A 227468-nucleotide genomic window follows, 5' to 3' on the forward strand; every position below is an offset into this window, starting at 1 on the left:
CGGGCCGGACTCGGTCCAGGCCCGGCTGCGGGAGGCCTCGCGCACCGGGTCGCAGGTGCCGCTCGGCGGGCCGATGGAGGGCTTCGCCGTGCCGCTGGTCGCCCGCAGCCAGCGCCTCGGCACCCTGGCCGTGGGGCGGCACCAGCGGCACCGGCACGACCCGGACGAGGTCGCGGTGCTGGAGGACGTGGCCCGGCGGGCCGGTCTCGCCATCGAGAACGCCCGGATCCACGCCGAACGGCGGCGGGTGGCGCAGACCCTCCAGCAGTCGCTGCTGCCGCCCGTGCTCCCGGTCGTCGAGGGTGTCGGCTTCGCCGCCGAGTACGTCCCGACCGGCGACGAGGCCGAGGTCGGCGGTGACTTCTACGACGTGGTGCCGTTGCCGGACGGACGCTGGCTGGTGGTCATCGGCGACGTGTCCGGCAAGGGCGTGCAGGCGGCCGCGGTGACCGGGCTGGTCCGGGACGTGATCCGGGTGCTGGTCGGGGACGGCAAGCCGCTGCCCGAGGCGTTGTCCCGGCTCAACGACACGCTGGTCGAACGGGGTGGCGGGCGGTACTGCACGCTCGCGCTGGCGGCGGTCGGGCCGGGCGACGGCGACCGGCTCGACGTCTCGCTGCACCTGGCCGGGCACGACCGGCCGGTCCTGCTGCACGGTGCCGGTGGGGCGACCTTCGTCGGCACCGGGGGCACCGCCCTCGGTCTGCTCGACTCGATCACCTCGCCCTCGGTGGAGGTCCCCCTCGCCCCGGGCGACGCGTTGATCTTCTATACCGACGGGGTGACCGAGCGGCGACGCGGCCGGGAACTCTTCGGCACCGAACGGCTCCGGGAGGCCGCCGCGCCCCTGGCCGGCTACTCCGCCGACGTGATCGCGGCCCGGTTGCGGTCCACCGCGATCAACTTCTCGGTCGAGTCGCCCCGCGACGACATCGCCATCCTGGTGCTCCGCAACGACACCTTCTGAGTACGCCGCCACCCCCGAACGCGGTGGCGGGCGGTCAGAGGCCGCCGGGGAGCCGGCCGGGGGCGAGCCGGCGGTGCGGGTCGAGGTGGTCCTTCGCCTCCCGCAGCCGGGGGATCACCGCCGCCTCACCCCACACGTCGACCGCCCGGCGTACCGCCGGGGGCGCGGCGACCACCACGCACCGGCCCCGGCGGGCCAGCAGCACCCCACGGACGGCGGCGAGGATGCCGGCCACCCGGTCGGCCGGCAGCGCCCCGGGCAGCGCGGCGTGCACCACGCCCAGACCGGCGGAGCCGCGCACCGGCAGGGGCGCACCGGCGGCGTCGCGCAGCGCGTAGACCGCGGCGTGCAGGTCGGTGGCGGGTGCCTCGACCCGCAGCGCGGTGTCGCCCGGCGCGAACGGGTAACGCCGCCACCACGACGGCGGCTGGTCGGCGCTGCTGGCCGCGGCGCCGAGCAGCGCCAGCAGGCGGTCGGCCCGCTCGGCCACCTCGGACCGGCCACCCTCCAGCAGGATCGTCAGCTCACCGGCGCTGCCCCGGGCCGGTGGCGGATCCGCCCGCCGGCCGGCCATCGCGGGATGGTTGGCGCGGGCCGCCGCCTCGGCGGCGGACATCGGCCGGCCCGCCGGCCCCGAGGTGGCCCCCGCCGCCGGGGTGCCGGCCGGGGCCGGCGGGGAACCGGCAGCCGTCAGGTCCAGCTCGACGGCGGCCGGGTCGAGGTCGGCGGCGAGCACCGCCCGGATCAGGTCGTGCACCTCCAGCGGGGTCCACACCGGCCGGGACACCCAGACCCGGGCCGCCGGCACCGCCGGGGCCCGCAGCGTGGCCGAGACGAGCACCCCCAGCCCGCCCTGCGAGCCGCAGAACAACCGGCCCAGGTCGAGGCTGACCGGGGCCGCCGCACCGGCCAGCTCGGCAGCGCTGCGACCGGCGCTGACCAGCTCGCCGTCGGCGTCCAGCCAGCGCAGGCCGACCACCTGCGCGCACGCGGTGCCGTGGCGGTGCCGCAGTGGGCCGGACTCGGCGGCGGCGAGCACCCCGCCGAGGGTGGCCCCGGGGGACGGCGGGTCGAGGGCGAGCCGACGCCCGGTGCGTTCGAGGGTGGCCTGCACGGCCCGCAACGGGGTGCCCGCGCCCACCTCGACCACCGGGGAGGCCGCCGGCTGGTGACCGACCCCGGCGAGCCGGCCGGTGTCGAGCATGATGTCGACCCGGGCGGGGGCGGCACCCCAGTCGATCTTCGTGCCCGCGCCCCGGGGCACCACCGACAGGTCGTGCCGGGCGGCGAGCCGCAGCACCTCGGCCGCCGCAGCCGGCCCGCCGGGGACGGCCACCCACCGGGCGAGCCGCCCGGCCACCTCGTCGGCCGCCCCCGCGAACCGGGCGAAGGAGGGACCGCAGATCCCGGCCAACCGCCGGGTGATCTCCGCTGCACCGGCCGAACCCGCTCCCGTCGACATGACAGTCATCGTACACATGTTCTAAAGCGGTGGGTGGTGGTTCGACCGCGCCGCGCAGCGCGACGGGCCGGTAACGTGGCGGGGTGACCACCGAGACCACCCCGCCCGTCGCCCGACAGGTCCCCGCGGAGCGCACCCACCACGGCGACACCGTCGTCGACGAGTACGCCTGGCTGACCGCCAAGGACGACCCGGCGACCATCGCCCACCTCACCGCCGAGAACGCCTACACCGAGCAGCGCACCGCGCACCTGGAGGCGTTACGCGGCACGCTGTTCGCCGAGATCCGGCAGCGCACCCAGGAGACCGACCTGTCGGTGCCCAGCCGCAAGGGGGGTCACTGGTACTACACCCGCACGGTCGAGGGCCAGCAGTACGGCGTGCAGTGCCGCCGCCCGGTCCGCGACGGCGAGACCGCGCCCCCGGTCAGCGCGGACGGTGCCCCGCTCGACGGCGAGGAGGTGCTGCTCGACGGCAACCAGCTCGCCGAGGGGCACGACTTCTTCTCCCTCGGCGCGTTCGACGTCAGCCCCGACGGCCGCTGGCTGGCCTACTCGACGGACTTCTCCGGCGACGAACGCTTCACCCTGCGGATCAAGGACCTGAGCACCGGCGAGCTGCTCGACGACGAGGTGCCCGACACCTTCTACGGCACCGCCTGGTCGGCCGACGCCAGCGTGCTGTTCTACATCACCGTCGACGAGGCCTGGCGGCCCGACCGGGTGTGGCGGCACACCGTCGGCACCCCGTCGGGCGAGGACGTGGTGGTGTACGTCGAGGAGGACGAGCGGTTCTGGGTGGGCGTCGAGCTGACCCGCTCCGAACGCTTCGTGCTGATCGACAGCAACAGCAAGGTCACCAGCGAGGTCCGGGTGATCCCGGCCGACAACCCGACCGGCGAGCCGGCGGTGATCGCCCCCCGTCGGCAGGGCGTGGAATACAGCGTCGAGCACCACGGCCACCGCTTCCTGATCCTGCACAACGACGACGCCGAGGACTTCGCGCTGGCGTACACCTCGGCCGACGCCCCCGGCGACTGGGTGCCGCTGATCCCGCACCGCCCCGGCACCCGGCTGGAGTCGGTCGACGCGTTCGCCGACCACCTGGTCGTCTCGCTGCGCAGCAACGGGCTGACCGGGCTGCGGGTGCTCCCGGTCGGCGGCGGCGACGGCCACGACATCGAGTTCCCCGAGCCGATCCACAGCGTCGGGCTGGACGGCAACCCGGAGTACCGCACCCGGCAGCTCCGGTTCCGCTACACCTCGCTGGTCACCCCCGACTCGGTGTACGACTACGACCTGGTCACCAGGGAGTTGACGTTGCGCCGCCGCAAGCCGGTGCTCCCCGGGCCGGACGGTCGCGCGTACGACCCGGCCGACTACGAGCAGCACCGCGAGTGGGCGCTCGCCGACGACGGCACCCGGGTGCCGATCTCGCTGGTCTGCCGGCGGGACACCCCGCGCGACGGCTCCGCCCCCGCCGTGATCTACGGCTACGGCTCGTACGAGGCCAGCACGGACCCGTGGTTCTCCATCGCCCGGCTCAGCCTGCTCGACCGGGGTGTCGTCTTCGCCGTGGCGCACATCCGGGGCGGCGGTGAACTGGGCCGCCGCTGGTACGACGAGGGCAAGCTGCTGGCCAAGAAGAACACCTTCACCGACTTCGTGGCCTGCGCCCGGCACCTGGTCAAGGCCGGCTGGACGGCGAGCGACCGGCTGGTCGCCCGGGGCGCGTCGGCCGGTGGCCTGCTGATGGGTGCGGTGGCCAACCTGGCCCCCGACGCGTTCGCCGGGATCGTCGCGCAGGTGCCCTTCGTGGACGCGCTCACCTCGATGCTCGACCCGTCACTGCCGTTGACGGTCACCGAGTGGGAGGAGTGGGGCAACCCGCTCGCCGACCCCGAGGTGTACGCGTACATGAAGTCGTACACGCCGTATGAGAACGTCGCCGCGCTCGACTACCCGGCGATCCTGGCGGTGACCAGCCTCAACGACACCCGGGTGCTCTACCACGAGCCGGCCAAGTGGATCGCCCGGCTGCGCGCGGTGGCCCCGCAGGGCGACTACCTGCTCAAGACCGAAATGGGCGCCGGCCACGGCGGCCCGAGCGGTCGGTACGACGCCTGGCGCGAGGAGGCGTTCGTCAACGCCTGGATCCTCGACCGGCTGGGCCGGGCCTGACCCGGGCCGGTGACCGACGAGGGCCGGGCGGACGACGACCCGCCCGGCCCCGACCCGCCACCGGAGCAGGCCGCGCCGGTCAGCGGGTCCAGGCCGGGTCGCGGCCGGTGCTGCCGAGCAGCCGGTCCAGCTCGCTACGGTCGGTGTCGACCGGCACCTCCGGGCCGAACGCGCCCATCTGCCGCCCCATCGATCCCATCTCGTCCATGAAGCCGTGCACCGCGGCGAGGCACTCGCGCGCCGGCTGGTACGGCTGGCCGGTCGCCCGCGCCAGGTCCCAGCCGTGCACCACCAGGTCCACCACGCCCATCAGGCCGAGCGTCGACCGGGAGAGTCCCATCCCCGGCACGACCCCCTCCTCGCTGGCCGGGTCGTCCCAGGCGACGACGAGCTGCGCCACCTCGGCGGCGAACCGGTCCCGCCAGCCGGGCTCGGCCACGTGGTCGGTCTTGGCCGACCAGTCCGCCTCCTGCCGGGCAGCCAGCCGCTGGAAGTTGACCGCCACGTCGTACACATGGTTGAGCAGTCCCCGGACGGTGTAGTCCGCGCACGGCGTGGGCAGGTCGAGCTGGTCGTCGTCGATCGTCCGGACCATCGCCACGGTCGGCGGGACGGCGGTGGCCAGCAGCTCACTAGTCTTCGTCGGCATACGGCCAGCGTATGAAGGTGGTCTTGAACGAATGCGACAGCCACGCGGGGATCACCGGGGCATCCTCGATCCGGTCCGGCTGCGCCGGGAGGTGCGGTTCCGGCGGCACCTGCCGGCACCCGAACTGCGCCCCTGGGTGGAGCACTACTGGCTGGCCGACTGGGCGCTGACCGCGCCGTTCGTGCAGCAGGTGGTGCCGCATCCGGCGGTCAACGTGGTCTTCCGGCAGGATGCCGGCGGGCCGGAGACCGGCGAGGTGGCCGGGGTGGGCCGACGGCTGTTCACGGTCACCCTGACCGGCACCGGAGCGGTCAGCGGCATCCAGTTCCGCCCCGGCGGCTTCCGCCCGTTCTGGCGTCACCCCGTCGCCGAACTCACCGACCGGCGCGTCCCGCTCACCACCGACCCGCTCACCACCGACCCGGCCGCCACCCGCGCCACCGGTGCGGCCGCCGCACACACCACCGCACCGACCACCCCGCGCGCCACCGCACCGACCGCCCCGCGGGCCGCCGGATCGACCGCCCCGCGGGCCGCCGGATCGACCGCCCCACGCGCCACCGGACCGACCGCCGCGCGGGCCGCCGGATCGACCGCCCCATGCGCCACCGGACCGACCGCCGCGCACGGCGCCGGGTCCGTCGTCGCGTCACCCCGCTGCGGGGGTACGGACGACGAGCGCCGCCGGGCGTTGGACGCCTTCCTGCTCGGCTGGGCACCGCAACCCGACCCGGCGGCGACCGAGGCGATCACCCTGGCCGAGATGATCCGCACCGACCGGAGCGTGCTGCGGGTGGACGACCTCGCCCGCCGGCACGACCTCTCCGTCCGGCGACTGCAGCGACTCTTCCTGGACCATGTCGGCGTCGGCCCCAAGTGGGTGATCCGCCGATACCGCCTCCTGGAGGCGATCGAACACGTCGTGACCGGGTGGCCCGACTGGGCCACCCTCGCCGCCGACCTCGGCTACAGCGACCAGGCCCACCTGGCCCGCGACTTCGCCGCCGTCACCGGTCGCACCCCCACCGGCTATGCCCGCTCCCTGCGCTGATCCCCACCACGTACAAGGCCAGCGAACCGCGCACCCGGTCAGCGTCGGCCCGACGGGCACGGAAAGCCAGACGACCAGCCCCGCCACCGACCCCCGCCGACCCCGCCACCGGGTCGCTCAGCTCGCCCGGCGGTCGACCGACGACCCCACCGCCCGGTCCAACCCGCAACCACGCCGGTCGCCGGCGACTGCACTGTGTGGAGAGTTCTTGTCGCCATAGCCGCAAAAACTCTCCACAATCCTGGTGCGCGGATCACCGCCACCGCATGCCACCGTGCCGCTGCACCAGCCGATCCTGACAGCCGGATATCGGCAGACCCCCGCCACCTCAACACCGGCGGGATGCTCCCGAACGCTCCTGACGCGCCGGACACCCAGGACACCCCCGCCCCTCAGACCCCTCAGACACCCCGGCCCCTCCGACGCCCGGTACCCGGCGCCCGGACACCCCACCTCCCTCGGACGCCCGGCACCCGAAAGCACCGCTGCATCCCCGCTTCCCGGTGATCCCCACAGCGACCAACTCCAACCGATGGCGACAACGATGAGTAACGAAAGTCGCCACCAACCCACCTCCCACCCCGCATCCTTTGCTCTGCTGCCATCGAGGCAACGGCTACTCACCGTGTCAGGCAAGGACCACGACCCGTCTCCGGTGAATTTCAAAACCGCAGCTCAGCGCGTTGTCGCGAATAGGGCAGCAGAGCAAAGGATGCAGGGGGATTAAGTGGGGGGTGGCCTGGGGTTACGGTGAGCAATATCGAAAGTGGGGACACACCTGAGCACTCTCGGTAATTAGGACAGTGGTGGGTGTTGCGTGCTCGGTGAGCCGGTGGCGCGGCCACCGGGGCCGGCCGCATCGGGGGTGGGGTGGGGCGAGCACACGAGGACATCCTCCCCGTGGTGGGGCGGCTCCGGAGAGCAGTCGGAACCGGTCAGCGGCGGCGGACCGCGACCACCGCGACGTCGTCGTGGATCTCCGGCGGGGCCAGCTCGACCAGCAGCCGCTGGCAGAAGCCGTCCAGGTCGTCGTCGACCACCGTCGCGCAGGCCGCCAGGGCGGCCAGGCCGTCGTCGATGGTGGCGTCCCGGCGCTCGATCAGCCCGTCGGTGTAGAGCACCAGCGTCGCCCCCGGCGGCAGGGTGAACTCCAGGTCCTCCGGCCGGTCCGCCCGCACCCCGAGCAGCGGGGCCGACTGCTGCACGTACTCCACCCGGCCGTCCACCGACACCAGCGCCGGCAGGTGCCCGGCGCTGGCCAGCCGGATCCGGCCGGTCGACGGGTGCAGCAGCAGGATGCACAGGGTCGCCAGCTCGTTGCGCAGCAACGTACGCATCAGCACGTTGAGCCGTTCCAGGATCACCCCGGGCTGGTGCCCCTCCACCGCGTACGCCCGCATCGCGTGCCGCAGCTCGGCCATCACCGTCGCCGCGTGCAGCGAGTGGCCGGCGACGTCGCCGATCGCCACCAGCAGCCGGCCGTCGAGCATCACCAGCTCGTAGAAGTCCCCGCCCACCTCGGTCTGCGCGCTGGCCGGCTCGTAGCGCACCGCCAGGTCGAGACCGGCCACGTCCGGCAGCCGGCGGGGCAGCAGGCTGCGCTGGAGGGTGACCGCGATCCGGTGCTCCTCGTCGTAGGAGCGCTGCGCCTCCACCGCCGAGGCGACCGCCTGGGCGAGCTGCACCAGCACCGGCGTCCGGGCGGTCTGGGTGGCGGTGGGCACCACCACGTAGAGCGGGGCGCGGTCCTCCCGCAGCTTGGCGGCGGCCACGGTCACCGTGTCGTCGACCGGCCAGCGCACCAGCCCCCACCCCTCGGGGGCGTCCACCCGGACGGTCGCGCCGGTCGGCACGCCGGTGTCGTCGACCACCCACGGTACGATCTGCGCCGCCGCACCCGGACCGGCGGCGATGCCGGCCAGGCACTCCCCGTCGAAGGTCTCCGCGACCACCGCCGCCGGGCTGCGGAAGATCTGCGCCGCACCGGTCGCCGCCTCCTGCAACAGGCGGGCGAAGGTGGACGCGGCGTGCACCGCCACGGTGGTGTCGGCCAGCCCGGTGAGCCGCTCGGCGAGCAGCTCGGCCCGGGTCCTCGCCTGGTAGTAGCGCAGCACCGCGTGCGCGGTGGCGACCAGCTCCTCCGGCTCGATCGGCTCGGCCAGGTAGGCGTCCGCGCCCCGGGTCAGGCCCTGGGCACGGTCCACCACGTCGACCGCGTGCGCGGACACGTGGATCACCGGGATCGCCGGATGGTCCGCCTTGATCCGTTCGCAGACCTCGAAACCGCTCAGGTCCGGGAGCCGGACGTCGAGGACCACCAGGTCGACCGGGTCCACCCCGATCCGGGCCAGCGCCTCGGTGCCGTTCTCGGCCTCCCGGACGGTGAAACCCGCCCGGGTCAGCCAGCTCACCAGCAGGTAGCGCTTGGTCGGGCTGTCGTCGACCACCAGGATCGTCGCCGCAGCGCCGGCCACGTCACACCCCCGCCACGGGCAGGTCCACCGTGAAACTGCTGCCCCGGCCCGGCTCGCTGGTCAGCGACAGGGTGCCGCCGAGCAGGGCCACCAACCGCCGGGCGTACGGCAGGCCGAGCCCGGTGCCGCTGCGCCGGCTGGTCCCCGGCACCTGGTAGAACTCCTCGAAGATCCGTTCGTGCAGCTCGGCGGGGATCCCCGGGCCGGTGTCCGAGACGCGGATCCGGATCCGGTCGGCGGCCCGCTCGGCACGCATCCGCACCTCGCCCCGGTCGGTGAACTTCACCGCGTTGTGCAGCAGGTTGCGCAGCACCTGGGCCAGCAGCACCTCGTCCGAGCGGAGCACCGTGCCCGGGGCCGGCTCCTCGACCAGCAACTCCACCTCGGAGCGCAGGACGAGCGCCCGCAGCGTCCCGCGTAGCTGACCGAAGACCGCCCGCAGGTCGACCTCCGCCCACTCCGGCTCGATCCGGCCCGCCTCCGCCTTGGCCAGGTCGAGCAGGTCGTTGACCAGGGAGAGCAGGTCGGTCGCCGAGGACCGGATCAGCTCGACCTGTTGGGCCTGCTCGGCGGTGAGCGGGTCCGACGCCGGGTCGGTCAGCAACCGCCCCAGCCCCATGATCGCGGTCACCGGGGCGCGCAGCTCGTGGCTGACGTTGGCCAGGAACCGGCTCTTCGACTCGCTCGCCGCACGCAACTGGGCCGACTTCTCGTCCAGCTCCGCGTAGAGGGCCACCACCCCCCGGTTGGTCTCCTCCAGCTCCTCGGAGAGCTGGGTGTAGAGCGCCATCACGCCCCGGTTGGTCTCCTCCAGCTCGGCGTTCAGCACGGCCAGCTCGTCCCGCTGGCTGCGTACCTCGTCGAGCGCGGCGATGAGCTGCCCGTTCTGGGTGGCCAGCTCGTCGAGGGCGCTGGCCGGGGCAGTGGTGCCCAGCTCAGCCAGGCGTGCCGGGGTCAGCGCCGCGGCGGCGGCCGGGACGCGTCGGGACATCCTCACGACGGTATCTCCCGCCACCTCCGCCAGTCCCAGGGTGTCCACCAGTCGCGCCACCGCGCCGGACTGCGGCTCGTAGCGGTTGCCCGGCAGGGGGCGCAGCGGGGCGAGGTCGACGCTGAGGAACCGCCGGCCGTCCAGCTCCGTCACGGCGGCGAAGCTGACGTCCGCGCCGTCCGCCATGCGCAGCAGGTCCCGGGCCACCTCGCTGAGCGCGGTGGCGAACCGGACCTGGTCCTGGTGCTCCAGCCCGACCGCCGCGGCGACCTCCCGGCCCCGCTGACGGATCCCGAAGATGTCCTGTTCCACCCGCAACGCCATCCGCAGGAGTGGCTCGCGGGCGGTCACGACGGGGCTCTCGCGACCAGCACGCAGGCGTCGTCCCGGCGGATCCCGGCGTCCCGCAGCAGGGTCGCCGCGACGACGACCGGCGCCCGCCCGGTCAGCCCCGGGTAGTCGTCGGAGCGCCACCGGTCCACCACGCCGTCGCTCTGCATCACCAGCAGCGCGCCGGGCGGGAACGGGTAGTCGTACTCCCGGACCGTCGGGCGTTGGTGGCCGGCGATGCCGGGCAGCGACACCATTCCCCGCCGGGTGCCGTCGGGGGCCAGCACGGTCCCGGCGATGTTGCCCAGGCCGGCGTAGCGCAGCAGGCCCGCCGCCGGGTCCAGCTCCGCCACCGCCACCGCGGCCCCGCGGGTGTGCGACATGGCGCGGTGCAGGTACGTCACCACGGTGGCGGGCGGCCCGTCCGGGGCGGACCGGAAGGCGGCGACCGCCGCCTCGGCGGCGGCGTTGGCCAACGGCCCGTGTCCCAGCCCGTCGCAGACCAGCACCTGGTGCCGGCCCGGCCCGCTGCGCACGGCGTGGCCGTCCCCGCTGACCTGCTCGCCGGTGATCGGCCGGGTCAGCCCCGCCGCCCAGGCCGGGGCGACCCGCACATCCTTCGCCCACACCTGCACGGCGAAGACGGTGCCGCGACCCGGCCGGGACCAGGCGTCGTACCAGCTCGCCTGCCGGGTGATGGCGCCGAGGCCGATGCCGAGGGTGCCGGTGGTGGAGTGGCCGTCCCGGGAGGAGACGGTCAGGTCGGCCATCCCGGGGCCGGAGTCGACCGCGATCAGCTCCACCCCGGCCGCGTCGCCGGACCGCACCGGACGCAGCAGCAGGACGCCCTCCTGGGCGTGCTTCACCAGGTTGCTGGTCAGCTCGGCGGCGACGATGGCCAGCTCCGCCACCCGGTTCTCGCCCAGGCCGAGCTGAACGCCGAGGCGTTCCGCCGCGCGCCGGACGGCACTGGCGGTGCTGCCGCTCTCCGGCCGGTACCAGTGGCCCGCGTCCGGCACGACGTCGTGGATCATCGGGACCACTTGGTGACGGTGATCCGGGTGCCCTCGCCGGGGGCGGTCTGGATGTCGAAGTCGTCGACCAGTCGACGGGAACCGCTGAGGCCGAGGCCGAGGCCGCCGCCGGTGGTGTACCCGTCGGTGAGGGCGAGGCCCAGGTCGGCGATGCCCGGACCGGAGTCGGCGAAGACGATCCGCACGCCCCGCCGCCGGCCGTCCTCGACGACGGTCACCTCGGCGGTGCCGCCACCGCCGTAGATGAGGGTGTTCCGGGCCAGCTCACTCGCGGCGGTGACCAGCTTCGTCTGGTCGACGAGGGAGAGCTTGACCGCCACCGCCACGGTACGCACCAGCTGACGGACCCGGACGACGTCCTCGTCACTGGCGATCGCCTGGGTCTGCGTGCCCAGGTCGACTCCCGGGGTCATGACGATGTCGCCGCCGTCCCGGACTCCGCGTCCTCGGGGTCCTCGTCGTACCCGAGGTCGTCGTCGCCACGGGACGCCGCGATCAGCTCCATGCCCCGCTCCACGTTCAGCGCGGTGCGGATGCCGTTGAGCGACAGGCCCAGCTCGACCAGGGTGATGGCGACCGCGGGACGCATCCCGACGACCACCGTCTCGGCGTCGAGCACCTTGGAGATCGAGGCGATGGTGGAGAGCATCCGGCCGACGAAGGAGTCGACGATGTCCAGCGCGGTGATGTCGATGATGACGCCGTGGCAGCCGGTCGCCACGATCCGCTCGGCCAGGTCCTCCTGGAGGGTGACCGCCGTCTGGTCGGACATGTCGATCTGGATGGAGACCAGCAGGATGTCGCCGATCTTCAGGATCGGCACCCGTTCCATCACGCCTCCCGGCCGCGGTGGCGGCGGGACGTCTCCACCCCGGTGAGCCGCAGCACGTGCCGCAGGGCGTCGGCCAGGCTCGCCTTGGTGGCGATGTCGCCGAACTCGATGCCGAGCGCGACGATGGTCTGGGCGATCTGCGGGCGGATGCCGGAGATGATGCAGTCGGCGCCCATCAGCCGGGCGGCCACCACCGTCTTGAGGATGTGCTGGGCGACCTGGGTGTCGACCGCCGGCACGCCGGTGATGTCGATGATGGCGTACGGCGAACCGGTGTCGACCAGGGTCTGCAGCAGCCGTTCCATCACCACCTGGGCGCGGGCCGAGTCGAGGGTGCCCACCAGTGGCACGGCGACCACGCCGTCCCAGATCTTCACCACCGGGGTGGAGAGTTCGAGGAGCTGCTCGGCCTGGTCGGCGATCAGGCCCTCGCGGGTCTGCACGTAGGTCTCGAAGGTGAGCAGCCCCATCCGGTCGACCAGGCCGGTGAAGTCGATGACGTCCCGCAGCGAGAGTTCCACGCCGTCGGTCTCGGCCAGCTCGACCAGGACGTCCTTGAGGGCGTAGATGCTGACCGCGGTCTCGGTGGCGGTGAAGCTCTGCCGGGCCCGGCTGCGGGACAGGTCGGCGAGCACCGCCCGCAGCTCACCCGCCCCGGGTGACTGGAGGTCCGCCAGGCCGACGCCGCCGGCATTGATCATGCTAGCGTGCAGCTCCTGCACCTGGAGGCGGAGCTCGGCCTGGCTGAGCCGGCCGCGCAGGGAGGCGGTGACGATCTCCGTCCACCGCTGAACCACCCGCTCACCGTGCCCGGTCAGCAGCTCGACGAGTCGGTCGCCTCCGTCTGCGGTCAACGCCATGGTTACCTCCTGTGAGCTGGGCCGGCCGGACTCTATCACCGGAGGCGGACCCGGTAGTTGCCCCGCGGCAAAGGAATGACCGGTCCCACCGGAAGCGCTCCCGTCCGGCGTGTCCCGCCGTTCGTGGGATACCGTTTCACCAATAACAGGAGGTCTGAATGTCCCTGACGGTGCACACGGAACAGCGCGGCGACGTCGTCGTCGTGTCGGTCGCGGGCGAACTCGACATGGCGACCGCACCGCAGCTCCAGGACCAGATCACCGACCTGCTCGACAAGGGTCGCAGCCGGCTGGTGTTCGACCTGGCCGAGGTGTCGTTCTGCGACTCGACCGGGTTGTCGGTCTTCGTCCGGGCCAAGAACAGCTGCGACGAGGCCGGCGGCGTGGTCCGGTTGGCCGCCCCGCAGCGCGGTGTGCTGCGCATCCTCGAGGTCAGCGGCCTGGTCGAGGTGCTGCACACCTATCCGACGGTCGACGAGGCCGTCGCGGGCGACCCCACCCCCGCCTCGTCCTGACCGGCTTCGCTCACCGCTCGTCCTCGATGAACCGGGGACGGGCGATCACCATGCCCGCAGTCGTCTGCACCGCGAGCGCGGCGAGCAGGAAGCCCATCGGCGCCGTCCACCCACCGGTCGCCTCGTAGAGCACGCCGACGAGCAGCGGACCGAGCGCGGCGATCACGTAACCGGTGCTCTGCGCGAACGCGGACAGCGCCACCGTCCCGTCGGCGGTCCGGGCACGCAGGCCGATGGTGGTCAGGATCAGCGGGAACGCGCCCTGACCGAAGGCGAGTAGCAGGATCCACAGCACCGCCCCGTCGCGGGGGGCGAACGCCAGCCCCAGGTAGGCCGCGGCGGAGAACGCGGTCAGCCCGAACACCAGCGGGCGCAGGGTGCGCAGCCGACCGGCCAGCGTGGGCATCAGCAGGGCGACCGGCACGCCGAGCGCGGTGACCCCGGCGAGCAGCAGTCCGGCGGTCTCCGCCCGGAAGCCGGCGTCCCGGAAGAGCTGGGCCAGCCAGCCCATGATGGCGTACCCGCTGAGCGACTGCGCGCCGAAGTAGACCGCCATCGCCCAGCCGAGCCGGGTGCGGGCTGGTCGGACCCGGGAGCGCGCCGCCGGGACCGCCGCGGTGGTGGCCCGTCGGGCGGCCCGCGTCCGCAGTGCCAGCGGCACCCACGGGAGTACGGCCAGCGCCGCCAGCGCCGCCCACACCCCGAGCCCGGCCCGCCAGGACCCGAAGGCGTGCGCCACCGGCACGGCGGCGGCCGCGGCCACCGTCGTGCCCGCCGTCAGGGCCATCGTGTACGCCCCGGTGACCAGCCCGGTCCGGTGCGGGAAGTGCTGCTTGACCAGCATCGGCAGCAGGATGTTCGCCACCGCGATGCCGGCCAGGGCCAGCGCGCTGGTGAGCACGAAGACCGCCGCCGAGTCGGTGACCACCCGGAGCACCTGACCGACGGTGAGGGCAAGCATCGCCACCACCAGCACCCGGGCCGCCGGCCAGCGGCGGATCAGCCACGGGGTGAGCGCGCCGAGACCGGCGAAGGCGATGGTGGGCAGCGTGGTGACGAGTCCGGCCATCGTGCCGGAGAGACCGAGGCCGGTGCGTACCTCGTCGAGCAGGGCGCCCAGGCTGGTCACCGCCGCCCGCAGGTTGAGCGCGACCAGCAGCATCCCGACCAGCACCAGCGCGCCACCGGTGACCGGCGACGGGGCACGGTGGGTCGGCCGGTGGACGCCCGGTGCGGGTGGCTCGGCGGTGCCGCCCGCGCCGACGGTGGTGTCGTTCCGGCCGGTGGCGGTGGCCTCGACGCTGGCGGTTGGCGGGGTCATGACCTCGAACCTACAATCATGGGATGAATTTCGGCAGCTGGTGTAACCGGTGACACCGTCAGTGGATTCCCCAGCGGTGGATTCCCCGGCCGTGCCCCCGCGCGGTCAACGGGTGCAGCAGACCATCGAGCAGCTCCGGAGCCGGATCCTCGGCGGCGAGTGGCCGGTCGGCGGGCGGATCCCCACCGAGCCGCAGCTGGTGACGGCGCTCGGGGTGGGGCGGAACACCGTCCGCGAGGCCGTCCGGGCGCTGGTGCACGCCGGGGTCCTGGAGTGCCGGCAGGGCTCCGGGACGTACGTGGTGTCGACCGACGAGTTGGCCCCGGTGGTGGCCCGCCGGCTCACCGACGACCGGATGGCCGAGGTGGTCGAGGTCCGCCGGGCATTCGAGGTCGAGGCGGCCCGGTTGGCCGCGCTGCGGCGTACCCCGGAGGACCTGGTGGCGCTCGACAGCGCGCTCGCCGCCCGGGAGGCCGCCTGGCGGTCGGGCCGGGTCGGCGAGTTCGTGGAGGCGGACGTCGCGCTGCACACGGCGGTGGTCGCCGCCGCCCACAACGGCATGCTGGCCGAGCTGTACGCCTCGGTCGGCGCGGCCCTGCGCAGCACCGTCGCGCACGCCATCGGCGACACCCTGCGACCCCAGCGGTACGTCGACCACGGCCGGCTGGTGGCGGCGATCCGGGACGGCGATCCGGGACGGGCGGCGATCGAGGCCGGTGCTTTTCTGGAGCCCCCGTCCGGGGCATAGGTTGTCCCCGACGGAGAACCGAACGGCACGGGAGTAGCGGGATGCTCAAGGGCTTCAAAGACTTCATCATGCGCGGCAACGTCGTCGACCTGGCGGTCGGTGTCGTCATCGGCGCCGCGTTCACGGGCGTGGTCACCCAGCTGACCAAGTCGTTCCTCGAACCACTGGTCCGGGTCATGATCGTGCTGATCACCGGCAACAAGAACGGCCTCAGCGGCTCGACGCCGACGTTCCGGGGCGTCCCGTTCGACTGGGTGGCCTTCGTCAACGCGGCGATCACCTTCGCGCTGACGGCGGCGGCGCTGTACTTCCTGGTCGTCTACCCGATGAACCGGCTCGCCGAGCGGCGCAAGCGGGGCGAGGAGCCGCCGCCGGCCGCGCCGAGCGAGGAGGTCAAGCTGCTCACCGAGATCCGGGACGCGCTGCTGGCCGGCGGCCACGCCACCCCGGGGCAGCGCGGCGCGCTCGACGACGTGCTGGGCCGCCACCCGGAGCCGCCCGCCACGCGCTGACCGACCGGCGCACATCGGCCCCTGCGGAATTCCCGCGGGGGCCGACTTTTGTCGTACACATGTTCGATAGAGTCCCGCCATGGAGCAGCGTAGGCACTGGTGGAACGGCAAATGGGGACGACTGGCCCGACGGGACGTGTTCCTCCGGGTCGACGCCGACCGGTGGCACGTCGAGCAGCGGGCCGGCGGCGCGGAGGGCGTCTCCCGGTTCTACGAGTACGGCAGCGCGGACGAGGCCGAGGAGACCGTCCGCGCCCTGCTGGAGGGGGTGGACACCTGGCGGGAGCTGTCCCCGCGTCCGCCCAGCGCCTGGGGGCCGGCGGTTTAGCGGCCGGCGGGGCCGGGAACCGCCCCTGGATGGAGCAACAGGGCATGGCGGAACAGGCGGTCATCTCCCGGGTCACCACCGGCATGCGGGTGGTCGACACGGTCGGCGTCGAGATCGGCACGGTCGACCTCGTCCAACGGGGTGACCCGAACGCGGTGACCGTGCAGGCGGCGACCCCCGATCCCGGCGGCAGCCTGGACGAGCTGATCGCGTCGGTGGCCGTCGAGGAGCCGGACGTCCCGGCCGACCTCGCCGCCCGGCTGCTGCGCACCGGCTATCTCAAGGTCTCCACCGAGCTGGCCCGCACCGGGGCGGTGTACGTGCTGGCCGACCAGATCGCCACGGTCACCGACGACCGGGTACGCCTCAGCGTCCCCGTCGGCGATCTACCGCCGGAGGAGTGACCCGCCCCTGCGGTCAGGGGGCGGGCCGGCGGGGGCGGAAGAGCAGCAGCATCAGCCAGCCGGCGAGCAGTCCCCAGAACGCTCCGCCCACGCCGAGCAGGCTCACCCCCGAGGCGGTGACCACGAAGGTGACCACCGCGGCCTCCCGGCTCCGCGGATCGGGACCACCCGACGAGGCCGCGGGGGCCGGGGCAGGAGCGGCCGGCGGGACGGGATCGGGCGGCGGGGCGGTGGAGAGGGCCGAGGAGAGGGCGCCGGCCAACGCGCCGAGCAGCGCGAGCCCGGCGACCGCCTCGATGAGCACCGGCGGGGAGAGCAGCACCAGGGTGGTCGCCGCGCCGGCCCCGAGCCCGAGCAGCGCCAGACCGACGCCGGCCGTCACCGAGGCGATCCAGCGCCGGTCCGGATCGGGGTGGGCGTCCGGGCCGGCGGCGAGGGCGGCGGTGATCGCGGCGAGGTTGACCGCGTGCCCGCCGGTGGCGGCGCCGAGCGTACTGGCCAGCCCGGTGGCGCGCAGTGCGGGGGCGAGCGGCGGCCGGTAACCGTAGCCGCGCAGCACCGCCGTGCCGGGCACGTTCTGCGCGGCCATGGTGACCAGGAACAGCGGCACCGCCAGGCCGACCAGCGCGGGCAGGGTGAACGTCGGCACGGTCGGCGACACCACCGGGCGCAGGTCGGCGACGCCCAGCCCCACCCCCGAGGTGGTCAGCGCGATCGCCACCGTGGCCGCCACCAGCGCGGCCGGCACCGCCCAGCGGCGGGCGAACCGGTGCAGCACCAGCCAGGTGACGATCACCGGCGCGGCCAGCACCGGCACCTCGACCAGCGCGCGTACCGGTGCGGTGCACAGCGGCAGCAGCACCCCGGCCAGCATCGCCGCCGCCACCGGGGCGGGGATGGCGGCCACCGCCCGACCCAGGGCGGGGAAGAGGCCGGCGGCGACGATGAGCAGCCCGCACAGCAGGAAGGCCCCCACCGCTGCCGGCCAACCGCCGGCGACCGGCCCGGTGGCGACCAGCAGCGCAGCCCCCGGCGTGGACCAGGCGATGGAGATCGGCATCCGGTGCCGTAACCCGAGCCAGGTCGCGCAGATGCCGGCGGCGACGCTCACCGTGAGCAGCCCGGAGGCGGCCTGCGCCTCGCTGGCGCCGACCGCCCGCAGCCCGGCCAGCACCACGGTGAATGAGCTGGCGAAGCCGACCACGGCGGTCACCACCCCGGCCAGCACCGGTTGCAGCCGATCCCCCACCCGATCCTCCCCTCGCGCGCCCCGCGCCGCCGACGACCCGAAGGTCGACCGGGGTGGCCGCACCCGGACACACCCCGGCCACGCCGACCCGCGTTCCGTTTACGGAACGGTGGCCGTGTAGCACCATAGCGGCATGACCCGGCCCCGCCCAGCCCGCCGTCCCGCGCTCGACGCCGACGCCGACACCGGGGCGGTCGGCCGGCGGCTCCGCGCACTGCGTACCGAGCGTGGGGTCTCGCTCTCCGCGCTGGCCCGTACCGCCGGGGTCGGGAAGGCCACCCTCTCGGCGCTGGAGAACGGCACCCGCAACCCGACCCTGGAGACGCTCTACGCGATCACCGCCCAGCTCGGCGTGCCGTTGGCGGCCGTGCTCGCCGGGCCGGCCGACGCCCCGACCGTCCAGGGCGCCACCGTCGTCGCCACCCTGCTCGAGTCGTTCACCGACACCGATGCCAGCTACGAGCTGTACCGGCTGCGGGTCCGCCCCGGCGGTGAGCAGGTCTCCCCCGCCCACCGGCCCGGCGTCACCGAACACGTCACCGTCTTCGCCGGGGTGCTGCGCGCCGGCCCGGTCGACGCCCCGCTGACCGCCGCCGCCGGTGGCCACCTGCGCTGGACATCCGACGTCCCGCACGGCTACGCCGCCCTCGGCGACGAGGAGGTGGCCGCCAGCCTGCTGGTGCGCTACCCCCGGAGCTGACCCGCGTCGGGCACCCGGTGCTGCACCGCCCAGAGCGCCGCCTCGGTCCGCGACGCCGAGCCGGTCTTGCGCAGCAGGTTCGACACGTGCACGGTCACCGTCCGGACCGAGATGCCCAACGCCCGCGCGACCTGCTTGTTGGACATCCCGGCGACCAGGCAGTCCAGCACGTCCACCTCCCGGCCGGTCAGCTCGACGTCGGGCAGCCCGCCCCGGGGGGCCGGCAGCCGCGGGTGCTCCGGCGACGGCTCCCGGACCAGCGCCGCCAGGCCCTGCCCCGCGTGCTCGGCCAGCAACTCGGTGAGCGCGTACGGGTTGCCGCCGGTGCGTTGCCGGACGGCGGCGCACACCCCGGCCGGGGGCGGGCCGCCGCCGTACACCTGGGTGAGGATCTCGGCCACCTCGGCGACGTCGAGCGGGCCGAGGTGCTGGCGCACCGCGCCGCGTACCCCGCACAGCCGGGCCAGGACGCGGCGGGTGAGCTCCGGGGCCACCGCGTCGGCCGGCGGCCGGCTCGCCACCACCAGCAGCGCCGGCAGCCGCGGCGCGGTGGCCAGCTCGACGACCAGGTTGAGGCTGGCCGGGTCGAGGTCGTGCAGGTCCTCCACCACCAGCACGGCCGGACCGGCCCCCACCAGCAGCCGGACGGTACGCACCGCGAGCCGGAGCAGCGTGCCGGGGGCGTACCGCTCGCGCGGCGCGGTCGGCTGCTGGGCCAGCCAGGCCAGCGCGTCGGACGGCAGGTCGAGCGCGCCGACGTCACGGCCGCTGAGCACCGCCGCCAGCCAGTCGTAGGGGGCCGGATCGTGCACCCGCGCCGTGCCGGCGAGGACCACCGCGGGTCGGGGGTGTAGTCCTTCGACAGCCGCCGCGACCAGCAGACTCTTGCCCACCCCGGCGGCTCCGGTGATCACCGTGACGGCGGGTGACGGCCGACCCTTTCCGGCCACGGTGGACCACGCCCGGTCGAGCTCCGCCAGCTCTCCGACGCGACCCACCATCGACACCGGGATCATTTCTCCCACCCTACGTACTAGTGCGTAGAGACGGAGGGAGGGTGTATCCGGCAAGCTGGTCGTATGACGCTGATCCTCCGCTCGGCCATCATCAACGACGTCGGCCTGGTCCGCACCAACAACGAGGACTCCGCCCTCGCCGGTGAACGCCTGGTCGCGGTGGCGGACGGCATGGGCGGGCTCCCCGCCGGCGAGGTGGCCAGCGAGATCGTCATCCGCATCCTGGACGAGCTGGTCCCGCCCACCGGCACCGACGAGGCCGCCGAGGCGTTGCGGGCCGTGGTCTCCACCGCCAACCGCCGCATCCGCGCCGCCATCTCCGCCGACCCGGCCCGCGAGGGCATGGGTACGACGCTGACCGCCGCCCTGCTCGCCGGGGACACCCTGGTCCTCGCCCAGGTCGGCGACTCCCGCTGCTATCTGCTGCGCGACGGCGAGCTGACCCAGCTCACCCGGGACGACACCTTCGTCCAGGCGCTGGTCGACCAGGGTGCGCTCTCCCCCGACCAGGCCCGCCACCACCCGCAGCGCTCCCTGGTGACCCGGGCCGTGCAGGGCGCGGACGCGCCCCCCGCGATCGGCGTGCTGACCGTGTTCTCCGGGGACCGGGTGCTGCTGTGCAGCGACGGGCTCTCCGACTACGTGGCCGACGCGGCGATCCACGGTGCGCTGGTCAGCTACCCGGACCGGCAGCACTGCGGCGAGCAGCTGGTGAAGCTGGCCCACCAGGCCGGCGCACCGGACAACGTCACCGTGGTGGTCTCCGACGTGACCGGGAGCTGAACCGGCCGACCAGGTTGCGGCGGACCGCCGGCCGGGTTGGGATGGACGGATGCTCATCCGTCGCCTGGCCGCCGAGGAACGACTGACCACCAGCTTCCCGCTCCAGGCGTACGCCTTCGAGGCGAGCCCGCTGAGCCGGGAGCGGGGCGACGCCTTCCACCGCTACCTGCCGTACAACAAGGGCAACCGGACGCTGGTGGTCGAGGAGGGCGGCGAGGCGCGGGCCACCGCCAGCGCGGTGCCGATGCGGCAGAACCTGCGCGGCGCGGTGCTGCCGATGGCCGGGGTGGCCGGGATCGCCACCCACCCGCTGGCCCGCCGGCAGGGGTACGTCCGCGCCCTGCTGTGCCAGCTGCTCGACGAGATGCGCGACGGCGGGCACCCGGTGAGCGCGCTGTACCCGTTCCGGGCCAGCTTCTACGAGCGCTTCGGCTACGTGGGGCTGCCCCGGGCGCGTACCGTCCGGTTCTCCCCGGCCGACCTGGCCTCGCTGCTGCGCACCGAGCTGCCCGGCACGGTGGACTGGGAGTCGATCGGCGTCGGCTACGCCCGCTACCGGTCGTTCACCGAACGGTGTCTGCGGGAGCGGCACGGCTTCTCGATCTTCCCCGACTTCCGCGACGTCGGCCTGCGGGACCGCGACGACCGCTGGCTGGTCACCGCGACGGTCGACGGCAGCGTGGTCGGGGCGTTGACGTACCGGATCGACGACCACGGTGGCGAGCTGGTCGGGGACGACCTGCTCGCCGCCGACCCGTACGCCCGCGCCCTGCTGTTGCAGTTCCTCGCCCGGCACGTCGACCAGGTGGAGCGGATCAGCCTCCGGATCCCGGCCGACGAGCTGCCCGAGCTGTGGCTGACCGATCTGGCCGTGCACGTGGAGGCCCGGGTGGCCCGGCCCGGCTCGTCGGCGCCGATGGCCCGGCTGCTGAACATGGACGCCCTGGTCGGGTTGCCGGCCGGAGCCGGCCGGGTCCGGGTGGACCTGGTCGACGACCGTTGGCTGGGCGGCACCCACCTGCTCGACGGCACCGACGGCCGGCTGGAGGCGACCGCCGGCGGCCGGTCGGAGGTGGCCGGGGGGAGCCGCACGCCGACGGCCACGCTCACCGCCGCCGGGCTCTCCGCGCTGGTGTACGGGGTGCTCGACCCGGCCGAGGTGCACCTGCGCGGGCTGGGCGAGGTCGGCCCGGAGGCGGCGGCCGAGCTGCGCCGCCTCTTCCCCCGGGCGCTGCCCTACCTGTTCGCCGACTTCTGACCGGGCCGGCACCGGCCACCCGACGCGGTCGGAGGCCGGCGCGGTCGGGAGTAGGCGCGGCCACCCGGCGCGGTCGGAGGCCGGCGCGGCCGGCCCGGCCGGACGTCGGCGGTGGGCCGGGGCCGGTTGGCGCGGGACGGGGCTGGGTACCCTCCCCGGAATGCCGGAGTGGTTGCAAGCCGGGGCGTGGGGCCTGTTGGCCGGTTCCGCCCTGCTGGTCGGGGCGGCCGTCGGGTTCTTCGCCAGGGTGCCCCGCAGGATCGTCGCGTCGATCATGGCGTTCGGTGCCGGGGTGCTGCTCTCCGCGGTGTCGTTCGAGCTGATCGCCGAGGCGCACGAGCAGGGCGGTCTGCTGCCGACCGCGCTCGGGGCGACGGGCGGGGCGCTGGCGTACACCGGGGCGAACCTGCTCCTCGCCCGACGGGGTGCCCGGCACCGGAAGCGGTCCGGCGGGGAGCAACCCTCCGAACAGGAACGTCCCGGCTCCGGGTCGGCCATCGCGGTGGGCGCGCTGCTGGACGGCGTACCCGAGTCGGTGGTGATCGGCGCGAGCCTGCTGACCGGCGGCCCGGTGAGCCTGGTCACCGTAGTCGCGGTCTTCCTCAGCAACGTGCCCGAGGGGCTGTCGAGCGCCGCCGGGATGCGCCGGGCGGGCCGCTCCCGCCGGTACGTCTTCACCCTGTGGACGGCGATCACCCTGGTCAGTGGGCTGGCCGCGCTGCTGGGTCACACCCTGCTGGGCGGTGCGCCGCCGGAGGTGCTGGCCACCATCACCGCGCTGGCCGCCGGGGCGATCCTCGCGATGATCACCGACACCATGGTGCCGGAGGCGTTCGAGGACGCCCACCTGCTGGTCGGCCTGATCACCGTCCTCGGGTTCCTTACCGCGTTCGCGCTCTCCCACACCTGACCACCCACACCCCACCTCACACCCAGTCCACACAAGCACCCCCACCCGCACCCCCGCCCCGCCCGGCCCCCGGCCCAAGCCCGGCCCCCGCCCGGCCCCCGCCCCGCCCGGCCCCCTGCCCCGTCCCTCCCCTGCCCCGCGTCCCCGCAAGGAAAGATCGTGCTCGATCCTGGTTGTAGTGGTGTCCTTCCCCGCGGATGCCACTACAACCAGGATCGAGCGTGACCTTGCCGGGCACGCACGACCCGGGCGGTTCAGGGCGGGGCGGGGGCCGGCGGGGCGGGGGCCGGGCAGGGCCGGGCGGGGGGTGGGGGCCGGGTGGGGGCCGGGCGGGGGCCGGGGTGGGGGTGGGGGCCGGGTGGGGGCCGGGCGGGGGCCGGGGTGGGGGTGGGGGTGGGGTGTCGCCGGTCAGTAGGGGTCGCCCTGGCCTGGCACCCGGCCCCGGAGCAGGCCGGCGGGGCGGCCGGGCAGGTCGGCGTCGCCGGACATCGGCGGGCCGCCGGTGTGCGCGCCGTGGGCCATCCCGGCGAACAGCTCCCGCAGCGCGGTCACCGCGTCGACCTGCGGCTGCCAGCCGAGTTCGGTCTCGGCCCGCGCGCTGGACATCAGCGGCGCGGCGAGCCCCAGCTCGACCCAGCCCGCGTCCACCGGTTGCAGCCGCAGCCGCCAGGTCAGCGCGGCGGCGGCCCGCAGCGCCGGGGCGGCCACCGGCACCGTCCAGCCGTGGAAGTGCCGGGCCACCAGCTCCGGGGTCAGCACCGGGTCCGCGGCGACGTTGAACGCGCCGCGCGCGTCACCGAGGACCGCCCGCGCGTACGCGTCGGCCACGTCGTCGGCGTGCACCGCCTGCATCCGCAGCCGGCGGTTGGCCGGTACGAGCGGAATCCGCCCGTGCCGCAGCAGGCGCACCGGGGCCAGCGGCCCGAGGAAGTACCGGGTGATCTCGGTGCCCGCGTCCCGCTGGAAGATCAGCCCGGGGCGCAGCCGGACCACCCGGAGCTGCGGGTGGTCGGCCTCGACGGTGTCGAGCATCGCCTCGACCTCGGCCTTGTCCCGGCTGTACGAGGAGCCGGGCACCCCGGTCGCCGGCCACCGCTCGCTGACCGGGTGGTCCTTCGGACCGGGTGCGTAGGTGCCGACCGACGAGGCGTACACCAGGGCGGGCACCCCGGCCCGGACGGTGGCCTCGGTCACCGCGCGGCTGCCGCCGACGTTGGTCCGGTGCAGGGTGCGCTGGTCGTGGCTGGGCTGGATCTGCCAGCCCAGGTGCACCACCGCGTCGGCCCCCGCGAAGATCGCGGTGAGGGTGTCGACCGCGCCGGGCGCCCCGATGTCGCAGGAGTGCCACCGCACCCCGTCGTACGGCGGGCCGGCGTCCGGGCCGGGCAGCCGGCGGGCGACGCCGACCAGGTCGAGCCCCGGCTCCCTGCCCAGCCGCCGCAGCACCGCCGTGCCCACGTTGCCGCTGGCCCCCACGATCACGATCCGCATGCCGCCTGCGGTACCCGCTGCGCCCGGCTCCAACCCCCTACCGACGACCGGCCCCCACCCGGTGCCGGGCGGGGGCCGGCGTCGGGCGGGGGCCGGCGTCGGGCGGGGGCCAGCGTCGGGCGGGGGCCAGCGTCGGGCGGGGGCCAGCGTCGGCTGCCGGTGGTGGGTGGCGGGCCGGCGTCGGCCGTCGGTCGGGGGTCAGCCACCCGCCGGGGTACGGGCCGGGCCGTTGTCGACGAGGCGGAACGTGCTCCGCAGCGGCGCGTCGCCCAGCTCCTCCAGGATCAGGCCCCGGCTGGGCGAGAACTGGAGGAACGCGGACGAGTTGCTGATCGCGTACGCCCCCTTGCCCTTGCTGGCGATGGTGAACTGCTGGGTCCGCTTGCGGGCGTCGCAGACCGCCCCCTCGACGGTGAGCGGCCCGCCGTCACCCGGGTTGAGCACCTGCCAGCAGGCCGGGTCGTCGCTGGCGGGGTGGTTGTCCCGCTTGCCGTACGACTTGATCAGGTACGTGCCGGCCCCGGTCGGCGTCGGCACGAACAGTTGACGTCCACTGTCGTCGTCGACCTCGACCAGGGTGCCGCCGTCCATCGACACGCCGGACTCGGTCGACTGCACCCGGACGATGGTGACCTCCCGCTTGCCGGACAGCACCGGGGCGGCCGCCCCGGTGGTGGCCGACGGCTTCCCGGTGGGTCCGGACGGCGGAGCCGTTGTCGCCGGGGACGTCGCCGGGGCGGCGGGCGTCGTGCCGGAGGGGGTCGCGGTGGCCGACGGCGTGCCGGTCCCGGACGCGGCGTCGGTGGGTTCCCCGGCACCGTCCCCGCAGGCAACCAGTGTGCCGAGGCACGCCAGGACCGCCACCGGGGTAACCCACTTCACCTTCACCATGCTGTGCTCCATCCACCTTCCCGCGCGGGTGCGCGGCGTCGTCCACTGTGTCCTCGTGCCGGCGGTGATCGTGCCCCGGCACCGTCTGGACGCCGGCGGCCCCCTGCCGGTTTCCCCGTACCCGGGACGGGTGGGAATCAGCCACGGCGGCGCCCCCCACGGGCACCCCGGAGAGGTGACATGCATATGACCGAGAGTAATCATCATCAGCAGAGAGTTGCCGCAAGGACCCGGGCCCGGGACGCCCGCCGGAGCGGCACCCCGGTCGTGGTCCTCGACCAACCGGTCGACGCCGCCGACCGGACCGCCCGGTGCCGTTCCCGGGTACGCCGCGCGGTGTCGACCGACAGCTTCACCCTCTATGCCCAGCCCATCGTCGACCTGCGTCTCAACCAGGTCACCCGGCACGAGATCCTGCTCCGGGTGCGCAACGACATCGGGGAGCCGACCGCGCCCTGGGCGTTCCCCGACATGGCCGAACGCGTCGGTGAGATCCTCGCCGTGGACAAGTGGGTCATCGACCACGCGCTGGCGCTGATCGGCCGTGGTGCCCAGACCTCCCATTACCAGATCAATGTTTCCGGAAAGTCACTCGCCGATCCGGGGCTGCTCGATTTTGTGAACGAGGCGATCCGTCGGCACCGGGTCAAGCCGGAGTGCCTGACCTTTGAGATCACCGAAACCGCCCTCATCGAGAACCGCAACGAGGCCCTGGCCTTCGCCACCGGGATCCGACAGACCGGCTGCCACCTGGCGCTCGACGACTTCGGCACCGGATACGGTGCACTCACCCATGTGAAATACCTCCCGGTGGACCTGGTGAAAATCGATGGAATGTTCGTCGTCAACCTCTGTCATTCGCCGGCCGACCAGGCGGTCGTGTCGAAACTGACCGAGCTGTGCCACACCCTCGGCATCCACGTCGCCGCCGAGTACGTGCAGGACGAGGGGACGCTCGAACTGCTGCGCAGCTGGGACGTCGACTTCGCCCAGGGCTACCGGACCGGGCGGCCCGAACCGATCGCGGTGACCCCGAAACACCAGGTCCAGACGATCGAATTCGAACTGCGGCTGCCACCGCAGTACACCGCCATGGGTTGAGTGGGGGCCGGCGGGAGGGCGTCCGGCCGCCCCGCGCCCGGCGTCGACCGCCGACTCCCCGGCGGGTCGGGGCACCGGCCGGCCGGCGGGCGGGACGGTTCCGCCACCGGGCGTGTCGGTCAACTCCCGAATCGATCGCTGACCTGCACGGCGGGGCGCGACCGTCCACTGTCGGCGAATCGCGGCCGAGCGCGGGACCGGACAGACGGTAAGGTTGGCACACATCGGCGTCGGCCAGTGGCGCCGACGTCTGGTGTCTTAGGCTTGACCAGGATTGGATACGACGACTTGGCGCACAAACAGGCCGACCGCGAAGACCCGCGCCGCGCCTCAGACGATCAGGCCCCACCGACGACTCCGGGTGGGCGTTCCGGTCGACCGCAGTCAATCAAACGCCGCGTGATCAGGCTGGTGCTCATTCCCAGTGTCGTCGCCCTGGTCGTCTGGCTCGTCGCCTCCGGCTATCTCATCTTCCAGGGTTTCTACAACCGTCAGGTCGCCAACAGCGTCCGGCAGGTGTCGATCCCGGCCGTCTCGGCGCTCTCCTCGATCCAGCAGGAGCGGCGGTTGAGCGTCAGCTACCTGACCCAGCCCTCCCGGGACCTGGGCCGGTTGATCCAGCAACGGCAGCAGACCGACCAGCGGGTGGCCGCCCTCCGGCCGGTCGCCGACTCCGCGCTGGCCAACGCCCCGGACTCGATCGTGTCGCGGTGGAAGACCCTGGCCGGCCTGCTGGACGAGCTGCCGAGCGTGCGGAGCACCATCGACTCCCGGTCGGCCGACGGCTCGGGTGTCTACGACTTCTACAACCGGCTGCTCGACGCCGCCACCGGCCTGTTCGACACCCAGGCGAGAATCGTCCCCGACGTCACCGCCGCACAGGGGGGCATCGCGGCGACCGAGGCGTTCCGCGCCAGTGACCTGATGTCCCGCGCCGGCTCCACCATCGACGGCGCGTTCGGTGCCCGTACGCTCAGCCCGGAGGACCATCTCGATTTCGTGAGCCTGGTGGGGGCGTACCACGCCGGCCTGAGCAACGTCGCGCCGCACCTGGAGCCGGAGGCCCGCGAGCGCTTCGCCGCGATCACCGCGAGCAGCGCCTGGCGGGAGCTGGTCGCGGCGGAGAAGGCCCTGGTCAGCAACGGGCCGTGGCGCTCCGGCGCACCCCGTGCGCTGTCGTTCAACCGGACCCAGTGGGAAACCCTCACCCGGCAGGTCTCCGACGACCTGATCAATCTGACGATCGTCCAGGCCGACGAGGTCTCGGCCCGCACGCTGCGCACCGGCAACACCCAGCTGCTGACCGCCTCCCTGGGCAGTCTGGTCGCGCTGCTCGTCGTCATCGCCGCGATCATCTGGGCGATCCGCCAGTCGCAGATCCTGGTCGACCGGGCGCTGTCGGTCCGCCTCGCCCAGCTGGGCCGCGACGCCGAGGCGGTGGTCGACCAGAAACTACCGGCCATGATGGACCGGCTCCGCCGCCGGGAAAAGGTCGACCTGGCCGCCGAACTACCCCTGCCCGAGTACGGCAGCGACGAGATCGGCCGGGTCGCCGAGGTCATCAACCGCTCGTTGCAGGCCGCGGCGGGCGCGGCCGTCGACGAGGCGAAGACCCGGGCGGCGGGCATCGCGATGCTGATGGGCGTCGCGCGCCGCCCGCAGCGCCCCCTGCAACGCGGCCTGAAGGTCATCGAGGACCTGCAGAACCGGATCGGGGACGAGAAGCTGCTGGCGGAGCTCTTCGACATCAACCACCAGCTCACCCAGACCCGCCGCTTCCTGGAGAACCTCGTCATCCTGGCCGGCGGCCAGATCGGCCGGCGCTTCCAGAACCCGGTGCCGGTACGCCGGGTGCTGCTGGCGGCCTTCGCGGAGGCCCAGCAGTACCAGCGCATCACGTTGCGCAGCGCGCCCGACGTGGCGGTCGTCGGTCCGGCGGTGGCCGGCACCGTCCACCTGGTGGCCGAGCTGCTGGACAACGCGCTGACGTTCTCCCCGCCGGAGACCACGGTCTGGGTCACCTGCATCGAGGTCAAGCGCGGCATCGCGGTGGAGATCGAGGACGCCGGTGTCGGTATGCGGGCCGACGCGCTGGAGCAGGCGAACGAGCTGCTCGCCACCGCACCCACCCCGGACGTGACGGCGCTCAAGGACGGTGCCCAGGTCGGCCTGCACGTGGTGGCCGAGCTGGCCAAGCGGGACGGCATCCAGGTCAGCCTGCGCGCCTCGGCGTACGGCGGCCTGTTGGCGATCGTGCTGCTGCCCGACCGCGTGATCGCCAGTGACCCGTTCACCGCCGACCTGGACCGCACCGACCCGGGCGGCGTGCCGCTCGGTGCCGTCGCCACGGCGATGTCGCGCCCCGGTCTCGGCGCGGTGCTGCCGGCCGGCAACGGCCGGCGGGAGCTGCACCCCGCCGCCGGTGCGCGGCCCGCCGCGATGGCGGCGGCGGGCGGATCGGTCCGGGCGGCGGCCGACCCGGCCGGCGATCGGCGGGCTGAGCGCACCGGGGGCACCATGACCGACGTTCCGGCACAGCGCGGCGCGGTCCGGGGCGGCTCGTCCGCCCCCCAGGTCGCCGACCGGCCGCCACTGCCGCACCGCCGGCCGCAGCAACACCTCGCCCCCGAGCTGCGGGAGGACGGTCTGACCGGCCAGAAGCCGGACGTGGCGACGACCGCCCGCTCCCCCGAGGAGGCCCGGGACCGGTTCACCAAGTACCAACGGGCCTGGGCCGCTGGCCGGGCGGCGAAAAACGGGGACTCAGCCAGCAGAGACGACCAAGGCAGGAAAGTATGACCCACTCGGCATCGCAGAACGATCTGACCTGGATCCTCGACGATCTGGTGGAGGTCCCTGACGTTGTCTACGCGGTTGTCCTGTCCACCGACGGGTTGATCGTGCAGAAATCCACGTCGCTCCCGCAGGACGCCGGGGAGCTGCTGGCCGCCGGCGCGTCGTCCCTGCACAGCATCGCCGCGGGGATGGGCCGGCGTTTCGACAGCGGCCCGGTGCAACAGGTGATCATCGAGTACGAGGGGCGGACGCTGTTCGTCGCCGCCGCCGGCCAGAACGCACGACTGGCGGTGCTCTGCGAGCAGTCCGTCGACATGGGCACCGTCGCCTACGAGATGAGCCGCCTGGTGACCCGGATCGGCGACTACCTCGGCTCGGAGGCCAGACTGGACAGCGGCACCCTCGTCGATCGACCAGGATCGAAGCTATGACGTACGACGTGTGGGATGGTGACGACGAGGCGGAGGCCGGCCGGCTCGTGCCGCTCTACATTCTGGTCAACGGCCGGACCAGCCCCCGGAACACCAGCCTGGACCTGGCCACCCAGGTGATCGCCCTGCCGGCCGACCCGAGCCGGTTGGAGCTGGAGTACCGGGACATCCTCCACCAGTGCAACGGCTGGATCTCCATCGCCGAGATCGGCGCCTACCTGCACCGCCCGCTGACCATCACCAAGGTGATGGTCGACGTGCTACACGAGCAGGGGTTTCTGGACATCGGCTCGCCGGCGCAGGAGAAGATCGCCGACCGGTGGCTGCTGGAGACGGTGCTCGCCGGTCTGCAGCGGATCTAGACAAGAGGGACTGATACACGTGGATCGGAAATCGGTGAAGGTCGTCGTGGCGGGCGGCTTCGGCACCGGCAAGACCACCCTGGTCGGCTCGGTCAGCGAGATCCCGCCACTGGTCACCGAGGAGGTCCTCACCCAGGCCAGCGTCGGCGTGGACGACATCACCGGGGTCGAGGGAAAGACGAGCACGACGGTCGCGCTGGACTTCGGGCGGATCACCATCAGCAACGACGTCGTGCTCTATCTCTTCGGCACGCCGGGGCAGGACCGGTTCTGGTTCATCTGGGACGAGCTGGCCCAGGGCGCGGTGGGCGCGATCGTGCTGGTGGACACTCGCCGGCTCGGCACCAGCTTCCCGGCCGTCGACTACTTCGAGCGCCGGGGCATCCCCTTCGTCGCCGCGGTGAACCGGTTCTACGGCGAGTGTCCCTACACCGAGGAGGAGATCCGCGCCGCGCTGGAGCTGGACCCGACCGTGCCGCTGCTGTGGTGTGACGCGCGCGACCGGGCCTCCAGCAAGCAGGCGCTGATCGAGCTGGTCCGGCACGCGCTGTCCCGCCTGCCCGCCACCGCCTGAGCCCCGCCGCCGGGCCGACAGGCCGCCGGGCCGCCACCGCCCGGTCGCTCACCGCTTCCGCGGGAGCGGCGCCAACCGCACCTTGAAGTGCCGCAGCAGCGGTGGCGACGAGACCACCCGGTAGCCGGGTACCCGCTCGGGCTCCTTGGCGATGTCGGCGAGGACGGCGGCCACGTAGTCGAGGTGGGTGTCGGTGTAGACCCGGCGCGGGACGGCCAGCCGCACCAGCTCGAACGGGGCCGGGGTGACCAGCCGGTGCCGGTCGTCCATCCCGCCGAGGTAGAGCGAGCCCAGCTCGGCGCAGCGGATGCCGCCGTCGAGGTAGAGCTGGCAGCCGAGGGCGTGACCGGGGAACTCCTGTGGCGACAGGTGGGGCAGCAGCCGGCCGGCGTTGAGGTAGAGCGCGTGGATGCCGGGCGGCGCGACGGTGTCCACCCCGGCCTCGTTGATCAGCCGGGCCAGCCGGGCGGTGGAGGCGGCCCGTGCCGCCAGGTACCGGGGATCGACCACCTCCCGCAGCCCCTGGGCGAGCCGTTCGAGGTCGTGGCCGGCGAGGCCGCCGTAGGTGGAGAACCCCTCGGTGGCGATCAGGTTCGCCTCGCACCGGGCGTGCAGGTCGTCGTCGCGCAGCCCGATGAGCCCACCGATGGCCGACAGGCCGTCCTTCTTGAGACTCACCACGCAGCCGTCGGCGAGCCCGAAGACGTGGCTGGCGATCCGCCGTGGCGTCCAGTCCCGGTAGCCCGGCTCCCGTTGCCCGACCAGCCAGGCGTTCTCGGCGAACCGCGCCGCGTCCAGGAAGAACGGCACCCGGTGCCGGCGGCACAGGTCGCGGACGGCGGTGAGGTTGGCGATCGACACCGGTTGCGCGCCGAGGCCGTTGTTGGTGACGGTCATCAGGACCAGGCCGACCCGGTCCCCCTCCGGGCCGGCGAGGGTGGCCGCCAGCGCGTCGAGGTCGATGTCGCCCTTGAACGGTTCCCGGCTGTCGAGGTCGGAAGCGGCCGGGCAGGGCAGGTCCCGGGGCTCGGCACCGGCCAGCGTGACGTTGGCGTGGGTGGTGTCGAAGTGGGTGTTGCTGAGGCAGAGCTGGCCGGGTTTCAGCAGGCTGGTGAAGAGCACGCGTTCGCCGGCCCGCCCCTGGTGGACCGGTAGGACGTGCGGATATCCGGTGAGGTCCCGGACCTCGTCGCGGAACCGGAACCAGGAGCGTGCCCCGGCGTACGACTCGTCGCCGAGCGCGGCGGCGGCCTCCTGAGCGGCCGAGGTGGCACCGGTGCCGGAGTCCGACAGCAGGTCGACGGTGATCTGGTCGGCGCGCAGGTTGAACGGGTTGAACCCCGCCTCCGTCAGGGCCACCCGCCGCTCCTGCGGGCTCAGGAAGGGGATCGGCTCGACCACCTTGATCCGGTACGGGGGCAGCATCTCGTGCGCGTCCACGACCACAGCTCGCTCCTCGGGGGAAATTCAGGGGTGTCCCGTTCCGGCCCTGCCGGTCGGGGTCGTCAGCGTCGGCCGTCGACCGAGAGCCGGTGGCGTGCCGGCGGACGCACCTGGTGGGCCTCGGCGGAGAGGTAGACGGTCACCCCGGGCCGGGGTGCGCCCAGCCGCAGCGACAGGTGCGGGATCAGGCCCACCCCGTCGCGCAGCGGCCGACGGGTCACCGCGGCGAGCGCCCGGTCCAGCACGGCGGGGTCGAACCCGTAGCGGTCCAGCACCGCGACCACCCGGTCGTACGCCTCCTCGTCGTCGTCGACGTAGCCCCGGATCGGCACGTAGAGGCTGTAGCCGACGGGCCGGTCGACGCCCTCGACCAGGGTGTAGCTGCCGACCAGCGGAAGACCGACGAACCGGGTCCGGTCGCCACCGGCGATCGCGCAGAACTCGGCGAGCCGGCTGACGTCGGCGTCCTCGACCACGCCGGCCGCCCGGACGACGTCCCGCACCTGGACGTCGTGATGGGTCAGGTAGAGCTTGACCCGCGCCTGCGTGCTGTCGTGCAGATCGAGGGCGAAGAAGGTCAACCGGTCCCGGTGGCCCAGCTCGCCCGGCCGGATGCCGTGGTCGAGCATCGCCTGGTAGGACCGGCCGAGCCCGAGCCGGTGCAGCGCCTCGGAGACCAGGCTCGGCGCCCGGTCGACCCCCCTGACCTCAGGGTTGAGGTAGACCTTGAACTCCGGCCGCCGGCCGCTGCGGAACACCAGCGAGCACCAGAGGGCGAACACGCCCTGCGGGTCGCGGGTGGCGAAGAGGTCCCGCACCGAGTCCAGCCGGGAGGTCGACAGGCCGGCGCGGTGTGCCTGGGTGTCCAGGAACCGCTGGGTGGCGAGCATGTTGGCCAACCGGTCGGGCGGCGCTCCCAGCGTCTCGCCCAGGATCCGCACGGTCGGCGGCTCGGTGGGGCTGAAGGCGACGGAGAACTCCACCGGGGTGTGGTCGTCGGCGATGTTGGACGGCCAGGGTGGCGGGGCCGACAACGGCTGTCGACCGGCCGGGCCGAGCAGGCTCTCCAGCAGGGCCAGCGGCTCCGCCGGCCCGATCCCGACAGCCGCGCACAACCGCTGCAACTGGTCGCACAGGTGATCGGAAAGGGACGCCTCGTCCATCAGTTATCTCTCCCGATCAAGCCGACCAACCAAAAGAGACCTTAGGAATCATTTAGCAATAAGGTCAAGATCAGTCACAACTTGCAATGACATAACAGGATCGAGAGCGACAAATCACCCCGCATGATCACCCACAGTGGCGTGAACGACACGTTACCCCACGTCGCCGGCCGCGGCTCCACCGAGTCACCGCTCAGCAACCGACCGTCCTCGACGGAAACCCCCGGGGCCGCGACGGCGCGGAGCCCGCCAGCCCGTTCCCGCCTCAGTAGCGGCGTCCCCGGGAACGGCGTCGCCACCCACCACGAGCGGAAGAGCCCGCGCCTGGTCCGGTGGGCTCGCCGGATGCGGCCGGGTCAGGCGGGTCGGAGTCCGGTGTCAGCGGCGGGGCGTGACGGCCGACAGCAGCTCCGGCAGCCGGCGGTCCAGCACGTCCCCGGCCAGGTACGCCCCGAGCAGCGCCGCCCCCGCCCCGTACGCCGCGCCGACCGGCAGGGCCAGCCAGAGCCAGCCGTCGCCGAGCAGCCCGGCGGCCACCACCATCGGTACGGCCGCAGCCGCCGAGGCGACCATCGACAGCAGGGTGAGCATGCTCTTGGCGATCCCGGAACCGCTGTTCATCGCGAACGGGTTGCTCGTCTCCGGCAGCGAGTACGCCCCGAGCACCGAGATGAACCCGTTGATCGCCAGCCCGGCCCCGTACGCGGCGAGCAGCGCACCCGCCGCCACCCCGAACCATTCCGGCCGGCCGAGCACCGCGCTGATGATCAGGGCGACGACGCCGAGCATCGGCAGCACGTACACGGAGAAGGCGGCCATCCGGGCGCGCAGCTCCAGCCGACCCGACACCCCGGCCACCACGTTCGCCGCGTAGGCACTGCCGTCGAAGCCGAACTGGTTGGCCAGGGTCACCGAGGCGAGCACGCCGACGAAGAGCATCGAGATGCTGAGCAGCACCGGTGACGGATCCCCGGCGGACTCGAACCCCTCCGCACCGGCGGTGAAGCCCGCGCCGCCGAGGTTGACCATCACCGGCACGAAGATCCCGACCACCGCGATGGTGATCAGGTTGGCCCGCCGTCGGGCGTCCCGCCACCAGTAGCGGCACTCCCTGGCCACCAGCGCGCCGAACCGGTCCCGGCGGGTCCAGCCGACCGCCCGGGGAAAGAGCTGGGCGACCGCGCCGCCGGTCGGGGTGCGCCGGGCCTTCGACGGGGCCGAGCCGGCCGCGCCGACCATCGCCGACTCCAGCGACCGGGACCACCAGAACAGCAGCACCACGATGGCCGCCGCGGTGATCAGCAGCTTGACCGGCACCGCCCAGGCCCGGCCCTCGGCCACGTCCAGGCCGATCGTCCAGGGTGCCCCGAACGGGGTCCAGCCGACGATCCGGGCCACCCCGACCAGCCGGTCCCAGTCGGCGGTGCGGACCGCGGCCAGCACCACGAGCTGCAACGGGCCGAGCGAGGCGGCGACCACGGCCAGCAGCACGGCGGCCAGGTCGCGTACCCGGCGGGACCGCAGCATGGTGGCGAACGCGCTGGTCACCGCGCGGCTGGCGGCGACGCAGAGCAGCACCCCGGCGAGCACGCCGAGGGCGGCGACGACACCGGCCGCCGCGCCACCGAGCAGCGCGGCGCTGACCACCAGCCCGGCCACGGCGATCAGCACCGCGAACACCGGGACGCTCACCAGCGCCGCCGCGAACAGGCCGGTGACCAGGGTGCGGCGGGTGAGCGGCAGCAGCGCGAAGCGGGCCGGGTCGAGGGTCTCGTCGACGCCGAAGAAGACCAGTGGCAGCAGCAGCCAGCCGAGGACCAGCACCCCGCCGCCGAACGCCGCCGCCATCACCGCGTACCGGGGTTCGTCGGCGAAGCCGGGGGCGGCGAACATCAGGAACCCGCCGGCCGCGAACCAGAGCCCGACCAGCACCCCGACCACGAAGAGCGCGACCCGCCAGTTCTGGCCCCGGAAGTTGTTGCCCATCACCCGCAGTTTGAGCCGGACGAAGTGGCGCGGGGAGACCGCGCGGACCGGCTCGGCGGGGGTCACCGGGACAGCCACGCCAGCTCCTCACCGGTCGCCGTCCGGCCGCCGACCACCTCGACGAAGACGTCCTCCAGGGAGCGGTCGCCGCGCACCTCGGCGAGGGTGCCGACCCGCTTGATGGTGCCCTCGGCGAGGATCGCCACGTGCGAGCAGAGCCGCTCGACGACCTCCATCACGTGGCTGGAGAAGACCACCGTCCCGCCGCCGACCACGTACCGGTGCAGGATGTCGCGGATCAGCGCCGCCGACACCGGGTCGACCGCCTCGAACGGCTCGTCGAGCACCAGCAGCCGGGGGCCGTGCAGCAGCGCGCAGGCCAGGCCGATCTTCTTCTTCATGCCGGCCGAGTAGTCGACCACCAGGGTCCGCCCGGCGTCGGTGAGGGCCAGCACGTCGAGCAGCTCCGCCGCCCGCTGGTCGACCACCGCCGGGTCCATGCCGCGCAGCAGACCGTGGTACGCCAGCAGCTCCGCCCCGTTGAGCCGGTCGAACAGCCGGACCCCGTCGGGCATCACGCCGAGCAGCCGCTTGGCCTCGACCGGGTCGCCCCAGACGTCGTGCCCCAGCACCCAGGCCTGACCGTGGTCGGGGCGGAGCAGCCCGACGGCCATCGACAGGGTGGTGGTCTTGCCGGCGCCGTTCGGGCCGAGCAGGCCGTAGAACGAGCCGGCGGGGACGGCCAGGTCCACCCCGGCGACCGCCACCTTGCCGTCGAACTGCTTGGCCAGGCCACGTAGCGCCAGCGCAGGGTGTTCACCAGTCATACGACGACCGTATCCGGGCCGGACGGGTGGCCGCACCCGCTGGAGGACGATCCCGGCTCATCCCCGGGACGGACGGCGGCCGGCGACGGACCGTCCGGCACCGGCCGGGCCGGGCGACGGGCGCGACCCGGCACCAGGGACGAACCATCATGAACGGAGCGACTCGGGCGCATGGAGCCGGAGCATGGTGGCTCCGACGTCGACCGGGGTACGGCGTCGGGTCGCCACCGACACGGCGATCATCACGGTGAAGGCGAGCGGCACCGTCCACGCCGCCGGTTGCGTGGTGAGCGTGGCCGGCCAGCCGGACAGCGGCGGCCCGAGCACGGTGACCAGCACCGCGCCGATCGCCGCCCCGCCGCCGACCAGCACCCCGGCCGCCGCGCCGATGTCGGTCAGCCCCCGCCACCAGATGCCGAGCACCAGCAGCGGGCAGAAGCTGGACGCGGCGACCGCGAACGCCAGCCCGACCACCTGGGAGACGTCCAGCCCGGAGACGTTCAGGGCGAGTGCCGCCGGCACCCCGCCGGCGATCACCGTGGCCAGCCGGAAGCCACGCACCGAGCCGCGCCCGAGCACGTCGGTGGAGATCACCCCGGCGACGCTGGTGAGCAGCCCGGACGAGGTGGACAGGAAGGCGGCGAACGCCCCGGCGGCGACCAGCGCGGCGAGCAGCCGGCCGGTGGCTCCGGCACCCAGCGCCGCTTCGGGCAGCAGCACCACCACCGCGTCGGTCTGCCCACTGACCAGCAGTTGCGGGGTGTAGATCCGACCGAGCACGCCGTAGAGGGTGGGCAGCAGGTAGAAGACGCCGACCAGGGCCAGCACCACCAGGGTGGTCCGGCGGGCCGCCGCCCCGTCGGGGTTGGTGTAGAAGCGCACCAGCACGTGCGGCAGCCCCATGGTGCCGAGGAAGGTGGCCAGGATCAGCGAGTAGGTGGCGAACAGGCCCCGGTCGTCGTCCCCCGCCGCGCTGGGCAGCAGCCAGTCGGCGGCCCCGGTGGCGACCCCGGACACCTCGGGCACCGGGTCACCGGCGGCGAAGCTCAGCGTGTCGCCGGGGCGTACCTCCCGGATGGTGCCGTCGGCGAAGGTGAGGGCCGCGCGGTGCTCGACCACGACGGTGGTCGCGGTGCGGAACGCCGGCCCGTCGGGCGGGGTCACCGCCGGGCGGGCGTCGGCCTGCCACTGGAGGGCCAGGAAGATCGCCGGTACGGCGAGCGCGGTCAGCTTCAGCCAGTATTGAAAAGCCTGCACGAAGGTGATCGCCCGCATCCCGCCCAGCGCCACGTTGGCGGTGACCACCGCGGCGACCAGCAGCGCCCCCACCGGGTACGGCGAGCCGGCCACCGTGGCCAGGGTCAGCCCGGCGCCCTGCAACTGCGGCACCAGATAGAGCCAGCCGATGAAGATGACGAAGACGGTGGCCAATGTGCGCAGCCGGCGGGAGCCGAGCCGCAGCTCGCAGAAGTCGGGCAGGGTGAACGCGCCGGAGCGGCGCAGCGGCGCGGCGACGAAGAGCAGCAGCGCCAGGTAGCCGGCGGCGAAACCGACCGGGTACCAGAGCACGTCGACGCCGTACTTGAGGACCAGTCCGGCGATGCCGAGGAAGCTCGCCGCCGACAGGTACTCCCCGCCGATGGCGGCGGCGTTCCAGGTCGGGCTGACCGTCCGGGAGGCGACCAGGAAGTCCGAGGTGGTCCGGGCCAGCCGCAGGCCGTAGAAGCCGATGCCGACGGTGACCAGGGTGACCGCGACGATCGCCGGTACGACGTACCCGTTGCCCATCAGCGTTCCGGCCGCTGGACGAGGTCGACGAAGTCCTGCTCGTTGCGTTCGGCGAGCCACACGTACGCCCAGCCGACGGCGATGAGGAAGGGGAAGGAGACCACCCCGAGCAGCAGCCAGGGCAGGTTGACGCCGAGCACGGTGACCCGGCCGACCGGGGGCGCGATGGCGAACAGCCAGGGCAGCCCGCCCAACCCGATCAGCACCAGCAGGCTCATCCGCAGGGCGAGGGTGAGCTGCGCCCGGACCAGGCCCCGGACCAGCGCCTCGCCGATCCGGGTCTGCTGGGCCAGCTCGGTGCGGGTGTGGTCGGCCCGGGTGTCCCGTCGGGTGACGCCGGCCAACACGATCCGCACCCGGCCGCCCGGCCGGGGGGCCGGTGGCCCGGTGGGCCGCGGCGTCGGTCCGGGATCGTCGTGGGCGGTCACCCGGGCAGTCTCGTTGGCCCGGCCCGATTGTCAAGTGTCGTCCACCGGGGGTTGTGGACAACCTGTGGACAACGCGCCCGCCCTGTGGATGACGGCGCGATCCCGAGTGCGAAGCCGGCGTGCCGTCCGCTTTGTCCTAACCGAAACGTCACCCGGAGATCATCTGTATCGGCCTTGCCGGCATTGACCCAGGCCCCTACGCTGGGGCGGCCAATCCTTTCCTCTTCGAACACGGGGTCTCTATGCGCAAAATTCGCACTATCCTCGGCGTCACTCTCGCCGGAGCATGTGCACTGGCCGTGGTGCCGGGTACGGCTTCCGCGGCTCCGGTCTCCGCGCCGCTGCAGAAGACGGCGGCCCTCGACGACGTGACCGGTGCCTACTACCCGGTCGCCCCGGCCCGACTGCTGGACACCCGCAGTGGTGTGGGCGCCCCGGCCGGCAAGATCGGCGCCGGCAAGAAGGTCGACCTCCAGGTCGCCGGCCGTGGTGGCGTACCGGCCAGCGGCGTCGGCGCGGTCGTGCTGAACGTGACCGTCACCGGTCCCACCGCCGCCAGCTTCCTCACCGCCTACCCGACGGGCGAGTCCCGGCCCACCGCCTCCTCGGTGAACTTCGCCAAGGACTGGCTGGGCTCCAACAACGTCACCGTGAAGCTCGGTGCCGGCGGCCAGGTCTCGGTCTTCAACAACAGCGGCTCGACCGACGTGATCGTGGACGTGGTCGGCTTCTACGCCGGCGACGACACCCTCACCAACCGCAACGGCGGCCAGTACGAGTGGTACCTGCCGGAGCGGCTCTGGGACACCCGGCAGGACCCGGAGGGCAAGCCCCCGGCCGGTCAGGTGCTGGAGTACTCGCTCGACTTCGGCGACGACTACAACACCCACGTCAAGTCGCTGGTCTTCAACCTCACCGCCGTCTCGCCGGCCAAGTCCGGCTTCCTCACCGCGTGGTCCGGTGCGGGCGCCCGGCCGACCGCCTCGACGGTGAACTACCTCGCCGGCAAGAACGTGCCGAACCTGTCCTTCGTGCAGACCACCCCCTGCACCGGCACCGAGCAGTACAACTGGTGCACCCCCGGTGCGCCGAAGTTCAAGATCTACACCTCGCAGGCGTCGCACGTCCTGACCGACCTGGTCGGCGTGGTCGACGACGGCGAGTCGCCGTACGGCATGCGGTTCGCGCCGCTGAGCCCGACCCGGATCGTGGACAGCCGCTCCAACCTGGGCATCTCCGGTGCCATCCCGGCGGGCGGGGTCCGCAAGGTCACCGCGCCGGACGCGCTGGTCACCCCGGACACCGAGGTGCTGGCGATGAACGTCACCGCCGTCACCCCGACCAGCAACACGGTCGTCACCACCTGGCCGGCGGACTTCGACGGCATCGGCAAGCCCGACACGAGCAACCTGAACCCGTACGCGGGCCAGGTCGTCTCCAACGGCGTGCTCGGCGTCATCGGCCCGAACAACGCGTTCAACGTGCACAACCTCTCCGGCAGCACCCACCTGGTCGCTGACGTGGTCGGCACGTTCTACTACCCGGCCCCGGCCGCGGCCAAGACGGCGCAGGCCAAGACGGCCAAGTCGGACGCGGTTCCCTCCGCCAACCGGCGCTGACCGTCATCCGGTAACACCGCAGAGCGCCCCGACCGTCAGGTCGGGGCGCTCTCGCCTCTCACCGAACCGCCGGCCGAGGGCCGCTGACCGGCGACGGTGCCGTGCGGTCCACCGGCTTTCCTTCTTCCTTCTTCCACGGGGTAATCACATGCGAATCTTTCGCGCGCTACTCGGCATGAGCGTTGCCGGGGCCTGTGCGCTCGCCGTCCTGCCGGGGGTGGCGCTCGCCGCGCCCGCCGCGCCGTACACCGTCCTCACCGTCAATCTGGGACTGCACGAGCCCACCCCGGTCTCCGGGTCCGCCGTCTACGACAGCTCCAACGCCACCATGGACGCGGCGGCCAGCGCCGGGGACTGGCTCCGGCTCACCGCGATCCTGCCCGACCGGTACGTCCGGATCGACACCGCGGCGCCCGCCGGCCAGGCCTGGACCGCCGGCCAGACGTATCCGACCGTCCGCGCCGGCCGGGCCGCCGGTGAGGCGCTGTTCGACATGAGTACGGCCGGCAACGGCTGCGCCTACGGCAGCGGTTCGATCACCGTCCGGCAGGTCGCCCGCGACGCGGACACCGGGCTGATGACGGCCTTCGCCGCCTCGTACGAGTTCCGCTGCGACCGGGACGTCGAGATGATGACCGGGGAGCTCCGCTGGAACTCCTCGGTGGACTACGTGGCCCCGGTGGCGGACCCGGGCCGGCTGAACTTCGGCTCGGTGGACGTCGCCGAGCAGCGCAGCCGCACCGTGCGGGTGCGGTCCCTGGGTAGCACGCCCAGCACCTTCGGGGCGGCCGGGATCGCCGGGGAGCACGCGTCGGCGTTCGCGGTGACCGCCGACACCTGCGCGGGCCGGACGCTCACGGCGGGAGCCGAGTGCACGGTGACCGTGGTGTCGAAGGCGACGACGCCGGGCAGCTTCGTCGCGGCGCTGCGCCTGCCGGACAACAGCTCGACCGGTCACTGGAGCATCCCGGTCGAGGTGTCGGCGATCCGCAGCGTGGTCGGCACCTACTACCCGATGACCACGCCCACCCGGATCATGGACACCCGTACCGGCAACGGCACGGTGAAGGGCAAGATCGGTGCCGGGCGGACGGCCTTCCTCCAGGTCGCCGGCCGGGACACGCTGCCGAGGAACGGCATCGGCGCGGTGGTGCTGAACGTGACCGTCATCGGCCCCACGGCGAACGGCTTCGTCACCGTCCACCCGGCCGGGGAGGCCCTGCCGACCGCCTCCACGATCAACTTCGCCAAGGGGTGGCTGGGTTCCAACAACACCACCGTCAAGCTCGGCACCACCGGCGCGGTGTCGGTCTACAACCGCAACGGTGAGACCGACGTGGTGATCGACGTGATCGGCTTCTACGCCGGGGACGAGAGCATGAGTTTCGAGCGCGGCATGGGCGGCCAGGTGCAGTGGTACGAGCCGTACCGGGTGATGGACACCCGCACCCGCGGGCTGATCCCGGCCGGGGGCGAGTTCAACGCCTGGATCGACTTCCACGCCTACAACCCCAAGGTCAGGGGGCTGATCCTCAACATCACGGCGGTGAACCCGCAGCAGGCCGGCTTCCTCACCAGCTGGTCGGGCGAGGTGCCCCGGCCCAACGCGTCCACCGTCAACTACGGGGCGGGCACGGTGGTGCCGAACCTGGCGTACGTCAAGACGATGCCCTGCCCGGAGGGGAGCTGCAACGGTGCTACCGGCGCGGCCCGCTACCGCTTCTACACCTCGGCGACCACGCACATCGTGGTGGACCTGGTCGGGGTGGTCGACGACGGGACCGAGGTCGACGGCATGCGGTTCACCCCGATGAGCCCGACCCGGATCGTGGACAGCCGGATCGGGCAGGGCCTGCCGACGGCGCTCGGGGCGCACGAGGCGGGGAAGGTCACCGCGCCGGCCGCGATGCTGACCGACGCGACCCAGGTGCTGGCGATGAACGTCACCGCGGTCGCGCCGACGACCAACACGGTCGTCACCGTCTGGCCCGCCGACACCGGCAGGGCGAAGCCGAACGCCAGCAACCTGAACCCCGCGCCGGGTCAGGTCGTCTCCAACGGGGTGCTCGGGGTGCTCGGCCCGCAGGATGCGTTCTACATCGACAACCTGTCGGGCCGCACCCACCTGGTGGCCGACGTGACCGGCACGTTCCAGGTGTACGCGGGCACGGCGGCCGGCAGCCGTCGGACCGGCAGGCCGGCGGTGGCCGGCAGCGGCTGGACGCCGAGCACCTCCTAGCCACACCACCCGCGCCGAGGGCGCCCCGGCCTCGGCCGGGGCGCCCTTGGCCGTTCCCGCACCAGGGGGCCGATGTTGCGGTATCCGGGTGCCCGGTCACCGCAACGTCGCCGATGTCGCGACGATCACGGCCACCGGCAGGGTCAGCGGTTCCAGTCCTGTTTGGCGGCCCGGACCAGCTTGTCCTTCAGCTCCCGGGTGTGCCGGCGGCTCACCGGCAGCTCGGCGGCGTCGATCAGCACCACGTACCCCGAGTTGACCAGGCGCAGCTCGGCGATCAGCCGCAACTGCACCAGGTACGACCGGTGGATGCGGACGAAACCGGCGTCCGCCCAGCGTTCGGCGAGGGTGGCCAGCGAGACCCGGACCAGGTGCGACCCGTCGGCGGTGTGTAGCCGGGCGTAGTCGCCCTGCGCCTCCACCCAGCGCACCGCCGAGCGGGGCAGCATCCGGGTCGTCCCGGCCAGCTCCACCGGGATCGTCGGGTCCTCCTCGGTGCGGGCCAGCGCCGCCGGGTGCGACGGCACCACCCGGGAGCCCATCACCCGGCGCAGCGACTCGGCCAGCCGCTCGGCGCGTACCGGTTTGCGGACGTAGTCGGTGGCGCCCAGGTCGAAGGCGTCCACCGCGCCGTCGTCGTACGCGGTGACGAAGACGATCGCGGGGGGCCGGGCGAACCGGCGCAGCACCCGGGCCAGCTCCATGCCGTCCAGGCCGGGCATCCGGATGTCCAGGAAGACCACGTCCACGTCGGTGTCCCGCAGCACCCGCAGCGCCTCGGTGGCGTCACCGGCGGTGTGCAGCCGGGCCACCCGGGGATCGGCCCGCAGGTGGTACGCCAGCTCGTCGAGCGCCGGTGGCTCGTCGTCGACCGCCAGCACCCGCAGGAACCCGGCCGCGTTCACCGCGCCGTCCCGCTCGCTCACGCGCCGGCCCGTACGCCCGGGTGGAACTTCGGGATGCGCAGGCTCACCTTCGTACCCGAGCCGGGGCCGGTCTCGACGACCAGGCCGAACCCGTCGCCGAAGACCGAGCGGAGCCGCTCGTCGACGTTGGAGAGGCCGACGTGCTGGCCCGGGTCGTCGGTCGGGTCGCTGCCGGCCCGGGTCAGCTCGGCGATCCCCGCGGTCAGCGTGGCCGGGTCCATCCCCACTCCGTCGTCCTCCACCGTGATGTGACACTCGGCGCCCGCGTCCCGGGCCTCGATGCTCACCATGCCGGTACCGGGCTTGCGCGACAACCCGTGCCGCACCGCGTTCTCCACGAGCGGTTGGAGGCAGAGGAACGGCAGGGTCACCGGCAGCACCTCCGGGGCGATCTGCAACCGCACCTGCAACCGGTCCCCGAACCGGGCGCGTTCGATGGTCAGGTACCTGTCGATGGAGCGCAACTCCTCAGCGAGGGTGGTGAACTCCCCGTGCGCGCGGAACGAGTAGCGGGTGAACTCGGCGAACTCCAGGATCAGCTCCCGGGCCCGCTCCGGGTCGGTGCGGACGAACGACCCGATCGCGGTCAGCGCGTTGTAGATGAAGTGCGGGCTGATCTGCGCCCGCAGCGCGCGGATCTCGGCGCGGGCCAGCCGTTCCCGGGAGGAGTCCAGTTCGGCCAGCGAGAGCTGGTTGCCGGCCCAGTGGGCGGTCTCCAGGGTGGCCTGCACCAGGCCGGGCGCGGGCGGCCCGTCGGCCACCGCGACCAGCGCCCCGACCACCCGGCCGTCCGCCGACAGCGGGGCCACCACCGCCCCCCGGACCAGGCAGTCCACCCGGTCGCAGTGCAGCTCCGACTCGCCCAGCACGGTCGACCGGCCGGTCTCGGCGACCCGTCGGGCCGCGGTGAGCAGTTGGTCGCCGTGGTGCCCGCCGCGCCCGTCCAGGGCGAGCAGCGTGTCGGCGTCGGTCAGCGCCAGCCCGGCCGCCCCCACCAGCGCCCGCAGATGGCGTACGGCCTTCGCCGCGCCCGCCGGGTGCAGCCCGGTACGCAGTGGTTCGGCGGCCAGGCCGGCGGTGTGCAGGACCTCGTAGGTGGCCCGTTGGGTGGCGGTGGCGATGCCCCGTCGACCGCGCAGCCGCAGCGCCGCCCAGAGCGCGGCGGCGAGCGCGGTCACCAGCGAGACGACGCCGACCACGGCGGAGAGGTTGCCACCCACCCCGCGATCCTGGCCTGTCCGGGCCGCCACGCCAAGGGGTTCAGTACGCGCCCTTGCGGGCCAGTACCACGCCGACCGTCCGCCACAGGATGCTCAGGTCGTACGCCAGCGACCAGTTGTCGACGTAGTAGAGGTCGAGCCGGACCGCCTCGTCCCAGGACAGGTCGGAGCGGCCGGAGACCTGCCACAGCCCGGTCATCCCGGGCCGGACCAGCAGCCGCCGCCGGACGTCGCCCAGGAAGTCGCCGTCGTCGGCGGGCAGCGGACGCGGCCCCACCAGCGACATCTCCCCCCAGAGCACGTTGATCAGCTGGGGCAGCTCGTCCAGCGAGGAGGCCCGCAGGAAGCGGCCCACCGGGAACACCCTGGGATCCTGCCGCATCTTGAACAGCATGCCGTCGGTCTCGTTCTGGTCGACCAGACCGGCCAGCCGCTCCTCGGCGTTGACGTACATGGTGCGGAACTTCCAGACCCGGAAGGTACGCCCCTCGTGGCCCACCCGGGGTTGGCGGAAGAAGACCGGCCCGGGGTCGGAGATCCGGATGGCCAGCCCGATGGCCAGGAAGACCGGCACCAGCAGCAGCAGGCCCAGCCCGGCGGCGACCCGGTCCATCAGGTTCTTGGCCAGCAGCGCCGGCCCGGACAGGGTCGGCTCCTCCACGTGCAGCAGCGGCAGCCCCTCGATCGGGCGGATGTGCACCCGGGGGCCGGCGATGTCGGTGAGCTGCGGGGCGACCACCAGGTCGACGCCGGAGCCCTCCAGCTGCCAGGCCAGCCGGCGCAGCTCGCCCGGTTCGGCGCTGGCCGAGCCGCAGACCGCGATGGTGTCCCCGCCGACCTCGCGCACCAGGGCCAGCACGTCACGGCCGGCGTACACCGGGACGGGGGTCTCGATGCCCCGGGCGGCGGCGTACCCGTCGGTGATGTGGATGGCCACCGGCACCAGCCCGGCGGCCGGGTTACGGGTGACCGCGACGTAGACCTCCAGGCACTCCGGCAGGGTGCCCACCAGCACCATCCGGTGCCCGGCGTGCCCGGCGCGGCCCCGGACCCGGTGCAGCACGAACCGCGCGGAGATCCGGAAGAACAGGACCAGCACCAGTGCCCCGGCCAGGGCGAAACCCACCGTGTAACGGGACAGGTCGGTCTTGGTGGCGAAGGCGACGAACGAGACGGTCGCGGTGACCGCGACCCCACCCCGGATGACCCGCTTGTACTCCTCCGGGCCGAGACCGAGGTAACGCCGGTCGTAGGCCCGGTTGCCCCACAGGGCCGCCAGCCAGCCGAGCGGGACCAGCAGGAAGACCACCGTGTAGAACCAGGTCGGGTCGGCCTGCGCGTTGTAGAAGCCGGCCCGCGCCTGACCGAACGCCTCCTGGGCGATCCAGTCGGCCAGCACCACGGCGGCGAAGTCGAGCAGCAGCAGCGCCGCTGTGTACGGGCGGTGCCAGCGGGACACCCGACGACGGGCACGGGCCCATGCCGACCGGGGCACCCCGTTGTGCGACGGCGGTGTCGGCGGCTGGATCTCGAAGCTGTCGACGTGCCGCACGAGTTTGCTCCGGCCTGTGTTGGTTACCGGGCGCTGGAGGCTTGTCGTCACCTCAACCCATGTCCTCCCGCATGACCCGCGCCGCTCACTCGCCGTGAGGAACCCGGGTCGCTCACCGTTCCCGTCTCCCCACGCTGGCAGCGGGTCAAACGCGGCCCCGAGGGACCGTGCGTCTGGCGTCGCCGACGGGGGAACCGGCCGACTTCACGTCAGTTTTCGAAGCCGGGGACCGAGCCACTATACCGATGGACGGCCACCGGGGTAGCACGCGGACGGGGAGGTTTCGCGCGCCACGGTCGATACCTCTCCGTAACCGGGACAGGTCGTGACTCACCGTACGAGACGGGACAACCTTCGGTCAGCGAGCGGTTTGCCGCCGGTCTGGCAGGTGGGGCAGTACTGGAGACTGGAGTCGGCGAACGACACCTCCCGTACCGTGTCCCCACAGACCGGGCAGGGCAGCCCGGTCCGGGCGTGCACCTTCAGCCCGGAGCGTTTCTCGCCCTTCAGCTCGGCCGCCCGGTGCCCGACCGAGCGGCGTACCGCGTCGCCGAGCACCGTCCGGGTCGCCGCGTGCAGGGTGGCGAGCTGGTCGTCGGTGAGCCGGTCGGTGATCGCGAACGGGGACAGCTTCGCCGCGTGCAGGATCTCGTCGGAGTACGCGTTGCCGACCCCGGCCAGCACCGCCTGGTCGGTCAGCACCCCCTTGACCTGCCCGCGCCGGCTGCGCAGCCGTTCGGTGAAGGTGGCCAGGTCGGCGTCGAGGGCGTCCGGCCCGAGCTTGGCCACCCCGGGGACCTGCGCCGGGTCGGTGACCAGGTAGGCGGCGAGCTTCTTCTGGGTGCCCGCCTCGGTGAGGTCGAACCCGGAGCCGTCGTCGAGGCGTACCCGTAGGGCGATCGGACCCTTGCCGGGGCGCAGCGGGACGGTTGACGGAAACGCCTCCCGGTAGTGCAGCCAGCCGGCGCGGGCCAGGTGCACCACCAGGTGCAGGTCACCGTCGAAGATCACGTCGAGGAACTTGCCGTGCCGCCGGGCGTCGGCCACCGCCCGGCCCGACACCGCCGTGGGCGCCGGGTCGTACGTCTTCAGGGCGCTGATCGCGGCGACCTCGACCCGGTCGACACGTCGCCCCACGGCACGCTCACGCAGGTAACCGGCGAGCGCTTCCACCTCCGGTAGTTCGGGCACCCCCTCACGGTAGCCTTCGTTCCCGTGAGAATCGTGGTGGCGCACAACCGGTACCGGGAAGCCCAGCCGTCGGGTGAGAACACGATGGTCGACTCGGAGATCGGGCAGCTCACCGCCGCCGGGGTCGAGGTGTTGCCGTTCATCCGCAGCTCGGACGAGATCCCGTCGATGCCGAAGTCGGCCAAGGCGCTGCTGCCGATCTCGCCGATCTACGCCCCCCGCGCCCAGCAGGACCTGTCCCGGCTGCTCACCGAGCACCGGCCGGACGTGCTGCACCTGCACAACCCGTACCCGCTGCTCTCGCCCTGGGTGGTGCGGACCGCGCACAGGCACGGGGTGCCGGTGGTGCAGACGGTGCACAACTACCGGCAGGTCTGCTCGTCGGGGATCTACTTCCGCGACGGGGTGATCTGCCAGGACTGCAAGGGCCGGGCGCTGGCGGTGCCGTCGATCGTGCACCGCTGCTACCGGGACTCGCGGGCGCAGAGCGCGCTGATGGCGGCCACCCTGGCCGTGCACCGGGGCACCTGGCGCTCGGTGGACCGGTTCATCGCGCTCACCTCGGCCATCGCCGACCATCTGACCGACTACGGCATCCCGGCCGAACGGATCGTGGTCAAGCCCAACGCGGTGCCCGACCCGGGCGCCCCCACGCCGCTCGGTGACGGGTTCCTCTATCTGGCCCGGCTGACCCCGGAGAAGGGCGTGGACCTGCTGCTGGACGCCTGGCGGCGGCACCCGGTGGGCAGCCTGGGCGTGCTGCGGGTGGCCGGCGACGGCGAGCTGCGTCCGCTGGTCGAGGCCGCCGCCGCCGAGCGCGCCGATGTCGTCTACCTGGGCCAGCTCGACCGGGACGGGGTACGCGCCGCGGTCGAGGCGAGCGCCGTGGTGATCGCCGCCTCGATGTGGCACGACGTGCTGCCCACCGTGATCATCGAGGCGCTGGCCAGCGGGCGGCCGGTGCTCGGCACCGCGCTCGGCGGCATCCCGTACCTGGTCGGCGCGGACGTCCCGCACGAGCCCGCCGGCACCGGCCCGGCCGCCGAGGCCTCGGCCGTCGCCGGCCACCCCCCACCGCCGGCCGGTCCGGTCGCGGTGCCGGCCGGGCTGCTCGGCGGCACCGCCGGCTGGGTGGTTCCGCCGGATCCGGCCGCGCTGGCCGCCGCGCTCCCGGTCGCGCGGGCCGGTGCCGCTCTGCTGTCCGCTCCGGCCCGGCTGCGGTACGAGCAGACCTTCCACCCCGACGTGGTCCTCAGGCGTCACCTCGCCATCTACGCCTCCCTAACCCGCCCCCACTGACCCGCCCCCCGCCCCCGCCGACGGCAGACCTCGCGCAATCTTGGTGGAAAGTGGCCCCTATGGGGGCCGTTTCCTTCCAAGATCTCTGTGCCTGAGGGGTGGGTGGGGTGGGTGGGTGGGTGGGTGGGTGGGGCGGGGTGGGTGGGGTGGGGTGGGCCGGCAGAGTGGTCGGGCGTGTCGCGGCTGGCGAGTCTTGCCACCCGAAGTGATATGACTGGCTGGCATATTTATGCCGACCAGTCATACCCCCTGCGGCAGAGTCACCTTCTGCGGCAGTCTGGGCACGGTCTTCGTGGATGGAGTTGAGGATCGTGTCCGCGAGGCGGTGCCATGGTGCGTCTCCGCTGAGTCGAGCCCGCCTACAGGCCAAGAATCTGCCGGACGCACTCTTCGACGCGGCGAATCTCTGCCGGTGCCAGCCGGCCGAGTCGTCGGCGTAGCCGAGGCTTGTCGACGGTGTGCAGGCAAGCGACCAGCCGTGTAGGTACAATGATGGCGTTGTCGGCACAAGGGAGGCGTGTTGTGAGCACCGTTTCCGTGCGTGAGTTCTCCTACAACCCGAGCGCGATGTTCGCCCGGGTCGAGCGGGGCGAGTCGATCGAGGTGACGCGGCACGGCAGCGTGATCGCCGTCCTGCTGCCGGGTTCAGGGACACTCGGCAGATACGCGTCCCTGGTGGCCAAAGGCGTGATCCGCCTCAAGGCGACCACCACGAGCGACCTCGACCGGCTGCCTCGTTACGACGTGCCGCCCGATGTCTCGCCCCTCGATCTGCTCCTGGCCGACCGTGAGGCCGATGATCGGTGATCTACCTCGACTCGTCCGCTCTGATCACGCTGCTCTCCGGCCGCACCTACGCGGTAGAGCTGAGGGAGTTTCTGGGAGACCGGGCTGGCATGCCGATGGCGACCAGCTCCGTCGGATTCGTCGAGACGGTACGCACCCTCGACCGGATCGGAGACTATCCGGATGCCATGCAGATGCTGGCCCGCAACTTCACCGAGATCCTGTTGACCGAGGAGGTCCGGGATTTCGCGGCAGCCCTCCCCACCGGGATTCGGACGCTGGACGCGCTGCATGTGGCGAGTGCCCAGATACTTGGCGATGCGCTCGACATGCTGGTCACGTATGACAAGCGGATGTCGGACATCGCCGTCTCGGTGGGTTTGCCGGTCGCGGCTCCCGGCACCGGCTAGGCGACCTCGGTTGCCGGGGTGGCGGTGTCCCGGACGGAGTTGAGGATCGTGACCAGGCGGTCCAGGTCGTCGGACGGGAAGATCGATTCCGGGTCGGGGGCGAGGTCACTGAACGGGGACTCGTAGAGCCGCTCCGGGGCCATCACGCCGTTCTGGGTCAGGTGGGCGATGATCAGGCCGATGAAGTCGATCTGGCTGCCGGTGAGGGTGCGGCCGGTCAGGAACTCGCCGAACGCCTCGTGGGCCGCCTCCCGGTCGAGCCCGACCAGGGAACGGACGAAGAGCCCGAGCCCCTCGGACGAGCGGCGGACCCGGTCGATGTCCTCGGCACCGCCGCCGCTGGCCACCAGCATCCGTTCCAGCTCGTCGAGGTCGGTGGGGGAGAGCTGCCGGTTGCGGCGCAGCTTCTGCAACGTCAGGTGGTCCTCGTGGGCGCGCAGGTAGACCCGAGCCTTGGCGCGGAACCGCTCGAAGTTCGTGCCGATCCTGATGTCGTCGAGGGTGACGTCCGACAGCTCGCCCAGTTCGTCGGCGAAGTCGGTGTAGACGATGGCCCGCCTGGTCCGGGAGATCAGCCGGACCAGCCCGCGCAGGCGGCGGCGGATCAGCTCCAGCAGGGGCAGGGTGACGTCCTGCCACCATTCCTCGCCGGCCACCTCGTCGAGGAGGTGTTGCTGGTCGCGTACCGCCGGGATGTTGGTCTGTTCGAGCAGCGCGGAGGCGATCTCCTGGACCTGCCCGCGCAGCCGCGCGTAGTCGGGCAGCACCTGGAACTGGCCGAGCTGGAGGCGCAGCACCATCAGGTCGAACCGCTTGGCCGCCTCGTCGGTGTCCTGGACGGCGGTGGGCAGCGCGGCGAGGTTGTCGCCGATCTCGTCCACCGTCTCGGGGGTGAGCCGGTGCCAGTGGGCGAAGTCGACGTAGTAGTCGACCAGCGAGCGCTGGGGGCGTACCACGAAGTTGTCCAGGGGGATGCCCGACACCCGGGAGTGCAGGTCGCGGGCCAGCTCCCAGCGTAGGCCGGCTTCGCTCCGCGTCCCGTCGGCGTCCGGCGGCGGGCCGGCGTCGGCGGGTAGCCGCTCGTCGAGGCGGTACACCAGGTCGAGCCGCGCCTTGAACAGCCGGGTGCTCAGCGCTTCACCGAGCTTCCCCTGCGCCGGCTCGGGGTTCTGGTTGAAGTACTCGAAGTTCTGGCAGAAGTCGAAGACGAAGAAGTCCTGTTTGTGCTGGCCGGGGCCGTAGAGGTCCGGGCAGAGCCGGGTGCCCCGGCCGAGCATCTGGAGGAACTTCGACTTCGACCTGACGATCTTGAAGAAGACCAGGTTGACGACCTCGGGCACGTCGATGCCGGTGTCGAGCATGTCCACCGAGACCGCGACGTGCGGGTCCTTCTCGCGGTCCGAGAAGGTGTCGATGAGGTTCTGCGCGTAGACGGTCTTGTGGGTGATCCGCAGGGCATGGTGACCGGCGAGTGCCGGGTAGGCGAGATCGAACCGCTCCACGATGAACTTCGCGTGCTCCTCGTTCTTGGCGAAGATGATCGTCTTGCCGATCCGGTCGCCACCGGCCACGCGGTGCCCATGGGTCATCAACGTCGCCAGGACCTTGTCCACGGTGTCGGCGTTGAACAGCCACTTGTTCACCGCGTCCGGGTCGACGCTGTCCGGCGGGCCGTCGTCACCCCAGTCGAGCGAGTCCCAGGTGTCCTTCTCCTCCTCGGTGAGGTCGTCGTACCGGATGCCGTCACGCTGGAACTTCAGCGGCACCGACACCGCACGCGGCGGCACGAGGTAACCCTCCCGCACCGCGTCGTTCAGGTCGTAGTGGTCGGTGGGCACGCCGTCTTCGAGGTGGAACAGGCTGTAGGTGTTGCGGTCGATCTCGTTGCGCGGGGTCGCGGTCAGCCCGACCAGGAGGCTGTCGAACCAGGAGAAGATCGCCCGGTACCGCTGGTAGACCGAGCGGTGCGCCTCGTCGATGATCACCAGGTCGAAGTGGCCCGGCCCGAAGCGCCGTCCGCCGCCCGTGGTCTGGTTGATCAGGCCCATCATGGTCGGGTACGTCGAGACGTACACCCGACCCTCGGTGTCCTTCTCGGTGACCAGGTTGACGGTGGCCGCCTCGGGCAGGTGCGTCTTGAACGCGTTCACCGCCTGGTTGACCAGGGCGGTGCGGTCGGCGAGGAACAGCACCCGCTTGACCCAGTTGGCCCGCATCAGCACGTCGACCAGGGCGATCACCGTGCGGGTCTTGCCGGCGCCGGTGGCCATCACCACGAGCGCCTGGCGCTGCCGGTCCCGCTCGAACGCCTCGCCGATCTTCCGGATCGCCCGGTGCTGGTAGTGCCGCTCGACGATCTCCGGCCTGATGGGTACGTCCGCGAGCGCCTTCCGGCTGGTGCGACGCTGGATCAGCAGCGCCAACTCGTCACGGGTGTAGAAGCCCTGCACCGGACGGGGCGGGTACGTCGTGTCGTCCCAGAGCCAGGTGTCGTAACCGTTGGTGTAGAAGATGACCGGGCGCTGGCCGTACCGCTGCTCCAGGCAGTCGGCGTAGAGCTTGGCCTGGTGCTTGCCGTCGGTGGGATCCCGCCGGGCGCGCTTGGCCTCGACCACCGCGAGCGGCTTGCCGTCCTCGCCCCACAGCACGTAGTCGACGAAGCCGGTGCCGGTGGCGTTGGGCATGCCGGTCACCTCGAACTCGCGGTCGTCCGGCCCGTCGAGCCGCCAGCCGGCCTCGGCCAGCAGCAGGTCGATGTAGAGACTGCGGGTCTGCGCCTCGTCGTAGTCGTGATCGTCGGGGCGAGCCTCGTTGGCGGCCTTCGCGGCGGCGATCTGGGCGCGCAGCGTCGCCAGCTCGGCGTCGAGGGTGGCGCTCTTCTGCCGCTCGGCGGCCAGCGCCGCGTCCCGGGCGGCGAGCTTCTCGGCCAGCGCCTCCAGCTCGGCCCGGGTCTGCTGCCGCACCTCGGCGGGGACCGGCCGGGGGATCAGGTTCGGGTCGAAGACCAGCGCGCTCGCCGGCACCTGCGTCTGGTCGCGGGTGTAGTGCCGGGCGATCCAGTACATGACGTGGAACAGCTCGCGCAGGACCGGCACCGACTCCTTCGTCGTCACCGGCGTCTTCTCGTGTACGGCCTGGTTGCCCTGCCTACGGATCAGGTTCATCTTGACCTGGAGGGCGGTGCCGACCAGGTTGCGCAACGTCGGCTCGTGGATCTTTCCGGAAAGATCGTTCTTGTACGGCCGCCTCAGCGTCGCGTCGGCGTCGAAGAGCCAGCCCAGCGCGAGTTCCAGGGTGCGCCGGGCATAGAAACACGAGCCCCGCGGGTCGGCGACGGCCAGTCGCTCGGCCCGCTGGGCCTCGTCAAGCAGGTCAGGCCACTCGGCCCGCAGAAACGCGAAGTTGCTCATCGGATTGCCTACCCCCCACGGTGGACAGCCCTAGAGAGTCTCACATCAGAGCAACCCCCGAAAAGCCCGATCCTGGAGGGACGCGAACAGCGCATCCAGCTCGGCCAGACTCGCTCGCTGCCTCGTCCGAAGTTGCTGGGCGACTCTCACCCGGCGGGCGAACTCCTGCTGAACCTCGATCGGAGGCAACAGAAGCGGGAATCGCCGAAGCTGGGCCATGTTGATCGAGGCGATACCCGTAGTCTGCTTGGCCGACCGGAGAAAGTACTGCTTTCCCCTGTCGGATGACACGAAATAGCTCAGATAGACGGGATCGACTTTTTCGCCAGCGGTTATCCGAACCCTGAAAATGTGGTTCTGATGGATAGCTTCCGGAAGCTCGTTATTCCAAAGGGATCCACGGCCAAGCTTATCGGGGTCACCGCCTTCCGTCAGCAGAAGATCATCCTCATGCAGCCGATAGCGTTCGATTTCCTGCTCGGTAGCCTCGATCTGCTTCACGTTCGAGAGTTCAAGGCGTTTTTCTTGAACGTTTACCACGGCAAGATATGGGACGGCCCGCAATGAGGCCTGAGGGGGCTTCCTTCCCTTAGTGATTCCCGACGAAACTTCGGCCACTTGACCCAGATGCAGAGAGTCGTTCCAGCTAGCTCCATTCGCGTAGTACCGGCCAAGCAGTTCAAGGAATATAGACTCGGCGAGCCTGTCGATCTGGACGAGGGCTTCACAACGCTTGGCAAGCAGCCCGTCCGCCTGATCCAGCACCGCCGCAATCCTCCGCTGTTCAGGGAGAGATGGCAGAGGAAGTGACGATTCATGAATTATGCGGTCAGAGATAGCGGGGTAACTAGCACCCGTCGCCTTCCGCACCATATCGGCCACGAATCCTGGAGACTTTACCCAATGAAATAGGAAGCGGGTGTTCAGCGCGGCGTTGGGGCGGAGTACGCAGAAGCCAGTGGAGGCCGTAGCACCGTCAAGCTCCCCCGGCACGACAGCTACGCCGTTGAGATTGGGCCGAACCGTAGAAACAAGCACATCTCCAGCCGAGACAATTTGTCTTGCACGGCTGGGCGCTTCCTTCGTTCGCGTTAATCGCGCTGCCGTGATTAACTTGCGCGCCTGATCCACAGCTCCCAGATCGATGTAATTGAAATTTTCGTCTTCGGACTGCCGAGGATTCCAGGTCGACACAGGCACGATCAGGTCGCGGAGCACGCGATGCATGAGTTGACTCATCCGAGCATCGCCTTCAGGTCGGTCATGCCCTGCTGGATCTCGGCCTCTAGGCGTTCCAGATCGGCCAGGATGTCCAGCGGTGAGCGGTGTTCGACCTCTTCGTGGACGATCTCCTTGTAGCGGTTGAGGCTGAGGTCGTAGCCCTGCTCAACGATGTCGGCCTTGGGCACGCAGAAGCTCTGCTCGGTCCGCGCCCGCTGCAACTCGTCGCCATCCCGGCGAGCCCACCGCGCCAACGCGTCCGGCAGGTTGTTCTTCGCGTGCTCGTCGTCGGTCAGCGCCGCACCCGGCCCCAACTTCTCGGCGGGCAGCAGTGGAGTCCGCTTGTCGTCCAGGCTCCAGCCGTCGGCGGTCACCTCGTAGAACCAGACGTGATCGGTGCCGCCGCTGTTGGTCTTGGTGAAGAAGAGGATCGCGGTGGAGACACCGGAGTAGGGCTTGAAGGTGCCGCTGGGCAGCTTGACCACGCCGTCGAGCTTGTGGTCCTCGACCAGCATCCGGCGTAGTTCCTTGTGCGCCTTGCTCGATCCGAAGAGCACGCCGTCGGGCACGATCACGGCCGCCCGTCCGCCGGTCCTGAGCAGCCGGAGGAAAAGGGCGAGGAAGAGCAGTTCGGTCTTCTTGGTCTTGACGACCCGCTGGAGGTCCTTCGACGTGCTCTCGTAGTCGAGGCTGCCGGCGAAGGGCGGGTTGGCCAGGATCAGCGAGTACTCCCCGGCGTCGCCGCTGACGCTCTCCGCGAGCGAGTCACGGTAACGGATATCTGGGCTCTCCACCCCGTGCAGCAGCATGTTCATGCTGCCGATCCGCAGCATCGTGCCGTCGAAGTCGAAGCCGTGGAACATCTTCTGGTGGAAGTGCTCCCGTTGGCCCGCGTCGTGGAGCACCTCCGGGTGGACGCGCCGGACGTACTCGTTGGCCTCGACCAGGAAGCCGGCGGTGCCGCAGGCCGGGTCGCAGATCCTGTCCCCCGGCCTCGGGGCGGTCATCTCGACCATGAGCTGGATGATGTGCCGGGACGTACGGAACTGTCCATTGTGTCCGGCCGTGGCGATCTTGGAGAGCATGTACTCGTAGAGATCGCCCTTGGTGTCGCGGTCCTCCATCGGGAGCGTGTCGAGCATGGTGACCACGCGGTCGAGAAGCGCCGGGCTCGGGATGGTGAACCGGGCGTCCCGCATGTGGTGCGAGTAGGTCGAGCCGTCCCCACCGAGCTGCTGAAGGTAGGGGAACACCTTGTGCGCGACCGTCTTGAACATCGTTTCCGGGTCGAGGCCCTTGAACCGGGACCAGCGAAGTTCCTGCTCGTCCGCCCCGAACCGCAGGGTGACCTGGGCGTTCGGGAAGCGTCCCGCCTTCTTCAGCTCCCGCGTCTCGATCTCGTCCAGCCGCTTGATGAAGAGCAGGTAGGTGATCTGCTCGATCACCTCCAGCGGGTTGGAGATGCCGCCCGACCAGAAGGCGTCCCAGACGCGATCGATCCTGCTCTTCAGTTCACCGGTTATCACGTGCCTCGTCCCCATGGCGTTGCTTCAGGCTTTGACCCCACAGGCTAGTTCCTCTCCACAGCGAGCCGGACCAGCCGTGCCGGTCATGGTCAGGTCACACCGAGAGTGGTGGCCAACCGGATGATGTCGGCCGGGGCGTGCCGGGTGCGGGCCACCTGGGCGAGCACCTCCCGGGTGGCCGGTCGGTGGCGTACCTCGGCGGGGGCCATCCGGTCGGCGTCGGCCAGCACCCGGCCGGCGTTGGCCGGGTCGTCGGCCTGGAGGTAGGCGCGGGCCGCGTCGACCAGGTGCGCCGCCCGGTGTTCCAGCGGTAGCCACCGCCAGGCGTCCCGCCGGGTCGTCCGCTCGTGCCAGGCCACCGCCTCGCCGGCATGACCCAGGTCGAGGGCGGCGGCGGTCCGGGCGAGGTCGACGGCCGTCGGCCCGAACGCGGTCCGGTGGTGGTCGTGGCCCTCACCGACCTGCGCGGCCATCTCGGCGGCCTCGTCGAGGAGGTCGGCGACGGCCTGGTCGTCGCCCCGGCGGGACGCCGCCAGGGCGGCCTGCACCAGCAGCGTCCCGCACAACGACAACTCACCGGGGCCACCGTCGTCGGGTTCCGGCGGGGCGGTCCGGTACGCGGCGGCGAGCGCCGCCGACACCGCCGCCCGCGCCCGCCCCGAGGCGCGGAACACCTGGCCGAGCTGCACCGTGGCGGCGGCCACCAGCAGGGGGTCGCCGGCCCCGGTGGCCATGGCCCGATCGGCGGCCAACCAGGCCAGGTCGACCTCACCGAGCTTCACCAGCAGCGACGCGGTGAGCCGGTACGCCTCCACCAGCAGCGGGCGGCTCCGCTCGTGGTCGTCGGCGGCGACCCGTTGCACGTCGGCCAGCAGACCCGGCAGGACGGCGACCACCTGCGGGTACCGGGCATGGTGGAACTGCACCCAGGCATGCCCGACGTCCCGGACCACCCGGTCAGCCGGCGGCACGGCACGGGCCGCCGGTCGACCCAGAGCGATCTCGTACGCCGACAGGGCGTCCCGTATCCGCTCCACCCCCGCGACCCGCTCGGCCGCCGTGGCGGGTCGCGCGTCCCGGCCGAGCAGCACGGCGGTGTCGATCCGCAGCACGGCGGCGATGTCCCGCAGCGTCGACACCTTGTCCAGCGACCGGACGCCCCGCTCCACCTTGTCGACCCAGGATTTCGACCGGCCGAGCCGATCGGCGAACACCTGCTGCGACAGCCTGCGCCGCCCCCGCCAGTAGGCCACCCGCCGGCCGACGGGCAGCAGCTCACTGCTGTCCACGACGCCACCGCCGATCCGGTACCGCCCGGGTGGTCTCCTCTGCGGGTATCCGTTCCGCCACGGCCTGGGCGAGGATCCGTTGCCGGGCCGCCTCGCGTTCCGCCGCCTGGATCTGCTCGCCCCGGTCCTCCCCGTCGGGCCTGCGCCGTGCCGTCACGACCAGCACCCCGCCCGGTACTCCCCCGCCAGCGTCAACAGCGGCCGTTCCGGCAGCAACGGCCGTTGCGGCAGGTGGGGCACCGATGCCACACCCCTCACGCGGTACGCCGCCAGGCGCTCCGCGTGGTTCGGCATCGGCCGGAGGCGGTCGAGCGGGTCGACCCGCCGCCGCCGGAACGGCCGCCAGAGCCGCGCCAGCAGACCGGGGTACGTCGGTTCCTTCGCATGCCGAGCCATGAGCCCTCCCGAAGAACTCTCTGGTTCCTCAAAATAGGAACCTATAAACGGGATGTTAGATGCCTCCCCCTGATTTGGGAACTCACGGCGTGTCGCCGGGTCGATGGCCCGCACGGCGGGGAGACTCGCTGGATGGTCACCCCGACGATCCAGCGACGGCGCCTCGGCAACGCCCTCAGGCGAGCCCGAGAGGCGGCCGGCAAGAACCAGGACGAGGCCGCGGAGGTCATCGACTCCGCAGGCAGCAAGATCAGCAGGTTGGAGCTGGGCCAGTCCGGCATCCGGCTGACGGACCTGAAGCTGCTGCTCGACTTCTACGGCGTGCCGCCGGAGGAGGCGGAACCACTACGGGAACTCGCCCGCGCCGGCAGGCAGCGCGGACGGTGGACCGGCTACCGCAACGTGGTGCCGGACTGGTTCCGGCAGTACCTCGACCTGGAGGCGGACGCGGCAGAGATCCGCTGGTACCAGTCCGAGGTCATCCCCGGCATCCTCCAGACCGAGCCCTACATCCGGGCGATCATCGAAGGAGATGACGTAGACCGACAGACCGCAGTGCGCCTCGATCGGCAGAAGGTCATCGACCGCCCGGACGGGCCGGAGCTGAACTTCATCCTCAGCGAGTCCGCGCTCCGGCGGGACCTCGGTGACCGAGCGACCATGCGGGAGCAGTTGTCCCACATCGCCACGCTCGCCAACCGCCCGAACATCACCATCCAGGTATTTCCGCTGGACGCCCAGACCTACGTGACCTCCTCGTACAACTTCATCACCCTCCGGTTCGGGCAGGAGGTCGCCTCGGATGTGGTCTACCTGGAGACGTTCACGGACGCGGATTACCTCGACAGCCCCGAGGCAATCCGGGCCTACAATCGGCTGTGGGGTCGCCTTCAGGCTGCGGCCCTGGGGCCGGCGGAGTCCCGCAGGCTGATCCTGCGGATCGCCGACGAGATGAAGTAGGGGCTGACATGACGAACCCGGACCTCACCGACGCGGTGTGGCGGAAGTCCACCCGCAGCGACTCCAACGGCGGCGCGTGCGTCGAGGTGGCCGACCTCCGCGACGGGGTGGCCGTCCGGGACAGCAAGGACCAGACCGGCCCCACCCTGGCCTTCGACGCTCAGGGCTGGCGTACCTTCGTCGACTCCCTCAAGAACAACTGACGCCTCTACTCGTACCCACGGCGGCAAGGACGTGCCCCGGCTCCGGTATCGGAGGCCGGGGCATCCTGCTCTCTGCCTGGCGGAGGCTCGGTAGCGGCTAGGCAACGGAGCCTCTACCGACCGTGGCCGGGTCAGACAGCACAGTGAGGCTCCCGGTTGCGGCATCGGATCTTGGTCGTCCGCTGTCTTACCGGGAGCCTCGTCCTATATCGACAACAGCTCTCTTTCAGACTCATCGCCGCCAGGCCCGTCACGACGAAAAGAACCCCATGGATATCCACGACAAAATGACCTGATGAGTTACACAAGATTTCAGGGCACCATGCATTGAATTGTGATTCCTGACCTTCCTCCACGATGTCTTAGTGCGTGTTTGAGAAGGTCTGATGTGGACGGCGTGGCGGCATGACATCGGCTGCCGCGGCGGGCAGGGTGGCGCGGTGTCTGCGCGTCGTGGTTACCCCTCGGACCTGACCGACGCTCAGTGGACGCTGATCGCGCCGCTGTTGCCGGAGCCGAACACCGACGGCCGGCGGGAGAAGCACCCGCGGCGGGAGATCGTCAACGCGATCCTGTACGTGGTGCGGTCGGGGTGCCCGTGGCGCTATCTGCCGGCTGACCTGCCGCCGTGGCAGACGGTGTACTGGTACTTCACCCGGTGGGGAGAAGCCGGCGTGACGGAGAAACTCCTGACCACGCTCCGGATCAAGGCCCGGGTGCAACAGGGCCGCCAGCCGGAGCCGTCGGCGGGGATCATCGATTCGCAGAGCGTGAAGGGCGCCGACACCGTCGGCCGGGACAGCCGAGGCTACGACGCGGGCAAGAAGATCAACGGCCGGAAACGGTTCATCATCACCGATACCCTGGGCCTGCTGATCACCGTGACCGTGCTCGCCGCGAGCTGGCAGGACCGCGACGGAGCCAAAACGGCCCTGCTCAGCGCTTACATGGTCACCCCGATCCGGCACGTCTTCGCCGATCAGGGATTCGCTGGGCGACTCGTCGACTGGACCCGCGACACCCTGCGCACCACGCTGGAGATCGTCCGCAAACCCGCCGACCAACGCGGCTTCGCCGTCCACCCACGCCGTTGGGTCGTGGAACGCACCCTGGCCTGGCTCACCGCCTGCCGCCGGCTCGCCCGCGACTACGAGCGCCAACCGGCCGTCTCGGCGGCCTTCATCCGCTGGGCCGCGATCGCCGGCATGACCCGCCGCATCACCCGCGACCAACCAGCACGCCGTCAAGCCCGCCGCACCTCCACCTGCGCCTGATCAACCCCATCTCAAACACGCACTTAGCAAAGGCTGACTCAGCACGGCGGAAGGTCCGGGTGGTCCAGATCCTTGAAAATACCTAGTCCCAACCGAGCTTAGTTCCTGATCGACACCAACAGCCTGACCAACTATGCACCGCCATGATGATTCTGAAACGGCTGCGAAAGCATCGCTCAGCAGCACTACGCACCCGAGTAGCATACGGGGTCAGCCGCCATCTCCGTAGTCCTCTGAGGCGTGGACTAGATCCACATACCCAAGATGCTGAGCGCGGCTTGCCCTACGCCCACCAACCATTTTAACCCCCTCCGACACCAGCAGACGCAACTGCGCTTCGGGATCAACCGAGTGGGGTGGAACTGATCCGTCGCTCCGAAGAACCCGATGAGCATTGGGCAAATCTTCCTCGACAAGCAGTTTCCCAATCAGACGGCGGTGCGTCCCAGCAGCCTGAGCAAGGCTGAGGATATTGGTCCAGCTACCTCGGGGAATCTGACTCAAAACCGCTTTCACAGCCGCAAGGCGCTTCACCTCACTTGCTCCACTAGAACCGACCGGGCCAGGCCAAATACTGATCGCCCTTTCGGCGAGCTCCGCGCTTCGCTTCCTGATCTCAGCAACGCCCCAAGACTCCGAGCCGGCAATGGCAAGATTCATCGACAGCCCGCTTTGAGCAAGTATTTTTTTCTTGTCCGCAAAAGGCTTATTTGAAAGCGATCCGTTGTAGGCCGATAGGGTCAAGTTGCCAACTGTGTGGACGATGAATTCGTGAGCTTCATCAGCAGAGTCGAACTCATCGAGATTGGCGTCTAGTGACGAACGCCATTCGGCGGTCATCTGCTGAGGCAGAACATGCTCTATCGTCAGCTTCGATTTTTCGTAGTCGACCACCTCGACGCGTCCGAAACTCTCGTCAAGACTTCGAAGGATGAAGTTTTTCTGCCACTCCTTGCCCCGCCAGTAGAAAGGTTGATTTATCATGGCTTCGCGGACTTGGTCGTCAGCCGGGAACCGCCGCCGCTGACCTGCGAGAATTTCGATTATCCGCTCGCTATAAGGTGTCTCATTACCAAGAGTCTTGATCAGGTCAGCAAGGAGGACGTTACTTCCAGTACGGCCTGTGCCAACAATCAGCTGCCGAACCAGATAACTTTCCACGGCTCGGAGAGCATCAGCCGTTTCCTGCGAAGACATTCTGCCATCGTCATAAGCAAGCAGAACGCGCAGCGCTACCGGATGAAGAACCTTCGCTTTCCATCTATGCAGCCTATCGAGCGCTGCCCGAACAACCGGATCATTTTCCTCGCTCGGCACCAGTACTCGACGGAAAATCATTGCTTTGCACAACAGCGCCTCAACCCACTTTTCGATTGCCTCCTCCGTGTGCAACGACTCAAGAAACCTGCGTTGCGCCTCGTAGATCGAATGCTTATTTGCACTCCTGTTACCCTTGAGAACTAGATCAAGCCAAATTAGCTCAACCAGACTCTCCTCATCAAGAAGCTTTTGCAGGGGAAGCCAGTGATCTCGATACACTCGCTCGGAACGCTCCGGTAAACGCATAAATAGATAATTACGCAGCAAGTCAGCCTGAGTCAGCTTCAGTCCAGTGTTGTTCAGCGATTCGAATATGCGGTAAACGTTGTCACCACTTTGAGCGGTAATCTCGACAAACGTCAGTCGCGTCGTGACAACCCGCTCCACGTCCTTGAGGGAGTCAACGAACGAATTACCGCCAAAAGCGGCTTCCTCCGGCAAACTTTCGAGCTGGCCACAGAAATAGCGGTAAGCATCCTCAAGTCTATTTCCGACTTCAACATCAACCCGCGAGTCAACCAGCGCCATCCATACTGATCGGTCGGCCTGGGTTGGGAGAAGCTTGTAAGTATCGAGGCTCCCCGTGAATTCGTTAGTCAGATACTGAACATTTACTTTCCGTGAGAAGACCGAGTCGACGCGATGAATACGATCCCGAATCGCGCAGAGTAGGACACTGAGGCTCGTAAGCCTTTGCTGGCCGTCAACTACGAGCCAACTTTGTATTCCTGATGCCGCCATGGGTTCATTCTGCGCCAGCACCAGCGACCCCATGAAGTGGTTATCAGTATCGGGTGATTCGATCAACTCCCGAACATCCAACCAGAGCCGTTCGAGCTGGGGTCTCTTCCAGCTATAGGGACGCTGATACAGAGGGATGACGAACTGTCTCTCGCCTTGAAGAACGTTCCGCAAGACAGTCTCGTTAGCGCGCATTCTCACCTCTCCACAGAAGGGACTCGGCCGCCCAGTGGCGGCAGCACTCTCGGCTGGGACAAGCTGGGCAACCCGGCCTGAGTACAAACACGTCGCATAGCTGAACCAAAGCTACCAATCAGCTACAAACGGACAATCCGTCGACAGTGGTCGGATATTGATTAGCATTTGGCACCTATAGCCGTCGCATTATGTCATGCTGATTGATTTGCGACGAGGGTCAATCGACCGAGTGAGTCTGGACGCACGGCCCACAAAGGGTGGCCGAGTGAGGCCGACCATAAGACCCGCCGCTGGCAGGGCAAGTCCGATCCGGCCGACGCCGAAGCCGCCACCCGCGCCGGTCGCCGCTCGCCGAGTCGGCACGCCCAGGCCGCGAACGGAAAGGTAGAAGCGCGACGGAACCTGCCGGTAACCCGCTCGCGACTGATCAGGTGGTGGCTACGGCGGCGTGTAGCCAGAGACGGCCAGCGGCGAGTTCGGTGAGAGCGTTCCTGACGTTGGCGTCGTGTGCGGGGGCGAGGTATGAGCGGATCAGCGTGAATTGCTAGGCTCCGTCGAGGGCTCGAAGCTCCTGGATACTCTCTGACGGATCTTGACCATGCGGATCTGCTGCTCGGCGGGATTGTTGCACCTTCATCGACTCTGCCGAGAACAACTGACGCCGCCGCTCGTACCGACTGCAGCAAGGGTGTGCCTCGGCTCCCGCATCGGAGGCCTGGGCATCCTGCTTTCTCCCTAGCCGAGGCTTGGTAGCGGCCAGACGATGGAACCTCTACCGAAGCCCCAAGCTTCACCAGCGCCTGGGTGCCAGGCATCCGCATCGTCCAGCCCACCAGCCGATCCGACTTCCCCGAACTCTTTCCGGCTGGCCGGCAACTCGGTCTGGCTAGCGGTTCCCCTGCACGGGCGACGGCTCCGACGCCCCGCTGATCAAGAGGTTTGCGCCACCGGGAAGATCAACCTTGACGCAAGCCTCTTGATCACCGGGGAGGTCGAAGTGGGTGGGTGACTGCCTTTCTGATGCTTGAACAGGGTGTTTTTCGTCGGAATCCGCCGAAAAATCGGCCTTGATTGCACCCTGACCTGCGGTAGCGTGCACCTGTGCTCATCAGGTTCGAGGTCAGCAACTACCGGTCGATCGCCGAAGGTGTCGAGCTGTCGATGGTGGCGGTGGACCGCGACCGCGAGGCGGCCCGGGACGCACCCCGCCTCGGCGAGAGCCTGCTGACCCGGGCCGCCATCTACGGGCCGAACGCATCCGGCAAGTCGAACGTCGTCGCCGCCCTCGCCTGGCTGCGCCACGCGGTCGAGAACTCCCTGCGCCTGTGGGAAGACAGGATTCCGCTGGAGCCCTTCGCCTTCGGCCCGACACAGGGCGGGTGCAGCGAATTCGTCATTGAAACCACAGTGGATGGTGTGCGCTTCGAGTACGTCGTCGAACTCGACGCCCACCACATCAGCTACGAGGGGCTGTTTCACTATCCCGAGAGGAAGCGTCGCCGGATCTTCGAGCGGGAGGGCTCCGAGCTCAAGCTCCAGCGCGGCCTGGGCGCACTGTCCGGAACCCGAGAGTTACTGACCGAACGGACGCTCGCCCTGTCCGCCGCGCGACGCTTCGACGAACCGCTCGTCACGAATTTCGCCAGAGAGGTCCTCAACATTCAGGTACTGGGCCAACTGCCGCACCTGAGTCGCGCGGGAGGAATCTTTCCCTGGTGGGGATCATACCACCACAAAACTGACACGTTCCTCTGGTTCGATGGACTAGAAAACGACCAGCAATTGCTGGTTCCCTTCGTCGGTAAAGGAGAGGCTGCAGCCGGCGACGAGGGGAGAGACTGGTCGACCCTGAGCGGTCGGCAACAGGCGCTGGCCCTGCTGCGCCTCGCGGATCTGGGCATCGAAGATGTGGTCATCGACAGGCAGGAATTCGTCTCGACCGACGGCGGGACGGTGACCCAACGCCGTCTACGTCTCCTGCACAGGTCAGGAAACGAGTCCGCGCCGCTCGACTTCGCTGCCGAGTCGGAAGGAACGAAAACGTGGTTCGGCCTGATCGGGACGGTGCTCACCGCGCTACGGGCAGGGTCGATCGTCATCTTCGACGAGTTGGACGCCAGCCTGCACCCGACGCTCTCCGCCGAGCTGCTGCGGGTCTTCCAGAGCCCGGTCACCAACCCCCACGGCGCTCAACTCATCTTCACCTCGCACGACACCAGCCTGCTCAACCACCTGAACCGGGATGAGGTCTGGCTCACCGAGAAGCAGCCTGACGGTTCCACCCGGCTCGGCGCGCTCGCCGAGTTCGCCGGTGAGCGGGTGCGGAAGTCGCAGAACCTCGAGAGCGCCTACCTGCACGGCCGGTTCGGCGCGCTCCCCCAGGTCGACCAGACGGAGTTCCTCCGGGCGCTCGGTCTGATCGGCTGACGACACGATGAGCCCACGCCGCCGCGAATCAAAGCCCCTGAAGCGGGCCGTCGCCCGACGCCCGGAGTTGCGCACGGTAGTCGTGTTCTGCGAGGGGAAGAACTCCGAGCCCGACTACGTCAACGGGCTGAAGAGGCTGCCCGAGATCACGGGAAACACCGCCCTGAACCTCGAAATCCACCCCGACCAGGGCGTCCCGCTCACGCTCGTGCAGATGGCCGCCGACCGCCTGGCCGACCCGGAGGTGGACGAGTGCTGGTGCATCTTCGATGTGGAGTGGCCGAAGAACCACCCGAACCTGCTCCGCGCCAAGCAGCTCGCCCAGGCCAGGGGCATCGGCCTGGCCATCTCGAACCCGTGCTTCGAGCTGTGGCTGATGCTGCACCACCGCGGGCACACCAGGTTCGTCGACACGGCCGAAGCGGAGAAGACGAGCCGCAGCCTTGACGGCCGCCCCGGCAAGAGCATCGACGCCAGCATCTACATGTCTCGCCGAAAGCAGGCAGCCCGCCGGGCGGAGGCGCTGGAGAAGCGACACGCGAACAACGGCACCGCGTTTCCCGACGACAACCCCTCCTCCGGGATGCACCACCTGCTACGGGCACTCGGCGCGTACTAGCGACCTCCCGGCCCGCCCGGCCCGGGCTGCCGGTCGGAATGGCGACACTGTTCCGCTGAAGATCCACTATGGACGTACGGTAGGCTCTCCGCCGGGCTGGCGGCACGTACGTACGTGCGTTCAGCTCGGCCAGCCACCGCCGGTGGCCGACACCGCACGCCACCCGGGGTGAGCTGCGCGGAATCCTGCCGGCAGTCTCTCCCCGGCGGGCGCTCCCGCCGCCACCGCCGACGAAGGACCGATACAGATGTACGACGCGATCGTGATCGGTGCCCGCTGTGCGGGCGCGTCCACCGCGCTGCTGCTCGCCCGGCAGGGCCACCGGGTGCTGGTGGTGGACCGGGCGTCCTTCCCCAGCGACGTCATCTCGACGCACTTCCTCTGGCCGCACGGGATGTCCTACCTCAACCGGTGGGGCCTGCTCGACGAGGTGCTGGCGGTGACTCCCGCGCACACCACCGTCGAGGTGGTCAACGACGGCATCCGGCTCACCGGGTCGGTGCCGCCGGAGCTGCTCCGGGAGTACTTCCGGGACCTGCACGGCGACGACTCGGGGGTGGTGCAGACGTACGCCTCGGTGCGGCGTCGGGTGCTCGACCAGATCCTGATCGACGCGGCGGCCCGGGCCGGGGCCGAGGTACGCACCGGCTTCACCGTCCGTGAGCTGATTGTCGAGGACGGGCAGGTCGTCGGCGTCCGGGGGCGGGCCGCCGGTGGCGAGCCGGTCGAGGAGCGCGCCCGGATCGTGGTCGGCGCGGACGGCCGGAACTCGTTCGTCGCCCGCGCGCTCGACCTGCCCAAGTTCGACGAGCGGCCCCGCTGCACGTTCGCCTACTGGAGCTACTGGTCCGGCTTCGACCTCGGCCCGGCCCAGTTGCACCGGCGCGGCCGGCTGGCCTGTGCGGTGGTGCCCACCAACTTCGGCCAGAACATGGTCCTGGTCTGGGGGCCGAGCGAGTGGTCCCGGGAGTTCCGCGCCGACGTGCCGGGCAACTACCAGAAGGCGCTGGACTTCGTCAGCCCCGAGCTGGGCGACGTCATCCGGCTCAAGGGGATCCGGCAGGAGCGCATCTACGGCACGCTGGACCAGTCGGCGTTCCTGCGGCCGTTGCACGGCCCCGGCTGGGTGCTCGTCGGGGACGCCGAGTCGGCCAAGGACCAGTGCACCGCGATCGGCATGACCCACGCCTTCCGCGACGCCGAGCTGGCCAGCACCGCACTCGACGGATGGCTGCGCGGGGCCGCGTCCATCGACGAGGCGATGACCGGGTACGAGAGCCGCCGCCGCAGCCAGAACGCCGCCGCCTACCACGACTACGTGTGCACGCTGGCCGAGATGCGCCCGTACCGGCACGACGAGTTGCAGCTCTTCGTGGCGCTGCGCGGTAACCAGCAGGAGACCGACCGGTTCATCGCCACCCACGCCGACGTCGCCCCGGTGTCGGAGTTCTTCCAGGCGTCCAACCTCTTCCTGCTCAACGACGCCGCGAAGGAGTCGTCTGCCGACCACGCGGTCTTCGCCGACTTCGCCGGGACGTCCCGCACGTACCAGCAGAACCTGTTCGCCTGACGCACCCGGGAGACCACACCGTGACCATCGAGCTGGACCAGCGTGAAGACGGCGAACTGATCGGCATCATCCTCGAAGCGGCCCGGCGGGGGGACGTCGAGACCATGGCGCGTACCGCGTCGGAGGTCTCCGAGATGACCCGCAACTGGGCCACCCACATCCCGTGGGACGACCTCGCCGCCCTCGACGGGGCCGACGACGAGCTGGCCCGGCTCGTCGAGGACCTGACCGAGATGTGGGAGCCGGCCCACCTGCGCAACCCCGTCGACCCCGACGAGGAGTACGCGCTGGACAAGAACGCCTACGACTTCTACCGGCCCGCCGGGCGCAACCTGCTGACCCGTACCGAGGACTTCTACGACTGGGTGCAGGCCCGCCGGCGTACCGAGACCTGGCAGTACTCCCGGGTGCTGGAGGCCGCGCCGGACAGCGTCGCCCAGATCACCAACGACCTGGGCCGACGGGCCCGGGGCATCAACTTCAACTCGCAGGACTACCTGTCGTTCAACACCCACCCGGGAATCCGGGAGGCGGCGGCGAAGGCGATGCACGACTACGGGCCGCACAGCGCCGGCTCGCCGATGGTGCTGGGCAACACCCGCATCTCCGACGACCTGGAGGCCGCCCTCGGCGAGCTGACCGGGCTGGAGCACGTGACGCTCTTCCCGACCGGCTGGGCGGCCGGCTTCGGCGCGGTCGTCGGCCTGGTCCGGCAGTCCGACCACATCCTGATCGACCGGCTGGCGCACTCCTGCCTCCAGCAGGGCGCGCGGGCGGCCACCCGCAACGTGGTCCGCTACGAACACCTCAACGTCGAGGCGGTACGCCGGCACCTGACCGAGATCCGGGCCACCGACACCCGCAACGGCATCCTGGTGGTCACCGACGGGCTCTTCTCGGTGGACGCCGACTGGCCGGACCTGGTCACCCTGCAACGCGTCTGCCGGGAACACGACGCCACGCTGCTGGTCGACGTGGCGCACGACCTCGGCTCGATGGGGCCGGGCGGCACCGGCGTGCTGGGGATGCAGGGCCTGCTCGGCGAGGTCGACATCGTGATGGGGGCGTTCTCCAAGACGTTCTGCTCCAACGGCGGCTTCGTCGCGTCCCGCTCCCCGGCCCTCAAGCAGTACGTCAAGATGTTCGGCGGCTCGCACTTCTTCTCCAACGCGCTGTCCCCGGTGCAGACCGCCGTGGTGCGGGAAGCCGCTCGGATCATCCGCTCGCCCGAGGGCGACGCGCTGCGGGCCAGGCTCTTCACCGCCATCCACGCCCTCCGCGACGAGCTGACCGGCCGGGGCCTGACCTGCATGGGTGAGCCGTCGCCGATCGTGCCGCTGCTGATCGGCAACGAGAAGCTGGCCCGGACGGCCAACCGGCTGCTCTTCGACCGGGGGGTGCTCGCGTTCATGGTGGAGTTCCCGGTGACCCCGACCGGCTCGTCCCGGTTCCGGCTCCAGGTGCAGGCCGGACACCGGCCCGAGGAGGCCCGCGAGGCGGCCCGGATCATCGAGGGCGCACTCGCCGACTCCCGCGCCTACCTGTCCAGCGCGTTCGGCAGCGCACCCCGCTGACGGCTGCCCTGCCGGGGATGCCGGTAGCGAACTGCCCCCCGGTGTGGACCGGGGGGCAGTGTGGCATGACGGACGCGGGTCAGGAGAACTTGACCGAGCCGGCCCGGTTGTTCCAGCCGTCGCCGATGTTGGCGAGGTTCGACGACTGGTCGATCCACGTCGAGGCGGCGCCCCCGAAGTTCACCTTGTTGAAGAATTTGACGTCGCACTGGTTGTAGGTGTGCACCGAACTGACCCGGTTGCCCCAGCCGATGCTGTTCAGGTCGTCCCACTGCCATTCACTGTCGTAACCGGGGGTGCAGTCACGGGACTGGGTCCAGGTGAACGTGCCGGCCCCGGTGTCGTATCCGGTGCTGTCGTAGAAAATGGCAATCGTCTGCGCTGCCGCCGAGATTCCACTGAGACGTCGGGCCTGCTGCTGGTCACTGGCACAGGTGATCCGGCCGGTGTCCAGATTGGCGATGCAGTGCCGGTGGGAATCCTGGTCGGCGGCAGCGGCCACGGCGGGGGTCGCGGTGCCGACCACGGCCGTACTCACCAGCAGGGCGAGAGCGCTGATCGACTTTTTCATCAATGCCTCCGGGGGAACAGTGACAGGACTGTCAGCGGACGAATCACTTTCGTCGATGAGCCTGCCACGGGAATCATGACCGGGCATCCTGGGTGGGCAATTAGTCGGATCAGGTCGATGAAACCATCAAGGTGGGGGATCACGGTTCGGCACTGTGCGTAGCGCCCGTTATCGGAGGCCGGTGTGCGGCACCGCCGGAGCGCCGGCAGGTGGGCAGTTGGAAGCCGGCGTACGGGCGGCCCGGGGCTGACCGGCGGATCGCCGGCGATCAGCGGGTGGGCAGCCAGCGGCCGGCTCGCGGGCGGCCGGAGTGTCGGTGTTGACGCGGGTGGGGTGGCGTGATGTGCTCAGCCAGCCACCGCTAATGAAAATCGTAGTCGTTATCATCTAAGGAGGATCATGTCTCTCACCGTGCCACCCACCCTGCTGGAAGCCGCCGAAGCAGGTCCGGTCGACGACCGGGACTTCATCGCCTGCGTACGGGACTCCCTGCCGTACGCCTGGCAGACCGTCAGCCGGGTCGTCGCCGACCTGGAGTCGTCCGGATCGGACCAGGCGGACAACTCGGTGCCCCCGCCCGGCGAGGCGGAACGGGGACAGTTGCTGCGCGCCCTGGCCAGCGACGCCATCCGGTCCAGCCTGGAGCGTCACTTCGGGGTGAAGCTGGCGTTCCAGAACTGCCACCGGGTGGCCGCGTTCCGCCCCTCGGCTGTCGACGGCACGCCCTACCGCCGGTTCGTCTCCACCCGTGGGCAACTGCTGAACCAGTCCCCCGAGCTGCGGAACTGCTGACACATCACGGATCCGGCGAGCGGCCCGGGGTGCGGACGCGCACCCCACCGCTCGCCGGACCACGGGCCGCCTCGCACCGCCGGCCGTACAGGCACCGCACCGCTCGCCGGACCACCGGCCACACCGCACCGCACCGCCGTGGGCGCGTCCGGCGGCCGGTCAGCGGGCGCAGGCCGCGCAGGTACCGAAGATCTCGAAGGTGTGGCCGACCTCGGTGAAGCCGTGTTCGGCGGCGACCTGGTCGGCCCACCGCTCGACCGCCGGCCCGGCCACCTCGACGGTGCTACCGCACTGCCGGCAGACCAGGTGGTGGTGGTGCCGGCTCTCGCTGCACCGGCGGAACAACTGCTCGCCGCCGGGCAGCCGGGTGGAGTCGATCTCCTGGGTGTCGACGAGCAGTTGCAGGGTGCGGTAGACGGTGGTCAGCCCGACCCGGGCCTTGCGGGCCACCAGCATCTGGTGCAGTTGCTGCGCGGTGTGGAAGCCGTCGACCTCCCGCAGCAACGCCAGCACCTCGCCACGCTGGCGGGTGTTCCGGGTCACGTTCGGCATCGCCTGGGTCACCGTACCGCCGTCTCCGCTCGTCGCCCCGACACCCGGCCGGCGGCCGTCGCTGCTCAGCGCCCCCACCCGTCCGCACGGAGGCCGTCACCATTATGCGGTGTGCAGGCAGGGAGCCTGTGCCCCCCGAATCGGCACGGTGTCGCGGGCACCCGACAGGAACCAGGACATGTAATATCCTGGTTGTGCGGATGAGTGAACAGGTCGAGTGGGGGCTGCACTGCTGCCTCACCCTCGCCTGGATCGGCGACGACCACCCCATGCCCGCCGCCCGGCTCGCCGAATGGTTCGCGCTACCCCCGGCGTACCTCACCAAGTGCCTTCAGGCCCTCACCCGGGCCGGCATCCTCCAGTCGGTGCCCGGCGCACGCGGCGGGTTCCGGCTCGCCCGGCCCCCGGCCGAGGTGACAGTGCTGGCGGTGACGGTGGCGATCGACGGGGCCGACAACCCGTTCCGCTGCACCGAGATCCGCCAGCGCGGCGCGGGGGTGGACCCCGCCGCGCCGGAGTTCCGCGTCCCGTGCGCCATCAGCACCGTGATGCACCGCGCCGACCTCGCCTGGCGACGCGAGCTGGCCGGTCACACCCTGGCCGACCTGCTCGCCGCGGCCCCCGCCGAGGCGGCCGAACGCACCCGCCGCCGCCACGCGGCGCTACCGCCCCGCTGACCCCATGTCCCACCTGCGCGCCCACGCCGGCCCGGGGCCGGCCACCACCCCGCCCCGCCGGGGCCTGGGAGCCACGCTGATCCTCGCCACCGGCACCTTCGCCGTCGGCACCGACGCGTTCGTGGTCGCCGGGCTGCTGCCCGACCTGGCCGTCGAGCTGCGGGTGTCCACCGCCGCCGCCGGCCAGTCGGTGACCGTCTTCGCGATCGCGTACGCGATCCTCGCCCCGGTGCTGTCCACCGTCACCGCCCGGCTGCCCCGCCGCACGCTGCTCGTCGCCGCGCTGCTGGTGCTCGCCGCCGGAAACCTGCTCTCGGCGGTGGCCGACACGTTGCCGGTGCTGGTCGCCGGCCGGATCGTCGCCGCCGCCGGTGCCGCCGCGTACACCCCGAACGCGGGTGCCGTCGCCGCCTCCCTCGTGCCGCCGACGCTGCGGGGCCGGGCGCTGGCCGTGGTGATCGGCGGACTCACCGTCGCCACCGCCCTCGGCGTCCCGCTCGGCGGGTTGACCGCCCGGTGGCTCGGCTGGCGGGCCGCGCTCGTCGCGGTGGCCCTGCTGGCGTCCGCCGTCGCGGTGGCCGTCCGGCTGGCCATGCCCGCGCTGCCCGGCGGCCCGGCGGTGCCGTTACGCGCCCGGTCCGCCGCGCTGCGCCAGCCCGCCGTGCTCACCGTGCTGCCGCTCACCGTGATCGGCATGGCCGCCAGCTACACCGTGTACGCCTTCGCGGCGCCGACCCTCGGCGCGCTCGGCGTCGACGCGTACCAGGTCAACCTGATGCTGCTGCTCTACGGCCTGGGCGCGGTCGCCGGCAACGTGACCTCCGGCTACGCCACCGACCGGTGGGGAGCGGTGCCGGTGCTGGTCGTCGGGTACGCCACCATGGCCGTCGCGCTGGGCGGACTCGGTGCGTTCAGCGTCACCGGCTCCGCGCCGATGCCCCTGGTGGGGCTGCTGGTCGCCGGCTGGGGCGCGGCGAGCTGGTGCCAGACCCCGGCCCAGCAGCACCGGCTGATCAGCGCCGCACCGCAGCAGGCCCCGCTGGTGGTGTCGCTGAACTCGTCCGCCATCTACCTGGGCATCGGCCTGGGCACCACGGCCGGCGGGGCGGCGCTGGCCAGCGGCGTACCGGCCATGTACGCCCTCGGTGTGGCCGGGGCGCTGGTGGCGCTGCTGGTGCTGCGCCTCGGCCGACGCCTCGCCCCGCAGACCCCGACACCGTGATCCGCGCCCCCGCCCGGGGCGGGGAGCACCCGCGCCAGCCCCGCCCCGGGCAGGGGAGCCGTCAGCGGCGCAGGCCCATCCCGGCGTAGCCGTGGGAGACCCGTTCCTGCGGCTCCCCGTCGGGCCGCCAGTCGGCCACCCGGACCAGACCCGGCTCGACCAGGTCGTACCCGTCGAGGAAGCGCAGCACCTCGGCGTGCGGGCGGGGCAGCAGCGGGGCGCTGCTGCGCCGGTAGACCGCCTGCCCCTGCTGGACGGGCAGCGGCGGGGCACCGTCCAGGGTCAGGTGGGACACGACCAGCGGGCTGCCCGGGACGGTCGCCTCCCGCAGCCGGGCCACCGCGTCCCACGGCTGCTCGGCGTCGGTGACGAAGTGCAGCACCGCCACCAGCAGCACGGCGACCGGGCGGTCGAAGTCGAGCACCGCCCGGACCTCGGGGCGGGCCAGCAGCTCGTCCGGCCGGCGCAGGTCGCCCCGGACCACGGTGATCCGCCGGTCGACCGGCAACAACCGCCGGGCGTGCGCGACGGCGACCTCGTCGTAGTCGACGTAGACCACCGCCGAGTCGGGGGCGACCTGACGGACGATCTCGTGCACGCCGCCCTGGGTGGGCAGCCCGGCGCCGATGTCGAGGAACTGGCGTACCCCCAGCTCGGCGGCGTGCCGGACGGCCCGGCGCAGGAAGTGCCGGTTGGCCTGGGCGGCGATCCCGGTGTCCGGGAAGATCCGCAGGATCTGTTCGGCGGCGGCCCGGTCGGCGGCGAAGTTGTGGCACCCGCCGAGGTAGTAGTCGTACATCCGGGCCACGTTCGGCCTCTGCTCGGCGTCGGTCGGCGCGGTCACCGGCCCTCCCCTTCCGCTCACGGTCCACCGCCGCACGGCGGCACACCCCGATGTCTAGCACCCGGGGCGACGACATGTTGACCCGCCGTGTCGGCGAGCCGGCTGCGCGCAGTGGCCACCTGCCGGTATGACGGTGACATCGCCTGTCGCCGAGGAGGCCCCGATGGACCCTGCCCGGGAGACCGTGGAGGTGGACCCGGCCCTGTTCCGGGCCGTGTACGACTCACCCGCCTCGCTGCCGGGGCGGCACCGCTGGACCACCCCGGAACACGACGTGCGCCGGCTGGAGAAGCTCCTCGGCATGCCGGCGCAGAGCATCGGCGCACCCCTGTGGGTCAGCGGCGACGAACCGGACTGCCCCAAGTGCGGGCGCCGGGCCACCTGGCTGGACATCGTCGCCTCGGCCCTCAAGGGCGTGCACGACCCGACGATGATCGCCACGGTGATCCTCGGCGACCGCCGGTACGTCAACACCGAGGTCCCGGACGCGATCGCCGGGGTGCACTGCCTCGACTGCCACACCCCGGTCACCGGGCTGCGCAGCTTCAAGTGCCACAACTGGGCGTACGCCTTCGAGGAGCTGGCCGCCGTGCGGGAGCGGATGCGCGGCGGGTCAGGCCCGACGGGCGGGCACGGCGGCTCAGGCCCGACGGGCGGGCACGGCGGATCAGGCCCGACGGGTGGGCCGCCGGCCGTGCGGTGACGGCGGCTCCGGCCCCGGGTCGGGCACCGGCGGCATCGGCCGGGTCACCGCGGCCCCACCGGTGACGGTCACCGGCTCCCCGGCGTGCCGCAGCTCGACGGTCGTCGTCGGGTCGGCGTCGGGCAGCTCGTAGCGGGCCTCGTCCCGGGTCAGGGTGACCCGTAGCCGCTGCCCGTGCCACCGCAGGTGGAAGGTGAGCCGGTCGATCGGGGCCGGCAGCCGGGGGTCGAACGACAGCACGCCGGTGTCGTCGCGCAGCCCGCCGAAGCCCTCCACCACCGCGGTCCACGCCCCGGCCAGCGCGGCCAGGTGCAGCCCGTCGCCGGTCTTGTCGCCGAGGTCCGCGAGGTCGTGCAGCGCCGCCTCGGCGAACAGGTCGTACGCCAGGTCCAGGTGGCCCAGCTCGGCGGCGAGCACGGCCTGCGAGCCGGCCGACAGCGACGAGTCGCGGACCGTGCGGGCCTGGTAGTAGGCGAAGTTGCGGGCCTTGACCTCGGCGGTGAACTCCCCCGGGCAGCGCTGCATGGCCAGCACCAGGTCGGCCTGCTTGACCACCTGCCGCCGGTACAGCTCCAGGTAGGGGTAGTGCAGCAGCAGCGGGTAGTCGTCGTCGGTCATCGCCGCGAAGTCCCACTCGGGCTGGTCGGTGAAGCCCGCCGCCTGCTGGTGCACCCCGCGCTTACGGTCGTAGGGCAGGTGCACGGCGTCGGCGGCGGCCCGCCAGCCGGCGATCTCGGCCGGGTCGACGCCGAGCGCGGCGGCCCGCTCCGGGTGCCCTTCGGCGGCGTCGGCGGCCCCCCGCAGGTTGCGCCGGACCATCAGGTTGGTGAAGACGTTGTCGTCGACCAGGGCGGCGTACTCGTCGGGGCCGGTGATCCCGGTGACGTGGAACGCGCCGTCGTCGGACCAGTGGCCGTAGCCGGCCCAGAGCCGGGCCGTCTCCACCAGCAGTTCCAGCCCGGTGTCGGCGAGGAACACCTGGTCGCCGGTGACCGTGACGTAGCGCAGCACCGCGTCGGCGACGTCGGCGTTGACGTGCAGCGCGGCGGTGCCGGCGGGCCAGTAGCCGGAGCACTCCCGGCCGCCGATGGTCCGCCAGGGGAAGGTCGCGCCGGTCAGCCGCAGCTCGGCGGCGCGTTCCCGGGCCTCGGGCAGGTGGGCGTGCCGCCAGCGCAGTGCCCCCCGGGCCACCTCGGGCAGCAGGTACGTCAGCACCGGCAGCACGTAGCTCTCGGTGTCCCACAGCACGTGCCCGTCGTAGCCGTTGCCGGTGAGCCCCTTCGCCGCGATGGTCCGGTCCCCGTCGGGCCGACCGGCCTGGAGCAGGTGGAACACCGAGAACCGGACGGCCTGCTGGAGTTCCGGGTCGCCGTCGATCTCCACGTCGGCGGTGCGCCACCGTTCGTCGAGGACGGCCCGCTGGTCGGCCAGCAGCGCGTCGAACCCGTGCCGCCGGGCGGCGTCGGCCTCGGCGGTGACCAGATCGGCCAGCTCGTCGGGGGTGCCGTCGTCGACCGGCGCGCACCCGTACGCGGCGAACTTGGTCAGCCGCACCCGCTCCCCCGGGGCGAGCCGACCCTCGACGGTCATCCGTAGCCGGTCCGGGGTGTGGTCGTCACCGTCGGTGAAGCCCGCCGGAATCTCCGTCTCGTGGGTGACCGCGACGGCGACCCGTTGGGCGCTGCGGTCGGTGCGGTGCACCAGCACGCCACGGTGACCGTCCGGGCGGTGCAGTTCGGCGGTGAGCGGGTCGTGGACGATCGAGGCGGCCCGGGGGTCGTCGCCGCGTTCGGGCACCCGCTCGTTGGCCAGCACGTCCGAGCAGACCCGGATCTCGACCGGCCGGTCGTCGAGCGGTTCGACCTGGTAGTGGACGGCGGCGACCGCCTGCCGGGGCAGCGAGACCAGCCGGGTGCTGCGGATCCGCACCCCGTGCCCGGCCGGCGAGATCCACTCGGTGTGCCGGCGTACCACCCCGGCGCGCAGGTCGAGGGTCCGTTCGTGGGTACGCACGGTGCCGGTGCGCAGGTCCAGCGGTTCACCGGCCACCCAGAGCCGGATCAGGGCGGCGTTGGGCGCACTGATCACGGTGTCGCTCTCCTGCGGGAAGGCGTACCCGTCCTCGGGGTAGCTCTGCTCCCGCCGCTCGTGCAGACCGTTGAGGTAGCTGCCGGGCATGCCGTACGGCTGGCCCTCGTCGAGGGTGCCCCGCCAGCCGACCCAGCCGTTGGCGAGCGCGAAGACGGACTCGGTCTCGCCGAGTCGGTCCAGGTCGGTGGTGGAGCGCCGGAGCTGCCAGGTGTCGTCCATCTGCACGGCGAGGAGGTACCCGGCGTCGGTGGGCCGCCAATCGCCGGAGCCGCTGTGAAAAGGCTGTGACGAAGGTCCGGCGCGACCCCGCACCGTTGCACGATGTGAGCTGTTCGGGTGTTTCCTCCACGATGACGGATCTGGACCCGGTATGAATCTTTGGTGAGGTGAGTCATGTCCTGGAACGGCACAACCGACATTCCCGATATCAGTGCGGAGTGGTACCGCGACGTCGTCGAGCTGGCCGATTCCGCCCCGACCCCGGTGCAGTGGTTCGCGGTGCACTTCACCGAGGGGGTGATCCTGCTGCTCGGGCTGCTGCTGGTGGCCGTCGCCGCACCCCGGCTGCTCCGCGCCGACCCGTGGGGTCGGGCCGTCGCCCTGGTCGCGCCGGCCACCGTCGTGCTGGCGTACGGGTGCAGCGAGGTGCTCAAGTCGCTGATCGACGAGGACCGGCCCTGCCGGGCGGCGGTCACCGTCCTGGCCGGTCCCTGCCCGGCGATCGGCGACTGGTCGTTCCCCAGCAACCACGCCACCATCGCCGGGGCGCTGGCCACCGCGATCGGGCTGCTCTCCCCCCGGTGGGGGCTGCTCGCCGCCCCGCTGGCCCTGTTCGCCGCGTTCTCCCGGGTCTTCGTGGGCGTGCACTACCCGCACGACGTGCTCGCCGGCCTGCTCCTCGGCCTGGCGGTCACCCTGCTGACCACCCTGTTGACCGCCCGCCCCCTCGCCGAGGTGCTGCGCCGGCACTCCGGCACCGCCCGCCGGGAACCGATCGCCAGCAGCCCCCGCCCGTGAGCACGACCCCGCCGATCACGGCCCGGGATCCCGGGGATCGCGGCCCGGGGATCGCGGCCCGGGGATCGCGGCCCGGGGATCGCGGCCCGGCCTCAGGCGGGGAGGAGCAGGGCGGCGCAGGTGCCGGCGACCAGGAACGGACCGAACGGCAGGTGGCTGGACCAGCCGACCCGACGGGTCGCCAGCAGGGCCACGCTGACCAGCGCCGACAGCAGGAAGGTCAGCACCAGGCCGGTCACCAGCACGCCCCAGCCCTGCCAGCCGAGCAACGCCCCCACACCCAACGCCAGCTTGGCGTCGCCGAGGCCGAACCCCCGCCGGCCGAGCAGCAGCGTGGTGGCGGCGAAGGCCAGCCCGAGCGCCGCGCCGGCCGTCACCGCGCGCAGCCACGGCCCGGCCCCCGCGCCGGCCAGCGCGGCCACCCCGAGCAGCGCCCAGGTGCCGGCGGCGGCGGGCCAGGTGAGCCGGTCCGGTAGCCGGTGCACCGCGATGTCCACCAGGACCAACGGGACCGCGCAGCCCAGCCACCAGGCCAGCGCGACCCGCTCGGCCACCGCCCCGTCGACCAGCACCAGCACCGCCACGGCCAGCAGCGACAGCGCCTCGACCGCGAACGGGGCCGCGCCGATCCGTCCCCGGCAGCGCGGGCAGCGCGCCGTCGGCCCGAGCGCCGGCAGTGGCCGGTCCAGCCCGACCGGAGCGCCGCAGCCGGGGCACCCGGCCCGGTCCGCCACCCCCGGCGGTACGGCGTACCGGGCGACCGCCGCCCGGAGCACCGGGACGACCGCCAGGATCGCCGCCACCCGCCGAACGAAGAACACGGAGAGTGACTTCCCGCCCGGGTCCGGATAACGGTCCGATATCGGGGAGGTGTCCGGAGTGGATACCGGGGCGGCCCTTACCCCCTCGGGCATCCCCGGGACGGGATTAGCGGCGACCGGGGAACGGATCGGGCGAGCCCGATCGACCCGCCCCATATCCCCCGGTGACGCGGACGGTTCGTCGGCCGGACCGATCTGATCGGAGGCCGCCCGCCCATGATCGGCCGACACCGCCGACGCTGGCCGACCACCATGGACATCGCCCACCTTCGGTCACTCCTGCCCATCACTGAGAGTGTGCGGTTGAATTGCCTCTGTTGTATCGGCGCACGTCAGCCTATGCTCGCCCCTTGGGTGGGACGCAACCCCGAGAGTCGCGTCACCAACCGCACCGGACGACACGCTCCACATGTGACACAAGATCCGCAGAGGTAAATGCGGCAGCACCCGGAGATGTCCGATCGGCATCGTCCCGGCGTACCACCGCACGCCCGGAGACCGACCACGATCGTCGCCGCCGGGTGTACCGAGGAGGGGCACGGCAATGCGTACAGGGCATTCCCGCCGCTGGACCACCTGCCTGGTCATCGCCGCGGTGGCCGGCTCCGTCGCCGGTTGCGGCGACTCACCCGGGACGACCGCCGCACCCGCCCCCCGTCCGGCGAGCGACACCCGCCAGCCCACCGAGGCGGAACGGGCCGCCGAACGAGCCGCACTGGCGGCGTACGCCGGCTATCTGGAGGCCTCCCGCGAGGCGAGCCGGACCAGCGACCCCCGCCACCCGAAGCTGACCCGGTTCCTGGCCGACCCGCTGCTCACCCGGGTCCGGGTGACCCTCCGCGAAACCCGCCGGCACGGCGCGGTCCGCACCGGGACACTCAGGTCCGACCCCTCCGTCACCGCCGTCAGCCTGGACGGCAGCCCGCCGACCGTGGAGATCCAGGACTGCCTGGACGCCACCGCCTACCGGCTGGTCTACGCCAAGGACAAGCGGGTGGTGCCCGGCTCCGGCGGCACCCGCCACCTGGCGACCGCCACCGCGACCCGCTACCCGGACGGCCGTTGGCTGATCAGCTCCGGTGCCGCCCACGAGGACCAGCCATGTTGACCCGGGAAGGAACGCCCGTGCCGACCCACCCCGCCCCCGCCGCCCCGCCCCCCGCTGCCCTGACCCACCCCGTCCCCGCCGGCCCGGGCCCCGCCGGGCGCCGTCTGTCGCGGCTCGTCGGCTGGCCGTCCGGGAAGGTCGGCGGCCTGTCCCGCCGGGCGCTCGCCGGCCTGCTGCTCGCCGTGCTGGTCGCCGTGGTCGCGCCGCCGGCCCCGGGGCAGGCCGCCGGCCCGGGGGTGGAGTGCCCGCCCGGCCAGAACGACTGCAGCGTCTGGGACGACGACCCGGGCACCCCCGGTGACCCGGGCGGTGGCAACGGTCCGGGCAGCCCGAACAGCCCCGGCGCCACCCCGAAGTGCCAGTGGGAAGGCAAGCCGCTGCCCTGCTACGACCCGGACCTCGGCTGGTTCGACAACGACAGCGGCTGCTACTACAAGGTCGCCGAACCCCAGCCGGAGGCCCCGGAGGGCCAGGTGTGGTACGCCCAGACCTGCAACGGTGGTGCCCTCGGCTCCACGACCAACGTGCTGCTCGCCGGGCCGCCGCCCGGGTTCGGCACCCCGCCCGACCCGGAGGAGCTGGCCCGCCGGGCGCTCGCCTCGATCAGCCTGCTGCCGCCCCGGACGTCGGTGGCCCCCCGGCGCAGCGTGGGGCCCGGCCTGGTCGGCCTGCCGGTCTGGATGTGGGCCAGCACCGGCCGGAGCTACTTCGGCCCGCTGCGCGCCTCGGCCAGCGACCGGGGGCTGACCGTCACCATCACCGCCGAGGTCAAGCAGATCGTGTGGAACATGGGCAACGGTAAGAAGGTCGGCTGCTCCGGCCCCGGCACGCCGTACAAGGCGAACGGCCCGAAAGCCGGCAAGCCGTCGCCGACCTGCGGCTACGACGGATACCCCAGGGCCGGCACCTACCGGGTCAGCGCCACCACCTTCTGGGACGTCCGCTGGGCGGGCGGCGGCCGCAGCGGCACCATCCCGCAGACCCGCACCAGCGGCGTCATCGACATCCAGATCAACGAACTTCAGGTGGTGACCCGGTGAGCGTCCGCCGCGCGTCGCCCTGGCGAGCCCCGCAGTCCCGAACGGAGATCGTCCAGTGAGTCTGGCCACCCGCAACGGCATCCCGGTGGATGCACCGGTCACCCCGCCCAAGGTGGTCCGGCAGCGCCGTACCCGGCCCGGTCTGCTCGGGCTCGCCGTGCTGCTGATCGCGCTGGGTGGCCTCGGCGCGGCCTTCGCGGTCACCTCGGTCCGGGCCACCGGCAGCTACCTGGCGATCGCCCGCCCTGTCGAGGTGGGCCGGGTCCTGACCGCCGACGACCTGGTCAGCGTGCAGGTCTCCGGGGGCGCGGGGCTGTCTCCGGTGCCGGCGAAGAAGCGCGACGAGGTGGTCGGCAAGCGGGCCGCCGTGTCGCTGGTCCCCGGTTCGCTGCTCACCATGGCCCAGCTCACCGACGCCCCGCTGCTCGGCCAGGGGCAGCAGCAGATCGCGCTGGGCCTGGAACCGAGCAAGGTGCCGGCCCGCAAGCTGCACCCCGGTGACAAGGTGCTGCTGGTCAGCACCCCGGACGAGGACGCCGACAACCAGTCCTCCACCACCCGGTTCACGGCCACCGTGATCGACGCGGTCACCCCGGAGAACGACGACGTGGTGGTCTACCTGGCGCTCGCCGTCCGGGACGTTCCGGCGGTGGTGGTGCTGGCCGCGCAGGACCGGATCGCCCTCGTGCTGACCGAGGCGGCCTGACCATGGCCATCATCGCGCTGGTCTCGGCGAAGGGGTCGCCCGGCGTCACCACCACGGCGCTGGCCTGCACCCTGAGCTGGCACCGGCGGCTGGTGCTCGCCGAGTGCGACCCGGCCGGCGGCTCGGTGCTCGCCGGCTACCTGGGCGGCGCGCTCGACGGACCACGCGGCATCGGTGAGCTGGCCGTGGGTGAGCTGCGCGACGGCAGCCTGGAGGCGACGTTCTGGTCCCAGCTGGTCGACCTGGACGCGCCGAGGCGGGAGCGGCTGCTGCTGCCCGGCGTGGTGGACCCGGCGCAGGCCGGCAGCGTCGCCCCCCTGTGGCAGCGGTTCGCCGACTTCTTCCGCACCCTGGAGAAGGGCCGCCCCGGCTATGATGTGATCGTCGACTGTGGACGACTTCAGGTCTTCGGGCCGCCGTGGCCGTTGCTGCGCGCGGCCGACGTGGTGCTGCTGGTGACCCGCGCCCAGCTACCCGGCCTCTCCGGCACCCGGTCGATGATCCGGGCCATCGAACGGGACTTCACCGACCACCGGGTGCCCCCGGGCACACTGCGGCTGGTGGTGGTCGGCGACGGCCACGGCAACGGCGAGATCGGCAAGGCCCTGGGGATGCCGGTGATCGCCCGGATGCCGGAGGACCGGCGTACCGCGCAGGCGCTCAGCTTCGGCGGCACGGTCCGCGCCGGACGCCCGCTGCTGCGCGCGGCGGCGGCGCTGGAGGCCCCGGTCCGGGAGCTGCTGGAGCAGCGGCGGGCCCGACTGGCCTGGCCCACCCCGGCACAGGGGGTGCCGGATGCGGTTTGAGCCGGTCTCCCACGACCCGCGCACCCCACCGCCGGGGGTCACCTCCACCATGCCGCCGCTGCCACCGGTGAACGGCCGGCACCACGCCCCCGCACCGCCGCCGACCACCGGCACCGCCGCCGCCCCGCCCACGTCCGCGCCCGCGCCCGCCCCGCCCCGGCCGAAGGTCGACTTCGCGCTCGTCCGGGAGCTGCGTCGGGAGCTGAGCGAACGGCTCACCCAGTGGCAACGCGGCCGGGAGTTCGACGCCGACGCCGAAGAGGTCGAGCGGGCCCGGCTCGCCGTCGCCGTGGTCTCCGGCTACGCCGACGCGGTACGCCGGGCCGGCACCCCGCTCAGCGCCGACGAGGAACGGACCCTGCTCGACCAGGTGACCGCCGAGCTGGTCGGGCTGGGCCGGCTACAGACCCTGCTCGTCGACGACTCCATCGAGGAGGTGCACATCCTCGGCTGCGACCAGGTACGCATCACCCGGCACGGCGGCGGCGTCGACTGGGGCGAGCCGATCGCCGACAGCGACGACGAGCTGGTGGAGATCCTCCAGGCGGCGGCCCGCCGGGCCGGGGCCACCGAGCGGTCGCTGTCCACCTCCAAGCCGACGCTGGACCTGCAACTGCCCGACGGCAGCCGGTTGGCTGCGGTGTTCCTGGTCAGCCACCGCCCGTACGCGGTGATCCGCAAGCACAACACGCTGGACGTCAGCCTCGACGACCTGGCCGGCAGCCGCCCCGACCTGGACGAGATGATCGACCCGCTGCTGCGCGACTTCCTCCGCGCGTCCATGCGGGCCGGGCTCAACATCATGGTCGCCGGGCTGGCCGGGGCCGGCAAGACCACTGTCATCCGGGCGCTGATGGACGAGATCCCGCCCGACGAGCCGTACGTGCTGCTGGAGGAGAGCCGGGAGCTGCTGCCGGCCCGCCGCGGCGACAAGCACCGGGCGGTGATGAGCTTCGAGTCCCGGGAGGGGCACGGCGAACGCGGTCTGGACGGTCGCCCGGCCGGCGAGGTGAGCATCGCCGACCTGATCCCGGTGTCGCTGCGGATGGGCGTGCTGCGGATCATCGTGGGCGAGGTCCGGTCCCGGGAGATCGTGCCGATGCTCCAGGCGATGACCACCAGCCGTGGGTCGATGTGCACCATCCACGCCCGTACCCCGGCCGGGGTCAGCGAGCGGATCATCGAGCTGGCGCTGGCCCACGGCCGGGAGATGACCGTCGACCAGGCCCGCCGGATGGCCGGCAACGCCCTCGACCTGATCGTCTACGTCACCGTCGAGGACGAGACCGCGATCGGCGGGCGTAAACACCGGTTCGTCTCCCACGTGGAGGAGGTGATCGGCGTCGGCGACGCCAACCGGATCACCACCACCACCGTCTTCGGTCCCGGCCCGGACGGTCGGGCCATCCCCCGCCACCTGCCGGAACGGGTCCGGGGGCAACTGCTGCGGGTCGGCTACGACGCCCGGCTGCTGTCCCGCTTCATCGAGGCCGGCGCGGGCGCGTGGCGTCGCCCCCGGCACAGCCGCCTCGCCCCGGTGGTGCGCCGATGAGCACCATCGAACTGCTCGCGGTGGTCTCCGGGGCGGCCTGCGTCGGCGGGCTGGTGCTGGCCGTGGTGGCGCTGTTCGGCACCACCGAGCCGACCCGGCCGGCCAGGAGCTCGACCACCGGGCTGCGCCGGCTCTGGCTCGGTTCGGGGACGAACCGCCGGGACCAGCGCGCCCACCAGATGACGTTGGGCGCGGCGGCGGTGGCGGGCGCGCTGGCGTTCCTGCTGACCGGGCTGCCGGTGGTGGGGCTGATCGTGGCGGTGGCCGTACCGGGGGTGCCGTGGCTGTTCGCGGTGGGCCGGGCCGAGGAGCGGGCGATCGCCCGGATCGAGGCGGTCGGCGAGTGGACCCGTCGGCTCAAGGACGTCTCCAACACCGGGCAGGGCCTCCAACAGGCGATCATCACCACCATCGCCACCGTCCCGCACGAGGTCGAGGAGGAGGTACGGCTGCTCGCCGCCCGCCTCCAGGCCGGCTGGACGGCCCGGTCCGCCCTGCTGGCGTTCGCCGACGAGATCGGCGACCCGGTCTGCGACCAGGTGGTCGCCGCGCTGATCCTGCACCTGACCGACCGGGGCGAGCGCCTCGGCGACGTGCTCGGTTCGATCGCCGCCGCCGCGTCCGCCGAGGTGGCCACCCGGCGCGAGGTGGAAGCCAAGCGCACCCAGCCCCGGTTCGCGGTCCGCTTCCTCACCGGGATGACCCTGGCGGTGCTGGCGTACGGGCTGGTCAACACCGAGTACATCCGGCCGTACGGGACGTTCTTCGGCCAGGTGCTGATGGCGATGCTCGGGACGGCGTTCGTCGCCCTGCTGGTCTGGGTGCGCTCGATGAGCCAGCCCCCGCCGCCGCCCCGGTTCCTGCCGAGGCCCGACCCGGCGGAGCTGGTCGCATGACGCTCAACTGGCAGCTCACCATCGCGGTGCTCGGCGGGGCCGCCATCGGGCTCGGCCTGTTCCTGCTGGTCCGGGAGGCGCTGCCGGCCTCCCCGGCGCTCGGCCCCGCGCTGCGCCGACTGCACCAGCCCGCGGGTGTCACCGTCACCGCCGGGCGGGGGCCGGACTGGCTGGGTGGTTTCTCCCGTTGGCTGCGCCCGCCGCACCGCCAGCTCGCCCTGCTCGACCAGACCCCCGAGCAGTACGCCATGTCGATCCTGCTCTCCGCCCTGGTCGGGCTGGCCACCCCCACGGTGGCGGGGGCGCTGCTCTTCCTGGCCGGGGTGAGCATGCCGGTGGTCGTACCGGTGCTGGGCGGTCTGGGGTTGGCGCTGGTCTGCGCGCTGCTCGCGCACCGCGCGGTGCTGACCAAGGCGGACGCCGCCCGGGAGGAGTTCCGCGCGGCGGTCTGCACCTACCTGGACCTGGTGGCGTTGCAGTTGTCGGCGGCGCACGGCCCGGTGCAGTCCCTGGAACGGGCCGCGGCGGTCTGCGACGGCTGGGTGTTCGCCCGCATCCGGGAGTCGCTGCGGATCGCCCAGATGCAGATGCACTCGCCCTGGGACGAGTTGCAGGAGCTGGCCGAGAAGATCGGCATCGCGGAGCTGGGTGACGTCGGAGCGATCATGCGGTCCTCGGGCAGCGAGGGCGCGCAGGTGCACGAGACGCTGCGCAGCCGCGCCGAGTCGCTCCGCGACCAGATCCGCACCGACAACCTGGCCCGTGCCGAGGGCATCACCAGCCGGCTGGACATTCCCGGCTCGCTGCTGGTCTTCGTGCTGCTGGCGTTCGTCCTCTATCCGTTCGTCGCCCGCCTCTGAGCGATCCACCCCGAGAAGGAGCCCTCCCCATGCAGCTCGTCACCTTCCTCTACGTCGCCACCGTCGCCCGCCTGGCCGAGCTACGCCGCGAGGCGGAACGCGGCGACAGCCCGGTCCCGACCGCCGTCATCATCGCGGGTCTGGTCGCCGCCGGGATCGCCGTCACCGCCCTGGTCAAGACCAAGGCCGAGGGATGGATCAACGACATCCCGACCAAGTGACCGGCGTTCCCACGGTCGGCTCGCGCCGGGACCTGACAGACCGGTCCCGGTGCGTGCCCCCGTGCGCGTCCACAGCGGGGCGGGTCGCCCCGACCGGGCTACGGGCCACCGGGCACGCCGTCCCGACCGGGCTACGCGCCGCCGGCCGGGCCGCCCGCCGCCGGCTCACCGCCGGGGGTACGGACCGGGGGGCCAACCCCGTGGAACTGGCCGTGGTGATGCCGGCGGTGCTGGTGCTGCTCTTCGGCTCCGTCCAGATCGCCACCTGGTTCGTGGCCCGGTCCACGGCGATGCACGCCGCCCAGAGCGGGGTGAACGCGCAACGGGTCCTCCAGGCGCCGGCCGGGGCCGGTGAGTCCCGCGCCAAGCACTTCCTGGGTGCCGCCGGGGACTGGCTGGTCGGCGCGAGGACCACCTGTGCCACCACCGCCACCGAGGTGACCTGCACGGTCACCGGGAAGTCCCTGAGCGTCATCCCGGCCGTCCGGTTCGACGTGCGGCAGACCGCCCACGGCACCGTCGAACGGTGGACCGACCCGTGACCGCCGACCCGCCCCGGCGCCCCTGGCGCGACGTGCTGACCGGCCGGGCCGCACGCAGCGACCGGGCCGCCGTCCCCACCGGACGGTCCACCGCCGGCCCGTCGGCCCGGCGGGCCGCGGAGCGTACCCGGGGATCGGTGTCGGTGGAGGTGGCGGTGCTGGCCCCGGCGTTCCTCGCGCTGCTGATGGTGGCCGGGGTGGCCGGCCGGGTCGCGGTCGCCGACGAGGCGGTGGAGGCCGCGGCGCACGACGCCGCGCGGGCCGCCTCGATCGCCCGCGACGCCGGCACCGCGGAGAGCGCCGCCCGGGCCGCCGCCCGCCGGCAGCTCGACTGGCGTGGCCTCAACTGCGCCAGCGCACCCAAGGTCACGGTCTGGGGGTCCACCCTGCACTCCGACCACACGTCGGTCAACGCGGCGTTCCGCAGCCCCCTCGGCGAACCGGTGAGCATCTGGGTCCGGGTGAGCTGCACCGTCTCCTTCGCCGGCATGCGCTTCCCCGGGCTGCCGATGGGCGACAAGCGGGTCGAGGCGACCTTCGCCTCCCCCCTGGACCGTTACCGGACCCGGCGATGACCGCGCGCCCGACCGGCGACGAGGGCCGGATCAGCCTCTTCCTCGCCGTCACCATGCTCGGCATACTCGCGGTCATCGGTGCCGCGTACGACGGCGCGGGCCAACTGCGTAGCCTGCAACGCGCCGACGACCTGGCCGCCGAGGCGGCCCGCAGCGGCGGACAGGTGATCGACCGGGCCGCCGCCATCGAGGGCCGGCCCAAGGTGATCGACGAGCCGGGTGCCCGCGCGGCCGTCGCGCAGTACCTGCGCGGCAACCCCGACGTGACCGGCCAGCAGGTCAGCTTCCCGGTGGTCGCCGGCGAGAAGCAGATCCGGGTACGCGTCACCGTCGTCTACCGCCGGCACCTGCTCGGCCTGATCGGCATGGACCGCACCGTCACCGTCTCCGCCGAGGCGACCGCCCGCACCCTCACCGACCGACCATGACCCACCTGCCGCACCCTCCCCGACCGTGACCTGACTCCCCCACTCCCAGAACGTAGGCCCGCTCACCTGGTGACCCGCACCGGCGGACCGTAGGCCCGCTCATCCGGTGCCCCCGCACCGGCAGACCGTAGGAAGGAGGGCAGCATGACCACACCGCGTGGTTCCGCCGCCCGACGTACCGGGCAGTTGCTCACCGGCTTCGGGTCACTGGTGGTCCTGGTGGCGCTGCTGGCCGGCGCACCGGTCGCACTGCTCGCCTTCGCCGGCAACCCGCTGCCGGACCACCTGCCCACCCTCACCGAGATCGGCACCCTGCTGACCAGCCGGGACGACGGCCAGCTCTTCATCCGGGCGCTGGCGCTGGTCGGCTGGTTCGGCTGGGCGACGTTCGCCTTCTCGGTGCTGGTGGAGCTGGGTGCCCAGGTGACCCGTCGACAGACGCCCCGGCTGCCCGGGATGGGTCGGCAACAACGGGCGGCGGCGGCCCTGCTGGGCTCGATCGCACTGATCATCGCGGCCAGCCCGGCAGCGAGCGCGGCCGCCACCCTGACCCAACCACTACCGGCCGCCGCCGGTACCGGGGTGGCGACGACGCTCGACACCTCCCGTGCCGGTCTGGGCGCCGCCCCCAGCGCCGGCCTCGGTGGTGCCGCCCTCGGTGCCGTACCGGGTTCCGGTCTCGGTCCCATCCCGGGGGCCGGTCCCGCCCATGGTGCCGAGAAGCCGGTGTACCGGGTGGCCCGGGGCGACTACCTGGGTGAGGTGGCGGAACGCTACCTGGACGACTTCGAGCGCTACCCCGAGGTGGCCCGGCTCAACCACCTGCACGACGCCGACCGGATCCGCCCGGGTCAGCTCATCAAGCTGCCCGCCGAGGCCGACGACACCGGTGCCCGTCGGCACGCCAGCGGCCACCTGGTCCCGGGTAAGCCCCGCAAGCCGTCCCCGCGTCCACCGGCCACCACGCCCGGCAGCCCTGGCACCCCCGGCAGCCCTGGCACCCCCGGCAGCCCCGGCAGCCCTGGCAGCCCTGGCAGTCAGGCCGGCCCCCAGCAGCCGGATGCCCCCGGCACGCCCACCACCCCGGGCAAGCCGACCGGTCCGGTCACGCCCGCCACCCCGAAACCGACCAGGAAGCTCGGACCGGCCACCCCGCAGACCGCCACCCCGCAGACCGCCCAACCCCCGGCCGAACGGCCCGTCGGGGTGCCCCCGGCGATGGCCGCCGGAGCCTCCCGGGCCACCCCGGAGGACACGATCAACCGGCCGCTGGCCGTGTCGGCGGTACTGGCGGTGGCGAGCATCGTCGGCGCACAGATCGGCGCGGTACTCGGTCTGCGCCGCCGTCCCGTCCGGGTGGCCGCCGGCCGCACCTCGGCCGCACGGATCGTCGCCGCCCGGACGGCCACCGACCGCACCCCGGGCCGCTCGATCGGCAGCCGTGCCTCCGCCGCCCGGGACCTGGTGACCGGCCGCCACCGCCGCGACTGACCCAGCCCACCCCTTCCTGCCCCACCCACCCGCCCCGCCCCGCCCCACTCGCCCTCGGCCCCGCCCCGCTCGCCCTCGCCCCACTCGCCCTCGCCCCACTCGCCCTCGCCCCACTCGCCCTCGCCCCACTCGCCCTCGCCACGTTGATCAAGAGGTTTGCGTCAACTTGGAGATCAACTTTGACCTAAACCTCTTGATCAACGTGGTGATTTGACGCAAACCTCTTGATCAGCGGGATGGTCTGGCGTGAATCTCTTGGTCAACTACTGGCCGAAGAGGTACAGGGGAGGCATAAGGGGCATAGTCGGCGGGGCGAGGCGGGGTTGGCGGGGCAGGAAAGGGCGGGGCGGGTGAATGGGTGGAGCGGATGGGTGGATGGAACAGGTGGGTGTAGCGGACTGGGATGGGTGGATCGGGTGGGTGGAGCGCGGGTGGATCGGTGGGTGGGGTGGGGTTAGGGGAGGCGGGTTTGGAGGGTGCCGTCGACTATCCGGGTCGGGAGGATCTGCTGGTCGGTGGCGGAGGGGCCGTGGACGACCTCGCCTCCGTTGAGCCGGAACGCCGAACCGTGCCAGGGGCAGACCACACAGGCGTGCCCGTCGATCTCCTGGACCTCACCCTCACCGAGGGGACCACTCTGGTGCGGGCAGCGTTCCAGCATCACGGTGACCTCGTCGCCGTGCCGGTAGAGGATCACCGAGACGTCGTCCACCTCTCGGGTCACCAGTTTGCGCTGGGGCAGCCCGGCCAGTTCGGCCACCGGCTGCCAGCCGTCGCTCATCCGGTGCAGCTCCGAAACGCTCTGGCTGACCTGCGCGCCCTGCTTGTACGCCAGGTGCCCACCGAGGTACGCCCCGGCGCTGGCCGCGCCCAGTCCCAGGTAGGCCAGCGCCCGGCCGACACCGTGCCGACCGGTCAACCGGGCCGCGAGGGAACCGGCGTACAGGGTCAGGCCGACGGTGTTGGCGGCGGCATGGACCAGCCCCACCCGACGCTGGTCCCGGGAGAGTTCCGCCCAGTCGTTGAGCCCGGCCACGGCGGCGGGCACCGCGCTCACCGTGCCCAGGGCGACCAGGGTGGTGGCCGCCCGACGCTGACCGGGGAGCAGGTCGACCACTGCCGCGCTGATCCAGGCACCCACCGGCACCTGCACCATCGCCGGGTGCAGCGGATGGCCGAGGAACACGCCGTGCAGCAGGTCACGGACCCGCTGCGGGCGCAGGGTCGCCTGGACGGCACGCTGCAACCGGTCACCGGCCCGGTCCAGTGCGGTGGCCTGTTCGAGTTTCGTCATCAACGCTCGCACCTTCTCCGACTTCCCGGCTGAACCAGCGGCAAACCGGGCGGCCCGGACGAATCTGCCCGCCCGGCCCGAACCACTCGATCCCGGGAAGCCGGTGAACCGCCAGGAGCAACGACAGCCCGGCCAGCAACACCGACGCATGGCGCCGGTCATCGACGGGACGGCCCCGGACTGGACGTCGACCGCCGGGCTCTCGCACCTCCACCGGTCGCGCCGCCTTCCGCCAAATCCTGCCTCCCTGTGGTCAGACAGATACACCGCGTAGGCGTATGGTGGACGGATATTCGAGACGTCCAATGGAGAAGTCGTGAACGATGCGCTGCGCGCCGCCCTCAACGAGACCGGCTATACCACCGAATCCCTCGCCGAGCGCGTCGGTGTCGATCCCAAGACGGTGGGTCGCTGGCTGAGTGAGGGGCGGATCCCGCATGCCCGGCACCGGGTCGCCGCAGCGGAAGCGCTCCGGCGGGACATCGTGGACATTTGGCCGGACACTTCAAGACGTCGTGAGCCGGTGTGGTTCCGCCCCTGGCAGGAGATCGAACGCGACGCCCTGTCGTTGCGCTCATTCGAGTCCGCGGTAGTACCCGGTCTTCTCCAGACAGAGTCGTATGCCCGAGCCGTCCTGCTCGGTGCCGGCACCCTCCCCCGGGGGGAGGTCGACCGGCACCTGGCGGCCCGGCTCGCCCGCCAGTCCGTCCTGAAGCGCGACGATCCGCCCCAGCTCACCGTCGTCCTCGACGAGACGGTCCTGCACCGACCGGTCGGCGGCCGGCAGACCATGCACGAGCAGCTCCTCACCCTCGCCGAGGCCTGCGACCAGCCGCACGTCCGGGTGCACGTCGTGCCGGCCACGGTGGGCGAGTACGCCGGCCTGAACGGCCCCTTCGTGATCGCCACCAACCCCGACCACCGGATGGCCGGCTACCTCGACAACCAACTCCAGGGACAGGTGGTTAGCGATCTCGATGACCTCGCGGCCATGATGGCAGCGTGGGAGAACGTGCGCGGCGAAGCGCTCTCCCACTGGCAGTCCGTCGATCTGATCACGAAGGTGGCCCAGGCATGGAACTGAACGACGCACGCTGGCGCAAGAGCACCCGCAGCAGCGGCAACGGCGGAAACTGCGTCGAGGTGGCCGGCAACCTGCCGGGGGTGGTCGCCGTCCGCGACTCCAAGGACCCCGACGGCCCCACCCTGACCTTCACCCCCACCGCCTGGCACATCTTCCTCGCCCGGATCACCGACCGCGCCTGATCCCGCCCCGCACGCCCACCCGGCCGGGGTCCGGACGCCCATGATCGGTTCAACGTCGCGCAGGTAGCGACATCAAGGCCCCCGGCCGCAACAGCACCACCCACGCCGGCGGGCCGGAGCCGGGACGACGGGGGACGGCTGTCGACAGCGCCACCCACCCGGGTGGGCCGGGGTGGGGGATGCTGGGGGGATGGCTGTGCATGTTGCCCGCAACGGGGCGGTGACCACGGTGATCCTCGACCGGGCGGCGTCGCGCAATGCCGTCGACGGTCCGACCGCACGGGCGCTCGCCGACGCGTTCCGTGCGTTCGAGGCCGACCCGGACGCCCGGGTCGCGGTGCTCTGGGGCGCGGGCGGCACGTTCTGCGCGGGTGCCGACCTCAAGGCCATCGGCACCCCCAGCGGCAACCGGGTCGAGCCCGACGGCGACGGCCCGATGGGTCCGACCCGGATGTCACTGTCCAAGCCGGTCATCGCGGCGATCTCCGGGTACGCGGTGGCCGGCGGCCTGGAGCTGGCGCTCTGGTGCGACCTGCGGGTCGCCGAGTCGGACGCGGTGCTGGGGGTGTTCTGCCGACGGTGGGGGGTACCGCTGATCGACGGGGGCACCGTCCGGCTGCCCCGGCTCATCGGGGAGAGCCGGGCGATGGACCTGATCCTCACCGGCCGTCCGGTGCCCGCCCAGGAGGCGTACGCGATGGGGCTGGTCAACCGGGTGGTCGCGCCGGGTGAGGCGCGGACGGCGGCCGAACGGCTGGCCGCGGAGATCGCCCGCCATCCGCAGACCTGCCTGCGTAACGACCGGGCGGCGGTGCTGGCCGGTGCCGGCCTGACCGAGCCGGAGGCGCTCGCCACCGAGCTCGCCTACGGGATCGACTCGTTGGCGGCGGACGCCGCAGCCGGCGCGGCCCGATTCGCCGCCGGCGCCGGCCGACACGGCGAATAACCCGCCCCCGCCGACACGATGAACGAGTCACCCGGGCCAACACGGCGAGTGACACACTCTGGCCAGCACGGTGGATGACCCACCCCGGCCGGTACGGCGGGCCAGCCACCCCGGCCGGCGCGGCTGAGGGACCACGCGGCCCGGCGCGGGGGAGGAAACGCGCCGGACCGTCGTGGGTGGGGGTTCAGCTCAGGTCGTTCAGGGCGCTCTGGATAGCCCGGTGGAACGTGGGGTACGCATAGATCATGTGCCGGAGCTGGCTGACCGGGACGGCCGCGTGCACCGCCACGACCAGGGCCGACAGCACCTCGCCCCCGGCCGGGCCGACCGAGGTCGCCCCGATCAGCACCCCCTGGTCGGCGTCGGCGATCACCTTGATGAAGCCGCCGGGCTCACCCTTGTGGATCCAGCCCCGGGTGGACGACGACAGCTCGGTGAAGCCGACCTGCACGTTGATGCCCCGCTCGCGGGCCTGCCGTTCGGTGAGGCCGACCGCGCCCACCTCCGGGTCGGTGAAGGTGACCCGGGGCAGCGCCCGGTAGTCGGCGCGGGGGACGGTGCCGGCCGCGCCGCTCGGGCCGGCCGCGCCCATCGAGCCTCCGACGGCGCTGGCCGCGCCCATCGCGCCGCCCACCACGCTGGCCGTACCGCTCGCGTCGGGGCCGCCTTCGGCCCGCCGGGCGTGGTCGAGCAGGTCGGCGACCACGATCGACGCCTGGTACATGGCGATGTGGGTGAACGCGCCCTCGCCGGTCACGTCGCCGACCGCCCAGATCCCGTCGGTGACGTGCATCCGGTCGTCCACCGGCAGGTAGCGCCGGGTGGCGTCCACCCCGACGGTGTCCAGCCCCAACTCGTCCAGGTGGGCCCGGCGGCCGGTCACCACCAGCAGCTTCTCGGCGCTGAACGACCGGTCACCGGCGTACACGGTGAAGGTGTCGTCGTCGTGGCCGACCCGTTCGATCTTCACCTCGGTGGCGATCTCCACCCCGTCGGCGCGCAACGCGGCGGCGGCCACCTCGGACGACTCCGGCTCTTCGAGGGCGAGCACCCGCCCGGACGCCTCCAGCACCGTCACCGCGACCCCGAAGCGGGCGAAGACCTGCGCCAGCTCCAGGCCGATCGCCCCGCCGCCGATGATCAGCAGGGTCGCCGGCAGCTCCGCCACCTCGATCGCCTGGTGGTTCGTCCAGTACGGGGTGCCGGCCAGCCCGTCGATGGGCGGGATCGACGGGCGGGTACCGGTGCCGAGGACGATCCCCCGCCGGGCCTGGAACACCTGGTCACCGACCCGGACCCGACCGGGGCCGTCGAGTCGGCCGCTGCCGCGCAGGAACCGCCCGCCCTTGCCGGTGAACCGGTCCACCGCGGCCCGGTCGTTCCAGGTGTCGGTGGCCTCCTCCCGGATGCGTTTCGCCACCGGCGCCCAGTCGGCCCGGACCTGCGCCGACCCGGCCAGCCCGTCGACCCGCCGCGCCTCGGCCAGCGCGTTCGCCGCCCGGATCATCATCTTGCTGGGGATGCATCCCCAGTAGGGGCACTCCCCACCGACCAGGTCCCGTTCGACGCCGACGACGCTGAGGCCGGCCTCGGCGAGTCGCCCGGCCACCTCCTCGCCGCCCACGCCGAGCCCGACCACGACCACGTCCACCAGTTCCGGCTCTGCCATCCCGCCAGCATTCCGCACGACCCCACCCCCGACCACCTGTCCGCCCCGCAATTCCCGCGCCGGTGATCAGCCGACCACCCCGGCACCCCGCACCGCACCACCCCTTTGCTCCGGCTTCACCGTCCCAACCGCCGCACCGCCCTACGGCACCACGCCGCACCGCACCGCGCCCTGCAGCACCGCCGCCCCGTGCCCTGCCGAACCGTCGCACCGCCAGACCGCACCGCCGCACCGCGCTCTGCCGCACCGCCGCCCCGCCAGACCGCACCGCCGCACCCGCCTGAGCCGCTGCGCCGCGCTCCGGTCCGCCGCCTGAGGTGGTGACGGAAAGACGACCGACGATCGACGGCGTCAGCGCTGTCATCGGTCGCGCACCATGCGTACTCTTCCTTCCTCGTGGAACACGACGTGTCTGCCGCCGATCACTCCCGGGGAACCTCCGCACCCGCCCGGTCCCCCGACCACTCCAGCCTGGTCGCCAACCTGGTCACCGCCGCTGCCGGGTTCGTCAGTCTGGTGCAGGTGTTGCGGGCCGATCCGTGGTGGCCGCTGTGGGTCCTGACCGCCGCACTCGCCCTGGTCGGGCTACTGGCGTACCGGCTGCGGCAGCGCCGTTGGCTGGCGGCGTCCGTGAGTCTCGGGTTGCTGCTGCTCCTCGGCGGTGCCGGTGTCCTGCTGGCCGTCACCCGCCCCGACCACCGGACGGCGACCGCCGGCCCGACATCGACTGCTCCGACCGCCGGCCCGACGACGGCTGCTCCGGCGGCCGGCCCGACCGCCCCCGCCTCGACCACCAGCGCACCGACCTCCAGCGCACCGACCCCCACCGGCCCGGCCACGGTCCTCTTCAGCGACGTGGTGCAACTCGGCAAGAAGACCGGGGTGGAGCTGGACCGGGGTCGGGCCGAACGCCGGAACACCCAGGACGCCGACGTCGACGTCTACCTGGACTGGGGCTACATCCTCTACTCCAGTGCCCGGCACAGCGCGATGTACGACGACAGCAACAAGGGTCCGGAGCGGGACGCCGACGCGCGTTGCCGCGACTACCGGGAGTCCGGGCAGCAGAGCTTCGCGCACCACTACATCGGCGGCGGCAACCAGCAGTACTGCTTCACCACCTCGGAGGGTCACCCGGGCTGGTTGCAGGCGGTGAACACGCTGGACGACGGCGGACTGATCATCAAGGTCACCGTGTGGCGCGGGTGACGGTGAGCGCGAGGAGTGCAGCGCAGCGGGAGCCCCGCAGTCGCGAACGGGGGTGGGATCCGGGCCGGGCCGCGCGGCGGAGTCAGCGCAGCCAGACCGGGTCGGCCCCGGGCACCTCCAGCGGCGGCGGGTAGTCGAGCGTGCGACGGACCTCGGCGGGCAGTCGCCACGGCTGGTGCACGGCCTTGCCGGCCACTGTCGCCAGCTCGGGCACCCAGCGCCGGACGTACCCGCCGTCGGGGTCGTAGCGTTCGGCCTGGCGTACCGGGTTGAGCCCCCGGTAGGGGCGGCTGTCGTTGCCGGTGCCGGCCACCCACTGCCAGTTGCCGGAGTTGTCGGGCACGTCGCCGTCGAGCAGCCAGCGGGAGAAGACCGCGAGGCCGGGCCGCCAGTCGAGGCCGAGCACCTTGGTCAGGTAGCCGGCGGTGATCAGCCGGGCCCGGTTGTGCATCCAGCCCTCGGCGTGCAGTTGCCGCATGCCGGCGTCCACGATCGGCATCCCGGTCCGGCCCTCGGTCCAGGCGTCCAGCGCCGCCGCGTCGGACCGCCAGTCCTCGGTGGCCCCCCGTCGGTACGCCTTCGCCGCGATCTCCGGGAAGGCGGCCGTGACCTGGTAGTAGAAGTCCCGCCAGCAGAGCTGCCGGACGAACGGGTGCCCCCGGTCGCCGGCCCGGTTCGCCACCGCCAGCGGGGACAGGCAGCCGAACCGCAGGTACGGGCTGAGCCGGGAGGTCTGGTCGCCGGCCAGGTCGTCGTGGATGTCGTCGTACCGCTGGAGGGTCGGCAACCACTGCGTGAGCCGGCGCTGCCCGACGGACTCGCCGCCCACCACGGCGGCCGGCGACTCGCCCTTCGGCAGCGCCGGCAGCCGGCCCACCGCGACCCCGTCGGGCAGGGTGACCCGTCGGGGCGCGGCCAGCTCCTCCCGCCACCGCGCCGCCGACCAGACCCGGTGGTAGGGCGTGAACACCTTGTAGTGGTCGCCGCCGCCGGGCCGCAGCTCCCCCGGCTCGACGACGGTGACCCCGGGGAAGAGGCGCAGGAACAGCCGGTGCCGGTCACACTCGGCGCGCAGCCGGCGTTCCCGCCGGTGGGCGTGGCGACTGACGTCGGCGGAGAGGCCGATCCCCTCGGCGTCGACCTCGCGGGCCACCCGGATCGTCTCGGCCACCGGGTCGCCCCGGCGGATGACCAGGTCGCCGCCGAGCCCGCGCAGGGTGTCCCGCAGCTCGGCGAGGCTCTGGTGCAGGAACCGGGTGCGGTTGGCCGAGCGGTCGGCCAGCGCCGGGTCGAGGACGTACAGCGGCACCACCCGGTCGAAGGCGGCGCAGGCCGTCGCCAGCGCCGGGTGGTCGTGCACCCGCAGGTCGCGGGTGAACAACACCACCGCCGCACGGCCGCTCACGACACCGCCGGGCCGGGTACCACGACCGGGGTGCCGGTACGGGTCAGCAGCGCCCTCGCCGCCACCGACAGCCGTCGCCGCTGGGGCACCACGGCCCGCCGGGCGAACACGTCGTAGTCCTGGGCAGCCACCTCGTCGAGGATGCCGCCGTAGAGGGCGTAGGCGGTCCGCATGCACGCCTGGGAGGCGGGGGCGAGCAGGGTGATGCCCGGCGCGGCGGCGGCGTAGTGGGCCTGGGCGCGGGTCACCTCGTACTCGATCAGGTCGCGGATCCGGTCGGTGCTGCGGCCGGCGTCCCGGGCGGCGCGCAGGTCCTCGACGGTGACGTTGAACTTGGCCAGGTCCTCGTCGGGCAGGTAGGTGCGGCCCCGGTCGAGGTCCTCGGCGACGTCCCGGATGAAGTTGGTGAGCTGGAAGGCGAACCCGAGCTGGCGGGCCGGTTCCCGGGCGGCGACCGGGTCGGAGCTGCCGAGGATGGGCAGCATCATGGTGCCGATGACCGCCGCCGAGCCCTCCATGTAGTCGAGCAGGTCGTCGTAGGTGGGGTAGGACATGACCGTCAGGTCCATCGCCATGCTGCGCAGGAACGACGCGAAGTCGGCCCGGTCCAGGTCGAACACGGCGATGGTGTGCAGCACCGCCGGCAGCAGCGGGTCGTCGACCGGCTCGCCGTGCAGGCCGGCGACGAAGCGGGAACCCCAGGAGTCCAGGCGGGCGGCGCGTTCGGCGGGCGGCAGCTCCTCGGTGCGGTCCACGATCTCGTCGGCGTAGCGGGTGAACCCGTAGAGGGCGTGCACGTGCCGCCGTTTCCATGCGGGGAGCAGCCGGGTGGCGAGATAGTAGGTGCGCCCGTGGTGTCGGTGCAGCTCCTGGCAGCGGGCATAGGCAGCGGTGAGATCGGTGTCCACCGGACCTCCTCCGGATTCGACGCAGCAATCGACGCAACTCGTAACCCTAGGGTACGCTCCCCCACATGGCCAACGACGCAGTTGCGGGTAATGCGCTCCGCGTCGCGCCGGCACAGCCGGAAGCGACGGACGATCCGGTCCGCGGCGTACTGGCCGCTTTCGCCAGGGATCTGGTCCACAGCGTCGACGACACGCTGGCGGCGTTCCTCGCCCGCGAGGTCGAAGCGCTGACCGAGATCGACGCAGCGATGGGCGGTTTCGCCGCCACGGCCCGCGACGCCGTGCTGGCCGGCGGCAAGCGGGTCCGCCCCACCTTCGCGTACTGGGGCTGGCGCGGCGTGGTGGGCGGCGAGGAACCGCTGCCCCCGGTGCTCCCCGCGCTGGCCGCCCTGGAGCTGCTGCACACCTTCGCGCTGGTGCACGACGACGTGATGGACGCCTCCGACACCCGCCGCGGCCTGCCCACCGCGCACCGGGCCGCCGCCGCCCGGCACGTCACCGCCGGCCACCGCGGCGACCCGGGCCGGTTCGGCGAGTCGGTCGCGGTGCTCATCGGCGACCTCTGCCTGGTCTGGGCCGACCGGCTGCTCGCCCACGCCGGCGTGCCGCCGGCCCGGCTGCTCGAGGTGCGGCGCTGCTACGACCAGATGCGCGTCGAGACGATCGCCGGGCAGTACCTCGACGTGCTCGGCGAGAACGACGCGACGAACTGGTCGGTGGACCGGGCGCTGCGGGTGGCCCGCTACAAGACGGCCAGCTACACCGTCCAGCGTCCGCTGCTCTTCGGTGCCAGCCTGGCCGGCACCGACGCCGACGCGCCGCTGATCGCCGCCTACACCCGCTACGGGCTGGCCGTCGGTGAGGCGTTCCAGCTCCGCGACGACCTGCTCGGCGTCTACGGCGACCCGGCGACCACCGGCAAGCCGGCCGGCGACGACCTGCGTACCGGCAAGCCGACCGCGCTGCTGATGCTCGCCCGCCAGCTCGCCACCGGCGGCCAGCGGCGGGCGCTGGAGCGGGCCGGCAGCGCGACCGGCGTGCGGGAGCTGGCCCGGCTGGCCGACCTCGTCGCCGACACCGGGGCGGTCGCCCGGGTGGAGAGCATGATCTCCGACCGGGTCACCGACGCGCTGGCCGCGCTGGAGACCGCGTCGATCGACGAGACCGCGCGCACCGCGCTGACCGGTCTCGCCACCGCCGCCACCACGCGGCGGGCATGATGGGCAACTCTGCGAAGGAGGTGGTCGCGTGCGGACCGTGACGGGACGTACGGACCGGGTCGTGGTCGTGGGCGCGGGCCTGGGTGGGCTGGCGTGCGCGCTGCACCTGGCCGGCAGCGGGCGGCAGGTCACCGTGCTGGAACGCGAACCGGTGCCGGGCGGCCGGGCCGGACGGCTCAGCGTCGACGGATACGAGTTCGACACCGGCCCCACCGTGCTCACCATGCCCGACCTGATCGCCGAGGCGCTCGGCGCGGTCGGCGAGGAGCTGCACGACTGGCTCGACCTGACCCCGCTGGACCCCGCCTACCGGGCCTACTACCCGGACGGCTCCAGCCTGGACGTGATCACCGACACCACCCGGATGGCGGCCGAGATCTCCCGGGTCTGCGGCCCCCGCGAGGCCGACGGCTACCTGCGGTTCGTCGACTACGCCCGCAACCTGTGGAACTGGGAGCGGGCCGACTTCATCGACCGCAACCTGGACGCCCCGACCGACCTGCTCACCGGCAACCTGCTGAAGTTGCTGGCCAACGGGGCGTTCCGCCGCCTCCAGACCAAGATCAACCAGTTCTTCTCCGACCCCCGTACCCAGCGGATCTTCTCCTTCCAGGCGATGTACGCCGGGCTCGCGCCGCACGACGCGCTGGCCATCTACAGCGTCATCGCGTACCTCGACTCGGTGGCCGGGGTGTACTTCCCGCGCGGCGGCATCCACGCGGTCTCCAAGGGGATGGCCGGCGCGGCCGAGAAGCACGGCGTGCAGATCCGCTACGGCACCACTGTCGCCCGGGTCCAGACCGCCAACGGCCGGGCCACCGGCGTGGTCACCACCGACGGCGAACTGGTCCCGGCCGACGTCGTGGTGCTCAACCCGGACCTGCCGGTCGCCTACCGCGACCTGCTGCCCGAGGGCCGGCGGCGGAAGCTGACCTACTCCCCGTCCTGCGTGGTCCTGCACGTCGGATCGACGCAGGGGTATGGGAAGATCGCTCACCACAACATCCATTTCGGACGGTCGTGGAAGGGCACCTTCGACGAGGTGATCGGGCGCGGCGAGCTGATGACCGACCCGTCGCTGCTGGTCACCAACCCGAGCCGGACCGACCCGTCGGTCGCCCCGGCCGGACGGCACACCTACTACGTGCTGGCCCCGGTGCCCAACCTCGACCGCGCCCCGTTCGACTGGCGGGGCGACCTGAGCCGACGCTACGCCGACCAGCTCGTCGCCACCCTGGAGGAGCGCGGGTACGTCGGCTTCGGTGCCGGTATCGAGGTGTTGCGTACGATCACCCCCGCCGAATGGGAGGAACAGGGCATGGCCGCCGGTACGCCCTTCGCCGCCGCACACAGCCTCTTCCAGACCGGGCCGTTCCGCCCGTCCAACCTGCACCGCAGCCTGCCCAACGTGGTCTTCACCGGCTCGGGCACCCAGCCCGGTGTGGGCGTGCCGATGGTGCTGATCTCCGGCAAGCTCGCCGCCAACCGCATCACCGGCGCGGGTCGGTGACCGCGTGAAGTCCCGGGAGAGTCACCTCGTCGAACTCGTCGACGACAACGGTCGGGCACTCGGCGAGGCCACCGTCTCCGCCGCCCACCAGGCACCCGGACGGCTGCACCGGGCCTTCTCGGTGCTGCTGGTCGACCCGGACGGCCGGGTGCTCCTGCAACGACGGGCCGAGGTCAAGACCCGGTTCCCGCTGCGCTGGGCCAACTCCTGCTGCGGGCACCCGCTGCCGGCCGAGCCGCTGCCCGAGGCGGCCAACCGGCGGCTCGCCGAGGAGCTGGGCGCCGGGCCGGTGTCGCTGACCGAGGTCGGGGTCTACCTATACTACGCCGAGGACCCGGCCACCGGTCGGGTCGAGTTCGAGTACGACCACGTGCTGCGCGCCGACGTGCCGGCCGACCTCACCCTGGCGCCGGACCAGGACGAGGTGGCCGAGCTGCGCTGGGTCGACCCGACCCGGTTGATGGCCGAGATCGACGCCGACCCGCGCACGTACGCGCCCTGGCTCGGCGGGGTGGTGAGCCGGCTGCTCCGCCCGACCCCGCCCGCCGGCCCCGCCGTGGCCGTCGGCTCCGACGTCGCTGCCGGTGACACCGCCGGGTCCACCACCCCGTCCGGCCGCCGGGTGGGCGACGCGTCGGAGCGGTCGGGTGGCCGATGAGCCGCTGAGCGCGGGGGCCGTGGCACGCCGGCTGGGTGTGGCGGTCACCACGCTGCGCACCTGGCACCAGCGCTACGGCCTCGGCCCCAGCCAGCACGTCCCCGGCCACCACCGGCGGTACACCCCGGCCGACCTGGCCCGGCTGGAGATCATGCGGAAGCTCACCGCCGAGGGGATCACGCCGGCGGAGGCGGCCCGCTGGGCGAAACAGAGCCCCGCCCCCGGTGCCGCGTTGCAGCTGCGCGCCGGGAGCGCCCGGGACGGCGGCGGGCAGACCATCCCGGTCGGCCGGGCCGGGCCGGTGGCCCGGGGGCTGGCCCGGGCCGCGATGCGGCTGGACGCGGCGGCGATCGGGGACACCATCTCGCACGCGCTGGCCACCGACGGGGTCGTCGCGACCTGGGACGGGCTGCTCCGGCCGGTGCTGGCCGGCATCGGTGAGCGGCACGTCGCCACCGCCGGCCTGATCGACGTGGAACACCTGGTGTCCCGGTGCGTCTCCGAAGCGTTCGCCGCCGTCGCCCGGTCGGGCCGGGCCACCGGCCCGGCCCGCATCCTGCTCTCCTGCGCCGACGAGGAGCAGCACACCCTGCCCCTGGAGGCGCTGGCCGCGGCGCTGGCCGAGGCCGGCGTGGCCTACCGGATGCTCGGCGCCCGGGTACCGGTGGCGGCGCTGGTCGAGGCGGTCAACCGGACCGGGCCGGCGGCCGTGGTGGTCTGGTCGCACACCCGCCCCACCGCCGACCCCGGGCAGCTCTCCGCCCTGCTCGCGGTGCCCCGCCGCCCGCTGCTGGTGCTCGCCGCCGGGCCGGGGTGGCGGGCCGACACGCTGCCCGCCGGAGTGGTCCGCCCGGTCGACCTGGCCGAGGCCGTCTCGCTCGCGCTGGCCGTCCGGGATTCGTTGGACCAGTCGACCGGGAGCGACCGGGCCTGACATATTTCGCTTTCGTGAACTACCGTCGGGGCCGTCCGCGTACCCCCATCTCCCGGAGTGACGATGCGTTCACGCCCCGTCCTGGCGGTTGCCCTGGGCCTGCTCCTGCTGATCGCCGGCTGCGGAGACCAGCCCCGGCATGTCCGGCCGGCTGCCGCGCCCGCGCCGAGCACCCCCGCGCCGGAGCCGACCCAGACCCCCGCCCCGACGCCGCCACCCACCAGCAAGCCGAAGCCCCGGCTGCGACCGAAGCCGAAGGTGCTCCCGGCCGGCCTGCGCAAGGCGACCGGGGTACGCGCGGTGGCGCTCACCTTCGACGACGGACCCGACCCGACCTGGACCCCGAAGGTGCTCAACCAGCTCCGGGCGGCCAAGGTGAAGGCGACGTTCTGCGTGGTCGGCACCCAGGTCCGCAAGCACCCCGAGCTGGTGGCCCGGATCGTCCGGGAGGGGCACCAGCTCTGCAACCACAGCTGGCGGCACGACGTCGACCTGGGCCGCCGGCCGGTCGCCGACATCCGGGCCGACCTGGTCCGCACCAACCAGGCCATCACCAAGGCCGTCCCGGGGGCGAAGGTGCCGTTCTACCGTCAGCCCGGCGGCCGGTGGACGCCGGAGGTGGTGCAGGTGGCCAAGGAACTCGGCATGCGGTCGCTGCACTGGACCGTCGACCCCCAGGACTGGGCCAAGCCCGCGGCGGGGGTCATCACCGGCCGGGTCGAGCACGCCGCCCGCCCCGGCGCGGTGGTGCTGATGCACGACGGAGGCGGTGACCGGAGCCGTACGCTCGGTGCCGTACCGCACGTCATCGGCGACCTGAAGCGCCGGTTCGGCATCGCGCCACCTCGCTGAGCTGCCACTTTGCCCGACAGCTCCCGGACGGGCACACCGGTTTGGCCGACTGGCAGGAGATGACATATGCTTCTCATGCCTCCGGCGGGGCCGGATGGGAGCAAGTCCGCTTGAAGTTGCGAGTGTGCAATGATGGCGGGGCCGCCCTCATCGTCTAGCGGCCCAGGACGCCGCCCTTTCAAGGCGGTAGCACGGGTTCGAATCCCGTTGGGGGCACGATCCGGCCCGGCCGGAGGCAAGATCAGCAAGGTCCTGTGGAGCAGTTGGAGTGCTCGCCGCCCTGTCAAGGCGGAGGTCGCGGGTTCAAGTCCCGTCAGGACCGCCAGCGCCGACGCCGCGTGCACATTGCGCGGCGTTCTGCGTATCGGGACGAACGACCCCACCGGCGGAGACCCCGCCCTCCGGGTAACATGTCCCGAAGTACCAGGCCAGGTAGCTCAGTTGGTACGAGCGTCCGACTGAAAATCGGAAGGTCGGCGGTTCGACCCCGCCCCTGGCCACATAGCCTTTCGCCGGGCTACAGAGGTCCCCACCAGCGGAAACGCAGGTGGGGATCTTGCTGTGTACCGGCCCCCGGGCACCGTCGACCCGTCGCGCGGGCGTCGCCTCACCCCCGACAGCACCCCCACACCTCGATGACCAGCGATATCCCGCCCGGCCCTCGGCGCAGCTACGGGGTACTGCCCACCGTCCGGGAGGAGCAGGTACACGAGGCTGCACAGCGCTTCGTCAGCCGGTATGGTCCGGGCCTATGGGACAGGAGAACGTGAATCCGGAGGACGTCCACCAGGACGTCGACCGGTACTCGCTGCGCTCCGTCCTCCTCGTCCCCGCCACCGCGGAGCAGGCCTTCGCGGTGTTCACCGGCTCGCTGGCCGACTGGTGGGTACGCGAGTACACCTGGTCCGGGCCGGCGGCCCTGGCCGAGCTGGGGATGGAGCCCCGGGCCGGCGGCATGCTCTACGAGATCGGCCCGTACGGCTTCCGGGGCGACTGGGGCCGGGTGCTCACCTGGGATCCCCCGCGCCGGCTCGTCTTCACCTGGCAGCTCGGCCCCGACCGCCTCCCGGTGCCCGACCCGGCCCGCGCCAGCGAGGTGGAGGTGCTGTTCCTGCCGGACGATTCGGGGCAGACCCGCATCGAGCTGGAGCACCGGCACTTCGACCGGCACGGGGAGGCCGCCGAGGGCTACCGCGCCGCGTTGACCGCCGGCTGGCACGAGCTGCTCGGCCGCTATCTCGCCACGCTCACCCGCACCGCCCCCGACCCCCGCTGACCCGCCCGGGGGCGGACGTCCGGCCGGCCGCCGCTCACCGGGCCGGGCCGAGCCGCCGCTCACCGGGCCGGGCCGGCGTCGGGGCCGCCGAGGTGCGGCCGGCGGGTAGGGCCGCCCACCGCTTCCGGGTCGCCGAGGTTCGCCCGGTGTCCGGCCATCGCGCCCGCACCGAAGCCGGAGCCGGCGAGTCGGCGGACCGGCGCGCTGCGGAGCCGGGGATAGACCTCGGTGACCCGGCGGGCCACCCGGTCCGAGCGGTCGGCCAGCACCAGCGCGACCGACGGGGTGCCCCGGTCCGCCGCCGCGCCCGCCTCGGCGATCCGGAGCCGCTCGGAGACCACCCGGGCGAAGCCGGCCAGCCAGGAACGGCGGAACGCCGCCGGGTGCTCGCCGGGCGGGACCACGGTGCCGGCCAGGCCGTGCGCCGCCTGCACCAGCAGCGAGGTGAAGAGCAGATCCACCCGTTCCAGGTCGCTGGCGAAGCCGAACAGGTGCAGCGTGAAGCCCTGACCGGCCGGTCGGCGCACACAGCGGCAGCGCAGCGGGTCGGCCACCGCCGCGAGCAGCCCGGCCTTGTCCCGGGCGTACGGGGCGACGACGTCGACCACCCGGTCGCCCACCGGGTCGGTGGTGGGGTCGCGGGCGGCCAGCAGGGCACGGTCGACGCCGTAGCGGGCGATCAGCTCGGTGGCCTTGGCGGTGAAGGCCGCCGACTCGGCGGGGGTGCAGGCCGCGTCCTCCGCCTGGGCCAACAGCTTGCGCACTTTGCTGAGCATCGCCTCGGACATCACCCACAGGTACCACAGACCGCTCGCGGACCTGTCACAGCAGGATCAGAGATCGACAGCTATCATCACCACTCACCGCACCCTGTCCGCGACTCAGGGTCCACCCCTCTTCCCTGGAGGCACGCATGGCATTCCGGCCCACCCGCCTGACCGCAATCGCCGCCACCCTGCCGCTGCTCTTCGTCGGCACCCCGGCACAGGCCGCCCCGGAGACGAACCTCTCCGCCTCGGCCGCCACCTGTTACGGCGGGGCGGTCCGGTCCTACTTCCAGGTCGGCGGCTGGGGCGGCGACGCCGGCCCGTACCGGGCGAGCACCCGGTGCAAGGACGTCAACGTCAAGAACACCAGCGAGTTCGGCACCGAGGCGTGCGTGGTCTTCATCGACAAGACCAACAAGTGCAACTACCTCACCTACCTGCCGGCCAAGTCGGACTACATCACCGTCGCCACCAACGTGAAGGACGGGGCGAACTTCAAGGTCCGCTTCTCCAACCTGCGCTACGAGTACGAGCCACTGGTGGCGTACCACGCGTTCTGAGCGACCGCCGAGCCGTCCGCCACGCGTTCTGAGCGACCGCCGAGCCGTCCGCCACGGGTGTGCCGGCGTGCCGGTGGGGCGCGGTGTCAGCCGGCCCGGCTGCGCAGGGTGGCCACGGTCGAGCCGGCGAGGGTGAGCAGGCAGTCCGGTAGCTGCCCGTCGGCGACCGCCGCCCCGAACAGCGCCTCGCCGGTGTCGGCGTCGTCGTTGGCGTACGCGCTGACGAAGCGGGCCACCCACCTGGTGTCGTACCCCGCCTCGTCGATGCCCGGGAAGTCCAGCGCGCACGCGCCGGGCGGCGGCGGGTCGCCGACCATGGTGGCGGCCAGGGTCCAGGCGACCGTGTACGCCCCGGCGAGGCCGGACCGGTCCACCACCGCGTCGAAGGTGCCGACCACCGCGGCTCCGTCTCCGGCCAGCGCCGAGTCGAGCACGGCGGTAGCGTCGGCCAGCGTCTGATCCGGTACGTCGGTCACCTGGGGCACAGTAGGAGGGCAGGTCAAGCGAGAGATCCCGGAAAATGGTGACCACCTGCTGAGACGGCGTGACGGAGCGTACGGGCGACTGTCGGGCCGACGACGAGGGCTGCCTCCCTGGTCCCACGGTCGTCGCTGGCACGCTATGGTGCCCACCGGACCTGCGCCGGAGGAAGGACGACCATGCTCGTTACACGCGGCCCGCGCGCGGCCATCCTGGCGACGTGCGCGTCGTTCCTGCTCGCCGTCAGTGCGTGCGGGACGACCGACAAGCCCGAGGAGGCGGCCACCCCGCAGGTGCGCCTGTACGGCACCGACGGCAACATGCAGAACTCCTTCGCCGCCGAGCTGAAGGACCGGGCCGACCTCGTCGACGGCATGAAGGGCACCACCCCGCTGACGCCCCTCAGCGACGACTTCAAGCAGCGGCTGCGCGCCGTCGATCCGAAGTTGACCGACTACCTCTACGCGGCGGAATCGTACGACGCCGTCATGATCAGCGCGCTGGCCGCCCAGCTCGCCGGCAGCACCGATCCGGCCGCCATCGCCAAGCAGATCGTCGGGGTCACCACCAACGGTCAGCGCTGCACGGACGCGGCGAGCTGCCTGACCCTGGCCCGGGACGGCCAGGACATCGAGTACCGCGGCCCGTCACTGAACCGCGCCGGCTTCACCGACATCGGGGAGCCGGCCACCGCCAGCTACGCCACCCTGCACTTCGACAACCAGAAGATCAACGACGCGAAGACCGAGTTCGTCGGCGCCGGCGACGAGTCCGGGGTGAGCACCAGGGCCGCCCCGAAGCCGAAGAAGCAGCGGGGTGGCCGCAACGACGACAGCGACGGCTCGCCGCTGATCCTCGGCGGTCTGCTGCCCAAGACCGGCGACCTGGCCCTGGCCTACCCGCCCCTGGCGGCCGGCGTGGCGCTGGCGATCAAGGAGATCAACGCCGCGGGTGGGGTGCTCGGCGACCCGGTGACCTGGTTCGACGGTGACGACGGCACCAACCCGGCCGTCGCCAAGGCCGCCGTGGCCGCACACGTCAGGAACAAGGTCGACGTCATCATCGGGGCCGCCGCCTCCGGGATCTCCGCCGCCGTGCTGCCCGACGTGGTGGCGGCCGGCAAGATCCTGTTCTCGCCGTCCAACACCGACGCGGGGTTGAGCCAGGCCGACGACAAGGGCCTGTACTTCCGCACCGCCCCGCCGGACAGCCTCCAGGGTCGGGCGCTGGCCGACGTGATCCTCCGCGACGGCCCGCACAAGATCGTGGTGGTGGCCCGCAAGGACTCCTACGGCGAGGGCCTCCAGGAGACCGTCCGGGCCGAGCTGGAACGGGCCGGCTTCGGCAACGACCGGGTGAAGCTGTTCACCTACGACCCGCCGGCCGACGCCAAGGCCCCGCCGGTCGACTTCGGCAGCCTGGCCGGCGAGATCAAGAACTACAAGCCGGAGGCCGTGCTGGTCATCGGCTTCGGCGAGTCCGCCGGGCTGATCAAGGCACTGGCCGACGCGGGCGTGCCCATCCGGCACTGACCCGACGTCGGCGGGGGCGGCACCGGGGTGAGGTACCGCCCCCGCCGACGTTCAGCGGGGCCGACGACGCTCCAGGAACTCGGTCATCCGGCGGTGCTTCTCCTCGTCCTCGAAGAGCACCGCCTGGCTGACCAGGTCGAGCTGCGGGTGGGCGGCGGGCGGGGCGTCCACCGCGAGCTTGGTCAGCCGCAACGCCAGTGCGGAACTTTTGGCCATCTCGTCGAGCAGCCCGTGCGCGGTGGGCAGCAGCTCCGCCGGCTCGGCCACCACCCGGTTGACCAGGCCGATCCGCAGCGCCTCGTCGGCGTCGACCCGACGGCCGGTGAAGAGGAGTTCCTTGGCCCGGCCCTCGCCGACCAGGGCCGGCAGCCGGTGGGTCGCCCCCGCGCCGGCCAGGATGCCCAACCGCACCTCGGGCTGGCCGAAGACCGCCCGGGCCGTGCAGACCCGCAGGTCGCAGGCGTACGCCAGCTCCGCACCACCGCCCAACGCGGGACCGTCCACGGCGGCCACGCTCGGCATGGGCAGCGCCCGGAGCCGGGCGAAGGCCGCCGAGTTGATCGCGGCGAGGGCGTCCAGCCGCCCCCGCTCGCGGAGCTGGCCGATGTCCGCGCCGCCCGCGAAGAGACCGTCCGCGCCACCGGTGAGCAGCAGCAGCCGGGGACGCGCCTCCAGGGCGGCACAGACATCGTGCAGCGCACCGATCAGGTCGGCGTCGATGGCGTTGCGCTTCTCCGGCCGGTCCAGCGTGACCACCACCCGGTCGGCCAGCTCCTCCACCCGCAACCCGCTCATCGCCGCCGACCGTCCTGCCACGAGTAGAAGCCCTGCCCGGACTTCTTGCCGAGCTTCCCGGCGGCGACCATCTCGACCAGCAGCGGCGGCGGCGCGAACCGGTCGCCGTAGGCGGCCTGGAGGGTACGCGCGATGTCCAGCCGCACGTCCAACCCCACCAGGTCGGTCAGCTCCAACGGGCCGACCGGGTGCCGGTAGCCGAGCACCATCGCCTTGTCCACGTCGGCCGGGCTGGCCACCCCGTCGGCCACCATCCGGATCGCCTCCAGCCCGAGGGTCACCCCGAGCCGGGAGGTGGCGAAGCCGGGCAGGTCGCGTACCACGACGGGGTCCTTGCCCAGCGTGCCGGCGAGCGCGACGGCCGCGGCGGTGGTCTCCGGCGCGGTGGCCGCGCCGACCACCACCTCCAGCAGGGCCATCGCCCAGACCGGGTTGAAGAAGTGCAGCCCGAGGAAGGACTCCGGGCGGCTCAGCCCCTGCGCCAGCTCGCCGATCGGGATGCTGGAGGTGTTGCTGCCCAGCAGCGCCGGACCCAGCCGTTCCGCCTCGGCCAGCACCGACCGCTTCAGCTCCGGCCGCTCGGGCACCGCCTCGACGATCACCTCCGGCGCCGGGGCGACCTCGGCGAGCGCGCCCCGCAGGGTGATCCGCGACCGCTGCGCGGCGGCCTCGTCGGCAGCGAGCTTCCCGCGCTGCACCGCCCGTTCACACAGCTCGTCGAGGCGGACGGCGGCGGCCTCGGCCCGGCCCCGGTCCACCTCCACCAGCTCGACGGCATAGCCCGCGCCGGCCGCCACGTAGGCGATGCCGAGCCCCATCGTGCCGGCCCCGACGACGACAAGACGACTCATCACGCTCCCTCACCGCGCACGGCGACGTGCGGGGTCTCCGGCACGCCCTGCCGCTCGCTTCGCTGACCCATGGGTGCGACCCTATGCAGCACCGTTCCCGGCGGCATGCGTGGGGCACCGCCACACCGGGTACAGACGGCCCCAACGTCAAGGGAAGGAACCAGTCGACATGAGCCAGGCACCGGAGACCGTGGACGGCAGCGGCACCACCGACGGCACGGCGGTCGTGGAGACGCGCGGCAACGAGCGCGTCGACCTGCTCCGCGCCGACACCAACAACGACGGCAAGACCGACGTGTGGGTGGTGGACACCGACGGCGACGGCCGGGCGGACCTGTTCCAGTTCGACACCGACGGTGACGGCAAGGTCGACATCACCATGGTCGACATCGACGAGGACGGCACCCCGGACGAGGTGGTCGACGGCGACGGCGGCCTGCCCCCGGAGCAGCTCCCCCCGACCGTCCAGGTCTGACGCGGGCGCGGGGGCCGGCCGCCGGCCCCCGCCTCACCCCGCCAGCCGCAGGGTGGCCAGATAGTACGGGGCGTCGCGGTCGTCCACGTCGGTCAGCCGCCACGGGGTGCCCCGGACCAGTCCGGCCAGCTCCTCGGCGGAACAGACCAGGTAGTCGAACCACTCGGTGCCCAGTTCGCGGTAGCGCAGCCGCAGCCGCAGCTGCCCGCCGAGCCGACCCCGTTGCCGGTTCCGCTCGTGGTAGCCGGTGTGCACCGGATCCGTGGTGCCGTACGGGTCGGTGCCGTGCGCGATGACCTGCGCCCCGGGGCGGGCCAGGGCGGCGAGCGCGGCGAGGAACGCCGGTGCCCGCTCCCGCCCTTCGATCAGCCCCAGGTTGTTGCCGAGCAGCAGGAACGTGTCGTAGCGCCGGCCGTCGGCGACGTGCTCGTCGACGGTGCCGAGGACGAGGTCGCGGACCCCCCGGTGCCGGCTGACCCGCAGCGCCCCCGGTGAGGTGTCCAGCCCGGTGACCGGTACGCCGCGCTCCTGGAGCACCAGCGCGATCCGCCCGCCACCGACGCCGACGTCCAGGGTGGCCCCGCGGGTCCGCTCCACGGCCCGGTGGTCGTACGGCTGCCAGTGCTCCGGCCCGTCCAGGTAGTGCGCGGCGGGTGCCCCGTTGACCAACCCGTCGTCCCGCTCGATGATCTCGATGACCGGTCGGGGCAGCCGCCCGCCGACCAGTGGCCGGGGGCCGACCCCGGTGTGCACCGCGTACGCGTCGCGCAGCAGTTCTCCGAACACGTCGCCCAGCCGAGGTTCTCCGGTCACGACGTGCACGTTATCGGGGGCCGGTCGCCGTATCCTGGGCGGCGTGACCGACCTGGACCGCCTGACGGCGGAGAAGTACGTCCTGCTGACGACGTTCCGCAAGGACGGCCGCGCGGTGTCCACCCCGGTCTGGGCGGTGCGCGACGGCGACGCCCTGGCGGTCTGGACGGTCACCGACTCGGGGAAGGTCAAGCGGATCCGGCGGGACGGCACGGTGACGGTGGCCCCGTGCGACGTGCGGGGTCGTCCGCTGGGGGCGGCGGTGCCGGGTCACGCGGTGCTCTGCGGGCCGGCGGAGAGCGACCGGGTGCGCCAGCTGCTGCGGCGCAAGTACCGGTTGCTGGGCCGACTGACCCTGCTCGGCAGCCGGCTGCGCCGGGGCGAGGCGGGCACCGTCGGCATCCGGATCACCCTGGATCAGTGACCGACAGCCCGGCCCTGCTGAGCCGGTGACCGCGACGGCCGGTCGGTGGGCCGGGGGCGCGGTGGGCCGGGCACGGTGGGCCGGGGGGGCGGTGGGCCGGGGCGGCCGGGACGGCCCGGCCGTAGACATGGCTCAGGGGCGGTGGATCGCCGCTTGCCGCGACGTCCGCCCGCCCCTGAGTCCGGAACGCTCTGACCGGGTCAGTCCCCCTGGCGTTGCTGGGGGATCTGGCCCTGTAGCAACGCCCGCACCTCCGACTCACGATACCGACGGTGTCCGCCGAGGGTTCGGATCGCGCTGAGCTTCCCCGCCTTGGCCCATCGGGTCACCGTCTTCGGGTCGACACGGAACATCGACGCCACCTCGGCCGGCGTGAGTAGCGGCTCTGGTTCGTGCGTTCGCGATGCCATCGGTCACTCCTCCACATGGATAGACATCGGCCGGGGTCCCGCCGGCCGACGCGTCTCCCATGGTCCGGCTAGTCCCCGATGTCCGACATGGGCCGAACGGCCGAAGGTCCCTAGACGGACGGATGAACCATGCCCGATTTATCTGACTTTTACACGTCAGAAAGTACCTTATTCGGACTCATGATCACGGTTCGTGATGCGTCAACTACGAGAGTGACTCATAATTGACACCCTCACTGGGCGTTTCATGGTCAATTGCACCTCTCCAGGAGCTGGATCGCCCGCCACCGGGCGACCAACCGGTCGTACGCCCCCGACGCCTCCTCCGTCTCGCCCCGGGAGAGCCCGGCCAGTCCGATCGCGGCCAGCTCCGGCGAATCGTCCGCCGCCAGCGTCTCGTCGGAGAGCAGCTGCACCAGGCCGCCGTAGTCCAGCTCGACCACCGAACGCGGGTGGAACTCCTCCAACCACCGGGCGGCCTCCTCCACCGCCTCGGTGATCGGGGCCTCCCCGATCGACTTCTTCAGCACCGACAGCGCCCGGGAGGCCCGCCGACGGGCCTTGGAGATCTCCGTCCGGTAGCGCAGCGTCCGCCGCCCCGGCCGGGTGACCAGATCCCGCTCACCCGCCTCGAAGAGCACGAACCACCGCAGCGGCACGCCCCAGGTGGCGATCTGCTCGTGCAGCCGGGGCACCCCGTGCTCCAGCACCCGCGCGCCGCTGCGCCAGTCCTCCACCACCGTCTTGGCCTGCCCGGCCAGGACCGGCGGGACGAACGCGTCGGCGATCACCGACGGCACCCCCTCCCGGGCGCTGAGCGCCGCCTCGGCGACCCGGACCCGCAGGTTCCACGGGCAGACCAGCAGCACGTCGTCGGACTCCAGGACGTACGCCTCGTCGGGCAGCTCGGGCAGCCGGGTCCACCCCGCGCCGAGCGCCGCGATGACCGAGGTCCGTTGCCGGCCCGGCCCCTCCGACGGGGCCACCGCCCGCCCCTCCCGCACGTAGCGCCGCCAGTACGACTGACGGTCCCGGTCGAAGGCGGTCAGCGGCTCGTACACGCGCAGGTAAGAAGCGAAGAGCGACGGCACCGCGCGATCCTCCCACGAAACCCCGTGCCGGTGCCGCCGCCGTCGTACACTGCCGGACCCGGCCGGGCCGGCCGGTGGGCGGGGCCGCCGCGCGGACCACGCCACCCGTGTCGAGCGACACTAGGCTCACCAGGGTCGGCAGCATCCCCGCCGGCACACCCCCACCAGGTCCGCGCCCCACGAGGACGCACACCGACACAGGAGCAAGCCATGGGCGTATTCGCGAGCACCGACGACCCGGGAGCCACCGGTCACGAGCAGGTCGTCTTCTGCCAGGACAAACAGAGCGGCCTCAAGGCGATCATCGGCATCTACTCGACCGCGCTGGGTCCGGCGCTCGGCGGCACCCGGTGCTACCCGTACGCCAGCGAGGAGGCGGCCCTGGCGGACGTGCTGGACCTGTCCCGCGGCATGGCGTACAAGAACGCCCTGGCCGGGCTGGACCACGGCGGCGGCAAGGCGGTCATCTGGGGAGACCCGGACCAGGTCAAGAGCGAGGCGCTGCTGCGCGCGTACGGCCGGTTCGTGCAGTCCCTGGGCGGGCGCTACTACACCGCCTGCGACGTCGGCACCTACGTGGCCGACATGGACGTGGTCGCCCGGGAGACCCGCTACGTCACCGGCCGCAGCGTGGAGCACGGCGGCGCGGGGGACTCCTCGGTCCTCACCGCCTGGGGCGTCTTCCAGGGCATGCGGGCCGCCGCCGAGCACGTCTGGGGTTCACCCACCCTGCGCGGACGCCGGGTCGGCGTGGCCGGGCTGGGCAAGGTCGGCAAGCACCTGACCGGCCACCTGATCGAGGACGGGGCCGAGGTGGTGGCCACCGACGTCGACCCACGGGCGCTGGAGTGGGCGCGGGTGCACCACCCCGGGGTCGACCTGGTCGCCGACGTCTCCGCGCTGGTCGCCGCCGACATCGACGTGTACGCCCCGTGCGCGCTGGGCGGCGCGCTGGACGACGACACGGTGCCGGCGCTGCGGGCGAAGGTGGTCGCCGGTGGGGCCAACAACCAGCTCGCCCACCCGGGCATCGAGAAGCTGCTCGCCGACCGGGGCGTGCTGTACGCCCCCGACTACGTGGTGAACGCCGGTGGTGTGATCCAGGTCGCGGACGAGATCGACGGCTTCAACTTCGAGCGGGCCAGGCTGCGGGCCACCCGGATCTACGACACCACCCGGCAGATCCTCCGGCTCGCCGACGACGAGGGGGTGCCGCCGGCGGTGGCGGCGGACCGGCTGGCCGAGCGCCGGATGGCCGACGTGGGCCGGCTACGCACCATCCACCTGCGCTGACCGGGTGTCCCGGGTGCGGACGGCGGTCCGCACCCGGGTCCGCTTCCCGCCGCACGGCCCGGCACGGATGCGGCGATCGTCCCGCTCCGGAACGGCCAACCGACCTCTCACGCCATGCGACTTTCCTGACGTTTTGTCGGGCGTCACGGGCAGCTCCGGCGACCGCCCCTTACCGGTACCATCGGTGACGGCCGGGTGACTGCGACGCGCAGGGCCGGCAGACGGTAACCCGAGGTGCCGAACGGTGGCATCCCCATGTACCGTAAGAGCCACGAGAGATGCCTGACGTCATCGGGGCCCGCCTTCGGGCTGCCCCGCATTCTGTGCGAGGGGGTCGAGCCATGGGGCGCGGCCGTGCTAAGGCCAAGCAGACGAAGGTGGCGCGGGAGTTGAAGTACCACTCCCCGAACACCGACCTCACCGCCTTGCAGCGCGAACTGGCGAGTGCCGGTGGTAAGTCTGAGCAGCACTTCGACGACGACTACAAAGAGTATGTCGACGACGACGAGGATCACGCGGACGACGACCCGGACCCCTGGGCCCCTCCGACCCGCTGACCTCCGGGTCACATCGAGCACGCGGCAACTCTCCGCGTGCTCAGTCATGTGCCCGACCGGAACGGCGCGACCATCGACGATCAGGGACCTCGCCGTCCCGGAGCACCCTCCGGCCGGTCGGTGCGGTCCCTGATCCCGACGGTCACGGTTCGCCCCGCGGCAGCGCGTCGGCGACCCTGCCGGCCCCGCACCCGCGGTCCGGTGGTCTGCCGCCCGCTCGCCATCCCGCTCAGCGTGGTCGGTTGTTCCAGTTGTAGAACGTCGGGATGTTCTCGAAGTGGTTCCAGGCGCACACCGCGCCGGCACCCTCCCCGCCCGGTGCCTCCGCCCGGGAACGCCGTGCCGCCTCCGCCTCGTGGAGCAGGGCGGAGATCTCCCCGGCGGCCTCCCGTACCCGGTCGGCGACCTGGTCCGTGCCTGTCCCGACGCGCTCAGCCGGCCGGTGACTCGTGGTCTCGGGCATGCTCCAACACTCCCTCCAGTAGGCGGATCTTGCTGTTGCGGCAGTGCTCGGTCTCCGTACCGTCGAAGCGTCCCTGCTCGAAGTAGCGGTTGGCCGCATGGCCACCACCGCAGAAGCCGAAGTACGCGCAGGACGACCGGCACGCCTCGACCCCGGTGAGGAACTCACCCACCCAGTCGGTGCCGGTCACCCCGGCCAGGATCTCCGCCAGCGGGGTGACCAGCACGTTGCCGCTGCTGAAATCGCCGTACCGGGCGTCGGTGAAACCGGCCAGCTCCGGGGAGAGCACGGTCACCGAACCGTCGTACCCGATCGTCGGGATCGGGTCGAGCTGCCGGGGCAGCAGGTCGCCCTCCGCACCGGCCAGCACCGCCGCCGCGTACCGCAGCGACCACTCCACCTCGCGCAGGTGCACCCGGGGCGCCCGCCGCCAGGCCGCCACCAGCTCGGCCCAGAAGGCGGTCACCGCCGCCGCGTCGTGCGCGTTGCTCCGGGTGTTGACCCCCTCGGTCTCCTCGATGTTCAGGCCGAGGACGTCACAGCCCAGGTCGAGGAAGTACGCGTACAACTCGGTGGCGAGCCCCGGCGTCGGCCGGCTCACCACCGCCAGCGCCGAGAACGGCAGGCCGTGCCGGTGCAGCGCGGCGATCCCCCGGACGATCCGGTCGTACGCCGGCCGACCGGCCCGGGTCACCCGCTCGTCGTTACGGGCGCGCGGGCCGTCCACGCTCACGCTCACCCGCATCCCGTGCTCGACGAAGAACGCGCACCAGGAGTCGTCGATCAACGTGGCGTTCGTCTGCACGTGGTGCTCCACCCCGGCGGGGAACGGGGCCATCAGCGCGGCCAGCCGGTCCCGCCCGGCGGCGAGCGGCTCGCCGCCGTGCCAGACCACCGAGAACCGACCCTGCGCCGCCCACGGCGTCACCGCGGCGGCGACCGCCTCGGCCACCGCCACCGGCATCCGCCGATCGGACGCCCGGTGCGGCAGATAGCAGTACGCGCAGTCGAGGTTGCACAACGTCGTCGGCTGCATCACCACGTACGACGGAACCGCCGCGACGCCCCGCATACCCGCCACGGACCGAGCCCGAGCCCGAGCAGCCATCGACCCTCCTCCCGTGCCCGAAGTGTCCTTCAGGCTAGGCGGCGACGACCGCTCGGGTGAACCCCCGACCAGGTGCCCGGCCGATCGAGCCGAGATGGTCAGCCCCGGGTGTGCTGGCCGATCATCTGGACCTTGCCGGTGCCCTCGATGATCTCGCCGGCGTGCCAGGCGTCCACGCCCCGGCCGGCGAGGGTGGCCAACGCGCGGTCGGCATCCTCGGCGGAGACGATGGCGAACATACCGACGCCCATGTTGAACGTCGACTCCATGTCCTGGTCGTCGATCCGGCCCTTCGACTGGATCAGGTCGAAGATCGGCTGCGGCTTCCAGGTGGCCCGGTCGACCACCGCGTCGACGTGCTCGGGCAACACCCGGACCAGGTTGCCCGGGATGCCACCGCCGGTGACGTGGGCGATCGACCGCACCTCCGCCTCGGTGATCAGCTTCAGGCAGTCCTGCGCGTAGATCTTGGTCGGGGTGAGCAGCTCCTCGCCCAGCGTGCGCTGCCGGCCGAAGTCGTCGATCACCACGTCCAGCCGCATCCGGCCGGCCCCCAGCAGCACGTGCCGGACCAGCGAGTAGCCGTTGGAGTGCAGACCGGACGACCGCATCGCGATCACCACGTCGCCCACCTCGACCCGGTCCGGGCTGAGGATCTCGCTCTCCTCGACCACGCCGACGCCGGTGGCGGAGACGTCGTACTCGTCGGGGCGCAGCACGCCCGGGTGCTCGGCGGTCTCGCCACCGAGCAGCGCGCAGCCGGCGTACCGGCAGCCGTCGGCGATACCCGCGCCGATCTCGGCCACCCGGTCCGGCACGACCTCGCCGGTGGCGATGTAGTCGAGCAGGAACAGCGGCTCGGCCCCGCAGGCCACCAGGTCGTCGACGACCATCGCGACCAGGTCGATGCCGATCGTGTCGTGGATGTCGAGCTGCTGGGCGATGACCAGCTTGGTGCCAACCCCGTCGGTGGAGGATGCCAGGATCGGGTTCTTGTACTTCTTGGTGTCCAACCGGAACAGGCCGGCGAAACCGCCCAGGTCGCCCATGACCTCCGGCCGCCGGGTCTCCTTCACCTTCGACTTGAGCAGCTCGACCGCCCGGTCGCCCGCCTCGATCGACACCCCGGCGTCGGCGTACGAGACCGAGCGTTTGCGGGTGGTGCGGCCGGTGCCCGCCGTCCAGGGCTGGCGGTCGCCACCGGCGCCGCTCGGGCTACTACCTGCGCCGCTGCGCTCGGACACGTAGGTCACGGTTCTCCCCTTTGTGGTTCTCGGTGCCGCGCCGACGGTGGCCGGACGGCCCCGGTGTACTACGGGCGGTGGGCGGTCGCGCCGCCCGGAGTGGCGACGAGCGGTGTGTGGTGCTCGGGGGCGTCCGGGGCGTCGGCGACCCGCCGGCCCACCCCTTCGAGCACGTGCTTGCCGATCAGGTTCCCGGCCGGCAGGTCGATCGGGTACTCCCCGTCGAAGCAGGCCCGGCAGAGCCGGGTCCTGGGCTGTTCGGTCGCGGCGATGAGACCGGGGAGCGAGACGTAGCCGAGGGTGTCGGCACCGATGGAGCGCCGGATGCCCTCGTTGTCCAGCCCGTTGGCCAGGAGTTCGGCCCGGGTGGCGAAGTCGATGCCGTAGAAGCACGGCCAGTTGACCGGCGGGGAGGAGATCCGGACGTGGACCTCCAGGGCACCCGCCTCCCGGAGCATCCGGACGATCGCCCGCTGGGTGTTGCCGCGCACGATCGAGTCGTCGACCACGACCAGCCGCTTGCCCCGCACGTTCTCCCGCAGCGGGTTCAGCTTGAGTCGTACGCCGAGTTGGCGGAGGGTCTGCGACGGCTGGATGAAGGTACGCCCGACGTACGGGTTCTTCATCAGGCCGGCGCCGTACGTGATGCCGGACGCCTCCGCGTAGCCGATGGCGGCCGGCGTGCCCGACTCGGGCACCGGGATCACCAGGTCCGCCTCGACCGGGTGCTCCTTGGCGAGCTGCCGGCCGATCTGCACCCGGGCGGCGTGCACGTTGCGGCCGGCGATGGTGGCGTCCGGGCGGGCGATGTAGACGTACTCGAAGAGGCAGCCCTTGGGCTCCGGGGCGGCGAACCGGTTGGACCGCAGGCCCTGCTCGTCGATCGCGATCAGCTCCCCCGGCTCGACCTCGCGGACCACGCTCGCGCCCACGATGTCCAGCGCGGCGGTCTCGCTGGCCACCACCCAGCCGCGTTCCAACCGGCCGAGCACCAGCGGGCGGACGCCGTGCGGATCCCGCGCGGCGTAGAGGGTCGACTCGTCCATGAAGACGAAGCTGAACGCGCCGCGCAGCTGGGGCAGGACCTCCAGCGCGGCGGCCTCCACCGACAGATCGGGGCGGCTGGCCAGCAGCATGGTCACCAGCGAGGTGTCGTTGGTCGCCCCGTCGTCGAGCAGCCCGCGCTCGGCGACCTCCTTCTGCAGCTCGGCGGTGTTGACCAGGTTGCCGTTGTGCGCCAGGGCGATGGTGGTGCCCGACGTGGTCGACCGGATGGTCGGCTGGGCATTTTCCCAGGTCGAGCCGCCAGTCGTGGAGTAACGCGCGTGCCCGATCGCCAGGTGGCCCCGCAGGCTCTTCAGCGTCGGCTCGTCGAACACCTGGGCCACCAGGCCCAGGTCCTTGTAGACCACCACCCCGGACCCGTCGCTCACCGCGATGCCGGCGGCCTCCTGGCCCCGGTGCTGGAGTGCGTAGAGACCGAAATAGGTAAGGTTGGCGACCTCTTCACCAGGAGCCCAGACGCCGAAGACGCCACACGCGTCCTGGGGGCCGGGTCGCTGGGGGTCAAGGTCGTGGCTCAGCCGGCCATCGCCTCGGGGCACTGCCGCTCCCTCATGCTGGTCTGGACTGGCCTGGCGGAGCCGGGGGGCTGCTCCGCGCCTTTCGGCCCTGGACCACTGTCGTCGCCTGACAGTGTACGCGAACACGAGTCGATACAGAAAGTCACGATCCGCCTCCGACCGGTCACCTGATCACGGGAAACGGCGCAGCTAGAGCGGCAGATGGTCGGAGAGGTCCGCCCGGTTTCCGCTCACCTGCACGCGACCGTCCGTGACCGCCTCCGCCCAGGACAACCGGCCCGTGGCGAGCTCCAGCCAGGTTGCCGGCCCCATCTCCACCACGTTCGGCGGGGTGCCCCGGGTGTGCCGGGGACCGGGCAGACACTGAACTGCGCCGTAAGGGGGGACGCGCACCTCCACCGATCGGCCGGGTGAACGGTCCGCGAGGGCGGCCAGAAGGGCACGGACCGCATCCCGGTACACCGCCCGTTCGGGCGTGCGCCCCTCATCGAGTGCGGTCAGCGCCGCCAATACCACGGCGGACTTAATGTGCGGAGAGGACACGACGGGACGATACGACCCCAGGTTGTCAGGTGCCACGCTGGCCCCTGGGTCGCGCCGATCCGGTCAGACAAGGCATAGTTGCCGACGGCGTATTCGTACCGTGATGATCCCCGGCCCCCGCCGGGGAAGTCAGACCGGAAGGCGGTGGACGTGTCAACACACCGACGTGCCTGGACGCAGCGGGCCGGTGTGGTCGTAGCGCTGGTGGCCGGCGCCCTGCTCACCGTCCCCGCAACACCCGCCTTCGCCGCTCCGAGCGTCAACAACGTGTCGGCGTCCCCGAGTTCCGTCGAGGCCGGAAAGACTACCCGGGTCAGCTACTCGCTCACCGTGGGTGACGGCTCCCCGGTCGACGTCTCCGTCACCTCCAGCAACGGCAAGTTGCGGTGCGTGGACGGTTGCAGTCGTAACAAGGTCGACCAGAGCGGCGGATCCAGCGCCAGCTTCACCCTCGCCGACGACGCGTCGAACGGCTCCGCCACGATCACCGTGAAGGCCGTCGACGCCAACGGCGGCGAGAACTCCGCCAGCACCACCGTCACCCTGGTGGCCAGGGCCGCGCCGCAGACCACCCCGCCGCAGGACAAACCGACGGTCAAGTCGATCTCCGGCAAGGTGGTCGTGACGGCCACCGGCGACCCGGTACCCAACGCGGTGGTGGGGCTGGAGGACTCGACCGGCAAGCAGTTCAACACCACCAGCGACGGCAGCGGCAACTTCCGGATCACCGGCTCCACCGCCAACCCGATCGCCCCCGGCTCGATGGTGCTCGGCGCCAGCAAGGACGGCGTGGTCGCCACCAAGCCGATCAGCGCCGGCGCCGGGCAGAGCCTGAGCAACCAGCGGATCAGCCTGGCGCTCAAGGTCGAGGTCAGCCCGAGCGCCACCCCGTCGCCCACCACCGAGGAGACGCCGACGGCGGAGACGACCGACGAGACCACCGAGGAGACCACCGAACCGGGTGGCGGGCAGCAGCAGGCCGCGTCCCAGGACGAGGAGAGCGGCTTCGGCTCCTTCCTGATCATCCTGCTCGGCGGTCTGTTGGTCGCGGCCGGTGTCGGCACCATCGTGCTGCTCTGGATCCGGCGCAAGAACGCCGACGCGGACGACGGGGACGCGCCCGCCGCCGCGGCAGCGGGTGGCGTGCCCGGTCCACGCGGCGCGGACGACCAGACCCGGGTGGTCAACCGGGTCGGCGCCGGCCCCGACCCGACGATGGTCGGCAGCTCCGCGCTGAGCGACGCGCCGACGATGATGCAACGACCGATCGTCGACGACGTCCCGCCGGACCCGTACGCCGCGCCCCCGCAGCCCTACGGCGGCCCACAGGACAACTGGCCCGGCGCCGGCGGTTACGGCGAGGAGCCCCCCGGCCAGGGCGGTTACGGCCAACAGGCCGGTTACGGCGGCACGCCCTCCTCCGGTGGCGGTTACGGTGCCGCCGGCGGCTACGGCGCGGCGGCCTCCCCCGCGGGCGGCTACGGCAACGCCCCCTCGTCGGGCAGCGGCTACGGCAACGCGCCGTCCTCCGGCAGCGGCTACGGCAACGCCCCCGCCTCCGGCGGTGGTTACGGCAACGCCCCCGCCTCCGGGGCCGGCGGCTACGGCGGTCGGGACTACGGCGCGTCGGCCGGGGCCGGCTACCCGGCACAGGAGCCGACCGGAGGGTACGCCGGCCAGCGCTACGACGAGCCCACCGGCCGGTACACCGGCGACAGCACCTCGTACGCGCCGGCCGCCGACCCGTACCCGACCAGCACATACCAGCCGGAGCCGGACGCGTACGGCCAGCCCGGCGCGGCCGGCTACAACCAGCCCGAGCAGGGCGGCTACGGCCGGGGTGCGGAACCGACCGGCGCCGGCGGCTACGGCCGGGGCGCGGAACCGACCGGCGCTCGCAGCTACGGCCGGGGCGCCGAGCCCACGGGCGCTGGCGGGTACGGCCAGCAGGCGGGCTACGACGCCGACCCGGCCCAGGGCTACGGCGGCCAGCACGGCGGCGGCTACGACCAGCCCGGCGGCACCCAGGGCGGCTACGATCAGCGCGGCGGCGCCCACCAGGGCGGGTACGACCAGCCGGCCGGCACCCACCAGGGCGGCTACGACCAGCGCGGCTACGACCAGCGCGGCGGTGCCCACCAGGGCCGATACGACCAGCCGGGTTACGACCAGCAGCCCGGCTACGGCTCCCCGCAGGGCGGGTACGACCAGCCCGGTGGCTACCCCGCCGAGCAGCCGCAGGGCGGCCACGGTCAGGAACCGCCGCACCAGCGTGGCGGCGGGTACGACCCGCAGGGCTACGACCAGCACCAGGGCGGCTACTACGGCGACCCGGCCCAGGCCGGTCGGGACCAGCCCCCGGGCGGCCAGCCGCCGTCGGGCCGGGCGGCCCGGCCGGACGGCCCGCCCCCGGAGCGCGGCGGACGCCGCCTCGACTGGCTGGACGACTGACCCTCAGGCAACACCGACAGCGGGCCGCCCGGAATCCCACCGGGCGGCCCGCTGTCGCTTCCGGGATTCCGCAGGGTCCGCAGTGCACCGGCCCGGAGTCAGCCGGCCGAGAAGACGCCCTGGCGGAGCACCGGCACCACGCTCGACACCTCACGCTGGACGGCGATCTCGACGTCCCCGGCGAAGCCGCCCTCGATCAGCTCACGGCCGGAGACGCAGCCGCGTACCGCCGCCGGCACGTCGGGGGTGCTGGCCAGCGCGGCGAGCGCCATCGCGGCCTCCACCGAGAGTCCACCGGGCACATCGGAGAGCGCGTCCAGCACACTGGCCGCACCCAACTGGTCCTCCACCGAGGGGCGCAGGGTGCCGTCCGGCCATCGTTCACCGGCGGCCACCACCCCCACCGGGGCGTCCGTCGCGCCGTACCCGTGGTGGCGCAGCCATCCCCCGACGGCGCGGGCGTTGCGCAGGCACGCCGCGACCACCGGTCGGCCGGTGGCGCTGGCGGCGGCGCTGATCGCCGAGCCGTTCGGCGACGGCAGCACCAGGTCGGCGGCGAACGGCGCGCTGCGCAGGGCCGCCGGGGAGAGCGACCACGGATGGTCGGCGTCGGCCTGCCGACGACCCACCGCGGCCACCGCACCGACCCGCACCGCGTAGTCGGCCGCCTGCTCGCCCCAGGGGAACGGGTGCACCCGCATCCCCCGGGCGACCGCCACCTCCACGGCGGTGGTGAACGAGAGCACGTCCACCACCACCAGGACGGCGCAGACCCGGCCTAGTTCCGCCGCCCCGGTCAGCCCCCAGTCGAACCGGGCACCCGATCCGGGCTGGGAATGGACGGCCGGGGTCACCGCCTCAGCGCTGGTCGGGCGTCGGACGCTGTCCGTCGCCGGACCCGGCCGCCGCAGTGTCGTCCGCACCGGCCGCCGGGGTCGACCCGGCCGCAGGCGCACCGGTGCCGTGCCCGGCGTCCGGCGACGCGGCGTCCGGCGTACCCGCTTCGGGGGTGTCCGCCCCGGCCGGGCCGCCCGACGCCGGTCCGGCGTCCGGTGCCGGCGCGGGGTGTGCGGTCGTCGGCCCGGGGGCCTCCGGTGCCGGCACGGGGTGTGCGGCGTCCGGGCCGGTGGGCGACGGGGCACCCGCCACCGCAGCGGCCACCACCTCGCCGGCCGGGTCGTCCGCGTCCGCCGGCTGCTCCCGGTCGGGTACGTCCACCGGCTGCCCGGCGGTGGCCGGCGCGATCGTGGTGGTGCCGGTCCGGACCGCCTCCACCTGCACCTGGGCCGCCTCCGGGCCGCCGAAGAGCCGGGGCAGGGTCGCGGTGTGCGCGGCCCGCAGCTCGTCCAGCCCGATCCGGAACTGGCCGTGCACGTCCAGGGCACCGCCCGCCGGATCGGTCACCCCGATCAGCTCCCACGGCACGCCGTGCTCGGCGCAGAGCGCGGTGAACGCCTTCTCGTGCCCGCGCGGCACGGTCACCAGCGCCCGGCCGGACGACTCGCTGAACAGGAAGACGAACGGCAACGAACCGTCGGCGAACCGCTCCGGCACCCCGATCCGGACCCCGACGCCCCGGCGCAGGCTGGACTCCACCAGGCTCTGCGCCAGGCCACCGTCGGACAGGTCGTGGGCGGAGCTGAGGTGACCCACCCGGGCCGCCGCCGCCATCAGCTCGGCGAGCTGGCGTTCCCGGCCCAGGTCGACCTGGGGCGGCATGCCGCCGAGGTGCTCGTGCGTCACCCAGGCCCACTCGGAGCCGGACAGCTCGACGTGCGTGTCGCCGAGCAGGTAGACCTGGTCGTGGTCGCCGTTGGCCCGCGGGACGAAGCCCATCGGCACCCGGTCGGCGACGTTGTCCAGCACACCCAGCACGCCGACCACCGGGGTGGGGTGGATCGCGGCGGCACCGGTCTGGTTGTAGAAGCTGACGTTGCCGCCGGTCACCGGGATGCCCAGTTCGAGGCAGCCGTCCGCCAGGCCACGGACGGCCTCGGCGAACTGCCACATCACGCCCGGGTCCTCCGGCGAGCCGAAGTTGAGGCAGTTGGTCACGGCGATCGGCTGCGCGCCGGTCACCGCCACGTTCCGGTACGCCTCGGCGAGCGCCAGCTTCGTCCCCTGGTACGGGTCGAGGCGGGCGTACCGGCCGTTGCCGTCGACGGAGAGGGCGACCCCCAGGCCGCTCTGCTCGTCGATCCGGATCACGCCGGAGTCCTCCGGCTGGGCGAGCACGGTGTTGCCGAGCACGTAGCGGTCGTACTGCTCGGTGACCCAGGTCTTGTCGGCGAGGTTGGGCGAGGCGATCATGCGGAGCAGGGTCTCCCGCAGCGCCTCCGGGTTACCCGGCCGGGGCAGCGTCTCGGCCCGGTCGGCCTGGAGCAGGATCAGGTCGGCCGGCTCCCGCATCGGGCGCGCGTAGACCGGACCGTCGTCGACCAGCGACCCCGGCGGCACGTCGACCACCACGTGGTCGTTCCAGGTGACCAGCAGCCGGCCCGGCCGCCCGTCGGGCGACGGCGCGGTGACCTCGCCGATCGCGGTGGCCAGCACCCCCCACTTCTCGGCGGTCTTGAGCACCGCCTCCAGCTTCTCCGGGGTCACCACCAGCAGCATCCGCTCCTGGGACTCGCTGGCCAGGATCTCGTGCGGCTCCATCGACGGCTCGCGCAGCGGAACCCGCTCCAACCAGACCCGCATCCCGGTGCCGGCGGACGCGGCGGTCTCGGTGAGCGCGCAGGTCAGGCCCGCGCCGCCGAGGTCCTGGATGCCGACGACCAGCTCGGCGTCGTACAGCTCCAGGCAGGCCTCGATCAGCAGCTTCTCGATGAACGGGTCACCGACCTGCACCGACGGGCGGCGCTGCTCGCTGCCCTCGTCGAAGGTGGCGCTGGCCAGCACCGACACGCCGCCGATGCCGTCCCGGCCGGTCTTCGCGCCGAGCAGCACCACGACGTTGCCGGGGCCGGCGGCGTCCTTCTTCTGCAACCGGTCGACCGGCAGCACCCCGAGGCAGAGCGCGTTGAGCAGCGGGTTGCCCTGGTAGCACGGGTCGAAGACCAGCTCGCCGCCGATGTTGGGCAGGCCGAGGCAGTTGCCGTAGCCGCCGACACCGGCCACCACCCCGGGCAGCACCCGGGCGGTGTCCGGGTGGTCGGCCGCGCCGAACCGCAGCGGGTCCATCACCGCGACCGGGCGGGCGCCCATCGCCAGGATGTCCCGGACGATGCCGCCGACGCCGGTCGCCGCACCCTGGTAGGGCTCGACGAAGCTCGGGTGGTTGTGCGACTCGACCTTGAAGGTGACGGCCAGCGTGTCGGAGACCCGGACCACGCCGGCGTTCTCCCCGATGCCGGCGAGCAGCCGGTCGCTCGGCGGGGCCTTCTCGCCGAACTGGCGCAGGTGCACCTTGCTGGACTTGTAGGAGCAGTGCTCGCTCCACATGATCGAGTACATGGCCAGCTCGGCCTGGGTGGGGCGGCGGCCGAGGATGTGCCGGATCCGGTCGTACTCGTCGTCGCGCAGGCCCAGCTCGGCGTACGGCTGGAGCTCGTCGCCGGTGGCGGTGGCCCGCTGCACGGTGTCCACGCCGTCGGCCCAGTCGGTGGTCGACGCCGGACCGGTGTGCCGGCCGGCGGTGGCCGGCGGCGCGACGGCCGCGTGCGGCCCCGCCGGGACGGAGCCCGCGGCGGCCCGTACGGCCGGGTCCTGGTGGGTGGTCATGACCTCTCCTCGCTGCGCTCGTACCCGCCCCGGGGGCGGTGGAGCCGACCGATGTTCCCGCCGTGCATCGTCACGCCGGCGTCCCCACCAGGTGCTTGAGCACTGAGGTGAAGAAGCCGAGGCCGTCCAGGGAGGGGCCGGTGAGCGCCTCGACCGCGTGCTCCGGGTGGGGCATGATGCCGACCACGTTGCCGGCGGCGTTGGTGATCGCGGCGATGTCCCGCTGCGAGCCGTTCGGGTTGCCGCCGACGTAGCGGGCGACGACCCGGCCCTCGGCCTCCAGTGCGTCCAGGGTGGCGGTGTCCGCCACGTAGCAGCCCTCGCCGTTCTTGACCGGGACGAGGATCTCCTGGCCGGGCTGGAAGGTGTTCGTCCAGGCGGTGCCCGCCGACTCGACCCGCAGGTGCTGGTCGCGGTTACGGAAGTGCAGGTGCTGGTTGCGGGTGAGGGCGCCGGGCAGCAGGTGGGCCTCGCAGAGGATCTGGAAGCCGTTGCAGATGCCGAGCACCGGCAGGCCGCCCCGGGCGGCGTCGACCAGGGTCTCCATCACCGGAGCGAAGCGGGCGATGGCCCCGCAGCGCAGGTAGTCGCCGTAGGAGAAACCACCCGGGAGCACGACGGCGTCCACCCCGTGCAGCTCCGGGTCACCGTGCCAGAGCCGGACCGGCTCCGCACCGGCGATCCGCACGGCACGGGCGGCGTCCCCGTCGTCCAGCGAGCCGGGGAAGGTCACCACTCCGACGCGGGCGGTCACGAGTGCGCGTCCGCGGTCTCGTCGGCCTCGACCCGGACCGTGAAGTCCTCGATGACGGGGTTGGCGAGCAGCTTGTCGGCGATCTCCCGGGCCCGGTCCAGGTCCGGTTCGCCGGTGAACTCGATCTCGATCCGCCTGCCGATGCGGACGGAGGCGACGTCACCGACGCCGAGCCGCGGCAGCGCGTTTGCGACGGCCTGGCCCTGAGGATCGAGGATCTCGGGCTTGAGCATGACGTCGACGACGACGCGAGGCACTGGGCACTCCTGACTGTGTACGCAGTTGGGTGCCGGCCCACTACGGGCGAGCGCAGCCAGCGTACCTGGCAGATTCCGGTCCGGACGCACCGGCCGGGCGCAGTTCAGGCAGTGATCGACATTACCGTCCACCGGGGCGGTCGACCGAGATCCGTTCGTTGCCGCTCTGATACGGATTTGTTGCCGATCGTCGTCGCGTCGACTCGACACAACCCATTTGAGCAGGCAATACGTGGCTCAACGCCAGATTTGGGACCGGTATCCGACAAACGGGGACGAGCGCCCCGCGAGTCATGTCTGTCACAACGACCGATCCCGATCACGAGCTTGTGTGTGATCCGGACGACCTCTAACCTCAATCGTCATATGTCGATGTCTGGTCGGCGTTCACGATGGGCCACCCCCGCCCCGCGCCGGCCACCGCGGCCCGGTGACCCCGGGCTGCCCGACGTGAAGGGAACCCGACATGCGCCTCCGGTCCACCCTCGCCGTGCTGACCACCGCCCTCGCCGGTGTCCTGGCCACCGCCTCCGGGGCCACCGCCGCCCCGGCCGGTCCGCAACCGATCATCGGCGGCAGCACCGTCTCCTCCGCCCCCTGGGCCGCCGCCGTCTTCAGCAACGGGTCGTTCACCTGCTCCGGCAGCGTCATCGCGGCCCAGTGGGTCCTCACCGCCCGGCACTGCGTCAGCGGCACCATGTCCGTCCGGGTCGGCAGCGTCTACTACGCCTCCGGCGGCACCACCCGTAGCGTCAGCGCCTCCTACACGCGCAACGACCTCGCCCTGCTCCGACTCGCCAGCACCGTCACCAACACCCCCGTCAGCCTGGCCAGCAGCAACCCGCCGGTCGGCTCCACCAACACCATCTACGGCTGGGGCATGACCTGCTACAGCGGCTGCGGGGCGTCCAGCCAGCTCAAGACCGCCTCGGTGCAGGTGACCAGCACCAACGCCACCGACGCGTACGGCGGCCAGGCGATCCGGAGCACCCGGATCAACGGCAACGCCTGGCGCGGCGACTCGGGCGGCCCGCAGTTCTACAACGGCCGGCAGGTCGGTGTCGCCTCCACCGCCGACGGGTCGAGCATCCAGAACTACGGCAGCGTCGCGTACAACCGGGCCTGGATCACCTCGACGGCCGGTGTCTGACGGTTACCACCGCAGGCGGCGCGGATGGCCGGTCGCGTGCCGACCGTCCGCGCCGCCTGGTTTTGCAGCATCCGACCAGGTGCGTACGGCACGCTTCGACGCCGTACGGCTACTGACAGCATCGAACCGTGCTGGTCGTGACGACGGATCAACTGCCCGGCTACGAGATCCGCCAGATCCTCGGCGAAGTGGTGTCGTCGATGGCGCGGACCCGTAATCCGTACCGTGAGGGGGTCAAGAACCTGCGCGGTGGCGCGTACGACCCGATGGCCCCGGACAACCTCACCCGGTGGCGTACCGACTCGGTGGCCCGGCTCGGCGAGGAGGCCCTGCGCATCGGCGCGAACGCCGTGGTGGGGATGCGCTTCGACAGCCGGGACTGCGGCGAGATGTGGATGGAGATCTGCGCCTACGGCACGGCGGTGATCGTGGTGCCCAAGGTCCCCGACGTCATGCCGCACGACCAGCCCCTGGTCGCCGCGGAGACCGCCCACGAGCCCGGCTTCGCCGAGGCCCCCGGCGGCATCGCCGAACCGGCGAGCGCCCCCAACCTCTCCTCCGCCGCCGAAACCCCCACCCGGGACTCCTGACCCGCCCGTCCCTGCCGCCCACCGCCCCTTTTGACCTCGGTGATCAAGAGGTTTACGCCAATTCGATCTTCATTGGTGACGCAAACCTCTTGATCACGGGGGCGAGCCGACGCCCGGCCAGGACTGCGGGGCGTGATCAAGAGGTTTGGGACTGGTTGATCTTCGTTGGTGACGCAAAGCTCTTGATCACCGGGGCAAGGGTGGGCGGGGCGGGCGGGGGAACGCGCGGGGCGGAGGGGGGTCAGAGGATGGGGGGTGGGGAGTAGGTGGCGGCTTCGGGGTGGGCGGTGACGACCGTGGTGATGCGGCGGGTGATCGCGTCCACCTGGGCCTGGGCGGCACCGGTGAAGGTGGCGGGGTCGGCGACCAGGGTGTCGATCTCGCTGCGGGTGAGGCCGAGGCGCGAGTCGGCGGCCAACCGGTCGAACAGGTCGTTGTCGGGAGCGCCCTTCTCCCGCATCGCAAGGGCCACCGCGACCGCGTGCTCCTTGATCACCTCGTGGGCGGCCTCCCGGCCGACGCCCCGGCGCACCGCCGCCACCAGGATCCTGGTGGTGGCCAGGAAGGGCAGGAAGCGCTCCAGCTCCCGGCTGATCACCGCCGGATACGCCCCGAACTCGTCGAGCACGGTGAGGAAGGTCTGGAACAGCCCGTCGGCGGCGAAGAAGGCGTCCGGCAGGGCCACCCGGCGGACCACCGAGCAGGAGACGTCCCCCTCGTTCCACTGGTCGCCGGCCAGCTCGCCGACCATCGACAGGTACCCCCGGATGATCACCGCGAAGCCGTTCACCCGCTCCGACGACCGGGTGTTCATCTTGTGCGGCATCGCGCTGGAGCCGACCTGGCCCGGCTTGAAGCCCTCGGTGGCCAGCTCCTGACCGACCATCAGCCGGATCGTGGTGGCCAGCGACGACGGCGCGGCGGCCACCTGCGCGAGCGCGGAGAGCACGTCGAAGTCCAGCGAGCGCGGGTAGACCTGCCCCACGCTGTCCAGCACCCGGGCGAACCCGAGGTGACCGGCGACCCGACGCTCCAGCTCGGCGACCTTCTCCGCGTCGCCGTCGAAGAGGTCGAGCTGGTCGGCGGCGGTGCCCACTGGACCCTTGATGCCGCGCAGCGGGTAGCGGCCGATCAGGTCTTCCAGCCGCTCGTACGCGATCAGCAGCTCCTCGGCCGCCGAGGCGAAGCGCTTGCCCAGCGTGGTGGCCTGCGCGGCGACGTTGTGCGAACGGCCGGTCAGCACCAGGCCGGAGTGCTCGTGGGCGAGCCAGGCCAGCCGGGCCAGCGCGGCGACCACCCGGTCCCGGATCAGCTCCAGCGAGGCGCGCACCTGGAGCTGCTCGACGTTCTCGGTGAGGTCGCGGGAGGTCATCCCCTTGTGCACGTGCTCGTGCCCGGCGAGCGCGCTGAACTCCTCGATCCGGGCCTTCACGTCGTGCCGGGTGACCCGCTCCCGCTCGGCGATCGACGCCAGGTCGACCTGGTCGACCACCCGCTCGTACGCCTCGACCACGCCGTCGGGGACCGCCACGCCGAGGTCCCGCTGGGCGCGGAGCACGGCGAGCCAGAGCCGCCGCTCCATCCGGACCTTCTCCTCCGGGGACCAGAGGGCGACCAGTTCGGGTGAGGCGTACCGGTGGGCGAGCACGTTCGGGATCGTCGTCACGTACCTCATTCTCGCCTACCCGACGACCGCCGCCCTGGTCGGGCCGACCAGGGGCCGGGCGGCGGGCCCTGCGACAGCGGCCGGTGGGGGGCCAGCCGGACCGCGCGGGCCACGCAGTCCGGCGTCAGACCTTCGGGATGTCGTGCACCGGCGCGGTGACCACGAGGGTCCTCGTCTGCTTGCCGTGCGCGTTGCGCGCCGTCAACGTGTACGTGTGCCGCTGGGTGTCACCCTCGCCACCCGAGCACGGGAAGGTGAGCTCCTCACTGCCGGTCGACGGGTAGTCGTCGCGGTAGACGCCGGGGCCGTCGACCGACAGGGCCACCGAGGTCGCGTTGCCGACCTTCCACTCCATCCGTACCCCAGTGCCGGGGATCGGGTTGACGGTGGTGCCGGCCGGGCAGCTCGGCTTGCGGGTGACCCGGAAGGAGCTGATGGTGGGGCCGCTCGCCGTCGTACCGGACGGGACGCCGCCGGTGTCCCCGCCACCGCCGGCCGTGGGGCTGCCGGTGGGGTCGGCCTCCTGGATCCCCACGCCCGGGGCGCCGCCGTCGGTGACCGTGCCGGTGTCGCCGGAGCCGCTCCTCGCGTGGCCCGACCCCGCCGGACCGCCAGCCGTCCCGACCGCCGGAGGCCCCTCGACATCCCTCGTGGTGGGGGCACAACCGCCGGCCGCGAGCACGCCGGCAAAAGCAACGGCAGCGGTACGCAGCAGGGCACGACCAGGCATGACGCTCCTCCACGGGGCACCGCCACCAGGACGCCGGGCGGGCTGACACCACGGTACGGAGCCCCGGCAACACCGCCCTGAGCTGCGCGAGCGCCGAGTGTCCGACCACAGTGGTCAGCAGATGCACGGGCCCTGCGCAGGTACCCCGGCGGGTATCGAGGACCGTCAGATACGGAACCCGTAACGAAGCTCGTGCAGATGACTGCCCTTGATCAGCACCGACACCTCGACAGGCTGTTTCGTCGCGGTGAGAACCACCCGCAGCTGGCGCAGCACAGGCACGTACGGCGGCAGCGCCAGCCTCTCCACCTCCTCGGAGGTCGGCATCCGGGCCGACACGTGATCGACCACCTCGTACTCCGGATGGCCGAGGTCCGCCAGGACCCGGGCGGCTCCACCGCTGATCTTGCGGCGTTCGGCGAGTTCGGTGCCCCGAGCCATCGAGGCCGGATAGTACGACCAGCACAACTCCGTCGGCTCCCCGCCGTGCAGCATCAGCCGCTGTCGGAGCACCACCGTGTCGTCGCTGCCCAGAGCCAGTAGCCGCGCCACCTCCGGGGAGGGCTCCACCTCCTCGACGGCGAGCAGGCGATAGCTGACCCCGTTCGGCTGCGGCGCGAGATAAGCCGAAGCCTCCATGACAAGGGCCTGGCGGTCGCGGACGTAGACACCTCTGCCCATCTCACTGCGCACCGATCCCTCCGCCTTCAATGCGGCAAGCGCCCGTTGAACAGTTGCCGTGGCAGCGGCATACCGCGTCGTCAAGGTAGGGATCGACGGCAGTTGAGAGCCGGCAGGCAGATCGCCAGACATGATGCGGGCCCGCAGGTCGGCCGCGATCTGCTCATGCCGAGGACGGTCGTCGCCTGTGCTGGCCATGTGCCGCTCCCTCGATCCGCTATTCGACGGTCAATTCGTACCGTAGGCGCCGGCCCTGCGGCACCATCGTCATGACGCTCAACTCGACAGGCACGCCCTCAGCGGTGCTGAGTAGCCGGGTCAGCCCGAGCACCCAATCTCCGGCCGTCAGCCCGAGCGCGCTCCGCTGGGATTCGGTGGGCTGCCGGGTGTAGACGTCCTCCGTGGCCCGCCCGGGACGATAGCCCAGCTCGGCGAGCAGACTGACCGCTCCTCCCCGGATCTTGCGGGGCTCACCCAAGGCCGTGCCGCGAGCGATCGAGGCCGGGTAGTACGAGTCGGTCAACTCGACCGGTTGCCCGTCGAACATCATGAGCCGCCGTCGAACGACGACCGGCGTGTCGGCATCCACCAGCAGCGCTTCCGCCACCTCAGCCGTCGGCGACACCTCCGTCACCTCCAACAGCCTCTGGGTGCCGAGCCCGCCCTGCTGCGCCGCCTCGGTGGCCCACATGTCCCCGCCTGCGCGCGATCGGGGCGTCACGTAAGGCATCGAGACACTGATCCACTCGGGGCGACTCACCTTCGACTCCTCTGCACCGGCACTGGCCAAGGGTAGTTCAGCAAAAACGATCTACCCATCCATCCTTAATGCCTTATTCGATAGGCAGTAAGGTTGTCGACGCCAGTGAAGCTGCCCTGCGTGCATCCGCGAACGACAGGAGTGGAAGATGGGCGCCTATCGGTCGACGAACAGCCAGGGCATGCTCCGGCAGGCACCACTGTTGACCTTCGCCTGGATGCTCCGGCTGCGCGCAGCCGCCACCGGGCCGCACTCCTCGGTGTCGTCATGACCGTCCGGCCGGTGGTCCCGTTCGGGATCGGCGACGTGGTGACGGTGGCCGAGCAGCACTACTGCTACGGGCTCGGCACCCTGACCCTACGGATCGTCAAGGTGGGCCGTCGGGAAGAACACAGCGACGGCCTGTGGATCCATCTGCGTGGCGTCGAACTGGGTCATCCGTCCGGGGCACGGCAGCGGCGGGTGCTCGCCCGCCTGGAGGCGATCCGGATCCGGCCGGTGCCCGCACTGGGTGCTCACGTACCGGCCCGCCCCGGCTGGCAGTGCACCGGATGCGGCGAGTCCTGGCCCTGCCGGGTGCGCCGCGACCGACTACTCACCGAGTACGCGGACGATCGCGCCGCCCTCGGCGTCTACCTCGGTCTGCAACTGGTAGAGGCGTTGACGGACCTGAGCCGTCAGCCGGCCGGCGACCTGCACGCCCGCTTCCTCGGCTGGCTGCGGACGAGGTGAGCCCGTACGGAAGCCGCCTCAGCGTTCCAGGATGGCGGTCACGCCCTGCCCGCCGGCCGCGCAGATCGAGATCAGCCCCCGGCCGCCGCCCTTCTCGGCGAGCAGCTTGGCCAGCGTAGCCACGATCCGGCCGCCGGTGGCGGCGAACGGGTGCCCGGCGGCCAGCGACGAGCCGGCGACGTTGAGCCGGTCCCGGTCGATCGCGCCCAGCGGGGCGTCCCGCCCCAGCCGGTCCTTGCCGAACTCCGGCGACTCCCAGGCGGCCAGGGTGGCCAGCACCTGGGAGGCGAACGCCTCGTGGATCTCGTAGAAGTCGAAGTCCTGGAGGGTCAACCCGGCCCGGTCCAGCATCCGGGGCACCGCGTAGGCGGGGGCCATCAGCAGCCCCTCGTCGCCGTGCACGAAGTCGACCGCCGCCGTCTCCGACCAGGAGAACCAGGCCAGCACGGGCAACTGGTGCTCGCGCGCCCACTGCTCGGAGGCGAGCAGCACGGTGGACGCGCCGTCGGTCAGCGGGGACGAGTTGCCGGCGGTCATGGTGGCCTGCCCGGCGTCCGGGCCCCGGGTGCCGAAGACCGGCCGGAGCGCGCCGAGCTTCTCCGGGCTGGTGTCGGGCCGGAGGTTCTGGTCCCGGGTCAGCCCGAGGTAGGGGGTCATCAGGTCGTCGAAGAACCCCCTGTCGTACGCGGCGGCGAGGCGCTGGTGCGAGCGCAGCGCCAACTCGTCCTGCGCCTGCCGGTCGATCTGCCAGCGCAGCGCCGTCCGGGCGGCGTGCTCGCCCATGGACAGCCCGGTGCGGGGCTCGGCGTTGCGCGGCAGCTCGGGCCGGAACGGCTGGTGCGGACGGAGCCTGGCGGCGATCTTCAGCCGCTCGCCGAGGGTCCGGGCGCTGTTGAGCTTCAGCAGGGTGCGGCGCATGTCCTCGTTGATCGCCAGCGGTGCGTCGGAGGTGGTGTCGACACCACCGGCGATGCCCACGTCGAGCTGCCCGAGGGCGATCTTGTTGGCGACCAGGATGGCCGCCTCCAGGCCGGTGCCGCAGGCCTGCTGGATGTCGTACGCGGGGGTGTGCGGGTCGAGCTTCGAGCCGAGCACCACCTCCCGGGTCAGGTTGAAGTCCTTCGCGTGCTTGAGGACCGCCCCGGCCACCACCTCGCCGACCCGCTGCCCGGCCAGCCCGAACCGGGCGATCAGCCCGTCCAGCGCCGCGCCGAGCAGGTCGGCGTTGGACGCGTCGGCGTACCGGGAGTTGGACCGGGCGAAGGGGATGCGGTTGCCGCCGATGACCGCGACCCGCCGGATGCTCTGCACGATCCCGCCTCCGTTTCAGGACTTGCCCACAACCTACTGGCCAGTAGGCTACGCCTATGACCGACAGGTACGCGAGCTTCGTCCGATCGGGGGCCGGTCGCGCGCTGGTCAAGCGCCTCGGCCTGCCCGACCCACCGCGACTGCGCCGGCACACCCCCGGCGAGCCGCTGCTGCCCGGTCCGGCCCTGCTCGGCGCGGCCGGCGGATCGAGGCTGGCGGTGCAGGTAGGCCGGATACTCCTGGACGCCGGGGTCGAGTTGCGCGACACCCCGGCGAGCAGTACCCCGGACCCGACCACCGGCCGGTTGCCGGGGAACGGCGCCCTGGTCTACGACGCCACCGGCATCACCGACTCCACCGGCCTGCGCCAGCTCTACGACTTCTTCCACCCGCAGGCGCGCTCGGTCCTGCCCAGCGGCCGGGTGATCGTGCTGGGCACCCCGCCGGCCGGGTGCGGCTCCCCCCGGGAGGCCACCGCCCAGCGGTCCCTGGAAGGGCTCGTCCGCAGCATCGGCAAGGAGTTCGGTCGTGGCGTCACCGCCCAACTGGTGTACGTCACCCCGGACGGGGACGCCGGCACCGCGACCAGCCTGGAGGCGACCCTGCGGTTCCTGCTCTCCGGCCGCTCCGCGTACGTCTCGGGGCAGGTGGTCCGGGTCGGCACCGGGACCGCGACCGCCCCGGCGGACTGGAACCGGCCGCTGGCCGGGCAGGTGGTGCTGGTCACCGGCGCGGCCCGGGGCATCGGCGCGGCGGTGGCCCGGGTGCTGTCCCGCGACGGCGCGCAGGTCGTCGCGCTGGACGTCCCGGCAGCCGGGGACGCCCTCGCGGCGGTCGTCAACGAGATCGGCGGCACCGCCGTACAGCTCGACCTGACCGGCGCGGACGCGCCCGCCCGGCTCGCCGACCACCTGGCCGACCGGCACGGCCGGGTCGACGTGGTGGTGCACAATGCCGGCATCACCCGGGACCGGACGCTGGGTCGGATGGACGCCGACCGGTGGGACGCGGTGCTCGACGTCAACCTCTCCAGTCAGGAACGGATCAACGACGTGCTGTTGGAAAGGGAGTTGATCCCCGCGGGCGGGCGGCTGGTCGCCGTCTCGTCGATCGCCGGGATCGCCGGCAACCGGGGCCAGACCAACTACGCGACCAGCAAGGCCGGGGTGATCGGCCTGGTCGACGCGCTCGCCCCGGCGCTGGCCGGGCGGGGGATCAGCGTCAACGCGGTCGCCCCCGGGTTCATCGAGACCCGGCTGACCGCCCGGGTTCCGCTGGTGATCCGGGAGGCGGGTCGCCGGATGAACAGCATGGCGCAGGGCGGCCTGCCGGTGGACGTCGCCGAGACGATCGGCTGGCTGGCCTGGCCGGCCTCGGGCGCGGTCAGCGGCAACGTGGTCCGGGTCTGCGGCCAGAGTCTGCTGGGGGCGTGATGGCACGGCGCAGGAACCGACCCGGGGACTCCGACGACGGCGAACTGTCGGTCGGCGACCTGATCGATGGGCCGACCGAGGTCATCTCAGCGGCCGCCCTTGCCGCCGCCCGCGCCGCCGGGCCGGACCACAGCGCCGACGAGACCCACGACCTGTCGGCGTACGCCACCCGGGACCTGACGCCCCCGGCCGGCACCGACCCGGCGGCCGGCACCGAGGACCTGACGGGCCGGTCGGGCGGCCACGACGGCGGGCCTGCGGCCCGGCCCCGGGTGGTGCTTCCGGGGCTGCCCCGACCGGGTGCGCTCCGCCGGCGGGCGCTGCGCGACGCGTTGCCAGGGATCGGCCGTTCCCGCCGGCCGGATGCCGCGCCCCCGGTCGAGCTGGCCGTCGCCGGGGTCACCGTGGACCGGGCCCATCTCGCGGAGTACGACCGGGTGTGCGGTTTCCGGGTGGCCGACGCGCTGCCGGCGACCTACCCGCACGTACTGGGGTTCCCGTTGGCGCTGCGGTTGATGACCCTGCCGGAGTTCCCGTTCCCGCTGGCCGGGGTGGTGCACGTGGGCAACCGGATCACGGTCCACCGGCCGGTCCCGGCCGACGTGCCGTGGGACTTCGTCGCGTACGCCGGGAATCTGCGGCCGCACGCCCGGGGGCGGCAGGTCGACGTCGTCCTGGTCGGCTCGGTCGACGGTGAGCAGGTGTGGCGCGGGGTGTCGACGTACCTGGGTCGGGAGCGGGGGGCCGGCGGCGGTGGACGCGACCCCGGTGGGCGGCCCGCACCGCCGGCCGCCACCGCGCACTGGCGACTCACCCCCCGGGTGGGTACGGACTACGCCCGGGTCTCCGGGGACCACAACCCGATCCACACCTCCCGGTTGGGGGCGCGGCTGTTCGGTTTCCCCCGGCCGATCGCGCACGGCATGTGGAGCAAGGCCCGCTGCCTGGCCGCGCTGGAGAGCCGGCTGCCGGAGGCGTACACGGTGGAGGTGGCGTTCAAGCTGCCGGTGCCGCTGCCCTCGACTGTCGCGTTCAGCGCCGTGCCGGGCTGGGACTTCGCCCTGCACGACGCCCGGAACGGCCGCCCGCACCTGGTGGGCACCGTCCGCTGAGGCCGGACGCCGCCCGGCCCGGCACGGTGCCGGGCGGCCAGGTGACGGGACGCACAGCGCCGTCGACTGCTGCCCCCGTTGCGGAGCACTTTTTCGTCAGCTAAGTTGTTCTCAGAACGAGTAATTCTCACTCTGAGAGGGACGCCGTGAACGAGCAGGAATTCCTCGCCGGTTACGACCCGAGCGCCTACCCCTCGACCGCGGTCACCGTGGACGTGGTGGCGCTGACCATCCGCGAGGGCGCGCTGCACCTGCTGCTGATCCGGCGCGGCCAACCGCCGTACCAGGGGCACTGGGCGCTGCCCGGCGGCTTCGTCCAGCCCGACGAGGACCTGACCACCGGTGCCCGCCGCGAGCTGGCCGAGGAGACCGGCCTCGGCGGTGACCGGCTGCGCCGCGTCCACCTGGAACAACTCGCCAGCTACGGCAGCCCGGACCGCGACCCGCGGATGCGGATCGTCTCCGTCGCCCACCTCGCCTTCGCCCCCGACCTGCCCGACCCGGTCGCCGACTCCGACGCCGACGAGGCCGGCTGGCTGCCGGTCACCGCCCTGCCCAGCCGGCAACTCGCCTTCGACCACGCCCGGATCGTCGACGACGGGCTGGAGCGGGCCCGCTCCAAGCTGGAGTACACCCCGCTGGCCACCCGCTTCCTCGGCCCCGAGTTCACCATCGCCGAGCTGCGCGGCGTCTACGAGACGGTGTGGGGTCACCCGCTGCACGCCGGCAACTTCCACCGCAAGGTGCTCTCCGTCCCCGGCTTCGTGGAGAGCACCGGTGTCAGCACCGAACGCGGCGGCACCCGGGGCGGCCCCCGCGCCCGCCTCTACCGGGCCGGCGACGCCCGACTGCTGCACCCGGCGCTGCTGCGCCCCGCCCGGGAGGAGACCGTCCGGTGAGGACCGACGAGGCGATCCGGCTGGTCGCGGCGGCCCGCACCGACACCGACCTGTTCGGCGTCGACACCCCGGCGCGGCGCTACCGCGAGCTGGTCGCGGCCCTGCACCCCGACCGGCTGGGCGCGCTCGACCATCGGGTACGCGCCGCCGCCACCGACGCGTTCGTCCAGGTCACCACCCGCTGGCAGGCCACCCGGACCGCCGCCCCCGGCGACCCGACCGGCACCCCCGGCGACCCGACGGCCGCCTCCGGCCGACCGGCACCGGACGGCCGCACCGCCACCGACGGGACCACTGTCGTGCTCGGCGGGTACCGGCTCGGCGCCCTCGCCCACCGCGGCGACCTGGCCGACCTCTACGACGTCGGGGCGGACCGCCTGCTCAAGCTGCCCCGTGACCCGGCCGACAACGACCTGCTGGCCCGCGAGGCGCACGCCCTGCGGCAGATCGAGGAGCGCGGCGACCCGCGCCACCTGCCGTACGTGCCCCGGCTGGTGGACAGCTTCCGGCACCGCGACGCCGCCAGCGGGGCGGAACGCCGGATCAGCGTGCTCGCCGCCGTGCCGGGGCTGCACGACCTCGACGCGGTCCGCCGGGCGTACCCCGACGGGCTGGACGCCCGGGACGCGGCCTGGATGTGGCGGCGGCTGCTGGTCGCCCTCGGCCTGGCCCACCGGGCCGGCGTGGTGCACGGTGCGGTGCTCCCCCGGCACGTGCTGATCGAGCCGGACGCGCACGGCGTGGTGCTCGTCGACTGGTGCTTCTCCGCCGTCGACGGCGGCACCGTCCCGGCGCTGGTCCCCGGCCACGAGGACTGGTACCCGCCGGAGGTCACCGCACGGCGACCCGCCGGCCCCGGCACCGACCTGGCGATGGCCGCGGCGTGCATGAGCTGGCTGATGGGCGACCGCGCCCCCCGTGAACTGCGCGCCTTCGCCGACGGCTGCCGCCGCCCGGCGCTGGCCGCCCGACCCGACGACGCCTGGCGACTGCTCGGCGAACTCGACGAGGTGCTCGACCGGCTCTACGGGCCGCGCACCTTCCGACCGTTCACCCTCAACCCCTAGGGAGGCTGCCATGGGCAGCGGAATCTGGTCCACCGACGTGTACGACGCCGCCGACCGCTACCGGAAGAAGAAGGGCAAGAGCGCCTTCTCCTACAGCGACAGCGGCGCCCGCACCGTGCACCCGGCGCTCGACCCGCGTGACGCGCTCCGGGAGAGCCGGGACTCGGCCGAGCACCCGCAGTCGACACCCATCGCGGTGCTGTTCGACGTGACCGGCTCGATGGGGCACGTGCCCCGCACCCTCCAGGCCAAGCTGCCGCAGCTGCTCGGGCTGCTGCTGCGCCAGGGCTACGCCCGCGACCCGCAGGTGATGTTCGGCGCGATCGGCGACGCCACCTGCGACCGGGTGCCGTTGCAGGTGGGGCAGTTCGAGTCGGACAACCGGATGGACGACGACCTCGGCCGGATCGTGCTGGAGGGTGGCGGCGGCGGTCAGATGACCGAGTCGTACGAGCTGGCGATGTACTTCATGGCCCGGCACACGGTCACCGACAGCTGGGAGAAGCGGGGCCGGCGCGGTTACCTGTTCATCATCGGCGACGAGCTGGCGTACCCCCGGGTGAGCCGGCGGGAGGTGCGCCGGCTGATCGGCGACGACCTCGGCGAGGACGTGCCGTTGCGGCAGATCGTCGACGAGGTGACCCGCCGCTGGGACACCTACTACCTGCTCCCCGCCGGCAGCCACTACGCCGGCAACGCCACGGTGCTCGACTTCTGGCGGGACCTGCTCGGGCAGCGCGCCGTCGTCCTCGACGACCTGGACGCGGTCTGCGAGACCATCGCGCTCACCGTCGGCCTCGGCGAGCAGGCCATCGACCTGGACGAGGGGCTGCGTGACCTGGACCGGGCCGGCTCCACCGTCGGCCGTACCGTGTCCAAGGCGCTGGCCCCGCTGGGCGGCGGCCGGCGCACCGAGGTCTCCACGCTGCCCACCACGCCGCACCGCGCCGGTGGGGTGACCCGGCTGTGACCGCCCTCCCCGCCCCCGGACAGCCCGGCCGGCACGTGATCGTGGTCGACCTCGGTTACGGCGACGCCGGCAAGGGAACCGTCGTGGACTGGCTCTGCGCGACCCGCCACGTGCACACCGTGGTGCGGTTCAACGGGGGTGCGCAGGCCGCCCACAACGTGGTACGGCCCGACGGCCGGCACCACACGTTCGCCCAGTTCGGGGCGGGGACGTTCCACCCCGGGGTACGCACCCACCTGGCCCGGCAGCAGGTGGTGGATCCGCTGGCGCTGGCCGCCGAGGCCGACCACCTCGCCGCGGTCGGGGTGCCCGACGCCCTCGACCGGCTCACCGTGGACGGGGAGGCGCTGCTGGCCACGCCGTACCACCGGGCCGCCAACCGGCTGCGGGAGATCGCCCGGGGGGCCGCCCGGCACGGCTCCTGCGGGCTGGGGGTGGGCGAGTCCGTCCGGTACGGGCTCGCCCACCCCGACGAGGCCCCCCGGGTGGCCGACTGCCGGGATCCGGAGCTGCTGCGCCACCGGCTCACCGTGCTCCGGGAGCGGCTCACCGCCGAACTCGGCCCGCTGGACGCCCCGCCGGTGGCGGACTGCCTGCCGGCGTTCACCGGCTTCGCCGACCGGGTGGCGATCGTCGACCGGTCGTACCTGGCCGGGGTGTTGCGGGCGGGGACCTGCGTCTTCGAGGGGGCGCAGGGGGTGCTGCTGGACGAGTGGCACGGCTTCCACCCGTACACCACGTGGAGCACCACCACCTTCGCCAACGCCGAGGCGCTGCTCGCCGAGGCGGGGGCGGCCGGGTCGGCGTACCGGCTGGGGGTGGTGCGGACGGTGACCACCCGGCACGGGCCGGGTCCGCTGGTCACCGAGGACCGGTCCCTGCCGTTGACCGACCCGCACAACCCGACCAACCCGTGGCAGGGCCGGTTCCGGTTCGGCCACTTCGACGCCGTGGCCCACCGGTACGCCCTGGACGTGGCCGGTGGGGTCGACGGGCTCGCCCTCACCCACCTCGACCTGGCCGAACCCGGCCCGGACCGGCCCGCGCTGCGGCTCTGCCGCCGCTACGAGGATGTCGACCGGTTGCGCCCCGGCCCGCCCGGTGACCTGGACCGGCAGGCGACCCTCACCGCCCGGCTGCTGCGGGCCCGCCCGGTGTACGACGCCCCGCCCGCCGACTGGCCGGCGGCGGTGGCCGGGGCGCTGGCCGCCCCGGTGGTGCTCACCTCACGCGGTCCCACCGCCGCCGACAAGCGCGAACACCCCGCGCCGGCCCCGGCCCGCCCGGTGGGCTGATCCGCCGACTCGGCCCCGGGCCACGGACTGACCACCGACTCGGCCCCGGACCACGGGCTGATCCGCCGACTCGGCCCCGGGCCGGTCGTCCAGCGTCGAGCATGGGGGCATGCAGTCGGTGCTCGACCTGCTCCACCACACCGTCACCTCACCCTGGGTGTACCTGGTGATCATCGTGGTGACCGCGGTCGACGCGTTCCTCCCGGTGGTACCCGGCGAGACCGTGGTGATCACCGCCGGGGTCTTCGCCGCCAGCGGCGAGCCGAACCTGGCCGCCGTGCTCGCGTCGGCGGCGTTCGGCGCACTCGTCGGCGACCACGTCTCGTACGGCATCGGCCGGGGCGGCGGGGCACGCCGGCTGGCCTGCTCGCCCGACGGCAGCCGGCGGCGGGCCGGCTCGGACTGGGCCCGCCGGGCGGTGGACCGGCGGGGTGGCTCGATCCTCACCACCTCCCGTTTCGTCCCCGGTGGCCGGACCGCCGTCACGCTCGCCATGGGCGCCGTCCGGTACCCGCTCCCCCGCTTCCTGCTCTTCGACGCCGTCGCCGCGCTGGTCTGGAGCGGGTACTGCGGCCTGCTCGGCTACTTCGGCGGGCTGACCTTCGAGCGGGATCCGCTCCGGGGCCTGCTCGTCGGGGTCGGCCTCTCGCTGGCCGTCACCGGGCTGTTGGAGCTGGCCCGCTGGCTGCGCTACCGCGCCGCCACCCGCCGCTGAGCCGACCGCTGCCGGGGAGGTCAGTCGTCGGCCGGGGGCCGCCAGGTGACGCCGTCGAGGAGTTGGGCGGCACCGAGCCAGGCGACGTTCATCATCCGGGTGGCGGTCCGCTCCGGCTCGGCCTCCGGATGGTCGGCCAGCCAGTCCGCCAGCGACTCGCCGGCGCCGACCAGGGCGTACGCGACGACCTCCAGCTCCGTCGCGGCGATCTCCCGGCCCCGGGCGCGCAGCGCGTGGTCGAACATGCCGGCGACCACCTCGACCAGCCGGGCGCGCATCGCGGCCAGTTCGGTGGCGAACGGCGGGGAGCCCCGGGCCTGCCGGTAGAGCACGGCCCAGCCGTCGCGGTGTGCGCCGACGAAGCCGAAGAAGGCCCGCAGGCCGCGCCAGAGCCGCTGGTCGGCCGGGAGGTCGGGATCGGCGGCCCCGGCGATGGTCAGCATCATCCGGGCCGCCTCCCGGTGCAGGCAGGCGATGAAGAGCTCCTCCTTGGTGCCGAGGTACGCGTAGACCATCGGTTTGGAGATGCCCGCGTCCTCGGCGATCTCGTCCATGCTGGCGGCGTGGAACCCGCGTCGGGAGAAGACCTTCACCGCCGCGTCGAGCATCTGCTGCTCGCGTACGGCCCGGGGGAGGCGCTTGAAGCTGGGGGTGCTGGACACCCTTGCGAGCATACCTACTCGTGCGTAAGGTTACGCGAGAGTAACCAGAACCGGTCCGCCCCGAGAGGTGCAACTTCCATGACTGACTTCGACCCGGCCAACTTCGCCCACTACGGCCCGAAGGAGTTCGCCCAGCTGGTCAAGTCCACCCCGGACGACAAGATCGCCGAGGTGATGTCCGGCGACCTGCGCGGCAAGGTGCTCAACGAGGTCTTCGGCCGGATGCCGCAGATCTTCCGCGCCGACCGCGCCGGTGCCACCAACGCGGTCCTGCACTGGAACATCACCGGCCGTCCCGACGGTGGCACCGACACCTACGAGATCGTCATCGAGAACGGCACCTGCGCCGTCTCGGAGACCCCCGCCCGCGACCCGAAGCTCAGCCTCACCATGGGTCCGGTCGAGTTCCTCAGGATCGTCTCCGGCGGGGCCAACCCGGTGATGATGTTCATGACCGGCAAGCTCAAGGCCAAGGGCGACCTGGGCCTGGCCGCCAACATCGCCAACCTGTTCGACATCCCCAAGGCCTGACCGTGGCCGAGTTCTCGCTCGACCTGAACGAGGAACAGCGGGACCTGCGGGACTGGGTGCACGGCTTCGCCGCCGAGGTCGTGCGCCCGGCCGCCGCCGAGTGGGACGCCCGGGAGGAGACCCCCTGGCCGGTCATCCAGGAGGCGGCGAAGATCGGCCTCTACGGCTTCGAGTTCCTCGCCACCTGCTGGGCCGACCCCACCGGCCTGTCCCTGCCGATCGCCAGTGAGGAACTCTTCTGGGGCGACGCGGGCATCGGCCTGAGCATCTTCGGCACCTCCCTCGCGGTCGCCGCCATCTACGGCGCCGGCACCCCCGACCAGCTCGTCGAATGGGTGCCGCAGTGCTTTGGCACCGTCGACGAGCCCGCCGTCGCCGCGTTCTGCACCACCGAGCCGGAGGCCGGCTCCGACGTCGGGGCGATGCGCAGCCGGGCCGTCTACGACGGGGCCACCGACGAGTGGGTGCTGCGCGGGCAGAAGGCGTACGCCACCAACGGCGGGATCGCCCGCGTGCACGTGGTGACCGCCTCCGTCGCGCCCGAACTGGGCTCGCGCGGGCAGGCCGCGTTCGTCGTACCGCCGGGGACGGCCGGGCTGCACGCGACCCGCAAGCTGAAGAAGCTCGGCCTGCGCGCCTCGCACACCGCCGACGTCTTCCTCGACGACGTCCGGGTGCCGGGGCGCTGCCTGCTCGGTGGCCGGGAGGCGCTGGAGGAGCGGCTGGCCCGCGCCCGGTCCGGCCAGCGGGCCAGCGGCCAGGCCGCCATGCGTACCTTCGAGCTGTCCCGGCCGACCGTCGGCGCGCAGGCGCTCGGCGTCGCCCGGGCCGCCTACGAGTACGCCCTCGACTACGCGAAGGAACGGGTCCAGTTCGGCCGGCCGATCATCGAGAACCAGGCCGTCGCGTTCGCCCTCGCCGACATGAGGACGGAGATCGACGCCGCCCGGCTGCTGGTCTGGCGGGCCTCCTGGATGGGCCGCAACAACCGGCCGTTCACCGCCGGCGAGGGCTCGATGTCCAAGCTCAGGGCGGGCGAGGTGGCCGTCTCGGTGACCGACCGGGCGGTCCAGCTCCTCGGCGGGGCCGGCTTCCTGCGCGACCACCCGGTCGAGCGCTGGTACCGGGACGCCAAGATCTACACCATCTTCGAGGGCACCTCGGAGATCCAGCGGCTGGTCATCTCCCGCGCCATCTCCGGCCTCCAGATCCGCTGACCGTCGCCGCCGGTCGACAGGCCGGTCACCCCCCGTCCACGCTGGGCGGCCCCCGCCCCGCGGCGGTTGGGCCGCCCACCGGAACAGGCGCATGATCGAGGAGGAACCCCTGGTGAGGGCACCCGCCCGCCCTCACGACGCACCCCGAAGGAGGCCGCCGGATGGACCTGCCGTTCATCGTGGCCACGTTGACCAGACGGGGACTGCTCAACCCCGGACACCCCGTCCGGGTGGCCTCGCAGCTCGCCGCCCTCCGTCGGTGGGGCTGGGGGATGGCCGGTGAGCTGCGGCAGGCCGCCGCCCGCGACCCGGACCGGATCGCCGTCGTCGACGAGCACGGCGACCAGCTCACCTACCGGCAGCTGCTGGACCGGGCCGAACGGCTGTCCCGGTCGATGCGCAGCGGGCTCGGGGTGCAGGCCGGCGACCGGGTGGGGCTGCTCTGCCGCAACCACCACGGCCTCATCGAGGGCATCGTCGCCGCCACCCTGCTCGGCGCGGACGCGGTGCTGGTCAACACCGGGCTCTCCGCCGCGCAGCTCGTCACCGTCGCCGAGGAGCAGCGGCTCAGGGTGCTGGTGCACGACAGCGAGTTCGCCGAGCGGATCCTCGGCGTCCCCGCCGAGGTGCGCCGGGTCGACGAACACGGCCTCGACGACCTGATCGCCGCCGCGCTCCCCGGCGACCGGCCCGCACCGCCCACACAGGACGGCCGGACCATCGTGCTGACCTCCGGCACCACCGGCGCACCCAAGGGCGCCCGCCGGCCCGTCCCCACCGGCTTCGGCCCGCTCGTGTCCATCATCGACCGCATCCCGCTGCACGCCCGGGACACCGTGCTGATCGCCGCCCCGATCTTCCACACCTGGGGGTACGCCGCACTCCAGGTCGCCTTCGCGCTGCGCGCCACCATCGTGCTGCACCGCCGGTTCGACCCGGCCGCCACGCTGGACGCGCTCGTGACGCACCGGTGCCAGGCGCTCTTCGCCGTACCGGTGATGCTGCAACGCCTGCTCGACGTGCCGCCACCGGATCCCCGGCCGCCGCTGAAGGTGGTCGCGGTCAGCGGCTCGGCGCTGCCCGGTGGCCTCGCCAACCGGTTCATGGACAGCTACGGCGAGGTGATCTACAACCTGTACGGCTCGACGGAGGTCTCCTGGGCCGCCATCGCCGGCCCCGCCGACCTGCGCCAGGCCCCCACCACCGCCGGTCGCCCCCCGCACGGCACCCGGCTGGAGATCGTCGACGACGCCGGGGAGCCGGTGCCGGCCGGGCGGGTCGGCCGGATCCTGGTGGGCAACGAGATGCTCTTCGAGGGCTACACCTCGGGCGTCCGCCGGGAGACCCACGACGGGCTGCTCGACACCGGCGACCTCGGCCGGGTCAACCACGAGGGTCTGCTCTTCGTCGACGGCCGGGCCGACGACATGATCGTCTCCGGTGGGGAGAACGTCTTCCCGTCCGAGGTCGAGGACCTCCTCACCCGGCTGCCGCAGGTGCGCGAGGCCGCCGTGCTCGGCGTGCCGGATCCGCAGTACGGGCAACGGCTCGCCGCCTTCCTCGCCCTGCACCCGGGCACCGCGCTCGACCCCGAGGCGGTACGCGAGTACGTCCGGCACTATCTGGCCCGGTTCTCCGTACCCCGGGATGTGATCTTCGTGAAGTACCTGCCGCGCAACGCCACCGGCAAGGTGGTCCCCCGGGAACTCCGCCGCTACTACGGCTGACGCCCGACCCGACGTCCGGGCGGGGCTGGCGGGGCCTGGCAGGGCAGGGCGGGGCCTGGCGGGTCAGGTCGATGAGCGGGGGTGCGGGCCGGCCCCGGCCGGTGACCCCGAGTCGACGATCGGGGTCGGGCGCGGGAGTCTCCCGGATGCCGCCGATCGCCGCGGCCGGCAGGCTCGACACCATGAAGATCATGAATCGGCGTACCGTGCTCGTCGCCACGACGCTCGGTGCCCTGCTCGCTGTCGCGGCACCCGGGACGGTCGCCGCAGCCGCCCCCGCCCGCGTTCAGTCTCCCGCCGCTGCCGCCCGCTTTCAGTCTCCCGCCGCTGCCGCCCGCGTTTCCTCTCCCGCCGCTGTCGCCGGTGACCGTCGCGGCGATCCGGGTTGCCGGCCCGGCACCCTCGACCCGGCCCCCCTCCAGCAGGCGATAGCCGGGCTGCCCGACGGCGACGCCACCAGCGCCCAGGTCAGGATCACCACGCCGGACGGCTGCTGGACCGGCACCAGCGGCGTACGGGACCTGCGCAGCCAGGCGCCCGTGCCCCCGGACGCCCGGTTCCGGGCCGGCAGCGTCACCAAGGCCTTCACCGCCGCCCTGGTGCTGCAACTCGTCGCCGAGGGTCGGATCGGTCTCGACGCACCGGTGCAGCGGCTCCTCCCCGGCCTGCTCCCCGCCGGCTACCCGACCGTCACCGTCCGGCAGCTGCTCGACCACACCAGCGGCCTGCCCAGCCCCACCGTCCCCGACGGGATCGAGTGGCAGCTCGCCCACCGGTACGACCGGTGGACCCCGGAGCAGCTCGTCCGGCTCGGGCTCCACAACCCCCGCGAGTTCGACCCCGGCACGAAGCAGCACTACACCAACATGGGCTACATCGTCGCCGGGATGCTCATCGAGAAGGCCACCGGGCACTCGTACGCGACGGAACTGGACCGGCGCATCGCCCGGCCGCTCGGCCTGCGCGACACCTACGCGCCGGGGGACGACCCGCGTATCCGGGGACCACACGCCCACGGTTACCAGGCCGTCGTCCGCGACGGTCGGACCGAACTGGTGGACGTGACCACCTGGAGCCAGACCTTCACCCCGGCCTCCGGCAACATCATCTCCAGCCTGACCGACCTGGACGTCTTCCTCACCGCGCTCCTCGCCGGGAGGGTGGTGCCGGCGGCGCAGCTCACCACGATGTTCACCCTGCCGACCGTGCCGGACGTCGACGGCGGGCCGGCCCGCTACAGCACCGGGCTCACCGCGTTCCCGCTGCCCGACGGCGACGCCCTGTGGATCAAGACCGGTTCCCGGTACGGCTACCTCGCCGGCATCGCCTCCAGCCGGGACGGCCGGTTCCGGGTGGAGTACTCGATCACCGGCACCGACGCCAAGGGCGAGGAGCTCAGCGCCACCGCCCAACGGGTCATCGCCGCCGCCCTCGCCCTGCTCTGATCAGTCGGGGACGGTGATCCGGCCGTCGATCGCGGTGGCCGCGATGTCGCCACGGTGGTGCGAACCGGCCAGCTCGATGCCGCGTACCAGGGCGTAGGCGGCATCACGGGCGGCGGTCAGATCGGGGCCGGTGGCCGTACCGCAGAGGACCCGGCCGCCGGCGGAGAGCAACGCGCCGTCGGCGGCCCGGCGGGCGGTGCCGGCGTGGATGACGCCCGGGTGGTCGGCGCCGGTGATCACGTCACCGGTACGTGGCGCGGCCGGATAACCCTCGGCGGCGACCACGACGGTGACCGCCGCGCCGTCGCGCCAGCGCAGCGGCGGGTGCGCGGCCAGCGTGCCCGTCGCCGCGGCGTGCAGCAGCCCGGCCAGCGGGGTCTCCAGCAGCGCCAGCACCACCTGGGTCTCCGGATCACCGAACCGGGCGTTGAACTCGATCACCCGGGGGCCGGCGGCGGTGAGCGCCAGCCCGACATAGAGCAGACCGCCGAACGGGGTGCCCCGGCGGCGCAGCTCGGCCAGCGTCGGATGGACCACGTCGGCCATCACCTCGTCGACCAGGCCGGGCGGCGCCCACGGCAGCGGCGCGTACGCCCCCATGCCGCCGGTGTTCGGGCCGGCGTCGCCGTCGCCGACCCGCTTGAAGTCCTGCGCGGGTAGCAGCGGCAGGGCGGCCTCACCGTCGGTCACCACGAACAGGGACACCTCGGGGCCGGACAGGTACTCCTCGACCACCACCCGGCCGCACTCCTGCGCGTGTCGCAGCGCGGCGGCCCGATCGTCGGTGACCACCACGCCCTTGCCGGCGGCCAGCCCGTCGTCCTTCACCACGTACGGCGTGCCGAACTCGTCCAGCGCCCACCCGACACTCTCCGCGTCGGTGCAGGTGTACGCGCGGGCGGTCGGCACCCCGGCCGCCGTCATGATCTCCTTGGCGAAGGTCTTGGAGCCCTCCAGCCGGGCCGCCTCGGCCGACGGCCCGAACACGGCCACGCCCTTGGCGCGTACCGCGTCGGCCACTCCGGCGACCAGCGGCGCCTCCGGCCCGATCACCACCAGGTCGGCACCGACCTCCACGGCCAACGCGGCCACCCCGGCGGGATCCACCGGATCGACCTGCCGCAGCTCCGCCAAGCCCGCGATCCCCGGGTTACCGGGCGCCGCGAACAGGGCCTCGACAGCCGGATCCCCGACCAACCCGAGGGCGAGCGCATGCTCCCGCCCGCCACCACCCAGAAGAAGTACGCGCACGGCGTCGAATCCTACCCACCACCCCCGAACCCCCACCCTCCCCGCCCCGCCCCCACCCACCCACCCACCCACCCACCCCGCTCCGCCCCCACCCCGCTCCGCCCCCGACCCACCCCACTCATCCCGGTGATCAAGAGGTTTGTGACAAGTTAGAGATCAACTTTGACGCAAACCTCTTGATCGATTGACGCAAAGCTCTTGATCACCGGGCTGAGGGAGGGGTCGGGAGGGTGAGCCGGGTGGGGAAGCAGGACCGGCTGGGCCTGGTGGCCTGGTGGCCTGGTGGTCTGGTGGTCTGGCCGGGCGAGGCGGGATGGGGCTGGGACTACCGGGGTTGATGGGAGGGAGGGTTCGTTGGGGGGCTAGTGCGGGTTGGTGGGGCGGGAGGTGCGGCGGATAAGGGACATCGCCTGGCGGACCGTGTGGGGGATGTAGTCCGGGCGGAGAGCGTCGGACCAGGTGAATCGGAGGATCCTCCAGCCCGCGTTGACCAGCCGGTTCTGCCGACGGCGGTCGGCGAAGAGGGCTTCGGGCGTACCGTGTGGACCTGCCCCGTCGGTCTCGGCGATCAGCCGGGCGGCACGCCAGGCCAGGTCACCGAGGCCGAGCAGGTGACCGTCCTCGTCACGGACCTCCAGTTGCAGCACGTCGGGTGGGACGCCGCCGTCGACGCACCGCAACCGCGCCCAGGTCTCCAACGGTGACTGCGCCCGCCCGTCCGCCTCACCGAGGTGGCTCCTGGCCGCCGGGGCACCTCGTCGGCCCCGGACCAGCGCCGGCACGGTCGCCAGGCTCTCCGGGGTGACGAACCCCCGGTTCAACGCCGAGTCGAGCACGGACACCGCCGGATACCGGCCCAGCCGGAGGATCAGGTCGGTCACCGTACGCAATGGTGACGTGGCGGGAATGCCGGCCACGTCGACGATGTCGTCGGGGTCCACGGTCAGTTGATGGATCACGAGCGCGGAGTCGGTGCGTCGCTGCGGGCGGGGCCGGTCCACCGGTACCGAGACGTGGATGGCCGGGTGCCGGCGTGTTCCGGTGATGCCGTGCAGCTCCAGCGCGCTGCCGAGGACCGCGAAGGCACCCGGGCCGAGGCTGGTCACCGCCGCCCGGATGCGGACCCGGTCGGGTGTCGCGCCGGGCGGCCCTCCACCCGGCGCGAAGCAGCCACGGGACAGCCTCGTCCACCGACCGGAGCGGCAGAGTTGTCTGATGTGGTCGCGGGTCAGCCCGGCCGCGAGGGCCTGCGTGGTGGTGACCATCCCGTCCTGCCCGAGGGCGACACGGTGGATGAGTTCGAGCGGCATCACCGCCCCACCCTCACCCACCATCCACAAGAACGTCGACCCCTGTGGAAAACCCTGTGGACAACCAGCCATCGCCGATCGATGACCAAGAGATTTACGTCAAGATCACGCGCCATCCCTGACCCAAACCTCTTGATCACCGCACACCAACCCGTCAGACACCGGTGATCAAGAGGTTTGGGTCAACACGTCGCAGGACGTTGACGTGAATCTCTTGATCACCGGGGCGGGCGGGGGTGGGGCGGGCGGGGGTGGGGCGGGCGGGCGGGGATGGGGGTGGGGAGGGGGGCGGGGGGGTCAGGGGAGGAGGGGGTGGCGGACCACGTTTTCTTCGCGGCCGGGGCCTACACCGACCACGCTGACGCGGGTGCCGGTGATCTCCTCGATGCGGGCGATGTAGCGGCGGGCGTTCTCCGGCAGCTCGTCCTCGGTACGGGCCTTGCTGATGTCCTCCCACCAACCGTCGTGCTCTTCGTAGATCGGGGTGGCGTGGTGGAAGTCGGTCTGGGTCATCGGCATGTCGTCGAAACGCTCGCCGTTGATCTCGTACCCGATGCAGAGCGGGACCTTCGGCAGGCCGGTGAGCACATCCAGCTTGGTGATGACCAGGTCGGTGACGCCGTTGAGGCGGCAGGAGTACCGGGCGACCACGGCGTCGAACCAGCCGCAGCGCCGCTCCCGGCCGGTGGTGGTGCCGTACTCGTGGCCGACCTTGCGCAGGTGCTGCCCGTTGTCGTCGAACAGCTCGGTCGGGAACGGACCGGACCCGACCCGGGTGGTGTACGCCTTGCTCACCGCGATGACCCCGGTGATCGCGGTCGGCGGGATGCCCGCGCCCACGCACGCCCCACCGGCCGTCGGGTTCGACGAGGTGACGAAGGGGTAGGTGCCGTGGTCCATGTCGAGCATGGTGGCCTGGGCACCCTCCAGCAGCACCGTCTCACCCCGGTCGAGGGCGTCCCAGAGCATCACCCGGGTCTCCGCGATGTACGGCTTGAGCCGCTCCGCGTACCGCAGATACTCCTCGACGGTCTCCTCGACGTCGATCGCCTTGCGGTTGTAGACCTTGAACAGCAGCTGGTTCTTCTCCCGCAGCGCGAGTTCCAGCTTCTTGCGCAGGATGCCCGGGTCGAGCAGGTCCTGGAGCCGGATCCCCATCCGGGCGACCTTGTCGCCGTACGCCGGGCCGATGCCGCGCCCGGTGGTGCCGATCCGGGACGACCCGAGGTAGCGCTCCACCACCCGGTCCAGTGCCCGGTGGTGCGGCATGATCAGGTGCGCGTCGCCGGAGATCCGCAGCCGGGACACGTCCACCCCGCGCTCGGCGAGCCCGTCGATCTCGGCGAGCAGCACCTTCGGGTCGACCACCACCCCGTTGCCGATGACGATCATCGCGCTCGGGGAGAGCGCGCCCGACGGCATCAGGTGCAGCGCGTACTTCTGCCCGTCGGGTGTGATCACGGTGTGGCCGGCGTTGTTGCCGCCGGAGTAGCGCACCACGTAGTCGACCCGCTCACCCAGCAGGTCGGTAACCTTGCCCTTGCCCTCGTCGCCCCACTGAGCACCGATGAGCACGATCGCTGGCATCTTTTCCGCCTCCAGAAGGCTCGGGTGCCAGGTGGCGACCGGTTGGCGAGCCCGGGGTGTCAGGCTAACAAGTAGAAACGGCGTGGCCGGCAGGGGTTCGCGTCGGAAGGCAGGAGGCCCGGGGTGTACGACGTGGTGCTGCTCACTCTCGGCTCGGACCGGGACGCTCCCGGTGGGGGCTGCGGCAGTGGCGACGCCTGCTGTGGCGGTGCTCCCGAGGCCACCGGGAAACCGGCCGCGCCGCCGGGCGGGGAGCGCTGCGAGACGCCGCGTGTGCCGGTGCTGGCCTGCGCGGACGCGCTGACCGCCCGGGGTGCCCGGGTGGAGACCGTCACCGCCCGCTCCGACGCCGGGATCGACGAGGTGCTGGCCCGGCTGGACGCCCCGGCCCGCCCCGACGGCCTCACCTGGCCCGACCCGGACAGCAAGGTCCGGCTGGTGGTCGCCGCCGCCAGCGACGCCCAGTTGCGCGCCGTCGTGCGCCGGCTGGTCCGTCGGTACGCCCCACCGCCGAGCCGCCGCCCGGCCGAGCTGGCCGGCGACCGGACGCTGCCCGATCTGCCGCCGATCGGCGTACTCCCGCTCGACCCCGCCCGGGGTGGCCCGCACCGGGACCTGGCCGGGCAGCTCGGCCTGCCCCGGGATCCGGCGGCGGTGGCCACGGCGGTGCTCGACGGCCGCGTACGCCGGCTCGACCTGCTGCGCAACGACGGCGGTTCGGTGACCCTGGACGGCGCGTTGCTCGGCGCCGCCGACGACGCCGGCCGGCCGCTGCTCTGGCGCGGCCGGGTCGAGGTGGACGACGCGGTGCTCTCCGACGGCACGGACCCGATCCTGGCCTGCGCGATCGGCAACGCCGGCGGGTACGCCACCCTCGACTCGCTACCGCTGCTCACCGCCCCCGATCCGGCCGACGGTCTGGTGGAGGTCGCGGTGGCCGTTCCGGTGCCGACCCGCCCGACGTTGGGCAGGAAGAAGAAGATCAGGTACGAGGTACGTCGGGCCCGGGGCCGGGCGGTGGCCGTGATCCCCCGCGACGACCGGGTGCCCTTCCTCGACGACGGGGCCGAGGGTGAGCTGAGCCGCAAGCGGTCCTGGTGGATCGAGCCCGCAGCCTGGGCGGTCTTCACGGGCTGACCACCACCCGCCCCCGTCACCCGGCGTAGTGGGAACGGGACGCCTATCCTCGACGGGAGGAATGGAGGGGATCCGTGGTGGACGACAACGCCGACCGGGCAGGACCCTCCGGCCAGCAGCCTGGGCCGGGGCGGGACATCGAACCGCTCTGGCCGCCCGACCCGGCCGACCCGGTGCCCCAGTGGGCCAGCGAGCCCACCCCGGTGTACCCACCGACGGCGTACCCGTCGCTGGCCCTGGAAGTGCCGCCGGTCCCGCCCGACAGTGGCTGGACCCCGCCCGGCGATGGCTGGACGCCCGCCCACCAGGACCCCGCGCGGTTCCCCGCCCCGGATCCGCCGTACGGCTATGACGGCTTCCACGGGTACGGCACCCCGTCGGGCGACGGTCCGGTGGCCGCGTTCGACGATGCTCCCGCCCACGACGGCCAGCCCGGGTACGGCGATCTGACCCGCCACGAGGAACAGCCCAGACACGAGGAACAGCCCCGGCGCGACGGCCCGCCGGGGTACGACGGTCGGCGTCCCAACTCCGGCGGTCCCCGGTCGGAGGTCGGGGGTAGTACGGCGGCCCGACCGTCCACAGCCGGGCTCCGGCCGGAGGCCGGGGGTGCGGCCGGCCGGGAACCGTCCGCGGTGGTGCCGGATCAGGTCGGTGCGGTGGATCTCGATCTGCCCTTCAGTCTGGACCCGTCGCTCGCCAGCGCACCGTCACAGCCGGCCGGACCCACCCTCGGGCCTGCTCCGTCCACCGAGGCGGAACCGCCGGAAGGTGCACCTCACCCTGTCCCGTCGGCCCGTCCGAGCAATGGGAACGTCATGACCAACGGAACCGACCCGACCGAGTTGGATCTTGGAGGTTTTCGGCCCCTGGAGGGGCCGAAAACCTCCAAGATCCATGAGCCTGATCCAGCTACGACGGGTCTGGCGGCGGTGCCGGCCCAGCACGCCGGCCGGGGCGAATCCCCGTGGGCGCTACCACCTCAGCGCGTCTCGGTCGGTGTCGACGACGTGGCCGGTGCCGCCGTGCCGGTTGGCGCGGTCAGCCAACCGTCGGCGGCGGTGCCCGGTCCGTCGCCATCGGAACCGGCACCGTCGGTCGACCACCCACCGGAGGCAGGCGTGACGGTCGTCCCCCCGTACCCGGCACCCGACGCGTCCCTGCCCCAGGCACCGGTCTCACCACCGCCTCCTCCCACCGTGCCCGACCAGACCGGAACCGCCCCGACACAGGCCGACCCGACCGGAACCGCCCCGACACAGGCCGACCCGACCGGAACCGCCACGACACAGGCCGACCCGACCGGAACCGCCACGACACAGGCCGACCCGACCGGACCCGGACCGGAACACGCCGACCCGAGCCGGTCCGACCCGGGCGCAGGCAGCCCGGCCGGCACCGGACCGGTGGTTCCCGGGTCACTCCGGCCGGGGTCGACGGGCCCGACGGGACCGGTGCCGCCCGGGCAGCAGTCGCCCGGCGGCTGGTACCGACCGTCCTGGCCGGAACAGCCGACCCCGGGCGGGACGCCCGCGCCGGCGTATCCCGACCCGGCAGCCCTCGCCGGGTACCCGGATCTGGGGTGGTCGCCGGAGAGTGGGATCGCGCCGACCGCCGAGGACTTCGCCCGCCGTCGCCAGATCAGGCCGGCCGACCCGGTCGCCACGATGGGCGTCCGCGCCATGGTCAACAAGATCGGCCTGGTGAAACTCCCGCCGGGGCAGCACGAGCAGGAGGTCAAGCGGGACATCGAGATGGTGCGCCGCAACTTCGGCGGGCTGCGCCAGGTGACAGTGGTCAACCCCAAGGGCGGCGCCGGCAAGACCGTGGCCATCCTGCTGCTCGCGATGACCTTCGGGCAGAAGCGCGGCGGTTACGTGCTGGCCTGGGACAACAACGAGACCCAGGGCACCCTCGGCATGCGGGCGCAGCAGGACTTCCACTCCCGTACCGTCCGGGACATGCTGCGGGACCTCGGGCAGTTCCAGGGGCCGCACGGCCGGATCGGCGACCTGTCGCAGTACGTCCGCTCCCAGGGCGAGGGCATGTTCGACGTGCTCGCCTCGGACGAGTCGGCCACCGGCGGCGAGATGCTGACGGCGGCGGCGTTCGCCGAGATCCGCGAGGTGGTGAGCCGGTTCTACAAGCTCATCTTCGTGGACACCGGGAACAACGTCCGGGCACAGAACTGGCAGGCCGCGATGGACGCCACCGACCAGCTGGTGGTCACCATGTCGGCCCGTAACGACTCGGCGGAGACGGCCGCCCGGATGCTCGACCACCTGGAGCAGAGCGGCCGGCAGCGGCTCGTCCGGCAGGCGGTCACGGTGGTGTCCATGCCGCCGTCCCGCAAGGAGATCGACCTGCCGGCCATCCAGGAACACTTCGCCGCCCGGACCAGGGCGGTGCTGCTCGCGCCGTACGAGCGGCTGATCGACACCGGCGAGCCGATCCGGTACGGCGGGCTCTCCTCCGCCACCCGGGACGCCTGGTTGAAGATCGCCGCCGCGGTGGCCGAAGGGCTCTGAACCACCCCGGACCCACGGCCCGCCCCGACTGGAGTCGGGGCGGGCCGCACGACAGGGTGAGGCCCGTCGGGCGGGTCAGGCGCTGGCGAGGGCGTCCCCGGCCGCCGGGTCGCAGTCGCGGAGGAACTGGGCACACCGGGCGGCCTCGTCCGCCTCGCCGATCTCCCCGGCGGCCCGGGACAGGACGTAGAGGCAGCGGAGGAAGCCCTCGTTCGGGGCGTGCGACCACGGGACCGGGCCGTGCCCCTTCCAGCCGTTGCGCCGCAACTGGTCCAGACCGCGGTGGTAACCGGTGCGGGCGTACGCGTACGCCGCGATCACCGCCCCGCTGTCGAGGGCCCGGGTGGCCAGCGCCGCCCAGGCCGCGCTGTGGGTGGGAAAGCGGGCCGCGACCTCGGCGTACGCCTCGTCGGTGCCCGTTTCCGCGGCGGCGGCCAGAGCGGCGTCCGCCTCTTCGTGGGCGGGCAGGAGGGTGGCCGGAGGCTCAGGCAACAGGTTCTGCATCGCCCCATTCAACCCGCTTCGCACCGCGCGGCGCGAGGGGGTCGGGTGGGTACGCTGGCTGAACGGTGGAGGTCTGGATCACGCCTGTGACCTGATCGGGTGAACCGTCGGTCCGATCGGGTGAACCGTCGGCCGACGGTACCGGCCCGGCGGCCCCGCCGGTGGACCTCCCGGCTCGGATGGTCGATCCCGGCGGTCGCCGTCGGCCGACCCTGTGGCCCATGCCGCCCGGTAATTTTTTCCACTACAACTATGGGTCCGGAGCCTCCCCAGGACCCGGTTACGCAGGAGCCCGGTGGCCTCGGTCACCGGGCTCCTGTCGTCGTACCCCGGTCGCCGCGCGGTGGTGGCGGGCTGGGGGCAGGATGGCGGGGTGCCGACCCCACCTCCCGCGGACGTCCTCGCGCCGCACGACACCAGTCATGACGAGATCGAGACCCGGGCCGAGTTCGACCGCCACCTGGTCGCCGGCAGCCTCGCCGGGTTGACCGTGCAGGGGCTCCGCCTCGATCTCGATCCGATTCCCGACCTCACCGCCACCGACGTGGCCGGCACCCTCTTCGTGGGCTGCCGGTTCGCCGGTCGGGAGGTGGGGGCCGACCTGGTCCGGCGCGGGGCGAACGTGGTCCCGCCCTTCTCGGGCCTGCCCTACCCGACCCAACCGGCCCACCTCTACACCCCGACCGACCTGGCCGAAGGGTTCGCCGACGCCGGGTTCGCCGGAATGTACGACACCCGGGTCTACGACCATTTCCGCGCCCACGGCGGCGCCCTGCCGGACGTGAAGGAGGCGCTCGGTCAGCGGCTGCACGACCACGGGGTGGACAACGCCCTGGCCGACGCGACCCGCACCTGGCTGGCCACCCACGGGCCACAGTCGGTGGTGGGGGTGATGGGCGGGCACGCGGTGCCGCGCGGCAGTGCGCCGTACCGGATGGCGGCGGTGCTGGGCTGGGAGCTGGCGCGGGCCGACCGGCTGGTGGTGACCGGCGGCGGCCCGGGGGTGATGGAGGCGGCCAACCTGGGCGCGTTCCTCGCGGCCCGGCCGGCACGGGAGCTGGACGCCGCGATCGACCTGCTGGCGGTGGCCCCCGACTTCACCGACCACGACCGGTACACGGCCGCCGCGCTGGCGGTCCGGGACCGCTACGCCGCCACGGTGCCGCAGCAGCGCGGCCCCGGCCTGGACTGGGCCCGGTCCGGCGGGCTGGCCATCCCCACCTGGCTGTACGGGCACGAGCCGGCGAACCTGTTCGCCGGCCGGATCGCCAAGTACTTCTCCAACGCCATCCGGGAGGACACCATCCTGCGGTTGGCCCGGGGCGGGATCGTCTTCGCGCCCGGCCGGGCCGGCACCGTGCAGGAGGTGTTCCAGGCGGCGACGAAGACGTACTACGGCACGGACGGGGCGAGCGGCGCGTACGTCTTCCTGGACCGGGCGTACTGGACCGGGGAACTGCCGATCGAGTCCCTGCTGCGGCCGCTGTTCGCCGGCTCGCCGTTCGGTGACCTGTCCGGCAGCATCCACCTCACCGACGACGTGCGGGAGGCGGTCCGGGTCCTCACCGCGACCGCCTGACGTCCGTCCCGGCCACCATTGCGAACGCCGGGCAGCGTCCCGGCCACCGCCACGACCGTCCGACAGCCGTCCCGGTCACCGCTGTGAACGCCGACGGCCGGCTCCCCGGGCGGGGAGCCGGCCGTCGGCGGGACAGGTGGAAGGGTCACTTCATCCGGGTGCCGGTGGAGCGCAGGTGCTCGCACGCCTCGACGACCCGGGCGGCGAGACCGGCCTCGGCCAGCTTGCCCCAGGTACGCGGGTCGTACTGCTTCTTGTTGCCGACCTCACCGTCGATCTTGAGTACGCCGTCGTAGTTGCGGAACATGTGGTCCGCGACCGGCCGGGTGAACGCGTACTGGGTGTCGGTGTCGATGTTCATCTTCACCACGCCGTAGTCGAGCGCCTCCCGGATCTCCTCCAGCAGCGAGCCGGAGCCGCCGTGGAAGACCAGGCTGAGCGGCTTCTCCTTGCCGTACTTGGCACCGACCGCCTCCTGGATCTGGTTGAGGATCTCCGGCCGGAGCTTGACGTTGCCCGGCTTGTAGACGCCGTGCACGTTGCCGAAGGTCAACGCCGCCATGTAGCGGCCCTTCTCGCCCAGGCCCAGCGCCTCGACCATGGCCAGACCGTCCTCGACGGTGGTGTAGAGCTTGTCGTTGATGGCGTTCTCGACGCCGTCCTCCTCGCCACCGACGACGCCGACCTCGATCTCCAGGACGATCTTGCCCTTGGCGGCCTCGTCGAGGAGCTGGGCGGCGATCTCCAGGTTCTCGGCCACCGGCACGGCCGAGCCGTCCCACATGTGCGACTGGAACAGCGGCTCCTGGCCGCCCTTCACCCGCTCCTGGGAGATGGCCATCAGCGGCCGGACGAAGCCGTCCAGCTTGTCCTTCGGGCAGTGGTCGGTGTGCAGCGCCACGTTGACCGGGTAGTTCTTGGCCACCTCGTGCGCGTACGCGGCGAACGCCACCGCGCCGGTCACCATGTCCTTGACCGACGGGCCGGACAGGTACTCCGCGCCACCGGTGGAGACCTGGATGATGCCGTCGCTCTCCGCGTCGGCGAAGCCCTTCAGCGCCGCGTTCAGGGTCTGCGACGAGGTCACGTTGATCGCGGGGTACGCGTACCGGCCGGCCTTGGCCCGGTCCAGCATCTCCGCGTAAGCCTCGGGGGAAGCGATGGGCATGTGAAAAGCTCCTTAACTTACCGCTCTCGGCCGCGCTGGCCGCTGACTTCCATCGGTGCGCCGGACCGCGCTGTCCACCGTCGGCAGTATCCCGCAGGAGGCGGCGGCGGACACCACCGCCCCGGCGACCGTCCACCCGTCGGCCTCACCGGGTCTCCCGACGGTCCGGCACGACGACGCTGATCAGCCAGGTCACCACCGCCATCACGATGGCCCCCCAGAAGGCGGCCCAGAAACCGTCCACCCGGAACGGCAGGTCGAGGGCGCGGGCGATCCGGTCGGTCAGCAGGAACAGCAGCGCGTTCACCACCAGCGCGAACAACCCCAGGGTGAGCAGGTAGAACACGCAGCCGACCACCTTGATCACCGGCTTGAGCACCGCGTTGACCACGCCGAAGATCAGCGCCACCACCAGCAGGGTGAGGGCGGTGTTCGCACCGTTGCGCCCGGAGACGTCGACCCCGGGCACGATCAGCGTGGTGACCCACAGCGCGATCGCCGTGATCACCAGTCGGATCAGGAAGCCCACCGGCCCATCCTGGCACCGCCCGGTCGTCCCGGTGGGGCGTTCCGGTGTTCCCGCGCCTCCGGGCGACCACCCCCACCAGCCCGTACGGTGGACGGGTAGGCCACCGGAAGCAGGGAGGGACGATGGCTCAGCCCGACGAGGACTTCACCCCGACGGACCACCTCGACCCGGAGGAGCGCGACCCGGAGGCCGAGCCGGCCGACGCGGTGGAGCAGGCCGCCGTGATCGGCCCGGACGAGACCGACGCCGAGCCGCACCGGGGCCTGGAGGTCGACGACTGGGACGCGATGGAGCAGGCCCGGGTGGTCACCGCCGACGAGGACGACTACCGCTGACGGCGGGCGGACGTCGGCGCGGCGGGGGAGAGATACGGCCGGAAGGCGTCGTCGGCGGGCGTGGCGGGACAACGGAAGCACGAACAGCGTGAGAGGCTGACCACTTTCCGTAACCCATCCGGAAGGCGGTCGTCATGCTCCGGCACCACCCGCGGCGCTGGTTCGCCGCGTTCGTCGTCGTCGGCGTGTTCGGCGGCGCCGCGGCCACACCCGCCATGGCCGCTGGCGCGGTCCCCTCCACCGCCGCCACACCCGGCCAGGTGCGGATCGAATCACGGGACCTGCTGGTCGCCCCCGGGCACAGCACCTCGGGCCAGGTCCGCATCGAGACCCTCGTTCCCCATGCCGAGCCTCTCCACCTCGACCTGGAGCTGTCCGGGCTGGAGAAGGTCGGCCGCCTCACCACCTCGGGCGACGGCTGGAGCTGCGCCCAACCCGACAAGCACCTCAGCTGCACCGCCCCAAAGGGCACGCGGGCCAACTCGAATGTGTACCCCACCTTGTTCTTCCAGATCGACGCCCGGTCCGATGCGCCACTGGACACCCGGGTCGAGCTTCACTTCGACGTGACGTTGTCGGGAACCCACGGCACCCGGACCACCACGTTGACCGTCGTCGGAGGGGTCGACCTTCAGACCGCAGCGAAGACGGAGCTGAGCGCCGAGCCCGGCGACCTGCTCGACGTCACCAGTACCGTCCGCAACGCCGGCCCCGGACCCGAACGCGGTGTCGTACTCACCATGAGCCCGGACTGGCTGTTGACGTACCGCGACAACTTCCGGAACTGCCGGTGGCAGGAGGGCACCCCGCTCGTCTGCCACTTCGACACGGAACTCGAACCCGGCGTCACGTACCGCCTCTCGGATCCGCTGCCGTTCAGGGTGAACAGCATTGCCCGCAGCGGCCTGGTGCTCACCAACCGGCTCCAGTGGTGGACCGCCGACGACTGGGCGCTGGTCGAGAAGGACCCGACCGCCCCGAAACCGCCCGACACTCCCGGCAACGGCGTCGAGCTGCGCCTGGTCGCCCAACCGTCCGCGGCGCGGACCGATACCGCTGTCCGGAACAGCTGGACCGACCTCCGGGTGACCATCACCGGCGACCGGACAGCGGACGGGACCGCCCTGGGCGACGAGGCCCGGGTGCGGGTCGGTGACCGGGTGAAGATGACCATCGGCTTCCGCAACCTGGGCCCGACGATCGTGGAGTCCTGGCGGGAATCTCCCCTGGTGCAGGTCGAGATCCCGGACGGCCTGACGGTGGTCGACATCATCTGGTACTGCCACCCGTTCTCCGACGGGGAGTGGACCGGCGACGGAGGCGAGCCCGGTGCCCGGTCCTACGGCTGCATCGCCCACGGAGACCTCATCCGTCCCGGGGAGACCTACTCGTACGAGATGACGCTGCGCGTCGACCGGTTGACCCGACGGACCGCCGGGGCGGTGACCACCGGCCTCGACGGTGACACCGATCCCCGCAACGACCGGGCGGAGATCGTGTTCCTGCCGGCCGCCGACGGTGGCGGTGCCGGAGATCCGGACGGTGACGGTTCGCTGCCGATCACCGGCAGCGCCACCGTGCCCCTCGTCGTCCTCGCCAGCCTCCTGCTCACCATCGGCGTCGGCGGCTACCTGCTGGCCCGCCGCCGGACCCGTTTCGTGGCCTGATCTCCGCTGCACCTCCGACACCCCGCCGACCCACCCCGGTCGGCGGGGTGTTCCGTTGCACCGTCCACGGACCTGCTCCCGCCGGTTGCCCTGACGGTGGGCGGTCCCGGAGGAATTCAGGACGACGCCGGAACGGCCGCGCTGGGATCATGGGCGGGTGCTGCTCACCCTGACCACCACCCACCGGCCTGCGACCGATCTCGGTTACCTGCTGGTCAAGCACCCCGACCGGGTGCAGGAGTTCGACCTGCCAGCGGGCACCGCGCACGTGTTCTATCCGGAGGCCACGGAGCAGCGGTGCACCGCCGCCCTGCTGGTCGAGGTCGATCCGCAGCGACTCGGGGTGGGGCGGCGGCGGAGCGCGTCCACCCCGGAGCACTTCACCCTCGGGCAGTACGTCAACGACCGCGCCTACGCCGCGTCCAGCCTGCTGTCCTCCGCGCTGTCCACGGTGTTCCGCTCCGCGCTGCGCGGGGTGTCCCGGGAGCGGCCGGAGCTGGCCGGCACGGCGATCCCGCTGGGCATCCGGGTGCCGGTGCTGCGCTGCCGGGGCGGTGCGGAGCTGGCGGTACGGCTGTTCGCCCCGCTCGGTTGGGCGGTCACCGCAGCCCCGCTCCCGCTCGACGAACAGCACCCCGAATGGGGTGACAGCCGGTACGTCGACCTCGGCCTGACCGGCACGGTCCGGCTCGCCGACGCCCTCAACCACCTGTACGTCCTGCTGCCGGTGCTGGATGACGCCAAGCACTACTGGGTCGCCCCGGACGAGATCGACAAGCTGCTGCGGGCCGGGGCCGGCTGGCTGGCCGACCACCCCGAACGGGCGTTGATCACCCGGCGTTACCTGGCGCACCGCCGGGCGCTGGCCGGGCAGGCGCTGGCCCGGCTGGCCGAGTTGCGGCTGGCCGACGTACCCGCGGCGGACGACAGTGTCGACGAGGCCGCCGGCCCGGCGGACGGCGACCCCCGGCGGGCGTCGCTGGCGGTGCGGCGACGCGAGGCGGTGCTCGCCGCGTTGGCGGCCAGCGGCGCGACCCGGGTGGTGGACCTGGGCTGTGGCGGTGGCGCGCTGCTCACCGCGCTGCTCGCCGACCGCCGCTACACCGAGGTGGTGGGGGTGGACGTCGCCCCGCAGGCATTGACCATGGCCGCCCGCCGGCTGCGGCTGGACCGGCTGCCCCAGCGGCAGCAGGACCGGGTCCGGCTGTGGCAGTCGGCGCTGACCTACCGGGACGACCGGCTGCGCGGCTACGACGCGGCGGTGCTGATGGAGGTCGTCGAGCACCTGGATCCGGCGCGGCTGCCCGCGTTGGAGGACGCCGTGCTGGGGCACGCCCGGCCGGGCACGGTCGTGGTGACCACCCCCAACGCCGAGTACAACGTGCGGTACGAGGGGTTGCCGGCGGGCCGGTTCCGGCATCCCGACCACCGCTTCGAGTGGACCCGTGCCGAGTTCGCGGCGTGGATCGACCGGGTGGCCGCCGAGCACGGCTACACGGCCACCATCAGCGGGGTCGGCGACCACGACCCCGAGCTCGGCCACCCCACCCAGCTCGCCGTCCTCACCGCCGTGGGCAGCCGGGAGGCGACCCGATGACCACCCTCGACATTCCGGAACTCGCCCTGGTGGCGCTGGTCGGTGTCTCCGGCTCGGGCAAGTCCACCTTCGCCGCCCGGCACTTCGCCCCCAGCCAGGTGCTCGCCTCGGACGCCTTCCGGGCGATGGTCGCCGACGACGAGAACGACCAGTCCGCCTCGGCCGACGCGTTCGCGGCGCTGCACCACGTGGCGGGGGTCCGGCTGCGGCGGGGCCGGCTCACCGTGGTCGACGCCACGAACCTCCAGCCGCACGCCCGCGCCGGGCTGGTCAGGGTGGCCCGGGAGCACGACGTGCTGCCGGTGGCGATCGTGTTGGACGTGCCGGAGGCGCTGGCCTGGGAACGGACCGAGGCCCGCGCCGACCGCACGCACGGCCGGCAGGTGCTGGCCCGGATGCAGCGGGACCTGCGCCGGTCGTACGGGCACCTGGAGCGGGAGGGGTTCCGCCGGGTGCACGTGCTGCGCGGGGTCGAGGAGATCGACGCCGCGCGGATCCGGCTGGAGAAGCTGTTCAACGACCGGCGGGAGCTGACCGGGCCGTTCGACATCGTCGGTGACGTGCACGGGTGCCGGGCGGAGCTGGAGGAGCTGCTGGAGCGGCTCGGCTTCGTGCTGCACCGCGACGACGCGGGTCGCCCGGTGGACGCGGCGCACCCGGGTGGTCGTACCGCCGTCTTCGTGGGTGACCTGGTGGACCGCGGCCCGGACTCCCCCGGCGTGCTGCGCCTGGTGATGGGCATGGTGGCGGCCGGGCACGCGATCTGCGTGCCGGGCAACCACGAGCACAAGCTGCTGCGCAAGCTGCGGGGCCAGGACGTCAAGCTCACCCACGGCCTGGCCGAGACGATGGCGCAGCTCGACGCCGAGGACCCGGCGTTCGTGACCGGGGTGGCGAGCTTCATCGACGGCCTGGTCAGCCACTTCGTGCTGGACGGCGGCCGGCTGGTGGTGGCGCACGCCGGCCTGAAGGAGGCCTACCACGGCCGCGCGTCGGGCCGGGTCCGCTCGTTCGCGCTCTGGGGCGAGACCACCGGCGAGACCGACGAGTACGGCCTACCGGTGCGCTACCCGTGGGCGCGCGACTACCGGGGTGCGGCGACCGTCGTGTACGGGCACACCCCGACGCCGGTGCCGGAGTGGGTCAACAACACGATCTGCGTCGACACCGGTTGCGTCTTCGGCGGGAAGCTCACCGCGCTGCGCTACCCGGAACGGGAGCTGGTCTCGGTCGACGCCCGACGGGAGTGGTACGCCCCGGCCCGGCCGCTGGTCAGCCCGCCGACCCGCCCGGACACCGTGCTCGACCTCGCCGACGTGGCCGGGCGGCGGCACCTGGAACACGCCTACGGGACGCTGACCGTGCCGGCGGAGAACGCCGCCGCCGCGCTGGAGGTGATGAGCCGGTTCGCGGTGGACCCGGGTCGGCTGGTCTGGTTGCCGCCGACCATGGCCCCGTGTTCGACGTCGACCGTGGCGGGGTTCCTGGAGCACCCGACGCAGGCGTTCGCGGACTACCGGGCGGCCGGGGTGGAACGGGTGGTGTGCCAGGAGAAGCACATGGGTTCCCGGGCGGTGGTGCTGGTCGAGCGGGAGCCGGGGCCGTTCGGCGGTGGGGTGGTGCACACCCGGACCGGTCGGCCGTTCTTCGGCCCGCCGCTGGACGGGGAGCTGCTGGACCGGGTCCGGGCGGCGGTCGGCGCGGCCGGACTGTGGGACGAGCTGGGCACCGACCGGCTGCTGCTGGACTGTGAGCTGCTGCCCTGGTCGGCGAAGGCGGACGGGCTGATCCGCGAGCAGTACGCCGGGGTCGGCGCGGCCGGGCGGGCGGTGTTGCCGGCGGCGCTGGACGCGTTGGACGCGGCGGCGGCCCGGGGGCTGCCGGTGGACGCGCTGCGGGACCGGATGACGGCCCGTCGGGCGGAGATCGAGGCGTACTCGGCGGCCTACCGGGCGTACGTGGCCCCCGTCGAGGGGCTGCGCGGGGTGACACTGGCGCCGTTCGCGGTGCTGGCCGGGGCGAAGGTGACCTTCACCGACCGGGACCACGGCTGGCACCTGGCGTTGGCCGACCGGCTCTGCGCCGCCGATCCGGAGTTCTTCACCCCGACCCGGCGACAGGTGGTGGAGCTGTCCGACGCCTCGGCGGTGGCGGCGGCCACCGACTGGTGGTCGACGCTGACCGCGGCCGGTGGCGAGGGGATGGTGGTCAAGCCGTACGCCGGCCCGGCGGCCCGGTCGGCGCGGGGTTCGCTGCTCCAGCCGGGGATCAAGTGCCGGGGCCGGGAGTACCTGCGGATCATCTACGGCCCCGGGTACACCGATCCGGCCCAGCTCGCCGCGCTGCGTCGCCGCTCGCTGGGCCGCAAGCGGGGGCTGGCACTGCGCGAGCACGCGCTCGGCCTGGCCGCCCTGGACGGGTACGTCGCCGACGTCCCGCTGTGGCGGCGGCACGCACTGGTCTTCGCGATCCTCGCCTGCGAGTCGGAGCCGGTCGACCCCCGGCTCTGACCGTCGGTCCCGGGGCTGCTGAGCGTGCCGTGATGGGTCGACCGGGCGGGGTACCCGGGCCGTTGGGGTGGAATCGCCGGTCGTTCGGTCCGTTCCGTCGCCACCCTTCGTCGCGGGACGCCCCGGCCGGGACGGATTCCCTAGGCTGCGACGACCGCCGTAGCCCTTCCTCTCAGGACAGGATCCGCTGATGCGCAAGCACGCGATGCGTCGTTGGCTGGCCGGACTCGGTGTGGTGGGCGTGTGTGTCGTCGCCACCGCCGCCCCCGCGCCCGCCGCCCCGGCCAGCCCCGGAGCCACCCCCGGCGGGGTCGTGGCGGCCGGGTTCACCATCTCCGCCGACAACGTCACCCTGGCCCCGGGCGGACCCGACAGGACGGTGGTCCTGCGGACGTCGGGCGAGAAACTCCGGGACAGCTACGCCATCACCGTCGACTTCGGCGCGGTCGACGCCTTCGCCGAGGTTCGCGGTCCCGCCGCCCCGGCCTGCACCCGCGCCGGCACCGTGCTGACCTGCACGGCCTACCAGGAGGACGCGCCCGAGCTGCTCGCGTTGTCGGTGCGCCCCCGCCCGGGTGCCCGGGTGGATCAGGAGGGCCGGATCCGGTTCACCGTGACGACCACCGCGGCGGGCACGAGCAGCACCGCCTCGACCGTCCTGATCGGTGAGGGGGTCGATCTGGTGGCCGGTCCGACGGTGACGCTGACCGGTGGCCCCGGTGCCACCGTGCCGGTGGGGTTGTCGGTCGGCAACCGGGGTCAGCAGACCGCGCGGGGGGTGGTGCTCCTGGTATCGGCCATGTACGGCCTCACCCCGTCGAAGCGCTACCAGAACTGTCGTTACGGCAGCAGGGGCGGCCTGACCAACTGGACGCCGAACCTGTTCGTCTGCACCTTCGACGACGAGATCGCGCCGGGCCGGGCGTTCCGGGTCGGGGGCGGCTTCGGGGTCACCGTGCCCGGCGACGTCTCGGCACCGAACACCCAGACCGGCACCGCCACCTGGTTCACCCCGCAGGACTGGGCGGACGTGCAGTCCAGGTACACCCTCGACCAGCAGGGCACCGGCGGTGTGCTGCGGCTGGAGCCGACCGGTGCGCGCCTGCCCGGCGGCACCTCCCGGGCGGCGCAGACCGACGTCGAGCCGACCGACAACGACACCGCCGTCGAGTTGACCGTCACCGGCAACCTGCGGGCCGACCTGGCCGCCGACGAGGTGCGCGTCACCGCCAAGGTGGGCGCGACCGTGCCGGTCACGATCGGCTACACCAACCGGGGACCGGCCTCGTCGTCCAACGGTGGCCGCGACTTCTACACCATCGTCAAGATGACCGTGCCCAAGGGAGTCACCGCCGTCAAGGCACCCAGGAACTGCCTCGACGCCGACATCCAGGACGAGGAGGGCGGTCGGCCGGGTGCCCGCGCCTACCTCTGCTACCAGTACGACGTCATCCACCCCGGAGGGAAGGTCGCCCTGCCGTTCTCGTTCCGCATCGACCGGGCGGGCACCCTGACCGGCACGACCGAGCTGCTCTACGGCCCGCAGGACACCGAGGACCTCGACCCGCGCAACGACACCGCCAGGATCCTGGTGAACCCCGCCTCGGGTGGCCAGGGCGGCGACGACGGCTCGTTGCCGATCACCGGTTCCCCGACCGGCCTGGTGGCCACCGTCGGCGGCCTGCTGCTGGTGGCCGGGGTCGGCAGCTACCTGGCGGCCCGGCGTCGCCGGTCGCGCTTCGTGGCCTGACCGGACCGGCCCGGCCCGGCGCTCGGTGGCCGGGTCGGGCGGGTCCGGTGGGGTGAGTCGCCGGCCGGAGGGACGCGTGCCGCGACCGGCGCCTCCCGGGCTCGGTATGGTGTGTGGCCGTGGACACAGGTGAGAAGACGCGGGTGGTCGCCGAGACGGTCGCGCTGAATCCGCTCGACCCCAAGGATCTGCTCCAGACCTTCGGTCTGGTCGGCGTGTGGGTGATCCTCTTCGCCGAGACCGGCCTGCTGGTGGGGTTCTTCTTCCCCGGCGACTCGCTGCTGTTCCTGGCCGGGGTGGCCGCGTCGCCGGTGGCTGACGCGATCTTCGGCAGCGGCACCCGGCTCTCCCTGGCCGGGCTGCTGATCGGCGGCCCGCTCTGCGCGATCGCCGGTGCCCAGCTCGGGCACTGGCTCGGCGCCCGGTACGGCCGCAAGATGTTCGAGCGCCCCAACTCCCGGCTCTTCAAGAAGGAGTACGTGGAGAAGGCGGAGTTCTACTTCCAGAAGTTCGGCCCGGCCAAGGCCGTGGTGCTGGCCCGGTTCATTCCGATCGTGCGGACGTTCCTCAACCCGGTGGCGGGTGCGCTCGGCATGCCGGCGAAGCAGTTCTTCCTCTGGAACGTCGTCGGCGCGATCCTCTGGGTGGACGGCATCCTGCTGATCGGCTACCTGCTCGCCGACCAGATCTACAGCGCCATCGGCGACAAGATCGACCGGTACATCCTGCCGGTGGTCGCGCTGATCATCCTGATCTCGGTACTGCCGATCTTCTTCGAGTTCCTGCGCGACCGTAAGGCGCGTCGGCGCGGTGAGGCCGTCGCCGTGATCGCCGCCGCGAGCGCGGTCGGGGCGGTCGAGGCCGTCCGGGACGCCGTCGAGCACCACCACCACGACCAGCCGCAGTCCGGGCAGCCCTACGACGGGCAGCAGCAGCCCTACGGCGGCGGGCAGTCCGGCGGGGCGCACGGCCCCGACCAGCAGTTCCCGCCGCAGACCTACGGGCGGCCCCAGCCGCCGTCGGAGAGCGGGCGGTACCCGGAGCACGGGCAGGGCCGCTGACCGGCGGATGCGGGACGACGAACAGCCGGCCCCCGGGGAGAGGGCCGGCTGTCGCGTGCACGTACTCCACCGCGGGCACGGTGGTGGATCAGCGAACTGACCGGTGACGGGCAGCCGTCACCACCCGATGACGCCACCCCTGGTACGCCATCGGACGCCGCCCCCGGCGGGGGCGACGGGTGCAGTCAGCGGGCCTTCTTGGTGGCCCGCTTGCGCGGCGGCGTGAGGAGGTCGGCGATCGTGGCGATCGCCGACGGCACCAGCCGGTAGTAGGCCCACACACCACGCTTCTCCCGCTCCAGCAAGCCGGCCTCGGTGAGGATGCGGAGGTGGTGGCTGACCGTCGGCTGCGAGAGGCCGAGCGGCGCGGTGAGGTCACACACGCACGCTTCGCCCTCGGGCGCCGACTGGATCAGGCTGAGCAGCCGCAGCCGGGCGGGGTCGGCGAGGGCCTTGAGGACCCCCGCCAGCCGCTCGGCGTCGGCACGTTCGATCGGCTCGCCGGCAAGCGGCGAGATCTGAGGCATGGTCATTTCAGCCAACGCAGTTCCCACGTATTCCATCCTTCCACCAGCAGCATCGATCCGCCTGCATATCAGCAGATCCGAATCGGCAAATTTTTACGCCACAAGGCCGAGGTCAGCCAACGTAAAGGCCGCCCGATACGGCAGTCCGGCGGCTCGTACCACGTCGCCGGCGCCCCGATCGACGACGACCGCCACACCCACGACCTCCGCCCCGGCCTCGCGTAGAGCTTCGACGGCCGTCAGCACGCTGCCGCCCGTCGTCGAGGTGTCCTCCACCGCCAGTACCCGCCGGCCGGCCACCTCAGGACCCTCGATCCGCCGTTGGAGACCGTGCGCCTTGCCGGCCTTGCGGACGACGAAGGCGTCCAGGGGGCGAGCGGTCTCCGCGGCGGCGTGCAACATCGAGATGCCGATCGGATCGGCACCCAGGGTCAACCCACCGACCGCGTCGTAATTCCAGTCGGCGGTCAGCTCCCGCATCACCCGACCGACCAGGGGAGCGGCCCGGTGATGGAGAGTCACGCGACGCAGATCGACGTACCACTCCGCCTCCCGCCCCGAGGAGAGCACGACCCGGCCATGGACCACAGCCAGGTCAGTGATGAATTTACGCAGGTCGTCGTGGTCCCCCATGCCGATAGAGGGTACTGCTCAAGTCTGTGCGACGTGTGTGCGGCCCACCCGGATCCGTCGCATGAGCGACCGATGGCTGGCGATGGACGGCTACGCTGCGCGATCACACGGACAGAGTTGTGGTTCGATGTCAGGCCGACCGGGCGTCGTCCGGCACCGGCGGAAACTCACCGCCCGGTCGGGTCGACCCGCCCCCGCCGGTCCCGGAAGGCGCTGCGCAACAGCCGGCGCGGCACGTGCCGCAGGCTGGCCACGGCCAGCTTGTACCTCCAGTCAGGAACGCTGACGGTTTTGCCTTTCCGCAGGTCACGCAGGGCTTCGGCGACCACGTCGTCGGCCCGCAGCCAGATCCAGCCCGGCATGCTGGACATGTCGATGCCGGCGCGTTCGTGATACCCGGTTCGGGTGTAGCCGGGGCAGAGAGCCATCACGTGTACGCCCGACGCGCGCACCGATTGCCCGATCGACTCGCTGAAACTGGTCACCCAGGCCTTGCTGGCCGGATAGGTGGAGCCCGGCATCACCGGGCCGAATCCGGCGACCGAAGAGACATTAATCACTGCCCCATCGCCGCGCGTGGTCATCGGGCCGAGGGCCGCCAGAGTGAGCCGCAACACCGCATGGACATTCAGCCGCAGCAATTGGATCTCGTCGGCGACGGTGGAACGCAGAAACGGCCGGCTGAGGCTGGTGCCCGCATTGTTGACCAGTAGGTGCACCGGATCCCCGGTGGCGAGCCGCCGTTCCACCCGGGCGCAGCCGTCGTCGGTGGACAGGTCGGCCGGGATGGTCTCCACCCGGATGCCGTGCCGGTCGGCCGTCTCGGCGGCGGCGGTGGCGAGCCGGTCGGCGTCCCTGGCCACCAGGACGAGGTCCCAGCCCTCGGCGGCGAGCTGCCGGGCGAACGACTCGCCGATACCGGCGGTGGCACCGGTGATCAGCGCGCGGCGGCCCCGGGCCGGTCGGTCGGCGGTCACTGTTGCTCCTCAGCGGTGTGGCGGCGCCGGCGGGACGGTGCCGTGGGGTGGCGCGGGGACGGGGGTGGTGCCGTGGGGTGCAGCGGTGCCGGCTGCCGGGGCGGGGCCAGGTGCCGGGGTGGGGAGCACCGGCCGGTGGGGGGCGAACCAGGTGTTCGCCGACGGCAGGCCCAGCAGCACGGCCACCACCAGGTAGCCGAGGGCCTGACCCGCCGAGACCCCCGCGTTCGCCGGGATCCACCAGGACGGGTAGGCCTCCCCGAGGGTGCCGAACAGGTCGGCGACACCCTGGTCACCAGCGCCCAACCGCACCGGCGCGGCCCGCTGCCCGGCCAGCACGACCAGCGCGCACCCACCGGCGAGCAGGCCCAGCCCGCAGACCGCCCAGACGATGATCCTGGCCGCCCGCCGCCGGGCGAGCAGCCCACCGGCGAGGCCGACCAGCAGCAGCCCCACCAGCACCGTCAACACCGCCGCGCCGATCGTGCTGAGCCGGAGCAGCCGGACCAGGCCGTCGACGTCCCCCGGCCCGGCGGCGGTGCCGGCGGCGGCGGAACGGAACCGGTCCACTGTGCCGCCCAGGGCGAGCAGGATGGTCACCGCGTAGGCCCCGGCGGCCAGCGCCATCAGCCCGAGCAGCGCCGCCGCCGCGCTGACGGCCGCCGGCCGGCGAACCGCCACCTGATCCGGGTACGACACGACGATTCCCTCCGGTAGGCCTCGGTGTGCAACCTACTCGGAGGGAATCGTCGCTGTCGTTGTTACGCGCCCGTCAGCTGCCGGCGGGCCGCTGCGGGTCGTCCGGTCCGCTGCCTCCGGCGGGCCGGTCCGGCTCCCCGCCCGACGGCGGCGGCGACCAGGACGAGCCGTCGGACGGCGGGGACTGGTCCGGCACGCCCGGGGTGGAGCCCGGACCGGCCGGGGCCGACTGACCGGGAGCACCGGGCTGACCGGGAGCACCGGGCTGCGGGTAGCCGGGCGTGGCCGGGTAGCCCGGGGTAGCCGGGTAGCCCGGAGCGGCCGGATAGGCGGCACCCGGAACCGGCGGTTCCCAGCCCGCCTTGGGCTTGCGGAAGAACTCGTTGGACTGCGGCAGGGCGAGCAGGATCAGCGCCGCCAGCAGGGCGAGCAGGCTGACCACCCCGAGCAGGGTGCTGACCGGGTTGTACCAGGAGGGCAGCACGGCGTTCATGCTGCGCTCAAGCTCGTCGGCGCTCGGCGCGTCCCCGGAGGTGGAGCCGGCGGAACCGCTGAAGCCCGCGGCGCCGTTGACCAGCCCACCGCCGACGCAGCAGACCATGATGCCGCCGACCACCCAGGTGGCGATCCGGCTGCCGTTCTTGCCCCGGTTGTTGAAGATCGCCAGGACGACGAGGGCCAGCGCGATGAGCAGCAGCACGACGGACGCGCCGACGGCGAAGACCACGACGGCGGTGCCGAGCCCCTCGACCTCGCTGGCGGTCCCCTCGAACGCGTCCTCGAACGCCTGACGGAGTTTGCCGCTGATCGCGAGGGTCAGGATCAACCCGATCAGTTGGAGCGCCGCGAAGAACATCAGCAGATAGCTGGAGAGTGTCACCAGACCCGGACGGGTCCGAGCGGGCGTGCTGTGGGAATCGACCATGATTCTCCTTCCTAGATCACGGCACCACGGTAACGTCCGCAGGCCCGTCGTACCGGGTACGACGGTGCCGTACCCGGTGACGGACCTGCCGAATCACCCGCGCCCCACGGGCGCCTCCGCGACCGAACCCGATCAGGTTCACGGACGGCCCGGGGTTCGCGGACACCCGGGCGTCGCGGAGCAGTCGGACCGCGGGGGTCGCGCCGCGCCCCGGTCAGGAGTCGCGGACCAGCCGGCGGTGTTCGGCGGTCACCACGGCGAGCAGCAGCAGGTCCACCCCCAGCCCGGTCACCGCGTCGAACTGGTTGACCGTGAAGTTGAAGATCTGCCCGAACAGCAGGTCGACCAGGAGGGCCAGCTTGAACAGCCGGAACGCGGCCCGCCGGTCGTCGCGGAGCAGGAACGCGGCGCGGATGCTCAACACCCCGGCGACCAGCGCCGAGGCGGACACCCCGAGCACCGCCCCCCACTCGCCGGCCTGGTCCAGTTCGCCGGTCACCCCCTCGGTGGTCACCACCACCACCGTCGCCACCGGCTCGACGACCAGGTAGGCGACCACCAGCAGGACCACCCAGCGCTGGGCGGTCAGCCGGACCAACGCGTCGCGCAGCCGGGCCACCCAGGGCTGCCAGAACCGCCGGGGCGGCGGTTCCCGGCGCGGCACCACGTCCAGCAGCGCGGACACCGCCGACTCGACCTCCGGGCCGGCGCCCCGGACCAGCCGCAGGGTGGCCACCCGCCGCCGGTCGGTGAGCCCCCGGCCGACCCCGCCGACGATCACGTCCAGCGCGTTCGCGACCCGTTCCCCGGGGGTCAGCCGGACCCGTTCACGCAGCGCCTGGGTGATCACCACCAGCAGGGCGAAGACCGCGTAGATGATCCCGGCGGCCGGGCGGTAGAAGTAGTTGGTGCCGGCGGTGACGAACTTGCCGACCTCGTCGATGAAGAGCCCGAAGCCGATCCCGGCGAGCACCGCACCGGCCATCCGGGCGGCCCCGCCGAGGAACACCAGCGCCACGCCCAGGCCGACGGTCATCAGCAGGCCGCCCCAGAGCACGTGCGCGATGTGCAGGCCGCCGCCGCCGAGCTGCGGGTAGCCGGTCGCCCGCAGGAACGCCCGGGTGACCAGCACCGTCGCCACCCCGGACAGCACGAACGCCTGGAGGTACGCCGCAGCGTCCACCGCACGCGGTGGCAGCCGACGGCGCGACGACGGTGACACCAGTCCGAGGCTAGTAGCCGCGCCACTCGCTGCGGGCGTAGTCGAGCACCCTGGGCCGCAACAGGGTGGAGGCGGGTACGTCCAGCCGGCCCCGGTCGGCGGGGAAGGCCGCCGCCGCCCGCAGCACCGCCGGATCGAGGAACCGCAACCGGGGCGCGTCGGCCGGCAGCTCCAGCACCGGCGGGGTGCCGCCCGGGGCGGCGAGCACGAATCCCCAGTCACCGAAGGACGGCACGTCGACGTGGTACGGCGCGGTGGCGAAACCGGCCGCGCGTACCGACGCCTCGATCGACCAGTACGACCGGGGAGCGAAGTACGGCGACCCGGACTGCACCACCAGCCGGCCGCCCTCGGCGAGCACCGCGCGGATCAGCGTGTAGAACTCGACCGTGTAGAGCTTGGCGGTGGCCGTCTCGTCCGGGTCGGGCAGATCCGCGACCACCACGTCGAAGCGTTCCGTGGCGGTACGCAGCCAGCCGAAGGCGTCGGTGTTCAGCACCCGGACCCGGGGGTCGTCGAGGGAGCCACCGTTGAGCGCGCGGAGCTGCGGCTCGGAGCGGGCCAGCGCCACCACCGCCGGGTCGAGATCGACCACTGTCACCCGGCGCACGTCCGGATAGCGCAGGATCTCGCGGACGGCGAGGCCGTCGCCGGCACCGAGGACCAGCACCTCGCCGCGCGGGCCGCGCATCGCCGGATGCACCAGCGCCTCGTGGTAGCGGTACTCGTCGATCGAGCTGAACTGGAGGTCACCGTTGAGGAACAGCCGCAGGTCGGTGTCGGGGTGGCCGACCTCGCGCACCGACCGGGTCAACACGATCTCCTGGTAACGGGAGCGTTCGGCGTGCACCACCGGATCCCGGTAGAGCTGCTGGCGGCTGGTCACCTCGAAGTCGGCGGCGGTGACCCAGGCGTACCCCAGGCAGAGGGCGACCACGACGGAGCCGGCGCCCAGCACGAGCCGCGCCCGGCGGCTCAGCTCGGCGCGGAACACCGTGCAGACCAGGGCGAGACCGGCCACCGCGTTCACCGCGCCGACCACCAGGGCACCCTTGAGCTGGCCAAAGACCGGGATCAGCAGGAACGGGAAGGCCAGCCCGCCGAGCAGCGCGCCGACGTAGTCGGCGGCGAACAGGTCGGCGACCGCACTGCCGGCGGCCTGCTCACGGATGCGCTGCAGCATCACCATCAGCAACGGGATCTCCGCGCCGATCAGCAGACCCAGCACGAACGCGGTGCCGACCAGCGCCGGGCCGTACAGGTCGAGCCAGGCGAACGCGGCGTAGAGGCCGAGCACCGACAGGCCGCCGAGCAGCGCCAGGGTCAGCTCGATCACCGCGAACGCGGCGGCGGCCCGGGGCTGCAACGGCTTGGCGACCAGCGCGCCGACCCCCATCGCGAAGACCATCACCCCGAGCACGATCGACGCCTGCCCGACCGTGTCACCGATCAGGTAGCTGCCGAGCGCGACCAGAGCCAGCTCGTACACCAGGCCGCAGGCGGCGCAGACGAAGACCGCGACCAGCACCGCCGCGCGGGCCAGCCGCCAGCGCGGCCGGACCGCCGGGGTGTCGTCGACCGTGGTCACCGTGTCCCCCGGGTACGCCCGGCCGGGGCCGCCGCCCGCTGCCGGCCGCGCTGGACGAACCCGACGGTGATCAGCAGCGCGGCGACCAGCAGCAGACCGGCGGCGGCCAGCACCGTACCCCAGCGGTCGCGCCAGAAGTCGCTGCCGGTGTCCGGCAGCGGGGCCGCCACCGCGTCGGGGTCCGCGGACGGGGTGGCGGCCGGTGGTGCCGCCCCCGTCTCGGCGACCAGCAGCGGCAATGCCACGGCGGCGCGGCAGATCGCCCAGCCCGGGTCGTCCACGAACACGTCCTCGTGCAGGCCGAACCGGGTCAGGCCGGTATCGACGGCGTAGAGGTCGGCGCGGGAGAAGTCGCCCGAGCCGGAGACCGTGACCGTCGCCCAGTCGTTGCTCTCACTGCTCTCCGCGGTGTACATGACCCGGGCCCGGACCTCCACCCACCGGGGGCAGCGGGCGTCCTCGGTCACCGGCACCCCGTCGCCGAGGTTGGAGCCGACGCTCACCTCCGCGCCGGACGACCTCTCCAGCCGCCAGCCGTAGCAGATGCCCTGGCTCTCGGCCGCCTGCACGAGCAGCGGCACGGTGTCGGCGCGCTCGTCGGCCGCCGGGGCGGGCACGGTGGTGCCCCCGGAGTCCCGGTTGAAGATGCTGCTGCCCACGCAGACCACCACGACCAGGCCGAGGACGATCCAGACGACCCAGGCACCGGCGTTCTGTTTCGGCTTCGCCGGCTGCTTCGCCGTGGTCATCAGCTGATGGCGGCGGCGATGATCGCGCCGGTGGCGAGGTGCACCACCGCCGACACCCAGACCGCCGGGTGCGGCTGCTGGTCGACCAGCAGCGTGCCCAGCTTGCCCGGGGTCAACGCGTCGAGCAGCACGAACGCCAGGGCCATGATGACCAGGCCGACGATCCCGTACGCGGCGGAACCGACCAGGCCGAGCAGGAAGTCGTCCTCGCTGGCGGCGATCGCGGCGACCACGATGATGCCGACGCCGGCCAGGTTCGAGGTGAGCAGCAGCGCCGCGTTGCGGTTGCGTTCGGTCCAGATCAGCTCATGGAGCTTGCCCGGGGTGGCCACGTCGACCAGCACGTAGCCGATGGCCATCAGGACGACGCCGACCACCCCGTAGGCGAGGGTGACCAGCAGATCGGTGACCAGGTTCTGCACAGCGTGCTCCAGGGGTTCGTTCGGTCGGGAATCGGTGGGCGCTACTTGCCGGAGCCGGGGCCGCCGCCGCGTACCGTACTGCCCCGCCCCCAGCCCCAGTGGTTGCCGACCGTCGAGTGGTAGCGCGGGTAGGCGGTACGCATCCGCTCCAGCAGGATCAGCGAGCCGGCCGCGATCGGCAGGATCACCAGCGAATCGTCGTCGTAGCGCAGGTAGACGCCGCTGCCGTCGACGTACTGGTCGGCCGGCTTCCAGGCGCCGGTGACGTCGTCCGCCACCTGGCTCGGGGTCCGGTTCGAGGTGTACGCCATGGCGTCCCGCCCGATGTCCCGGCTCGCCGCCCGGGTGTAGCGGTCCTCGATGTAACCCCGGGGGGAGAAGTTGCCGTAGAAGATGGCGAAGGCGGCGACCAGCGCACCGATGACCGCGAAGGCCACCCCCACCACGAACCAGCGTCGGTACGTCACCGGAACTCCTTTGTTCGCGACTGCGGGGCTCGCAAACCCGGCTCACTCCTCACGCTCACCGATCCCCCTCCGTTCGCGACTGCGGGGCTCGCAAACCCGGCTCACTCCTCACGCTCACCGATCCCCCTCCGTTCGCGACTGCGGGGCTCGCAAACCCGGCTCACTCCTCACGCTCACCGATCCCCCTCCGTTCGCGACTGCGGGGCTCGCAAACCCGGCTCACTCCTCACGCTCACCGATCCCCCTCCGTTCGCGACTGCGGGGCTCGCAAACCCGGCTCACTCCTCACGCTCACGGGGGCCTCCTCAAATCGCGGCTGCGGGGCTCGTGGGAGGGCCACCGCCGTCTCGGTCAGGACCAGTTCGTTGGTCTGCGGGTACGCGTGCCAGGTGCGCCAACGCACCGACCCGTCCGGCGCGTCGGGGCGGACCGCCAGCGCGGTGACCGCGTCCGGGTCGCCGGGGAAGACGCCGACCAGGGCGTACGGGTCGTCGGCCAGCTCGGCGCGGAGCGTGGCGATCCGGGTGTGCAGCTCACCCACGGCGGGGCGCAGCACGGAGGCGGTGAACCGGTAGCCGCCCGCCTCGTCGTGCAGAGTGCCGGGCAGGTGCGGGGACCGTCCGGGCAGGCAGGCGACCGTCTCGACCAACCCACCCGCAGTGCTCGCCGCCCCGGGTCGGATCGGCGCGTTCGCGCCGGCACCGCCAGCCGCGCCGACACCCCCGGTCGGGACGGCACCGCCGGTCGGGACGGCACCGCCGGTCGGGACGGCATCCCCGGTCGGGACGGCACCGCCAGCCGCGTCGACATCGCCGGTCGGGGCGGTGAGCACGACCTGGTGGGAGGCACCGAGCAGGCGCAGCCGCAGCCGGATGCCGCCGGGCAGCGTCAGCTCACGGACGTGCAGCGCGGGGCGTTCCGGGCCACCTAGCGCCAGGCTCAGGTCGGCGGCGCAGGTGTCGACGTAGGGGGCGTCCAGGCTCACCAGCACGATCAGGGCGCTTCCGGTGCGGACTGCGGGTACACCATCACGTCGGCGCGGTGCAGCCGCTCGCCCCGGCCCACCTCCCAGCCGGCTTCGCCGTACGCCTCGAAGGAGAGCCGCTCGTCGCCCTGCCCCCGGTAGTCGTGGTAGCGGACCGTGCCGTACGGGTCGAGGCCGGTGCTGCCGGTGGCCGAGTAGCGGGCCTGGCCGGACTCCTCCCAGGAGTAGCGGCGGCCGGCGAAGTCGAGGGTGGGTGCGCCCGGGGTGACCGTAGCGGCCGGCTCGGCCGTCCAGAGCACCAGCTCCAGGTCGGGGTCCTCCTCGACGGAGAGCCAGCGCTTGTCGCCCTCCACGGTGTCCAGCAGGTGCTCGGCCCAGCTCCAGCCGCCCTCGACCAGGTGCACCGAGCCACGGACCGCGTACGACACCCGGCGGATCTCGACGATGTCGCCGGGCTTGAGCTTGCGGGGGTCACCGCGCAGCGCGTCGGAGTCGGTGTCGCGGAACGGGTCCTTCGCCGTCGCCGGGGGGCGGGTCGGCTTACGCCCCTTACGCAGGGCCACCACCGCCACCACGATCCCGGCGACCCCGATCAGACATCCCAGCGTCGCCACGACGTACGCCATCGGACCGTTCACCCCGACCACCTCCCCAAGTGCGTCGGCGGAGACGGTAACAACCCCGCGCACCCCGCGCACCTGGGGAAACTCTGCCTATCCTGAGTGATCGGTCAACTACTCAGTGTCCCGGTCGGGTGGTCGGGCGGCCAGCCGGTCGGCCGCGTACCCACCCAGCGTGGTGGTGCCCATCAGGCAGCCGTCGAAGGTGGTGAACTCTCCATCGTCGTCGCGCAGCGCCGCCCAGGCGTCCCGACCCGCCGCCCGCCCGACCCCCTCCAGCAGCGTCGCCGCGTAGGCCCGGCCGGCGGGCGAGCCGTGCCGCAGCAGCCAGTCGACCTGTTCGCGGGCCTGCCGGGGGCGCTGCACGAGCGCCTCGGCGACCCGTCGGTACGCCTCGGTCACCGGCAGTAGCGTGCCGGCGAACCCCACCCCGCCGAAGGCCACGGTGTCCGCCTCGGCGAGTTCCCGCACGGCGGCGTCCAACTCCGAATCGCCGCTCTTCTTCCGCATCCCGAACATGTCCCCATCCTTTCCCCGCCGCGCCCCTGACCACCCACCCCGCCCCCTACCACTCACCGCACCTCCGCCCAACCCACCCCTCCTCCGCCCAACCCACCGCGCCTCCGCCCAACCCACCGCGCCCCGCACCCAGCCCCCTGCCCAACCGCGGTGATCAAGAGGTTTACGTCACCAGAAAGCGCTCCCGGCGACGCAAACCTCTTGATCACCGGGGCGGGCGGGCCGACGGCGGGGTCGATCAAGAGGTTTACGTCCAGGGAAAGCGCTCGCCTGACGTAAACCTCTTGATCACCGGGGCGGGCGGGGAGGCGGGCGGGGCGGGCGGGGCGGGCGGGGCGGGCGGGGCGGGCGGGGCGGGCGGGGAGGGCGGGGCGGGCGGGGCGGGCGGGGCGGGCGGGGAGAGGGAGCGGTCGGCGGGGAGAGGGAGCGGGAGGACGGCGGTGGACGGGCCGACCCCGCCGGGGTGGCGGGGTGGCGGGGTCGGCGCGGCGGGTGCGGCGGTCAGGCGGCGGTGACGGTCAGGCCGTCCTTGCCGTCGGACAGCTCGACCCGCACCGTGTCGCCGTCCCGGATCACGCCGCCCAGCAGGGCCTTGGCGAGCTGGTCGCCGATGGCCGACTGGACCAGGCGGCGCAGCGGGCGGGCACCGTAGATCGGGTCGTACCCGTGCTCGGCGAGCCAGGTCCGGGCGGTGTCGGTGACGTCCAGCGCCAGCCGGCGGTCGCCGAGCCGCCGACGCAGCCGGTCGAGCTGGATGTCGACGATGGCCCGCAGGTCGTCCCCGCGCAGCGCGGCGAAGACCACGATGTCGTCGAGCCGGTTGAGGAACTCCGGCTTGAAGTGCGAGCGGACCACCGCGAGCACCCCCTCCCGGCGCTGCTCCTCGGCGAGCGTCAGGTCGCTGATCACCGACGAGCCCAGGTTGGAGGTCAGGATCAGGATCGCGTTGCGGAAGTCGACCGTACGACCCTGGCCGTCGGTGAGCCGACCGTCGTCGAGCACCTGGAGCAGGATGTCGAAGACGTCCGGGTGGGCTTTCTCCACCTCGTCCAGCAGGATCACCGAGTACGGCCGGCGGCGCACCGCCTCGGTGAGCTGGCCGCCCTCCTCGTAGCCGACGTAACCGGGCGGGGCACCCACCAGGCGGGCGACGGAGTGCTTCTCGCCGTACTCACTCATGTCGATGCGGACCATGGCCCGCTCGTCGTCGAAGAGGAACTCGGCGAGCGCCTTGGCCAGCTCGGTCTTGCCGACGCCGGTGGGGCCGAGGAACAGGAAGCTGCCGGTGGGGCGGTCCGGGTCGGCGACACCGGCCCGGGCTCGGCGTACCGCGTCGGAGACGGCACCGACGGCCTCGGCCTGGCCGACCACCCGGCCGCCCAGCGACTCCTCCATCCGCAGCAGCTTGGCGGTCTCGCCCTCCAGCAGCCGGCCGGCCGGGATGCCGGTCCAGGAGGCGACGACGGCGGCGATGTCATCCGCACCGACCTCCTCCTTGAGCATCGCGCCGTCGGCCTGGAGCCGGGCCAGCTCCTCCTCGGCCCTGGCCAGGTCGGCCTTCAGCGCCGGAATCCGGCCGTAGCGCAGCTCGGCGGCGCGTTCCAGCTCGCCGTCGCGTTCGGCCCGCTCGGCCTCGCCGCCGAGACGTTCCAGCTCCTCCTTGGCGGTGGAGAGCTTGGCGATGTGGCTCTTCTCGGTCTGCCAGCGCTCGGACAGCGCGGTGAGCTGCTCACGCTTGTCGGCCAGCTCCTTGCGCAGCCGCTCCAGCCGCTCGGCGGAGGCGGCGTCGGGCTCCTTGGCCAGCGCCATCTCCTCGATCTCCAGCCGGCGGACCGCGCGCTCGATCTCGTCCACCTCGACCGGCCGGGAGTCGATCTCCATCCGGAGCCGGGACGCGGACTCGTCCACCAGGTCGATCGCCTTGTCCGGCAGGAACCGGTCGGTGATGTACCGGTCGGACAGCGACGCTGCGGCGACCAGGGCGGCGTCGGTGATCCGGACGCCGTGGTGCACCTCGTAGCGTTCCTTGAGGCCGCGCAGGATGCCGATGGTGTCCTCGATGGTCGGCTCGCCGACCAGCACCGGCTGGAAGCGACGCTCCAGGGCCGGGTCCTTCTCGATGTGCTCGCGGTACTCGTCGAGGGTGGTCGCGCCGACCATCCGCAGCTCACCGCGCGCCAGCATCGGCTTGAGCATGTTGCCGGCGTCCATCGAGCCCTCGCCCTTGCCCGCGCCGACCACGGTGTGCAGCTCGTCGAGGAACGTGATGACCTGGCCGTTGGAGTTCTTGATCTCCTCCAGGACGGACTTGAGCCGCTCCTCGAACTGACCCCGGTACTGCGCCCCGGCGACCATCGCGCCGAGGTCGAGCGAGACCAGCTTCTTGTCGCGCAGCGACTCGGGCACGTCACCGGCCACGATCCGCTGGGCCAGGCCCTCGACGATCGCGGTCTTGCCGACGCCGGGCTCGCCGATCAGCACCGGGTTGTTCTTGGTACGCCGGGAGAGCACCTGGATCACCCGACGGATCTCCGAATCCCGGCCGATCACCGGGTCGATCTTGCCGTCCCGGGCGCTGGCGGTGAGGTCGACGCCGTACTTGGTAAGCGCCTGGTAGGTCTGCTCCGGGTCGGCGGTGGTGACCCGACGGTCCCCGCCACGCACGGTGGGGAACGCGGCGACCAGGTTCTCCTCGGTGGCCCCGGCGGCCTTCAGCGCGTCGGACACCGCGCCACCCACCCGGGCCAGGCCGGCGAGCAGGTGCTCGGTGGAGGTGTACTCGTCGCCGAGCGGCCGGGCGATCTGCTCGGCGGCCCCGATGGCGTTGACGAACTCGCGGGCCAGGGTGGGCTCGGCGATACTGGAACCACGGGCGGCGGGCAGCGCGTCGACCGCGCGCTGGGCGACCCGGCGCAGCTCGGCGGGTTCGGCACCGACGGCGCGCAGCAGGCCGGCGGCGGTCGAGCCGTCGGTGTCGAGCAGGGCCGACAGCAGGTGCCAGGATTCCACGGTGGCGTGGCCACGCTGGTTGGCCAGCGCGACGGCACCCGTGATGGTTTCGCGGCTCTTGGTGGTGAGTCGTTCCGTGTTCATGGGCTCCCCCGGGATCGGCGTGTCCACTAGTAAGAGACACCACCAGAGTTGAGCCTATTCCACTCAACTCTGCCAACGTGGCGTGGGTCACACTCCTCGGTGACGGACGGCGTTCGGTGGCCGGCGGGGCAGGCGGGACGTGCAGGGCGTCTCGTGGTCGGCCCGCAGCACACACCGGCGGCCGGTCTCCAGCCGGACGTCGCAGAAGACCCGGTGGCGTACCCCCTGATCGTCCTCTGCCGAGACGGTGGTCTCGCCGGGGTCGACGTGGGCGAGGAAAGCCAGCGAGCGGGCCGCCGTCCGGGCGAGCATCCTGGCCCGCTCCAGATCCGCGGCGACGACCGGCAGGTGCACGACGTACCGCCCGGTCATCCCCGCCGCCCCCCGTCGGCGCGGAGGGCCGGAGCGGCGCCCGGCAACCCGTCGTCCCGGACACGAGCAACATCGGCCCGATGGCGGTGTCGAACGGGATCGGACCCCGCACCGTCGGCCTCGACGAGTGGATCTGTCATCACGGTTTCTCCTGGACGGTCGGCTGTTCCGACGGATCGGCGTGGTGCGAGGGGGTCGGTGCGGTGGCGATAGGGATCGGCGTGGTGGTGACAGGGGTCGGTGCGGTGGTGACAGGGGTCGGTGCGGTGGTGACAGGGTGGAAGGGCGGCCCGGTCGGAATACCGGTCCGACCGGGCCGCCCGCCCTGCCGCCGCAGCCCTGCTCGGCAGTACGACGACAGAGCCGCTTCACCTGATCGACAGGTTCAGGGCTGGCACGACCGGTGCGCTTGTCGAACCAGTCGTGCCAGCCCACGGATGCCAACCGGAGGCCGGTTTGCCTACCAGGCTTTCCGCTGAAGGCCCCGCCGAAGCAACATACAATGCAAACCATTTGAAGACAACCACTCACCATGCAAAGCACGCGAAGTCTTGGCGGGTCGCGTCCTGCCATGGGAGGATCTTGGGGCCTACCAGGAGTTGCCGCCATGCCCCGAGTTTCCGACCGTCAGCGCATCGCCCAAGACATCCGCGACAAGATCGCCTCCGGCGAGTACTCGCCGGGCGACAAGTTGCCGTCCCTGCGTGAAATGATCGCGCACTATGAGGTGTCCGCCGAACCCGTGCGCTCCGCACTGCTGATCCTCCAGGCCGAGGGCCTGATCGAAGGGCACCAGGGCAAGGGAACCTACGTCACACCGCGCAAACCCACGTCCTGATCCGACCGGCCCGCCAATCGGGCCGAGTCGGAGTGAATCTTGGTAGCAAACGGCCCCCCTGGGGGCCGAAAACTTCCAAGATCTACATGTGGACGCGGGCGCAGCGACCGGGCGGGGCGGGAGCGGCGGGGGCGGGTGACCGGGCGGGGCGTGGTTGACCCGGCGGGGCGGGGTTGACCGAATGGGCGGGCGCAGCGGGCGGGGTGACCCGTCGAGGGGTGGGTGGACACGGGCGGTGGCGGTGGGTGAGGGCGGCGCGAGCAGGGCAGACGTCCAGCAGGCCCAGCTTGGGCGCAGGGTATAGCCTCTCGTCCGTGCGAGTACGTGTCGAACAGACCGCCCTACCGGGAATCGGCGTACGTCATGACCTGATGACGGAGTCCGGACGTCGGCTCGGAGTGGTCTCCCACCGCAATGGCCGCCGCGATCTTGTCCTTTATGACCCGGATGATCCTGACTCCTGCCAGCATGACATCCCGCTCACCGACGACGAGGCCGAGGCGCTGGCCGACATCCTCGGCGCGTCGCTGATGCTGGGTCAGCTCTCCGGTCTGCGCGACCAGGCGGCCGGGCTGCTCACCGAGCAGATCGCCATCCCGGCCGGTTCGAAGTACGTCAACAAGCGGCTCGGTGACACCAAGGCACGCACCCGCACCAGCGCCTCGATCGTGGCGGTGCTCCGGCAGGGCGAGGTCAACGTCTCGCCCGATCCCACCTTCCGCTTCGCGGCCGGTGACGTGGTGGTCGTGGTCGGTACCCGGCAGGGTCTCGACGGGGTGACCGCCATCCTCGCCGACAGTGACCCGGACGGCTGAGGCGGATGCACGAAACCACGACCCTGCTCATCGAGGTCGGCGCGCTCCTGCTCCTGCTCGGGCTGCTCGGCCGGCTCAGCCGCCGGTTCGGCGTCTCCCCCATCCCCCTCTACCTGCTCGCCGGTCTCGCGTTCGGCCACGGTGGCCTGCTCCCGCTGGCCGCGAGCGAGGAGTTCTTCGCCGTCGGCGCCGAGATCGGCGTCATCCTGCTGCTGGTCATGCTCGGCCTGGAGTACAGCGCCAACGAGCTGGTCGGCAATCTGCGCTCGGCGGCCCCGGCCGGCCTGATCGACGCGGCGCTCAACGCCCTGCCCGGTTTCGGCTTCGCACTGCTGCTCGGCTGGGGCTGGGTGGCCGCCGTGGTGCTCGGCGGCATCACCTGGATCTCGTCCTCCGGGGTGATCGCCAAGGTCCTCGGCGACCTCGGCCGGGTCGGTAACCGGGAGACCCCGGTCATCCTCTCCGTGCTGGTGATCGAGGACCTGGCGATGGCCCTCTACCTGCCGCTGGTCACCGCGCTGCTGGCCGGCGTGGGCCTGGTCAAGGGCGGGATGGCGCTGGGCATCGCGGTGCTCACCGTGGTGGTCGTGCTGGTGGTCGCCATCCGCTTCGGCCACCTGATCTCCGCCGCCCTCTCGGCGAAGGACCCGGAGGCCCTGCTGCTCGGGGTGCTCGGCCTGACCCTGCTGGTCGCCGGCATCGCCGCCCGGCTCCAGGTCTCCGCCGCCGTCGGGGCGTTCCTGGTCGGCATCGCCCTGTCCGGGCCGGTGGCGCACCACGCCACCGAGCTGCTCTCCCCGCTGCGGGACCTCTTCGCCGCGGTCTTCTTCGTCTTCTTCGGCCTGGTCACCGACCCCCGGGACATGCCGCCGGTGCTGCTGCCCGCGATCGTGCTGGCCGTGGTCACCATGGGGACGAAGCTGCTCACCGGCTACCTGGCGGCCCGACGGGCCGGGATCGCCGAGCCCGGCCGCTGGCGGGCCGGCTTCGCGTTGATGCCGCGTGGCGAGTTCTCCATCGTCATCGCGGGTCTCGCCGTCGCCGCCGGCACCGTCGAGCCCAAGCTGGCGGCGCTCGCCACGGCGTACGTGCTGATCACCGTGATCACTGGGCCGATGCTCGCCCGACTGCCCGACATGCGCTGGTTCAAGCAGCGGCTCCGGCGACGGATCGCCGCCCAGCATCCCCGGCCGGTCCCCGCCACCGAGTGAGAATCCCCTGGCCAGGTCGACTTGTTGGGCGGCCTGGCCAGGGACTCCGTTGCATAATTGCGCCCGGCGGGGTCTTCCGCCGGCCGGGCGGCGGCGGCTAGCGTTGCGCCCCAGCAAGCCAGGGTCCGCGGGTGGCCGGAGGCGCCCCGCGGCTGCGAGCGGAAGGTTGCCGGTGAACGCGCAGGGTCCGACGTTCCGCGGCTTCGCCAACCCCGTCGACCCGTCGCCGACGGAGTTGCGGGCCTGGGCTTACCAACCCGACTCGGTGCCGTTGACCTCCCTACCACAGGACTGGGACCTGCTGGTCGCCGGTGACCACCTGGTGTCCACCCTCTTCGAGCTGGCCATGGATCCGGCCTGTCCGGCCCGCCGGTTCGCCCTGCACTGCCTCTACATCTACGCGGCCGACGGCATCCGGACGAACTTCCGCGCCCATCCCCGGCGGCGCTTCCGCAAGCTCGTGGAGCAGGCCGAACGCGACGGCGACGAACTGGTGCGCAACTGGGCGCACAACAGCCGGGTGCTGCTGGCCCGACAGGAACTCTTCACCTACCACGACTGGTGCGAGGGCGGCCTGGTCCGGGACAACCGCCGCCTCGGCTGAGCGGGCACCCCGGCCCGGCCGCAGCGGCGGTCGGCTGCCCGGCACCGACGACGGCCCCTCCGGTCGTACCGGCGCCTTCGCATTCCACCGGCGACCGGCCGGGGTGGCGAAGCGCCGGAGCGATCACGTCGTCCCCCTCCCCGCGGCCACTGTGCGACCCGGCGAGGTACGACGACTCCGGCCCATCACGCAGTGCCATCGAGGCCCCACCCCCACCATCCACCCCCGCACCCTTTGCTCTGCCGCCCTGACAGCGACAGTCACGATGGGTAGCTGCACCTTGATGCGAGCAGAGAGCGCTCTCAATGCTCAACTGCAGGCCACATCGGGTGGTGCCGCGATGGCAGCAGAGCAAAGCGGAGCAGGGTGACAGGCAGGGGGAGCCGCCTCGGTCACGATGGGCAACCTTACGGAAAGTTACTCTCTGCAATCTACGGAGGCCCAGCGGGCGAGTCGTCCGGGTAGGCGGGTGATCGGGCGACAGGACGGCGAACGGGCCGGGATCCCCCGTGGATCCCGGCCCGCACGTCGGCGGATCGTCAGCCTTCCGATCCGCCCTGGTCCCGGTGTCGCTCCTCGGCCCGCCCCCGGTCCACGCCCCGGTCGGCCGGGTCGGCGAACCTGCCGTTCTTCACCGTGTCGGAGAACTTGCCCCCGGTGACCCGGTCGAACTGCTCCCGGACGTTCTCGGCCACCTTGTCGAGCCGCTTCTCGGCCTGCCGGGCCACCTTCTTCGCCGATTCCGCCACGGTTCCCCCCGCCATCGGAGCCCGGATTATCCGGTCGGTCCTGATTGAGAGGTTAGCGGAGCAGCCGCCGTGCCGCTGCGGAATCCGCGATCCCCGCCGGCACCACGCCCACCCGTCCAGCCCGCCGACCACGACACGGCGGCGTCCGGCACCGGGGCACCGCCGCGCCCACCCGGCACACCGGGCGGGCCGGCGGTCAGCGGCCGGGGGTACGGCGGGGACGCCAGACGACAAGCGCCGTCGAGGTGCGGCTGGTCGGCACCAGGTCACCCCGGGAGAAACCGCTGGCCAGCGTCTCCAGCTCGGCGATCCGCCGGTACGCGGCATCCAGCTCCGCCTCCAGCCGGGCCACCCGCTGCTGGGCCTGCTCCACCAGGCGTTCCAGGCCGATGATCCGCTTCACCCCGGCCAGGTTGACGCCCTCGTCCTGACTGAGCCGCTGCACCTCGCGCAGCAGCACCACGTCGCGCACGCTGTAGCGTCGGCCGCCACCGGCCGCCCGGCCGGCCTGCACCAGGCCGAGCCGGTCGTACTGACGCAGCGTCTGCGGGTGCATGCCCGCCATCCGTGCCGCGACCGAGATCATCAGCACCTTGGCCTCGTAGGCAGGGTCACCCGAACCGACGAACCCGTCCGACATCCCACTCACCTCCGCACCCGTCCACCGGTCAACCGACCCGACGCACCCGCGCGTCGAGATGTTCCCGGGCCGCCGGCGGCGTCGCGGCGGCGAACGACTCCAGGGCCGCCCGTGCCTCGTCCGACACCGTCGCCGGCACCACCACGTCCAGCGTGACCAGCAGGTCGCCGGCCTGGCCGTCCCGCCGGACCACACCCTTGCCCCGGGCCCGCAGCACCCGCCCGGACGGGGTGCCCGGCGGGACGCGCAGGGTCACCGCGCCGTCCAACGTGGGCACCCGCAGGTCGGTGCCGAGCACCGCCTCGGCGAAGGTGATCGGCACGACCAGGGTCAGGTCGTCGCCGGTACGCCCGAACAGCTCGTCCGGGCGGACCTTCACCTGGACGAACAGGTCACCCGCCGGCCCGCCGCGCTGGCCCGGCTCGCCCCGCCCGGCCAGCCGGATGCGCTGGCCGTCAGCCACCCCGGCGGGGAAGCGGACGTTCAGCGTGCGGGTCTTGGTGACCCCGCCGGTGCCCCGGCACTCGGGGCACTTCTCCTCGACGATCGTCCCGACGCCCTGGCAGTTGCGGCACGGCTCGGAGAAGCTGAACGACCCCTGGTCACGGGTGGTCACTCCGGCACCGTGGCAGACCGGGCAGGTGGTCGGCTGGGTACCCGGCTTGGCGCCGTTGCCGTGACAGGTGTCGCAGATCCCGGGTGCCCGCAGGCTCAACGGCAGGGTCACGCCCCGGACCGCGTCGCCGAAGTCGAGGGCGACCTCGGCCTCCACGTCCCGGCCCCGGGCCGGACCCCGCGCCCGCGACGCACCGGGGCCACCGGAACCGCCGGAGAAGATCGAGCTGAACAGGTCGGTGAAGCCGCCGCCGCCGAACCGGGTGTCCCCGCCACCGCCGCCGCCGAACAGGTCGGAGACGTCGAACGGGACGCCGCCGGGCTGACCCGCACCACCCGCGCCCCGGCGGAACGCGCCCGAGCCGAACAGCGAGCGCATCTCGTCGTACTCGCGGCGTTTGGTGTCGTCGCCGAGCACCGCGTACGCCTCGGAGACGCCCTTGAACCGCTCCTCGGCCTGCGGATCGCCGGGGTTGTGGTCCGGGTGCGACTCCCGCGCCAGCTTCCGGTACGACTTCTTGATCTCGTCAGAGGAGGCGGACTTCTCCACGCCCAACGTGGCGTAGAAGTCCTTCTCGATCCAGTCCTTGGAGCTCACCGGTCCACCCCCTTGAGTGAGATGTGGCCCGGTCGCCCCGCCCGCCGGGGACGGCGGGCGGGGCGACCGGATGGCCGTGCACTATTCCGGGTCGGCGACCGCGACCATCGCCGGCCGCAGCAGCCGCTCGCCGAGCAGGTACCCCCGGCGCATCACCTGCACGCAGGTGGGCTCCTCGACGTCCGGTGAGGTCTGGTGCGCGACCGCCTCGTGCCGGGTGGGGTCGAACGGGTCGCCCTGTTCGCCGAAGGGCGTGAGGCCGAACTTGCCCAGCGCCGTGGTGAGCTGCTCGGCCACCGTGCCGAACGGCCCGACCAGGTCGCCGTGCTCCCGGGCCCGGTCCAGGTCGTCCAGGATCGGCAGCAGCGCCGCGAGTACCGAGCCGGTCGCCTGCTCCTGCACCACGCCCCGGTCGCGGTCCACCCGCTTGCGGTAGTTGGCGTACTCGGCCGACACCCGTTGCAGGTCCCGGGTCCGCTCGTCCAACTCGCCGCGGACGGCTTCCAACTCGGCGCCGAGCGGCGAGCCCGTCGCGCTGCCGTCGACCGGCTGGGCGGGGGCGTCCACCACCGGCGGGCCGGTCGGCGCCGGGTCGTCGAGCGTGGTCGCCTCGGCTTCGATCTCGTCGACCACCACCTCGGCCTCCTCGACCAGCCCTTCGGCCGGGACGTCCGCCCCGGCGTCGGCGGCGGCGGGGGGGTCCTCGGTCCTACCGAGCTGGTGATCGTCCCGGATGACGACCCGCGGCCCGTCGTCGGCGGGCGCGGAGCCACCCGGCGCCGGCCCGGAGGCGCCCGGGTCGGCGGCTCGTGGCTTCTCCGTCATACGACTACCTCGATCCCTGTGCGGTGCCGGTGCGGACCGTCACTTCTTGTCCTCGTCCACGATCTCCGCGTCGACCACGTCGTCCGCGCCACCGGCCTTCGGGCCACCGGCCGCACCGGCCGCGCCCGCGCCGGCCGCACCCGCGCCCGGACCGGCCTCGCCCGGCTGCTCGCCCTGCTCGGCCTGCTGCGCGTAGAGCAGCGAACCGGCCTGCTGGGAGACCTGGGCCAGCCGCTCGTGGGCCGCCTTGATCTTCTCGATGTCCTGGCCGCCGAGCGCGCCACGCAGCTCACCGAGGGCCTCGTTGAGCTGGTCCCGGTTCTCGGTGGGCAGCTTGTCGCCGCTCTCGGCGAGGAACTTCTCGGTCTGCCACTGGAGCGCCTCGGCCACGTTGCGGGCCTCGGCCTCCTCCCGGCGACGCTTGTCGTCGTCGGCGTGCTCCTCGGCGTCCCGGCGCATCCGCTCGATGTCGTCCTTCGGCAGCGAGGAGCCGCCGGTGATCGTCATCTTCTGTTCCTTGCCGGTGCCCAGGTCCTTGGCGTGCACGTTGACGATGCCGTTGGCGTCGATGTCGAAGGTGACCTCGACCTGCGGCACGCCGCGCGGCGCCGGCGGGAGGCCGGTCAGCTCGAAGGTGCCGAGCTTCTTGTTGTACGCCGCGATCTCGCGCTCGCCCTGGAACACCTGGATCAGCACCGACGGCTGGTTGTCGTCGGCCGTGGTGAAGACCTCGGAGCGCTTGGTCGGGATGGTGGTGTTGCGCTCGATGAGCTTGGTGAAGATGCCACCCTTGGTCTCGATGCCCAGGCTCAGCGGGGTCACGTCGAGCAGCAGGACGTCCTTGACCTCGCCCTTGAGCACACCGGCCTGCAGGGCCGCGCCGACGGCGACGACCTCGTCCGGGTTGACGCCCTTGTTGGGGTCGCGGCCGGTGAGCTGCTTGACCAGGTCGGTCACGGCCGGCATCCGGGTGGAGCCGCCGACCAGGATCACGTGGTCGACGTCGGAGATCTTGACGCCGGCGTCCTTCACGGCCTGCTCGAACGGGCCCTTGCAGCGGTCCAGCAGGTCCTGCGTCATCCGCTGGAACTCGGCGCGGCTGAGCGTCACGTCCAGGTGCAGCGGGCCGGCCGAGCCGGCGGTGATGTACGGCAGGTTGATGTTGGTGGTGGCCGCCGCGGACAGCTCGATCTTGGCCTTCTCGGCCGCCTCGCGGAGCCGCTGGAGGGCCATCTTGTCCTGGGCCAGGTCGATGCCGTGCTCGCCCCGGAACGTCTTGACCAGGTGGTCGATGACCCGCTGGTCCCAGTCGTCGCCGCCGAGCTGGTTGTCACCGCTGGTCGACTTGACCTCGACGACGCCCTCGGCCAGCTCCAGCAGGGACACGTCGAAGGTGCCGCCGCCCAGGTCGAAGACGAGGACGGTCTGCTCCTTGGAGCCCTTGTCCAGCCCGTAGGCCAGGGCCGCCGCGGTCGGCTCGTTGACGATCCGCAGCACGTTGAAGCCGGCGATCTCACCGGCCTCCTTGGTGGACTGGCGCTGCCCGTCGTTGAAGTAGGCGGGAACGGTGATCACCGCGTCGGTGATCTGCTCGCCCAGGTACGCCTCGGCGTCCCGCTTGAGCTTCATCAGCGTGCGCGCCGAGATCTCCTGCGGGGTGTACTTCTTGCCGTCGATGTCGACGGTCCAGTTGGTGCCGATCTCCCGCTTGACCGACCGGATGGTCCGGTCCGGGTTGGTCACCGCCTGGCGCTTGGCGACCTCACCGACGAGCACCTCGCCGTTACGGGCGAACGCGACGATCGACGGGGTCGTCCGCGAGCCCTCAGCGTTGGCGATGACGGTGGGCTCACCGCCCTCGAGAACGCTGACGCAGGAGTTCGTCGTGCCGAGGTCGATACCGACCGCACGTGCCATCTTCGCTTCCTCGCTTCGTTACGGGTGGGCAGGTCGGAGGGCCTGCCCGGGAGGGTCGCCCGCAGCGACCGCACCACAAGTTGAGTGAACTTGACTCAATAGTGCCACGGGATCGCCAAAGCGCAAGTCGAGTTGAGCCGACCCGACGCAACCTGTCCGTTACTACCCTCCGGTTGTCTCTGTTGCCTCGGTCGGGCACGCTTTAGCGGTGACGACGCACGGCGATCCCGCCACCCGGTCCGGTGCGCCCACCGTCGCCGCCCGCACCGGGCCGCCGGAGATCGACGAGACGCCGACCGGACCCACCGGGGACGGCCTGCCCGCCGCCCTCACCGGCCTGCGGGCCGCGATCGACGCGACCCGGTTCCCGCTGGCGCTGCCCTCGGCCGAACCGGCCCGGCACACCGCCCGTGCGCTGACCGACCAGCTCGACGACTACCTGCTGCCCCGGCTCGCCCGGCTCGACGCCCCGCTGCTGGTGGTCGTCGGCGGCTCCACCGGTGCCGGCAAGTCGACCCTGGTCAACAGCCTGGTGCAGGCCCGGGTGAGCGCCGCCGGCGTACTCCGCCCCACCACCCGCTCCCCGGTGCTGGTCTGCAACCCGGCCGACTCCGCCTGGTTCCGCCAGGGTGAGCTGCTGCCCGGCCTCACCCGGACCAACGAGCCCAGCGAGGACCCGGGCACGCTGCACCTGGTCACCGCCCCCGCGCTCGCACCGGGGCTGGCCTTCCTCGACGCCCCCGACATCGACTCGGTGGTCGACGCCAACCGGGCCCTCGCCGGCCAGCTCCTCGCCGCCGCCGACCTCTGGCTCTTCGTCACCACCGCCGCCCGGTACGCCGACGCCGTCCCGTGGGAGCTGCTGCGCACCGCCCGCTCCCGGGGGGCCGCGATCGCCATGGTGCTCGACCGGGTGCCCCCCGAGGCCGCCGACGAGATCGCCGCCCACCTGTCCGAGATGCTCGCCGCCCAGGAGCTGGGCGCGGCGCCGCTGTTCGTGCTGCCGGAGACCTGGGTCGACGGCCAGGGCCTGCTGCCCGACCGGGTCACCGCGCCCCTGGGCGCCTGGTTCGCCCGGCTCGCCGCCGACGCCGACGCCCGCGCCGCCGTGGTCCGGCAGACCCTGGACGGCGCGCTCGCCTCGCTGCACCCGACCGTGGAGGCGCTCGCCGACGCGGCCGACGAGCAGGTGGCCGCCGCCGACGCGCTCGACGATCGGGTCCGGGCCGCCTACCAGGGGGCGCACCGCACGGTGGCCGAGGGGCTGAAGGACGGCCGGCTGCTCCGCGGCGAGGTGCTCGCCCGCTGGCAGGAGTTCGTCGGCACCGGGGAGTTCTTCCGGACGCTGGAGGCCCGGATCGGCCGGCTGCGCGACCGGCTCGTCGCCGCCGTCACCGGCCGGCCCGCCACCCCCGCGACCGAGCTGCGCCACGCCATCGAGTCGCAGCTGGTCACCCTGCTGCGCGGGGTCGCCGCCGAGGCGGCGGAACACACCTACACCGCCTGGAAGGCCCACCCGGCCGGGGCCGCACTGCTCGACCCGCCGCTGGCGCACGCCGGGGCCGACCTGCCCGAACGGGCCGAGCGGCTGGTCCGGGACTGGCAGCGCGCGGTGTTGGAGCTGGTTCGGGAGGAGGGCGGCGACCGGCGGTTCGTGGCCCGGACGGCCGCGTACGCGGTCAACGCCACCGGGCTGGCCGTGATGATCGCCGTCTTCGCCTCCACCGCGTTCATCCCGACCGGGCTGGAGGTGGCCACCGGGGCGGGCACCACCGTCGCCGCGCAGGCCGTACTCCAGGCGATCTTCGGTGACCAGGCGGTGCGTACCCTCGCCGCGAAGGCCCGGGGCGACCTGCTGGAGCGGGTCCGCGCGCTGCTCGACGAGGAGGCGGCCCGTTACCTGACCCGCACCGACGCGGCCCGGCCCGGCGCGCAGGACGCCGCCGGGCTGCGCCGGGCCGCCGGCCGGGTCGAGGTGGCCCGGCACCACAGCGGCCTCGCGGACCCGTCCGGCCAGGCCCTGCCGACACCGACCCCGACCTCCGAGGACGGCATCCGTTGACCAACATCGTCGGCCGGATGCGCGGGGCGCTCCGGGGTGACCGCCGCGTCGACGCCGATGCCCTGGTGACCCGCCTGGACGCCGTCCGCCGGTTCCTCGACGCGGTCGACGGCGAGGTGCCCGACACCCAGTTGGTGGGTGCACACACCCTGGTCGAACGGGCCGGCACCCGGTTGTCGCTGTCCCGGGACCACACCGTGGTGGCGTTGGCCGGCGCGACCGGCAGCGGCAAGTCCAGCCTGTTCAACGCCCTGGCCGGGATGGATCTCTCCCCGGTCGGGGTGCGCCGCCCCACCACCGGTGTCGCGCACGCCTGCGTCTGGGGGCCGCTGGACGGCGGCAACCGGCTGCTCGACTGGGTCGGCGTGCTGCCCCGGCACCGGTTCGTCCGGGAGAGCGCACTGGACGGCGACGACGAGTCCGCCCTGCACGGGCTGATCCTGCTCGACCTGCCCGACTTCGACTCGGTGCAGCGGTCCCACCGGCTGGAGGTGGACCGGCTGCTCGGCCTGGTCGACCTGGTGGTCTGGGTGGTCGACCCGCAGAAGTACGCCGACCGGGTGGTCCACACGAGTTACCTGCGCGAGTTCCACCGGCACCGGGAGGTGACCGTGGTGGTGCTCAACCAGGCCGACCGGTTGCCCCCGGCCGAGCTGCCCCGGGTGCTGGCCGACCTGCGCCGGCTGCTCGACGTCGACGGGCTCGACGGGGTGCCGCTGCTGGCCACCACGGCGGTCGAGCCCGCCGGGATGACCGGGCTGCGGGAGGCGCTGGAACGGGCGGTGTCGGACCGGCAGGCCGCGCTGCGCCGGCTCTCCGGTGACGCCGACGCGGTGGTGGCCACGCTGGGCGAACTCGTCGCCGTCGAGGCCCCGGGGCACGTCCCGGACGCCGCGACGGTCCGGGTCCTGGACCGCGCGCTGGCCGACGCGGCAGGGGTGCCGACGGTGGCAGGCGCGGTCGAGGGGGCGTACCGGCACCGGGCCGGTGGTGCCACCGGCTGGCCGCTGGTACGCGGGTGGCGCAGGCTGCGTCCCGACCCGCTGCGCCGGCTGCACCTGCCCGGCCCGGAGACCGACCCGCAGCGACCGGCGGAGCCCCTGCTCGCGGCGACCTCGGTGCCCGACCCGACGGCCGCCCAGCAGTCCGCTCTCGGGTTGGCCATCCGCGCGGTCGCCGACCGGTCCGGCGAGCGGCTGCCGGCCCCGTGGCCGGTCGCGGTGACCGCCGCCGCCCGGTCGAGGCTGGCCGACCTGCCGGACGCGCTGGACGGGGCGGTCGCCGGCACCGACCTGGGCATGGACCGCCGGCCGGCCTGGTGGCGGCTGGTGGGTGCGCTCCAGTGGCTGGTCACCCTCGCCGCCGTGGCCGGGCTGGGCTGGCTGGTGCTCGGCTACGCGCTGCGCGCCCTCGGGCTGCCGGCCCTGGAGTACCCCCGGGTGGGCGACGCCCCGCTGCCCACCGTGCTGCTCCTCGGGGGCCTGCTCGCCGGCCTGCTGCTGGCCGCGGTGACCCGACCGGTGGTCCGCTGGGCGGCCCGGCGGGCCCGGCGGCGGGCCGAGCAGCGGCTCACCGACGAGGTCGCCCGGGTCGGCGCGGAGTACGTCCTCGTTCCGGTCCGGGCCATCCTCGACCGGTACGCCCTCGCCCGCCAGGCCTGGGAGGAAGCCGCCCGGTGACCGGCCTGCGGCCGGGCGTGGGCCGCCGGGTACCGCCCGCCGGTGACCGCCCGGCCGATCGCCACCGAACGCCACCGTCGGCACGGGTGTCCGGGGCGGCACGGCGGCGTAGGGTCGTGCCATGGCCACGCCACAGACCCCCTACGACGCGGTGCTCTCCGCGGCCCGCGACGTGACCAGGCTGGACTGCGCGCTCGACGCCGAGATGCTCGGCACGGCGCTGCTGGGCAGCGTCTACGCGATCGCCGAGACCGACCGGGAGACGGCGGTCCGGGACTTCGTCTCCGGTTTCCTCGCCGCCACCTCCCGCCGCCGCACGGCCGCCGCCACCACCATCCGCCAGGTCTTCGCCGCGCTGGTCCCCGATGCCGAGGGCGCGGCGAAGGTCCGCCCCGGTGCGCAGGCCCCGGCCTGGGCCGGTCAGCTCGGCCGGGTCCACCTCACCGGCACCTGGGCGTACGGCGACGTGTACGGCGACCAGACCTCCTACCTGGCCACCTTCGCCTACGACGACGCGACGGGCGGCCCGGAGCACGCCCTGGTCGCGCTGGTCGACCACAACATCGGCATCGCCAAGGACGTCTTCGTCGGCGGGCCGGCCGAGCGGATCCTGGAGCAGGTCCGGCAGATGTGCGCCGACGACGACCTGACCTGGTTCCGCGAGGAGGACCCGGCCCGGATGCACGGCGAGGTGGGCCGCCATCTGGCGATCACCGACGACCTCGGCGACCTGCCCGCCGAGGGGTCGCTCGCCACCGACCGGGCGCTGGTCGGGGCGCGGTTGGCGGTCCTGCCGGAGGCGAGCCCCGACACCACCGGCTGGCCCGCGGAGCCGCTCGACACCGACGAGCGCACCGCGCTGGTCCGCGCCTTCCTGGCCTCTCCCGCGGCGGCCCGGCACGGGCTGAACACCCTCGACAGCGACGCCGAACTGGCCTCGCTGCACTTCTGCCTGGGGTTGCTCTTCGACCACTCGGCGAGCTTCCCGGACGCCGACCCGCTGCGGTGGAGCCCGGCGGTGGCCGGGCTGTTCCTGCTCGACTGGGTGCACCGGCGGGCCGTGCTGGACATGGACGACGCAGCGCTGCTGCCCCGGGTGCTGCGTGCCTGGGCGGCGTTCGCGGCCCGGCGACGGGGGTTGCCCGAGCGGGCCGGCATCCAGACCGACGAGGCGATCGAGGAGCTGGTGCCGGAGTTCGCCCGGCTCTACTCGACCGGTGAGCGGCGCAGCCCGGCGACGGCGGCGGTGGCCCAGTTGATGGCCGACGGGGTGGACCCGGACGACCCGGTGGCCCTGGACGCCTGGATCGAGGCCAACCGGCAACGCCTCGGCGACGACACCCCCTGAGCACCCGACGACACCCGTGCACCCGACGACACCCGCGCGCCCGGTGACGCCCGGGGCCTGACGGCGCGCTGCGTGTCCCGTGGCCCCTGACCGGTCTACGGCTCGACCAGGGCCAGCCGGCCGGGGGCGACGTCGAGGCGGATCCGCTGGCCCCAGCGCAGCGTCAGCCGGTCGGCCTCCAGCCCGTCGGCGAAGGCCACCAGGCCGTCGGACTCGGCGGTCAGCTCCAGCGCGCCGGTGCCGTCGAGGCGGCCGGCGACCAGGTCGGCGCCGGTGACCGGGGAGGGCCACGCCTCCCGGACGAACCAGCACAGGGCCGCCTCCTGCGGGGCGGGCAGCGCCGGGCCGGTCGGTCGGCCCCGGGCGATCGAGGCGCACCAGCCGGTGGCCCCGGTGCCGGTGCCGACGACCACCCCGGAGGAGGACTGCCGTTCCCTGCGGGGTCGGCCGTCCCCGGTCACGTCGAGCAGGTAGCGGGCCGACTGGTGGGAGGGGTGTCCGACGTACACCTCGTTGAGGCCGACCAGCTCCTGCCCGTCGTCGAGGGTGGCCCGGACCATGACCCGGTGGCGCAGCGGCGCGGTGCCGGCGACCACCGCCGGGAGCAGGGCGGCCACCTGGTCGCCGGTGCACCGGACCAGCACCCCGGCGTTGCGGCCCGGCTCCGGGTCGACGCCGACGACGGGCTGCCCGCCGAGGTACTTCGCCACGTTGGCGACCAGGCCGTCCGGGCCGACGGCGACGACCACGTCCTCCGGGCCGAACAGGAACCGGGGCAGGTCGTCCCGGTCCACCGTGCCGCGTCGCCATTCGGCGGGGACGGCGGCCGCGACGGCGGTCAGCGCCGCCTGGAGGGCCTCGTGCCGGTCGATCACCTCGGCCAGGTCCCGCCCCCGGGCGCGCAGGTACCACTGGGCCGCCGCCCGGGTGCCGTGCCGGGCGAGCAGGTCGTCCAGCTCGCTGGCGCGGCGGACCACCACCACCCGGGGGGGCAGACTGCCGCTCACCGGTCACCTGTCGAGCCCGGCCCGGTGAGCCGGCCGAGCAGGTCGGCCAGCAGGTCCGGGGTGACGGTGAGCTGGCCGATCTGCGGGAGCTGACCGGCGAGTTCCCGGACGGTGAGGGCTTGCAGCACCGCCGGCGGCAGTTCGGCGTACGCGGCCAGTTTCGCCGCCTCGGCCTCGGCCTCGGCGGCGCCGACGGCGCGTACCGTCTCGGCTTTGGCCAGGGCGAGCACCCGCTCGCGGTCGGCCGCGCCCCCGGCGAGCAGGCGTTCCTTCTCCGCTTCGGCAGTGGCGAGCACCCGGGCACGGTCGGCGGCGGCGGCGTTGGCGACCTGTTCCCGTTCCGCCTTGCCGTGGGCGGTGGCCAGCTCGGCGGCGGCGTCGAGTTCGGCCCGGCGGCGGGTGTTCGCCCCGTGCTGCTCGACGAGCTGCTGCTCCCGCCGGGCCAGCTCGATCTTGTTCTGGAGTTCGTTCTCGGCGATGCCGCGTTCCTGCTCGACGGCCTGCGCCCGGCGGGCGTAGGTGGCCCGGTCGGCCTGCACCTGCACCGCCTCCCGGGTGGGGGTCTGCAGGGCGCGTTCCAGCTCTGGTTCGGGCCGGACGGCGACCACCCGGGCGCTGACCACGGCGACGCCGATGTCGGTGAGCCGGGGCTCGGCGTCGAGCGCGGCGGAGACCGCCTCACGGACCGGTGCGACGGTGGTCAGCGCCTCGGCCAACGGCACCCGGGCGAGCAGGTCGAGCGCGGGTTGCTGGGCCAGCTCGGCGAGCAGCTTGGCCACCTGGTCGAGGGGGCGGGACCGGGGCCTGCCGGTGCGCGGGTCGACCGAGAAGTCGAGCCGGCCGGCGGCCAGGGCCGGGTCGGCGATCCGGTAGGTCACGGTGGCCTGGACGGTGATGTCGGCGAAGTCGCCGGTCCGGGCGTGGAACAGCAGCGGCAGCTCGCGGTCGTCCACCGGCACCTCGCTGAGCACGGCGGTCAGCGGCCGGTACCAGAAGGACTGACCGGTCCCCTCCCGCCGGACCCGCCCACCGACGTGCAGGCGCACCCAGTTGGTCGGGGTTCCGCGCAGGTGGCGCAGGAAGAGTCGTCTCGTCACGTCGGCCATGTCTCGCACCCTCCCTTTTTTCGTCCTCACGACGATAAACCTTCTGCTAGGTTATCGTCAAGGTGGTGATAAAGAGATGAGCGAGTACCCGCCCTTCGCCGTGACGGTGGACCTGGTGGTGCTCACCGTGCGCGCCGAGGAGCTGCACCTGCTGCTGGTCCGCCGGGGCATCCCGCCGGACCGGGGCCGGTGGGCGCTGCCGGGCGGCTTCGTCGGCATCGACGAGGACCTGCCCGACGCGGCCGTCCGGGAACTGACCGAGGAGACCGGACTGCCCGAGCCGGCCGGCCACCTGGAGCAGCTCGGCACGTACGGCCGGCCCGACCGCGACCCGCGCGGCCGGGTGGTCACCGTGGCCTGGCTGGCCCTGCTCCCCGACCTGCCCACTCCGGTGGCGGGCTCGGACGCCGCCTCGGCCGAGTGGCTGCCGGTCACCCGGCTCGCCCCCGGACAGCTCGCCTTCGACCACGACCGGATCGTCGCCGACGGCCTGGAGCGGGCCCGCGCGAAGCTGGAGTACACCCCGCTGGCCAGCGCCTTCTGCCCGGCCGAGTTCACCGTGGCCCAGCTACGGGCGGTCTACGAGACGGTCTGGGACACCCGGCTGGACCCGCGCAACTTCCACCGTAAGGTCACCGGCACCCCCGGCTTCGTCACCCCCGTCGGCCGGGCCACCGAGGGTGACCGGGGCCGTCCGGCCCAGCTGTTCCGCCGGGGTCCGGCCACCCGGCTGCACCCGCCCATGCTCCGCCCTGAGCCCTGAGCCCTGAGCCCTGAGCCCCTGAGGCCGTGGTGGCGTGGTGGCGTGGTGGCGTCAGGAGAGCGTGCCGAAGACCAGCCCGGCCACCAGGCCGCCCACCAGCGCGCCCACCACCACCTGCGCGACGGTGTGGTCGCGCAGCCGCACCCGGGACCAGCCGACCAGGCCGAGCAGCGGCACGGCGGGCAGCAGCCGGGGGCCGAAGGTGAGCATCAGCACCACGAGTGTGCCGGCGGCCACCGCCGCATGGATCGACATCTTCCACCAGTGGCTGACCGACACCGCCACCACCAGGCCGACCACCCCGGCGGTGACCAGGGCGAGCAGCGCACGCGGCGCACCGAGCAGCACCAGCAGGGCCAACCCGGCGGCGGCCGAGGCGAGACCGAGGAGCAGCGGCACCCGGCGCTGCTCACGCCGACCGATGTGCCGGTCGGTGAGCCGGCCCCGCCGTACCCCACCCAGGATGTACGCGCACGGGACACCGGCGGCGAAGACCGTGGCGAGCAGCCCCCAGCCCAAGCCCCGCAATCCACCCGCACCGTGCCAGCCGATCAGCACGGTCAGCCCGGTGACCAGCACGGCCGGCGCGGTCACCTCGGTCACCCACCGGGCCACCCGGGTCGCCGCGCCCGTCGGCCGGCGGGACGGGTCTCGGCGTCCGCGCCACACCGGCGACGCGCTCAGCCCGCGGCGCCGACGGTCGCCGTACCCTCCGGGGCCGCGCGGTCGTCACCGGCCGACGCGGGTACGGCGGGTGCCTGCGGCGCGGGGGCGGGGGTGGCGGACGGCCCGGCGGCCGGGGCCGACAGGCGGGCCGGGGCGGCGGGCGGCCCGGCGGCCGGGGACCACAGGCGGGCCGGGGCCGGGAGGCGGGCTGGGGCCGGGCCGATCCGGCGCACCGGACGTGCTCCGTCCCGGGCGCGGGGGGTGCCGGCCGGGACCGCCGTCACGGAGGGCCGGGGGCGCGCGGTGGGAACCAGGGTGACGGTGACGGTGGGTCGTGGGTCGACCGGCACGGTGGACCCCGGCGTGGGGGTGGGGCCGGGCGTCGGCTCGGGGGCCGCTGTGGGCTCGGGGTCGGGTGTCGGCTCGGGCGTCGGGCCACCGGAGGGCGCGGCGGTCGGCGACGGGTCCGGTGGCGGCCCGGAGCAGGTGGTCGTCGGTACGGCGCTCGGGCTCGGGTCCACGCTCGGCACGGCGGTGGGTGCCGGGCGGGACGGGCCGTCGGGCGCGGACGTCCGGCGGATCGGCGGGGCCGTGGCGACGGGTGCCCGGGGCGGTGGAGCGGGATGGTGGGCGGGGCCGGTGGCCGGCGCCGGGGTGGTGGCCGGCGCGGGAGGGGTCGGTGCGCCGGTAGGGGCCGTCGGCGGCCGGGCCGGCTGGCCGGTGGCGGGCGCCGGGACGACCACCGGGCCGACCGAGGGGGTGGGCAGGAACGGGGTGCCGCCGCCGGGGAGGGCGGTGCTGCCCACGGTGGCTGATCCGCTGCTGATCGCGGCGAGCACGGGCATCGAGGCGGCCCCGGCGAGCAGGGCGACGGTGAACAGGTAGCCACGGTGCGGCCCGGCGGAGCCGGGAGCACGGTGGACGCCGATCATCCGCCGGTAGCTACCGCCGCCGGCCCGGTGCCGACCGAGGAGCGGGACCGGAGGACCGTCACCATGCTCGGACACCGCACCACCCCTCGTCGACCTGGACGCGATCGGCGGCGGGCAGCGGAACCTGAACGGACATTCTTCGCTAAACACCCACCGATACCGGTCAGCTTGACCCAGTGACGCCCAGTTCACCAGGCACTACCGCGTGTCGACACACAAAAAGTCCGTCGAGGCCGGACGCCCGCCACGGCAAAAAGGTCCACGGGTCGTGAAGCGGACATGTCACCACCAGCCGGCGGACCATACTGTGGGGCCGCTCACCACCTCTGCAATCATTCAGACACGACGGCAACGCAGCCGCACCTCCGCGTACCCCGTGGCAGGCGTAGCTGGTCGCCGGAGCTCCCGAACCGGGTTCGACCCTTGGATCCGGCTCAGGCAGTGCGGCAACCCCCACCGGGGCTAGGCACGGCCGCCAGGAACCAGTCCGGCAACAGCCGGGCCGGCGCACGTTGTGCGCGGACGGGTGACCCCCCGGCTCGGGCACAGACACGACAGGGAGAGACGGATGGCAAAGGGCGACCCTGCGGTCTCCAGCCGCGGCCGGCGAGCCGCACCCCGGTCCCGGCGAGCCGCCGCGACCGGCGAGCCGGAACTCGTACAGCTGCTCACCCCGACCGGCGAGCGGATCGAGAGCGCCGTCGGTCCGGACGGCACCGAGTACCGCGTCGACTTCACCGACGAGGAGTACCGCGGCCTCTACCGCGACCTGGTCCTGGTCCGCAAGCTCGACGCCGAGGCGACCGCGTTGCAGCGGCAGGGCGAGCTGGGCCTGTGGGCCTCGCTGCTCGGCCAGGAGGCGGCCCAGGTCGGTTCCGGGCGGGCGCTGCGCAGCCAGGACATGGCCTTCCCGACCTACCGGGAGCACGGCGTCCTCTACTGCCGGGGCATCGACCCGATCATGCCGCTCGGCCTGTTCCGTGGCGTCGACCAGGGCGGCTGGGATCCGAACGAGTTCAAGTTCAACATGTACACGATCGTCATCGGGGCACAGACCCTGCACGCGACCGGGTACGCCATGGGCGTCCACATGGACGGCCGCACCGGCACCGAGGACGGCGAGGCGGTGATCGCCTACTTCGGCGACGGCGCCACCAGCCAGGGCGACGTCAACGAGGCGTTCGTCTGGGCCAGCGTCTTCAACGCCCCCCTGGTCTTCTTCTGCCAGAACAACCAGTACGCCATCTCCGAGCCGCTGGAGCGCCAGACCCGGGTGCCCCTCTACCGGCGGGCCGGCGGCTTCGGCTTCCCCGGCGTCCGGGTGGACGGCAACGACGTGCTCGCGTCGTACGCGGTGACCCGGCACGCGCTGGACAACGCCCGGCTCGGCCAGGGCCCCAGCCTGATCGAGGCGTTCACCTACCGGATGGGCGCGCACACCACCTCCGACGACCCGACCCGTTACCGGATCGCCAGCGAGGTCGAGGCCTGGCAGGCCAAGGACCCGATCGCCCGGATGAAGGCGTTCCTCGACAAGCAGCAGATCGCCGACGCAGACTTCTTCGCCGAGGTCGACGAGCAGGCCCGCGCCGAGTCGGTGCACCTGCGCGAACGGGTGCTCGACCTGCCCGACCCGGCTCCGGTGTCGATGTTCGACCACGTCTACCCGCACGGCTCACCCGAGGTGGACGCGCAGCGGGCGCAGTTCAGCAGGTACCTGGAGTCGTTCGAGGGGAGCGCGCACTGATGGCCACGGAGACGCTCACCCTCGGCAAGGCCCTCAACACCGGCCTGCGCCGGGCGCTGGAGAACGACCCGAAGGTCGTCATCATGGGTGAGGACGTCGGCAAGCTCGGCGGCGTCTTCCGGATCACCGACGGCCTCCAGAAGGACTTCGGCGACCAGCGGGTGATCGACACCCCGCTGGCCGAGTCCGGCATCATCGGCACCGCGGTCGGCCTGGCCATCCGGGGTTTCCGGCCGATCTGCGAGATCCAGTTCGACGGCTTCGTCTACCCGGCGTACGACCAGATCGTGTCGCAGGTGGCCAAGATGCACTACCGCTCGCAGGGCAAGGTCACCATCCCGATGGTGATCCGGATCCCCTACGGCGGCGGCATCGGCGCGGTGGAACACCACTCCGAGTCGCCGGAGGCGTACTTCGCGCACACCGCCGGCCTGAAGGTGGTGACCTGCGCCAACCCGCAGGACGCCTACGTGATGATCCAGCAGGCTGTCGCCTCGGACGACCCGATCGTCTTCCTGGAGCCGAAGCGGCGCTACTGGGAGAAGGGTCCGGTCGAGCTGGACGTCCCGCTGTCCGGGGCGTACCCGCTGCACGCCGCCCGGGTGGTGCGGCCCGGCACCGACGCGACAGTGCTGGCGTACGGCCCGATGGTGCGGACCGCGCTGGACGCGGCGACCGCCGCCGCCGAGGACGGCCGTGAGCTGGAGGTCGTCGACCTGCGCACCCTCTCTCCGCTGGACCTGACCGCCGTCTACGAGTCGGTACGGCGCACCGGCCGGTGCGTCGTCGTCCACGAGGCCCCGGGCAACCTGGGGCTGGGCTCGGAGATCGCGGCCCGGATCACCGAGGAGTGCTTCTACTCCCTGGAGTCCCCGGTGCTGCGGGTCACCGGTTTCGACACCCCCTACCCGGCCAGCCGGGTGGAGGAGGAGTACCTGCCCGACCTCGACCGGGTGCTCGACGCCGTCGACCGCACCTTCGGCTGGTGAGCGCGATGTCCCGGATCAAGGAGTTCAACCTGCCCGACCTGGGCGAGGGCCTGACCGAGGGCGAGATCCTCGCCTGGCTGGTCAAGGTGGGCGACGTCATCGAGCTGAACCAGCCGATCGTCGAGGTGGAGACGGCCAAGGCGGCCGTCGAGATCCCGGCGAAGTGGGCCGGTGAGGTGCGGTCGATCTTCCACCCGGAAGGGAGCACCGTCGAGGTCGGCACCCCGATCATCGCGATCGACACCGACCCGGGTGCCGGCCCGATCGCCGAGTCCACCACCGCCACCGCCACGCCGGACCTGCCCACCCCGTCGGCCGCGTCACTGGCCGCGGTGCAGGTCGCCCCAGCCGAGGGCATGGTCGAGCCGGGCCTGATCGGCGGCGTCGCCCCAGGCGGCCGGACCGCCGTCCTGGTCGGCTACGGCCCCCGCACCACCCCCGCCAAACGCCGCCCCCGCAAACCCCCCACCCCACCCACCCCTTCCCCCTCCCTCTCCCCCCACCCCCTCCCTCACCCTCACCCTCACCCCCAGCCCCAGCCCCAGCCCCAGCCGATCATGGAGTTGTGGTGGGGGACAAAACTGTCCCAGTTACCGCAAATTCGGCACCACGAGTCCATGATCGACGGAGTGCGGGTGGGCCGGTGTTGGCGAAGCCGCCGGTGCGGAAGCTCGCGAAGGACCTCGGGGTCGATCTGGGGGTGCTGGTCGGGTCCGGTCCGCTCGGTTCGATCACCCGGGAGGACGTCCAGCGGGCGGTGGCCGGGACAACGGCGGCCGGGGGCGCGGTGGCCGGTGGCATGGTCGTGGCGGGGGGCACGGCCTCGGCGGGGAGCGCGGCGGGGACGCTGTCGGGCACCTCGGGCGCGAGCTTCGGCGCGGACCGCGAGCAGCGCATCCCGGTCAAGGGGGTACGCCGACTCACCGCCGAGAACATGGCCCGCTCGGCGTTCACCGCTCCGCATGTCACGGAGTTCCTGACCGTGGACGTGACCCGGGCGATGAAGGCGCTGGACCGGCTGCGCGACCGGCGGGAGTGGCGCGACGTGCGGGTTTCGCCGTTGCTGCTGGTCGCCAAGGCGGTGCTGCTGGCGGTCCGCCGGCACCCGATGGTCAACTCGACGTGGGCCGGCGACGAGATCGTCGTCAAGGAGTACGTCAACCTGGGCATCGCGGCGGCAACCGAGCGCGGCCTGATCGTGCCGAACGTCAAGGACGCCGGCCGGCTCACGCTGCGCGAGCTGGCGGACGCGCTGACCGGGCTGGTCCAGACCGCGAAGGCGGGGAGGACCTCCCCGGCGGACATGTCCGGCGGCACCCTGACGATCACCAACGTCGGGGTCTTCGGGGTGGACACCGGCACTCCCATCCTGCCCCCGGGCGAGGCGGCGATCCTGGCCTTCGGGGCGGTCCGCGAACTGCCGTGGGTGCACAAGGGGAAGGTCAAGCCACGCCTGGTGACCACTTTGGGACTTTCCTTCGACCACCGGATCATCGACGGCGAGCTGGGCTCGAGGTTCCTCCGGGACATCGGGGACTTCCTCGCCGACCCGGAGGCGGCGCTGCTCGCCTGGACCTGACGACGGTGACCGTCCGGTGACGGCCGGTGTGCCCGGGGTGAACGCCCGGCACACCGGCCGTTGCCGTTGAGGGAAGAAAACGTGACCCAGACCTCTTCTCAACCTTCGATCCTTAGGCGGGTGTCTCAGCTCACCTAATAATCGATGGCGAACGACGGCCGATCGGTGTTCAATGGAGTCATCAGGGACTGACAACCGAATAGTTCGGAGGAGAGACACCATGAGCATGATCGAGCGAATCCGCACCCGTCGTGACGCCACCCGTCGGGCCCGTGCCATCGAGCACGCGCTGCGGTCCGCCAACTCGCCCGCGGTCCGCGATGAGATCATCGCGATTGCCCAGCGTCACATGAGCTGACCCGGCACCGACTTTCATCTCCCTCCTCCAGATCGATGACCCGCCCGGACCCCGGGCGGGTCATCGGCGTTCCCGACCGGTTGAGACCGGGATTCCACCTCGCCACGACGCCCGGTACGGTGGTTCCGGTCGCCACCCGCCGACCTGGACACCGATCGCGCCGGATGGACGCCGATCGACACCGTCCGGCGACGCGGAGTGACGGTCGGTGCTCCCTGGGTGCCCCGCGCGCGAACCGGATACCGTGCGGGGAGCCCACACGGCCGAGCCGGCCGGGCACCGGTGACACAGCCGACCGGACGGACGGCATCGGCGGCCGACATGTGATGGAGGAGGCGAACCCATGACGTCCGAGGGCCAGCATCGCCCCGGCCAGGAGCCGGACGAGGTGCCACCGGGCTCCGGGGGACCGGCGTCGTACGGCGACCGGCAGCCGCAGCAGGACCCCGGGTACGGCACCCCCGCCACACCCGACCTCGGCTGGGCGCCGCCGCCCCCCACCGGTCGGGCCGAGCCGACCGGTCCCTCCTGGACCCCACCGGCCCAGCCGGCGGCCTGGGGTGGCCCGCAGGCTCCCCGGCAGTCCGAGCCGACCGAGGCATGGACTCCGCCGGCCGGTGCCACGGCACCCGCCTGGGCCGGGCAGCCCGGCCAACCGGCCTGGGCGCAACCCGAACCCGGTGCCCGTGGCGCCGCCCGGGTGCCGCAGCCCGACAACCCGTCCGGTGGCGGTTGGTCCGCCCCGCCCGACCCTGCTCCGGCCGCGCCCGCCGGCTGGCCCGCCCAGAGCTCCACACCGCACGACGCGACCCCCGGCGCCAACGGCTGGGGCACCGCGCCCGCGCCCGCGCAGGAGGAGCCCCGCGCCGGTGGCTGGCCGGCCGACGACCGGGCCGACGCCGGCCGCGGCAACGGCTGGTCCGCCGACGAGCGGGTCGGGGCCGCCCCGACCCGGGACGGCTGGCCCGGCGGCCCCCAGGACGCACCGGGGAACTCCGGCGGCTGGGCGACCGGCACCGCGTCCCACCCCGACGAGGCACCCCGCCCCGCCGGTCGGGCCTCGGTCCCCGTACCGGCCCAGCCTGAACCCGCCAACCAGACCGCGCCCTGGCCGCAGCCCGAGGCCCCGAACCAGACCGCGCCCTGGCCGCAGCCCGAGACTCCGAACCAGACCGCGGCCTGGCCACAGCCGGAGGCCGGCGGCCACGGCGGCGCCCAGGTGCCGGCGGCCGACGCTCCGGCGGGCGAGGGCTGGTCCACCGGGGAAGCCCCGGCCCGGGCCGGCAGCTGGCCCGCCAACCGGCCCGGCCCGGACGACGCCGGCCGCTCCGGTGACTGGCCGAACGGGTCGCCGAACGACCGGGCACCACAGTGGGCACCGGACGAGCCCGCCACGGCCCGCTGGGAGGGCCGCCGCGAGCAGCCGGCCCTCGACAACTGGCCGGCTGCGGCATCCCACGACGACCAGCCGCGTCAGGACGACCCGGCCCCGGGCCAGCAGTGGCCGACGCCACAGTCCGGCTCGCGGGGTGCGGCCGCCGTACCCTCCCGGGAGGACCGTCCCGAGTCCGGGGCGGCCTGGCCGGCACCACCGGAGCTGCCCGCCCGGTCCGCCACGTCGGTCGCCGCACCGGACGGTCCGCCCTCCTGGGCCGGTGCCACCGGTGACCCGCAGCCGCCACACCGGGCGGGTGTCGAGATTCCGGTCGTGCCGGACGCCGAGCCGTGGGCACCCGGGCAGGCGTGGGGCCGTGTCGAGCCCGCCGCACAGCCCGCCGAAGGCGGCTGGGAGCCACGTCGCGGCGACGACCAGCCGATCTACCAGCCGGGGCCGGCCCCCGGCATCTCACCGGCCAACGCGGTGCCGCTCCCGCCGCAGGAGCAGCGCGTCCCCGGGGCCAGCCTGGCCGCCGCACCGCCGGCCGATTACGTCCCGCCGGCCCAGCCCCAGCAGGGCGGCCCGGTCGACCAGCAGCCACACGGCCGTGAGGCGGCCGGCTGGGGCGCGACCGAGCAGCCACCGCCGACGGCCGGGCCGGTGTTGCCCGCCCAGCGGACCGCGCCCGAGTCCGAGGGTGCCGGCCGTGCCCCGGTACCGGCCGCCGACAGCGGGGATTCCGGTGCCGTCGGCCGGGCCTCCGCCAGCGCCTCGGTGCCGACGGCCAGCCGGGTCGCGCCGCCGTCCGACCAGGGGGCACGTCCAGGTGGTCCGGTGGTCCCGCAGCCCCGGGTGTACGGGCGGGCGACCCGCCCGGAGCCGGCGGACGAGGCCGAGGAGCGCGACGCTCCGCGTCCCGACCACGACTCCCGCTTCGACGACCAGGACCGGGCGCACGGCTTCGGTGGTGAGAAGCCCTCGTCCGCCCCGCCCGCGTTCGGCGGCGGCATCCCGGCCTTCGCCGACCCGGCCGGCAGTAACCGGCCGATGAACGGCACCCGGCCGCACGGGCCGGCCGACCAGCCCGCCGAGCCGTTCGGCAGCCGCCCGACCAGCGGTGGCCCGACCAGTGGTGCACCGGCGGGTGCCGCGCCCGTGCCGGGGTACGGCCACCCGGCCCACGACCCGGCCCACGGCGGGTACGCGTCGCCCTTCCCGCCCGCCGGGCAGCAGTTCCCGTCCACGGGGCAGCAGTTCGGCCCGGCCGGGCAGCAGCCCGGCACCGCCAGTTGGCCGGTCGAGTCCGACTCGGAGCATGGGCGTTTCGACGCGTTCAAGCCGGAGGCCGAGCCGGAGCAGAAGGCCGAGCAGCCCACGCCGAAGGTACGTAACGGTCGGGTGCTCGCCCTGGTGCTGATCGTGGCGGTGCTGATCCTGGCCGTCCCGCTGGGGCTGCTGATGCTCCTCGGCAAGATCGGTGCGGACGACGAGCCGGCCCCGTTCAACCCGGCCGTCGGCTCCTGCGTCAAGCAGTCCGGCACCGGTGCGAGCGCGGCGGGCTGCAGCGAACCGGGTGCCTTCACGGTCGTCTCCAAGGTGGACGCCAAGGAGAAGTGCACCGACCCGACCCAGCCGCACGTGGTGCTCCAGGGCGGCGGGGTCGACCGGGTGCTCTGCCTGAAGCCGGCCGGCCAGTAACGACGTACGGCGGCGGGGGCGCGGTCTACCGTGCCCCCGCCGTCGGTGTTTCGGCGGCCGCACACTGGGCAGTCTTGAGGGCACGCAGACGTTGAGCCCGAGGAGGTCCCCCATGGCCGGCAACGAGCACGAGGTCAACCGCAGCGCCCGCAGCGGTAGGTTCGTCACGGAGAGCACCACCGAGCGGGAGCCCCGGCACACGACCACCGAGCAGGTCGGCGGCGGCGGGGACCGCGAGGTCAACCGCAGTGCGAGCACCGGCCGGTTCGTCACCGGGACGACCGCCGAGCTGCACCCCTCGACCACCGAGACCCAGCACGTCTGACCACAGGCCGACCAGCGCCCCCCGCGTCCGCGCGGGGGGCGCCGTCAGGTCCGGGAACCGAGCCGTACGCAGGGGGTCCGGGCGCTCGCCAGCAGGCGGCGGTTGTCCGCCGCGGTGATGTCCACGGTGACCGACACACAGCCCCCGGTGGTCCGCAGCACGTTGCCGAAGACACTGTAGACCTGGCGTTTCACCATGTACGGATAGTCGAACCGGCTGGTCGCCCCGTCGGACGGGCGGGTGGCGGCCAGCCGGACGGTCGCCCCGGTCGGCACCCGCTCGGTGGAGACGAAGAGCGGCCAGGCCGCCTGGCAGCGCGGCGAGTGGCGCAGCGTCAGGCTGCCGTAGGGCTGTTGTTTCGGGTCGGGGTCCGGGACCGGGACGGTCTCCACACTGACCGCGTCGACCTGGCAGCGCGCCTCCTGCGGGTCCGCCCCGTCCGCGACGGCGGCGGTCGTGGGTGCCGGGGTCGAGGCTTCGGTGGGCCGGTCCGCCCGCCGGTCCGGGCCGATGCCCGAATCGGCCAGCAGCGGAACGACCGAGCCGGCGACGAGCACCGTCAGGCCCGCCGTCGCGGCCAGCGCCCAGCGGGACACCGCCGGCCGCCGCGTCGGCGTCGGTCGCCGCTCCGCCGGTCGTCCCGGGTCCGGCTCGGTCGCCTGGCCCGTTTCGGCCTCCCGGTGCCAGCGCACCCGCCAGGCCTCCTCGTCCCCACCACAGGCCCGGACGAACGCCATGGTCAGTTCCAGCGACGGCAGCCGGGTGCCGGACAGCACGCCCGCCAGGGCGGTGTGTGAGTAGTGCGCGGTCGCGGACATCTTGCGCAGGGAGGGTTGCCCTGCGTCGCGCCGCAGCCGGGCGAGGTCGGCGACGAACTCGCGGTGCCGGGTGTCACCGCCGTGGTCCCGGATGTCGCCGGGCACCTGGCCGTCGGGTCGTCCGCTTCGCCCCGTCATGAACCCTCCCCTGCGTGTAAACCCTGGTGTCAACGTCCGTCACGCCAGTGCTTTACAGGCGGGCGTCACGACAGGATCGACCCGGAGCAGCCACCCGCCTGATAGGTGCCGGTGAATATGATCTCACGGGGAGTGTCGAGTGGGGCACGCATCCGGACCGTCCGGTATCGACGTTCGCCCCGGACACGGATCACCCGGCTCACCGTCCGACGGAAACACCGCGCCGGTCCCGGGGCGGTGCCGAACTCTCGACAGGAGAACCGCGTGTACCACACGAACGGCACGAACGCCCCGGGGTCGACGCCCCGCCGGCGGCTGCCGAGGCTCGTCGGACGGGTCCTCGCCGCCTGGGGTGTCACGGCGATGGTCCTGGTGGGCACGGCCTCGCCGTCGTTCGCCGGCATCACCGGCTACAGCGTCGCCGGCACGGGCGGCGCCGGCCTGATGGTCCGCACCAGCCCGTACGACGCGAACGCCGGCACGGTGGCCGTCCTCGGCGACGGCACCGGATTCACCGCCGAGTGCGCGGTACGCGGACGCAACATCTCCGGCAACTCGGTCTGGCACCGGATCAGCGCCCCGGCCAGTGGCTGGATCAGTGACTACTACACCAACACCCCGGGGTTCAACCAGTACCTGCCCAACGAGCCGGAGTGCACCACCACCCCGCCGCCCACCGGTACCCGCGAGGACCGGGCGATGGCCTGGGCCCGGTCGGTCATCGGCCAGGCGTACACCAACGGGGACCTGGGGGACTCCAACCACCAGTGGGACGGTTGGTGCGACAACTTCGTCGGGCACGCCTACGGTCGGGCCGCCAGCGGCTACGCGTCCGCCATCGTGCACTACAACTCGCTGCTCTCGCGCGGCATGATCCGCACCTCGGGCACCCCGCCGGCGGGCGCGCTGGTCTTCTACGCCGCCGCGTCGATCAACGGGTACTACGGCCACGTGATGCTCTCCGAGGGCAACGGCAACTACATCACCTCGGCGGCCACCGTCCGCCGCGTGTCGCTGACCTGGCCCGGTGCGCCGTACCTCGGCTGGTCCTACGCCGACCCGGAGTGGACCGGGCGCTGACGCCCCCACCCGGCTCCCCTCCGGTCGTCCGCCGAAAGGATCATGATGCGTCTCCCCCTTCCCACCCCTGCCGCCCGGCGTGCGCTGCGGCTGGCCCTCGGCCTGGCGCTGGTCGCCGTCGCCGGTGCCGGCACCATGCCCGCCGCCGCCACCGCCGCGCCCACCACCACCGCCCCGGCCGCCCACGCCAGACCGGCTCCCGGTCCCGCCGACCAGCAGGCCAAGCCGGCTCCCCGGCCCGCCGACCAGGCCAAGCCGGCCAGTGTCGGTGGCCCCGCCACCAGCGCGAAGACGGCCCGGGTGGGCGTCAACGCGGTCGGCATCGACCTGTGCGCGCAGGTCGCCTACGCCGCCGGGTTCCGGAACAACCCGCTGGTCACGGCCGTGGCCGTCGCGATGGCCGAGTCCTCCTGCAACCCGTCGGCGGTGGGCAGCAACGGCCCCACCGCCGGCTGCTCGAACGGTTCGCTGGACCGGGGGCTGTGGCAGATCAACAACTGCTACCACCCCACCGTCACCGACAGTTGCGCGTACACCGCCCAGTGCAACGCCAACGCCGCCTATAACATCTCCAGCGGCGGCAGCAACTGGCAGCCCTGGTCGACGTACAACAACGGGGCGTACGCGGGCTATCTGTCCGCCGCGCAGGCCGCAGTGGCCCGTCTCGGCGGCACCGGCGACCCACCGACCGGCGTGACCGGCACGATCCTGGCCAACCCGTCGCTCAACATCCGCACCGGGCCCGGCACCACCTACGGCATCGCCGGCTCCGTCTCCTACGGCGCGACGGTGAACATCGCCTGCTACACCTTCGGCGAGTACGTCAGCGGCGGCTACTGGCCGTCGTCCACCTGGGACCGGATCACCAACCCGGCGACGGGCGTGACCGGCTACGTGGCCGACACCTGGGTCAACACCACCTACGACGTGAAGACGATGGTCGGTCGCTGCTGACCTTCCCGTTCGTGGCCGCGCGGGCAGGGTCGGACCCTCCCGCGCGGCTCCGTCGTGACCGCCGCCGTCCCGACTCGGCAGCGGCGACCCCTCGCCTCGCCCCTCCCTTACGCAGCGACGACCCACGTCTCGTCCCTCCGGGCGCGGCGGCGTCCCACGCCCACCCTCCGGGCGCGGCGGCCTCCCACGCCCCACCCCTCCGGGCGCGGCGGCGGCGACCCACACCGTCTCCGGAGAGCGGTATGCCTGACAGGCATAAACATGACTGACAGGCATACCGGTGTACGCCGACATCACTTCCCGGCCCGGTAGTGGCCGGCGGTCACGGCTCTCCCTCACGTTCCCGGGGGCCGGCCGGTGTTACGGTCGGCGTGGAGCTTTCACATCGACGACGGAGGCCCGGATGGGTCATCGGGGATCGTTCCCCTCGGGATTCGCCCGGACGTTCAACGCCCGGATCATGGCGCTGCGGTCCTCGCCACGCTGGGGGCGGTTCCTCCGGCGGCACCTGACCGTGGTCACCTATACCGGTCGCCGTTCCGGGCGGACGTTCAGCACGCCGGTCGCGTACCGACAGGCCGGCGATACGGTGGTCATCCGGGTCGCGATGCCCGATGCCAAGCAGTGGTGGCGGAACTTCCTGGGCGCGGGCGGCCCGATCTCGCTGAACCTCGACGGGGTCGACCGGGCCGGGCACGCGGTGGCCCGCCGAGACGACCGGGGCCGGGTCACCGTCACCGTCGACCTGACCCCCTGACCAGGAGCCGGTCGGCTATACGACTATCCCTTGTGGTCGGTCCGCCTACACTTGCCGGCCATGGACCCTGTCGCGCTGGCCACGGCGCTGGCGAAGCCGATCCTGGCGCAGCTCGGCAAGGAGATCGGCACCGCCGCCGCCAAGGGCGTCAAGGCCCGCGTCTGGGGAGACCCGGAGCACAAGGCGTTGGAGCGCGCGTTGCGCCGCGCCCTCACCGAGCTGAACCGGTCGTACGGCGACCGGCTGGCCGAGTTCGACATCAACGACGGCTTCTGGGTGCACGAGGGCGCTCCCGAGCTGGCGAAGGTACTCGTCCCCGGTGTGCCGCCCTCGCCGGTGCGGCTGGCGGAACGGGCCGTCGACGCGTTGGACCCGGCCGCCTCCGACGACGAGCGGTACGACCGGGTCGGCCTGCTGCGGCCGGCGTTCAAGGCCCTGCTCGACGGGCTGGCCGCCGAGGTACGCCGCGAGACGGCCCTCCAGGGTGTGCTCGGCCGCTCCGATGCCGCCTCGACCGCCCAGGCGGCCAGCCGCATCGCCGAGCACCTGGGCGCGGTCGACGCCACCGACGAGGACCGGATCGCCTACCTGCACTGGCTGATCGACCAGCACCGCTACCTGCGTACCGTGGGGGTGGTCCGGAACACCACCGTGCAGCTTCCGTTAGGCGAGGTGTTCGTCGGGTTGCAGGCGCGGCCGGACCGCAACCCCGGCGACCGGGCGCGGGCCTGGTTCGAGCGCGAGCGGGAACGGCTGGCCGCCCTGGTGGCCGAGGGGGCGCTGGACCACACCGGTTTCGAGGCCGCCCTCGACCGGTTGCAGACGGAGTACGGCCACCGGTTCGCCGCCGAGACCGAACAGCCGGCCCGGCAGCCGGTGCTCGACGAGGCCCGCGACGCCGCCCAATTGCTGGTGCTGGGCGATCCGGGGACGGGCAAGACCACCCTGTTGCGCTACCTGGCCCTGACCCACGCCCGGGCGCTCATCAGCGGCGAGCAGGTCCAGGGCCGGGACGCACTGTTCCCGGTCTACCTCCGCATCGGCGAGTACGCCCGCCACGGATTCTCCACGGTGGGCATCGGCGACTTCCTGCCCGGCCAGCTCCGCCGAGCGGAGTGCACCCTGCCGGGCCTGGCCGATCTGCTGCGCCGCCAGCTCGACGCCGGCCGCTGCCTGGTGCTGCTGGACGGCCTGGACGAGATCGCCTCGGCCGAGCTGCGCCGGGGCGTGGTCACGGCGGTGGTCAACTTCGTGACCGCCCACGCACGGCAGGGCAACCGGTTCGTGGTGACCAGCCGGATCGCCGGCTATCAGGCCGCCCCGCTGCCGGAACCGTTCCGCGCGGTGCGGCTCCAGGACATGGACGACCCGACGATCACCCGGTTCCTCGACGTCTACTGCCGCGAGGTCGAACGCGCCGAAACTCCGGGCCGGTCCGCCGAGGCGACCCGGCTGGCCGGCGCACGCGAGGCCGCCGCGATCGAACAGGCCCTCACGACCAACGCCGGGGTACGCCGGCTGGCCGCCAACCCCCTGCTGCTGACCGCTTTGGTGCTGGTGCACCGGGCCAGCGGCCGGCTCCCGCACCGCCGCGTCGAGGCGTACGTAGAGGTGTGCAACGCGCTCGGGCGCACCTGGCGCAGCGCCCAGGGGGTCGCCGAGGCCGACCTGCCCGACGAGCGGATCCTGACCCGGTGGCTGACCGAGCTGGGCTGGTGGATGCACGAGCACCGCCCGGAGGGAGCCGCCACCCGCCGAGAACTGCTCGACGTCCTCGGCCCGCTCTGGGCGGCGCACCAGGGCACCGGGTGGGATCCACGCGTGCTGGAAGCCGCCGACCCGCTGCGCACCGACGCCGGGCTGGGGGTGCTCGACTTCGTCGACAAGGCCGACACCCATACCGGCCTGCTGGTCGAGCGTGCTCCCGGCCGCTACGGCTTCGCCCATCTGACCTTCGAGGAGTACTACGCCGGCCGGGCGCTGGCGTTCCGTGGCTCGGCCACCGACCGGATCAGCGAGATCCGCCGCCGGCTGCACGACCCCCGCTACGAGGAGCCGATCCTGCTCGCGCTCGGCCTGATCGGCACCGACTACGTCGAACAGATCGACGACGTGGTGGCAAAGGCGATCTATCCGGGCGAGGGCGATCCGAGCCCGTACGAAGAACTGCTGGGCCGGGACTTCCTGTTCATGCTCCGGGTCCTGGCCGACGACACACCGCTGAAGACCGCGACCATCGACGCGGTGATCAACCAGGCGGTCGACGAGTGGTTCGACCAGGAAAACGGCCGGTGCCGCTTCTCCGCCTATCGGAACGCCCTGTCGGAGCGGTTCGCCGCGCTGGGCGGCACCAAGGCCGCAGATCGACTCCGCGCCGCCCTGGACAGTCGTGCCGTCCCATCGGGTGACATCACTCTGCAGCGCTGGTGCCAACTTGCGGCCATCGCAGCCCGGCTCGGCGCGCTGAACGAACCCACCACCACCACACTGACCACCCTCGCCACCACCGACACCTACTGGCGCGTACAGATCGAGGCGTTCCGGGCGCTGAGGGAATCCGGCGCACTCACCGAACGCGCCATCACCGCACTTACCACCCTCGCCACCACCCACATCCATTCACGCGTACAGATCGGAGTGATCCGGGCACTGGCCGAAGGCGGCGCACTCCCCGAACCCACCACCACCACACTGACCACCCTCGCAATCACTCACAACGACCCTTACGTACAGATCCGAGCAATCCGGGCACTGGCCGACGGTGCCGCACTCACCGAACCCACCATCACCACATTGACCACCCTCGCCACCACCCACACCGACCCAGAGGTACAGATCGAAGCGATCCGAGCACTGGCCGAAGCAGGCACACTCACCGAACCCACCACCACCACACTGACCACCCTCGCCACCACCCACACCAACCCAGAGGTACAGATCGAAGCGATCCGAGCACTGGCCGAAGCAGGCACACTCACCGAACCCACCACCACCACACTGACCACCCTCGCCACCACCCACACCAACCCAGAGGTACAGATCGAAGCGATCCGAGCACTGGCCGAAGCAGGCACACTCACCGAACCCGTCACCGTCACGGCGACCACCCTCGCCAGCACCCACACCAACCCGGACATACAGATCGAAGCGATCCGAGCACTGGCCGAAGCAGGCACACTCACCGAACCCACCACCACCACACTGACCACCCTCGCCACTACGCACACCTACTGGCGCGTACAGATCGAGGCAATCCGAGCGCTGACCGAAGCAGGCACACTCACCGAACCCACCATCATCGCGATGACCAATCTCGCCAGCACCCACACCAACCCGGATACACAGGTTGAGGCAATCCGAGCGCTGGCCAAGGTCGGCATATTCACAAAATCCACCACTGCCACATTGATTACCCTCACCACCGAGGACAAAATAGCGCAAACAAGGGCGAAAGCGGTTCAGGCGCTGCGTCACGCGCCGGCCTCGAAAAAACTCCAAAAGGTATTCCTGCCCTTACTAGTGGACAGAAATGATGACGTACGCCGAGAAGCAAGGGAAACATTAATCGAGTTTTCACGCCGCCATCCACAACTAGCGCCCGACCTCCTGCCGGAACTAGCCAAAGCATGCAGTCACAGTACGTGGGGAAGAATATTCGCGTGGGACGAATTATATGAAACTCTTCGTGCCTACGCCGAATTCACATCTCCCTCGATCGACCAACAATGAACGGCTTTACAGTCAGCCAGCACGCGCACATCAGTTCCCTCCCTGAGAGGGTCCTCTCCCTGAGAGCACAGCCGCTCGATTGCACCCGCGCTCTACGGCGTTGGAACGATCAGGCCCGCTCGGGAAGTCGGCCGACGAATGCTCGCCAAGCCGCTGGGGCGAAGACGAGAGCAGGGCCGTTCGGGTCCTTGCTGTCCCGTACGCCGACCGCGTCGACCAGATTCCCGGCAACCTCGACGCATGCGCCGCCATTGGTGGACGAGCGGGAAGACTTCCGCCACGTGGCTCCAGTCAGGTCCATGTCCTCGCTACTTCCGTGAGAAGGTCCAGGGTCAGGCCCAGCGGCAACGCTTCACCTCGGATAGCGTCCCACGACACACCGAGGTCGGCAATCAGTTCAGCCTGCCCAATGACCTGCGCCGCCAGTTGGTTGTCAACGTATCCGGCCCGGGAGCCGTCGGGCATGTCAGCAATGATAAATGCCCCGGCCAGGCCCGGATACATGCCAGCGGACATCGGGACGACGCGCAACTGGATATGCGGCTGTTCAGCACAGGCTATGAGGTGCGCAAGCTGCTCTGCCATGACGGCAGGCCCACCGCACGGCCGTCGAAGGACGGCCTCGTCCAGGACGACGAAGAGTTGGGGTGCGGGGTCACGGTCAAGGACGACCTGCCGTTCGAGACGGGCCGCAACCCGTCGGTCAAGCTCCGAGGTCGGCACCCGGGCCGCCTGAAAAGTGGCACGGGCATACCCCTCGGTCTGCAGGAGACCGGGCACGAAGGCGTGCTCATACCAGCGCAGTGCGGTCGCCTCGCGCTCGATCTCGATCCACTCGCGCAGCCACACCGGGGCCGCATCGCTCTTGACCAACTCGTCCCAGAGAGTCGTGAAGTAGCCCTCCGTTCCCAGCGCCTCGTCCACCGACGCCAGGTAGGGCAGGGTCGGCGGCTTCACGCCGGTCTCGATCGCGCTCACCTGCGAATCCGAGCAGAAGATCCGCTCGCCGAGCTGCGTCTGGGTGAGCCCGGCAGCCGCCCGACGTCGCCGCAGTTCTCGAAGGAGGTACTCCGACGGAGAGATTCCCACGGCTTCCACACCCTTCCACGGCAGCCCGCTGTATTCCTTGCCAGCTCACAACGTTTCGTTGCGCTCCGCAATCACCTGATCACTATTCCGAAGCCGAAGGGCGGAAGTCCAGGGTGGAAAACGGAACGGCGCGACCGGTGCGGAGAAGCCCGGCGGTCGCGTTCGTGGTCGGGCTGCCCCGACAGCAGCACCGGGGCAGCCCGACGCCACACCGTCACAGGGAGAGTCGTGTCCACAGAGCCGAAGAAGCCCGCTCCGAAGCCCCAACCAACCCCGCCGCCCGCACCACCACCACCGCCCGCACCGCCGATCGTCCCCGGCCCGATCGGGCCGTTCATCCCGCCCTACCGGGGACCGGGCCGCATGACGAACGTCGTCTTGGCGGGTCGCTGGACGGAGAGCCGGAACCGGGGGCCGGGGCGATGAAGGAACCGAGACTGAGGGGCGGCGACCTGCTCCACCTGACCCGCGAGGCCAGCCCGCAGTTCGTCAGGCCGATCACGGTGCGGGTGATCCGCGAGCTGACCGACCGCCACACGTACGACGGCTGGGCCTGGATCGAGGCGTACGAGCTGGGGCCGGACGGCCTGGCCCGACGACGGCGCGAGCTGTACGTCCGCCGCGCCGGGGTGCGTCGGTTTCCCTCCCCGCCTCCGGCAGCGGCCCGGCCGCCCGCACCACGGGCAGCGACCAGGTCGGCAGCTCGCGGCTCGGCGGTGTCGGCGTGACGCCGCTCGACGGGCTCGCCCACCGACCGCTGCGCCCGATCTGGCTGTGCCGCCTCGACGCGAACCCGTGGCCGTGCGGGGAGGCGAAACTCGTCCTGCTCGCCGCGTTCGCCGACGACCGGCCGGCTCTGCTGGCCCTGCTGTCCACGCTGCAACGGGAGGCGGAAGATCATCTCACCCAGCTCGACAGCGGCCGGTCGAACAATCTCACCGACCGTTTCCTGTCCTGGGCACAGCCACCCGACCACTGAGCCCTTCGTGCGACCCGTCGGCAGGCGGTGCGGCACGATGGGGGCATGAGCGCACGGGTACGGGCACCAGAGCTGCGGGGTCGGGGCTGGTTGAACACCGGTGGGCGGGAGCTGCGGCTCGCCGACCTGCGGGGAAAGATCGCCTTGTTAGATTTTTGGACCTTCTGCTGCATCAACTGCCTGCACGTGCTCGACGAGTTGCGCCCGCTGGAGGAGAAGTACGCCGACGTGCTGGTCGTCGTCGGGGTGCACTCGCCGAAGTTCGAGCACGAGAAGGACCCGGCCGCGCTGGCCGCCGCCGTCGAGCGGTACGGCGTGCACCACCCGGTGCTCGACGACCCCGAGCTGGACATGTGGCAGCAGTACGCGGCGAAGGCGTGGCCCACCCTGGCGGTGGTCGACCCGGAGGGTTACGTGGTCGCCACGATGGCCGGCGAGGGCCACGCCGAGGGGCTGATTCGGCTGGTCGACGACCTGATCGCCACCCACGAGGCCAAGGGCACCCTGCACCGGGGCGACGGGCCGTACGTGCCGCCGACACATGCGGAGACGACGCTGCGCTTCCCCGGTAAGGCCGTGCTGCTCGACGGCGGGAACCTGCTGGTCTCGGACTCGGCCCGGCACAGCCTGGTCGAGCTGGCCCCCGACGGCGAGACGCCGGTCCGGCGGATCGGCTCCGGGGAGCGGGGTCGGGTCGACGGGCCGGCCGCCTCGGCGGGGTTCGCCGAGCCACAGGGGCTCTGCCTGCTGCCCCCACACGTCGCCGAGGTCGCCGGCTACGACCTGCTGGTCGCCGACACCGTCAACCACCTGCTGCGCGGCGTACGCCTGGACACCGGCGAGGTGAGCACGGTCGCCGGCACCGGCCGGCAGTGGCGCTCCACCGTTGACGACCACGCCCACGACGCGCTCTCCGTCGACCTCTCCTCCCCCTGGGACCTGGCCTGGTACGACGGCAGGGTCATCGTGGCGATGGCCGGCATCCACCAGCTCTGGTGGTTCGACCCGGTCAAGCGGACCGCCGGCATGTGGGCGGGCACCACCGTCGAGGCGCTGCGCGACGGGCCGCTGGCCGAGGCGTGGCTGGCCCAGCCGTCCGGCCTGTCCGTCTCGGCCGACGGCGCGCGGCTCTGGGTGGCCGACAGCGAGACCAGCGCCATCCGGTACGTGCAGAACGGCGTGCTCGGCACCGCCGTCGGGCAGGGGCTGTTCGACTTCGGGCACGTGGACGGGCCGGCCGACCTGGCGTTGCTCCAGCATCCGCTGGGGGTGTGCGCGCTGCCCGACGGCTCGGTGCTGATCGCCGACACCTACAACGGCGCGGTCCGCCGCTTCGACCCGGCGACCGGCCTGGTCGCCACGGTGGCCGACGGGCTGGCCGAGCCGAGCGACCTGGTGCTCACCGCCGACGGCGGGGTGCTGGTGGTGGAGTCGGCCGCGCACCGGTTGACCCGGCTCGCCCCGGGCGCGTTGACCGCCGCCGGGGCGGACACGGTGGACGGCCCCCGGCACCGGCTGGAGCGCAAACCCACCGACGTCGCGGCCGGCGAGGTGACCCTGGAGGTGATCTTCACGCCGGCGCCGGGGCAGAAGCTGGATGAGACGTACGGCCCGTCGACCCGGCTGGTCGTCTCGGCCTCACCGCCGGAGCTGCTCATTGAGGGGGCGGGCACCGGCACCGAGCTGTCCCGCCGGCTGGTGGTCGACCCGGCCGTGCCGCAGGGGGTGCTCCAGGTGACCGCGCAGGCCGCCACCTGCGACGCCGACGTCGAGCACGCCGCCTGCCACCTGACCCGCCAGGACTGGGGCGTCCCGGTACGGGTGGCAGGCGACGGCGCGACCCGGGTTCCGCTGGTGCTGCGCGGCCTGGACACCTGAGCGCGAGCCGTCAGGCGAACGGGGTGGGGGTGACTCCGGCGTCGATCAGCGCGGCCCGCACCAGGGCGGCCGAGGCGACCGCGCCCGGGCTGTCCCCGTGCAGGCAGATCGAGGCGACCGGGCACGGTACGACGGTCCCGTCGACCGCCACCACCGTGTGCTCGGTGGCCATCCGGACCGCCCGCAGTGCCACCTCCTCCGGGTCGGTGACCAGCGCGCCCAGCGCGGTGCGCGGCACCAACGTCCCATTGGGCAGGTAACCCCGATCGGCGAAGCCCTCGGCGACCGCCCGCAGGCCCGCGCCGACGGCGAGCTGGGCGAGGGTGGAGCCGGGCGCGCAGAGGATCGGCAGCTCGTGGTCGTACCCGCTGACCGCCGCGACCAGGGCGGCGGCCTGCACCTCGTCGGTGGCCGCCGCGTGGTAGAGCGCGCCGTGCGGCTTGAGGTACCGGACCCGGGTCCGGTACGGCCGGCAGAACGCGTCGAGCGCCCCGAGCTGGTAGGTCACCTCGTCGCGCAGCTCGTCGAAGCCGTACGCGATGTGCCGGCGGCCGAAGCCGGCGAGGTCCCGGTAGCCGACCTGCGCACCGACGGCGACGCCGCGTTCGGCGGCGGCGGCGCAGACCCGCCGCATGGTCGACGGGTCGCCGCCGTGGAAGCCGCACGCCACGTTGGCGGAGGTGACCAGGTCGAGCAGCGCCTCGTCGTCGCCGAGCCGCCAGATGCCGAATCCCTCGCCGAGGTCAGCGTTGAGGTCCATGGAACCTCACCGTAGTCCCCGGTCGGGCCTGCGCGAGCCCGGTCACGTCGTCCACCACGCCGATCACCGGGTAGCCGCCGGTGGTCGGATGGTCCGCCAGGAAGATCAACGGCTGGCCGTCGGCGGGCACCTGCACCGCGCCGAGCACCACGCCCTCGCTGGGCAGCTCACCGGCCACCGCGCGGGGCAGCGGCGCGCCGACCAGTCGCGCGCCGACCCGGTCACTCACCGGACTCACCGTGTACGCCGTGCCGAGCAGCGACGCCATCGCCCCGGCGGTGAACCAGTCGGCGCGCGGGCCGGGGCGCAGGGTCAGCCACAGCTCCGCCGGCACCGGTCGGCCCACGGTGAAGTCCACCGGTGCGGGCGGCCCGGCCGGCGGACCGAGCGGGAGCCGGTCGCCGTCGCGGACCGGGGGTGGGCCGAGGCCGGAGAGGGTGTCGGTGGCGCGGCTGCCGAGCACCGGGTCGACGGCGATCCCGCCGTCGACCGCCAGCCAGTTGCGCAGCCCGTGTCGGGGTGGGCCGATCCGCAGCACCGCCCCCGCCGGGACCGCCAGTGGTCGGCCCACGTCGCCGGGTCGCCGGTCGACCCGGACGTCGACGTCGGCCCCGGTCACCGCCACCGTGCCGGCGCGGGTCAGCCGCAGCTCGCACCCGCCGAGGGTCAGCTCCAGACCGGCGGTGTCCGCCGGGTTGCCGACCAGCCGGTTCGCCAGCGCCAACGCCGCCGGATCGAGCGCCCCCGACCGGGGTACGCCGAGGTGCGCCCAGCCGGGCCGCCCCAGGTCCTGCACGGTGGTACGCGGTCCCGCCCGCCGTACCTCGATCGCGCCCGCGGTTTCCTGCTCCGCGTGCCGCCCGGTCACACCGTCACCAGCCGGACCCGGGTGCCGGGGGTGAGGGTGGCCGGCGGGTCGGCGGACACGTCGAAGAGGGTGAGCGTCGTCCGCCCCACCAGCAGCCAGCCGCCCGGCGAGGCGGTCGGATAGATACCCGCGTACGGCCCGGCGAGGGCCACCGAGCCGGCGGGCACCCGGGGGCGCGGGGTGGACAGTCGGGGCACCGCGTACCGCGTGGGCAGCCCGGTCAGGTAGCCGAAGCCGGGGGCGAAGCCGCAGAACGCCACCCGGAACTCGGTGTCCGCCAGGCGTCGCACCACCTCGGGCACGGTGGTCCGCCAGTGCTCGGCGACCCGGGGCAGGTCTTCCCCGTCGTACACGGTGGGGACGTCGACCGTCGCGGTGCCGGCCGTGGTGGTGACGGGCGCGGGGGTCCAGCCGGCGATCCGGGCGGCGGTGGACTCCGGGTCGGGCACCCCGTCGAGCAGGACGGTGCCGGCCCCCGGGACGATCTCGGTGGCGCTCAGCTCACCGGTCGTGCGGCGTCGCCACAGCTCGGCCCGCCACTGTTCGACCTGGCCGGGGTCGTCGCAGTCGAGCAGGAGGGCGTGCCGGCCCACGGGTCGGATCCGCATCCCGCCATACTCCCCGATCGATGCTCGGTCCAGGGTCGGTGGACCCGACCGGCGTGGTGACGGGTCGCACTACCCAGAAGTAACCTACGGTGTCGTAACCTGATTCCGTGACCACCTCCGCACCGCTTCGACTCAAGCCTGTCGACATCGGTAAGCCCCGGATGCGCGGCTGGCTGCACACCTACGCGTTCTTCGTCGCGCTCGTCTGCGGCATCGTCCTCAGCGCCGTCGCGGCCACCCGGCCAGGCTGGACACCCCTGGTCAGCTGCCTGATCTACAGCGTGACAGTCTGCGGTCTGTTCGGCACCAGCGCCCTCTACCACCGCCGGGTGTGGTCGGAGCGCGGCTACCAGATCATGCGCCGGATGGACCACTCGATGATCTTCGTGTTCATCGCCGGGACGTACACACCGCTCTGTGTCCTGCTGCTCGACCGGTCGACGGCCATCCTGATGCTCGCCCTGGTCTGGGGCGGGGCGCTGGCGGGCGTCGCCGTCAAGCTGATCTGGCCGCACGCGCCGCGCTGGGTCTCCGCCCCGCTCTATCTGGCCCTCGGCTGGGTGTCGGTGGCGATCCTCCCGCAGATCCTGAGCCAGGGCGGGGTCACCGTGCTGGTGCTGCTGGCCGCCGGTGGCGCGGTCTACAGCATCGGTGCCGTCTGCTACGCGCTGCGCCGGCCGAACCCGTGGCCCACCGTCTTCGGCCACCACGAGTTCTTCCACGCCTGCACCCTGGTCGCCGCCGGATGCCACCACATCGCGATCTACTTCGCCCTCTTCTCCTGACCCCACCGGCGGTGCCCTCGGCGGGAAAGGTTCGAGGACCCCGCGTCGTTGCGGGGTCCTCGAGTTCCTGTGCGCGGTCAGACCGGGTAACCCGGCCCCCGCGACTCGCGGTACTCCTCACGCACCACCCGGTCGCCCTGCACCGGCACCACCCGGTCGGCGACGACCTGGTCCTGACGAACGCCGGTGGTGACCACGGTCCGGCGGCGGCTGTTCCAGAAGTAGAGGGTGGTCAACAGCCCGACGAGACCGGCGAGCATCAGCACCCAGCCGACCACGTCGAGATTGAGCCATCCCACTTCGGCGTCGACGGCGAACGCGAAGATCGCACCCACCGCGATGAGGAAGATACTGGCACCGATGCCCATGACATGCCTCCCTGGCTGTCCGCTGGCGTTACCCACCCGCCACGGCCATCGAGGGCATCGATGAGCGAGTGGCCCCATCGACATACCCAGGCGACACGCGCGCCAATCAGGCAAGCTGTTCCCATGACGGACGGTGGGGCCGAGACACGGACACTGGTGCTGCTGCGACACGCCAAGGCCGAACAATCCGGGGCCGGCCCCGACGTCGAGCGACGGCTCACCGCACGTGGGCACGCGGACGCCGCCGCCGCCGGGGTCTGGCTGGCCCGCCGGGTCCTGCCGCCCGACGTAGTGATCTGTTCGGCGGCCCGCCGCACCCGGCAGACCTGGCACGACGTGGCGCTGGGCCTGGCCGGGTGCCCACCGGAGGACGCCCCGGCGGGGACGGCACCGGTGGTGCGCTACGCCGCCGCCGCGTACGAGGCACACCCGGACGACCTGCTCGACCTGGTGCGGACGGTCGAACCGGAGGCCCGCACGGTCCTGCTCGTCGCCCACAATCCGGGCATCTCGCTGCTGTCGGCGCTCCTCGACCCGGAACGGGCCGACCGGGAGGGGCTGCGTACCACCGATCTCGTGGTGCACCGGGTGGCCACGCCGTGGGCGGCGCTGACCCCCGGCGACGCCCCGATCGTCGACCGGCACACCGCCCGCGGCTGACCGGTCGACGGACAGGTCAGCCCAGACGCGCCGGGTCAGGCATGCCGGCCTCGCGCCAGGTCGGGCGCGCCGGTCGGGCGCGCCGGGTCAGGACGGGGGTGCGGTGGGCGGCGGCGGGTCGGGCGGCGGCGGCATCATCGCGGTCGGATGGGAGAGCCGGTTCTCCTCCACGATGAGCGTGCGCGCCCGCTTGCGCCGGTCCTGCCAGAACCACAGCGTGGTGAGCAGCACGGCCAGCCCGGCTAGGATGAACACCCAGCCGACCGCGCGCAGGTCGATCCACCAGACGTTGGCCCGGATGGCGAACGTCATGATCGCGCCGAGCGCGATGAGAAAGATGCCGCTACCAATACCCATGTGCGCTGCACTCCCCGTGCGGTGGCCGTTGGGCGTGCCCTGACGACGTGGTCCGCGCGGCTTACCCGCCCAGCCTCCCGCCTATCGGGATCGGGGCGGGCAATCTGGGCGGTTGGTGGGGCCGATGTTGCGGTGTCCAGGCGTTCGGATACCGCAACATCGGCCCTGTTGCGAACTATCGACCGGCCGGGGTCAGAACGCCTCCTCCGGGAGGTCCATGATGTCCAGGTCGGCGGCCTCGATGATCCGCCGGTCGGCGCCGATGCGGGGCAGCACCTCGCGGGCGAAGAACCGGGCGGCGGCCACCTTGCCGGTGTAGAACGCCTTGTCGGCGGGGGAGACCTCACCGGCCAACGCCTTCAGCGCCACGTCGGCCTGCTTCTGGAGCAGCCAGCCGACCGTCAGGTCGCCGAGGGCGAGCAGGAAGCGGCGGCTGCTCAGGCCGACCTTGTAGAGGCTGCGGGCGTCGCCGCCCTGGGCCTCGCCGAGCCAGCCGGTCAGCACGCCGAGGATCTGCTGGATCTCGGCCAGCGCCCGGCCGAGCGCCTGCCGCTCCTCCTTGAGCTGGCCGTTGCCGGCCTCGGTGCTGATGAACTCCTGGATCTCACCGGCGACCGTCGTCAGCGCCCTGCCGTTGTCCCGGACGATCTTCCGGAAGATCAGGTCGAGGCTCTGGATCGCGGTGGTGCCCTCGTACAGGGTGTCGATCTTGGCGTCCCGGACGTACTGCTCCAACGGGTAGTCCTGGAGGAAGCCGGAGCCGCCGTACGTCTGCAGCGCCTCGTGGCCGAGCAGCTCGTACGCCCGCTCCGAGCCGACGCCCTTGACCAGCGGCAGGAGCAGGTCGTTGACCCGCTTGGCCAGTGTGGTGGCCTGCTCGTCCCCGGCCGCCTCGGCGATCGCGATCCGGTCCTGCCAGGTGGCGGTGTAGCAGACCAGCGCCCGCAGGCCCTCGGCGTACGACTTCTGCATCAGCAGCGAGCGGCGGACGTCCGGGTGGTGGGTGATGGTGACCCGGGGGGCGGTCTTGTCGGCCTGCTGGATCAGGTCGGCGCCCTGGACCCGGTTCTTCGCGTACTCCAGGGCGTTGAGGTAGCCGGTGGAGAGGGTGGCGATCGCCTTGGTGCCGACCATCATCCGGGCGTACTCGATGATCATGAACATCTGCCGGATGCCGTCGTGCTTCTCGCCCAGCAGCCAGCCCCGGGCCGGCGTGCCGTGCTCGCCGAAGGTCAGCTCGCAGGTGTTGGAGACCTTGATGCCCATCTTGTGCTCGACGTTGGTGGCGTAGACGCCGTTGCGCTCGCCCAGCTCGCCGGTCTCGGCGTCGAAGTGGTACTTCGGCACGACGAAGAGGGAGAGCCCCTTGGTCCCCGGACCGCCGACGCCCTCGACGCCGACCGGGCGAGCCAGCACGTAGTGGACGATGTTCTCGCTCAGGTCGTGCTCACCGGAGGTGATGAAGCGCTTCACGCCCTCGATGTGCCAGGAGCCGTCCGGCTGCGGGATCGCGCGGGCGCGACCGGCGCCGACGTCCGAGCCGGCGTCCGGCTCGGTGAGCACCATGGTGGAGGCCCACTGCCGGTCGATGAAGAGCTTGGCCCACTTCTGCTGCTCCTCGGTGCCCTCGACGTGCAGCACGTGGGCGAAGGACGGGCCGGAGGCGTACATCCAGACCGGTGCGTTGGCCCCGAGCACCAGCTCGGCCAGCGACCACCAGAGGGCGCGCGGGGCGCTGCTGCCACCGAGGGACTCGGGAAGGTCCAGCCGCCAGAACTCGGAGTCCATGAACGCCTGGTACGACTTCTTGAACGACTCCGGCAGCGGCGCGGTGTGCGTGGCGGGGTCGAAGACCGGCGGGTTGCGGTCGCTGTCGGTGTAGCTGGCCGCGAGGTCCTCACGGGCCAGGCGGTCGACCTCGGAGAGGAAGCTGCGGGCGGTGTCGACGTCCAGGTCCGTGTACGGCTCCTGGCCGAACGTCCGGTCCGCCCCGAAGACCTCGAACAGGTTGAACTCAAGGTCCCGAAGGTTGCTCTTGTAGTGGGTCATGTTCGCTGGCCCCGCTTCCGGACAGGTGTTACCGATCAGTAACCCCCACTGTATTACTCACGGGTAGGTAGCGACAACCCAATCATCACCGTGACGGGGATTACACACCTGCGGTTCAGCTCTCCGCCGCGCCGACCTCCCACGAGGGCACCGCCACGGTCACCCCGCTGCGCGGGCCGGTGTACTCCATCAGGACCAGCGCGATGTCGTCGTCGAGCCGACCGTGCACCCACTCGACCAGGGCGGTCTCCAGCGAGGCCAGGCCGTCGCCGACGGTGCCGTGCCCGAGCAGCCGCCAGGCCCGGTCCGCGGTCGGGAAGAACTCGCCGTCCCGCCGGGCCTCGCCGAGCCCGTCGGTGAAGAGCAGCAGCCGGTCCCCCGGCTCCAACCGCTCCACCCGGGGCCGGACCACCGGCATGAACCCCAGCGGCGGGGCGGGGGCGGGCGGCTCCAGCGGGATCACCGCGCCCCGGCGCAGCAGCAGCGGGGCCGGATGACCGCAGTTGACGATGGTCAACGTCCCGCCGCGCTCCTCCACCACGGCCGCGGTGACGAAGTCCTCGTCACCCACGTTGCGGGCCACCGCCCGGTCCAGGTCGGCCACCACCGCCCGCAGGTCGGGCCGCTCGTACGCGACGTGCCGGTAGGAGCCGAGCACGATGCTGGCGAGCCGGACCGCGTCCAGCCCCTTGCCCCGCACGTCTCCGATGATCATGCGGACGCCGTACGGGGTGTCGATCGCCTCGTACAGGTCGCCGCCGATCTCGGCGGTGGCCGTGGGAGAGATGTAGCGGGCGGCCACCGCCAGAGTGCCGACCTGCGGGCCGAGCGGACGCAGCACCGCCTGCTGGGCCACCGAGGCCAGCCTGGACAACTCGCCGATCCGTTCGGCCTGCCCCTGCCGGACCGCCGCCACCCCGGCCGACACCACGGTGGCGAAGGCGATCCCGACGAGGGCGACCGCCGTGGTCAGCTCCATCCCCGGGTCGGTGAGCGCGAAGCCGGACCCGACCACCAGGGCGAGGAGGCCCACCCCGGCCACCGCCCGCCAGGAGGCGAAACCCGCCGCCAGGATCGGCGCCACCGTCATCAGCGCGACGTAGTGGACCGCCCAGCCGTCGGCCGACTCGATCGCCGAGACGACCGCGAGCAGGCCGACGGCCGCGCCGACGCCGGCGCGGGATCCGGGACTCAGCGGGCCGCGGCCCGACTGGAAGGCATGTTTACGTACCTGGACAGCATGCCTGATGGAACCGGACCGGAGAATGAACCTAGCCCCACGATTGAGGGTGTTCTGCCCGGCCGGGCCGCCCCGGTCGGCCGCACAGTCAGCCCAGCACCTCGTACCTGACGGTCAGCGCGCCCAGGTCGACCGAGGCGATCGAGGCGAAGGCGGCGCGGGACAGATCGATACAGCGTCCGTCGATGAACGGACCACGGTCGTTGATCCGTACGGTGACGGACTTGCCGTTGGCCGGGTTGGTGACCCGGACCTTGGTGTTGAACGGCAGGGTCTTGTGCGCGGCGGTCAGCGCGTTCGGGTCGAAGTTCTCACCGTTGGCGGTCAACTGGCCCTCGTCGTAGAAGGACGCGCCGCAGGAGCCACTGTCGACGACGTTGCTCTTCGGAGCCGTCGCCTTCGGCGTGGCGGCCGGCTTGGGGGCCGCCGTGCGCGGCTTGCCCCGGGAGGCGGCCTGCGTGCGGGTCGCCCGCGGGCTCGCGGTGACGGTCGGCGACGGGCTGGCGCTCGGGGAGCGGGTGACGCTGGGGCTGGAACTGGGGCTCGGCGGGGCGGTGGTGACGGTGGCGCCGGGCGTGACCGTGTCCACCACCGCCGGGGCCGGCGCGTCGTCGGCGGTCAACCGGACCGCACCGACCGTGCCACCGACGGCGAGCGCGACGCCGACCGCAGCGGTGGCGGCGATGCCGGCGGGCGAGGAGAAGATCCGGGTACGCGAGTGCCTGCCGACCACCGGCTCGGTCCTTTCGTCTGCCTTCATGACGGCTGGGACCGTAGCGAGAGAAGCACTTCCGAAGTCAACGTGATCATGTGGCTATGACCCGAATTGCAGTGATACGTACAGCCGATCATCCGATGCCCGCTGGGCCGCACGGGCCAGAATGCCACCGATGGCATTCGCCCGCCGCCCCTCGGCTGGCGGCCCTTGGGAGTCGGCGCCGAGGATGGGGGCATGACCGCTGAGCTGCGTACCCGCCTGGTCGAGCTGTTCGCCTGGGTCGATCCGGGGCCGGGCAGCAGTCACCTCGTCAGCGACACCTCCCGCTGGTGGCGGGATGCCGGGGCGCTCGCCGGGCTCGGCCCGGCCCTGGTCGAGCCCTTCCGCTCCGCCCGGCCTACGGTCGTCGTCGCCCCTGCGGTGACCGGCCTGATCCTCGGGCCACTCGCCGCGACCGCGCTCGGCGTCGGCTTCGTCCCGGCCCACAAGCCCGGCGACGGAAGACTCCCCGCCGCCCCGCTGACCTGGGCACAGAGCCCGCCCGACTTCCGGGGCCGGCAGGTCGACCTGGCGGTACGCGACGACCGGCTCGGCGCGGGCGACCGGGTGCTCATGGTGGACGACTGGGTGGCCACCGGTGCGCAGGTAAGGGCCGTCCGGGACCTCTGCGCCGCCCGGGGTGCCCACTGGCTCGGCGGCACCGCCGTGGTCGTCGACCTGCCCGCCCCGGTCGCCGCCGAACTGGGCGTCCACGGCCTGCTCACCAGCGACGACCTGCCCACCTGACGGCGGTCGCCGCCCGGCCCTCAGGGTCCACCCGGCTCCGGCCGGATCAGTGCAGCCCCGACCCTTACGGCGTCCGCAGCTCCGGCAGCAACCGGGTGGCGACGTCCACCAGCACCGCCTCGTCCCCGGCGTACCAGCTGCTGGCCCGGGGCCAGTGGGTGATCACGTCGGTGAAGCCGAGCGCCGCCGCCTGCGCCACCTGCTCGGCGAAGAAGTCCGCGCTGCGCAGCGAGAAGACCGGCGCCGAGTCCAGCGAGAGGTAACGGGGCAGGGTGGCCGGGTCACGGCCGGCCTCGTCGAGGGTACGGTCCATCCGGGCGCAGAGCGTCGCCACCCCGTCCCACCAGGCCGTCAGCTCCTCCTCACCGGTACCGGTGGTGACCCAGCCCTGACCGAACCGGGCGACCAGCCGCATCGACCGGGGTCCGTTGGCGGCCACCACGAACGGCACCCGGGGCCGCTGCACGCAGCCGGGATTGCTGCGGGCGTCCACGGCGGCGAACCAGTCACCCCGCCAGGTGGTGCCGTCCTCCCGCAGGATCAGGTCCAGCAGCTCGGTGAACTCGCCGAACCGGTCCACCCGCGGCCGGGGCGGCAGGGTCTCCCCGCCCAGCACCGCCGAGTCGAAGCCGATGCCGCCCGCGCCGAGGCCCAGCAGCAGCCGCCCGCCGGAAACGTCGTCGAGGGTGGTGACCTGCCGGGCGAAGGCCGCCGGATGCCGGAAGTTGGGCGA

211 protein-coding genes, 3 tRNA genes and 4 pseudogenes (2 of these 218 running past the window's edge) are annotated in these 227468 nt (G+C 72.6%); 115 read left to right on the top strand and 103 right to left on the bottom strand.

What is annotated here, in order from left to right; translation table 11 throughout:
- Window positions 1-967: the final stretch of a SpoIIE family protein phosphatase gene (locus tag GA0070623_RS16815; RefSeq protein ID WP_067310112.1), read on the top strand. Its footprint begins 1097 nt before the window's first position; only the last 967 of its 2064 coding nucleotides appear in the window; its start codon lies off the left edge, out of view; it ends in the stop codon at window positions 965-967.
- 34 nt (window positions 968-1001) lie between these two features.
- Here GA0070623_RS16815 and GA0070623_RS16820 read toward each other — a convergent pair whose 3' ends face one another.
- Window positions 1002-2429, bottom strand: coding sequence for an FAD-binding oxidoreductase (locus GA0070623_RS16820; protein ID WP_331715183.1), 1428 nt, complete (start codon window positions 2427-2429; stop codon window positions 1002-1004).
- An 83-nt stretch (window positions 2430-2512) separates the two neighbouring features.
- Here GA0070623_RS16820 and GA0070623_RS16825 point away from each other — a divergent pair, with 83 nt between their 5' ends.
- A complete protein-coding gene (locus GA0070623_RS16825; protein WP_067310125.1) occupies window positions 2513-4609 on the top strand; it encodes a S9 family peptidase in 2097 nt (698 codons plus the stop codon).
- A gap of 79 nt (window positions 4610-4688) precedes the next feature.
- Here the strand turns inward: GA0070623_RS16825 and GA0070623_RS16830 are convergent, their stop codons facing one another.
- Complete coding sequence (locus tag GA0070623_RS16830) at window positions 4689-5258, bottom strand: TIGR03086 family metal-binding protein (protein ID WP_067310127.1); 570 nt, start codon at window positions 5256-5258, stop codon at window positions 4689-4691.
- 31 nt (window positions 5259-5289) lie between these two features.
- Here GA0070623_RS16830 and GA0070623_RS31415 point away from each other — a divergent pair, with 31 nt between their 5' ends.
- Entirely contained in the window at window positions 5290-6309 is a 1020-nt protein-coding gene (locus GA0070623_RS31415; protein WP_067310129.1) for a helix-turn-helix domain-containing protein, read from the top strand.
- A 935-nt stretch (window positions 6310-7244) separates the two neighbouring features.
- Here GA0070623_RS31415 and GA0070623_RS16840 read toward each other — a convergent pair.
- From GA0070623_RS16840 to GA0070623_RS16865, 6 genes are read right to left on the bottom strand one after another with little or no spacing between them, the layout of a single operon-like run.
- Entirely contained in the window at window positions 7245-8783 is a 1539-nt protein-coding gene (locus GA0070623_RS16840; protein WP_089004090.1) for a SpoIIE family protein phosphatase, read from the bottom strand.
- Between the two features lies 1 nt (window position 8784).
- Window positions 8785-10098: an ATP-binding protein gene (locus GA0070623_RS16845; protein ID WP_067310181.1), complete on the bottom strand. Its 1314-nt coding sequence runs from the start codon at window positions 10096-10098 to the stop codon at window positions 8785-8787.
- Between the two features lie 23 nt (window positions 10099-10121).
- Complete coding sequence (locus GA0070623_RS16850) at window positions 10122-11138, bottom strand: ATP-binding SpoIIE family protein phosphatase (protein ID WP_067310183.1); 1017 nt, start codon at window positions 11136-11138, stop codon at window positions 10122-10124.
- A complete protein-coding gene (locus tag GA0070623_RS16855; protein WP_067310136.1) occupies window positions 11135-11551 on the bottom strand; it encodes an anti-sigma regulatory factor in 417 nt (138 codons plus the stop codon). The genes GA0070623_RS16850 and GA0070623_RS16855 overlap by 4 nt, the downstream gene beginning before the upstream one ends.
- Window positions 11548-11970, bottom strand: a complete 423-nt coding sequence (locus GA0070623_RS16860; RefSeq protein ID WP_067310139.1) for an STAS domain-containing protein — start codon at window positions 11968-11970, stop codon at window positions 11548-11550. The genes GA0070623_RS16855 and GA0070623_RS16860 overlap by 4 nt, the downstream gene beginning before the upstream one ends.
- Window positions 11970-12830 (bottom strand): STAS domain-containing protein, encoded by an 861-nt coding sequence (locus GA0070623_RS16865; RefSeq protein WP_067310144.1) that lies wholly within the window; start codon window positions 12828-12830, stop codon window positions 11970-11972. Before GA0070623_RS16865 ends, GA0070623_RS16860 begins: the two co-directional genes overlap by 1 nt.
- A gap of 158 nt (window positions 12831-12988) precedes the next feature.
- Here GA0070623_RS16865 and GA0070623_RS16870 point away from each other — a divergent pair, with 158 nt between their 5' ends.
- Entirely contained in the window at window positions 12989-13345 is a 357-nt protein-coding gene (locus tag GA0070623_RS16870) for an STAS domain-containing protein (RefSeq protein WP_067310147.1), read from the top strand.
- Window positions 13346-13355: 10 nt separating this feature from the next.
- On the opposite strand, the gene GA0070623_RS16875 is transcribed toward GA0070623_RS16870, so the two are convergent.
- Entirely contained in the window at window positions 13356-14507 is a 1152-nt protein-coding gene (locus GA0070623_RS16875) for an MFS transporter (RefSeq protein ID WP_231932842.1), read from the bottom strand.
- A gap of 235 nt (window positions 14508-14742) precedes the next feature.
- On the opposite strand from GA0070623_RS16875, the gene GA0070623_RS16880 reads away from it, so the two are divergent.
- From GA0070623_RS16880 to GA0070623_RS16895, 4 genes are all read left to right on the top strand, one after another.
- Entirely contained in the window at window positions 14743-15414 is a 672-nt protein-coding gene (locus GA0070623_RS16880; protein WP_407937937.1) for a FadR/GntR family transcriptional regulator, read from the top strand.
- Between the two features lie 41 nt (window positions 15415-15455).
- A complete protein-coding gene (mscL, locus tag GA0070623_RS16885) occupies window positions 15456-15926 on the top strand; it encodes a large conductance mechanosensitive channel protein MscL (RefSeq protein WP_067310153.1) in 471 nt (156 codons plus the stop codon).
- Between the two features lie 79 nt (window positions 15927-16005).
- Window positions 16006-16254 (top strand): hypothetical protein, encoded by a 249-nt coding sequence (locus GA0070623_RS16890; protein WP_067310156.1) that lies wholly within the window; start codon window positions 16006-16008, stop codon window positions 16252-16254.
- Window positions 16255-16298: 44 nt separating this feature from the next.
- Window positions 16299-16658, top strand: coding sequence for a hypothetical protein (locus GA0070623_RS16895; RefSeq protein WP_067310190.1), 360 nt, complete (start codon window positions 16299-16301; stop codon window positions 16656-16658).
- A 13-nt stretch (window positions 16659-16671) separates the two neighbouring features.
- On the opposite strand, the gene GA0070623_RS16900 is transcribed toward GA0070623_RS16895, so the two are convergent.
- Complete coding sequence (locus GA0070623_RS16900; RefSeq protein WP_067310159.1) at window positions 16672-17907, bottom strand: benzoate/H(+) symporter BenE family transporter; 1236 nt, start codon at window positions 17905-17907, stop codon at window positions 16672-16674.
- Window positions 17908-18040: 133 nt separating this feature from the next.
- Between GA0070623_RS16900 and GA0070623_RS16905 the strand changes: the two genes are divergently transcribed.
- Window positions 18041-18607 carry a helix-turn-helix domain-containing protein gene (locus GA0070623_RS16905; protein WP_067310164.1) on the top strand — a complete coding sequence of 189 codons (567 nt, stop codon included), beginning with the start codon at window positions 18041-18043 and terminating at the stop codon, window positions 18605-18607.
- Here GA0070623_RS16905 and GA0070623_RS16910 read toward each other — a convergent pair.
- Entirely contained in the window at window positions 18592-19623 is a 1032-nt protein-coding gene (locus GA0070623_RS16910; protein ID WP_067310168.1) for a helix-turn-helix domain-containing protein, read from the bottom strand. The genes GA0070623_RS16905 and GA0070623_RS16910 overlap by 16 nt on opposite strands.
- Window positions 19624-19686: 63 nt before the next feature.
- On the opposite strand from GA0070623_RS16910, the gene GA0070623_RS16915 reads away from it, so the two are divergent.
- From GA0070623_RS16915 to GA0070623_RS16925, 3 genes are all read left to right on the top strand, one after another.
- The gene (locus GA0070623_RS16915; protein ID WP_067310170.1) at window positions 19687-20406 is read left to right on the top strand and encodes a PP2C family protein-serine/threonine phosphatase; all 720 of its coding nucleotides are present in this window, start codon (window positions 19687-19689) and stop codon (window positions 20404-20406) included.
- A gap of 49 nt (window positions 20407-20455) precedes the next feature.
- Entirely contained in the window at window positions 20456-21664 is a 1209-nt protein-coding gene (locus tag GA0070623_RS16920) for a GNAT family N-acetyltransferase (RefSeq protein WP_067310175.1), read from the top strand.
- A 160-nt stretch (window positions 21665-21824) separates the two neighbouring features.
- Entirely contained in the window at window positions 21825-22574 is a 750-nt protein-coding gene (locus tag GA0070623_RS16925; RefSeq protein ID WP_067310179.1) for a ZIP family metal transporter, read from the top strand.
- A gap of 408 nt (window positions 22575-22982) precedes the next feature.
- On the opposite strand, the gene GA0070623_RS16930 is transcribed toward GA0070623_RS16925, so the two are convergent.
- Together GA0070623_RS16930 and GA0070623_RS16935 are read right to left on the bottom strand one after the other, a co-directional pair.
- Window positions 22983-24065, bottom strand: coding sequence for an NAD-dependent epimerase/dehydratase family protein (locus GA0070623_RS16930; protein ID WP_067315924.1), 1083 nt, complete (start codon window positions 24063-24065; stop codon window positions 22983-22985).
- Between the two features lie 198 nt (window positions 24066-24263).
- Window positions 24264-24956 (bottom strand): hypothetical protein, encoded by a 693-nt coding sequence (locus GA0070623_RS16935; RefSeq protein ID WP_231932412.1) that lies wholly within the window; start codon window positions 24954-24956, stop codon window positions 24264-24266.
- Between the two features lie 180 nt (window positions 24957-25136).
- Between GA0070623_RS16935 and GA0070623_RS16940 the strand changes: the two genes are divergently transcribed.
- The 5 genes from GA0070623_RS16940 (at window position 25137) to GA0070623_RS16960 (ending at window position 30220) form a co-directional block, all read left to right on the top strand.
- Window positions 25137-26057, top strand: coding sequence for an EAL domain-containing protein (locus GA0070623_RS16940; RefSeq protein WP_084261395.1), 921 nt, complete (start codon window positions 25137-25139; stop codon window positions 26055-26057).
- A 411-nt stretch (window positions 26058-26468) separates the two neighbouring features.
- A complete protein-coding gene (locus GA0070623_RS16945; protein ID WP_067310475.1) occupies window positions 26469-28856 on the top strand; it encodes a sensor histidine kinase in 2388 nt (795 codons plus the stop codon).
- The gene (locus tag GA0070623_RS16950; protein WP_067310456.1) at window positions 28853-29284 is read left to right on the top strand and encodes a roadblock/LC7 domain-containing protein; all 432 of its coding nucleotides are present in this window, start codon (window positions 28853-28855) and stop codon (window positions 29282-29284) included. The genes GA0070623_RS16945 and GA0070623_RS16950 overlap by 4 nt, the downstream gene beginning before the upstream one ends.
- A complete protein-coding gene (locus GA0070623_RS16955; RefSeq protein WP_067310453.1) occupies window positions 29281-29646 on the top strand; it encodes a DUF742 domain-containing protein in 366 nt (121 codons plus the stop codon). The genes GA0070623_RS16950 and GA0070623_RS16955 overlap by 4 nt, the downstream gene beginning before the upstream one ends.
- Before the next feature lie 34 nt (window positions 29647-29680).
- The gene (locus tag GA0070623_RS16960) at window positions 29681-30220 is read left to right on the top strand and encodes a GTP-binding protein (RefSeq protein WP_231932415.1); all 540 of its coding nucleotides are present in this window, start codon (window positions 29681-29683) and stop codon (window positions 30218-30220) included.
- Between the two features lie 48 nt (window positions 30221-30268).
- Here the strand turns inward: GA0070623_RS16960 and GA0070623_RS16965 are convergent, their stop codons facing one another.
- The 6 genes from GA0070623_RS16965 to GA0070623_RS16990 all read right to left on the bottom strand — a co-directional run bounded on the left by GA0070623_RS16965 (window position 30269) and on the right by GA0070623_RS16990 (window position 37855).
- Window positions 30269-31660 (bottom strand): tryptophanase, encoded by a 1392-nt coding sequence (locus GA0070623_RS16965; protein WP_231932421.1) that lies wholly within the window; start codon window positions 31658-31660, stop codon window positions 30269-30271.
- Between the two features lie 65 nt (window positions 31661-31725).
- A complete protein-coding gene (locus GA0070623_RS16970; protein ID WP_067310445.1) occupies window positions 31726-32826 on the bottom strand; it encodes a tryptophan dimethylallyltransferase family protein in 1101 nt (366 codons plus the stop codon).
- A gap of 378 nt (window positions 32827-33204) precedes the next feature.
- Window positions 33205-34890, bottom strand: coding sequence for an ABC transporter permease (locus GA0070623_RS16975; protein ID WP_067310444.1), 1686 nt, complete (start codon window positions 34888-34890; stop codon window positions 33205-33207).
- Entirely contained in the window at window positions 34875-35639 is a 765-nt protein-coding gene (locus GA0070623_RS16980; RefSeq protein ID WP_067310440.1) for an ABC transporter ATP-binding protein, read from the bottom strand. Before GA0070623_RS16980 ends, GA0070623_RS16975 begins: the two co-directional genes overlap by 16 nt.
- Window positions 35640-35786: 147 nt before the next feature.
- Window positions 35787-37427 (bottom strand): sodium/solute symporter, encoded by a 1641-nt coding sequence (locus GA0070623_RS16985; protein WP_067310434.1) that lies wholly within the window; start codon window positions 37425-37427, stop codon window positions 35787-35789.
- On the bottom strand, window positions 37427-37855 hold the full coding sequence (locus GA0070623_RS16990; RefSeq protein ID WP_407937938.1) for a hypothetical protein: 429 nt from the start codon (window positions 37853-37855) through the stop codon (window positions 37427-37429). The genes GA0070623_RS16985 and GA0070623_RS16990 overlap by 1 nt, the downstream gene beginning before the upstream one ends.
- 302 nt (window positions 37856-38157) lie before the next feature.
- Between GA0070623_RS16990 and GA0070623_RS16995 the strand changes: the two genes are divergently transcribed.
- The gene (locus tag GA0070623_RS16995; protein ID WP_157517569.1) at window positions 38158-39474 is read left to right on the top strand and encodes a hypothetical protein; all 1317 of its coding nucleotides are present in this window, start codon (window positions 38158-38160) and stop codon (window positions 39472-39474) included.
- A gap of 175 nt (window positions 39475-39649) precedes the next feature.
- On the top strand, window positions 39650-41713 hold the full coding sequence (locus GA0070623_RS17000) for a choice-of-anchor D domain-containing protein (RefSeq protein ID WP_172898415.1): 2064 nt from the start codon (window positions 39650-39652) through the stop codon (window positions 41711-41713).
- 143 nt (window positions 41714-41856) lie between these two features.
- Here GA0070623_RS17000 and GA0070623_RS17005 read toward each other — a convergent pair whose 3' ends face one another.
- From GA0070623_RS17005 to GA0070623_RS17020, 4 genes are all read right to left on the bottom strand, one after another.
- Entirely contained in the window at window positions 41857-42618 is a 762-nt protein-coding gene (locus tag GA0070623_RS17005) for a LytR/AlgR family response regulator transcription factor (protein WP_067310466.1), read from the bottom strand.
- 17 nt (window positions 42619-42635) lie between these two features.
- Window positions 42636-43859 (bottom strand): sensor histidine kinase, encoded by a 1224-nt coding sequence (locus tag GA0070623_RS17010; protein WP_067310417.1) that lies wholly within the window; start codon window positions 43857-43859, stop codon window positions 42636-42638.
- 40 nt (window positions 43860-43899) lie between these two features.
- On the bottom strand, window positions 43900-45411 hold the full coding sequence (locus GA0070623_RS17015) for a sugar transferase (protein ID WP_067310414.1): 1512 nt from the start codon (window positions 45409-45411) through the stop codon (window positions 43900-43902).
- Between the two features lie 330 nt (window positions 45412-45741).
- Window positions 45742-46602 carry an Fpg/Nei family DNA glycosylase gene (locus GA0070623_RS17020; protein WP_067310412.1) on the bottom strand — a complete coding sequence of 287 codons (861 nt, stop codon included), beginning with the start codon at window positions 46600-46602 and terminating at the stop codon, window positions 45742-45744.
- Between the two features lie 24 nt (window positions 46603-46626).
- Here GA0070623_RS17020 and GA0070623_RS17025 point away from each other — a divergent pair, with 24 nt between their 5' ends.
- The 3 genes from GA0070623_RS17025 to GA0070623_RS17040 all read left to right on the top strand — a co-directional run bounded on the left by GA0070623_RS17025 (window position 46627) and on the right by GA0070623_RS17040 (window position 49097).
- Window positions 46627-47901: a glycosyltransferase gene (locus GA0070623_RS17025; RefSeq protein WP_067310409.1), complete on the top strand. Its 1275-nt coding sequence runs from the start codon at window positions 46627-46629 to the stop codon at window positions 47899-47901.
- A 522-nt stretch (window positions 47902-48423) separates the two neighbouring features.
- On the top strand, window positions 48424-48708 hold the full coding sequence (locus tag GA0070623_RS17035; RefSeq protein WP_067306508.1) for a type II toxin-antitoxin system Phd/YefM family antitoxin: 285 nt from the start codon (window positions 48424-48426) through the stop codon (window positions 48706-48708).
- Window positions 48705-49097, top strand: coding sequence for a type II toxin-antitoxin system VapC family toxin (locus tag GA0070623_RS17040; RefSeq protein ID WP_067306505.1), 393 nt, complete (start codon window positions 48705-48707; stop codon window positions 49095-49097). The genes GA0070623_RS17035 and GA0070623_RS17040 overlap by 4 nt, the downstream gene beginning before the upstream one ends.
- Here the strand turns inward: GA0070623_RS17040 and GA0070623_RS17045 are convergent.
- The 6 genes from GA0070623_RS17045 to GA0070623_RS17070 all read right to left on the bottom strand — a co-directional run bounded on the left by GA0070623_RS17045 (window position 49094) and on the right by GA0070623_RS17070 (window position 56939).
- The gene (locus GA0070623_RS17045) at window positions 49094-52507 is read right to left on the bottom strand and encodes a DEAD/DEAH box helicase family protein (protein WP_089004091.1); all 3414 of its coding nucleotides are present in this window, start codon (window positions 52505-52507) and stop codon (window positions 49094-49096) included. The genes GA0070623_RS17040 and GA0070623_RS17045 overlap by 4 nt on opposite strands.
- A 45-nt stretch (window positions 52508-52552) precedes the next feature.
- The gene (locus GA0070623_RS17050) at window positions 52553-53746 is read right to left on the bottom strand and encodes a restriction endonuclease subunit S (protein WP_197699991.1); all 1194 of its coding nucleotides are present in this window, start codon (window positions 53744-53746) and stop codon (window positions 52553-52555) included.
- On the bottom strand, window positions 53743-55269 hold the full coding sequence (locus GA0070623_RS17055; RefSeq protein ID WP_231932427.1) for a type I restriction-modification system subunit M: 1527 nt from the start codon (window positions 55267-55269) through the stop codon (window positions 53743-53745). The genes GA0070623_RS17050 and GA0070623_RS17055 overlap by 4 nt, the downstream gene beginning before the upstream one ends.
- Window positions 55270-55343: 74 nt before the next feature.
- Complete coding sequence (locus tag GA0070623_RS17060) at window positions 55344-56543, bottom strand: helix-turn-helix domain-containing protein (RefSeq protein ID WP_231932429.1); 1200 nt, start codon at window positions 56541-56543, stop codon at window positions 55344-55346.
- Window positions 56530-56700, bottom strand: a complete 171-nt coding sequence (locus GA0070623_RS30395) for a hypothetical protein (protein WP_172898416.1) — start codon at window positions 56698-56700, stop codon at window positions 56530-56532. The genes GA0070623_RS17060 and GA0070623_RS30395 overlap by 14 nt, the downstream gene beginning before the upstream one ends.
- Complete coding sequence (locus GA0070623_RS17070; RefSeq protein WP_067306496.1) at window positions 56697-56939, bottom strand: hypothetical protein; 243 nt, start codon at window positions 56937-56939, stop codon at window positions 56697-56699. The genes GA0070623_RS30395 and GA0070623_RS17070 overlap by 4 nt, the downstream gene beginning before the upstream one ends.
- A 132-nt stretch (window positions 56940-57071) precedes the next feature.
- Between GA0070623_RS17070 and GA0070623_RS17075 the strand changes: the two genes are divergently transcribed.
- The 3 genes from GA0070623_RS17075 (at window position 57072) to GA0070623_RS17085 (ending at window position 59376) form a co-directional block, all read left to right on the top strand.
- Window positions 57072-57899 carry a helix-turn-helix domain-containing protein gene (locus GA0070623_RS17075; protein WP_067306493.1) on the top strand — a complete coding sequence of 276 codons (828 nt, stop codon included), beginning with the start codon at window positions 57072-57074 and terminating at the stop codon, window positions 57897-57899.
- 8 nt (window positions 57900-57907) lie between these two features.
- Complete coding sequence (locus GA0070623_RS17080) at window positions 57908-58102, top strand: DUF397 domain-containing protein (protein WP_067306490.1); 195 nt, start codon at window positions 57908-57910, stop codon at window positions 58100-58102.
- Between the two features lie 386 nt (window positions 58103-58488).
- Window positions 58489-59376 carry an IS5 family transposase gene (locus GA0070623_RS17085; RefSeq protein WP_084261239.1) on the top strand — a complete coding sequence of 296 codons (888 nt, stop codon included), beginning with the start codon at window positions 58489-58491 and terminating at the stop codon, window positions 59374-59376.
- 210 nt (window positions 59377-59586) lie between these two features.
- On the opposite strand, the gene GA0070623_RS17090 is transcribed toward GA0070623_RS17085, so the two are convergent.
- Window positions 59587-61632, bottom strand: coding sequence for a GmrSD restriction endonuclease domain-containing protein (locus GA0070623_RS17090; RefSeq protein WP_084261238.1), 2046 nt, complete (start codon window positions 61630-61632; stop codon window positions 59587-59589).
- A gap of 1104 nt (window positions 61633-62736) precedes the next feature.
- Here GA0070623_RS17090 and GA0070623_RS17100 point away from each other — a divergent pair.
- From GA0070623_RS17100 to GA0070623_RS17115, 4 genes are all read left to right on the top strand, one after another.
- The gene (locus GA0070623_RS17100) at window positions 62737-64062 is read left to right on the top strand and encodes an AAA family ATPase (protein WP_067306483.1); all 1326 of its coding nucleotides are present in this window, start codon (window positions 62737-62739) and stop codon (window positions 64060-64062) included.
- Window positions 64063-64144: 82 nt separating this feature from the next.
- A complete protein-coding gene (locus GA0070623_RS17105; protein ID WP_197699992.1) occupies window positions 64145-64681 on the top strand; it encodes an RloB family protein in 537 nt (178 codons plus the stop codon).
- A 241-nt stretch (window positions 64682-64922) separates the two neighbouring features.
- Window positions 64923-66251 (top strand): NAD(P)/FAD-dependent oxidoreductase, encoded by a 1329-nt coding sequence (locus GA0070623_RS17110; RefSeq protein ID WP_089004092.1) that lies wholly within the window; start codon window positions 64923-64925, stop codon window positions 66249-66251.
- 20 nt (window positions 66252-66271) lie between these two features.
- Window positions 66272-67825, top strand: a complete 1554-nt coding sequence (locus GA0070623_RS17115; protein WP_067306473.1) for an aminotransferase class I/II-fold pyridoxal phosphate-dependent enzyme — start codon at window positions 66272-66274, stop codon at window positions 67823-67825.
- A gap of 79 nt (window positions 67826-67904) precedes the next feature.
- Here the strand turns inward: GA0070623_RS17115 and GA0070623_RS17120 are convergent, their stop codons facing one another.
- Window positions 67905-68396, bottom strand: coding sequence for a hypothetical protein (locus tag GA0070623_RS17120; protein WP_089004093.1), 492 nt, complete (start codon window positions 68394-68396; stop codon window positions 67905-67907).
- Between the two features lie 399 nt (window positions 68397-68795).
- Here GA0070623_RS17120 and GA0070623_RS17125 point away from each other — a divergent pair, with 399 nt between their 5' ends.
- A complete protein-coding gene (locus GA0070623_RS17125) occupies window positions 68796-69188 on the top strand; it encodes an SCO5389 family protein (protein ID WP_067306466.1) in 393 nt (130 codons plus the stop codon).
- Window positions 69189-69347: 159 nt separating this feature from the next.
- On the opposite strand, the gene GA0070623_RS17130 is transcribed toward GA0070623_RS17125, so the two are convergent.
- On the bottom strand, window positions 69348-69740 hold the full coding sequence (locus GA0070623_RS17130) for a Fur family transcriptional regulator (RefSeq protein ID WP_067306525.1): 393 nt from the start codon (window positions 69738-69740) through the stop codon (window positions 69348-69350).
- Between the two features lie 200 nt (window positions 69741-69940).
- Between GA0070623_RS17130 and GA0070623_RS17135 the strand changes: the two genes are divergently transcribed.
- Window positions 69941-70417 (top strand): RrF2 family transcriptional regulator, encoded by a 477-nt coding sequence (locus tag GA0070623_RS17135; RefSeq protein WP_197699993.1) that lies wholly within the window; start codon window positions 69941-69943, stop codon window positions 70415-70417.
- 4 nt (window positions 70418-70421) lie between these two features.
- Window positions 70422-71639, top strand: coding sequence for an MFS transporter (locus GA0070623_RS17140; protein WP_084261237.1), 1218 nt, complete (start codon window positions 70422-70424; stop codon window positions 71637-71639).
- A 61-nt stretch (window positions 71640-71700) separates the two neighbouring features.
- On the opposite strand, the gene GA0070623_RS17145 is transcribed toward GA0070623_RS17140, so the two are convergent.
- The gene (locus GA0070623_RS17145) at window positions 71701-72483 is read right to left on the bottom strand and encodes an SAM-dependent methyltransferase (RefSeq protein ID WP_231932431.1); all 783 of its coding nucleotides are present in this window, start codon (window positions 72481-72483) and stop codon (window positions 71701-71703) included.
- A gap of 163 nt (window positions 72484-72646) precedes the next feature.
- On the opposite strand from GA0070623_RS17145, the gene GA0070623_RS17150 reads away from it, so the two are divergent.
- Window positions 72647-73186 (top strand): hypothetical protein, encoded by a 540-nt coding sequence (locus GA0070623_RS17150; RefSeq protein WP_231932433.1) that lies wholly within the window; start codon window positions 72647-72649, stop codon window positions 73184-73186.
- On the opposite strand, the gene GA0070623_RS17155 is transcribed toward GA0070623_RS17150, so the two are convergent.
- On the bottom strand, window positions 73151-75496 hold the full coding sequence (locus tag GA0070623_RS17155; protein WP_067306460.1) for a glycoside hydrolase family 65 protein: 2346 nt from the start codon (window positions 75494-75496) through the stop codon (window positions 73151-73153). The two genes, GA0070623_RS17150 and GA0070623_RS17155, sit on opposite strands and share 36 nt — an antisense overlap.
- A gap of 174 nt (window positions 75497-75670) precedes the next feature.
- Between GA0070623_RS17155 and GA0070623_RS17160 the strand changes: the two genes are divergently transcribed.
- Window positions 75671-76294 (top strand): phosphatase PAP2 family protein, encoded by a 624-nt coding sequence (locus GA0070623_RS17160; RefSeq protein ID WP_067306456.1) that lies wholly within the window; start codon window positions 75671-75673, stop codon window positions 76292-76294.
- 92 nt (window positions 76295-76386) lie between these two features.
- On the opposite strand, the gene GA0070623_RS17165 is transcribed toward GA0070623_RS17160, so the two are convergent.
- A complete protein-coding gene (locus tag GA0070623_RS17165; RefSeq protein WP_231932435.1) occupies window positions 76387-77115 on the bottom strand; it encodes a prepilin peptidase in 729 nt (242 codons plus the stop codon).
- 544 nt (window positions 77116-77659) lie between these two features.
- On the opposite strand from GA0070623_RS17165, the gene GA0070623_RS17170 reads away from it, so the two are divergent.
- The 12 genes from GA0070623_RS17170 to GA0070623_RS17225 all read left to right on the top strand — a co-directional run bounded on the left by GA0070623_RS17170 (window position 77660) and on the right by GA0070623_RS17225 (window position 87340).
- Window positions 77660-78223: a hypothetical protein gene (locus GA0070623_RS17170; RefSeq protein WP_067306453.1), complete on the top strand. Its 564-nt coding sequence runs from the start codon at window positions 77660-77662 to the stop codon at window positions 78221-78223.
- Window positions 78224-78240: 17 nt separating this feature from the next.
- A complete protein-coding gene (locus GA0070623_RS17175; protein ID WP_407937939.1) occupies window positions 78241-79263 on the top strand; it encodes a hypothetical protein in 1023 nt (340 codons plus the stop codon).
- Window positions 79264-79318: 55 nt separating this feature from the next.
- On the top strand, window positions 79319-79969 hold the full coding sequence (locus GA0070623_RS17180) for an SAF domain-containing protein (protein WP_067306450.1): 651 nt from the start codon (window positions 79319-79321) through the stop codon (window positions 79967-79969).
- 2 nt (window positions 79970-79971) lie between these two features.
- On the top strand, window positions 79972-80775 hold the full coding sequence (locus GA0070623_RS17185; RefSeq protein ID WP_067306447.1) for an AAA family ATPase: 804 nt from the start codon (window positions 79972-79974) through the stop codon (window positions 80773-80775).
- Window positions 80765-82327, top strand: a complete 1563-nt coding sequence (locus GA0070623_RS17190; protein ID WP_067306444.1) for a CpaF family protein — start codon at window positions 80765-80767, stop codon at window positions 82325-82327. The genes GA0070623_RS17185 and GA0070623_RS17190 overlap by 11 nt, the downstream gene beginning before the upstream one ends.
- Window positions 82324-83223, top strand: coding sequence for a type II secretion system F family protein (locus GA0070623_RS17195; protein ID WP_067306441.1), 900 nt, complete (start codon window positions 82324-82326; stop codon window positions 83221-83223). Before GA0070623_RS17190 ends, GA0070623_RS17195 begins: the two co-directional genes overlap by 4 nt.
- Window positions 83220-84083, top strand: a complete 864-nt coding sequence (locus tag GA0070623_RS17200; RefSeq protein WP_067306438.1) for a type II secretion system F family protein — start codon at window positions 83220-83222, stop codon at window positions 84081-84083. The genes GA0070623_RS17195 and GA0070623_RS17200 overlap by 4 nt, the downstream gene beginning before the upstream one ends.
- Window positions 84084-84112: 29 nt before the next feature.
- Complete coding sequence (locus tag GA0070623_RS17205) at window positions 84113-84304, top strand: hypothetical protein (protein ID WP_067306436.1); 192 nt, start codon at window positions 84113-84115, stop codon at window positions 84302-84304.
- A gap of 53 nt (window positions 84305-84357) precedes the next feature.
- On the top strand, window positions 84358-84846 hold the full coding sequence (locus GA0070623_RS17210; RefSeq protein WP_269749288.1) for a TadE family protein: 489 nt from the start codon (window positions 84358-84360) through the stop codon (window positions 84844-84846).
- A 137-nt stretch (window positions 84847-84983) separates the two neighbouring features.
- The gene (locus GA0070623_RS17215) at window positions 84984-85421 is read left to right on the top strand and encodes a TadE/TadG family type IV pilus assembly protein (protein WP_067306510.1); all 438 of its coding nucleotides are present in this window, start codon (window positions 84984-84986) and stop codon (window positions 85419-85421) included.
- The gene (locus GA0070623_RS17220; RefSeq protein WP_067306433.1) at window positions 85418-85849 is read left to right on the top strand and encodes a hypothetical protein; all 432 of its coding nucleotides are present in this window, start codon (window positions 85418-85420) and stop codon (window positions 85847-85849) included. The genes GA0070623_RS17215 and GA0070623_RS17220 overlap by 4 nt, the downstream gene beginning before the upstream one ends.
- 144 nt (window positions 85850-85993) lie before the next feature.
- On the top strand, window positions 85994-87340 hold the full coding sequence (locus tag GA0070623_RS17225) for a LysM peptidoglycan-binding domain-containing protein (protein WP_067306430.1): 1347 nt from the start codon (window positions 85994-85996) through the stop codon (window positions 87338-87340).
- A gap of 454 nt (window positions 87341-87794) precedes the next feature.
- Here the strand turns inward: GA0070623_RS17225 and GA0070623_RS17230 are convergent, their stop codons facing one another.
- A complete protein-coding gene (locus GA0070623_RS17230; RefSeq protein ID WP_067303387.1) occupies window positions 87795-88646 on the bottom strand; it encodes a Rieske 2Fe-2S domain-containing protein in 852 nt (283 codons plus the stop codon).
- Between the two features lie 304 nt (window positions 88647-88950).
- Between GA0070623_RS17230 and GA0070623_RS17235 the strand changes: the two genes are divergently transcribed.
- From GA0070623_RS17235 to GA0070623_RS17245, 3 genes are all read left to right on the top strand, one after another.
- Complete coding sequence (locus tag GA0070623_RS17235) at window positions 88951-89718, top strand: helix-turn-helix domain-containing protein (RefSeq protein ID WP_067303384.1); 768 nt, start codon at window positions 88951-88953, stop codon at window positions 89716-89718.
- Window positions 89709-89900 (top strand): DUF397 domain-containing protein, encoded by a 192-nt coding sequence (locus GA0070623_RS17240; RefSeq protein WP_067303381.1) that lies wholly within the window; start codon window positions 89709-89711, stop codon window positions 89898-89900. The genes GA0070623_RS17235 and GA0070623_RS17240 overlap by 10 nt, the downstream gene beginning before the upstream one ends.
- A 190-nt stretch (window positions 89901-90090) precedes the next feature.
- Window positions 90091-90846 carry a crotonase/enoyl-CoA hydratase family protein gene (locus GA0070623_RS17245; RefSeq protein WP_067303379.1) on the top strand — a complete coding sequence of 252 codons (756 nt, stop codon included), beginning with the start codon at window positions 90091-90093 and terminating at the stop codon, window positions 90844-90846.
- A gap of 184 nt (window positions 90847-91030) precedes the next feature.
- Here the strand turns inward: GA0070623_RS17245 and GA0070623_RS17250 are convergent, their stop codons facing one another.
- Window positions 91031-92515, bottom strand: a complete 1485-nt coding sequence (locus GA0070623_RS17250; RefSeq protein ID WP_067303376.1) for a dihydrolipoyl dehydrogenase family protein — start codon at window positions 92513-92515, stop codon at window positions 91031-91033.
- A 408-nt stretch (window positions 92516-92923) separates the two neighbouring features.
- Here GA0070623_RS17250 and GA0070623_RS17255 point away from each other — a divergent pair, with 408 nt between their 5' ends.
- Window positions 92924-93724: a hypothetical protein gene (locus GA0070623_RS17255; RefSeq protein WP_157517457.1), complete on the top strand. Its 801-nt coding sequence runs from the start codon at window positions 92924-92926 to the stop codon at window positions 93722-93724.
- Between the two features lie 82 nt (window positions 93725-93806).
- On the opposite strand, the gene GA0070623_RS17260 is transcribed toward GA0070623_RS17255, so the two are convergent.
- The gene (locus GA0070623_RS17260) at window positions 93807-95129 is read right to left on the bottom strand and encodes a cryptochrome/photolyase family protein (protein ID WP_067303369.1); all 1323 of its coding nucleotides are present in this window, start codon (window positions 95127-95129) and stop codon (window positions 93807-93809) included.
- Window positions 95126-96037 carry a phytoene/squalene synthase family protein gene (locus tag GA0070623_RS17265; protein WP_067303366.1) on the bottom strand — a complete coding sequence of 304 codons (912 nt, stop codon included), beginning with the start codon at window positions 96035-96037 and terminating at the stop codon, window positions 95126-95128. The genes GA0070623_RS17260 and GA0070623_RS17265 overlap by 4 nt, the downstream gene beginning before the upstream one ends.
- Before the next feature lie 65 nt (window positions 96038-96102).
- On the opposite strand from GA0070623_RS17265, the gene GA0070623_RS17270 reads away from it, so the two are divergent.
- The 9 genes from GA0070623_RS17270 to GA0070623_RS17310 all read left to right on the top strand — a co-directional run bounded on the left by GA0070623_RS17270 (window position 96103) and on the right by GA0070623_RS17310 (window position 102487).
- Window positions 96103-97257 carry a polyprenyl synthetase family protein gene (locus GA0070623_RS17270; protein WP_067303362.1) on the top strand — a complete coding sequence of 385 codons (1155 nt, stop codon included), beginning with the start codon at window positions 96103-96105 and terminating at the stop codon, window positions 97255-97257.
- A gap of 28 nt (window positions 97258-97285) precedes the next feature.
- Complete coding sequence (gene crtI, locus GA0070623_RS17275; protein ID WP_067303358.1) at window positions 97286-98767, top strand: phytoene desaturase family protein; 1482 nt, start codon at window positions 97286-97288, stop codon at window positions 98765-98767.
- A 4-nt stretch (window positions 98768-98771) separates the two neighbouring features.
- Window positions 98772-99425 carry an isopentenyl-diphosphate Delta-isomerase gene (gene idi / locus GA0070623_RS17280; protein ID WP_067303354.1) on the top strand — a complete coding sequence of 218 codons (654 nt, stop codon included), beginning with the start codon at window positions 98772-98774 and terminating at the stop codon, window positions 99423-99425.
- Window positions 99415-100359: a MerR family transcriptional regulator gene (locus GA0070623_RS17285; RefSeq protein WP_067303351.1), complete on the top strand. Its 945-nt coding sequence runs from the start codon at window positions 99415-99417 to the stop codon at window positions 100357-100359. The genes idi and GA0070623_RS17285 overlap by 11 nt, the downstream gene beginning before the upstream one ends.
- 63 nt (window positions 100360-100422) lie before the next feature.
- On the top strand, window positions 100423-101211 hold the full coding sequence (locus tag GA0070623_RS17290) for a polysaccharide deacetylase family protein (RefSeq protein WP_067303407.1): 789 nt from the start codon (window positions 100423-100425) through the stop codon (window positions 101209-101211).
- Window positions 101212-101354: 143 nt separating this feature from the next.
- Window positions 101355-101427, top strand: a tRNA-Glu gene (locus GA0070623_RS17295).
- Between the two features lie 32 nt (window positions 101428-101459).
- Window positions 101460-101536: transfer RNA gene (locus GA0070623_RS17300), tRNA-Asp, on the top strand.
- 101 nt (window positions 101537-101637) lie between these two features.
- Window positions 101638-101711: transfer RNA gene (locus GA0070623_RS17305), tRNA-Phe, on the top strand.
- 251 nt (window positions 101712-101962) lie between these two features.
- A complete protein-coding gene (locus GA0070623_RS17310) occupies window positions 101963-102487 on the top strand; it encodes an SRPBCC family protein (protein ID WP_067303349.1) in 525 nt (174 codons plus the stop codon).
- A 59-nt stretch (window positions 102488-102546) separates the two neighbouring features.
- On the opposite strand, the gene GA0070623_RS17315 is transcribed toward GA0070623_RS17310, so the two are convergent.
- Entirely contained in the window at window positions 102547-103275 is a 729-nt protein-coding gene (locus tag GA0070623_RS17315) for a DUF2786 domain-containing protein (RefSeq protein WP_084261098.1), read from the bottom strand.
- Between the two features lie 125 nt (window positions 103276-103400).
- On the opposite strand from GA0070623_RS17315, the gene GA0070623_RS17320 reads away from it, so the two are divergent.
- A complete protein-coding gene (locus GA0070623_RS17320) occupies window positions 103401-103814 on the top strand; it encodes a hypothetical protein (RefSeq protein ID WP_089004094.1) in 414 nt (137 codons plus the stop codon).
- An 86-nt stretch (window positions 103815-103900) separates the two neighbouring features.
- On the opposite strand, the gene GA0070623_RS17325 is transcribed toward GA0070623_RS17320, so the two are convergent.
- Window positions 103901-104290 (bottom strand): hypothetical protein, encoded by a 390-nt coding sequence (locus tag GA0070623_RS17325; protein ID WP_089004330.1) that lies wholly within the window; start codon window positions 104288-104290, stop codon window positions 103901-103903.
- A 183-nt stretch (window positions 104291-104473) separates the two neighbouring features.
- Here GA0070623_RS17325 and GA0070623_RS17330 point away from each other — a divergent pair, with 183 nt between their 5' ends.
- A complete protein-coding gene (locus tag GA0070623_RS17330) occupies window positions 104474-105826 on the top strand; it encodes an ABC transporter substrate-binding protein (RefSeq protein ID WP_067303343.1) in 1353 nt (450 codons plus the stop codon).
- A gap of 51 nt (window positions 105827-105877) precedes the next feature.
- On the opposite strand, the gene GA0070623_RS17335 is transcribed toward GA0070623_RS17330, so the two are convergent.
- Together GA0070623_RS17335 and GA0070623_RS17340 are read right to left on the bottom strand one after the other, a co-directional pair.
- A complete protein-coding gene (locus GA0070623_RS17335; protein WP_067303340.1) occupies window positions 105878-106621 on the bottom strand; it encodes an enoyl-CoA hydratase/isomerase family protein in 744 nt (247 codons plus the stop codon).
- A complete protein-coding gene (locus tag GA0070623_RS17340; protein ID WP_089004095.1) occupies window positions 106618-107475 on the bottom strand; it encodes a 3-hydroxyacyl-CoA dehydrogenase family protein in 858 nt (285 codons plus the stop codon). The genes GA0070623_RS17335 and GA0070623_RS17340 overlap by 4 nt, the downstream gene beginning before the upstream one ends.
- A gap of 166 nt (window positions 107476-107641) precedes the next feature.
- Between GA0070623_RS17340 and GA0070623_RS17345 the strand changes: the two genes are divergently transcribed.
- The gene (locus GA0070623_RS17345; RefSeq protein ID WP_067303336.1) at window positions 107642-107947 is read left to right on the top strand and encodes a hypothetical protein; all 306 of its coding nucleotides are present in this window, start codon (window positions 107642-107644) and stop codon (window positions 107945-107947) included.
- Window positions 107948-107980: 33 nt separating this feature from the next.
- Here GA0070623_RS17345 and GA0070623_RS17350 read toward each other — a convergent pair whose 3' ends face one another.
- Complete coding sequence (locus tag GA0070623_RS17350; RefSeq protein WP_067303333.1) at window positions 107981-108760, bottom strand: class I SAM-dependent methyltransferase; 780 nt, start codon at window positions 108758-108760, stop codon at window positions 107981-107983.
- Window positions 108761-108803: 43 nt separating this feature from the next.
- On the opposite strand from GA0070623_RS17350, the gene GA0070623_RS17355 reads away from it, so the two are divergent.
- Window positions 108804-109184 (top strand): PPOX class F420-dependent oxidoreductase, encoded by a 381-nt coding sequence (locus GA0070623_RS17355; protein WP_067303330.1) that lies wholly within the window; start codon window positions 108804-108806, stop codon window positions 109182-109184.
- A gap of 200 nt (window positions 109185-109384) precedes the next feature.
- On the opposite strand, the gene GA0070623_RS17360 is transcribed toward GA0070623_RS17355, so the two are convergent.
- Window positions 109385-109594, bottom strand: coding sequence for a BldC family transcriptional regulator (locus GA0070623_RS17360; RefSeq protein WP_007073996.1), 210 nt, complete (start codon window positions 109592-109594; stop codon window positions 109385-109387).
- 251 nt (window positions 109595-109845) lie between these two features.
- On the bottom strand, window positions 109846-110685 hold the full coding sequence (locus GA0070623_RS17365; protein ID WP_067303327.1) for a hypothetical protein: 840 nt from the start codon (window positions 110683-110685) through the stop codon (window positions 109846-109848).
- A gap of 210 nt (window positions 110686-110895) precedes the next feature.
- On the opposite strand from GA0070623_RS17365, the gene GA0070623_RS17370 reads away from it, so the two are divergent.
- Together GA0070623_RS17370 and GA0070623_RS17375 are read left to right on the top strand one after the other, a co-directional pair.
- Entirely contained in the window at window positions 110896-111978 is a 1083-nt protein-coding gene (locus GA0070623_RS17370) for a Leu/Phe/Val dehydrogenase (RefSeq protein ID WP_067303323.1), read from the top strand.
- A gap of 341 nt (window positions 111979-112319) precedes the next feature.
- The gene (locus GA0070623_RS17375) at window positions 112320-112535 is read left to right on the top strand and encodes a DUF3073 domain-containing protein (protein WP_067303320.1); all 216 of its coding nucleotides are present in this window, start codon (window positions 112320-112322) and stop codon (window positions 112533-112535) included.
- 229 nt (window positions 112536-112764) lie between these two features.
- Here GA0070623_RS17375 and amcA read toward each other — a convergent pair whose 3' ends face one another.
- The 5 genes from amcA to GA0070623_RS17400 form a co-directional block, all read right to left on the bottom strand.
- Window positions 112765-112998, bottom strand: coding sequence for a multiple cyclophane-containing RiPP AmcA (amcA, locus tag GA0070623_RS17380; RefSeq protein ID WP_067303317.1), 234 nt, complete (start codon window positions 112996-112998; stop codon window positions 112765-112767).
- Entirely contained in the window at window positions 112967-114070 is a 1104-nt protein-coding gene (gene amcB, locus GA0070623_RS17385) for a cyclophane-forming radical SAM peptide maturase AmcB (protein WP_331715184.1), read from the bottom strand. Before amcB ends, amcA begins: the two co-directional genes overlap by 32 nt.
- Window positions 114071-114204: 134 nt before the next feature.
- Window positions 114205-115359: a phosphoribosylformylglycinamidine cyclo-ligase gene (gene purM, locus GA0070623_RS17390; RefSeq protein WP_067303311.1), complete on the bottom strand. Its 1155-nt coding sequence runs from the start codon at window positions 115357-115359 to the stop codon at window positions 114205-114207.
- 59 nt (window positions 115360-115418) lie between these two features.
- On the bottom strand, window positions 115419-116954 hold the full coding sequence (gene purF, locus GA0070623_RS17395) for an amidophosphoribosyltransferase (RefSeq protein ID WP_067303309.1): 1536 nt from the start codon (window positions 116952-116954) through the stop codon (window positions 115419-115421).
- A 168-nt stretch (window positions 116955-117122) separates the two neighbouring features.
- Window positions 117123-117476, bottom strand: coding sequence for a sterol carrier family protein (locus GA0070623_RS17400; RefSeq protein ID WP_067303305.1), 354 nt, complete (start codon window positions 117474-117476; stop codon window positions 117123-117125).
- Between the two features lie 150 nt (window positions 117477-117626).
- Here GA0070623_RS17400 and GA0070623_RS17405 point away from each other — a divergent pair, with 150 nt between their 5' ends.
- On the top strand, window positions 117627-119927 hold the full coding sequence (locus GA0070623_RS17405; RefSeq protein WP_084261101.1) for a carboxypeptidase regulatory-like domain-containing protein: 2301 nt from the start codon (window positions 117627-117629) through the stop codon (window positions 119925-119927).
- 98 nt (window positions 119928-120025) lie between these two features.
- On the opposite strand, the gene GA0070623_RS17410 is transcribed toward GA0070623_RS17405, so the two are convergent.
- The 4 genes from GA0070623_RS17410 to purS form a co-directional block, all read right to left on the bottom strand.
- Window positions 120026-120781 (bottom strand): 2-phosphosulfolactate phosphatase, encoded by a 756-nt coding sequence (locus tag GA0070623_RS17410; RefSeq protein WP_067303404.1) that lies wholly within the window; start codon window positions 120779-120781, stop codon window positions 120026-120028.
- Between the two features lie 4 nt (window positions 120782-120785).
- Window positions 120786-123650 carry a phosphoribosylformylglycinamidine synthase subunit PurL gene (gene purL / locus GA0070623_RS17415; RefSeq protein WP_067303299.1) on the bottom strand — a complete coding sequence of 955 codons (2865 nt, stop codon included), beginning with the start codon at window positions 123648-123650 and terminating at the stop codon, window positions 120786-120788.
- 70 nt (window positions 123651-123720) lie between these two features.
- Window positions 123721-124404, bottom strand: a complete 684-nt coding sequence (gene purQ / locus GA0070623_RS17420; RefSeq protein ID WP_067303297.1) for a phosphoribosylformylglycinamidine synthase subunit PurQ — start codon at window positions 124402-124404, stop codon at window positions 123721-123723.
- Window positions 124401-124661, bottom strand: coding sequence for a phosphoribosylformylglycinamidine synthase subunit PurS (gene purS / locus GA0070623_RS17425; RefSeq protein ID WP_067303294.1), 261 nt, complete (start codon window positions 124659-124661; stop codon window positions 124401-124403). The genes purQ and purS overlap by 4 nt, the downstream gene beginning before the upstream one ends.
- Before the next feature lie 466 nt (window positions 124662-125127).
- Between purS and GA0070623_RS17430 the strand changes: the two genes are divergently transcribed.
- Both GA0070623_RS17430 and GA0070623_RS17435 read left to right on the top strand, forming a co-directional pair.
- Window positions 125128-125811 (top strand): S1 family peptidase, encoded by a 684-nt coding sequence (locus GA0070623_RS17430; RefSeq protein ID WP_067303291.1) that lies wholly within the window; start codon window positions 125128-125130, stop codon window positions 125809-125811.
- 24 nt (window positions 125812-125835) lie between these two features.
- Window positions 125836-126401, top strand: a pseudogene (locus tag GA0070623_RS17435) (YbjQ family protein).
- Between the two features lie 241 nt (window positions 126402-126642).
- Here the strand turns inward: GA0070623_RS17435 and purB are convergent.
- The 4 genes from purB to GA0070623_RS17455 form a co-directional block, all read right to left on the bottom strand.
- Window positions 126643-128067 carry an adenylosuccinate lyase gene (purB, locus tag GA0070623_RS17440; protein WP_067303398.1) on the bottom strand — a complete coding sequence of 475 codons (1425 nt, stop codon included), beginning with the start codon at window positions 128065-128067 and terminating at the stop codon, window positions 126643-126645.
- 124 nt (window positions 128068-128191) lie between these two features.
- Entirely contained in the window at window positions 128192-128797 is a 606-nt protein-coding gene (locus tag GA0070623_RS17445; RefSeq protein ID WP_157517456.1) for a hypothetical protein, read from the bottom strand.
- 165 nt (window positions 128798-128962) lie between these two features.
- Complete coding sequence (locus GA0070623_RS17450) at window positions 128963-129676, bottom strand: GntR family transcriptional regulator (protein WP_067303285.1); 714 nt, start codon at window positions 129674-129676, stop codon at window positions 128963-128965.
- 19 nt (window positions 129677-129695) lie between these two features.
- Window positions 129696-130169, bottom strand: a complete 474-nt coding sequence (locus GA0070623_RS17455; RefSeq protein WP_084261097.1) for a GntR family transcriptional regulator — start codon at window positions 130167-130169, stop codon at window positions 129696-129698.
- Window positions 130170-130386: 217 nt separating this feature from the next.
- On the opposite strand from GA0070623_RS17455, the gene GA0070623_RS31420 reads away from it, so the two are divergent.
- Entirely contained in the window at window positions 130387-130509 is a 123-nt protein-coding gene (locus GA0070623_RS31420; protein ID WP_269458961.1) for a hypothetical protein, read from the top strand.
- Window positions 130506-130970, top strand: a complete 465-nt coding sequence (locus GA0070623_RS30400) for a hypothetical protein (protein ID WP_084261096.1) — start codon at window positions 130506-130508, stop codon at window positions 130968-130970. Before GA0070623_RS31420 ends, GA0070623_RS30400 begins: the two co-directional genes overlap by 4 nt.
- Window positions 130971-130988: 18 nt before the next feature.
- On the opposite strand, the gene GA0070623_RS17465 is transcribed toward GA0070623_RS30400, so the two are convergent.
- Entirely contained in the window at window positions 130989-132281 is a 1293-nt protein-coding gene (locus GA0070623_RS17465; protein ID WP_067303282.1) for an acetyl-CoA C-acetyltransferase, read from the bottom strand.
- Window positions 132282-132337: 56 nt separating this feature from the next.
- Between GA0070623_RS17465 and GA0070623_RS17470 the strand changes: the two genes are divergently transcribed.
- The 7 genes from GA0070623_RS17470 to GA0070623_RS17500 all read left to right on the top strand — a co-directional run bounded on the left by GA0070623_RS17470 (window position 132338) and on the right by GA0070623_RS17500 (window position 139772).
- Window positions 132338-133714 (top strand): 3-oxoacyl-ACP reductase, encoded by a 1377-nt coding sequence (locus GA0070623_RS17470; RefSeq protein ID WP_067303279.1) that lies wholly within the window; start codon window positions 132338-132340, stop codon window positions 133712-133714.
- Window positions 133714-134826 (top strand): MaoC/PaaZ C-terminal domain-containing protein, encoded by a 1113-nt coding sequence (locus GA0070623_RS17475; RefSeq protein WP_084261100.1) that lies wholly within the window; start codon window positions 133714-133716, stop codon window positions 134824-134826. Before GA0070623_RS17470 ends, GA0070623_RS17475 begins: the two co-directional genes overlap by 1 nt.
- Window positions 134827-134972: 146 nt before the next feature.
- Window positions 134973-135725, top strand: coding sequence for an NUDIX hydrolase (locus tag GA0070623_RS17480; RefSeq protein ID WP_067303273.1), 753 nt, complete (start codon window positions 134973-134975; stop codon window positions 135723-135725).
- A complete protein-coding gene (locus GA0070623_RS17485) occupies window positions 135722-136792 on the top strand; it encodes a serine/threonine-protein kinase (protein ID WP_067303270.1) in 1071 nt (356 codons plus the stop codon). Before GA0070623_RS17480 ends, GA0070623_RS17485 begins: the two co-directional genes overlap by 4 nt.
- 10 nt (window positions 136793-136802) lie before the next feature.
- Complete coding sequence (locus GA0070623_RS17490; RefSeq protein ID WP_067303267.1) at window positions 136803-137762, top strand: hypothetical protein; 960 nt, start codon at window positions 136803-136805, stop codon at window positions 137760-137762.
- Complete coding sequence (locus tag GA0070623_RS17495) at window positions 137759-139057, top strand: adenylosuccinate synthetase (RefSeq protein ID WP_067303264.1); 1299 nt, start codon at window positions 137759-137761, stop codon at window positions 139055-139057. Before GA0070623_RS17490 ends, GA0070623_RS17495 begins: the two co-directional genes overlap by 4 nt.
- A gap of 109 nt (window positions 139058-139166) precedes the next feature.
- Window positions 139167-139772, top strand: a complete 606-nt coding sequence (locus GA0070623_RS17500; protein ID WP_067303261.1) for a DedA family protein — start codon at window positions 139167-139169, stop codon at window positions 139770-139772.
- Between the two features lie 20 nt (window positions 139773-139792).
- Here the strand turns inward: GA0070623_RS17500 and GA0070623_RS17505 are convergent, their stop codons facing one another.
- Complete coding sequence (locus GA0070623_RS17505; protein ID WP_172898418.1) at window positions 139793-140434, bottom strand: TetR/AcrR family transcriptional regulator; 642 nt, start codon at window positions 140432-140434, stop codon at window positions 139793-139795.
- A gap of 78 nt (window positions 140435-140512) precedes the next feature.
- On the opposite strand from GA0070623_RS17505, the gene GA0070623_RS17510 reads away from it, so the two are divergent.
- The 4 genes from GA0070623_RS17510 (at window position 140513) to GA0070623_RS17525 (ending at window position 145354) form a co-directional block, all read left to right on the top strand.
- Window positions 140513-140965: an SCP2 sterol-binding domain-containing protein gene (locus GA0070623_RS17510; RefSeq protein ID WP_067303257.1), complete on the top strand. Its 453-nt coding sequence runs from the start codon at window positions 140513-140515 to the stop codon at window positions 140963-140965.
- Window positions 140966-140967: 2 nt separating this feature from the next.
- On the top strand, window positions 140968-142182 hold the full coding sequence (locus GA0070623_RS17515) for an acyl-CoA dehydrogenase family protein (RefSeq protein ID WP_067303254.1): 1215 nt from the start codon (window positions 140968-140970) through the stop codon (window positions 142180-142182).
- Window positions 142183-142343: 161 nt separating this feature from the next.
- Entirely contained in the window at window positions 142344-143909 is a 1566-nt protein-coding gene (locus GA0070623_RS17520) for an AMP-binding protein (protein ID WP_067303251.1), read from the top strand.
- A 182-nt stretch (window positions 143910-144091) separates the two neighbouring features.
- Window positions 144092-145354, top strand: coding sequence for a serine hydrolase domain-containing protein (locus GA0070623_RS17525; protein WP_197699994.1), 1263 nt, complete (start codon window positions 144092-144094; stop codon window positions 145352-145354).
- Here GA0070623_RS17525 and purD read toward each other — a convergent pair whose 3' ends face one another.
- The 3 genes from purD to GA0070623_RS17540 all read right to left on the bottom strand — a co-directional run bounded on the left by purD (window position 145355) and on the right by GA0070623_RS17540 (window position 149502).
- Window positions 145355-146605 carry a phosphoribosylamine--glycine ligase gene (gene purD / locus GA0070623_RS17530; protein WP_067303243.1) on the bottom strand — a complete coding sequence of 417 codons (1251 nt, stop codon included), beginning with the start codon at window positions 146603-146605 and terminating at the stop codon, window positions 145355-145357. It abuts the gene before it with no gap.
- A gap of 362 nt (window positions 146606-146967) precedes the next feature.
- A complete protein-coding gene (locus GA0070623_RS17535) occupies window positions 146968-147915 on the bottom strand; it encodes a type IV toxin-antitoxin system AbiEi family antitoxin domain-containing protein (protein ID WP_089004331.1) in 948 nt (315 codons plus the stop codon).
- 297 nt (window positions 147916-148212) lie between these two features.
- Window positions 148213-149502 (bottom strand): adenylosuccinate synthase, encoded by a 1290-nt coding sequence (locus GA0070623_RS17540; protein ID WP_067310033.1) that lies wholly within the window; start codon window positions 149500-149502, stop codon window positions 148213-148215.
- A gap of 123 nt (window positions 149503-149625) precedes the next feature.
- On the opposite strand from GA0070623_RS17540, the gene GA0070623_RS17545 reads away from it, so the two are divergent.
- Both GA0070623_RS17545 and GA0070623_RS17550 read left to right on the top strand, forming a co-directional pair.
- Complete coding sequence (locus tag GA0070623_RS17545) at window positions 149626-150639, top strand: diacylglycerol kinase family protein (RefSeq protein WP_067310029.1); 1014 nt, start codon at window positions 149626-149628, stop codon at window positions 150637-150639.
- An 818-nt stretch (window positions 150640-151457) separates the two neighbouring features.
- Complete coding sequence (locus GA0070623_RS17550; protein WP_407938003.1) at window positions 151458-153167, top strand: chromosome partitioning protein; 1710 nt, start codon at window positions 151458-151460, stop codon at window positions 153165-153167.
- 75 nt (window positions 153168-153242) lie between these two features.
- Here the strand turns inward: GA0070623_RS17550 and GA0070623_RS17555 are convergent, their stop codons facing one another.
- The gene (locus GA0070623_RS17555) at window positions 153243-153671 is read right to left on the bottom strand and encodes a DUF3151 domain-containing protein (RefSeq protein ID WP_067310022.1); all 429 of its coding nucleotides are present in this window, start codon (window positions 153669-153671) and stop codon (window positions 153243-153245) included.
- 373 nt (window positions 153672-154044) lie between these two features.
- On the opposite strand from GA0070623_RS17555, the gene GA0070623_RS17560 reads away from it, so the two are divergent.
- Window positions 154045-155250 (top strand): SLOG cluster 4 domain-containing protein, encoded by a 1206-nt coding sequence (locus GA0070623_RS17560; protein WP_172898526.1) that lies wholly within the window; start codon window positions 154045-154047, stop codon window positions 155248-155250.
- Between the two features lie 145 nt (window positions 155251-155395).
- Here GA0070623_RS17560 and fbaA read toward each other — a convergent pair whose 3' ends face one another.
- Both fbaA and GA0070623_RS17570 read right to left on the bottom strand, forming a co-directional pair.
- A complete protein-coding gene (gene fbaA / locus GA0070623_RS17565) occupies window positions 155396-156418 on the bottom strand; it encodes a class II fructose-bisphosphate aldolase (RefSeq protein WP_067310016.1) in 1023 nt (340 codons plus the stop codon).
- A gap of 145 nt (window positions 156419-156563) precedes the next feature.
- Window positions 156564-156947 carry a phage holin family protein gene (locus GA0070623_RS17570; RefSeq protein ID WP_067310012.1) on the bottom strand — a complete coding sequence of 128 codons (384 nt, stop codon included), beginning with the start codon at window positions 156945-156947 and terminating at the stop codon, window positions 156564-156566.
- Between the two features lie 122 nt (window positions 156948-157069).
- Here GA0070623_RS17570 and GA0070623_RS17575 point away from each other — a divergent pair, with 122 nt between their 5' ends.
- From GA0070623_RS17575 to GA0070623_RS17600, 6 genes and pseudogenes are all read left to right on the top strand, one after another.
- Window positions 157070-157282 (top strand): hypothetical protein, encoded by a 213-nt coding sequence (locus GA0070623_RS17575; RefSeq protein ID WP_067310009.1) that lies wholly within the window; start codon window positions 157070-157072, stop codon window positions 157280-157282.
- Between the two features lie 134 nt (window positions 157283-157416).
- On the top strand, window positions 157417-158949 hold the full coding sequence (locus tag GA0070623_RS17580; RefSeq protein ID WP_067310006.1) for an LPXTG cell wall anchor domain-containing protein: 1533 nt from the start codon (window positions 157417-157419) through the stop codon (window positions 158947-158949).
- Between the two features lie 157 nt (window positions 158950-159106).
- Window positions 159107-160546: a 3' terminal RNA ribose 2'-O-methyltransferase Hen1 gene (locus tag GA0070623_RS17585; RefSeq protein ID WP_067310002.1), complete on the top strand. Its 1440-nt coding sequence runs from the start codon at window positions 159107-159109 to the stop codon at window positions 160544-160546.
- Complete coding sequence (locus GA0070623_RS17590; RefSeq protein ID WP_067309999.1) at window positions 160543-163056, top strand: polynucleotide kinase-phosphatase; 2514 nt, start codon at window positions 160543-160545, stop codon at window positions 163054-163056. The genes GA0070623_RS17585 and GA0070623_RS17590 overlap by 4 nt, the downstream gene beginning before the upstream one ends.
- A gap of 190 nt (window positions 163057-163246) precedes the next feature.
- On the top strand, window positions 163247-164806 hold the full coding sequence (locus GA0070623_RS17595) for an LPXTG cell wall anchor domain-containing protein (protein WP_067309995.1): 1560 nt from the start codon (window positions 163247-163249) through the stop codon (window positions 164804-164806).
- A 113-nt stretch (window positions 164807-164919) separates the two neighbouring features.
- Window positions 164920-165717 (top strand): annotated as a pseudogene (locus GA0070623_RS17600) (DedA family protein); the annotation flags it as partial.
- A gap of 335 nt (window positions 165718-166052) precedes the next feature.
- On the opposite strand, the gene GA0070623_RS17605 reads toward GA0070623_RS17600, so the two are convergent.
- The 15 genes from GA0070623_RS17605 to GA0070623_RS17680 all read right to left on the bottom strand — a co-directional run bounded on the left by GA0070623_RS17605 (window position 166053) and on the right by GA0070623_RS17680 (window position 179665).
- Window positions 166053-166430, bottom strand: coding sequence for an ArsR/SmtB family transcription factor (locus tag GA0070623_RS17605; RefSeq protein ID WP_007454255.1), 378 nt, complete (start codon window positions 166428-166430; stop codon window positions 166053-166055).
- Between the two features lie 57 nt (window positions 166431-166487).
- Window positions 166488-167027, bottom strand: coding sequence for an orotate phosphoribosyltransferase (gene pyrE, locus GA0070623_RS17610; RefSeq protein ID WP_067309992.1), 540 nt, complete (start codon window positions 167025-167027; stop codon window positions 166488-166490).
- Window positions 167028-167194: 167 nt separating this feature from the next.
- A complete protein-coding gene (locus GA0070623_RS17615; RefSeq protein WP_089004097.1) occupies window positions 167195-168004 on the bottom strand; it encodes an SDR family NAD(P)-dependent oxidoreductase in 810 nt (269 codons plus the stop codon).
- A gap of 9 nt (window positions 168005-168013) precedes the next feature.
- Window positions 168014-168703, bottom strand: a complete 690-nt coding sequence (locus GA0070623_RS17620; protein ID WP_084261383.1) for a hypothetical protein — start codon at window positions 168701-168703, stop codon at window positions 168014-168016.
- A 73-nt stretch (window positions 168704-168776) separates the two neighbouring features.
- A complete protein-coding gene (locus tag GA0070623_RS17625) occupies window positions 168777-169628 on the bottom strand; it encodes a hypothetical protein (protein ID WP_231932440.1) in 852 nt (283 codons plus the stop codon).
- A 214-nt stretch (window positions 169629-169842) separates the two neighbouring features.
- Complete coding sequence (locus tag GA0070623_RS17630; RefSeq protein ID WP_067310036.1) at window positions 169843-170826, bottom strand: hypothetical protein; 984 nt, start codon at window positions 170824-170826, stop codon at window positions 169843-169845.
- Window positions 170827-170860: 34 nt separating this feature from the next.
- Complete coding sequence (locus GA0070623_RS17635) at window positions 170861-172438, bottom strand: polyamine aminopropyltransferase (protein WP_067309985.1); 1578 nt, start codon at window positions 172436-172438, stop codon at window positions 170861-170863.
- Entirely contained in the window at window positions 172435-173187 is a 753-nt protein-coding gene (locus tag GA0070623_RS17640) for a hypothetical protein (RefSeq protein ID WP_067309982.1), read from the bottom strand. The genes GA0070623_RS17635 and GA0070623_RS17640 overlap by 4 nt, the downstream gene beginning before the upstream one ends.
- Window positions 173187-173609 (bottom strand): DUF350 domain-containing protein, encoded by a 423-nt coding sequence (locus tag GA0070623_RS17645; protein ID WP_067309980.1) that lies wholly within the window; start codon window positions 173607-173609, stop codon window positions 173187-173189. The genes GA0070623_RS17640 and GA0070623_RS17645 overlap by 1 nt, the downstream gene beginning before the upstream one ends.
- Window positions 173610-173650: 41 nt before the next feature.
- On the bottom strand, window positions 173651-174076 hold the full coding sequence (locus tag GA0070623_RS17650) for a DUF4247 domain-containing protein (RefSeq protein ID WP_067309977.1): 426 nt from the start codon (window positions 174074-174076) through the stop codon (window positions 173651-173653).
- 232 nt (window positions 174077-174308) lie between these two features.
- Complete coding sequence (locus tag GA0070623_RS31670; protein WP_089004098.1) at window positions 174309-175067, bottom strand: DUF2617 family protein; 759 nt, start codon at window positions 175065-175067, stop codon at window positions 174309-174311.
- Window positions 175068-175069: 2 nt separating this feature from the next.
- Window positions 175070-175699: a DUF4178 domain-containing protein gene (locus GA0070623_RS17660; RefSeq protein ID WP_067315815.1), complete on the bottom strand. Its 630-nt coding sequence runs from the start codon at window positions 175697-175699 to the stop codon at window positions 175070-175072.
- A gap of 96 nt (window positions 175700-175795) precedes the next feature.
- Entirely contained in the window at window positions 175796-176200 is a 405-nt protein-coding gene (locus GA0070623_RS17665; RefSeq protein ID WP_067315813.1) for a hypothetical protein, read from the bottom strand.
- Window positions 176201-176701: 501 nt separating this feature from the next.
- Window positions 176702-179293, bottom strand: a complete 2592-nt coding sequence (clpB, locus tag GA0070623_RS17675) for an ATP-dependent chaperone ClpB (protein ID WP_067307633.1) — start codon at window positions 179291-179293, stop codon at window positions 176702-176704.
- An 87-nt stretch (window positions 179294-179380) separates the two neighbouring features.
- Window positions 179381-179665 (bottom strand): hypothetical protein, encoded by a 285-nt coding sequence (locus GA0070623_RS17680; RefSeq protein WP_067307635.1) that lies wholly within the window; start codon window positions 179663-179665, stop codon window positions 179381-179383.
- 607 nt (window positions 179666-180272) lie between these two features.
- On the opposite strand from GA0070623_RS17680, the gene GA0070623_RS17685 reads away from it, so the two are divergent.
- The 4 genes from GA0070623_RS17685 to GA0070623_RS17700 all read left to right on the top strand — a co-directional run bounded on the left by GA0070623_RS17685 (window position 180273) and on the right by GA0070623_RS17700 (window position 183133).
- Window positions 180273-180503, top strand: a complete 231-nt coding sequence (locus GA0070623_RS17685; RefSeq protein ID WP_067307637.1) for a winged helix-turn-helix domain-containing protein — start codon at window positions 180273-180275, stop codon at window positions 180501-180503.
- A 314-nt stretch (window positions 180504-180817) separates the two neighbouring features.
- Complete coding sequence (locus GA0070623_RS17690; protein WP_067307640.1) at window positions 180818-181318, top strand: cation:proton antiporter regulatory subunit; 501 nt, start codon at window positions 180818-180820, stop codon at window positions 181316-181318.
- A 5-nt stretch (window positions 181319-181323) separates the two neighbouring features.
- The gene (locus tag GA0070623_RS17695; protein ID WP_067307641.1) at window positions 181324-182529 is read left to right on the top strand and encodes a cation:proton antiporter; all 1206 of its coding nucleotides are present in this window, start codon (window positions 181324-181326) and stop codon (window positions 182527-182529) included.
- Between the two features lie 172 nt (window positions 182530-182701).
- Window positions 182702-183133: a hypothetical protein gene (locus GA0070623_RS17700; protein WP_067307642.1), complete on the top strand. Its 432-nt coding sequence runs from the start codon at window positions 182702-182704 to the stop codon at window positions 183131-183133.
- 539 nt (window positions 183134-183672) lie between these two features.
- On the opposite strand, the gene GA0070623_RS17705 is transcribed toward GA0070623_RS17700, so the two are convergent.
- The 5 genes from GA0070623_RS17705 to dnaK form a co-directional block, all read right to left on the bottom strand.
- Complete coding sequence (locus GA0070623_RS17705; protein WP_407937940.1) at window positions 183673-183897, bottom strand: hypothetical protein; 225 nt, start codon at window positions 183895-183897, stop codon at window positions 183673-183675.
- A gap of 181 nt (window positions 183898-184078) precedes the next feature.
- Window positions 184079-184522 (bottom strand): heat shock protein transcriptional repressor HspR, encoded by a 444-nt coding sequence (locus tag GA0070623_RS17710; protein WP_067307649.1) that lies wholly within the window; start codon window positions 184520-184522, stop codon window positions 184079-184081.
- A 28-nt stretch (window positions 184523-184550) separates the two neighbouring features.
- Window positions 184551-185735 carry a molecular chaperone DnaJ gene (gene dnaJ, locus GA0070623_RS17715; protein WP_067307653.1) on the bottom strand — a complete coding sequence of 395 codons (1185 nt, stop codon included), beginning with the start codon at window positions 185733-185735 and terminating at the stop codon, window positions 184551-184553.
- An 81-nt stretch (window positions 185736-185816) separates the two neighbouring features.
- Window positions 185817-186560, bottom strand: a complete 744-nt coding sequence (grpE, locus tag GA0070623_RS17720) for a nucleotide exchange factor GrpE (RefSeq protein WP_067307656.1) — start codon at window positions 186558-186560, stop codon at window positions 185817-185819.
- A 39-nt stretch (window positions 186561-186599) separates the two neighbouring features.
- Window positions 186600-188477, bottom strand: coding sequence for a molecular chaperone DnaK (dnaK, locus tag GA0070623_RS17725; RefSeq protein WP_089004099.1), 1878 nt, complete (start codon window positions 188475-188477; stop codon window positions 186600-186602).
- 208 nt (window positions 188478-188685) lie between these two features.
- Here dnaK and GA0070623_RS17730 point away from each other — a divergent pair, with 208 nt between their 5' ends.
- The 3 genes from GA0070623_RS17730 to GA0070623_RS17740 all read left to right on the top strand — a co-directional run bounded on the left by GA0070623_RS17730 (window position 188686) and on the right by GA0070623_RS17740 (window position 193566).
- Window positions 188686-190539: a P-loop NTPase family protein gene (locus tag GA0070623_RS17730; RefSeq protein WP_067307661.1), complete on the top strand. Its 1854-nt coding sequence runs from the start codon at window positions 188686-188688 to the stop codon at window positions 190537-190539.
- 17 nt (window positions 190540-190556) lie between these two features.
- Entirely contained in the window at window positions 190557-192218 is a 1662-nt protein-coding gene (locus tag GA0070623_RS17735) for a GTPase (RefSeq protein ID WP_084261282.1), read from the top strand.
- 121 nt (window positions 192219-192339) lie between these two features.
- On the top strand, window positions 192340-193566 hold the full coding sequence (locus GA0070623_RS17740) for a hypothetical protein (RefSeq protein WP_067307663.1): 1227 nt from the start codon (window positions 192340-192342) through the stop codon (window positions 193564-193566).
- Window positions 193567-193661: 95 nt separating this feature from the next.
- Here GA0070623_RS17740 and GA0070623_RS17745 read toward each other — a convergent pair whose 3' ends face one another.
- Window positions 193662-194573 (bottom strand): NAD(+)/NADH kinase, encoded by a 912-nt coding sequence (locus GA0070623_RS17745; RefSeq protein WP_067307666.1) that lies wholly within the window; start codon window positions 194571-194573, stop codon window positions 193662-193664.
- Entirely contained in the window at window positions 194570-195679 is a 1110-nt protein-coding gene (locus tag GA0070623_RS17750) for an SPFH domain-containing protein (protein ID WP_067307672.1), read from the bottom strand. Before GA0070623_RS17750 ends, GA0070623_RS17745 begins: the two co-directional genes overlap by 4 nt.
- Window positions 195680-195755: 76 nt before the next feature.
- Between GA0070623_RS17750 and GA0070623_RS17755 the strand changes: the two genes are divergently transcribed.
- Window positions 195756-196442: an NUDIX hydrolase gene (locus GA0070623_RS17755; protein ID WP_067307675.1), complete on the top strand. Its 687-nt coding sequence runs from the start codon at window positions 195756-195758 to the stop codon at window positions 196440-196442.
- Between the two features lie 51 nt (window positions 196443-196493).
- On the opposite strand, the gene GA0070623_RS17760 is transcribed toward GA0070623_RS17755, so the two are convergent.
- Window positions 196494-197045: a phosphatase PAP2 family protein gene (locus GA0070623_RS17760; RefSeq protein WP_231932442.1), complete on the bottom strand. Its 552-nt coding sequence runs from the start codon at window positions 197043-197045 to the stop codon at window positions 196494-196496.
- Window positions 197046-197122: 77 nt separating this feature from the next.
- Window positions 197123-198115 (bottom strand): hypothetical protein, encoded by a 993-nt coding sequence (locus GA0070623_RS31425; RefSeq protein ID WP_067307680.1) that lies wholly within the window; start codon window positions 198113-198115, stop codon window positions 197123-197125.
- A gap of 493 nt (window positions 198116-198608) precedes the next feature.
- Here GA0070623_RS31425 and pdhA point away from each other — a divergent pair, with 493 nt between their 5' ends.
- From pdhA to GA0070623_RS17795, 7 genes and pseudogenes are all read left to right on the top strand, one after another.
- A complete protein-coding gene (pdhA, locus tag GA0070623_RS17775) occupies window positions 198609-199787 on the top strand; it encodes a pyruvate dehydrogenase (acetyl-transferring) E1 component subunit alpha (protein ID WP_067307682.1) in 1179 nt (392 codons plus the stop codon).
- Window positions 199787-200776 carry an alpha-ketoacid dehydrogenase subunit beta gene (locus GA0070623_RS17780; RefSeq protein ID WP_067307685.1) on the top strand — a complete coding sequence of 330 codons (990 nt, stop codon included), beginning with the start codon at window positions 199787-199789 and terminating at the stop codon, window positions 200774-200776. Before pdhA ends, GA0070623_RS17780 begins: the two co-directional genes overlap by 1 nt.
- A 5-nt stretch (window positions 200777-200781) precedes the next feature.
- Window positions 200782-201244 (top strand): annotated as a pseudogene (locus GA0070623_RS31675) (biotin/lipoyl-containing protein); the annotation flags it as partial.
- A gap of 169 nt (window positions 201245-201413) precedes the next feature.
- A pseudogene (locus GA0070623_RS31680) lies at window positions 201414-202355 on the top strand (dihydrolipoamide acetyltransferase family protein); the annotation flags it as partial.
- A gap of 220 nt (window positions 202356-202575) precedes the next feature.
- A complete protein-coding gene (locus GA0070623_RS30405) occupies window positions 202576-202713 on the top strand; it encodes a hypothetical protein (RefSeq protein WP_172898419.1) in 138 nt (45 codons plus the stop codon).
- A gap of 343 nt (window positions 202714-203056) precedes the next feature.
- Window positions 203057-205789 carry an LppU/SCO3897 family protein gene (locus tag GA0070623_RS17790; RefSeq protein ID WP_067307688.1) on the top strand — a complete coding sequence of 911 codons (2733 nt, stop codon included), beginning with the start codon at window positions 203057-203059 and terminating at the stop codon, window positions 205787-205789.
- A 112-nt stretch (window positions 205790-205901) separates the two neighbouring features.
- Window positions 205902-206114, top strand: a complete 213-nt coding sequence (locus tag GA0070623_RS17795; RefSeq protein WP_067307691.1) for a hypothetical protein — start codon at window positions 205902-205904, stop codon at window positions 206112-206114.
- Window positions 206115-206158: 44 nt separating this feature from the next.
- Here GA0070623_RS17795 and GA0070623_RS17800 read toward each other — a convergent pair whose 3' ends face one another.
- Window positions 206159-207070, bottom strand: a complete 912-nt coding sequence (locus tag GA0070623_RS17800) for a DUF2690 domain-containing protein (RefSeq protein ID WP_084261281.1) — start codon at window positions 207068-207070, stop codon at window positions 206159-206161.
- Between the two features lie 264 nt (window positions 207071-207334).
- Here GA0070623_RS17800 and GA0070623_RS17805 point away from each other — a divergent pair, with 264 nt between their 5' ends.
- The 4 genes from GA0070623_RS17805 to GA0070623_RS17820 all read left to right on the top strand — a co-directional run bounded on the left by GA0070623_RS17805 (window position 207335) and on the right by GA0070623_RS17820 (window position 213590).
- Window positions 207335-208150, top strand: a complete 816-nt coding sequence (locus GA0070623_RS17805) for a hypothetical protein (protein ID WP_067307697.1) — start codon at window positions 207335-207337, stop codon at window positions 208148-208150.
- Window positions 208151-208195: 45 nt separating this feature from the next.
- Window positions 208196-209104 carry an SH3 domain-containing protein gene (locus GA0070623_RS30030; RefSeq protein WP_157746979.1) on the top strand — a complete coding sequence of 303 codons (909 nt, stop codon included), beginning with the start codon at window positions 208196-208198 and terminating at the stop codon, window positions 209102-209104.
- Window positions 209105-209507: 403 nt separating this feature from the next.
- The gene (locus GA0070623_RS17815; protein ID WP_067307703.1) at window positions 209508-209861 is read left to right on the top strand and encodes a nitroreductase/quinone reductase family protein; all 354 of its coding nucleotides are present in this window, start codon (window positions 209508-209510) and stop codon (window positions 209859-209861) included.
- A 60-nt stretch (window positions 209862-209921) separates the two neighbouring features.
- The gene (locus GA0070623_RS17820; RefSeq protein WP_089004103.1) at window positions 209922-213590 is read left to right on the top strand and encodes an NACHT domain-containing protein; all 3669 of its coding nucleotides are present in this window, start codon (window positions 209922-209924) and stop codon (window positions 213588-213590) included.
- Between the two features lie 109 nt (window positions 213591-213699).
- Here GA0070623_RS17820 and GA0070623_RS17825 read toward each other — a convergent pair whose 3' ends face one another.
- Together GA0070623_RS17825 and GA0070623_RS17830 are read right to left on the bottom strand one after the other, a co-directional pair.
- The gene (locus GA0070623_RS17825) at window positions 213700-213891 is read right to left on the bottom strand and encodes a DUF397 domain-containing protein (RefSeq protein ID WP_084260977.1); all 192 of its coding nucleotides are present in this window, start codon (window positions 213889-213891) and stop codon (window positions 213700-213702) included.
- The gene (locus GA0070623_RS17830; protein WP_407937941.1) at window positions 213882-214688 is read right to left on the bottom strand and encodes a helix-turn-helix domain-containing protein; all 807 of its coding nucleotides are present in this window, start codon (window positions 214686-214688) and stop codon (window positions 213882-213884) included. Before GA0070623_RS17830 ends, GA0070623_RS17825 begins: the two co-directional genes overlap by 10 nt.
- Window positions 214689-215101: 413 nt before the next feature.
- On the opposite strand from GA0070623_RS17830, the gene GA0070623_RS17835 reads away from it, so the two are divergent.
- Genes GA0070623_RS17835 through GA0070623_RS17845 form a run of 3 tightly spaced genes read left to right on the top strand, consistent with a single transcriptional unit; the run spans window position 215102 to window position 217536 of the window.
- On the top strand, window positions 215102-215407 hold the full coding sequence (locus tag GA0070623_RS17835) for a hypothetical protein (RefSeq protein ID WP_067300665.1): 306 nt from the start codon (window positions 215102-215104) through the stop codon (window positions 215405-215407).
- Window positions 215404-215658 (top strand): hypothetical protein, encoded by a 255-nt coding sequence (locus GA0070623_RS17840; RefSeq protein WP_067300668.1) that lies wholly within the window; start codon window positions 215404-215406, stop codon window positions 215656-215658. Before GA0070623_RS17835 ends, GA0070623_RS17840 begins: the two co-directional genes overlap by 4 nt.
- 45 nt (window positions 215659-215703) lie before the next feature.
- Entirely contained in the window at window positions 215704-217536 is a 1833-nt protein-coding gene (locus tag GA0070623_RS17845) for an NHL domain-containing thioredoxin family protein (RefSeq protein ID WP_067300671.1), read from the top strand.
- A 10-nt stretch (window positions 217537-217546) separates the two neighbouring features.
- On the opposite strand, the gene GA0070623_RS17850 is transcribed toward GA0070623_RS17845, so the two are convergent.
- From GA0070623_RS17850 to GA0070623_RS17860, 3 genes are read right to left on the bottom strand one after another with little or no spacing between them, the layout of a single operon-like run.
- Window positions 217547-218296: a LamB/YcsF family protein gene (locus GA0070623_RS17850; protein ID WP_067300674.1), complete on the bottom strand. Its 750-nt coding sequence runs from the start codon at window positions 218294-218296 to the stop codon at window positions 217547-217549.
- Window positions 218280-219164: a 5-oxoprolinase subunit C family protein gene (locus GA0070623_RS17855; protein ID WP_067300677.1), complete on the bottom strand. Its 885-nt coding sequence runs from the start codon at window positions 219162-219164 to the stop codon at window positions 218280-218282. The genes GA0070623_RS17850 and GA0070623_RS17855 overlap by 17 nt, the downstream gene beginning before the upstream one ends.
- The gene (locus tag GA0070623_RS17860; protein ID WP_067300680.1) at window positions 219161-219772 is read right to left on the bottom strand and encodes a 5-oxoprolinase subunit B family protein; all 612 of its coding nucleotides are present in this window, start codon (window positions 219770-219772) and stop codon (window positions 219161-219163) included. The genes GA0070623_RS17855 and GA0070623_RS17860 overlap by 4 nt, the downstream gene beginning before the upstream one ends.
- A 107-nt stretch (window positions 219773-219879) precedes the next feature.
- On the opposite strand from GA0070623_RS17860, the gene trhA reads away from it, so the two are divergent.
- Window positions 219880-220557: a PAQR family membrane homeostasis protein TrhA gene (trhA, locus tag GA0070623_RS17865; RefSeq protein ID WP_067300683.1), complete on the top strand. Its 678-nt coding sequence runs from the start codon at window positions 219880-219882 to the stop codon at window positions 220555-220557.
- A gap of 77 nt (window positions 220558-220634) precedes the next feature.
- Here the strand turns inward: trhA and GA0070623_RS17870 are convergent, their stop codons facing one another.
- Window positions 220635-220925, bottom strand: a complete 291-nt coding sequence (locus tag GA0070623_RS17870) for a DUF6458 family protein (RefSeq protein ID WP_067300686.1) — start codon at window positions 220923-220925, stop codon at window positions 220635-220637.
- A 123-nt stretch (window positions 220926-221048) separates the two neighbouring features.
- On the opposite strand from GA0070623_RS17870, the gene GA0070623_RS17875 reads away from it, so the two are divergent.
- A complete protein-coding gene (locus GA0070623_RS17875) occupies window positions 221049-221585 on the top strand; it encodes a SixA phosphatase family protein (protein ID WP_067300689.1) in 537 nt (178 codons plus the stop codon).
- Window positions 221586-221672: 87 nt separating this feature from the next.
- On the opposite strand, the gene GA0070623_RS17880 is transcribed toward GA0070623_RS17875, so the two are convergent.
- The 4 genes from GA0070623_RS17880 to GA0070623_RS17895 form a co-directional block, all read right to left on the bottom strand.
- Entirely contained in the window at window positions 221673-221942 is a 270-nt protein-coding gene (locus GA0070623_RS17880) for a DUF6458 family protein (protein WP_067300694.1), read from the bottom strand.
- A 192-nt stretch (window positions 221943-222134) separates the two neighbouring features.
- Window positions 222135-223991 (bottom strand): acyl-CoA dehydrogenase, encoded by a 1857-nt coding sequence (locus tag GA0070623_RS17885; protein WP_067300697.1) that lies wholly within the window; start codon window positions 223989-223991, stop codon window positions 222135-222137.
- Window positions 223992-224106: 115 nt separating this feature from the next.
- Window positions 224107-225240: a PP2C family protein-serine/threonine phosphatase gene (locus tag GA0070623_RS17890; RefSeq protein ID WP_067300700.1), complete on the bottom strand. Its 1134-nt coding sequence runs from the start codon at window positions 225238-225240 to the stop codon at window positions 224107-224109.
- A 79-nt stretch (window positions 225241-225319) separates the two neighbouring features.
- A complete protein-coding gene (locus GA0070623_RS17895) occupies window positions 225320-225964 on the bottom strand; it encodes a septal ring lytic transglycosylase RlpA family protein (protein WP_067300703.1) in 645 nt (214 codons plus the stop codon).
- A gap of 219 nt (window positions 225965-226183) precedes the next feature.
- Between GA0070623_RS17895 and GA0070623_RS17900 the strand changes: the two genes are divergently transcribed.
- Window positions 226184-226735 carry a phosphoribosyltransferase gene (locus tag GA0070623_RS17900; RefSeq protein ID WP_067300706.1) on the top strand — a complete coding sequence of 184 codons (552 nt, stop codon included), beginning with the start codon at window positions 226184-226186 and terminating at the stop codon, window positions 226733-226735.
- Between the two features lie 64 nt (window positions 226736-226799).
- Here GA0070623_RS17900 and GA0070623_RS17905 read toward each other — a convergent pair whose 3' ends face one another.
- Window positions 226800-227468, bottom strand: the 3' portion of a protein-coding gene (locus GA0070623_RS17905) for an LLM class flavin-dependent oxidoreductase (protein ID WP_067300709.1). It continues 219 nt past the right edge of the window; 669 of the gene's 888 nt are visible here — the last part of the coding sequence; its start codon lies off the right edge, out of view; its stop codon occupies window positions 226800-226802.

It is taken from the genome of Micromonospora rifamycinica (genome assembly GCF_900090265.1).
Taxonomy (GTDB): domain Bacteria; phylum Actinomycetota; class Actinomycetes; order Mycobacteriales; family Micromonosporaceae; genus Micromonospora; species Micromonospora rifamycinica.

Bases quoted from the DNA above. Each gene is read 5' to 3' on its own strand.
- GA0070623_RS16855 (WP_067310136.1), bottom strand. From the start codon at position 11,551: ATGACCCCGGGAGTCGACCTGGGCACGCAGACCCAGGCGATCGCCAGT.
- GA0070623_RS17885 (WP_067300697.1), bottom strand. From the start codon at position 223,991: ATGACCCACTACAAGAGCAACCTTCGGGACCTTGAGTTCAACCTGTTC.
- GA0070623_RS17590 (WP_067309999.1), top strand. From the start codon at position 160,543: ATGACCACCCTCGACATTCCGGAACTCGCCCTGGTGGCGCTGGTCGGT.
- GA0070623_RS17535 (WP_089004331.1), bottom strand. From the start codon at position 147,915: ATGCCGCTCGAACTCATCCACCGTGTCGCCCTCGGGCAGGACGGGATG.
- GA0070623_RS17845 (WP_067300671.1), top strand. From the start codon at position 215,704: ATGAGCGCACGGGTACGGGCACCAGAGCTGCGGGGTCGGGGCTGGTTG.
- GA0070623_RS17370 (WP_067303323.1), top strand. From the start codon at position 110,896: ATGGGCGTATTCGCGAGCACCGACGACCCGGGAGCCACCGGTCACGAG.
- GA0070623_RS17790 (WP_067307688.1), top strand. From the start codon at position 203,057: ATGACGTCCGAGGGCCAGCATCGCCCCGGCCAGGAGCCGGACGAGGTG.
- GA0070623_RS17780 (WP_067307685.1), top strand. From the start codon at position 199,787: ATGGCCACGGAGACGCTCACCCTCGGCAAGGCCCTCAACACCGGCCTG.
- GA0070623_RS17850 (WP_067300674.1), bottom strand. From the start codon at position 218,296: ATGGACCTCAACGCTGACCTCGGCGAGGGATTCGGCATCTGGCGGCTC.
- GA0070623_RS17000 (WP_172898415.1), top strand. From the start codon at position 39,650: ATGAGCGTTGCCGGGGCCTGTGCGCTCGCCGTCCTGCCGGGGGTGGCG.
- fbaA (WP_067310016.1), bottom strand. From the start codon at position 156,418: ATGCCCATCGCTTCCCCCGAGGCTTACGCGGAGATGCTGGACCGGGCC.
- GA0070623_RS17475 (WP_084261100.1), top strand. From the start codon at position 133,714: ATGGCACGGCGCAGGAACCGACCCGGGGACTCCGACGACGGCGAACTG.
- GA0070623_RS31415 (WP_067310129.1), top strand. From the start codon at position 5,290: ATGCGACAGCCACGCGGGGATCACCGGGGCATCCTCGATCCGGTCCGG.
- GA0070623_RS16820 (WP_331715183.1), bottom strand. From the start codon at position 2,429: ATGTCGACGGGAGCGGGTTCGGCCGGTGCAGCGGAGATCACCCGGCGG.
- GA0070623_RS17155 (WP_067306460.1), bottom strand. From the start codon at position 75,496: ATGGACGACACCTGGCAGCTCCGGCGCTCCACCACCGACCTGGACCGA.
- GA0070623_RS16955 (WP_067310453.1), top strand. From the start codon at position 29,281: ATGACGTACGACGTGTGGGATGGTGACGACGAGGCGGAGGCCGGCCGG.
- GA0070623_RS17290 (WP_067303407.1), top strand. From the start codon at position 100,423: ATGCGTTCACGCCCCGTCCTGGCGGTTGCCCTGGGCCTGCTCCTGCTG.
- GA0070623_RS17490 (WP_067303267.1), top strand. From the start codon at position 136,803: ATGGGCAGCGGAATCTGGTCCACCGACGTGTACGACGCCGCCGACCGC.
- GA0070623_RS17045 (WP_089004091.1), bottom strand. From the start codon at position 52,507: ATGAGCAACTTCGCGTTTCTGCGGGCCGAGTGGCCTGACCTGCTTGAC.
- GA0070623_RS17815 (WP_067307703.1), top strand. From the start codon at position 209,508: ATGGGTCATCGGGGATCGTTCCCCTCGGGATTCGCCCGGACGTTCAAC.
- GA0070623_RS17135 (WP_197699993.1), top strand. From the start codon at position 69,941: ATGAGTGAACAGGTCGAGTGGGGGCTGCACTGCTGCCTCACCCTCGCC.
- GA0070623_RS17550 (WP_407938003.1), top strand. From the start codon at position 151,458: ATGACCAACGGAACCGACCCGACCGAGTTGGATCTTGGAGGTTTTCGG.
- GA0070623_RS17080 (WP_067306490.1), top strand. From the start codon at position 57,908: ATGACGAACCCGGACCTCACCGACGCGGTGTGGCGGAAGTCCACCCGC.
- GA0070623_RS17160 (WP_067306456.1), top strand. From the start codon at position 75,671: ATGTCCTGGAACGGCACAACCGACATTCCCGATATCAGTGCGGAGTGG.
- GA0070623_RS16950 (WP_067310456.1), top strand. From the start codon at position 28,853: ATGACCCACTCGGCATCGCAGAACGATCTGACCTGGATCCTCGACGAT.
- GA0070623_RS16920 (WP_067310175.1), top strand. From the start codon at position 20,456: ATGCTCATCCGTCGCCTGGCCGCCGAGGAACGACTGACCACCAGCTTC.
- GA0070623_RS17360 (WP_007073996.1), bottom strand. From the start codon at position 109,594: ATGGCATCGCGAACGCACGAACCAGAGCCGCTACTCACGCCGGCCGAG.
- GA0070623_RS17750 (WP_067307672.1), bottom strand. From the start codon at position 195,679: ATGGCCGACGTGACGAGACGACTCTTCCTGCGCCACCTGCGCGGAACC.
- amcB (WP_331715184.1), bottom strand. From the start codon at position 114,070: ATGCGGGGCGTCGCGGCGGTTCCGTCGTACGTGGTGATGCAGCCGACG.
- GA0070623_RS17825 (WP_084260977.1), bottom strand. From the start codon at position 213,891: ATGGACCTGACTGGAGCCACGTGGCGGAAGTCTTCCCGCTCGTCCACC.
- GA0070623_RS16915 (WP_067310170.1), top strand. From the start codon at position 19,687: ATGACGCTGATCCTCCGCTCGGCCATCATCAACGACGTCGGCCTGGTC.
- GA0070623_RS17870 (WP_067300686.1), bottom strand. From the start codon at position 220,925: ATGGGCATCGGTGCCAGTATCTTCCTCATCGCGGTGGGTGCGATCTTC.
- mscL (WP_067310153.1), top strand. From the start codon at position 15,456: ATGCTCAAGGGCTTCAAAGACTTCATCATGCGCGGCAACGTCGTCGAC.
- pdhA (WP_067307682.1), top strand. From the start codon at position 198,609: ATGGCAAAGGGCGACCCTGCGGTCTCCAGCCGCGGCCGGCGAGCCGCA.
- GA0070623_RS17055 (WP_231932427.1), bottom strand. From the start codon at position 55,269: ATGGGGACGAGGCACGTGATAACCGGTGAACTGAAGAGCAGGATCGAT.
- GA0070623_RS17125 (WP_067306466.1), top strand. From the start codon at position 68,796: ATGTCTCTCACCGTGCCACCCACCCTGCTGGAAGCCGCCGAAGCAGGT.
- GA0070623_RS16865 (WP_067310144.1), bottom strand. From the start codon at position 12,830: ATGGCGTTGACCGCAGACGGAGGCGACCGACTCGTCGAGCTGCTGACC.
- GA0070623_RS17050 (WP_197699991.1), bottom strand. From the start codon at position 53,746: ATGAGTCAACTCATGCATCGCGTGCTCCGCGACCTGATCGTGCCTGTG.
- GA0070623_RS16830 (WP_067310127.1), bottom strand. From the start codon at position 5,258: ATGCCGACGAAGACTAGTGAGCTGCTGGCCACCGCCGTCCCGCCGACC.
- GA0070623_RS17820 (WP_089004103.1), top strand. From the start codon at position 209,922: ATGGACCCTGTCGCGCTGGCCACGGCGCTGGCGAAGCCGATCCTGGCG.
- GA0070623_RS16850 (WP_067310183.1), bottom strand. From the start codon at position 11,138: ATGATCCACGACGTCGTGCCGGACGCGGGCCACTGGTACCGGCCGGAG.
- GA0070623_RS17580 (WP_067310006.1), top strand. From the start codon at position 157,417: ATGCTCCGGCACCACCCGCGGCGCTGGTTCGCCGCGTTCGTCGTCGTC.
- GA0070623_RS16930 (WP_067315924.1), bottom strand. From the start codon at position 24,065: ATGCGGATCGTGATCGTGGGGGCCAGCGGCAACGTGGGCACGGCGGTG.
- GA0070623_RS17860 (WP_067300680.1), bottom strand. From the start codon at position 219,772: ATGCGGATCCGACCCGTGGGCCGGCACGCCCTCCTGCTCGACTGCGAC.
- GA0070623_RS30405 (WP_172898419.1), top strand. From the start codon at position 202,576: ATGAGCATGATCGAGCGAATCCGCACCCGTCGTGACGCCACCCGTCGG.
- GA0070623_RS17795 (WP_067307691.1), top strand. From the start codon at position 205,902: ATGGCCGGCAACGAGCACGAGGTCAACCGCAGCGCCCGCAGCGGTAGG.
- GA0070623_RS31420 (WP_269458961.1), top strand. From the start codon at position 130,387: ATGGGCGCCTATCGGTCGACGAACAGCCAGGGCATGCTCCGGCAGGCA.
- dnaK (WP_089004099.1), bottom strand. From the start codon at position 188,477: ATGGCACGTGCGGTCGGTATCGACCTCGGCACGACGAACTCCTGCGTC.
- GA0070623_RS17740 (WP_067307663.1), top strand. From the start codon at position 192,340: ATGGCCACGCCACAGACCCCCTACGACGCGGTGCTCTCCGCGGCCCGC.
- GA0070623_RS17575 (WP_067310009.1), top strand. From the start codon at position 157,070: ATGGCTCAGCCCGACGAGGACTTCACCCCGACGGACCACCTCGACCCG.
- GA0070623_RS17900 (WP_067300706.1), top strand. From the start codon at position 226,184: ATGACCGCTGAGCTGCGTACCCGCCTGGTCGAGCTGTTCGCCTGGGTC.
- GA0070623_RS16870 (WP_067310147.1), top strand. From the start codon at position 12,989: ATGTCCCTGACGGTGCACACGGAACAGCGCGGCGACGTCGTCGTCGTG.
- GA0070623_RS17520 (WP_067303251.1), top strand. From the start codon at position 142,344: ATGGACCTGCCGTTCATCGTGGCCACGTTGACCAGACGGGGACTGCTC.
- GA0070623_RS16925 (WP_067310179.1), top strand. From the start codon at position 21,825: ATGCCGGAGTGGTTGCAAGCCGGGGCGTGGGGCCTGTTGGCCGGTTCC.
- GA0070623_RS17705 (WP_407937940.1), bottom strand. From the start codon at position 183,897: ATGGCGGGGGGAACCGTGGCGGAATCGGCGAAGAAGGTGGCCCGGCAG.
- GA0070623_RS16940 (WP_084261395.1), top strand. From the start codon at position 25,137: ATGCATATGACCGAGAGTAATCATCATCAGCAGAGAGTTGCCGCAAGG.
- GA0070623_RS17710 (WP_067307649.1), bottom strand. From the start codon at position 184,522: ATGTCGGACGGGTTCGTCGGTTCGGGTGACCCTGCCTACGAGGCCAAG.
- GA0070623_RS16845 (WP_067310181.1), bottom strand. From the start codon at position 10,098: ATGGCGTTGCGGGTGGAACAGGACATCTTCGGGATCCGTCAGCGGGGC.
- GA0070623_RS17625 (WP_231932440.1), bottom strand. From the start codon at position 169,628: ATGGTCGATTCCCACAGCACGCCCGCTCGGACCCGTCCGGGTCTGGTG.
- GA0070623_RS17450 (WP_067303285.1), bottom strand. From the start codon at position 129,676: ATGGCCAGCACAGGCGACGACCGTCCTCGGCATGAGCAGATCGCGGCC.
- GA0070623_RS17205 (WP_067306436.1), top strand. From the start codon at position 84,113: ATGCAGCTCGTCACCTTCCTCTACGTCGCCACCGTCGCCCGCCTGGCC.
- GA0070623_RS17270 (WP_067303362.1), top strand. From the start codon at position 96,103: ATGGCCAACGACGCAGTTGCGGGTAATGCGCTCCGCGTCGCGCCGGCA.
- GA0070623_RS17595 (WP_067309995.1), top strand. From the start codon at position 163,247: ATGCGCAAGCACGCGATGCGTCGTTGGCTGGCCGGACTCGGTGTGGTG.
- GA0070623_RS17525 (WP_197699994.1), top strand. From the start codon at position 144,092: ATGAAGATCATGAATCGGCGTACCGTGCTCGTCGCCACGACGCTCGGT.
- GA0070623_RS17315 (WP_084261098.1), bottom strand. From the start codon at position 103,275: ATGTCCGAGGCGATGCTCAGCAAAGTGCGCAAGCTGTTGGCCCAGGCG.
- GA0070623_RS17150 (WP_231932433.1), top strand. From the start codon at position 72,647: ATGGACCCTGCCCGGGAGACCGTGGAGGTGGACCCGGCCCTGTTCCGG.
- purL (WP_067303299.1), bottom strand. From the start codon at position 123,650: ATGACCACCCACCAGGACCCGGCCGTACGGGCCGCCGCGGGCTCCGTC.
- GA0070623_RS17250 (WP_067303376.1), bottom strand. From the start codon at position 92,515: ATGGCAGAGCCGGAACTGGTGGACGTGGTCGTGGTCGGGCTCGGCGTG.
- GA0070623_RS30400 (WP_084261096.1), top strand. From the start codon at position 130,506: ATGACCGTCCGGCCGGTGGTCCCGTTCGGGATCGGCGACGTGGTGACG.
- GA0070623_RS17685 (WP_067307637.1), top strand. From the start codon at position 180,273: ATGCCCCGAGTTTCCGACCGTCAGCGCATCGCCCAAGACATCCGCGAC.
- GA0070623_RS17735 (WP_084261282.1), top strand. From the start codon at position 190,557: ATGCGCGGGGCGCTCCGGGGTGACCGCCGCGTCGACGCCGATGCCCTG.
- clpB (WP_067307633.1), bottom strand. From the start codon at position 179,293: ATGAACACGGAACGACTCACCACCAAGAGCCGCGAAACCATCACGGGT.
- GA0070623_RS17090 (WP_084261238.1), bottom strand. From the start codon at position 61,632: ATGCGCGCTAACGAGACTGTCTTGCGGAACGTTCTTCAAGGCGAGAGA.
- GA0070623_RS17130 (WP_067306525.1), bottom strand. From the start codon at position 69,740: ATGCCGAACGTGACCCGGAACACCCGCCAGCGTGGCGAGGTGCTGGCG.
- GA0070623_RS17875 (WP_067300689.1), top strand. From the start codon at position 221,049: ATGACGGACGGTGGGGCCGAGACACGGACACTGGTGCTGCTGCGACAC.
- GA0070623_RS16970 (WP_067310445.1), bottom strand. From the start codon at position 32,826: ATGGACGAGGCGTCCCTTTCCGATCACCTGTGCGACCAGTTGCAGCGG.
- GA0070623_RS17220 (WP_067306433.1), top strand. From the start codon at position 85,418: ATGACCGCGCGCCCGACCGGCGACGAGGGCCGGATCAGCCTCTTCCTC.
- GA0070623_RS17695 (WP_067307641.1), top strand. From the start codon at position 181,324: ATGCACGAAACCACGACCCTGCTCATCGAGGTCGGCGCGCTCCTGCTC.
- GA0070623_RS16875 (WP_231932842.1), bottom strand. From the start codon at position 14,507: ATGCTGCTGGTCGCGCTCAACCTGCGGGCGGCGGTGACCAGCCTGGGC.
- GA0070623_RS17190 (WP_067306444.1), top strand. From the start codon at position 80,765: ATGCGGTTTGAGCCGGTCTCCCACGACCCGCGCACCCCACCGCCGGGG.
- GA0070623_RS17310 (WP_067303349.1), top strand. From the start codon at position 101,963: ATGGGACAGGAGAACGTGAATCCGGAGGACGTCCACCAGGACGTCGAC.
- GA0070623_RS16980 (WP_067310440.1), bottom strand. From the start codon at position 35,639: ATGACTGGTGAACACCCTGCGCTGGCGCTACGTGGCCTGGCCAAGCAG.
- GA0070623_RS17640 (WP_067309982.1), bottom strand. From the start codon at position 173,187: ATGACCACGGCGAAGCAGCCGGCGAAGCCGAAACAGAACGCCGGTGCC.
- GA0070623_RS17680 (WP_067307635.1), bottom strand. From the start codon at position 179,665: ATGACCGGGCGGTACGTCGTGCACCTGCCGGTCGTCGCCGCGGATCTG.
- GA0070623_RS17330 (WP_067303343.1), top strand. From the start codon at position 104,474: ATGCTCGTTACACGCGGCCCGCGCGCGGCCATCCTGGCGACGTGCGCG.
- GA0070623_RS17880 (WP_067300694.1), bottom strand. From the start codon at position 221,942: ATGGGTATTGGTAGCGGCATCTTTCTCATCGCGCTCGGCGCGATCATG.
- GA0070623_RS17540 (WP_067310033.1), bottom strand. From the start codon at position 149,502: ATGCCAGCGATCGTGCTCATCGGTGCTCAGTGGGGCGACGAGGGCAAG.
- GA0070623_RS17170 (WP_067306453.1), top strand. From the start codon at position 77,660: ATGCGTACAGGGCATTCCCGCCGCTGGACCACCTGCCTGGTCATCGCC.
- GA0070623_RS17085 (WP_084261239.1), top strand. From the start codon at position 58,489: ATGTGGACGGCGTGGCGGCATGACATCGGCTGCCGCGGCGGGCAGGGT.
- GA0070623_RS17500 (WP_067303261.1), top strand. From the start codon at position 139,167: ATGCAGTCGGTGCTCGACCTGCTCCACCACACCGTCACCTCACCCTGG.
- GA0070623_RS17555 (WP_067310022.1), bottom strand. From the start codon at position 153,671: ATGCAGAACCTGTTGCCTGAGCCTCCGGCCACCCTCCTGCCCGCCCAC.
- GA0070623_RS17075 (WP_067306493.1), top strand. From the start codon at position 57,072: ATGGTCACCCCGACGATCCAGCGACGGCGCCTCGGCAACGCCCTCAGG.
- GA0070623_RS17665 (WP_067315813.1), bottom strand. From the start codon at position 176,200: ATGTTCGGGATGCGGAAGAAGAGCGGCGATTCGGAGTTGGACGCCGCC.
- GA0070623_RS17605 (WP_007454255.1), bottom strand. From the start codon at position 166,430: ATGGAATACGTGGGAACTGCGTTGGCTGAAATGACCATGCCTCAGATC.
- GA0070623_RS17510 (WP_067303257.1), top strand. From the start codon at position 140,513: ATGACTGACTTCGACCCGGCCAACTTCGCCCACTACGGCCCGAAGGAG.
- GA0070623_RS16890 (WP_067310156.1), top strand. From the start codon at position 16,006: ATGGAGCAGCGTAGGCACTGGTGGAACGGCAAATGGGGACGACTGGCC.
- GA0070623_RS17835 (WP_067300665.1), top strand. From the start codon at position 215,102: ATGAAGGAACCGAGACTGAGGGGCGGCGACCTGCTCCACCTGACCCGC.
- GA0070623_RS17375 (WP_067303320.1), top strand. From the start codon at position 112,320: ATGGGGCGCGGCCGTGCTAAGGCCAAGCAGACGAAGGTGGCGCGGGAG.
- GA0070623_RS17320 (WP_089004094.1), top strand. From the start codon at position 103,401: ATGGCATTCCGGCCCACCCGCCTGACCGCAATCGCCGCCACCCTGCCG.
- amcA (WP_067303317.1), bottom strand. From the start codon at position 112,998: ATGCCCGAGACCACGAGTCACCGGCCGGCTGAGCGCGTCGGGACAGGC.
- GA0070623_RS17195 (WP_067306441.1), top strand. From the start codon at position 82,324: ATGAGCACCATCGAACTGCTCGCGGTGGTCTCCGGGGCGGCCTGCGTC.
- GA0070623_RS17225 (WP_067306430.1), top strand. From the start codon at position 85,994: ATGACCACACCGCGTGGTTCCGCCGCCCGACGTACCGGGCAGTTGCTC.
- GA0070623_RS17800 (WP_084261281.1), bottom strand. From the start codon at position 207,070: ATGACGGGGCGAAGCGGACGACCCGACGGCCAGGTGCCCGGCGACATC.
- GA0070623_RS17120 (WP_089004093.1), bottom strand. From the start codon at position 68,396: ATGAAAAAGTCGATCAGCGCTCTCGCCCTGCTGGTGAGTACGGCCGTG.
- GA0070623_RS17335 (WP_067303340.1), bottom strand. From the start codon at position 106,621: ATGAGCGGGTTGCGGGTGGAGGAGCTGGCCGACCGGGTGGTGGTCACG.
- GA0070623_RS17240 (WP_067303381.1), top strand. From the start codon at position 89,709: ATGGAACTGAACGACGCACGCTGGCGCAAGAGCACCCGCAGCAGCGGC.
- GA0070623_RS17470 (WP_067303279.1), top strand. From the start codon at position 132,338: ATGACCGACAGGTACGCGAGCTTCGTCCGATCGGGGGCCGGTCGCGCG.
- GA0070623_RS16860 (WP_067310139.1), bottom strand. From the start codon at position 11,970: ATGGAACGGGTGCCGATCCTGAAGATCGGCGACATCCTGCTGGTCTCC.
- GA0070623_RS30030 (WP_157746979.1), top strand. From the start codon at position 208,196: ATGCGTCTCCCCCTTCCCACCCCTGCCGCCCGGCGTGCGCTGCGGCTG.
- GA0070623_RS17245 (WP_067303379.1), top strand. From the start codon at position 90,091: ATGGCTGTGCATGTTGCCCGCAACGGGGCGGTGACCACGGTGATCCTC.
- GA0070623_RS17455 (WP_084261097.1), bottom strand. From the start codon at position 130,169: ATGTGGGCCACCGAGGCGGCGCAGCAGGGCGGGCTCGGCACCCAGAGG.
- GA0070623_RS17430 (WP_067303291.1), top strand. From the start codon at position 125,128: ATGCGCCTCCGGTCCACCCTCGCCGTGCTGACCACCGCCCTCGCCGGT.
- GA0070623_RS16985 (WP_067310434.1), bottom strand. From the start codon at position 37,427: ATGGGCAACGGGTACGTCGTACCGGCGATCGTCGCGGTCACCCTGGTC.
- GA0070623_RS16935 (WP_231932412.1), bottom strand. From the start codon at position 24,956: ATGGTGAAGGTGAAGTGGGTTACCCCGGTGGCGGTCCTGGCGTGCCTC.
- grpE (WP_067307656.1), bottom strand. From the start codon at position 186,560: ATGACGGAGAAGCCACGAGCCGCCGACCCGGGCGCCTCCGGGCCGGCG.
- GA0070623_RS16910 (WP_067310168.1), bottom strand. From the start codon at position 19,623: ATGATCCCGGTGTCGATGGTGGGTCGCGTCGGAGAGCTGGCGGAGCTC.
- GA0070623_RS16905 (WP_067310164.1), top strand. From the start codon at position 18,041: ATGACCCGGCCCCGCCCAGCCCGCCGTCCCGCGCTCGACGCCGACGCC.
- GA0070623_RS17185 (WP_067306447.1), top strand. From the start codon at position 79,972: ATGGCCATCATCGCGCTGGTCTCGGCGAAGGGGTCGCCCGGCGTCACC.
- pyrE (WP_067309992.1), bottom strand. From the start codon at position 167,027: ATGGGGGACCACGACGACCTGCGTAAATTCATCACTGACCTGGCTGTG.
- GA0070623_RS17445 (WP_157517456.1), bottom strand. From the start codon at position 128,797: ATGCCTGGTCGTGCCCTGCTGCGTACCGCTGCCGTTGCTTTTGCCGGC.
- GA0070623_RS17200 (WP_067306438.1), top strand. From the start codon at position 83,220: ATGACGCTCAACTGGCAGCTCACCATCGCGGTGCTCGGCGGGGCCGCC.
- GA0070623_RS17140 (WP_084261237.1), top strand. From the start codon at position 70,422: ATGTCCCACCTGCGCGCCCACGCCGGCCCGGGGCCGGCCACCACCCCG.
- GA0070623_RS17755 (WP_067307675.1), top strand. From the start codon at position 195,756: ATGAGCGAGTACCCGCCCTTCGCCGTGACGGTGGACCTGGTGGTGCTC.
- GA0070623_RS17070 (WP_067306496.1), bottom strand. From the start codon at position 56,939: ATGGCTCGGCATGCGAAGGAACCGACGTACCCCGGTCTGCTGGCGCGG.
- GA0070623_RS16895 (WP_067310190.1), top strand. From the start codon at position 16,299: ATGGCGGAACAGGCGGTCATCTCCCGGGTCACCACCGGCATGCGGGTG.
- GA0070623_RS17345 (WP_067303336.1), top strand. From the start codon at position 107,642: ATGAGCCAGGCACCGGAGACCGTGGACGGCAGCGGCACCACCGACGGC.